The following is a 230,686-nucleotide window of genomic DNA, read 5'->3' as shown; positions in this document are numbered from 1 at the left end:
GCTACGTTTACATTTACGTGAACAAATTATGGCAAAATTGGTTGAAATCGGACCAATGAGTATGCAGCAAAAGCCGTCGGGAAGTTGGGCGACATTAATGTTGGAACAAGTGGAAAACCTACATAATTTTTATGCTCGTTACTTGCCGCAGCAATTTTTATCGGTAATTGTACCAATGATTATTCTCTGCTTTGTGTTCCCGATTAACTGGGCGGCAGGGCTTATTTTGTTTGCCACTTTACCGCTATTACCTATTTTTATGGCGTTAGCCGGTATTAAAGCGGTGGAAGCGAACCAACGCAATATTGGTGTACTTTCTCGTATTAGCGGTCAATTTTTAGATAAGTTAAGAGGGTTGGAGACTATTCGTTTATTCGGTCAGGCAGAAAAACAAACCGAGCAAATTTATCAAAGTACCGAGGAATTTCGTATAAGTACGATGGATGTGCTGAAAATGGCGTTTCTTTCTTCAGCAGTATTGGAGTTTTTTACTGCGGTTTCTATTGCGGTAATGGCGGTTTATTTCGGCTTTATTTATTTGGGTGAGTTGGATTTCGGCTATTACGGAACGGGAGTCAGTCTATTTATCGGCTTTTTCTGCTTAATGCTGGCACCGGAATTTTACCAACCGTTACGCGATTTAGGCGTGTTTTATCACGATAAAGCGGCGGCAATCGGTGCGGCGGATAATATTGAGCGATTTTTAAATCAACAAGTGACGCAACTACAAACCGATTTGCAAAAAGATTTGCCGAATCGACCGCTTGAAATCATTGCGAAAGAGTGCGTGATTCTTTCGCCTCAAGGTAAAGCCTTAACCAAGCCGTTAAGTTTTACTATTGCGGCGCAACAACATATTGCGCTCGTCGGACAAAGCGGTGCTGGTAAAAGCTCGTTAATGAATATGTTATTAGGTTTCTTACCTTATCAAGGTTCGGTAACCATAAACGGAATTGAATTGCGTGAGCTGAGTTTAGCGCAATACCGTCAAAAACTCGCATGGGTCGGACAAAATCCGCAATTGATTAAAGGGTCGTTGAGAGAGAATATCTTATTGGGGAATCCGAATGCGAGCGAATCCAAATTGGATCGAGCGTTAGCGTTATCCAAAGCGGATGAATTTGTTTACCGTTTAGGTTTAGACAGCCAAGTACAAGATGCGAATGCCGGTATTTCCGGCGGACAAGCGCAGCGTATTGCAATTGCGCGTGCATTATTGCGAGATTATGAATTGCTTTTGCTAGATGAGCCGACCGCCAGCTTGGATATGCAATCCGAACAACAAGTGTTAAATGCATTGCAACATTTAAGCCAAACGCAAACCACTTTAATGATTACGCACCGTATTGAAGATCTCAAACAATGTGATGAAATTTGGGTGATGAAACAAGGTGAAATCGTACAAAAAGGCGGTTTCGAAGCGGTCGAAAAAGAAGGATATTTTGCAGAATTGCAGCAATACTAATAGGTGATACATGAAATCAATTTTTCCTTTCCTCTCTCTTTATCGTACCCATTGGGGACGTTTATTATTGGGTATTGTATTAGCAATAGCGGGTTTAACCGCAAGTATCGGTTTATTAAGTTTATCCGGTTGGTTTTTATCCGCATCCTTTTTAGCCGGCTCGGCAATTATTTTTAATTTCTTTTATCCGTCGTCAGGCGTAAGAGGCTTAGCAATCGGACGGACGATCTCACGTTATTTTGAGCGTTTGGTGACGCATGATGCCACATTCCGAGTATTGGCTAATTTACGCGTTACCGTATTTCGTAAGCTGATTCCGCTTAGTCCGAGCGGTTTAAATCGTTTTAGAAACAGTGAGTTGCTTAACCGTTTAGTCGCGGATGTCGATACTTTAGATACGTTATATCTAAATCTAATGTCTCCGTTTGTCAGTGCGATTATGCTCATTGCATTTATGGGTATCGGTTTGTCTTTTGTTTCACCGTTACTTGCTTTAGTTATTTGTGGATCATTAACTGCGTTACTGATTATTTTCCCAATGTTGTTTTATCGTTTAGGGAGAAAATCCGGTGCAATCGTAGTACAAGCGCGGGCAAATTATCGTAGCCAATTTATTGAATGGATCCAAATGCACGCAGAATTTTTATTATTCGGTGTGGTCGCTCAAGCAAGCGATAAGCTGAATCAAACAGAAAAAGAGTGGTTGAATGCACAAAGTAAAGAGAGCAGATTAACCGGCTTATCCAACGCATTGTTGATCTTTTCGAACGGCATTTTGCTTTGCGTGGTAATTTACTTGGCTTCAACCGCAATTAATGTGCCTTCCGCCGAGTACCCAGAAGCATTGATCGCACTAGTGGTATTTTGTGTGATGGCATCGGCAGAGATTTTAATGCCGATTGGGTTAGCGTTTTTACATTTGGGTCAGGTAATTACTGCGGCAGAACGCTTAAATGAAATTACCGAACAACAACCGTCGGTAAGTTTCGGCAGCAAAAGCGATTGGCAAAATACGGAGCAAAATAAACCGCTTGTTCAATTTGAGAGTGTGACGTTTACTTATCCGAATCGTGTTGATCCGGTGTTACAGGACATTTCATTTGAGATTTTTGCCGGACAAAAAGTGGCGATTTTAGGTAAAACAGGTAGCGGTAAAAGTACCATTTTCCAACTGCTTAATCGTAATTATGATCCGACAAGCGGTCAAATTCAGTTAAATTCTTGTAACATTACCGATTATACGGAAGTGAGCTTACGTCAGCACCTTGTTACATTAAGTCAGCGAGTACATATTTTTAACAGTAGCTTACGAGATAACTTATTATTCGGCTATGCACAGGCGACGGACACCCAGTTAATTAAGGTGTTAAATCAAGTGGGATTAGCTTATTTATTAGATGAGCAAGGTTTGGATTTATGGCTGGGAGAGGGCGGCAGACCGCTTTCCGGCGGTGAACAACGCCGCTTAGGTTTGGCACGTTTATTACTAAGCCAAGCGGAAATCGTGTTATTGGACGAACCGACCGAAGGCTTGGATCGTGAAACCGAGCAACAAATTTTGACGTTAATTTTGACTCATTGTCAAAATCGAACCCTATTAATGATTACTCATCGCTTACACGGCTTAGATAAATTCGATAAAGTCTATCGCATGGACAACGGTAAATTTATTAATTAAGCCAATACGCTTTAAAAGGACGCAAACGGTTACGTTGGCGTCTTTTCTATTCTTCTCAACAATAAATTTCTTGCTTTTTCATTCAAAAATAAACAAAAAAGTGTTATATTGACAATCAATTCTTGATTTTATCTTTTCTTAATCATTTCATTCATTTTTGATTTATGGCTACCAATTATCACGATATTACGATTGCTTTTGCAGGTGTTTGCCAAGCGGTTAGTTTAGTTCAACAATTTGCTCACAAAGGTTCCGCAGATCGTGAGATTTTTGCAAATTCAATTAAAAGTTTACTCGTTACTCAGCCGGATTCGACCTTAGCGGTTTTTGACGGTCAGTTAGCCAATTTAAAACTAGGCTTGGAAACGGCTCAAGCACAAATGGGTAGCCCAAACGGTAAATTGGATACTGAGATCGGTCGTTATTGGATTAACGTCCTCGCCTTAAGCCAAAAGTTGAATAAAAATCCTGAAGCCAAAGCCAAATTGGCGGAGCGTTTACAGCAAATCGAACGTCAATTACCGCTCTATGAGAATGATATTATGGCGGATCAAATGATTGCGAATTTAGCTGCGATTTACAGCGATGTGATTAGCCCACTCGGTTCAAAAATCCATGTATTAGGTTTACAAGATTATCTGGTGCGTCCGGATATTCAGCAAAAAATCCGAGCCAGTCTATTAGCCGGTATTCGAGCCGGTATTTTATGGCAACAAGTCGGCGGAACTCGCTGGCAATTCTTATTTTCCCGTAGAAAGATTCTTAATCAGGCACAACAGTTTTACAAAAGTATTTAAACAAGTTCTCCGTAATGGAGAACTTGTTCCGAACATTTATTTATTTGGAGAAAACAATGGAACTTACCGCTTTAACAGCATTATCCCCAATCGATGGTCGTTACCAAGACAAAGCTGCCGCATTACGCCCGATTTTTAGTGAATTCGGTTTACTAAAATTCCGTGTAACGGTAGAGGTTCGTTGGTTACAAAAATTGGCTTCTCAAGCACAAATCAAAGAAGTTCCTGCTTTTTCTGAAAAAGCAAACGATTACCTAAATCAAATTATAGCAAATTTCTCGTTAGAAGATGCAAATCGTATCAAAACGATTGAACGCACTACCAACCACGACGTAAAAGCGGTGGAGTATTTTTTAAAAGAAAAATGTGAAGCGTTACCCGAATTACAAGCGGTAAACGAATTTATTCACTTTGCTTGCACCTCGGAAGATATTAACAATACTTCACACGCATTAATGCTAAAAACGGCACGTGAAGAAGTATTATTACCGGAATGGAAAAAAGTGATTGATGCGGTAGTGGAATTGGCAAAACGTTATCAACATATTCCGTTACTTTCTCGTACGCACGGTCAGCCGGCAAGCCCGACAACTATCGGTAAAGAGATGGCAAACGTGGCGTATCGCTTAAAACGTCAATACAAACAGCTTGAAAACTTAGAGATCTTAGCGAAAATCAACGGTGCGGTAGGTAACTATAATGCGCATTTATCCGCTTATCCTGATGTGGATTGGCATACGTTCAGCCAAGAGTTTGTAGAATCGTTAGGCGTAACTTGGAACCCGTACACCACACAAATCGAACCGCACGATTACATTGCGGAATTTTTTGATTGCGTGGCACGTTTTAATACGATTGTGATCGATTTTGACCGTGATATGTGGGGTTATATTGCGTTAAATCACTTCAAACAACGTACGATTGCCGGTGAAATCGGTTCATCAACCATGCCGCACAAAGTGAACCCGATCGACTTTGAAAACTCGGAAGGTAACCTTGGCTTAGCGAATGCGGTAATGAACCATTTAGGTCAAAAATTACCGATTTCTCGTTGGCAGCGTGACTTAACCGACTCAACCGTATTACGTAACTTAGGCGTAGGTTTAGGCTATTGCTTGATTGCTTATGCGGCAACCTTAAAAGGCGTAAGTAAGTTAGAAGTAAACGAGCAACATTTACGCGATGAGTTAAATCAAAACTGGGAAGTATTAGCAGAGCCGATTCAAACGGTAATGCGCCGTTATGGTATTGAAAAGCCATACGAGAAACTCAAAGAATTAACGCGTGGTAAGCGTGTAGATGAAGTGGCAATGCGTGAGTTTATCGAAAAACTTGAGATTCCGGCGGAAGAAAAAGTTCGTTTAAAAGAAATGACACCGGCAAGTTATATCGGTTATGCGGTAGAACTTGTTGAAAAATTGTAAAATTTAAGTTAAAAATGACCGCTTGTAAGCGGTCATTTTTTTAAACTTTGTTTGCGGAGGAATAAGCAAATGAAACAATCTATTCGCCACAATAAAATCATTGAGTTGGTTAATCAGTTAGGTTATGTCAGTACCGAAGAATTAGTCGCTCAATTAGAGGTAAGTTCTCAAACGATTCGCCGTGATTTAAATGAATTAGCCGAAAAGAATTTAATCCGTCGCCATCACGGCGGCGCAGGCATTCCGTCCAATAGTGAAAACAGTGATTATACCGAACGTAAACAGTTTTTCTCCGAGCAAAAAAATGAGATTGCGCGCCACGTAGCTACAATGATCCCGAATGGTGCTTCATTGTTTTTAGATATCGGCACGACTTCTGAAGCGGTAGCTTATGCGCTGTTATCTCACCAAAATTTGCGGATCGTCACTAATAATCTGAATGCGGCACACATTTTAATGCAGAAAGAAGATTTTCATATTACGGTAGCCGGCGGTAATCTACGGACAGACGGCGGCTTAATCGGTGAAGCAACCGTGAATTTTATTAGCCAATTCCGTTTGGATTTTGGGATCTTAGGTATTAGTGCGATTGATAGTGACGGTTCAATGCTCGATTATGATTATCACGAAGTGCAAGTGAAACGAGCATTAATGCAAAGTTCGCGCCAAGTGATTTTGGTAACCGATCATTCAAAATTCAGTCGTAGCGCAATTGTTCGTCTAGGTGATATTACCGAAGTAAATTATTTGTTTACAGATTTGCCGTTACCGTTAGAATTGCAACAACGATTAGTATCCACCAAAGTAGCAGTACACATCTGCGGTAATTAATGACAACTTTTTTTCAACAACATTTTTCTCGGAATAAATGGTTGGCGTATGCGCAACTTATGCGTTTTGATAAGCCAATCGGTACATTGCTTTTACTTCATCCGACATTGTGGGCGTTATTTGCCGCCGCCGGCGGTGTTCCACCTTTGTCCGTACTCGTGATTTTCGTGTTAGGCGTAATTGTGATGCGGGCGGCGGGCTGTGTGATTAACGATTATGCCGATCGCCATATTGACGGTGAAGTGAAGCGTACCTCGCAGCGTCCGCTTGCGACCGGACGAGTAACAACTACGGAAGCGAAAATACTGTTCGTATTGCTGCTGTGTATCGCTTTTGTTTTAGATTTATTGCTTAACCGATATACTTTCCTGTTGTCGTTTGTGGCGGTAGCGTTAGCGATTATTTATCCGTTTATGAAACGTTTTACCCATTTACCGCAAGTGGTATTGGGTATGGCATTCGGTTGGGCGATTCCGATGGCGTATAGTGCGGTAAGTGAATCGCTGCCGTTGGAATGTTGGCTGTTATTTTTTGCCAATATTTTCTGGACGGTCGCCTATGATACGCAATATGCAATGGTTGATCGTGATGATGATCTGCGTATCGGGGTAAAATCCACGGCGATTTTGTTTGCCCAATACGACAATAAAATCATTGCCTTATTGCAATTTATTGCGCTAGTGCTGTTAGTCGTTTTTGGCTGGGTAAGCCAATACCATTGGGGCTATTTTGTAGTATTGGCGTTGAGTGCAAGTTTGTTTAGTTATCAATGTTGGCTAACTAAACAGAGAGAAAGAGAAAAATGTTTTAAAGCATTTTTAAATAATCACTATTTCGGTTTAGGTGTATTTTTAGCCATTTTAGTTGGCATCTATGCTTAATGAGCTAAGTTAAGTTCAAGCGGTTAAATTTTCTGAGATTTTTGCCAAGAAAAGTTAGCCGCTTTTTGATTTCCCAAGTTTACAAATTTCCCTCCTTTTTTAACCGCTTGTTTTCAATACTTTTCCGCATTTTTCTGCTATAATCCCAATAATTTTTGGCTTTAAATTTATTTAAGAATAAAGCCTTTTCCATTTCATAAAGTATAGGAATAACGAATGTCTGAACAAAATCAAACAAATAGTTATGATTCTTCGAGCATTAAAGTCTTACGAGGCTTAGATGCGGTACGTAAACGTCCGGGTATGTATATCGGTGATACCGATGATGGCACAGGTTTACACCATATGGTGTTTGAAGTTGTAGATAATGCGATCGATGAAGCGTTAGCAGGACACTGTAAAGATATTATTGTTACGATTCATTCAGATAATTCGGTTTCCGTACAAGATGACGGCCGCGGTATCCCGGTCGGTATTCACCCGGAAGAAGGCGTATCTGCAGCGGAAGTGATTATGACGGTATTGCACGCCGGCGGTAAATTTGACGATAATTCCTATAAAGTATCGGGCGGTTTACACGGTGTGGGCGTATCGGTGGTAAATGCGCTTTCATCAAAATTACAGCTAACTATTCGCCGTGAAGGTCATGTTCACGAGCAATTTTATAGTTTAGGCGAACCGGATGCGCCATTAACAATCATTGGCGATACGGATAAAACCGGTACGATGGTGCGTTTCTGGCCAAGTTTAGATATCTTCAAAAATAAAACCGAATTCGAATATAAAATTCTGTCAAAACGTTTACGTGAGCTTTCTTTCTTAAACTCAGGCGTGTCAATCCGTTTAGTGGATGAGCGTGACGGTAAAGAAGAGCATTTCAAATATGAAGGCGGTATCAAAGCCTACGTTGAGTATTTAAACGAAGGTAAAACCCATATTCATAATACACCGTTCTATCTTTCAACCGAGAAAGACGGCATTGGTGTTGAAGTATCATTACAGTGGAACGACAGCTATAACGAAAATGTTTATTGCTTTACGAATAATATTCCGCAACGTGACGGTGGTACGCACTTAGCCGGTTTCCGCGGAGCATTAACCCGTGCGCTAAAAAACTATATGGATAGTAGCGGTGTGCTGAAAAAAGCGGATGCGAATATTGATGCGTCAGGTGACGATGCTCGTGAAGGCTTAGTGGCGGTGATTTCAGTAAAAGTGCCGGATCCGAAATTCTCATCACAAACTAAAGATAAGTTAGTGTCATCGGAAGTGCGTGGTGCGGTTGAAAGTTCAATGAACGAAGCATTAGCGGAGTACTTAGCGGAAAATCCGGACGATGCGAAAAATATCGTAACCAAAATTATTGATGCGGCGCGTGCGCGTGAAGCAGCACGTAAAGCACGTGAAATGACACGTCGTAAAGGCGCGTTGGATTTAGGCGGTTTACCGGGTAAATTAGCGGACTGCCAAGAAAAAGACCCAGCGTTATCAGAACTTTACTTAGTGGAGGGGGACTCTGCGGGCGGTTCGGCAAAACAAGGTCGTGATCGTAAAAATCAAGCGATTCTGCCGTTAAAAGGTAAAATCTTAAACGTTGAAAAAGCACGTTTCGATAAGATGCTTTCTTCACAAGAAGTTGCAACCTTGATTACGGCGTTAGGTACAGGTATTGGTCGTGATGATTATAATATTGACAAATTACGTTATCACAAAATCATTATCATGACCGATGCGGACGTGGATGGTGCGCATATTCGTACCTTGCTATTAACCTTCTTCTACCGTCAAATGCCGGAATTAATTGAGAACGGTTATATCTATATCGCTCAGCCGCCGCTTTATAAAGTGAAAAAAGGTAAGCAAGAGCGTTATATTCAAGATAATGATGAAATGTCGCAATATGAAATCGATATTGCGTTAGAAGGTGCAGGGTTATTTGTGAGCGAAGGTGCGCCGGCATTAAGCGGTGTGGCACTTGAAAATCTGATTGCGCAATATAACGGTGTGCAAAAATTATTTGAACGCTTAAGCCGTCGCTATCCGGTTGCGTTGTTAAACGAGTTGATTTATAGCCCGGCACTTTCGGTTGAATTTGCAAAAGATCAGGCAAAAGTGACCGCTTGGAACGAGCAGTTTGTGGCGAAATTAATGGAAAAAGAAACCGGCGGTAGTTTCTATCGTAGTGAAGTTTTCTTCAATACCGAGCGTCAAGTGTACGAGCCGGAAATTGTGGTAACGACTCACGGTATGGATACCACTTATCGTCTTGATTTTAACTTTATCAGCAGTAACGAATATGCCAAAATTACCGCATTAGGTAATGAGTTAAACGATTTATTGTCACCGAGTGCTTATGTAATGCGTGGCGAACGCCGTCAAGAGATCAGCAGTTTTGCCGAAGCGTTAGATTGGTTGGTACGTGAATCACGTAAAGGTTTAACTATTCAACGCTATAAAGGATTAGGTGAGATGAATCCGGAACAATTATGGGAAACCACAATGGATCCGGTGGCACGTAAGATGTTACAAGTGAATATCACCGATGCGATTGCGGCTGACAAGTTGTTTAGTACCCTAATGGGAGATGAAGTTGAACCTCGTCGTGATTTTATCGAAAGTAATGCGCTATACGCTCAGTTAGATATTTAATTTGTAAATAAACTAAATCAAACCTCAAAGTTTTGCTTTGGGGTTTCTTTTTGCAAATTTTAAGCAAAAAAAGACCGCTTGTAAGCGGTCTTTTTCATCAAATTAAGCTTGTTTATTTTTACGAGATTTACGCCATTTCCAGCCTACATAGATGGCAATCACACCTAAACCGGCAAAAATAATATGCTGTCCGTTTTTTACTTGTTCGTGTAGCCAATCGAGGTTTTGTGCGCCGTAATCGCCTAAATAGACCCAAATCGGCACGGAAATAATCGCCGCACAGAAATCAACCAACACGAAACGAGTATAACTTACACGACGAGTAATACCGGATACCAGATACACCACCGCACGTAACCCCGGTAAGAAACGCGCTAAGAATAATAAGCGGTTGCCTTGTTTTTCAAAACGTTCCTGCACCATTTGGTAACGTTCTTCAGTCACGATATTACGAATTAACGGAAACTGGCGAATTTTTTCACCGTAAATACGGCCTAACCAATACATGGTACTATCACCGATTAATACACCGAACATACTTACCACTAACATCCAATGTACGTTGGTATAGCCTAAGCCTGAAATCACGCCGCCGGAAACCAAAGTAATATCTTCCGGAATCGGTACGCCGAAGCCACAAGCCAACAAAACCAAAAATACAGCCCAATAGCCATAGCTACTGAAAAAGCTGATTAAAAATTCCATATTTGCTCCTTCTCTAACTGGGATTATTTATTTAAGTTTCTCACGGAACGACGTAAAACTAATTCGGGATGAAACTCAATCGTTTGAGGCTGATATTGCGTTTTATCTATTTTAATTCGTTCAAGTAAGATATTGAGTGCTTTTACACCTAAACGCGATTTAGATTGATGGATTGTCGTGAGCGGCGGAGAATAAAAGCGTGACGAATGAATATTATCGTATCCGATAATTGACATATCGTGCGGCACGGACAATCCTTTTTCGCTTAATGCCGAAATGGCGCCTAATGCAATCGTATCGCTGAAACAAAAAATCGCGGTCGGTAATTTTTCCAAACGTAATAAATTATTCATTTGCTCAAAACCGCTTTCCGGTTCGAAGTCGCCTTCATAAATCCATTCTTGGTGCACAGGTAAATTTGCTTCGTGCATCGCTTTTAAGAAACCTTCGTAACGTTCTTTGGAAAGGGTTTTGCTTAGGTGACCGGCGATAACGCCGATATCTTTATGACCGTTTTCAATTAAATGTTGGGTAGCTAAGTATCCTCCTTCAAAGCTATTATCCAAAATACGATCGCTATGATTATCGGCTTTACCCCAATCCATAACCACCATTGGAATATTTGTACCGTTAAATAATTCTAAAGAATCGCGAGTATATTCGGAACACATTACCAACACACCGTCCACTCGTTTTTTAATTAACATATCGAGGTGGTTTTGAATCTTTTCCGGTTCATTTTGAGTATTACATAAGAAAAGAGAATAACCTTGCTGATAACAATGTTCTTCTACCGCTAACACGATTTCAGCAAAGTAAGGCGCTTCACTGGTCGTGATGATCATACCGATGGATTTCGTAGTATTGACTTTTAAACTACGAGCAACGGCACTCGGGGAATAATTTAATTGTTGGATGGCATCCCAAACAGCTTTACTGGTATCTTCTGCTACAAAACGGGTTTTATTAATTACATGTGAAACGGTGGTAGTTGAAACACCGGCTAATTTAGCAACGTCTTTAATTGTAGCCATAATTTTTTGTTCTCTTTTTAATATAAAAATAAACTCTTATTATAACGAAAATTACTCAGCTAAGAGAGAAAATTCTTAAAATAAATATGTAAAGAATAAAGAGAGTAAAAAATAAGAGAAAAAATAGGTGTAATGGTCTGATCAGACTTGATACGGGGTATTCAACAATAATTAATTTTGAACAGATGTTATCCTGGGGTTTATAATTATCTAATCTTCATTTAAACACTTTTAATAATATAGAATTTAATCCATAAATTAAAATGGAACTAGGTAAACATAATGTACTTCCAACCAAAATTTCTTAACATACCACTCGCTGCTGTTTCAATTAGCGTTTCGGCGAATCAATATTCGAGTTTATCAGAGTTAAATCAACTGGATGCTACACAACAACAAAGGCAACAGCAATATCAACAATCAAAAGATAAACAACTACAAGTCTCAGCGGATGTTCGTTTAGACACGAACGTTCAACAACCTTTTTCGTTTTTAAAACAAGAATCCCCTTGTTATCCTATCCACTACATTTCATTGACCGATTACGGTTCAAGCACTTCAACCAGCCAATTCCAATGGGCATTAGATAAAGCCGCACACGATTTAAAACTTACTCTACCACATTGCCTTGGAGGTGAGGGTTTAGGCATTTTAATGAAGCAGGTGCAAAATAATATTATTGAGCAAGGTTATGTGACGACCCGAGTGGTGACGGAAGAGCAAGATTTACGTGGTGGTAAGTTAAATTTAACCGTCATTTTGGGGAAAGTGCGTAATACGATTATAGCGGATAGCGGTGTTGTACCTCGCTTTACTAAACTACATGCTTTAACCGCCTTTACCTTTGAAAAGGGGAATTTGCTCAATGTACGTGATATTGAGCAGTCTTTAGAAAATCTAAAACGCGTGCCGACGGCAGAAGCGAATATTGAGATTTTACCAAGTGAAGATGAATTGGCTTCCGTAGGCGACAGCGATTTAAAAATCCATTATGCGCAAGGATTTCCATTCCGACTGAGTGTCGGGCTAGATGATGCCGGTTCGACTTCAACCGGAAAATATCAGGCAAACGGTACGTTTTCCTTTGATAATCTGTTTTCCGCTAATGACCTTTTCTACACTTCTTTTACGCACAGCCTGAAAACGAACAATGATGATAAAGGCGAGCGAGCCAATAAAAACCTCTCTTTCTATTATTCTATCCCTTTCGGTTATTGGACCTTATCTGCTTCTCTGAGCTATAACCGTTATCGCCAAGAGGTCTTTGGAGCATTTGATAATAATTATATTTACTCAGGCAAAAGTAATACCACTAAAGCCACCCTTTCTTATTTACTTTATCGAGATAGTAAACGTAAAACGTCTATATCAGGCGGTTTTTGGTCTCGCCAATCACAAAACTATATTGACGGTGGAGAAATTGACGTACAAAAACGCCGTATGGCAGGTTGGGAGGCCGGTATTTCACATAAAGAATATCTAGGCGATGCGACTTTAGAATTATCAGGAAGTTATAAACGTGGAACGGGCGCAAGAGGGGCATTATCCGCACCGGAAGAGCTTTGGAATGAGGGGACTTCACGTCCGCAAATTATCACGGCTTCTATTGATTTTACACAACCGTTTATGCTGGGAGAGCAAGCGTGGCAATTTAATACCGGTTGGAATGCGCAATGGAATAAAAACCCGTTAATTGCACAAGACCGTTTTAGTATTGGTGGACGCTACACCGTGCGAGGCTTTGATGGAGAACTTACGCTTTCAGGTGAGCGTGGTTGGTTATGGCGTAACGAATTCGCTTGGAATGTGAATCGTTGGGGACAGCAACTTTATTTGGCATTAGACGGCGGTCGAGTAATGGGCAGAGATGCGGAAAGTAGATTAGGGCATCATTTGATGGGGACGGTACTCGGCTTACGCGGTGGTTTTAGCCGTTTTAGCTACGATATTTTTGTCGGTAAACCGCTTCGTAAACCGGCAGGTTTTAAAACCTCGAATACAGTTGCCGGTTTTAACTTAAATTACCATTTCTAGTTTTGAACAGGATAAAAAATGAATAAACAATGTTTCTGTGTCATTTTCAGCAAGACTTTACAACGTTTAGTGGTCGTGTCAGAGCTTGCCAAGTCCGAAGGTAAGTCTACTGAACAATCCTCATTCTCGCTTTCGCAAATTTTTGCCAAAATGCGACCGCTTACCTTTAGCCTCTTTTGTGCGTTAGGTTTTGTGGCGTTTTCTGATAATGTCCTTGCGGAAACTTTGATTATTCAAGCGGATAAAACCGCACCGAAAAACCAACAACCGATTGTGTTACAAACTGCCAACGGTTTACCTCAGGTTAATATCCAAACGCCGAATGATAAAGGTTTATCGCACAATAAATACAATCAATTTAGTGTCGATACCAAAGGTGCCGTTCTGAACAACAGTCGCACCAATACCCAAACGCAACAAGGCGGTTGGGTACAAGGTAACCCCTATCTTGCCCGTGGTGAAGCCAAGGTTATTTTAAATGAAGTCACTTCAAATAATCCGAGTGTATTAAAAGGCTATGTGGAAGTGGCAGGCAAAAAAGCTGATGTGATTATTGCCAACCCGAACGGGATTCATTGTGCAGGTTGTGGCGTGATTAACTCCGATCGAGCCACGCTAACCACTGGTAAACCGCAAGTTAAAAATGGTCATCTCGACAGTTTTGTGGTGGAAAAAGGTAAGGTCAGCGTTTTAGGCAAAGGTTTGGATAATAGCCGTGTGGACTATACCGAGATTTTGGCTCGTGAAGCGGAAGTAAACGCCGGTATTTGGTCGAAGAAAGAAACCAAAGTTGTGACGGGTAAAAATACTATCAAGCGGTCGAATAATACGGAAGAATTGCAAATTATTCACACAAATCAACCGCTTGCAGGCGAAAATCAACCTAAATTTGCGGTGGATGTGGGTGAATTAGGAGGAATGTACTCGGGCAAAATCCACCTTATCGGCACGGAGAACGGCATAGGTGTTCGCAATGCCGGACATATTGGTGCAAGTAGCGAAACTTTAAAAATTGACAGTCAAGGCAGAATTGTCAATCGAGGTACATTTAACGCCCAAAAAGAAGTACAACTTGCAGGTACAAAAGGCATTGAAAACCACGGAAAATTGGAAACCAACCAAGGCAATATCGTTTTAACTAGCCAAGCGGATATCCAACAACACGGCTCAATTGTAGCACGACAAGGCGATATCCAACAACGAGCGGCAAATGACATTCGTCAAAGCGGTGAAACTATTGCGAAAGGAAAAATTAGCTTTGATGCCGACCATATTGAAGCGAGTGAATCGTCACTGATTGCTGCCGGTGTGGATATTCAAAGTTCGAAACAGGGGGAGACTCGTCAACTCTCAGCACAAGCGGATAACGGCAAAGATATTCATATTACTACACGCCAACAAGCGGTGTTAAATGGCAAAAATATTGCAAGCGGTACGCTACAAATCAAGACGGACAAAGCCGATTTAAACAAAAGCCAAACCAGTGCCAACAGAATTGATGTTCATGCTAAAACGGGCGATATTCAAGCAAACCAAGCCAAACTCAGTGCCAAAGAGACGCTGCGTTTAAACACGCCTAAAACTTTATCTACCGAAAGTAGTCATGTCAGTGCAAAACGTATTCAAACGACACAAACCGACTTAAATACCCGAAATGCAGTATGGGAACAAACCGGTGAGCAAGACTTTGCCTTGAAAGCCCAAACGATAAATAACCAAGGCGGTGCGATAAAAACACAATGTAAATTTACTGTTAGAGCGGAACAGCTTGATAATACGAAAGGGCGTTTAGTTTCGAATGCGGAAATGGACATCAAAACTCAAGCACTGAATAACAAGTTAGGTTATCTCGTAAGCAATCAAACCCAAACGGTTAACAGCCAACAATTAACCAACCAACAAGGTGTGATTGCCAGCTAAAACAGTAGCGTGGATTTAAGTGTCTCAAGCTTACTGAATAACCAACAAGGCACGATTTCTGCAAAAAATCAGCTAAATTTAACCGCTTACGGAGTGGATAATAAGCAAGGAACGCTTTATACAGCACAAGATAACCTTGTTTTAGATGCACAGAAACAAGCTTTGAATAACCAACAAGAGCAGATTTTATCCGGAAAAGCATTACAAATTGATTCGGCTGAAATTAATAATCAGCAGGGTACGCTTTTCTCTACGGAAAATCAGCAGATCAATACCAATGGTCAGCAGCTTACAAATACTCAGGATGGAAAAATTCAGAGTTTAGCGCAACTTATTATCAATACAGCGTTACTTGATAACCAAGGTGGTTTTATTCAAACGCAGCAGGGCGGAACCATCACGGCATCACATATCTTGAATAATAAAGTAGCGGAAAACGGCTCATTAATTGAAGCCGGTACGCCACTTGTTGTGAATACGCCAACCTTTGAGAATAACGGTACTGTTGCTCAAGACAAAACACCGACACAAGGTATTATTGCACAAAAACTGACGCTAACTTCGGATCGTTTAGAAAACGAAAAAGGCGGTATTTATCTGGAAAGCGAGGGCTTACTGAATATTGCTAAGGCAGTAAACAATCAGGCTGGTGAGATTTTAAGTTGGGGAGGGTTATCGATTTCAGGTTATCAAACTGATCTTATAGTGACAAATAAAGAAGGTAAGATCCAAGCAGAAAAGAGATTATCTGTTGAGGCTAAAGCGATCAGTGAAGATGGACATTTAGAAGCTAAAGAGCTAAGTATTAAACAGAAAGATGATTTTAATACTAAGAATAATATTAATGCAAAAAGCACACTTGCTATCGAGACGCTTGGTAATGTGGTCAATAATCATAAATTATCAGCTAGTGATAAGTTAGCCTTAACGGCGCAAAGTTTAAACAATGCGGCTGACGGTCGTATTAGTTCAGGGCATACTCGTATCACGGTAAATGACAAAGTTGAAAATAGAGGCTTAATTAATAGTTTTAATGAAGAGGATACGTCAAAAACTGTCGTTAAAGCTAAAGTGATCGAGAATAAAGGTTCCGGCCGTATTTATGGTGATTATGTTGCACTTGGAGCTGAAAATATTCTTAATCAAGATGAGAGCGGTAAAGCTGCAACAATTGCGGCTCGTAAAAGTTTAGATTTAGCAAGTAAAACGATTACGAATGAAATGGCTACTTATGATCAAAACCTAAAAGGTGGCGGCTATATTTATAGTGGTGGAGATATTGTTTTTGGTAGTGAATTAAATGAGCAAGATCTTGCAGAAGGACAAGCGGACTCATTCAAAAATATTAGTAGTGTGATAGAAGCGGTAGGACATACGGTACTGAATATTAAGAATATTGAAAATATTAATAAGTACTATCGTTCCGAATTACAAATTGTCGGTCCTATAAATGAAGTCGATAAGAATTATATTTTGCCGGAGGGAGAGGCAACTAAAGTTGATCAACCTTATAACAACGGTAAGTTGCCGTATATCAGTACTGATGAATTACAGCGGATCGGATTTAGCCGTACATGGAAATGGATGCGCAAATACAATGTGAATAATTTGGAAGTTATTACGGATACAGATCAAATCAAAAGTAAGGTATTAGCATCTCCTAATCAGGTTAATTGTGACGACAATCAGAATTGTAAGTCATTAGATGCAGGTGTTTATAAAAAAGATAGCCCAGTTTGGGGATATTTTGGTATTGAGGCACCAACAGAAGATGTACCTGAAATTACTCCGGAAATGGCTGCATATTTAAAACGCTTAGAATTGAATGATGAGAAGTTAAGCTCTCTTTCAGATGAAGAACTTGTAAAATTAGATCAGCAAGAAGAGAATCAAACTTTGCCTGTAATTCCACTATTACCGATACAACCAGCTAAACAAGCTAATGAAAGTGAAGAAGTATTTCAGACAAAACTAGAAAATTATCGCAAAGAAAAAGAGGCTTATGATAAAGCCGTCCAAGCCAAAAAAGACTATGAGTTAATGAAGCCATTACAAGAATGGACAAATAAATATGGCGATAAACTCAAAGCATTGACAGAAGCGATTGATACACATAATAAAGAGATTGTTGGTGATGTGTATGATCGTTTCTGGGCAATTAATGTTAAAAAGGAATATGTTAAAGAGAATGTAACTACTCGTACTGCGCCTGCGCAGATCCTTTCAGGAGAAGGAATTACATATAACAGCGAACGATTCTTAAATGATAAAAGCTGGGTAATTGCTAAAGGTATTGAGCAAGTAGGGATCGGTAAGTTAGAAAATAGAGATGATGAAGATGCTATCCATCAAGATATTGAGGAAGGGAATCGTCATTTCTCTTATACAGTATGGCGAGGGGGGCATAGACGCTATTTCCAGCGTAAAGATAATAGCCATGGTCCATTAATGCGTATTAACGAAACTCATAAGGATATGGGAATTTGGCAAGAAAGAAATGATATTACACCAAGTGAGTTCAATGGTTATGTTAATTCAGTAGACGCAAATGGGATCTCGTCTCAAGGAAATGAATTAGCTCTTAAGCCTTTACAAGAAGATGTACCAAAATTTAAAGAATTAACTATTTCGGCAATTCCAACGCCTCAAGACGGAATAGAAATACGCAGCGTGAAAGCGGATACTCGTTTACCGAATCAGAGTTTATATAAAATTAACCCTGATGCGGATAGTCACGTCTTAATTGAGACGGATCCGGATTTTACCGACCGAAAAAGATGGTTAGCAAGCGATTATATGTATAACGCCCTTCGTTCAGAACACGAAGCGGTGCATAAACGCTTGGGCGATGGTTTTTATGAACAGCGTTTAGTGAGAGAGCAAATCAATAAGCTGACCGGAAGACAATTCTTAGGCGAGTTTGAAAATTTTGACGACCAATATAAAGCATTAATGGATGCCGGTGTAACTTTTGCGCAAAAATTTAACTTACGCCCGGGCATTTCATTAAGCTCAAATCAAGTTGCACAACTTACTTCCGATATTGTCTGGTTAGAGACCGAAAGCGTGACATTACCAAATGGCCAAGTAGAACAAGTTTTAGTGCCGAAAGTGTATGCGGTTGCTCGCAAAGGTGATATTAGCGGCAAAGGTACATTGATTTCTGCCGATAAAATGAATGTAAATACGACTTCATTAATTAATGAAGGGACGATTGCCGGCCGTAATTTTGTAAAATTCGCAGCAGATAAATTGGTAAATAGCGGTAAGATTTCCGGCGGTATATTGCAAGGTAATGTTTCCGGTGATGCGGAAAACAATGGCGGTGTTATGGAAGCAAATAGTGCATTATTCCTTGATGTTGCAGGGAATTTTACACATTCTTCCACCACCCGAGATACTGAAATTGATTTAGACGGCTTTAAACGTAAACAAACTACGCTAGATCGTAAAGCGTTATTACACGTAAAAGATGCAAACGGCACCTTACAGGTGACGGCGAACAATATCACCCTTAACGGCTCGGATATTATTAATGACGGTCAAGGTTTAACTTATCTCAAAGCAAAAGACCAAATGCATTTAGGCACGGTTGCAGTCGGTTTTGATGAGAAAATGGGCGGCGGCAATCACTATCGTAATGAAGCAGTACAAGATGTAGTGGTAAGCCGTGTATCGGGTAACGGCAATGTGACTTTAGTTGCGAATACGCTTACTGCTGAAGGCGCAGAACTCGGTGCGAAAGAGCGTTTAGCTGCATTAGCTGAAAATGATTTAGTACTCGGCACAGCATTACGTTCAGGCGAATATGAAGAATACCATAAATATAAAAAACGCAATGCTTTTGGCTCTTCAAGCTTAGAAACAGAAAAAACGAGAGATGTGACATCGCATAAAGGTAGTGTACTTGCTGCTAAAGATGTTTATTTAGACTCACGCAAAGGTAACCTTGATTTAACAGCGGCAGAGATTATTGCGTTAAATGACATTACTGCATTTGCTGAGAAAGATATCATATTAGGTGCAGCGGAAAATACAGAGACAAAAAGCGAAAAAGAAATTCGCCAAAGCAGTGGACTTTCAGCTTCGAAAAGCAGAGGTGTTGCCTCTGTCGGTTATTCGAAAAATAAATCTGATATGAGAGATAAAAATGTAGCGACAAGTATTGCGACTACGGTATTAAACTCGGTATCAGGTAATTTAACCATATCTTCTATTCATGGTGATGTTACAAGCAATGCGGCAAGAATGAATGCCGGAAGAGATATTGCTATTGAAGGTAATAACGTTCATTTAAATGCAATGACAGAGCATGAAAATAATCAATTCAGCTATAAGTCAAAATCTACCGGCTTTGGTGTGAGTGCGGTATATAACCCTGTACAAGTGGTAAAAGATAACTTTGGTGAGCAAGCGTCACAAGGTTCAGCGGCTGGGGTTATCGGTAAGATTTTAACTGCTGCAGATGCGGCGTCAAAAACCGCCAACCAACTCATGAATCCGGGAAGTCCTTATTTCAAAACGCAAAAAATTGAGCTGAATAAGGACACTCAAAAAGAAACAGCTGTCATTGGACATGTAGATGCTGGCGGTAATTTAAGTATTACTGCAAGAGAGGGCGATATTACTTCTCAAGGCTCACAGCTCTCTGCGAAAGGAGATGGTTCATTATCGGCGAAGGAGGATATTCAGCTTGATGTAGCAACTTCCTCAACTTCACAAAATAATCGTTCAACCCGTAAAGGTATTGAGTTAAATGCTTCGAAAGGTGGCGGTATCTATAGTGAAAAAGATCTTGGTGAAGGTGATACGGTTACTGAACAGGCAAGTGTTTTATCATTTGGTGGCAATAGCAGCGTAACAGCGAAGCAAGGGGATGTTCGTTTAGCCGGTACTCAATTAGTGAGTGAAGGAGATAACCGCATTTCCGCAGGTGGAGATGTGGTATTAACAACCGTTGAAAAACGAGTAGGGCAATCAACCTCAAGTAAAAAACACCATATTGGCGAAGCAGTCGTATCAGAAACGGAGCGTTTTGGCGGATACCATCGTCAATTAAGTAGTGAGAGTCATGATAGCGTAAGCCACAGCGGAGCAACTATCGCAAGCTTAAACGGTAATGTTGATATTGAAGCAGGTAATGATTTCCACCAAACAAGCGGCCAAATTTTGGCGAAAAAACGCATAGATATCGAGGCGGAAAAAGTCACCTTTGATGTTGCACATAATACAGGCACAAGTTCAAGCCATAAAAGCGATCTAAAAATGGGGACATTTGCCCGAGTAGGCTCGCCGATTATTGATTTAGTGCAGGCGGTAGAAAGTGCGATAGAAAATAAAGAGGCGAATGATAGAGTCAGAGCAGCACAAGCGTTAGGCGTTGCGGCAAAAGGCTATTCTGCTTATGCCAATGCAGCGGCAGGCGGAGCATTGTTGCGCGTGGAAGCGGGTACCGGCTATAGACATAGCCGAGAGCGAATGGAATCTGCACAGTCGGAAGCGCAAGGTAATGTAGTGAATGCGCAACATATCAGCGTAAAATCAAGAAGCGGAGATATTCAAGCGAAGCAGACGGACTTTGTTAGCCGAGACAGTGAAGGCAATCGCTTAGCGGATAGCTCAATTACGTTAGATGCACATAAAGACCTCATCGTGGAATCAAGCCAAAGCACAGCGAAGCAAAAAGGCAAACAGCAAAGCAGTGGTTTTGAAGTGGGGGCTGGTGTAGCGGTAGGAGCCCAAACTGGGGCGTATATTTATGTACAAGGCGGTTTTACGAAAGGTAAACAAGACGAACAGCATGTTGTACAAAATAATAGCCACTTAGACAGTGAAACCATCACGTTAAAAAGTGGGGGAGATACCACATTAGCAGGCGCAGTAGCGAAAGGAAAAACCATTAATGCGGATGTGGGTGGTACATTAACAGTAGAAAGCCGTCAAGATGAACATCATTCTAAGAGCAGCAGTGTAGGTGCAGGCGGACGCGTGCAAGTTGCGCTGGGTACGGCATGGGGCGGAAGCGGTTACGGCAATGCCTCAAGTGGTAAATCGAACAGCAAGCAAGTGGTAGAGCAATCGGGTTTATTTGCGGAAGAGGGCGGTTATCATGTTAATGCAGACCACGTACAGCTAAATGGCGGAGCGATAGCGAGTACGAACCCGACTAAGAGTGAATTAAGCACAAATACGCTTGCTTTTAAAGATATTGAGAATGAAAGCGAGAGCAAAGCCTTAACGGGCGGCATGAGTGTATCGGCTAACCTGAATAAATTAGGTAATGCGGAGGCGACAAGCAAAGAAGGAGCGAAACAGCAAGCGGACTTGGCGAAACTGACGGGTACAACGCAAAGTAACGGTATCAAGCCGACAGTCCCGATGTATGATAGCGAAAGTGATAGCAGTGTGACGAAAGCAACGTTAACGGAAGGCAAAATCACCTTAAACAAAGATAGCCAACCGACCGAAACGACGGCACAAGCGCTAGGGCTAAACACAGACTTAAACCAAGCGAATAAACAAGTTGAAGCGACGTTTGATATCAAACAGAAGTTGAAAGACCAACAGGTACTTTCAGCGGCAGTGGGAGATATTGGTGCGGCAGCTCAAGCTTATACAGAAAGTAAAGCAAAAGAACTAAATCAAGAAGCAGAGGAGCTTGAGAAAGCAGGAAAAATAGCTGAAGCAATTCAGAAGAAAGAAGAAGCGGAGAAATGGCAAACCTCGGGAGAACATAAACGCAAAGTTGATGCGGTTACTACGGCAATCAGTTTAGCTATCGCAGGTAAACCAACAGAAGCGGTAGTTGCAGGGGCTGCATCCCCTTATGTGAATCAGGCGATAAAACAGCTGACAGAGCAGAGTGAAACGGCAAATATTGCAGCCCATGTATTATGGGGCGCAATAGAAGCGGAGCTGGCAGGCGGAAAAGCGAGTACGGGAGCCGTTGCGGCAGGTGCAGCAGAGATAGGCGCAAGAGTACTCACGCAGGGGCTTTATGAAAAAGAGCCGCATGAACTGACGACGGAAGAAAAAGAGGAGGTATTAGCGCTCAGCAAAGCCTTAGCCGGTTTAGCATCAGGTGCAGTAAATGGTAGTTCAAGTGTAGAAACGCTAAACGCAGTGAGCACAGGGGTAGAAGTAGCGAAGAATGCGGTGGAGAATAATGCGTTATCATCAAAAGATGTTGCAGCATTATATAGAGATATTCGTAAGGCGATAGAAAATGGGGAAGATGTTGAGGCAGTCTATAAGCATTATCGTCAGTTAAGCCAAGCCCAAAGAGAAGCGCTTTTGAGTGATTGTGGTGAAAGTTGCCGTTTGCCGGTTGAAGGAATGCTAGGGAATGCAACGGAACTTGCGGTAGATTATTCAGGTTTAATTTGGGGGTGGATGTCAGGTTTATCGACAGAAGAGCGTTCTCGCTTTTTAACGTTGGTGGAAGAGGAAAATACGAAGTCAATAAATGCATTAAAAGCTAGACATAGTTTTGCGGAAAATGCACTTGAATTTGGTGTAAATGCGGCACAGATTGTTGGCAAGGAACAATTAGGACATAAGCCGACTCAAGTTGATTTTGCGAAGAAGTCGAATAAAGTGGATAGAGGTTCTGCAATTCCATATCCAAATCCAGAAAAAGTACAGATAGCAGATAAAGAAGTTACATATAAATCTAATGCGAAACACACTAAAGGTATGCCAGGAAATAGACCAAATGCAGGGATAGAGCCTAGAAATTCATTAGAACTTTTTAGAAATTCTGTAGTAGATGGGAAAAAACGCTATTCAATTGATTCTCAAGGAAACATTCATCAATTTAATTCTAATAAAGAGGGGACAGAATGGCATTGGGCTGGACGGACAGGAAGGGATCAACCGGCATCACAAATTTTAGATACAAAAAATATTAGTAATGATATTTTAAAAAAATTAGGTACAACAGAGAAAGAGGTTAGAAAAAAATGATATTTGGGAATCCAGGAGTCTATGATGAAGAGGGTAATTTTAGTAATTTTGCAATACAAGTTGATAAATTAGTTGGAGAATTTTCATCATTAAATCTTATTTTAGATATGAAGTTATATCCATCTTACCTAGCTTATAATATGAATTCATGTTTATTGGGGGGGGTTGACTGGAATAATGATATTTTTAATCGAGAAGATGAGTTTCTTTATAATTTACCTGATCGAGAATTAATGATTGAGTTAATTAAACAAAGTTTTTTATCGCTTTTTGGTATAGAGAAAGCAATAGAAAAAGGGATTATTGACTATGAGTTGATAAAAAATGATGAATCAATTTTGTTTGATTATATCGATGATATTGTATCGAATGAAAGATTGTTAGAAACTAGAAATAATTTATGGGATATTGATGATTTTGAATATTTTGGCAAAGGAGTGTATCCATTTATAGTTAATTTTAATGGTTTTACAAAGATTGTTTTAGTTAATAAAACTATGAATATAGATGAATTAGGGGAGTTATCTCGTTTTTTTAATAAAGATATGACATTGAAAAAAAACTTACAATTCTTTGATGAGGGATATTGGCATGTGGATGTTTCTATATTAAAAACTAGTGAGTTTAAAAAAATAATATTAGATGTTAATAAATTTTTGTCAGAATAGCATGATATATATTAATATTCCCTAGAGAGTGAATATAGATCTTTTATAAGAGGAAATAACAAAACTTAGGCGGTCAAGTTTCCAAAATCTTTTGCAATTTGCAAGTTTTTAGCGAAATTTGACCGCTTGTTTTTGTGTTTTCTTTGGACGCTCGCTGGAGTCGAGCGCCGGCGTGGTGCAGTAGATAGCTATTCCGAACGGAAGCAGAAAGCGGCAGAGGAAGAAGTGAATGCGGCGGAGGAGGCGTTAGCTAAAGCGAGACGCACAGGCGCTTCAGAAGAAGACCTATCACAAATGGAACGTGTTTACACTGAGGCTAAAGCGAAAGAAGAAAGCTGGCGAGAAGGAGGGGCTTCAAAACGTAAGTTAGATACGGTCGCGGTGACGCTGGGTGCGATATTATCAGGCGGTCGTGCAGGAGAAGTAGCGGCGACGGCAATATCTCCGGAGTTAAATGCACAGATTCACAAATACACCTCGGATAATAAGACAGCCAACTTATTAGCTCATGCCGCGCTTTCGGCATTGGAGGCGGGCATTTCGGGTAATAATGCGCTAGCGGGAGCGGCATCAGGCGTAGCTGGTGAAGCGAGTGCGATGTTATTATCGGAAGTGGTTTTTAACAAAGAGGCAAGCCAATTAAGTGAAGAAGAGCGCGAGTTACTGAGTGTTGCAGGTCAATTATCGGGTGCTTTAGCCGGTAATGCGGTGGGCGATAATACGGCAGCAACCTTACAAGGGATAGAAACGGCAAAAAGGGCGGTGGAGAATAACTATCTCTCAGCTCAAGAAGCGGCAAGAAAATTAGAATTAGAGATGTTAATTCAAACGACTTCGGATTCAGAAGAGCGAAGAGCTTATGAGGAAGAGAAGGCTGCTTTAGAGGAGAAAGACCAAAGAACACAACGAGAGATAGAAGAGTACTGCCCAAGGTTTGGAAAAGGGTCTGCAGCTTGCCAAGCTTCGATAGCGGATGCCCAAAAAGCACGTTTAAGCTATGAATCTTACACAAACCAAATCCAAAATGTAGGATATGGAAAGGATAATCGCCAATATAAAGTGATATTTGGTACGGATTATGCAAGAGCGGTAGAGGCTTTAAAGGGTAAAGACGCAGTCACGATACAAAAAGAGATATTTGCGGCAGAGGTAGCGAAGCAGAAGGGAACCACGCCTGCAGAGGAATATAAATGGGTAAGTAACGGCATAGATTTAGGCTGGTTGGGTGAGTTTGAAGGCTGGGGAAGAACGATAAAAGGACTTCCTAGAGGTGTTAGTTCAAATGAGAAGTTGCCGGCTGTTGGTAAGACGACAGGTTATGAAAATCAGACGACAAGGATTTCAACGGGGGCTGAGAATGTTGCATTATATCCGAAGTTAAAAGAGCAGTTAAGGCAGGAAAATTTGCAGAATATATCCAATAAGAATCCTATTTTAAAGCATGCAGCATTAGGCGAAGGAAATTTAACAGAAAAAGGAACATTTACCAGAGCTGAAATTGAAAAACTAGCCAAAGAATGGATTGGAGAAGGTGCTATTCTAAATACTGATGGGGGATTTACAAGCGCTGATGGGTCTAGAAAATATAGACCACCTCAACTTAAAAATCATTCAAAATATGCCCCTACAGGTATTCAAGCAAACTTTGAAAGAATACATCAAGTTTATGATCAAAATAAACGTAGATATGTAGAAAAATCGGAGAGTAATTTACATCTTAATGTTCAGGAGTGATAAATAATGGTTATTGCAGACTTAAAATCTATTAACTATTGTGGGGTTTCATCAAAAAATGAAGCTCAGGAATTAATGCTTGATCCTACAGGATATAATTTAAAGATATCTTTAACTATAGGTGAGAAAGGTAAAGAGGGGGGAGATTATTTTGCAGTAGAAGTCTTTAATACTCAATTAGTAAAATCTGCCCAAATAGTTCTTGCATCTAAAAGTTTTATTGTATGCGATGATATAGATGATATAGATGATATAGAGAGAGAAATCAAATATAAAGTAAATAGTATTTCTGGAGAAGATTGGGAAGAAGTTTTAAACAAATTAAGATATTACTTCGATTGGGAATATGAAAATTTAAAATTTGTTAGTTAAAGGAAGAGGTTTTAAAAAATATTCTGATGATAACTAGAGTTGATTATAAAACATTAAAAGCGTGGTTTTTTTATGATGCCTATATTTGGTGTCAGAGAAAATTTGAAAATGGAAAAATTACAAAATGGAATAAAGATTTCTCTGAATAGGGCGGAGCTTTAGATAGCTTTGATGGGAGTTTCGATTTGCCAATAGAGAATTTAATGCTAAGTGTTATTTATATTATATTAAATGGAGCAAGACATACCTATAGTCACACTTTAGTGATGAATGATATAGATAAGATTTTATCAGACAATAATCTTGATGATCTTATTTCTGTCTTAGAAGAAGAGGAGAAGCAGGAATTTCTTTATGACTTAAATTTAGTTTTAAATAATAGAGAGATAGAAGAGTAAAATTAGTTGCATTTGTAAGCGGTCAAATTTCCTAAATCTTTTGCAATTTGCAAATTTTTAGTGAAATTTGACCGCTTGTTTTTGTATTGGCTTTGGACACTCGACAGGAGTCAAGCGCCGGCGTTCTGCAGTAGATAGCTATTCTGAACAGAAGCAGAAAGCAGCATCAGGCGTAGCTTGTGAAGCGAGTACAATGTTATTATCGGAAGTGGTTTTTAACAAAGAGGCAAGCCAATTAAGTGAAGAAGGGCGAGAGTTACTGAGTGTTGCAGGTCAATTATCGGGTGCTTTAGTTGGTAATGGAGTGGGCGGTAATACTGCAGCAACAGTACAAGGGATAGAAACAGCAAAAAGGGCGGTGGAGAATAACTATCTCTCAGCTCAAGAAGCGGCAAGAAAATTAGAATTAGAGATGTTAATTCAAACGACTTCGGATTCAGAAGAGCGAAGAGCTTATGAGGAAGAGAAGGCTGCTTTAGAGGAGAAAGACCAAAGAACACAACGAGAGATAGAAGAGTACTGCCCAAGGTTTGGAAAAGGGTCTGCAGCTTGCCAAGCTTCGATAGCGGATGCCCAAAAAGCACGTTTAAGCTATGAATCTTACACAAACCAAATCCAAAATGTAGGATATGGAAAGGATAATCGCCAATATAAAGTGATATTTGGTACGGATTATGCAAGAGCGGTAGAGGCTTTAAAGGGTAAAGACGCAGTCACGATACAAAAAGAGATATTTGCGGCAGAGGTAGCGAAGCAGAAGGGAACCACGCCTGCAGAGGAATATAAATGGGTAAGTAACGGCATAGATTTAGGCTGGTTGGGTGAGTTTGAAGGCTGGGGAAGAACGATAAAAGGACTTCCTAGAGGTGTTAGTTCAAATGAGAAGTTGCCGGCTGTTGGTAAGACAGAAGGCTATAAAACAACTCAGGCTATAATCAATGGTGATGTTGTTGTAAAAGCAACAGGTAAAATTGATCAAAATGAGTATATAGGGGTTAATCAGAAAGCGAAACTTGATAGAACAACTGAGAAACCAACATTAATTTTTGATGTAGTCAAACAAAAGGAAATTCAAAAAGGTAAAATATTACCTAATGCGACGGATAAAACAGCACATGCTGAGATAGAAGTGATACAAAAAGCATTTAATAGTGGTAAAACCAAAGGAGCTACATTGGAAATGCGAGTTGAAGGGAAAGATGTCTGTGGACATTGTAGAAAAGATATTGCAAGTATTGCAGATAAAGCAGGGTTATCAAAAGTGATAGTAAATGCTACCAGTGATAAAGATGGGAGACCAAAAGTATATTTTTGGGAAAAAGGTATGAATCAAATAAAAGAGGTTAAACCGAATAAAAAAAAGGGAGGGGGAATGAATAATTTTTATTTTTCAGGGTTTGTTATTAATGAAAATCAAAGGGAACAAATATATAAAAATATTTCATCAATAAGTGATATGGAAAATTTTATTAAATTTTTTATGTCCCATTCTAATGGGGTTATGATTTTGTCTGATGAATCTAAAGAAGATGATGATAATTTTTCAGAATTATATTTATATAAGGATGGTGAGTTTTATATGCCTGTTTTACATATCAATGTGTCCGATGATTTGGAAGTGAAAAATATAAAAGGAGAAGGGGATGGATGGTGTTTATTCCAAGGGGAACCTTACCCTAACAATATGATTACGAAGGATATTGAAATCGTATTTAGTGTTTTTCGTGAGTTTTATTTAACAGGTAAAGTAGAATCTATGGTTTAATTTAAAAAATAATTTACCTTCGTGAAATATGATTTCGATAGAGTATCTAAATGTTCAAGAAGAGGATAATTTTGAAGAATTTTTAGACGGGCTAAAAACTTTTGATGAAATTATGGCTAAGTATGAAGAATAGATAGGCCTTTATATCTAAGCGGTCAAATTCTCTAACTTTTTGCAATTTGCAAATTTTTAGTGAAATTTGACCGCTTGTTTTTGTGTTTTCTTTGGGCTTTCACAGGAGTCGAGCGCCGGCGTGGTGCAGTAGATAGCTATTCCGAACGGAAGCAGAAAGCGGCATTGGAGGCGGGCATTTCGGGTAATAATGAGCTAGCGGGAGCGGCATCAGGCATGGCAGGCGAAGCGAGTGCGATGTTATTATCGGAAGTGGTTTTTAACAAAGAAGCAAGCCAATTAAGTGAAGAAGAGCGCGAATTACTGAGTGTTGCAGGTCAATTATCGGGTGCTTTAGTTGGTAATGGAGTGGGCGGTAATACGGCAACAACCTTACAAGGGGTAGAAACGGCAAAAAGGGCGGTGGAGAATAACTATTTATTTATTAATGAAGCCAAAGAAAAAATGGTTTTACAACGTAAAAAAGTAGAGGGTACAGCTACAAAAGATGACTTAGCTCGTTTAGAGGAAATTAATCGAATTGATGAGAAACGCAATCAAGAAATTAGAGATGCTTGTAAGCAAGTAAGTAGTGAGCAATGTTTATCATTAGCTAGGACTGCTCAATATGCTCAACGTGGTTATGAAGAATATTTTTCTTACCGAGGACAGTTAAAAGATATTTTTCCTAATGATTTTGCCAATGTAGAGCAAATTTTACGAGGAAAAGATGCGGATTCGGTATATATAGAGAAAGTAGCTTTAGGTATTGCAAAAGCAGAAAATATTCCGTTAGAAGCGGCAAAATCTAAAGTTGAAAACCTAATGCTCTTTAAGAATTTTGCGGAACTTGTTGGCTCTATCAGAGGAGCGACATCTGCTAAATATGGAGCTAAGGTTACAGGGGTACCGGCGAATTATCCAAAAGTTGTTTTCAATGGCATTGAATTGCACCCTAATCTTCCTGAGCCAAAAGCAGGTTATGGTTTTGTTCCACAAAAAGCAAAAGGTAATTCGGTGTATCAAGAATGGAAAGATATTAATGGTTATCGTGGAGAAATAAATTTAGCGAATAGCATTCAAGAAGCTCCAAATAGACAAGTAATAAAATGGGGGAATTCAACAGGTACAAATGGTAGTGATGTAATTTCCGTTAATACGAAAACGGGAGAGGTTGAGCTTTGGGATAGTAAAGTAAGAACATCATTAACCAAAGGAAGAGAATCTCCAACTTTTTCTAGAGAAAATACTCGTAATAATGCAATTAGAGAGGCAATAGAAGAAATTTCAAATACTAAGATTATTTCTGAACACGTTAAAGACAAAGCTATACAGAATTTAAAAATAGGGAACTTTACAACCCATACAGTTGGATATAGTAAGGTAAAAAATTCTGTAATTCAAAAATATTGCAACAATCAAAAATGTGAGTAAGGAAAGAATATATGAGTTTTAAGGAAACTTTAATTAGGAAAAAAGACGCTTATTATAAAAGTGGATTCAATTATTCTTTTATAAAAAAACAAAAAGCTATAGATCAAAAATTTATTGGAAACTCATCAATTCATGATCTGGATATGTTAGTCTACGGATATAGCGTTGGATATAAAAAATTATATAAGCCTTTCTTACCTAGAATTATAGATTGGCTTTCTGAGGGAATAGATAACAATGAATGTATGGGTACTCTTGCATTCCATCAAAATAATTTAAACTCAGCTTTGGCATTTGCTACTTGGATAAATACGGGAGTAAATGATGTTGAGTTATGGAAAAAGTCTTTGAAATGGCGAGAAGAGCTTTATGGTAACGAAGATTATTCAAAGGGTATGAGTCGTGATGATAAAGAAATCTTTGCATTATCACTTTTGCACTATATTCAAGCCAAAGAATATGAAAAAGCAATCAAACTTTATCAGTCTGTAAAAGGTGATAAAGCGCTTAAGTTGAATAAGAATATGAGTGGTTATAGGCTTGCTTATGCATATTGCCTGCATTTTTATGAAAATAAATTTACGGTGGAGCAATTGGAGAAAGCAGCAAAGCCATTTTTAGAAAAGCACTTACAGATGCTTTATTCAATGGGGCGTCCAACAGAAATGCTTTATTGGTTAAAAATGGTTTGTGATGCAAGAGAAAAGGAATATACACCTGAAGAGGTGATTTATTCGTTTTATGAGTATATTTCAGAAGAAGAAAAGCCCGAGTTTGTTAAGGAATTGTTAGCCGGAAAAGTGGAGAAAAAATCATTTTTTTCCTTTTTAAAGTGGTGAATATAAGCAGAATTGACAAAGGTATTTATCTTATTTTGTAGAAACTTCGAGCGGTCAAATTTCCTAACTTTTTTGCAATTTGCAAATTTTTAGCGAAATTTGACCGCTTTTTTGTGTTAGGAATTGATATCCAATAGATGTAGTGTATGTGTATCAGCCCAAATCAGCCAAAACAAAGCGAAGGTGGATTACGCTCAAGTAAATCAACAGTCGGGTTTTAACATTGGAAAAACGTCAGAAATTAATGTAGAGGAAAACACACACTTAGCAGGCGGGGTGATAAATGCAGAGGGCGATAAATCGAACCACAGCATGAAGACCGGCACGCTGACGATGTCGGATATTGAAAACCGTAGTGACATTAAAGTGACAAGCGTGAGTGCGGGCGTGAGTAATGACATGTCAAAAATGGCAGGTCACGCGATGGGTGCGGCATTGAGTGCGTTGGGCAATATGAGTGAAAGCGAGCGAAGCACGACAAGTTCAGCGATAAGCGATAATATCGATTTGCAGATAACCGACAGTGATAAATAAAAAGCCCTGACAGGCAAAACGGCAGAAGAGACGTTACAAAGCCTGAATCGAGATGTAGAAAATGCCAATGGAAAAGTAGAAAAACAAGACTTAACCAAGTTGCAAGAGCAACAAGAAGCCTCTCAAATCGTTGCAGAAATGGGCGCAAAAGCGGTGGGCGATTTAGCTCAGTTTATGGAGTGGGAAGAAGGTAGCCCGCAAAAACTAGCGCTACATGGTTTAGTGGGATATTTATCAGCGAAAGTGGGGGGAGGAAATACCGCTGCTGGTACGTTATCTGCTATGAGTAGTGAGTACATCAATACCGAAATTGCAAATTATTTAGTGAATAACACCGCTTTAACGGCGGATGAACGCAATGCGATTCAGCAGGCAAGTGCGGCAGGTTTAGGTGCATTGATAGGTGCGAGTTTGGGAGGAAATTCTACAGAAGTGAAACAATCTGCCCAAATGGCATTGAGAACGGAGAAGTTTAATAGACAGTTGCATCCTGAGGAGAAACAGCGGATTAAGGATTTGGCGAGACAACTTGCAAAAGAGCATGGTAAAGCAGAAAGTTATTGGGAAGAACAACTTACTTTGGTGACATCAACAATGGTAGATGAAAAAGAAAATCAGCAAGTATTGGGAGGAATTAATACGATTTTAAATGATGCCCAAATTTATGCGGATGATTATAAAGAAAGTCTAGCTATTGCTTATAAAACCTTAAAAACGGAAGCCGATAAAAACCAAGCTATTAAATGGAAAGATGGTAATGATGTAGTTTTATATGGAGAGAAGGTGAGAATGTTCCAAGCGACAGAGAAGCAGTATAAGGATAGTAGTATGTTTGGAAAAATAAACTATCCAAATATCGATGTTGTTTCAAGAAATAACTTGAATAGTTTAAATGAGGTTGGTTTGTTAAATGGTTTAAGTGCGAGTGATAGTAAATACTCGGCTGAATTATTGGGGAATATAGGTAAAGCGAATCGGAATAGACAGGATAATAATAAGGTATTGAATAATGCTTATTATAATTATGTTATTTCGCCGAAAGGAGTTGCAGAGCCGATAGCGCCTGAGCTATATATGATTGGTGGGGCTGGAAAGACTCTTAGTAAAACGGCTGAAAAAGCAATGGAAACGGCAACAGCATTTAGTAAGCAAGCTAGTTCGCATGTTGGGGCTTTTACTAGTAAATATCCCAATGTATCGGGTGCTTTACTTGATGGGGGGGATCAACAGCCAGTCATGTAGCTTATAAGACAAGCTCAGGTCAAGACATTGATAAATATGAAGTGATTGGGGCTTTTGCTGGAGGGGCTTTAACCCGGAATCATACAATTGGAAATCAGATTAGAATCAATATTGGTATTACAACCGTGAGTAGTTTATCAAAAGATCCATCGGGTAATAGTTTGAATAGTGATTATTTTGGCGGAATAGTTTCCCCTGTTATAAGTATTCCATTTGGAAATATGAAATATGGAAGTGCTTTAGGAAGCTATACAGGAGAATTCTTCAGTGATATAGATTCTAGAAAGAAAGATATTATTGAGTTACAAAATAAGATAAATAAGGATAAATAATGATAATTAAAGAGATTTTTCATTTATTGAAAATTTTCATGTTTTTTTATATATTTTTTTTTATGAAGTTTATATATCTCTTTGTCTGGGGATGGTGGAATCACAAAGTGTATTATTGGTTTGATGATGCTTTTTACGAAACTTGGAAGGTTACATTAGTCCCATTTATTTTTTATGTTTTAATTTTTCTAATCAAAAAGGCTAAGAATGTAAATGAATAAATTTGGTGGGGGAAGATTCTAGATAATAATTATCTCAATCTTTAAGGATAACAAGTAATAAGGATTCATTTATCTATCACCCTTAATGATCTATTATTTTTATAATAAAGATAAATAGGATAAATTTTTTTAATTTAAAGCGGTTAAATTTCCAAAATCTTTTGCATTTAGCAAAATTTCATCGCTTGTTTTTAGTTGCTAGATTCAGAAATACAAGTAAGGAGTTTTAGGTAATAAAATGAGGTACTAAATAGGTATTGGAACTAACGATAATTAATATTTTAATGTACAGGAGAAAGTTAAATCATTGATATCAGACTAATTAGGCGATGAATTTCATTACTATTAGGAGGAAAAATGAAGCTAAATCGTTATATGATGAGTGGGATTGCAATGTTTACCGCTTCCGTTTGTGCTGCTAGCCCTTATCAATTAAGTACTCATATTTTGGATATTAACAAAGGAAAGCCTGCTGAGGATGTCCAAGTTGAACTTTACAAACTTAATAACGAAAATGGAAATTGGCAGCAAATTGCTAAAAATATTACCGATAAGAACGGGCGCATTGCAGAATTTTTACCGATTCAAGAAGGTTTAAATAATAATGGAGTTTATAAACTGAAGTTTCAGGTAAAAGATTACTTTGAGCGTCTGCAAGAACAAAGTTTTTATCCATTTGTCGAAGTGTCATTTGAATTAAATGATCGCTCGCATTACCACGTTCCGATCACATTATCGCCTTATGGATACTCAACTTATAGAGGAAGCTAATTGTATTTCACGTATATGTATTTAAACATTAATACATATTAAATAAGGAAAGTTTTAATGGTGCCAGTGGTCGGACTCGAACCGACACGTTTATTCAACGGCGGATTTTGAATCCGCTGCGTCTACCGATTTCGCCACACTGGCAAAGGAGTGTGATTTTTGAATGTCTTAAGAACTAAGACGTGTTGAATTATAGGGAAATTAGACCGCTTGCGCAAGGAATAAAAAGCAAGTAATCATTGTTTGCCGTAAAAAGCAACACTTAGGCTATTGAGTAAAACGAAGTTATTCACATAAATTGTGGATAACTTCGTGAACAATATAGATTAAAGTTAATTAACATCTTGATTTGAAACAGGAAAAAGGAGATTGATTATTTTTGTTTGTATTTTAATCAATTAACTTTGATGATTTCACTTACGATTTCACCTTGTGAAAGTTTGGTCGTGATTTGTGTTCCTATCTCAAGATTTTGGGTTGAACGAAGAATTTCACCTTGCGATGTTTGTGTCACGGAATAGCCTCTCGCTAAAATTTTTAGCGGGCTTAAACCGTCTATTTTCGTGCAAAGCTCTTGGAATTTTTGCTGTTCTTTGGTTAATTTCTTTTCAATCGCAAATTGCAGCTGTTGTGCAAGTTGAGCATATTGCTGAGTTTTCTTTTCTACGTAATGTGGTAAGGGATTACGCTTCACTTGTTCGGTAATATGTTTCCACTGATGTTGTTTGCGTAGCAATGTTTGTTCTATCGCTTGAGTTAGACGATAGCTTGCTTGTTTTAATTGCAATTGTTGCTGTTGTAACTGGCGTTGCGGATGCTGATTGGTTAAGCGTAGCAACAATTGTTCGAGTTTTTGCTTTTCGGTCAAATAAGTTTTATGTATCGCACTTTCTAAACGATAACTAAATTGGGCTAATCGTTGTTGTTGCATCTGTACTTGGCGGACAGGGTGCTTCGCATTTAAACGTAGTTTTAAACGTTCGAAATATGCTTGTTTATCCGCCCATAAGCGGTCAAAAGCAAGACTTAATTTGTCAAATTGATGCTGTAACTGACGAACCAACTCTTGTTGATCTCGGCTAACTAATTCCGCTGCGGCGGATGGTGTCGGTGCTCTTAAATCTGCGACAAAATCAGCAATCGTCACATCGGTTTCGTGACCTACCGCACTAATAATCGGAATATCCGAACGGAAAATGGTGTGAGCAACAGCTTCTTCGTTAAAACACCATAAGTCCTCTAGCGAACCACCCCCTCGGCCGACAATTAACACATCACATTCTCGGCGACGATTGGCTAAATCAATCGTATTCACAATATCTTGTGTCGCTTCTTTACCTTGTACTAGAGTCGGATAAATAATGATCGCCAAGCTCGGATCACGACGTTTTAAAATATTCAGAATATCCTGTAATGCTGCACCGCTTGAAGAGGTAATAATACCGACTCGCTTAGCAAAAGGCGGAATGGCTTTTTTCTTTTCTTGTGCAAAAAGTCCTTCGGCGGCCAGTTTCATTTTTAGCTGTTCAAACTGTTGTTGTAATAAGCCGTCACCGGCAGGTTGCATACTTTCAATAATGATCTGATAGTCACCACGCGGTTCATATAAACTGACGCTAGCACGCACCAGCACTTGCATACCGTTTTGCGGGCGGAAAGCGACTCGTTGGTTTTTCATTCTGAACATTGCACCACGTACTTGGGCATTTTCATCTTTAAGGGTGAGATACCAATGACCGGAAACGGGTTGGCTAAAATTGGAAATTTCACCGGTAAGCCAAACTTGTCCTAATTCCATTTCAAGTAAATTGCGTACCGAATAGTTAAGCTGCGTGATGGTAAGAATATTGTTCATATCTAGAAAGTTGTCGAGGGTTTTGGGAAAGTTTACTGGTAAAAGAAGATAAGGTGCAAGCGGTAAATTTTCATTTATTTTTTGCAGATAAGAAAAAGCCCTCGATATTATCGAGGGCTAGGAATTTTGGTTGCGGGGGCCGGATTTGAACCAACGACCTTCGGGTTATGAGCCCGACGAGCTACCAAGCTGCTCCACCCCGCGTCTGGATGAGGTGTATAATACTCGCTTTTAATTGCATTGCAAGCGTAATTTGTGAAAACAGGTTTGTTTGACTGAATTTGAAACAGAAACAGCCTAAAATATCGCTGTTACAGCGAGTGTAAAAGCGAAAAATTTAGTATCGTTTTAGTAGAAATTTTGGTAGGCTAATCGCTTTCTCATCAATTAAATTTCTAAGGTTTTTTTATGAATTGGAAGGCATATAAAAAGTGGGCGGCGGTAACTGCAGTAGCTATTTTAGTCGCAAGTTGTTCTTCAGATAAAGCAAACAAAGGGCAGAGTGATTATCAAGCGGAACACGCAAAGTTTGGTGCGGTATATAAAGACCGTCAATATATTCCGCATAATTTTGTCAGCACACCGAGAGTGGCGGCAAACGGATCGATTGTTAATTTCCAAGACTTTTTAAAACAATTAAATAATGTGCGTGCGTATGCCGACGGTATTACTGGTCGTTATGCAGGTACTTACGGTAAAGTGTCATCTTGGATTGCCTCAGGCGGTAAGGTATCGGATTTAGCACGTTATAATATCCACGCGTTACAAATGCGTGGCGAAGACGGTTTCCAAAACGTGTTAATGACCGGTTATTATTCTCCGGTTATTCACGCACGCCGTACGCCGCAAGGTAAATATCAACACCCGATTTATGCGATGCCAAGCCAAAAACGTTTTACTCGTTCACAAATTTATGACGGTGCATTAGCAGGTAAAGGTTTGGAACTCGCTTATAGCGACTCAATGCTGGATAACTTTTTACTTGGCGTACAGGGTAGCGGTTATGTTGATTTCGGTGACGGTCGTTTAAATTATTTCGCTTATGCAGGGCAAAACGGCTTTAAATATGCAAGTGTCGGTCGTTTATTAGTTGAAGACGGCGAGATTCCAAAAGAGAAGATGTCTATTCAAGCGATTCGTGAATGGGGCGAACGTAATCCGCATCGTGTACAAGGCTTATTAGAACGTAACCCGTCTTACGTTTTCTTTAAAAATGATCCGACCGGTCAAGTAAAAGGTTCGGCAGGCGTGCCGTTAGTTGCATTAGCGTCAGTCGCTTCAGATAAAAGTCTTGTACCGTCAGGCAGCGTATTATTGGTTGAAACACCGTTAATCGATCGTGCCGGTAACTGGACGGGCAGACACGAATTACGTTTAATGGTGGCATTAGATGTCGGCGGTGCGGTAAAAGGTCATCACTTTGACTTATACCAAGGTATCGGTGATGAGGCGGGTCATAAAGCCGGCTTAATGAAACACTACGGACGCGTTTGGGTATTAAACTAATTGCTCATCGTACACAAGCGGTCTCTTTTTGCAAAGAATCTGCAAATTTTGACCGCTTGTTAGCTTCTAGATACAGCCTCCGCAACTACCGCAACGCCAATCCTCTTTGTTTACCGCTTGATAAAAATAGCGAATAATCTCTTCTTCTAATGGCACATCTTGTTCGATAAACCAATCGCTTAGCCATTCGATATTTTCCACAATCCAATCGTCTTCATCCAAGCCTTCTAAGTAAAGCTCATCATCCGGATCCATATAGTTATAAATCCCTTTTGTACCCATGTCTTTGTCTTGACGATCTTTCGGTAACGTCAGTTCTCTGCCGTTATAATGAATAATCCAATGCCCTAAACACATAACTTGCTGTTTACGGCTCCAAGCGACAGTAAAAGGGTTTGACATAATTTGTACTCCATTCGTTTTTTTAAATTTTAAAACTGACGGAAATAGGGGGATATACAAAGAACGGGGTAAATTAGTGTGAGAGTTTGATTTAGTTCAAAAGAATAAGCCTCAGCAATGTGAGGCTTTAGCAGATAGGTCTATGCCGTTAGGCGTTGGCTAAAATTACCGCACGTTTCGGTGCAGGATAGCCTTCAATCGTTTTACTATGATCATTTGGATCGAGGAAATCAACCAAACTTTCATTTTCTAACCAGTCCGTTTTGCGTTGTTCTTCAAGTGTAGTCACGGCTTGATCAACACATCGGACATTTTTAAAACCAACCTTTTCCAACCAGTTAATCAGGCAATCGACCGACGGAATAAAATAAACGTTTTTCATCTTCGCATAGCGATCGGCTGGAACAAGACAAGTATTCACATCGCCATCAATTACTAGCGTTTCTAATACCAATTCACCACCTTTTACCAACTGTGCTTTAAGCTGTGAAAGATGATCTAACGGCGATTTACGGTGATAAAGCACACCCATTGAGAACACCGTATCAAAAGCAGCTAACAGTTGCATTTGCTCAATCCCAAGCGGAATTAAATTTGCACGGCGGTCATTGCCAAGTAATTTACGCACCACTTCAAATTGGCAAAGGAATAATTCAGTTGGGTCAATACCTACCACCATTTTTGCACCTTCACCGACCATACGCCACATATGATAACCGCTACCACAGCCGACATCTAAAATAGTACGGTCTTTCAGCGGTGCAAGATGTGGAAGAACACGATCCCATTTGAAATCGGAACGCCACTCGGTATCAATATGAATTCCATGCAAATGATAAGGGCCTTTACGCCAAGGCATCAGCTGTTTTAAATGGTGCGTAAGCTGTTTGGTTTCACCAACGGAAAGCGGTGCGTGCGGAATAGATTCCACCTTATCTTTCAAATTAATACAAGCGGTCGAATTTGGCATAAAATCGACAATTTTTGCCCACTTGGCATAATCACCATGCGTGTTTTTTTCCCATTGTTTTAATTGTAAAGGCAAAGTTTCCAGCCAAGCGGACAGATTCGTTGTTGCGATTTGTTGATAAAAAGGACGAAAGTCAATCATAGAAATTTTTGTGTCATTAAAATAAAGCCGACATTCTAGCAAAATTTGCAAAAAAATCTAAAAATTTAACCGCTTGATTGGAAGAATTGAAGTATGGAGAAAGGCTGATATAAAAATGGTGGGCTTTCACCCACCATTTTAAGAACGGTTAACGAGCAATCGGATTTACTTTCGCTACCTGTAATTTACGGTAAGCATCAAGTAATTTCTGATGTGCGGTCATATTTTCGAGTGATTCATCCGATGCGGTTAAGCCGTGGAACGGGTTACCGCCTTGGATTGCGCCCCAAGCAGATTCAACCGCTTGTCTACCGTACATTTTCTCAAATACCATACGGTATTGTTCCGCATCACGTTCTTCATCTAAGAACAGCTCAATTGATTGAATTAAGCAGCGGTAATAATTGTTACGTTCCGCTGAGAATACGCTCGCATTCATATTCGCAGTCCAGTTTGCCCAGTCTAACGCTTGCTCTAAGTTGCCTAAAGCTAAATGTAACATTGACTTAAGCTCACCGATACGTAAGGTTTGCATTGCAGAACCTTTTTCTGCTACTAAACCGATAAACTCACGCACACGAGTTAAATCATCAATACCTTGTTCATCTAATTCATCAAGAAGTTCTTGATAAGTTTCACGATCGTGATGGAAATGCGGCAGATCTAACAAGATTTCACGCCAATCCATACCCATATTGTTATTCGCATAAATTAAATCGTCACTTGGATAAATGTTCGACATACCCGGCGCAAGAATACGGCAAGCGTACACGCCTAAATGTTCATAATCCATAATATAAACAGGTTGCTCGTGCTTATTGAAGATTGCCATCATATTGGAGAACTCTTGCTCGGTTGTTCCTGAAAAATCCCAATGAACGAATTCATAATCGGCATCTTTCTTGAAAAGATCCCACGAAATCAGACCGCTTGAATCAATAAAGTGAGTCTCAAGGTTAGCGTGGTCAGCCACATCTTCATTGTTAAAGGAAGGCGGAGCAAACACATCTAAATCTTTTAAGCTACGACCTTGTAATAACTCGGTTACCGTACGTTCAAACGCTACTTGGAAATTTGGATGCGCACCGAATGAAGCGAAGCAAGTGCCGTTATTCGGGTTTAACAAGATCACACAAATAACCGGGAATTCACCACCTAATGATGCGTCATAGCATAAAATCGGGAAGCCTTCTTGCTCGAGTTTTTCAATAGATGCTTTGATTGTCGGATAGCCGTCAATCACACTTTGCGGAATTTCCGGTAAGCTGATTGCTTCGGTGATAATACGGTTTTTCACAAAACGTTCGAACACTTCCGACAAACCCTGTACACGTGCTTCGTTTTTCGTATTACCTGCCGACATACCGTTTGAAACAAATAAGTTAGCGATAATACTTTGCGGAATATACACGGTTTGGTTATCTGATTGACGAGTATAAGGCAGAGCAACGATACCACGATCGTAATTTCCGGATTGAAGATCAACCAATAATTCCGGTGTAAGTTCGCCATTCGGATCAAAGTATTCCCATAAATAATCATCCATCATATCCGCTGGTGGTAATACGTCATCTTCGATTGGGAACCATTTTTCTGATGGATAATGCACAAATTCACTATTAGCAATTTCTTGACCTAAATAAAAATCCGCCCAGAAATAATTGGTGGATAAACGCTCGAAATACTCGCCTAATGCCGAAGCCAACGCCGCTTTTTTGCTTGCGCCTTTACCATTTGAGAAACACTGCGGACAATCCGCATCACGAATATGCACAGACCACACATTCGGCACCGGATTTAACCAAGACGCTTCTTCAATGTTAAAGCCTAAAGTTTTTAATTTATGTTGAAAGGTAGAAATACTGTCCTCAAGCGCAGCATCTTTACCGGTAATAAAAGTTTGTTCTGACATTGTAATACCTTTGACTTGTCGTAAAAAAGTGCGACATTCTAGCAAAAATCCCCACAGATAAGTAAATTTTTTGTGAAATTTATCGGGCAAGTCGTTTAGTCATTAAGCATTTGAAAATACGACGTAAAGGGGACCAATTATATGGTAGTTTTATATCAAAATTTCATCAGATGTTTGATCTTGTTTTTTGTTTTCTTAGTTCGTCAATGTTAAACTTTAATTAATATGATTTAACGACTTAGAGAAAAATAACAATGAGCGGTGCAGAATTATTAGTAAATGTAACGCCGAGTGAGACTCGGGTAGCGTTAGTTGAGAACGGATTGTTAAAAGAGCTTCATATTGAGCGTGAAGCGAAACGAGGGATTGTCGGTAATATTTATAAAGGACGTGTGACACGAGTGTTACCAGGAATGCAGTCGGCATTTGTGGATATCGGTTTGGAAAAAGCGGCATTTTTGCACGCTTCCGATATTGTTTCGCACACGGAATGTGTGGATGAAAACGAGAAGAAACAGTTTGTCGTAAAAGATATTGCAGAGCTGGTACGTGAAGGACAAGACATTATCGTACAAGTGGTGAAAGACCCGATTAGTACTAAAGGCGCACGTTTAACCACCGATATTACTTTGCCTTCTCGCTATTTGGTATTTATGCCGGAAAATAGCCACGTGGGTGTTTCGCAACGTATCGAAAGTGAGGAAGAACGTAATCGTTTAAAAGCGTTGGTTGAGCCTTATTGTGATGAGCTCGGCGGCTTTATTGTGCGTACGGCGGCAGAAGAGGTTTCGGAAGAAAGTTTGCAACAAGATACGATTTTCTTGAAACGTTTATGGCGTAAAATTTTAGAACGCAAGGCAAAATATCCGGTTAAATCAATGCTATATGGTGAGCTGGCTTTAGCACAACGTGTTTTACGTGACTTTGTTGGTACGCATATCAGTTCGATTCGCATTGACTCGAAAATGACCTATGAACAAGTTAAAGAGTTTTTAGCGGAGTTTATGCCGGAACTGACCGAAAACGTGAGTTTATATAGCGGTAGCCAAACGTTATTTGATGCTTACGGTGTGGAAGATGCGATCCAAAAAGCGTTAGATAAACGAGTGGATTTAAAATCGGGCGGTTATTTAATTATTGAGCAAACCGAAGCGATGACCACGATTGATATTAATACTGGTGCGTTTGTCGGTCATCGTAATTTAGCGCATACGATTTTTAATACCAATATTGAAGCGACACAAGCAATTGCGCATCAGTTACAACTGCGTAATTTAGGCGGCATTATCATTATTGATTTTATTGATATGCAAGAAGAAGAGCATCGTGAGCGTGTGTTGCAGTCATTACAAGAAGCGTTGAAAGGCGACCGAGTGAAGACCAATGTGAACGGCTTTACCCAGCTTGGTTTAGTGGAAATGACCCGTAAACGTACCCGTGAAAGTTTAGAACGTGTATTGTGCTGCGACTGTCCGGCGTGTAAAGGGCGAGGCACGATTAAAACGGTTGAAACGGTTTGTTATGAAATTCTGCGTGAGATTGTGCGTGTTCATCACTTGTTTAAAACCGAAAAAGTACGAGTCTATGCTTCCAAAGAAGTGGCGGAATATTTAATTAATGAAGAAACGCACGCTTCGATTGCTGAGTTAGAAGCCTTTATCGGCAAGAAAGTCGAAATCAAATTAGAACCTTACTATCATCAAGATCAATTTGATGTTGTTGTCATGTAATCGACAAGCGGTCGAATTTTGTGAAAGTTTTGCAAATTTTTCCTAAAATCCGACCGCTTGTTTCCTACCAAAAATCTGTAAAATCGCTTATAATTGCTTTCATTTTTCGAATTTATCAAGCAAAAGGTTAAAAAATGTCTGAAGTTGAAAACCAAGAATTAGATCTTAATGGTGAAATGTTAGCTCGCCGTGAGAAATTAGCAAAATTACGTGAACAAGGTAATCCGTTCCCAAATACTTTCCGTCGTGATGCTTATGCAGAAAAATTACACGCGCAATACGATGAAGTAGAAGGCGAAGTATTAAAAGAACAAGATATTCAAGTGAAAGTAGCTGGTCGTATTATGCTTAAACGCGTAATGGGCAAAGCGTCTTTTTTCACCATTCAAGATGTAAGCGGTCAAATTCAGCTTTATATCGCACGTGATAACCTTGCGGAAGGTGTGTATGCGGATAAAGTCAGTATGTGGGATTTAGGCGATATCGTCGGTGTTGCCGGTACGCTTTTCAAAACGAAAACGGGCGAATTAACCGTTCGTTGTTCGGAAGTGGAATTATTAACTAAATCACTGCGTCCGTTACCAAACAAAGTACAAGGTTTAACCGACCAAGAAACACGTTATCGTCAACGTTATTTAGACTTAATTTCTAACGAAGAATCTCGCCGTACGTTTATGATCCGTTCAAAAGTGGTTTCAGGTATTCGTCAATTCTTCTTAGAAAAAGACTTTATTGAAGTTGAAACGCCAATGTTACAAGTAATTCCGGGCGGTGCGGCGGCAAAACCGTTCGTAACTCACCACAATGCGTTAGACGTGGATATGTATTTACGTATTGCGCCTGAGCTTTATTTAAAACGTTTAGTGGTTGGCGGTTTTGAGCGTGTATTCGAATTAAACCGTAACTTCCGTAATGAAGGTGTTTCAGTTCGTCACAACCCTGAATTCACCATGATCGAATACTACCAAGCGTATGCGGATTACCACGATTTAATGGATAACACCGAAGAATTATTACGTAAATTAGCTATTGATATTCTTGGCACGACAACCGTTCCTTACGGTGAATACGTGTTCGATTTTGGTAAACCGTTTGAACGTATCACGATGCACGATGCAATCGTGAAATACGGTAACGGCATTACACGTGAAGATTTAGATAGTTTTGAAAAATCAGTAGAAATTGCGAAAGGTTTAGGCATTGAAATCCAAAAATCTTGGGGCTTAGGCTCAGTAGTAAATGCAATTTTCGAAGAAGTGGCGGAACACCAATTAATTCAACCAACCTTCTTAATGGCACACCCGGCAGAAATTTCACCGCTTGCACGCCGTAATGATGAAAATCCGGAAGTAACAGACCGTTTCGAATTATTTATCGGTGGTCGTGAAATCGGTAACGGTTTCTCAGAATTAAACGATGCTGAAGACCAAGCGGAGCGTTTCGATGCACAAGTTGCAGCAAAAGATGCGGGCGATGACGAAGCAATGTTTAAAGACGAAGACTTCGTTGTTGCGTTAGAGCACGGTTTACCGCCGACAGCCGGCGAAGGTTTAGGTATCGACCGTTTAGCAATGATTTTTGCAAACGCACCGTCAATTCGTGATGTGATCTTATTCCCTGCAATGCGTCAGAAATAATTTAAATTGATACGGAAAAAAGCACACTCTCGGGTGTGCTTTTTTGATCTTACAAGCGGTTAAAAATCGCTAGATAATAAGGAAAGACAATGAGTTGGTTAATCGTCATTTTGCTTTTAACGCTTTCTAATACTTTGATGACATTCGCTTGGTATTGGCATATCAAACCGTCGGCGACACCGTTACCCTTATGGCAAATTGTACTGATTAGCTGGGGAATCGCTTTTTTCGAATATTGTCTTGCCGTACCGGCAAATAATTTAGGCGCACAATGGCAAATCAAACCGTTTCAGTTAAAGATTATGCAAGAAGTGATTGCGTTAGTGGTTTTTTCGGTATTTGCGGTGGTTTATTTGAATGAAGGGTTTAAACTGAACTATTTACTCAGTTTTATCTGTATTTTAGGTGCGGTTTATTTTGCCTTTCAAAAGTAAATGTAAATAAACAAAAAGGCGAGAGTCATTCTCGCCTTTATATGCTTTAAGTAAGCGGTCAAAATCGCACGATTTTTTGCAAATTAGTTTTCACGTTTGACAATAAAATGCGCTAATTCTTTAAGCGCAGTGGTATCAAACGGCAATTCCCCAAGTGCATTTAATGCGGTTTGGTATAAGTCCTGCGCTTTCTTTTGTGCGCCTTCTAAACCAAGCAGTTTAGGATAAGTGCTTTTATGCAAGTTTTCGTCCGAACCTACGGTTTTACCGATTTTATCGGTTTCTCCAATGACATCTAAAATATCATCTTGTACTTGGAAGGCTAATCCGATTGCTTGCGCATAGCGTTCAAGCGGTTGTTTTATTGCTAAATTTTGCGAATGTGCGGATAAATTAAAGCCCATCAATACGGAAGCAATAATCAACGCACCGGTTTTATTACGGTGGATTAATTCCAATTCGGCTAAATTGACCGCTTTATCTTCAGCGAGCAAATCGAGGCTTTGCCCTAAACACATTCCTCTTGCACCGGCAGCTTGGGCAAGCGATTGAATTTGGCGGACTTTTTGCGAATCGGTTAATGATTCGTCTTGGGCAATCAATTCAAAGGCAAAACTTTGTAACGCATCGCCGGCAAGAATGGCGGTTGCTTCATCAAAAGCGATATGACAAGTCGGTTTACCTCGGCGTAGTTTATCGTCATCCATTGCCGGTAAATCATCATGTACTAATGAATAAGCATGGATCGCTTCCATTGCTGCGGCACTGTGATCAAGCTGTTCAAGCGGTACGCCTAACATTCTGCCGGTGGCATAAATTAAGAACGGACGAACACGTTTCCCGCCGAGTAATACGGCGTAAGACATCGCTTCAATTAACGCAGAATCATAAGCTTGATATGTTTTTAATTTTGTACTTAAGAAATCATTAATGCGCTGTTGTATAACGCTAAGATCGGTTGAGAGAGAATAGCTCATTGTTATTTTTATTCGTAATCGGAAAGTTCGGCTTGGTCGTTTTTATTGAGTAAGATTTGAATGCGTTGTTCCGCTTTTTGTAAGCGTTCTTGTCCTTGCTGTACAAGTTTTACCGCAGTTTCAAACTCATTAAGTGCTTCTTCTAAAGGCAAGTCGCCCGTTTCTAAGTGGCTGACGATTGCTTCTAATTCCTTGAGAGTCGATTCAAAATCTTGAGTGGGTTTTTTAGCCATTTTAATTACCTAATTTAGGGCGATAAATGGCGTAAGTTTATCGTTTCCCTCCTTTATTTGCAAATTCCTTTTACTTTTTAACCGCTTTTAGGTATGGTGCGAGCGTATTTTAGCAAGCGGTCAAATTTACAGGAATTTTTACTAATGAAAGTGACACAACTCAATCTTTACCCGATTAAATCAACGGCGGCTTATCGTGTCGAACAAGCCTTTGTGGAAGCCAAAGGGTTAAACTTCGACCGAGAGTTTATGATTACCGAAACTGACGGTAAATTTATTACCGCCCGTAAAGATGCGGAATTATATAATTTATCTGTGTTTCCGATTGCGACAGGTATCATCATTTGCCATACAAGCGGTCAAAAATGCGTGGTACTTTACCAAGATTTCCAACGAGTGCAAACCAGCGAAGTATGGGGAACGCATTTCGATTCGCTTGTGGCAACAGCCGAAGTGAATCAATGGTTAAGCGAAACTTTCGGGCGAGAGGTACAGTTACGTTGGCTGGGAGGCAAGAGCCAACGTGAAGTGGCGAACTTTGCTCAACATCCGTTAAGTTTTGCCGATAGCAATCCTGTTTCACTCATGTCTGAAAAGTCACTTGAGCAAGTTAAACAGTGGTCACCGGTTGAGATTTCGATGGATCGTTTTCGCCCGAATATTGTGATCGATGGAAATATTGCTTTTGAAGAAGAACAATGGGAACAAGTACAAATCGGTGAGGTCATATTCACGAAGTCTGCATTATGTACTCGTTGTGTAATGATTACCCGTGATTTAACCACACTTGAATTCGACTCGAACGTTGAGCCTTTCCGGACACTTAAACAAATGCACACCAATGAAAAGGGTAAGCCTGTTTTTGGTATTCATTTAGTGCCTCAAAATAGCGGTGTAATTCGCTTAGGAGATCAAGTATTAATAAAATCTTAATAATCATTCTATATCATTGGTGCAACCTATTATCGGTATGCGCTTTATTTTAAATTTAAAAGGAGAAATTATGGAACAACGCCGTTCTGTGTTGTTCCCAATACTGTTTTTTGTTGGGATCAATCTACTCATACTGTCTTTATCTCGCCTAGGGCTTAGCCTATGGCAAGCTGACCGAGTTGCCGCCGTTGATGGCTGGTTACCGCTTTTCTTACAAGGTATTCGTATTGATATTTCCGCCCTTTGTTGGCTATTCGGCGTACCCGCACTATTTACTGCATTTTTCTTAAATAACAATACGTTAGGCAAAGTATGGCGCATCATTTTGCGTATCTGGCTCACCGCCGGTTCGGTGTTTATTCTGTTTATGGAAGCGGCTACGCCAAACTTTATTGAGACTTTCGATTTACGTCCGAATCGACTTTTTATCGAATATCTGGTACATCCGAAAGAAGTGTTTACTATGCTGATTAACGGCCATTTGGCCACGGTTATCATTAGCTCATTATTAGCCGTAGTTTCGTTAGTGGTGTATTGGAAATTATCCGGCTGGGCGACTCGCAATCTGCATTTCCCGACTTGGAAATTCCGCCCGTTAATCGGCTTACTGGTTGCGGCTTTAGTGTTTGTCGGCGGACGTTCTTCGTTTGCTCACCGAGGTATAAATCCAGCAATGGTGGCGTTTTCCAGCGATCCGTTAGTCAATTCATTAGTATTAAGCTCGGGCTATTCGGTACTTTATGCAATACAACAATTAAAAGACGAAGATAAATCTTCCGAACAGTACGGCAAAATGTCGGCAGAAGAAATGTTTGCTTTAGTTAAACAAGCACGAGGCAGAGCGGAAGCTGAATATATTTCAACGGAAATTCCGACTTTGACCTATAACCAAGCGACCTATCAAGGCAAGCCGAAAAATATCGTGATTGTTTTAGAAGAAAGCTTAGGGGCGCAGTTTGTCGGAACGCTTGGCGGTAAGCCGCTAACACCAAATTTTGACCGCTTAGCGCAAGAAGGCTGGCTATTTGAGAATTTATATGCTACAGGAACCCGTTCGGTGCGAGGTATTGAAGCGGTAACCACCGGCTTTACTCCGACTCCGGCACGAGCAGTGGTAAAATTAACCAAGAGCCAGACGAATTTCTTTAGCATTGCCGAATTGTTACGTCGTCAAGGCTACGACACCAGCTTTATCTATGGCGGAGAAAAACATTTCGACAATATGGCGAGCTTTTTCTATGGAAACGGCTTTACCCGCATTATTGATGAAAAAGATTATAAAAATCCGAAATTTAAAGCCACTTGGGGCATGAGTGACGAAGATCTGTTTGATAAAGCGAATGAAACTTTCACTCAGTTACACAAAGAAGGTAAACCGTTTTTCAGCTTAGTGTTTAGTTCGAGTAATCATGATCCGTTTGAATTTCCGGACGGTAAAATTGAGTTATATGAACAGCCGAAACAAACCCGAAATAATGCGGCAAAATATGCCGATTTTGCGATTGGACATTTCTTTGAGTTGGCGAAAAAATCTGATTATTGGCAGGATACGATTTTCTTAGTGATTGCCGATCACGATTCTCGAGCAGTAGGTGAACATTTAGTACCGATTCAGCATTTCCATATTCCGGCGTTATTTATCGGTGAGGGTATTGACGCAAAACGTGATAGCCGTTTAGTCAGCCAAATTGATATGCCGGCAACCTTACTCTCACTTGCGGGTGTAAGCGGAGAATATCCGATGCTAGGTTATGATTTAACTAAAAATGTAAATCCGAATCGCGCCTTTATGCAATATGATGCAACACAGGCGATGATGAAAGGTGACGGCTCGGTAGTGGTGATGCGTCCAAATACACCGATTCAAGGTTTTATCTATAATAAGGCGGATCACAGCTTAAAAGCGCAAGAACAGCCGGAAGCAATGAAGAAAGAAGCATTAGCGCATGCGTTGCTCGGCAGCTATTTATATAAAAACCAGTTATACAAATTACCGAAGCCGGAAAAAGAGTAGTTCCAAGTTATATTACAAAAAGTCGTAACAAGCGGTTAAATTTAACAATAAATTTGCAACGAGTAAATTTTAATGGAATTTAACCGCTTTTATTTTGTATGACGTGAAAATGTAACAGAAAAACAGACAAGATTTTTGAGAGGATATAAAAGGGTGGGGCGTTACCAGCAACCCTCGGCACACAGAAATTTCAACCCAAGCTGCTTTCTTCCGAACCTGACTAAGTAAGCTGAACACCGTTGCGAGGAACCAATAACGCCCCATAGGATTACGCACTCTATTATGCGTAAGAGCCTTCATTATAAGAATATTTTACGAGAAGACAAGCGATTATTTAATGGAACGGCGTGAGTGGTTAGATTATTTACAATTTTTAGCAATAAATATCGTATAAAGTAAAAACGTTATTATTTTATATAATATTATCCGAAAACAAACTAGTAAACTATTAGCTACTTTTTTAGATGATTAACTACTTGTCTGCTATTTAATTAAGCAATTAGTTGTTTTTGGCATTGCAATTTTAGAAGATAGGTTTAGAATACAAAAGGCTAAGACATTGGAAAATGTTTTGGTCAGTCGTAGAGACAAAAAATTTTATTCATTATGCTTATCAAAAGGCTAAACATGATGTTTAGCCTTTTTAATTTCCTCTATTTTATTGCTTAATCAGTAAAGCAACCGCTTCACAAGCAATTCCTTCGCCTCTTCCCGTAAAACCGAGTTTTTCTGTTGTCGTCGCTTTGACGTTTACTTGCATTACATCACATTGTAAGTCATCTGCAATAGTTTGGCGCATTTGGTCGATATAAGGACGCATTTTAGGTGCTTGCGCAATAATTGTCACATCTATGTTAGCTACTTTATAACCCTGCGCACGGACTTGACGATATGCCTCGATCAGTAATTTTCGGCTATCCGCATTTTTGTATTGCATATCTGTATCAGGAAATAATTTACCTATATCACCAAGTGCAACTGCGCCTAAAAGCGCATCGGTCAGTGCATGTAATGCGACATCGCCGTCACTATGTGCAATAAAACCGGTATGATAAGGAACTTCAACGCCGCAAATCATTAATGGTCTGTCTTGTCCGAATGCATGTACATCGAAGCCGTGTCCGATACGAATCATAGTTCTTTCTCCGTGTTTTGGGTTAAGTAAAATTCCGCTAAGGCTAAATCTTCCGGGCGAGTAATTTTTAAATTATCGCTTCGACCGGCAATAAGGCGCGGTTGATAACCGCTAAATTCCATTGCGGAAGCTTCATCCGTGATCGTTAAGTTTTTTTCAAATGCGCTAATCAGTGCCTGTTTGAGCAAGTGCGTAGGAAAAAATTGAGGGGTTAGAGCATGCCAAAGTGTTGAACGATCTTCGGTATGCATAATTTTATCACCGTCAGCTCTTTTCATCGTATCAATCGCAGGCGTTGCTAATATTGCGCCGTGTTTCGCATCACTTTGTAAAAGTTTATCTAAATCAGACCGCTTTAAACAGGGACGTGCCGCATCATGTACCAATACCCAACTATCATCTTCAATAACTTGCAGCGCATTAAAAACGGAATGCGCCCGAGTTTCTCCGCCGAATACGATTTGGATTTTAGACGAGTTTAATAAAGCGATTTGAGGATAAAACGGATCGGTTTCGGCAACGGCAACAACAATTTTTTCAATATCCGGATGTGCTAAAAAAATTTCGAGCGTATGCTCTAAAATCGTTTTATTTTGTAATTTTAAATATTGTTTGGGTAAACCGGCTTGCATACGGCTACCGACACCCGAGGCAGGAATTACCGCAATAATTTTTCGTGTCATTTATATTTCTATAATTTATGGATTGCGAGGAACAATACGATAAAAAGTTTCATCACTTTTTACCATCTCACGTTCTAAACGAGCGCGTTCTTCAAGGGCGTTTACCCCGGTCTTTAAGTCATTAATTTCAGCGGCAATTAAGTTATTACGAGCTTCTAATTTAGTATTCTCGTCTTTAAGTTGCTCTACGGCTGTTTGTGCTTCTTGGTAATCGCTCCAACCGTTTTTTCCGAACCAAAAGCTGTACTGAAAAAAGGCTAATAAGAAAGCAAAAAAGACAATAAGTAAGCGCATTTAATTTCTCTAAGTATAAATAAACTCGTTTAATTCTACCTTTTTTTGTAAAAAATAAAAACCTCTTCCTGATTGGAAATGGAATGCTTTAAAAGTAGTCAAATGGAAACGGAATACTGATTAAAATTTTGACTTGAGGCAAAATAAAACAGAGAATCCCTCCAATTTTTCTAAAAAATTTGAAGTACTTAACATTTTTTTTAGTAAGAATTGGTTACAATAAACTTAGTTTTTAAATTTCAACTTTTAATATTATGAATGAGGTAATTCTATGTTAAGTCGTATTGAACAAGAACTAGCACAATTAGGTATTACTAACGTAAAAGAAATTGTACGTAATCCAAGTTATGAACAATTATTTGAAGAGGAAATGAAACCTGAATTAGAAGGTTTTGAAAAAGGTCGTTTAACAACGTCCGGCGCAGTTGCCGTAGATACCGGCATTTTTACCGGCCGTTCCCCTAAAGATAAGTATATCGTATATGATGAAACATCAAAAGATAATGTTTGGTGGACATCGGATGCGGTTAAAAATGATAACAAACCGATGAACCAAGCGACTTGGCAAAGTTTAAAAGAATTGGTAACTCATCAATTGTCAAATAAACGTTTATTTGTCGTTGATGCTTTCTGCGGTGCAAATAAAGACAGCCGTGTAGCGGTACGTATTGTGACCGAAGTGGCATGGCAAGCACATTTTGTGAAAAATATGTTTGTTCGTCCGTCAGAAGAAGAATTAGTGAATTTCGTTCCTGATTTCGTTGTGATGAACGGTTCAAAAGTAACCAATCCGAATTGGAAAGAGCAGGGATTAAATTCTGAAAACTTCGTTGCGTTTAACTTAACTGAAAAAATTCAGCTTATCGGCGGTACTTGGTACGGCGGTGAAATGAAAAAAGGTTTGTTCTCGCTCATGAACTACTGGTTACCGCTTAAAGGTATTGCGTCAATGCACTGTTCTGCAAACGTTGGCAAAGACGGTGATGTCGCGGTATTCTTCGGCTTATCCGGTACGGGTAAAACAACGCTTTCAACCGATCCTAAACGTAGATTAATCGGTGATGACGAACACGGTTGGGATGATGACGGCGTATTTAACTACGAAGGCGGTTGCTATGCGAAAACAATCAATCTTTCCGAAGAAAACGAACCGGATATCTACCGTGCAATCCGTCGTGATGCGTTATTAGAAAACGTTGTCGTACGTGAAGACGGTTCGGTTGATTTTGCGGACGGTTCAAAAACTGAAAATACACGCGTATCTTATCCGATTTATCATATTGATAATATTGTTGAACCGGTTTCAAAAGCGGGTCATGCGAAAAAAGTAATTTTCTTAACCGCAGACGCTTTCGGTGTGTTACCTCCTGTTTCTAAATTAACACCAGAACAAACTAAATATTACTTCTTATCCGGTTTTACTGCAAAATTAGCGGGTACCGAACGTGGTATTACTGAACCGACACCAACTTTCTCAGCGTGTTTCGGTGCGGCATTCTTATCACTTCATCCGACTAAATATGCTGAAGTATTAGTGAAACGTATGGAAGAAGCGGGTTCACAAGCGTACTTAGTGAATACCGGTTGGAACGGTTCGGGTAAACGTATTTCGATTAAAGATACTCGCGGTATCATTGACGCTATCTTAGACGGTTCAATTGAAAAAGCGGAAACAAAAGAATTACCGATTTTCAATTTAGCGGTTCCGACAGCATTACCGAATGTAGATCCTGCAATTCTTGATCCTCGCGATACTTATGCGGATAAAACACAATGGCAAACTAAAGCGGAAGATTTAGCAAGTCGTTTTGTGAAAAACTTTGAAAAATATACTACAAATGATGAAGGTAAAGCATTAGTTGCGGCCGGTCCGAAACTTTAATACTAATCCAAAGTTTGTTGAGTAATATTTGAAAAGGCTAATTAGCCGATAATAATCTGCACCTAATAGATTCATATCCATTTAGGTGCAGATTTTTTTATGCTTAAACTTAACTCGGTTTTGCAATAACAAAGAAAATAAAAAGGACTGAGCCGATTTCTGACTTCAGTCCTTTAGCAATAGATTTCTTAAAAATATTTTTCGTATTAAATACTATGCTTGTTTTGCCATTTCAAATTCAATCAACATCATGAGGATATGAATCACTTTGATGTGAATTTCTTGCGTACGATCGGCATAACGGAAGTGAGGAACACGAATCTCAACATCCGCAAGTCCCGCCATTTGACCGCCGTCTTTACCGGTCATTGCAATTACCTTCATACCTTTTTCTTTAGCGACTTTAATAGCATTCAGCACGTTCTTAGAATTACCGGAAGTCGATAAACCGAAAAGGACATCACCTTTTTGGCCCACCGCCTCAAGATAACGAGAGAAGACGTATTCATAACCGAAGTCATTACTTACGCAACTTAAATGGCTAACGTCCGAAATGGCGATTGCCGGGTAGCCGGGGCGGTTTTCGCGATAACGACCGGTAAGTTCTTCGGCAAAGTGCATTGCATCGCAGTGTGAACCGCCGTTACCGCATGAAAGTACTTTTCCGCCTTGTTTAAAACTATCGGAAATCAATAATGCGGCGTCTTGGATTAATTTGATATTGTTTTCGTCAGACATAAATTTGTCTAATACGTCTGCCGCTTCTTGAAGTTCTGCTTTAATTTGTTCTAAATACATAAGAAAATCCTTAACTTAATCATAGAATGGTTAATCGACCATTTTTAAATGGTTCGATGTACTAAAAAGTGTATGGGATTGTTATCTTAAAGTAAACAAGAGAATGCAGAATATTTACATTAGTGATTGTAAACAAAAGTTTCCAAAATAACGTTTTAAGGGTATGATGAACAGAGATTTATCATTTGAATTAAGGTAAAAAAACAATGCTGTTATCAATTAAATGTACGGAAAAATTCACAGTCGCAGAAGAGGTTCTACATTTATTAGGTGTGCAAAAGCAAACCGTTCACCATATTGAATTTACCGAATTGGGGATTCAAGTTGAATTTCCTCCATTGAGTGCTACGCAACAATTGCAAATTCTTGAAAAAATTCGACCGCTTCAAGGGATTGAAAAGGTGGAATTTATTATTTATCCGCAAGGCTGTTTTGAACATATTATTGCGCAAAGTCCGAAAATGCAGGCGGTTGTAGAGCAGGCTAAGAAATTTGCAATGCTAAATGCGCCGTTGTTGATTCAAGGAGAAACCGGTACCGGTAAAGATGTTTTTGCCAAAGCGTGTCATGAACTGAGTTCGCGTAGAGATCATAAATTTATTGCGGTAAATTGTGCCGGTTTGCCGGCTGATGAGGCGGAGTCGGAGATGTTCGGACATCGTGGCAACGGCAAAGAGAATATTGGTTTCTTTGAATATGCCAATGGTGGTACCGTGCTGTTGGATTCGATAGCGGAACTTTCGCTTGAAATGCAAGCGAAGTTATTACGTTTTCTAAATGACGGTTGTTTCCGTCGTGTCGGCGAAGATCAAGAAATTCAAGTGGATGTTCGTGTTATTTGTACGTCTCAGAAGCCGTTGGCGACATTGGTTGCAGAAGGCAAAGTCCGAGAAGACCTCTATCATCGCTTAAATGTGCTTACTTTGGATCTACCGCCGCTACGAGAACGTCAGGGCGATTTGCCGTTGTTGGCGGATCATTTTATTACTCGAATCAGCCGGCAATTAGGCATCAGTAAATTGGAATATGACGATGAATTTTTACAAGCATTGCAGGCATATCGTTGGCCGGGCAATTTACGTGAGTTATATAATGCTATTTATCGCGCTTGTACGCTGTCGCATAGTTACCGCTTAGCGGTAAAAGATCTAAATTTACCGAATCAAGTCGGTAAGTTGGATGATTTTCAAGTGGACGAGCATGCAACTTTAGACGAATTAGTCAATCGCTTTGAGGCTGCGTTGTTAGGTAAATTATATAATGAATATCCGAGTACACGGAAATTAGCCCAACGTTTGGGAATTTCGCATACGGCGGTCGCCAATAAATTACGTGCGTACGGTATTGGGAAATAAGGGAAGTATATGATTTCTTTTATTCGACAAGCGGTCGGTTTTAGCAGTTTTTTTGCAATTTTAGGTCTGATTCCTACCGCTTATGCTGCGCCCCGTATTCCGCAAGCATTGCTGGATAACAGTTTAATTTATTGTACTAGCGTATCCGGTTTCAGCTTTAATCCTCAAAAAGCGGATGTCGGAACCAATATGAATGTGGTGACGGAACAAATTTACGATAAGTTATTTGAGTTTGATGCGAACACAAATTCATTAAAACCAAAATTAGTTGAAACATATCATCTCAGTGAAGATGGCAAAGTTATTACTTTAAATTTACGTCGTAAGGTGGCGTTTCATTCTACAGAATGGTTTACTCCTACACGTCCGTTTAATGCGGAAGATGTCGTGTTTTCTCTAAATAGAATGATTGGTAATGTCGATGAGCTTCCCGCGCTTGATTTTAATGAAGACGGACGAAAAGAGGCATTTCATCAGAATCAGTATTATGCCTACCAATTTAAAGCGAACTTAGCGCATTATCCTTATTTTGAAAGTATTGCATTGAAAAATAAAATTGAGCGTATTTCGGCGGTGAATGATTATACCGTTAAGATTTACTTGGTCTCACCCGATCAATCCGTGTTAGCGCATTTAGCGAGTCAATATGCGGTGATTTTATCGAAAGAATACGCATTACAATTGAATGCGGATGAAAATCTCGCGCAATTGGACTTATTACCGGTCGGAACCGGTGTTTATCAGCTAAGTAGCTATGTGCAAAATGAATATGTTCGTTTAAAGCCGCATCCTAAATATTGGGGGAGAAAAGCTAACATTGAAAATGTAGTCGTGGATGTTTCCAGTAACGATACGGGGCGAATGGCAAAATATTTAAATCATGAATGCGACGTGGTTGCATTACCGGAACCAAGCCAAAGAACAATTGTTCATCATAACGAGATTATAGAAAGTCCGGGAGCTAATCTTGCCTTTCTGGCATTTAATATGCAAAAACCGGTCATGAGAAATGTGGAATTGCGCCGTTATATCGCAGGAGCAATTAATCGTGAACGTATCGCTAAAACATTATTTTACGGTGCAGCGAATGTTGCAGATAACGTATTGCCGAGCGTATTATTTTCTTCGGCTAACCAATACGGTTATCCATATAAAGCGAATCAAGAAAATAGCAAAAAAGTAGAAAAAACGGGCCGCTTGAAACTATGGGTGTTGGACGAGAAACGAGTTTATAATTTACATCCGTTAAAAATGGCGGAACTTATCCGAAAAGATTTGGAAAAAGCGGGTATTGACGTAGAAATTCGAGCGGTAAGCCGCACGGATGTGGTGCAATTATCGGAAGACGGCTTGGCGGATTATGATTTAATTTTGACGGGGTGGCTTGCTAATAATTTAGATCCGAATACTTTTTTATCGCCTATTTTGTCGTGCCGTTCTCGTTATGAGGTGACCAATTTAGCTAATTGGTGTCATCAAGAGTTCGATCATTGGCTAGAGTTGGCAAAGTTGAGTGAGCAACCTTATGTCAAGATGATCATCTATAAATTGATGCAAGATTTATTAGAACGAGAGTTACCGATTCTACCGTTAGTGAATGCTAATCGTATCTTATTTGTTAATCCTAAAATCGAGAATGCACGAGTCAGTCCTTTCGGACAAGTTCATTTATCGGAATTAAAATTAAAGCATAAAGAGAAGAAATAATGTTATTGGCATTTATTCGCAAACTATTTTTGACAGTAATCACCCTGATTTTACTGACATTAATTAGCTATAACATCTTGCTACGTGATTCTCTGAATCATTTTGTGGATTTACAAGGAATAGAGGCGTATTTCAGTTATATCCGAGGCTTATTGCAAGGCGATTTCGGCATTAGTTATACAAACGGCGAACCGATTGCCGATCAGATATTGAATGTCTTTCCGGCAACGGTTTCGCTTTGTTTAGCGGTATTGATTTTATCGCTGATTTTAGGTTTGCCGTTAGGGTTTATTTCCGCAACGTTTCGCGATAATTTACTCGGGAAAACACTCGCTATTTTAGGTTCGTTAAGTTTGGCTATTCCGGTTTTTTGGTTGGCTATCGTTGTGCTTTACTATGCCTCAAATAACCAATGGGCGATTTCCGCTGTCGGCGAGTTGCACCCGATTTATGAAATACCGTCTTTAACGGGGTTTCGATTATTAGATATTTTCTTAGCCGACTCTCCTCATAAATTAAAAATGATGCAGAGTATGTTACATCACTTGACTTTACCTACCTTAATTTTAGCCGTGCCGGCAACACTGGAAGTTATTCGGTTTACTCATCAACGAGCCGAATATGTGATGAAACAAAATTATATTAGGGTGGCACAGACAAGAGGTTGGACGCCTTATAAAGTATGGATGCAACATATTCTACCCAATACTTTACCGGCGTTAATTCCTATGATTGCACACAATTTAACCTTGATTTTTGCATTCTCGATGTTGGTTGAAAATATATTTAGCTGGGGCGGTATCGGCTTGTGGCTAATTAATGCGCTATCCGTACAAGACTATAATGCGATTTCGGCAGGTGTTGTAGCAATCGGTCTGTTTATCTTAAGTATTGATGTTTTGGTAAGTATTCTTACGACCTTGTTGGATCCGTATCAGAAAAAGGATTGGTATGTTAAATAAAGAAGAACCGGAACAGTTCAGAGAATCGGATTACGTTAAACAATTTTTTCTCCAGCTACGTCAAGATAAAGTCGCATTGGCAAGTTTATATCTATTTGCCTTTCTACTTTTCTTAGTTTTTTTCGGCTATTTAATTGCACCTTATCAAGCGGATATGCAATTTATCGGAAAGGAACTTATGCCGCCGTCTTGGGACGATAGAGGGCAGATTGGCTTTTTCTTTGGTACGGATGATTTGGGGCGAGATATTTTTAGTCGTATCCTTTACGGTTTTTATTATACGGTCGGTTCGGCACTTATTATTAGTGCTGCAGTTGCCGTGATAGGGAGTGTGATAGGTATTTTTGTCGGAACCAGTCGGAAATCTTTTTCTTTCTTAGGGCATTTATTTGATACCTTCCTATTTATTCCGATTCTGATTATTGCAATTGTTATCGCTACCTTAATGGAAGCCAGTTTGATCAATGCGATGTTGGCGATTTTTTTAGCGATGCTACCGCATTTTATCCATAAAATTTATCAAGCGGTACGGCAAGAATTAAAGCGAGAATATGTTATTACATTGCGTTTAGACGGTGCTTCGCGTTGGGATTTAATTAAAGAGGTTGTATTGCCAAATGTGACACCGGTCGCCGTAAAAGAAATCTCACATATTTTTGTGATTGCCGTATTGGATATCAATGCGCTGAGTTTTATTGAATTAGGCGCGAAAAGCCCGACTCCGGAATGGGGTACGATGATTAAAGATTCGGTGGAATTGATTTATATTGCACCGTGGACAGTTATTTTACCGGGTATGGCAACTATTTTTGTGATTCTGATTATTAGTATGTTAGGTAATAGCATTAGTCGCGTATTAGAAAAATACCGTTATTAACATGGAATAAAGTATGGCTCTATTAGATATTCGCCATTTAAGTATTGAAATTGACACGCCGAACGGTAGAGTCAAAATGGTCGATAATGTTAATCTCACGCTCGATGAGGGAGAAATTTGCGGGTTGGTCGGAGAGTCAGGCTCCGGAAAAAGTTTAATCGCAAAGGTGATCTGCGGCGTAATGAAAGATGAATGGATCGTGACGGCCGACCGTTTCCGTTTTAATGATATTGAATTGTTAAAACTGACTCCGACGGAAAGACGTAAATTGGTTAGCGAACATATTTCTATGATTTTCCAAAATCCGCTCTCCAGCTTAGATCCGAGTAAGACAATCGGTAGCCAGCTTATGCAGACGATTAACTTTAAAGGTAAATGGTGGCAATGGTTCGGCTGGAAGAAAAAGAAAGCGATTGAATTATTACACCGAGTCGGGATTCGAGATCATAAAGCAATGATGCAAAGTTATCCTTTCGATATTACCGAAGGCGAAGCGCAAAAAGTAATTATTGCTATGGCGGTGGCGAATCAGCCTCGTTTATTAGTTGCGGACGAACCGACACATACGCTTGAAGCGACCACGCAACTACAAATTTATCGTTTGCTATCCAGTATGAATAAAAACCTAGGCACTTCAATTTTGCTGGTGGCAAATGATATTCGTAGCGTCCATAAATGGGTGGACTCATTTAATGTACTTTATTGCGGACAAACGGTGGAAATTGCCGGCAAAGAAACCATTATGGAAGAACCGTTTCACCCTTATACTTCGGTATTACTGAACAGTATTCCGGACTTTTCGCAGCCGTTGGCTTTTAAAAGCCGTTTAAATACGCTCAAAGGTTCGGTACCGATGTTACAAGATATGCCGATAGGTTGCCGATTAGGTCCTCGTTGCCCGTTCGCGCAGAAAAAATGCGTACAAAAGCCGCCTTTACGAAAATTCAAACAGCATGAATTTGCTTGCCATTATCCGATTAATTTTAGAGAGAAAAACTTCCTGAAACGTGCGGATTTTGAACCGGTAATGGTGGCGGATAAGGTCGAATAATTTTGCCAAGCGGTCATATTTTTACGATTTGTTGCAAACTTTTCGGGAAAATAGACCGCTTACGGCTTACATAGCGGGAGGAGAAAAGTGAAAAATCAAACGATTGATCTTCGAGAAGATATTTTATTGTATGTATTGCAACAATACGGTACGGAACCAGAATATCTATGGAAGTCTTATCCCGACTATGCCATTTTAAGGCAAGCGGATAATCGCAAATGGTATGCGGCTATTATGCAAATTCCTTATGTCACGCTAGGACTGTCGGGAAGCGGAAAGGTTACGGTAATGAATGTAAAATGTTCTCCCGAAATGATCAGCTTGTTTTTACCGCAAAAAGGCTTTTTACCTGCCTACCATATGAATAAAACTCATTGGTTAAGTATTTTGTTGGACGGTAGTGTCGATAAAGAAACCATTGTGTTTTTACTTAACCAAAGTTTCGATTTAACGGCCACTTGCCTACGTAAGCAAAAATTGGGGCTAATTAGCCGTACCGAATGGATTGTTCCCGCCAATCCTAAGTATTATGATGTCGAAAGCGAGCTACAAGAAGGTAAAGAAATTCTCTGGAAACAAAGCAATAATATTGCGGTAGGTGATCTGGTTTACCTTTACGTTACAGAACCGACCGCTGCAATTCGTTATCAATGTGAAGCATTGGAAGTAAATATTCCTTACCAATCAAAACAAACCGAGATTCGTGTTGATCGAGTAATGAGAATTAAATGTCTAAAGGAATTTGATAAAAAAGATCTTCCACGAGAAAAACTCCGAGAATTTGGTGTTACCGCCGTACGAGGACCACGAAAAATGCCGTTTGCGTTAAGTGAAGAAATAAAATATCTTGGTAAAAAAAGATAAAAATTAAACCGGTTTAAAAACCGGTTTTTTTATCACTTTATTTTTTATGAAGCAAAATCATTAGAAAATGAGTTCTCTTAAAATTTATTTTTACTTGTCATTAATCTGCCACAAATATTTTCTATATTTGGTATTGCCGAATAAAAGCTACTAACAGGCATTATTCGGCAATTATTTATTGTATCTCCCATCATTGTTGTGAATCGGTAGTATAGAAATATAGTTCTACTTATTGAGATTATTGTAACGGTAGTGGAAGTAGGGAGAGAAAATAAAAATATAGCTATTTATACAATAGGAGTGGAGTCATGAGAGAGAAGTCTTTTAAATTAGCAATGCCTATTATTACGCTATGGTTCGGATTAAGTGCGAATGTATGGGCAACCGCTGAAAATCATCCCGCATTGTTAGCCGGACATGCAGTCTTACCGGCGCAATCTACCGTTACCGCCCCCGATGATGCACCTCAAGTTTTAAAGCAAGCCGGAAAATTTACCACAGGTAAACGTATAGAAAAGATGAACAGTATTGAGGGAAAATCCGCCAATCGACCGACAGGCGCATTTTTACCTTTAGAAGGACAACCGCTACAAGGACATTCGGGCATTCAACGAATTCAAGACGGCGGTTATTGGATTCTAACCGATAACGGCGCAGGTAATAAAGCCAATTCTCCGGATTTTATGTTGTATCTTTCTCATTACAATATAGATTTTAAAAACGGTAAATTTGAACCGCTAAATACGGTATTTCTACATGATCCGGACAAAAAAGTGCCGTTCCATATCGTTAATGAAAATACGGATAAACGTTATTTAACCGGCTCGGATTTTGACCCGGAAAGTTTTCAAATTATTCATGATCATATTTGGATCGGTGATGAATTCGGACCTATGCTGATTCAGGCGGATTTACAGGGTAAAGTGTTAAACGTATTTGCTACGGAAATTAACGGTAAAGTTGTTCGCTCTCCGGATAATCCTGCTGTTAAAACTCCGGCTTCTCCTACGGACAAAATGGAATTCGAGGTTAAACGCTCTAAAGGTTTTGAAGGGATGGCGGCTTCGGTGGACGGAACCAAATTATATCCGCTACTGGAGGGCAGTTTATGGGATGCAACACAAAATACGTATGAAAATGATCAAGGTAAAAATTATTTACGTATTCTAGAATTTGATGTGGCAAAACAGCAATGGACGGGAAATTTTTGGAAATATCCGTTGGAAGATAACAGTCATGCTATCGGTGATTTTAATATGATTGATGCTAATCGAGCATTAGTGATTGAACGCGATAACGGTGAGGGTGTGAGTGAATATGCCTGTAAAACAGACAGTAAAGAGACCGAAAATTGTTTTACCAAGTTACCGAAATTTAAACGTGTTTATTTAATTAAATTTGATCAATCAAGCATTGGTAATAATGTAGAGAAATTAGGTTATGTAGATTTATTAAATATCCAAGATCCGAATAAAATTGCACTTAAGCCACTGAGTGAAGGTGTATTTAAATTCCCGTTCTTTACGATTGAAGATGTAGATATTGTTGATGATCAACATATTATCGTAGGCAACGATAATAATTTCCCTTATTCCAGCAGTCGTGAACCTAATAAAGCAGATGATAATGAATTGATCTTGCTGAATGTAGAGTCTTTATTGAAACTGAAATAAGTAAAAAAGCGTAGGAATGATGTTTATGATTAATGATTCCTTATACTAAATATCTCTCTAAGAAAACGAATAAAAACCTAGCATTGTCGCTAGGTTTTTTTGTTATCGGAGAAAGATTTATTTACACAAAATCCTGCATTAAATCTTCCACTACATCCTTGACAGAGCGAATCGATTTTATATAAGTAATGCCGTTACCTACCGAAATATAGCCTTTCTCAAAATCGCCAAGTAACATACCTTGACGCATTCCATAGCCACCGGTTTGTGCTTTGGCAAGCTCATCTCGCGTTGCACCGTTTTCATCCATTTCCACCAATTTATGTGCTAACTGAGTGGGTAGCGAGCGGTAATACGCCGGTTGGGTGCGGAATAACAATAAATCTTGAGCCGTGCTATCGACAACGAGTTGCTTAACGCTTTCATGCATACGATTTTCCTCAGTTGCTAACAATACGGAACCGACAAATACGCCTTCCGCACCGAGTGCAAAACTTGCTCGTACGCCTCGTACATCAGCAATACCGCCTGCTGCCATTACTGGAATACTGACCGCATCAACCATTTGAGGCACGATAGAGAATGTTCCGATCACTTGGTTCGGTACAGTGCCACCTTCATCAAAACCGGTTGCAACGAAAATATCCGCCCCGATTTCTTCCGCATAGCGTGCGTTTTCTACTGTCGGCGTATGCGGACGGAAGATTGTTTTCATACCTGCCGCTTTAAATTTTTTCATCATCGGCTTGTAATCATAGCCATCAATACCGTTGATTAATGCAACCGGTACGTGTTCTTCAATTAATAAATCCACTAACAAATCAATCGTACTGAAGTCGTAGGATAAAATCATCGGTGCACCGAATGGCTTATCGGTTAATGCTTTGGTTTTACGGATTTCTTCACGGAAAGTACGGAGCAAATCTTCCATCGTTTTCGGCGCTTTCTGCAAGCCGGCATTCGGGCCTAAAATCCCCAAACCTCCGGCATTGCTTACAGCAGCAACAAATTTTGCATCAGTCATCCACGCCATCGGGCCTTGCACAAGTGGAAATTTGATACCTAAAATTTCAGTAATATGGTTACAAGCGGTCATTTTTTTATCCTTTTTTATGCCTAGCACGGCAAGCCGTACTAGGTTACGCATAGTTCAGCCCCTTTGGGGCTGAAGTTGATCATTTGGTTAAAGATATACTTATTATAATCTTGCAAAATTGATTGAGAAGTATCTAAAATAAGAATAATTTTTTCAAAAATGAGAAGATAAAATGGATTTAAATAATCTAAGACTGTTTGTGGCAGTTTATCAAGCAGAGAGTTTTTCTAAAGCGGCGGAACAACTTGCAATCCCGGTTGCGACGGTTAGTCGCCGTATTGCGGAATTTGAAAAATCGCTTTCCACCCAACTTTTCGACCGCTATAAAACAGGGGTGAAACCGACCGCACTTGGTTTGCAACTGTATGAAAAGGTTTATTTGAGCTTAGACAATTTAACACAAGCGACACAGGATTTTATTGGTGAACAGCAGGAGTTGAGTGGTTATCTGCGTATTTCCACTGTTTCCGCCTGTGAGCCGATTTGGGCGGCAATTGCTGAATTTCAGGCGGAATATCCGCAGGTGAAAGTGCATTGTCAGGCGACCGATCGCGTATTGGATTTGGTAGAAGATGGTATTGATATTGCGTTTCGAATGGGTGATTTGCATACGGAAAATGTTATTGCTCGCAAAATGATGGATTTAAACGCTGTGCTGGTGGCTCACCCTGATTTTCTTGCTCGATACGGCACGCCGAAAACACCGCAAGATTTGACTGCACTACCATTTGCCTGTTGGGCAAGAGCAGGACAGAAAAGTGCAACATTACAACTAGGCGAACAAGCGGTCAAAATTGAACCGATTTTTACCTCTAATGATGTGTATGCTATCGCCCACCAAGCCAAAAGTGCGCATGCTATCTGCCAATTACCGGACTATATGGCACAAGAACTCACCGAGAAATTCGGCTTAGTCGAACTGATGTCCGACTATCCGACATCAACCTATCCTATCCACGCCATCTATCCCGCCCACCGCCACCCCTCAGCAATCATGAAAACCTTTTTAGGGTTTTGTGAGAGGTTTTTAATAGAAAGAGAGAAATGCTGTAAAGATTAACCATTTCGCGTTTACGGGAGAAAGACCGCAGAAGGATTGTTCCAGAATCCATAGGAAGAGATATTCTCCTTTCTTCTTAATATGTACTTGATCTTTTAAAAGTAAATGGCAAACGTAAATTTCTTATTTATTTAGCTCATTAGATTTTTAATTTTTCATTTGAAAAAGTGTGTGTAATTAACATTTTTTCATTGGAAAAAATGTATTCTTGTTAAGAATTTTCCTTTGAAAAAATGTTGAATTGCCCTTAAAATAGTTTCCAAAGAATAGAAAATGAGCAAATTATGCAAAGAAAAATTATTCAATCCTTAGAAAAATGGAAACAGAAGCCTACTCGCAAGCCTTTGATTATTCAAGGCGCAAGACAAGTGGGTAAAACGTGGGCGATGAAGCGTTTTGGTGAGCAATCTTTTGAAAAGGTGGCGTACATTAACTTCGATAATAATCCACGAATGAAAACGCTATTTTCGGGAGATTATGATATTAACCGCTTGATTCTTGGTTTAAAAATTGAAAGTGGTGTAGATATTCAAGCTGAAAATACACTGATTATTTTTGATGAGGTACAGGAAGTTCCGCAAGCGTTGTCATCACTCAAATATTTTTATGAAAATGCACCGCAATTTTATATTGTGGCGGCAGGATCGTTACTTGGTGTGTCATTGCATCATCAGATTTCTTTTCCTGTGGGCAAGGTGGATTTTCTACCGCTTTACCCGATGGATTTTCATGAGTTTTTGACCGCACTTGGTAAGCAAGATTTAGTACAACTATTGGAACTCAAAGATTGGTCGCTTATTTCTGCGATGAAAACGAGCTATATTGATTTGCTGTGCCAATATTATTTTGTGGGTGGAATGCCTGAAGCCGTGAAAGTCTTTGTTGAAACGCAAAACTTTGATGAAGTCCGCCAAGTGCAACGCAATTTATTGATGGCGTATGAACAGGATTTTTCTAAATATATTAAAGATGGGCAGACAGTGCAAAAAGTGCGGTCAATTTGGGCTTCAATTCCTGAACAACTTGCCAAAGAAAACAAAAAGTTTATCTACTCGCACCTGCAAAAAGGAGCAAGAAGTAAAGATTACGAAATCGCCTTGCAATGGCTGAAAGATAGTGGTTTAGTGCATTCTGTGCCACGTGTTAAAAAGCCATATTTACCGCTTTCCGCCTATCAAGACGGAGCATTTAAACTTTATGTATTGGACGTAGGATTGCTTGCTGCTCAAAGCCATTTAGATGTCAGCGTTCTGCTTGAAGGTAGCCGTATTTTTACCGAATTTAAAGGCGCTTTAACCGAGCAATATGTGCTACAACAGCTTATTGCTACCCAAGAAAATCCTGTGTTCTACTGGGCAACCGAAAAAGGCACAGCAGAAGTTGATTTTGTCGTACAACGCAAACAAGCCATAATCCCGATTGAAGTCAAAGCTGAAGAAAATTTAAAAGCGAAAAGTTTAAAAGTGTATGTGGAACAGTTCCAACCCGAACAAGCGGTTAGGTTTTCAATGGCGGATTATCGGGAGCAGGATTGGATGGGGAATGTGCCGTTGTATGGTTTAGTATTATATAAGAGATAAAATATGCCAATTTTGAAAAATGCAATTGATTCAATTCAACTAGGATTAGAAGATTTTAAATTGTCAACTAATGACAGTCGTAGAATTATTTCATCAGTTAGAAATTTTTATGCAGGTATTCTACTATTATTTAAGTATAAATTATTACAATTAAGTCCTGATGAATCTAATGAAATACTTATAAAAAAACAAATAAAACCTAAAATTATTGATGGTGAATTGGCTTGGATTGGGAGTGGTAAAAAAACGGTAGATGTCCAAGATATAAAGGATAGATTTAAAGATCTAGATATTAGTGTTAATTGGTCTGATTTTGATAAGTTAAATATGGAACGTAATAATCTAGAACATTATTATTCTTCCGTTGAACCACAGGTCATAAGTGATTTAATATCATCTACATTTCCTTTATTGAATGATTTTATAAGAGATCATTTAGAATTAGATCCTGCTTACCTGTTAGGAGATGATGCTTGGAATACATTACTTCAACAATATGATGTTTATTCTCGTAGCAGAAAAGACCAACTTGATAAATTAAAAGCCTTAGATTATTTTTCTGATGAAGTATTTTTAGCATTAGAAAATTATAGATGTCATTGTTGTGGTTCTGAATTCATAGTTCCATTGGAAAAAGATGGAAATGCAAATGAAAGTAGCTATAGATGTTTATCTTGTAAAATGGAATTTTCTTATGAGGAACTAGTAGAAAAAGCAATAGATGAACATTTCTCAACACGTATATATTATGCTTATAAAGATGGAGATAATATTCCTATATGGGATTGTCCTGAATGTGGTGGAGCGTACCTATATGAGGAGGGAGTTTGTTTGATTTGTGGTCATGAAGCAAAGCATACTTGCTATATTTGTGGGGATACTACAGATGAATTAGATGAAATATGTTCTTCTTGTTCACATATTAAGGAGCAGTTAGAAAAAGATTAAATTTAAATGCCGTCTGAAACTTCCAGACGGCATTTCTTCTTACAACCTCACCAAAATTTTCCCAATTTGCTGATTACTTTCCATATAACAGTTGGCTTCAGCCATTTCACCAAACGCAAAAACTTTGTCAATTTCAGGTTTTAATTGACCGCTTGCTAAGCTGTTAGACACAAATTTTTAGCCTATGCGAGTTTTTCTTGGAATAGTTAGGCTAAAATAAGAGCTATAAACTTTATAGGATAAAAGGAAAATTTATGGTTACCCATACCGTTATTATTAGCGATAGAGCGAAAGACAACATCACGGTTTATACAAAAGAGCCGGTATTTTTAGCGATTGCGGATCGTGAAGATTTAAAAGTATTGAAGCATTTAGAAGAAGCGAATAGAGCAGGGATTTATATCTTATTAGGTGAGAATCAGCGTTATGTTGGACAAGCTAGCGGAAAAATTTATGATCGCCTAATCACTCATAATGATAATAAAGAGTGGTGGAGTAAGATTATTTTCTTTGGACGAGAAGACGGGCATTTAGATAAATCACAAACTGATTATCTTGAGAAGAAATTGATTGAAGCTTTTCAGAAAACCGATTTAACGTTAGATAATGCCACTTCGGGTAATACCTCTTTTATTGAAAAAACAAGTAAGATCAAGGCAGATAATGTTTGGAATATTGCTCAAGAAATATTAGATGAAGTTGCTCATATTAATATATTTGAAAGTTATGCGAGTGAGGAAGAAGAAAACCAAACTGCTCAGATCTATATTGAACTGAATAAACATAAAATTTCAGGCAAAAGTTACCGAGATAATCAGAAAAATTTCTTTTTATTTTTACTAAAACAGCCGAAATATCGTTCTTTAGTGGAAGAGTTTTGTTTAAATGGAAAGCCAACAGCTTCCTATTGCATTGGGAGTGAACCAAGTCTTAGACCAAATGGGATGAAATATACAACTCAACTTGAAGAGGGGATTTATCTGTATATAAATTTATCAGCAAAAGGACTACGTAAAGCCATTCAAAATTTTGCAGATGCAACAGGTTTGAAAGTGGTATTTCATTGGGATTAAAAAATGCCGTCTGAGAGCAATGTTCAGGCGGCATTTTTTATACATGTAGAATTTAGAATGGTTGTTTACATATGTCTATAAAATGTAAATAAAAAGCATCTTTTAAATCAATCATTTATTAAAAACATTTAAATTTGAAAAATAAATTTGTAAATATAAACAGCAATTTTCATAGTTTTTTACACTCTATTTTGACACTTTTATTTGTTGATATTTTATACTTAAATTTGCAAAAATGTGAAGAATTTTATACACTCTTTCAAACTGAATAACAGCTTCTATTGACCTTATGAGATACCATCAAACCTTCATTTTAAGCTTCATTTCTTCAGCGTTAGCAACCACCGCTTTCGCTAATACGCTTGATAATAGATTAAGCGGCATCGACGCCACCCAACAACAACGCCAGCAACAGCATCAACAGGCACAAGCCGAACAATTACAGAATCACCCCGATATTCGTCTCGATACATCTTCCTCTGAATCACTTTTACTCTCTCATACTGAATCTCCCTGCTATCCAATCCACCAAATCACGCTAACTGATTACGGTTCTTCCACCCCACAAAGTCAATTCCAGTGGGCTTTTGATAACGCAGCTCAAACATTAAAGTTTACTCTACCGCACTGTTTTGGTGGCGAGGGGTTAGGTGTTTTGATGAAGCAAATTCAAAATGAAATTATAAGCCGTGGTTATGTGACAACTCGAGTGGTGACTGAAGAGCAAGATTTGAGAGGTGGAAAATTAGTTTTAACCGTCATTCCGGGTAAAGTGCGTAATACGATTGTGGCAGACAGTGGCAATGTACCTCGTTTTACGCGCTTACATGCTCTTACGGCTTTAACCTTTGATTCGGGTGACTTACTCAACATCCGAGATATTGAGCAATCCCTTGAAAATTTAAAACGTGCGCCAACCGTCGAGGCAAATATTGAAATTTTGCCGAGTGAAAGTGATAAAGCGGAAGTGGGCGACAGTGATTTAAAAATCAGTTATAACCAAGCTTTTCCATTTCGTCTAAACTTAGGACTGGATGATGCAGGTTCGACTTCAACAGGAAAATGGCAAGCCAGCGGCACACTCTCCATCGATAATATTTTCTCCGCAAACGATCTTTTCTATACCTCTTTCACACACTCAATTAAACAAAAAGGCGATGACCGTGGTCGCCGAGCCAGTAAAAATTTCACGCTCTATTATTCCGTGCCGCTCGGTTACTGGAATTTAGCCTTTTCCCATAATCAAAGCCGATATCATCAAGAAGTCTTTGGGGCATTTGATAATAGTTATATCTACGCCGGCGAAAGTGATACGGACAAACTCACGCTTTCTTATCTACTCTATCGAGATGCGAAACGTAAAACGGCTGTTTCAGGCTCTCTCTGGTCTCGCCAATCGCAAAACTATATTGACGGTGCGGAAATTGAGGTGCAAAAACGCCGAATGGCCGGTTGGGAAGCTGGATTTAATCATAAAGAATATTTCCCGACAGCCACGCTGGAACTTTCGGCAAATTTCAAACGGGGAACCGCGGCTCGTGGTGCGTTATCTGCACCGGAAGAGCTATTTGGCGAAGGTACCTCTCGTCCTAAAATTATTACGGCAAGTCTGAGTTTAACAAAACCATTTCAATGGGGAAGTCAATCTTGGCAATGGCAAAGTAGTTTGAATGCCCAATGGAATAAAACGCCACTGATTGCCCAAGACCGTTTTTCGATTGGTGGGCGTTATACCGTGCGAGGTTTTGACGGCGAGCTTTCCCTTTCAGGTGAACGTGGCTGGAACTGGCGAAACGAGCTAAGTTGGCAATTTAGCCCAAACCACGCTTTTTATTGGGCAGTGGACGGTGGCCGAGTATCCGGATGGTCTACGGAAAATCAACTGGGGCATCATCTAATGGGAACGGCAATCGGGTTACGAGGTGGTGTAAAAGGGTTTAGCTACGATGTATTTATGGGCAGACCGATGCGTAAACCGGAAGGTTTTAGAACGTCCGATGGTGTTGCCGGTTTCAATATCGGCTACAGTTTTTAATTCATTTTTCGGGTAAGCCAAATTTGGCAAATTTAAGGATTAAGTATGAACAAACAATGTTTTCGTGTCATTTTCAGTAAAACTTTACAGCGTTTAGTTGTCGTCTCTGAACTAGCAAAATCGGAAGGTAAATCAACTGAAAGAAATGATTTTAGTATTTCTCATGTAGTGGCACAATTAAAACCCTTAACCTTTAGCCTATTTTGTGCCTTGGGTTTTGTTGCCTTTTCAGATAGTGCACTTGCTGAAACCTTAATTATTCAAGCGGATAAATCTGCCCCGAAAAATCAGCAACCGATTGTACTACAGACAGCGAATGGATTGCCTCAAGTCAATATTCAAACCCCTAACGATAAAGGGCTTTCTCACAACAAATACAGCCAATTTGATGTCGCCGAAAAAGGAGCGATTTTAAATAACAGCCGTACCAATACGCAAACCCAGCAAGCAGGTATGGTGCAAGGCAACCCCTATCTTGCCCGAGGTGAAGCGAAAGTCATTTTAAACGAAGTTAATTCTAACAAGCCTTCGGTGATGAAAGGTTATGTGGAAGTTGCAGGTAAAAAAGCCGATGTGATTATTGCCAACCCAAGCGGATTGCATTGTGAAGGTTGTGGGATTATTAATTCCGGTAGAGCGACTTTTACAACAGGTAAGCCTGAAATCAAAAACGGTCAAGTCGATAATTTCAAGGTTGAAGCCGGCAAGGTAAAAGTCAGTGGTAAAGGCTTGGACAATAGCCGTGTGGATTACACCGAAATCATCGCTCGAGAAACCGAAGTGAATGCTGGAATTTGGTCGAAGAAAGAGACTAAAGTCATCACAGGTAAAAACACTGTCAAGCGGTCGGAAACAGACAAAAATTTGCAAATTATCCACACAAACCAACCGCTTGCAGGGGAAGTTAAACCCCAAGTGGCAATCGATGTGGGGGAGTTGGGAGGAATGTACTCCGGCAAAATTCACCTCATCGGCACGGAAAATGGAGTGGGCGTTCGTAATGCTGGACATATTGGCGCAAGTGCTGAAACCCTACAAATTGATAGCCAAGGTCGAATTGTCAATACCGGTACACTTAATGCAGCTAAACCAGTGACTTTAACTGCAAGTAACGGGATTGAAAACAAAGGCAAGATTGAAAATAAACAAGGCGATATCAAACTGAACAGTACCGCTGATATTAAGCAAGACGGCTCGATTGTTGCTCGTCATGGTCATATCCATAAAACTGCATCCTCCCAAATTACCCAGAATGGAGAATCTGTCGCTAAAGGTAGCATTACCTATCAAGCACCTAAAGTGAGAGCTTCAACCCAATCACTCATTGCAGCCGGTGTAGAAGTCAAAGATACCGCACAAGGTGAGGTGCGTTCTCTTGAACCCCATTCTGCTCAAGGAAAAGATATTACGGTTTCGGCCGCGACAAAAGCAGCCTTACAGGGAAAAAATATTGCTTCAGGTAAGATCAATGTTCAAGGTTCAGAAATCGATCTTGATAATAGCCATACCTCAGCTTACTCTGTGAATGCGACAGCTCATCAAGGTCACATTCAAGCGAATAATGCAACGTTGATTGCAGATAAAACCCTATCATTAAGTACACCAACCGAACTCCAAACGCAACAAAGCTACCTTAAAGCAGAAAAAATCACTTCTCATCAAGGTTCGCTCAATACACAAAATGCAGTTTGGGAACAGACGGGCACGGATGAGCTGAAACTCTCTGTCAATGATCTACTCAAAAACCAAGGCGGTACCTTTAAAACACAAGGTGATTTAACTATTCATTCCCAGGGAGTGGATAATCGACAAGGTCAGTTAATTTCTGGACGTAAATTAGTCATTGAGGCAGGGCTTGGAAAAGTAGATTCTTCACAGGGTAAAATTCGTTCTACTGCAACACTAACAATTAATAGTGGTGAATTGGATAATTCGCAAGGAGCAATTCAAAGTGAAGATGATATTCGCATCAATACTCACGGCCAAGCACTGATTAATCATAATACGCTATCTAATGAAACTGGTATTGTGACTCTCGGCAAATTAGACTTAAATACAGGTAAATTAGAGAACCAGCACGGCTATTTGGCCAGTCGCAGTGGTCAAATACTTCTAGCCACTGAACTGAATAATCACAAAGGCTTAATAAAATCTCTGAATACATTAGAGATAACTACGCCTATTATACAAAATAATGGCGGGATCATTTCTGCTCAAAGTAAAGCAAATATCACAGCAACGGATATTAACCAAATTGCGGGACAACTAGGTGCCGATACTCTCTCTATCAATGCAACACGTTTAAACAGCGAGCAAAACAGTTTAATTGCGGCAGGTACTGCAAACATTCAAATTGCTGATACATTTAGTAATCAGCAGAGCCGTTTAAATACTCTTGGTGAGTTAACCATTCGAAGTCAAAGATTAAATAACCTTCTTGGTGCAATTCAAAGTATCACAGGGAATACAAGTATTGATACTCAACAAGCGATCAATAATACACAAGGCAACATTACTTCACATGTGCAACTTAATCTCAATACTCGTCACCTTGAAAATCAACAAGGGACTATTTCTGCACAATCATCTGAGATATCAGTGGGCTCATTGATTAACCGTTTGGGGGCATTACAAAGTACAGAGCAACTTTCGCTCAATGCCGAGCAAGTGGAAAACAGTAATGGGACCATCTACGGCGGTAAAAGCTTGACACTTTCAGCATCTGACTCCATAACACAACGTGCTGGAAAAATAGGTGCAAGTGTATTAGAAATTAGTACTGGAATATTACAGTCCACAGAAAATAGTGTAATTGCCGCCGATAAAGCAACATTTAATGTCAAAAATACCCTCACAAATACCGAAAGTGAAATCTCGGCAACAGAACATCTGACTATTCATAGCAAAGCCATAAATAACCAGGATGGCCTACTCCTTACCGAAAAAGGGAATTTGACTATGAATAGCCAAGCACAACAAATCAATAATGAGCGAGGTAAAATAGTCTCAGGTGAGGTGTTGAATATCAATAGTGGTGCCTTCAATAACCAACAAGGTTTAGTGCAAGCACAGCACACAGCTTTACTTAATACCAACCATAATAACTTACAAAATGACAAAGGAGTGATTACCTCTGGAGCAGATTTACAGTTAAATACATCAAGTATTGATAATGATAATGGCACGATTTCGGCTCACGCTATTGATGCGAAATTCACTGAGCTTGAACAACAGCAGGGAAAAATTATTGCATCAGAAGCTCTAAATTTGAATGCTAATGGCAATATTCGCTCGACACAGCAAAGCCTACTGCAAGCTAAAAATCTCACGATGATCGTATCCGGCCAAGTAGATAATCAACAAAGTGAGATAGTTGCACACAATAGTGCAACTATTCATAGCCATGAGCTGAATAATCGCAATGGGGTCATCATTGCCGAAGAAGGGCATCTTGATATCAATGCACAAACTCAGGCAGTCACTAATGAGCAAGGGAAAATCAGTGCAGGCTCAACGCTGACTCTTAATAGTGGTGAGTTGAATAACTTACGTGGTTTAGTTCAAAGCCGTCAAGGCATGCTAATTAATACCCACCAAGGTAATCTTAATAATCAACAAACTCAGAAGAACGATGCCGAAGAATCTCAACAACTGGGGATTGTTTCTCTTGGGCAGTTGGTGGTAACTACCCAGCAATTTTTGAATCAACAAGGCTATGTATTAAGCCAACAAAATCAAACCATCAATGCCAAAACCATCGAGAATGAAACAGGCACAATTTCTTCGATTGCTAATCAAGTTCTCTCAATTAACCAATCTCTTCATAACAACAATGGTAGAGTGAGCGGGTTGCAAACACAGATCACCTCGGCTGCGATAGAAAATCAAGCCGGTGTGATACAAGGTAGCGATTTACTCGATATTCAAGTTAGCGGTAACATTAACAACCAATTTGGTCAACTGAAAACGGATAAACAACTTGATGTCACTGCAACTTCCGTCAATAACCGTGAAGGGCAAATTCGTGCTATTGATGGCACTGTAGCCCTTACCTCAACAGAAGCAATAGACAATACCCAAGGCTATATTACCGCTGCACAATCATCAACTATTCATACCAAAGATCTGAATAATCAACAGGGTGTAGTTTATAACAAACAAGATACACTTACACTCAATCTACAACAAGGATTGGATAACCAACAAGGTAAAGTGATCAGCCAAGATAATTTGATGTTGAAAAGTAATACGCTGACTAATCATCAAGGTACACTCTATGCTAAAAACTTGGCTAATATTCAAGCAACATCACAAATAGATAATCAACAAGGTGGCAAAATTCATGGATTGGGCGATATCCGCCTACAAACGAATGAACTAGATAATCGTGGTGGCGAAATTCGAACTCAACACTCTCTTATCTTAAATGCAACCTCAGAGATTAACAACCAAAAAGTCAATGAAACCGGCTCGTTGATTGAAAGTGGAAATGTCCTAAACATTAGCACGGCTCATCTCAATAATAGCCACACGACTTCGTCTGCCGAGAAGATGACTCAAGGTATTTTATCGACAACATTAACTGTGACTGCTCAAATGCTGAATAATAAGCAGGGAAAAATACATAGCCGTGCACAAAGTGAATTAAAAATCAGCCAGCAGATTGATAACCGTCAAGGTGGAATCACTGGTGATAATGCCGTTCATATTGAAGGGAAAGATCTCAGACTGGATAACCAACAGGGTCAATTGCAAGCGGCTGGAAAATTATCGATTTCTGCAAATGAGATCACTACGGATGGTCATATTGAAGGGCGGGATATTGAATTAACACAACAGCAAGATTTCATTACTGGTAATGCTATTCACGCCAATAATACACTTTCCATTACCACAGCAGGAAACTTAGTCAACCAACATCAACTGTATGCAGATGATAGTGTTACGCTCAATGCTAACCACATTACCAACCAGCTTAGTGGTCGTATAAGTAGTGCCAATACCCAACTAACAGCCAAAGGTGATGTTCACAATGAAGGCTTAATCAATAGCATTAGCCCATTGGACAATGCTGAGACCGTCATTAAAGCTGGTGGAAGTATTGTGAATACCGGAGAAGGACGAATTTACGGTGATCATATTGCCCTCCAAGCCGATCGCATTGAAAACAGCGATAAAAATTATGACAGTGGAAACATTAAATCTGCGGTCGTTGCTGCTCGCGGTGATTTAGATATTGCAGCAAGGGAAATTGAAAATAATACGGAGCATTATTTAGCAGATAACCAAATTGGAGCTATTCTGTTTAGTGCTGGAGATATGCGATTTGGTCGTACATTAAATTCGGATAACCAAGCAGCAGGCCAGGCTGAAACTTTACGCAATAATAGTAGTGTAATTGAAGCGGAAAGGAATATTGGGCTTAATATCAATCAAATTCAGAATAACAATACACATTTTGAGGTTGAACATGTTAAAACTGGCATGGCACCGACAGATATAACGAAATTAGACAGTCGCCCTGTTAGTGAAACCTATATTGTTCCTATGGGGCGTAATGAACGTGGCAATTTAAAAACTGATTTTACTAATGAATTAAATGGTGATAAATCCAGTATTAACGAAAATGACCCACATATTCCAATGAAATTACTGCGTTGGGCAGGCTGGAGTCGAGCTGGTCAATTAGTTTATAAAAATGATGGTGCCGAACCTGCTGTTTTAAAAGCAGGAGATGTGATCACCCCAGATACGCCATTAGCGATTCGTAATGAAGTAAATTGTGATTATATCAATGGAAAAGAAAGTTGTACTTATACCTCAGCAGGACAATATGGGGCTGACAGTCCTATTTGGGCATATTTTGGTGCAACGCCCCCGTCCACTCCACAACCAAAATTTCCATTTGATGATTTAACCGAGCAACCTTGGTTTGTTGAAAGTGAATGGTTTGATGAAGATGGTACATTTAAAAGACCTTCTAGACCGTTTATATTGTTAGGTAGTGAACGTTATCTGGCTCAAAAAGTTAAATGGGACTATTATGTAGAGCACATCAAACCTTTAGAAGATTGGGAAAGAGACAATGCAGACAGCATCAATAAAGTGGATGCCGGAATAGAAAAGCATAATCGTAATAGACTCGGTGATTTAGCAGATAAATATTACCGTGATTTTTGGCGATTACATATCAATAATCATCGAGTAGATGAAAGCAAAGTCACGAGAACAGTTGCTGGTCAAATTCTAGCGGGGGGTAATATTGATTTTGATAGTCGCTCATTTACTAATGATAAAAGTATTGTGATCGCAGGGCAAAACATCGCTTTAAAAGATCAAATTCACAATATTGATGAAGAAGGTCTGCACCGTATTACCGATACCGGCGACAAAGTATTTACCTTTGATAAATGGCGTGGAGGGTTTAAGCGATATTTCCAGCGAAAATGGGAAAACCACGGCCCTTATACTCGTATCATTGAAACGCCATTTGATATGAAACTTTTCCGTGTTGATGAAAAGGTAAATTATGATGATAAGAAATTAACCTCGGATAGCCATAAAGAAGGGACTGCACACAATTTATCTTTAAGCTCGCTTAACATACAGGATAATCAGTTTTCTGCACAAGGTGATCAAAATTTAGGTAGTTTAAACGGCGATGATAATGCCCAATTTATCGGACTCAATACGTCAGATAAAACACAACTGGAACATTGGCAAGGTAAGGGGCAAACGGTCTCTTCACAAGGGGTGACAAATAACTTCACCCCAGTACGTCAATTATCTCGAATTGAATTGGGCAATGAAACAGAAGTCCGTAGTATTCAGCCAGACCTTGCGATCCCACAAAATGTTTTATATCGAGTCAATGCGAACCCGAATAGTCAGGTGCTCATTGAAACTGATCCGGATTTCACTAACCAAAAACGTTGGCTAAGTTCTGATTATATGTTTAATGCCCTCCGTTACGAACCGAACCAAATGCAAAAACGTATTGGTGATGGTTTTTACGAGCAACGTTTAATCCGTGAGCAGATTAACCGCTTAACCGGTAGACAATTCGTGGGTAACTACACAGACTTTGACTCTCAATACCGCAGCTTAATGGATGCGGGGCTAACTTTCGCCCAAAAATTCAATTTACGCCCGGGTATTGCTCTCACTCCAAATCAAGTGGCTCAACTGACCACCGATATTGTATGGTTCGAAAATCAGTCTGTTCGACTACCAAACGGTAAGGTCGAAACGGTGCTTGTACCTAAAGTATATGCCATGGCGAAAAAAGGCGATATTACCGGCAATGGTACCCTACTCTCCGGTAATAAAGTGACCCACAAAGGCGGTGAGTTTATCAACAACGGCACCGTTACCGGCCGAGAGTTGGTACAGTTTGACAGCGAAAGCATCCGCAACACAGGCAAAATAACCGGTGGTGCGATTGTGGGCAACCTGAGCGGCGATGTGGAAAACATCGGCGGTACGATTGAAGCAGACCGAGCCATTTTATTAAATGTAGCCGGTAACTTTACGCACCGTAGTACCACCCATACGACAGAAGTGAGAGAGGTAGACTACGAACGTACAGATACGACAATTGCCCGCAAAGGTCTACTCCACGTTAAAGGTAAGGACGGCAGATTACAGATTAATGCGAACAACATTGATATATCAGGGGCTGATGTCATCAATGACGGACAAGGCAGTACTTATCTATCTGCAAAAAATCAGTTAAATCTGACCGCTTTACAGGTTGGTTTTAATGAAAAGATGGGCGGAGGAAATCACTATCGCAATGAGTCTGTCAATGATGTTGTGATTTCACGGATTAAAGGGAATGGAGATGTCACACTCTCTGCAAAAGACATTTACAGCCAAGGAGCAGATTTCGACGCCAAAGCCCGTTTAGAATTGATTGCAGAGAATGATATTGTACTGGGCAGCGCAACTCGTTCAACCGATTATGCCGAATACCACCGCATAAAAAGCGGCAGTGCATTAGGTCGTTCAACGAAAACCTCATTAGATACAGACCAGCAAGTGATTCAGCTCGGCACGAAACTCAGTGCCAGCGATATTTTATTGTCTGCCAAACACGATGTCACCGCGACTAACCTGCAAGCGATAGCCGATAATGATGTGGTGATTTCAGGTGGCAATAATGTGACGATACAAAACGATGTTAATCGCTTCAAAACCACAAGCATCCGAGAAAAATCCAAGTCAGGGGTATTTTCCGGCGGTGGGATTGGTATCACCTTCGGCAAACAATCGGCAAAACACGAGCACGAAGCAGAAGGCTGGGAAGGCAGTGAAGCCCGTAGCACCTTGGGCAGCTTAAGCGGCAATATCACGGTGTCTGCCGGTCATCACGCACAGCTTGCCGGTGTGGATGCCATTGCTTCTAAAGAGTTGGGCAAACAGATTTTGGTGGAAGGTAAATCAACCTATATTGGTGCCAGCGAAGATACCCTTTCCTCAAAAGAGCGCCACGAGCAGAAACAATCGGGCTTAACCATTGCGTTTAGTTCAGCGGTAACTGATGGCGTGATGGCAGCGAAACAAGCCTTAGACCGTTCAGATGAGGTAAAAGATGAACGTTTAGGAGCCTTGCTGAAAGTGAAAGCAGCGAATGAAGCCTATGATACGGTGCAGAAAGCGAAAAAAGTTATCGATGCTCTGAAATCGAATGGTGACACCGCAGAAAAACTGGCCAATAGCGATGCAAAAATTTCAGTCAGTATTGGCTCAAGCAAATCTGTTTCCACCAGCCACACGCAACAAACCACACACAAAGGCAGCGAGCTGGATGCGGGTAAAGTGATTGTACGAGCCACAGGGGGCGATAACACCATTTCCGGTTCAAAAATCAATGCCACCCGTACCGAGCTTGAAGGCAATAATGTCAATCTGCTTGGCACAACAGATACCCAAACCAACCGCTCAGATAACAAAAGCAGCAGTTGGAGTGTGGGTGTGTTTGTAGGTAAATCGCAAGGCTCCACCGGTTTTGGTGTGGAAGGTGCAGTGAATGTCGGCAAAGGACATTCCAACAGTGATTCTAATGTTCAGAACCAGACCGAAATCAACAGCGACAGCTTAAGCATCAAAACCAAAGAGACCACCACACTCAAAGGTGCGGTGGCGAATATCAACCATTTAGAACTTGATACCAAAAATCTGCATATTGAAAGTGTACAAGACACGGAAAAATATGACAGCAAACAGACTCAAGGTGGAGTAAGTGCCTCCTTTGCTTGGGGAAGCGGTGGCAGTGCATCAGCCCAATTTAGCCAAAACAAAGCGAAAGTGGACTATGCACAGGTCACACAACAATCGGGCTTTAACATTCAAGAAAGCTCTCAAATTAACGTGGAAGAAAACACCCATCTCAAAGCCGGAATAATTAATGCTCAAGGTGATAAAGCGAATCACCAAATGACAACTGGCACGCTGACGACGGAAGCGATTGAAAACCGCAGTGATATTGAGGTAAGCAGTGTAAGTGCCGGAGCAAGTACGGATATGGGGCAAATGGCGACAATGGCAGTAGGTGCTGCATTAAGTGCATTGGGGAATATGAGTGAAAGCGAACGCAGCCAAACCAAGGCAGCGATAAGCGATAACATCAATCTCACGATTACCGACAACGAGAAACAAAAAGCTCTCACCGGCAAAACAGTGGAAGAGACACTCCAAAGCCTAAACCGAGACACCACAAACGCCAATCAAGCGGTCGAAAAAGCGGATTTAGCTGCCATTCAAGAGCGACAAGAGATGGCACAAGTGATAGGCGAACTATCGCAATCGGCAATCAATCATCTTGTGGAGAGCCACCTAAAAGAAGCGAATGAGAAACGCCAAGAAGCGGAAGCAATTGAGCAAGAGAACCCTGTTAAAGCAATGGCATTAAAGGCTCAAGCGAAAGCAATAGAGGCGGAATATGGCTTGGGTAGCAACTTACAAATGGGTATCAGAGCAGCGACAGCGGCACTTCAAGGCTTGGCGACAGGCAGTGTAGAAAGTGCAGCGGTGGGGGCAGTTTCGCCGTATCTGAATAAGCTCATAAAAGAACAAACCACCAATGCAGATGGTACACTCAATAAAGAAGCCAACTTAATCGCTCACGCGGTATTAGGTGCAGTGGAAGCTCATGTTACAGGCAATAATGTGGCAGCGGGAGCGTTGGGTGCATTAACGGCAGAAGCAGCCGCCCCTGAAATTATGAAAGTGCTTTACAAGACAGACGAGCCTGAAAGCCTGACAGACAGCCAAAAACAGAATGTGGCGAACTTGAGCCAAATTGCGGCAGGACTGGCAGGAGGTCTTACGGGAGATAGTACGGCGAGTGGTATTGTAGGGGCAGAGATTGGTAAACGGGCGGTGGAGAATAATTTATTTGGGACAATACTCAATAATCCACAAGCTGATTGGCAAGGTTTAGCAGAAGGAGAAAAAGTTAAGAAAGCAGTAGAGAAAAAAGTTACAGAGAAGGCTATTGAAGAAGTTGTAGATGTTACTGATAAATATGCTCCTCATTATATAACTATCGGTGGAGAACTTTATGTTGTCGGAGTTAAAGGGATTATCAATTTAAGAAATGGGGATGTTTTCTTGAGTGGGAATTTCTCCCCTCTTGTCCTTCCTAATAGGGGTATAGGTGCTGCAGCCAGCTTTGGTTGGGTTGTAAATTTAGAGCAAACAGATATCAAAAATACACGTGCTGAAAGGATAACAGGTGATAGTTTATCAAATAATGTGATTTCAGGTACGAGTGTAAGTGCCACAGGATGTTATTATGCCTGTGTAGGTTATGGTCAGACGGTATCTACTAACCCTAAAGACAAAGTGTATAAAACGATAGAAGTTGGTATTGGTATGGGATTGAAAGGTAATATACAAGGCACTTCAGGCAGTATTTCTGAAGAAAAAACAATAAAAATTGGAGATTGATATGAAAAAAAAACATATTTTTATTGTTTTTGGGGGAATCATATCACTTGGCATATATTCTATAGTTAGTGGTTCGTTACAAAAAAATATTAAGTCTAGAGAAGAAAATACTAGATTTTATAATGCACTAGTAAGGATCATCAAAAAATCAAATACAGAATATAAAATTTTGAGTGGTAGGATTGGAGGGACTTTTACTTTTGAAATTGACATTGATAAAGATTTTAAAGAGAGCGATTTGATAAATTTTTTGAATTCTACAGAATTCAAATATGTTCCATCATCAAATATTGCTTACTGCAATAAATCAAGAGGAGTTAGATTAACAAAAGAAGAGAAAAGTATCATTTTAGAATATGAAATGAATTTATCTGAATGTAAATGATGAAGTGTTAACGGCAGAAGCAGCAGCTCCACTGATTATGCAAACTCTTTACGGCGTGGACAATCCAACCAATTTAAGCGACAGCCAAAAACAAAACGTGGCGAATTTAAGCCAAATTGCAGCTGGTTTAAGCGGCGGTTTGGTGGGCGACAGCACAGGCAGTTTTGTGGCTGGGGCTGAGATTGGCAAACGGGCGGTGGAGAATAACTACCTCTCGAACTGGCAAGAGCAGAAACGCTCACAAGAATTAAAATCCTGCCATGGTGATGCCCGCTGTGAAGACCAAGTTCGATTATATTGGGGATTAGTTGATATTGGGCAAGATGTTAGTTTTGTATCAGGCGCCGTTGCTGGTGTTCCTGAGAATCTCGCTGAGAGCGTTGATGGATTGATCTCCATGTTCTCAAGCCCAATAGAAACTATTGTGGCGATGAAAGAATTGATCGCAAGAGAAGATACGCTCTCCTATATTGCTAATATGACTAAACAAGAGTATTTAGTTAAACTCGATAAAATGCAGGTTTACTATGAACAAGCGGGGGCTGTAGGTTCTTTTAATGCCGGAAAAGAGTTTGGCAATATGATGACTGATGTGGTGACAGCATTAACCGGTGCTGGTGCTATTGTTAAAACAGGTGTAGGGACAACGGCGAAAATAGTCACCAAATCAGGTAAAGAAATTGCGATTCCTAAGACCAGATCGAGCGCTGGTTTAGGCACTTGCTCATTCCACGGTGATATGGAAGTCAAAACTGATAAAGGTTATCGACAGATTTCCAGCATTAAAGTGGGCGATAAGGTGCTGGCGAAAAATGAACGCACCGGTATAACCACCTATCAGAAAGTCCAAGCTCATTACAGTAATCCATACGATTATACGGTGTATGTAGAAGTCGCAGACAGCAAAGGAAAATACCACACCATTGTGTCAAACAAAATCCACCCGTTCTTTACACAAGTATTATCGGGCAGAGTGCCGATTTCTTCGGAGGGGCATTCTTACAACGGAGAGATAGCAAAAGCTCAGTGGGTTGATGCTCAACATCTGCAAAAAGGCTATCGCTTACTTGCTGAAAGTGGTGAGTGGCAGACTGTCACTAAGGTAAAAATCAAACAGGAAAGATTAAAAGCCTACAATATGACGGTAGAGAAAGATCATACTTACTTTATTAGAGGTACAAATGCCGATAATGAAGGGGTATGGGTGCATAATGATTGTTGGCACGCTTTACCGAATGATGCCAAACAGGTTAAAAATATTGATGGCTATAAAGCTTATCAATTCACAGACCCGAAAGACGGGAAAGTGGTGACAGTGGTTCAAAAAGATCTCAATCGCTTTGAAACGCCGAACCATCAAGCCGGGGTAGATCCACATTTTAACCGTTTGTCTCAGCAAATTGATGCCGAAACGGGACGCTATTTATCGACAGATAATCCGGTAGATGGGCTATATAACCGAGCTTATTTACGCTCGGAAACGTTACAGAAAATTTATGCTAATTATGAAAAATTGCCAAATGGTAATTATCGAGATTTAGATGGAAATATAATCAAAGGTCCTATAGATATAGGTCATGCTTATGGTTGGGAGCATAGAAGATTATCATTAGCGGCAAAAGAATTAAATTGGAGTCAAAAACAATTTAATGATTATGTTAATGCAAGACCGGAGAGGTTTAGATTGGAAAATATGTCTGAAAATCGTAGCCATAAGAATGAGATGCCGGGTAGAGATAATATTAAATCAATAATAGATGACATGAAAAAATTCCAACAAATAGGAAAGTAAGATGAGAGATAAGAATAAAGAACGTCAGCAGACATTAGAACGTTATCAAGAATTATATGATCAAGATCCTGAATTAAGAGTTATTGCAGCAAACTCAGATGGCGATCTCGATCTATTACAAGAAACATTTTTCGTAAAAGGTGAACTGACTATTACGGATAGCACACCAAAAGAAAAATGGAACTGGTTACATATGTGTAACTTAAATAGTTATTCACCAGCTCCTCTTTCTGTAGTCGAATTTTACATTAAACATGGGGTAGATGTTAATGCCCAAGATTGCTACGGAATGACCCCTTTACATTATGCAATGAGAGCAAAGAATGTTGATGCAGCGATAGCATTATTAAATGCGGGGGCAGATCCGAATATTCCAAATCAAGATAATTTAATACCATTGAGAATGTGTATTCGTTATCCTGAAAGACTAGATTTATTGGAATTGATGTTAAAAAATGGTGGTGATGTTCACTATTTTAATGGGCAAGATTATTTATTAGAAGGGTTAAAAGATTTTAAGGGTAGTGATCCGGCATATAAAGAATTTTTCGCAAAAATGGAAGAGTATGCTGGAAGTAAAGAATAATTCGGGAGCATAGAAGATTATCATTAGCGGCAAAAGAATTAAATTGGAGTCAAAAACAATTTACAAGAGTTGCCCGTAAAGGATTACTGCACGTTAAGAACAAAGAGGGCGCATTACAGATTAATGCAAATAATATAGAAATATCGGGCGTAGACATCATCAATGACGGTCAAGGGAAGATCTACTTATCTGCAAAAAATCAGTTAAATCTGACCGCTTTACAGGTTGGCTTTGATGAGAAAATGGGCGGTGGCAACCATTATCGCAATGAGTCTGTCAATGATGTTGTGATTTTACGGATTAAAGGGAATGGAGATGTCACACTCTCTGCAAAATACATTTACAGTCAAGGGGCAGATTTTGACGCAAAAGCACGTTTAGCTCTAATGGCGGAAAATGATATTGTGCTGGGCAGCGCAACTCGTTCAACCGATTATGCCGAATACCACCGCATAAAAAGCGGCAGTGCATTAGGTCGTTCAACGAAAACCTCATTAGATACAGACCAGCAAGTGATTCAGCTCGGCACGAAACTCAGTGCCTGCGATATTTTATTGTCTGCCAAACACGATGTCACCGCGACTAACCTGCAGGCGATAGCCGATAATGATGTGGTGATTTCAGGTGGCAATAATGTGACGATACAAAACGATGTTAATCGCTTCAAAACCACAAGCATCCGAGAAAAATCCAAGTCAGGGGTATTTTCCGGCGGTGGGATTGGTATCACCTTTGGCAAGAAATCAGAAAAACATGAGCAGGAAACGGAAGGCTGGCAAGGCAGCGAAGCCCGCAGCATCTTGGGCAGCTTAAGCGGCAATATCACGGTGTCTGCCGGTCATCACGCACAGCTTGCCGGTGTGGATGCGATTGTTTCTAAAGAGCTAGGCAAACAGATTTTGGTGGAGGGCAAATCGACCTATATTGGAGCGAGCGAAGATACCCTTTCCTCAAGAGAACGCCATGAACAGAAACAATCGGGTTTAACCATTGCATTTAGCTCAGCGGTGACCGATGGTGTAATGGCAGCGAAACAAGCCTTAAACCGTTCAAGTGAGGTAAAAGATGAGCGTTTAGGAGCCTTGCTAAAAGTGAAAGCAGCGAATGAAGCTTATGAGACGGTGAAAAAAGCCCAAAGCCTTATTGAGAAAATTCAGAACGCAAGCAATGTGACAGAAGCGGCAGGCAATAGTGACTTTAAAATTTCCGTTAGTGTTGGGGCAAGTAAAAATGTCTCCACCAGCCACACGCAGCAAACCACACACAAAGGCAGTGAGTTGGATGCGGGTAAAGTGATTGTTCGAGCCACAGAGGGCGATAACACCATTGCCGGTTCAAAAATCAATGCCACCCGTACCGAGCTTGAAGGCAATAATGTCAATCTGCTTGGCACAACAGATACCCAAACCAACCGCTCAGATAACAAAAGCAGCAGTTGGAGTGTGGGTGTGTTTGTAGGTAAATCGCAAGGCTCCACCGGCTTTGGCGTGGAAGGTGCAGTGAATGTCGGCAAAGGACATTCCAACAGTGATTCTAATGTTCAGAACCAGACCGAAATCAACAGCGACAGCTTAAGCATCAAAACCAAAGAGACCACCACACTCAAAGGTGCGGTGGCGAATATCAACTATTTAGAACTTGATACCAAAAATCTGCATATTGAAAGTGTACAAGACACGGAAAAATATGACAGCAAACAGACTCAAGGTGGAGTAAGTGCCTCCTTTGCTTGGGGAAGCGGTGGCAGTGCATCAGCCCAATTTAGCCAAAACAAAGCGAAAGTGGACTATGCACAGGTCACACAACAATCGGGCTTTAACATTCAAGAAAGCTCTCAAATTAACGTGGAAGAAAACACCCATCTCAAAGCCGGAATAATTAATGCTCAAGGTGATAAAGCGAATCACCAAATGACAACTGGCACGCTGACGACGGAAGCGATTGAAAACCGCAGTGATATTGAGGTAAGCAGTGTAAGTGCCGGAGCAAGTACGGATATGGGGCAAATGGCGACAATGGCAGTAGGTGCTGCATTAAGTGCATTGGGGAATATGAGTGAAAGCGAACGCAGCCACACGAAGGCAGCGATAAGCAGTAATATCAATCTCAACATTACCGACAGCGAAGCCCAAAAACAGAAAACCGGTAAAACAGCAGAAGAAACACTGGCAAGCCTAAATCGAGACACCGCAAATGCGAATCAAGCGGTCGAAAAAGCGGATTTAAATGCAATTCAGGAACGCCAAGAAGCAACCCAAATTGTGGCAGAAATCGGGGCGAAACGTGTAGGTGATTTTGCCCAATATATGGGGTGGGAAGATGGCAGCCCGCAGAAAGTCGCTTTACACGGTTTAGTTGGTTATCTTGCTGCAAAAGTGGGTGGAGGTAATACGGCTGCTAGTACCCTTTCGGCAATGGGCAGTGAATATATTAACACGGAGATTGCAAATTATCTGCAAGAAAACACCGCTTTAACGGCAGATGAACGCAATGCAATTCAGCAAGCGAGTGCAGCAGGCTTGGGGGCTTTGATTGGGGCAAGTTTGGGAGGAGAGTCAACTGAAGTTACACAATCTGCACAAATGGCGTTAAGGACGGAGCAGTTTAATAGGCAGTTGCATCCAACGGAGGAGCAACGAATTAAAGATTTAGCTAAGGAATTAGCTAAAGAAAAAGGTCATACTGCGGAGTTCTGGGAGCAGCAATTAAGATTAGTGGCTTCTGCTATGAACGACCAAATGGAAAACCAGCTTATCACAACAGGTATTAATGCAATTATTCAAGACACTCAAATTTATGATTTAACAAATTATAAAGAGAGTTTGAATATTGCGTATGCCACATTAAAAAATGAAGCATATAAAAACCAAACAATCAAGTGGAAAGATGGTACTGATGTCGTTTTAAATGGAGAAAAGGTTTATATGTTCCAATCGACAGATAAACAATATAAAGATAATAAAATGTTTGGTGAAGTAAATTATCAAAATGTATTTGTTACACCGAATATCAGAACAAAAGATTATTCAGAACTCGGGCAAGCAAATGGGCTGAGCGTCAAAGATAGTTATAAATATACAGGGGAATTGTTGGGAATAATCGGAACGGCAAATCAGAACCGACAAAATAACAGCCAAGTATTAAATAGAGAATACAACAACTATGTAGTCTCACCACATGGAAGAGCTGAGCCAATATTCCCTGAATTATATTTAATTGGAGGCATAGGAAAAGAAATTGGTAAAACGGTCGGACGTGCTACTGATACGGGTTTCGTTTTTGCCAAAGAAGCAGGGACAAAAATAGGGACGTTTGCTGGGAAATATCCAAAAGCTGCGGAAGGATTTGTGGTTGGCTCCGTATCCACCGGATATGATGTATATAATGGAGACGCTACACTAGAAAAATCAATGATGAATTATGTTTTAGGTTTTGGGTTAGCTGGAAGAAGTTGGGATCAACAATTATCGGTTAATGCGATTTATAAAGGAATGATAGCAGCAAATGAAGATAAATCTGATAAGGAAATTGCAACAGGGCAAATAGCAAACGTAGTATCTGTAGGTTCTGGAGAGCTTATAGGTTCTTTAATGGATATGGCTGGAAAAGATGGGGTGTTCAAGCAAATTATATCTAATATTGCTTCAGGATATGTTGAAAATAAAATAGAAAAAGCATCAGGAGAAAAATCAGGAAATGAGGGAGATAAAAAGTGAAAAAACTCTACATTACCCTAGCTTATATTGTTTCATATCTGCATTTTTTATTTTTAGAATTTCTAGTCTTATTGATTTTTGAGCAAGATACAAGCAACCCTTGGACAATAGATCATTTCCTAGACCCTATCTTTCCTTCCGTTCTAGTTGTTATATTAGGATTGTGGCTAGGAAAGGTAACTAAATCTAAAGATGTTAATAATAAATAGAATATGTATTTTCCTAGATGGCACTCATCTCCTGACGAGAGCAAATACTTATTAGTTACAATCGGTTAATTATGTTGAGGATTTTGCAAATTTTAGCGGTAAATCAACCGCTTGTTTTGGCACGAGTGAAACATTCGAGCCATCTAGGAGCTAAGTTCTGATTATATGTTTAATGCCCTCCGTTACGAACCGAACCAAATGCAAAAACGTATTGGTGATGGTTTTTACGAGCAACGTTTAATCCGTGAGCAGATTAACCGCTTAGACAGTTTAAATCAGACTGATACGAAATATGGAGTAACTACTCGTGTAATTGGAGCTGTTCAAACAGCAGGTGGGGCAACTATTGCGACAGGTTCAACATTAGGCACAATAGGAGCTTGTACAGGTACTGTCGGTTCTGGGTGTATTGTCGCAGTTCCGATAGGTGCTATTGGTGCTGCTTATGGTAGTGATTTAGCTGCTTCAGGTATAAAAGCCGTTTACACAGGCAAATATCATTCTCCGATAGGCTCTCAAGCATTCGCAGACCTTACTGGTATATCTCAAGACACGGCAGATTTGATTTATGGTGCTCCATCGGCAGTATTTGGAGTAAAACCAATTGCAACAGGTGTAGCAAAAGTAGGGCAAGCTGCAGTTAAAGAAGCTGTTGAATTTGGGAATGCAACTAAGTATGTAGTTGGAGAGTTAGGGAAAGATGTTCGTGCGACTGGTAATTATATAAATGATGTTACAACTAGAGTTGGTGTAAATACTCAGAACAGTCAAGCTTTAACAAATATCAATAATGCTATTCCTAAAGAATATAAGGTGGCGTTTGGTATTGAGGCAACAACTGGAGTAATGGTTGAATCGCTTTATTACTTAGATGGCAATAAAGAAGTCAATTTACCTAATTTGATGAATTCAGGAACTAAGTTACTTGTTGATTCCACTTATGGCTCTTTAGTACATAAACTGAACCCTATGTATGGGGTTGGAGCTGATACATTAAAGGGGATTGTTGTTGATGATAAGAACTTTATTATATCTATAAATGATTCAGCTAGAGCATCTACAATATCAAGTTTCATTGAAGGTAGGTTTAATAATATTAAAGGTGCATCGAATACAGGTAAGTTTATATCATCATTTGGTAATAAATACATTGAATATAAAGCAGAGAAAAAAGAGGAAAATAAATAATGAAATGGATAGTTATTTTTCTCAAAGTTATGTTTATTGCTTTTTTAGCATCAGTTCTTATGTATCTATTATTATCTATAGACGGTACTATTAGAGAAAAATTTAGTGATTTTTTTGAGGAGTTTTTTCCTATGTTATGTATTGTTATATTCATGTCTATATGGCATAAAAATTCTACGAAGTGAATATTGGGGTTGAGGACATAATCTATGGGTGGCATTAGAGGGGAATAAAGATGGTTAAATTATTATTTCTATTTTCTGCTCCGTGATGATGTATGTTCTTTTATGGGTAACAGGAGATGTTAATAATATAGATTTTTATGATTTTATTAAAAATGGATCTGCTTTTATGTTTGCTTTAATTATACTTTCTATACTTTATGTCAAGTTGACTAAGTAATGAGTTTACCCCCGATAGCGCTAGCGTCCACGCTAGTGCTATTTAATATAAGTTACAAAAGGTGAATTATGTTAGGTATTTTGCAAATTTTAGCGGTAAATCAACCGCTTGCTTTGGCACGAGTGGGACACTCGCGCCATCGGGGAGATACTCAGGTTATCGGGAGCTTCAAAAATGTGTTAGTATTATAAAGGTCTATATTTTTATAAATCAGGGTGATTTAATGTGGTCAGATACTGAGTCTAAAGAAGACTATCTTAATTTTGGTGAGGTATCCCAAATTGTTACTGAAATATTGGAAACTGAGGCTATGTTACCAGTTTCAATAGGTATTTTTGGTAACTGGGGAGCAGGTAAGTCCTCTTTGTTAAATTTAATTGAGCAACAAATCAAGCCCGATGAGTGGATTGTGATTAAATTTGATGCTTGGCTTTATCAAGGATTCGACGATGCCAGGGCAGCACTTTTAGAAGTGATTGCTAGTCATTTGATTCAGGCTGCCAAAGATGACGAAACCATTTGGAAAAAATCTAAAAATTTATTTGCAAGAATTGATGGATTGCGTTTGTTTGGTTTAATGGCTGACGGGGCTGCTTTAGTAGCAGGAATACCAACTTTTGGTTTAATTTCCAGAACATTTGAAACAGCCCAAAATTCATTGGATGGTATTCAGGATAAAGCAGAAAGCAAACAAGTTGTGGAGGTAGGAAAAGAAATTGTTGATTCAGGCAGAAATCTGATTAAATCCAAAGAAAAACAAACACCACCACAGCAAATTGATGCATTTAGAAAAGAATATGGCGAAATATTACAGGATTTAGGCAAAAAGCTAGTTATTGTGATTGATAATCTTGACCGTTGCCTGCCTGCTAATGCTATTCAAACATTGGAGGCGATTCGTTTATTTTTATTCTTAAATCGTACTGCTTTTATTATTGCGGCTGATGAGGAGATGATTCGCCATTCTGTTGCAGAGCATTATAAAGATTTGTCATATCGTCATCAAATTGATTACTTGGACAAATTAATTCAAATCCCCATTCGTGTACCCAAAGCAGGTGTGCTTGAAATTCGTGCATATTTGTATATGCTATACGCCATTCATCAAAAATTATCCACCGAAAAACTCGCAAATTTACGCCAATTTTTAGAAAACCATTTGCAACAATCTTGGCAAAATCAGTCTTTAAAACCAGAGCAGGTAACTAGTGAAATTGATGAACAAAAGAATCACAATTTATTGGCAGATTTTGAACGAGCAAATAGAATAGCTCCCTTATTAGCAAATTCGCCTAATATTCACGGCAATCCCAGAATTGTGAAACGCATTTTAAACACCATTAAAATGCGTGCCAAAATCTCAGATAAGCGTCAAATGCCATTAAATGAAGCGATTATTACCAAATTGGTGATTTTTGAGCGATGTGTAGATTCTGATGTAGTAACAAAATTTTATCAACTTATCAATAAAGAAGATGGCAAACCCAAACTATTAAAGGAGTTAGAACATAGCAATGAGCAAAGCTTATCAACACTCTCTGAAAATAAACCCATTCAAGAATTTATCAAAGAGTGGGTAAAATTAGAGCCCAAATTATCTGATGTTGATTTGCGAGCAGCAATTTATTTATCCAGAGAAACCATACCACTAAGTACTTATACCGCTCAACTTTCTCAAAAAGCCCAAGATGCTTTAAGTATTTTGCTTAAAACCACATCAAGAGCAGGATCACAAAATACCAAAAATGCCATTCAGCAATTAACAATAGATGAACAAATCTCTGTTATGGAAGCCTTAATCGAGCAATTAAGAAAAGCAGATGATTGGAGTGCAAGTCCAAATGGTTTTACGGGCGCTTGTTTGTTGGCAGAAATTTCAGAAAGTGGGGCAATAATTTTAAAGCGCTTTATTATTGAATTGAAAAATAAGGGTGTTAATTATCCGTGGTTTGAGAGAAGATTAAAAAGTGAAACTTGGTATCAGGAGTAAGTAATGGGGACTTCACAATCTAGCGTAGGACCAAATGGTCGTTCTCCTCTATTACCTTCTTGGGTTGATGGTAGTCAAACACAACCACAGACACCAGACCCACAAAGAACAAAAGGATTGCGTCAAGCAATCGGTAGGGCTGTGAGAGGTGGTGGGCGTGAGGAAGTGCGTAAAGCACTCGGTCATTATGCCCGAAAAGCCAGTGGCGGTAAGCATATTGCTGTACAAAAATCAGGAAAAATCACCCAAGCCGGTGCTGGCTTATTTGGTATTTTTTCAGGTAGCCAGCAGCAACAATATTTGGTTAATTTACACAGTTTAAATGGTCAGCCTTGCGATGCAGTCATCAACCAAATTACCGAACTTTTGGCGGGTCATCACGGAGATTCAGACAAAATTCGTTATGCAATGAATATTGCTTTATCAGAAGCATTGGAAGGAATGACAACATTTGATGAAAATAGCGTTACCATTGAAGTCATCGGTAAAATGATGATTTGTTATTTAACTGAAAGTATTTTCCTACAAATTGCACACGATGCTGGCAAGGCGTGGAATAAAGCCGATAATCTTATTCAAATTTCCAATGTTGAAAATGATTTAAGGCAATTAATTCGTGAAGTAGTGGATATTAAGCTCGCGCCTAAATTTACAGATAATGTTTGTCAGTTAACAACCGAACAAATGCAAGAAATTCAAAATCAAGCTATTGTCGAAATTTTGGAAGAGTGGGAGAATTATTGATGGCTCAATTGGTTTTTCATCACGATATTGAACAATTAAAAAAACTACCAAATGGTGTAGTACCTGTTCGACTGTATGGAATGGGTGATAGAAATCTACAAATTGCTCATATAGGTAATAAAGTTTTGGATAGCGTAAGAAGATTGGGTGTTGAACTCAATAATCAAACCATGGATTTTCTTACCATTGCTATGGCAGTAACGGCAGCAGATACTTTTGTTTTGCGAAAAAATACCGCAAATGGTTGGTGTCGTTCTTTTTCTATTACTTTGCCTTTATGCCAACCTGATATTTGGCACACAAACAAAACCCATTTAGAACATATTTTACACTTTTTAAGTGGTGATATTTGGCAATTTGATTTTCAAGCAGGCGGGCAATTGCCGCCAGAACCTTATAAATTAAATGGTAGAACCAAATTACTGGATTTAAGAAATAAAGACAGTGTGTGTTTATTTTCAGGAGGTTTGGATTCGGCAATTGGAGCGATTGATTTATTGGAGAAGGGACATTCTCCCATTTTAGTTAGTCATTCTTATAAAGGTGATAAATCACGTCAGCAAGCTATTATTCAGAAACTTAAACAAAGTGATTATATTAATCAATTTTCCCAATTTAATGCTATTGCACAACCACATTTAAACAATGGTGGGACTACTGAAATCACCATGCGAACCAGAAGTTTGAATTTCTTGGCTTTCGCAATTGTGTCAGCTTATGCGTTACAGGAAATTGTACAAGAAGAAATTGACGTTTTTGTGCCTGAAAATGGGGTGATTTCTATCAATGCTCCCTTAACACCACGCAGAGTCGGTACTTTGAGTACCCGTACCACACACCCTTATTTTATTCAAGAAATACAAAAATTGTTCACTGCGGTCAATATTCCTTGCACTTTAAAAAATCCTTATCAATTTAAAACCAAAGGGCAAATGATAGCAGAATGTGCAAATTTACCATTATTACATCAAATTATTCCTGATACCGTTTCATGTAGCCATTGGAAACGTAAAAATCAGCAATGTGGGGTTTGCGTACCCTGCCTGATTCGTAGAGCATCATTGCATTATGCTGGAATTACCAATGATGCTCAATATGAATTCAATACCATTCAGCAAATCTTGGCTTATCAAGATAGAAGAGATGATTTATTTGCTTTAATAAGTGCTATTCATCAAAAAAGTCATCGTAATATGAATCAATGGGTTTTACAAAGTGGTTCATTGCCTATTCAACACTTAAATCAGTTTGCTGATGTTTTTATGAATGGATTGAATGAAGTGGAACAACTTTTAATAGCGAACCGAATATTATGATGGATATGCATTGCCATTTGGATTTATATCCTGATCCACGATATGTCGTAAAACGATGTCAGGATGAAAACCTCTACATATTATCTGTTACAACCACACCAAAAGCGTGGTATGGAACAAATTTATTGGCAAAAGATTGTCCTCGTATTCGCACTGCCTTGGGATTACATCCCCAATTGGCTCACGAACGTTGGCAAGAATTGGAATTGTTTGATGCATTATTAAATCAAACTCGCTATGTGGGGGAGATAGGCTTGGATGGAGGAAAAGAGTTTAAAATGCATTGGGAAACCCAGCTAAAGGTTTTTCGCCATATTTTAAGAAGCTCAGCAAAATCTGGCGGAAAAATATTAAGTATACATTCTAGAATGAGTGCAAATACTGTGCTAGATGAATTAAGTCAAGTGAATGATAATTTGCCAATCCTTCATTGGTTTTCAGGCACAAAACAACAGCTAAAACGAGCGATTGAAATGGGTTGCTATTTTTCTGTAGGACCTGCAATGTTAAGTAGCAAAAAGGGGTATGAGTTGGCTCAACTTATGCCAATAGAAAAAATATTAATTGAAACCGATGGACCTTTTGGGAATATAAAAACACAAGCTTTATTTCCTTGGAATGCCAATATTAGCATTCCAATATTGGCAGGTATGTGGGGAATGAATATTTCAGAAGCTGAAAATATATTGAGACTAAATCTCTTTAGCTTAGTTTCAAAACATATATAAACCATAAGCCTACCTATCAAAATTCTCAATTACTCCCAATAACTCAAATTCCTTATAATATCTCTACTTACAATCTCAACTCAAACCATTAGGGGATTCCCCTAATGGTTTGAGTTATTTAATTTACAATGAAACTTTTATTATAGCTAGGCAATATCTAGCTATAATAAATAAGACTACCTATTATTAAGCTGCCTTTAATCGATCAAAATAACACGTTTTTAATATCCTTCTATTCGAATACCAGTACCTTTTAGAATACGGTTGTATTCTCTAATATCTCTGTCTGATGTTTTAGGTGTAAATTGTAAATCACCGTCTTCATCATAAGAAAACTGAGAAGGCATTTCCATACCACCTACATTTACTCGCTTTTTCCCTTTATTAGGGTTCTTCTTAATCCGAATAACTTGTCCTGTTGAAGATGTTTGTTTTTCAACTTTGGATTTGTGTTGAGTTTGTTTTGTTTCTGTCGTTGTCGATTGTATAAATTTATTAAATTCGGCAACCGTACAACCTGAAAGAAAAAAAGCCATAATACAAGGGGTAATAAGTTTTTTCATTGTGTATCCTCAATAACTAAATTTAATCGGCTTAAATTTGTGATGTTTGTCGTCTCACAGTCTTTATCATTTGAATGTGACCACAACAAGGACATTGAGATGTTCTATCAAAAAATTGTGTTGTGGTTTGATAGTTTCTCGTTTCATAGTAATGTGCGTGATTATCATGTCCCATATAATCCGTGTTAGACCTAAAAGACTGAAATGAAGCGGTGTTTTTTAAATCAACAAGGGGATAATTTGCAATTCTATCCGTAGTAAAACAATGCTTGCACTGATAGCTAGTTCGTATGTAGATATAGTATCTATAAAGTGCAAATAAAATTGCAAATCCTAAAAAGAAAGCCGTCCATAATTCATCTGGGTGAGAACGTAAACTTACATTAAAAGGAATTGCTATAAGTACAATAATTCCACCTAATGCTAGTAATTTAAATGGTAGTTGTTTTCTCTTATCTTGCTCTTTTAATACCTCTCTTATTTTATTAGCTTCATCTTCTGATTTAGCTTGAGATAATAAAGATATAAGTTGTTTCTTGTCTGTTTTAATATCCACTTTAATGTTATTAAAATTAGTATTAAATACAGAGTTTACTGTTTGAGCGATATTGGGTGGTAAATTGACTTTCCTACTAACAATCTCAACCGCAAACTTAAATAAATGTTTGAGAACAAAATTAAGCATATTTACTCCAATGTAATTTATTTATTAAAGTAATTCCATAGACTATCGGCATTATTAGAACTTAATGCTTTTTCAAATGAAGTCGGTAGCATATATGTTTGTTTCGATGTATTAAATTCAACAAGAACTTTCCCTTTTCTTGAACCTAATTTCTTACTTGCATAACCACCTGCCCAGCTATATCCTTTAGGAACATTGTCCCCTATGGGGCTTTCAATAATGTGAACTTTATCTAATACATAACTTAGCTCAATAGGATAAAAACCATTTGCTGATTTGATATCTGAGCGAATTTTGGGCTTGCATTCAAAATTAATCGTTGTTGAACGAGATGATGAACTTTCACAACCTGAAATTTTATTTAGCGCATTACCTACATTATAAATCCAGTAGATACTGCTATCTTCTCCTGATGTGCCACCATCATTTATTTTTAATTGAAATCCAAGACTACTTTTCCCTAATGAGACAATTTTGATTTCTGACGGAGCTAAGTCTAACTCATCATTCATTTGCTGTTCTAAAGTCCAAGTATCTGATTGTTTGTCAAAAATGAAAAGATGGCTACCCATTTTGGGTTGATATATAGCAACATAACGTTTTTCACCTTCTGTTGTGCGAATGTCTTTCAGTGTATGCTGAATCAATATATCTTCTACTTGCCACCCATTATCATAAATAGCCTGTGGATATAGCTGTTTAATTAAATTATCAGTAAATTGTTTTTGCGTTACATTAGCTGGAATACCTGATACCGAATTTCCAATCTTTGATGTAAGCTGCACAAGATGCTTTAATACGGAATTATCAGGTAGTCTCTCCACTGAATTTTGAATTTGTGTACAACCAGTTAGCATGCTGATAGTAAGTAATGCAATAGATAACTTTTTCATTTCTGACCTCACTTACATTGCACATTGGGCGAGTGATTTTTTGAAGCTATAACCATTTTCCGTAATGAAATCTGAAACTAAGCATTGATTATCCTTACATTCAAATGAATATTTGAGTGTTACCTTTGTGCTTTTATCATTTTTCATGCGGAATGCTGTCATCTGCACTTTATCAGCCACGACTTTAAATTTAGGCTGGCTCGGTTCCCAATCTTGTCCTACACCATAAATCGTATATCCTCCTAAGCAGAGTGAATCAAAATCCTCTTCTGATTTATCGTGCTTTTTAGCCTTTGCAATAACCTTTTTGAAATCTGGTGTAACATATTTTTCTAAATGACCGTAAGGGTTATTGATACCACTCTTATGATAAATTTTAGTAAGAGTATCCAGTTTAGCTTGGTCAAGATCGGGGGCTGCCGCAACGTTAGTAGAAAACATAGCAATAGCTAATACAGAGAGTAGCTTCTTCATTGTTAAAATCCTTCTTTGTTTAATTTATGTAGATACTAAAATATTCCTTTATTAGGTAATTTCAGCTTTATATACTTTATCAGATATTCCTTTATTGGTAAATCATCAACGAAAATATCAATAAAAGATAAGTGAAGGAATATTGAGTAATGTCTAAATTATCGGTGACAGATGTAGATAGATTTATAGGGAAACGAATCCAACAACGCAGAAAAGAATTAGGATTTACTGCCTCTGCACTTTCAGAACAGATTGGTATTGCTCAACAGCAACTCTCTCGCTATGAACGTGGTGATAATAAAATTAATGTTTCTCATTTAGTTGAAATTGCAGCGACACTTGATACAGCTATTGGGTGGTTCTTTATTGATTGTTTATCTGAAGAAAAGAAAGTCACCAATACAAGAAAATTTATTCCTATTGGTGAAGATGAAGTGAGAGAGCGTTTAGCTTATCACATGGATCAGCTAAGTGCTGATGAACGGAGAGGATTATTAGTATTTTTAGATAGCTTATCTGCTACAAATAAATAAAAAAATACTTGTCCTAATGAGTGCAAGAACAGTTTTTTCTAGATATTTAGAAATACACCATCATATATCTGAACCATCTTGTTTACTCTGCTTTTGAAACATAACCAGGTTAAGTAAATAAATCTCTCACACTTAACGGACGCCCTAAAAAGGCATAGTAGACAAAAAGGTTGGTATTTTGCAAAACTATGCCTCTATTGGACAAAAGGGTTGGTTTTATAATTTCCTCATCATCATTAGCCACTCTTTTTATTTAAAAATCCTGTATAAACAATATCTTATGCTTTCTCGTTAAACCACTATGTGGACGTAATTTATCTTTCAGTTCTTTAAATAATCCTTCTATCCTATTTGTCGTCTTTTCAATATGTAATTCTGGATATTTCTCATAAGTAAAAATATATTCCAAATAACGTTTAATACTTGCTAAAGCACTCCTTACATTTCGATGTTTATAAGGATATTTTCCTTTTTCATTCGGTTTATCTGACCGTTCCTCTAAAAAGGCTTTATGCTTTATTTTCCAGTAATGCATTTTTAAATAAAATTCATTTTTTGAACTTGCCTTTAACGTTTTTATTATGGTTTTTAATTCTCTTCCTGCGTGAGATTGATGCTTTTTTCTTAATGCTCTCATCACGATTGCCACTAAATGAAATTGGCACATTTGCGTGGGCGTATTCATTAAATCTTTCAATAAACCACGCCTGCCATCACAGGTAATAGATTGAATGATATAGCCTTTTTCTCTTAAATGATTGATGGCTTTCTTGTAATAAATATCTTTTTCCGTTTTCACAATTTGGTGATAAACCACTTTGGTTGAAAGGCTATCAATAAAAACCATCACGCCAAAATCACGATGAAAGAAAGTGGTATCAATAATTAAATTTAAATATTTATTTTGAGGGGCATTTAAGAAGGCTTTAGGGGCTTTTTCTAAATATCGTTGAATTGTTTACTGAACACTGATATTTGTTAGCGAGTTGTTGATATGTTTGTTTTCCAACAGAATAATCCAACCAAATTTGGGTCGAATTTAATTTAGATGTTAAGGTAAATATTTTATTGCAAGCTGAATATTTATAACGTTGAAGCTTATTTTTAAAGCCATACTTTTGTGTTTTGGAAGATTGACAAAAAGGGCAAGTTTTTATTCATATTTCAAAAAGGTAGGTTAAAGCCTTGTACTATAAGGCTTTAACCCACTTTTTACCAACCTTTTTGTCTACTATGCCCCTAAAAATAAAAATCTGATCGAATAGATAGACACAGGTCTGTTATCTTTGCTGGCGATTAATTGCAATAAGAGGTTGATTGAGCTTATCGCTTGTCATACCATGCATATATGCATTATATTGCCATACAATGAATTGTTGCTTGTATCGCTCATTGATTTCTTCTAAGCGTTCTACTTGAGCTTTCAAATTATTGATTTGCTTTTGTAGATAATCAACGGTTACATTTGGTAGAGGATTAGCTTTTATGCTTTCTTTTATTCTTTGTTTTCGTTTAGTAAAGGCTTTTTGAACATCTGAATAATTTGCTAGAGACTGCCTTTCAATACTTTTAACATTAAGCAGCTCTGATACTTTATTACAAAGTAAATCCCATGTTAATTTGCCTTCCCAAGTATTAATTAATAAGATAATATCTTCTAAATTTTCTTCTGTAATAAGAATTTTAGGCATACTATAACTCCATTAATCTGTATAAATCATCGTCTAATTTAGCTGTTTCTTGCGTTTTTATATCTATATCCATTCCTTTCTCCAGTAAAACTAATTTGACCGGGGAAGGATCATATTCATCTGGCATTCGTAATAATGAACCATTTGGGATAGCATTATTTTCTAAGAACTTAATTTTAGTTTTTATGTGTGTTAGTCTCCATCCCAAATTACTTATCCAACGATCTGCGCCAAAAACACCTATTTTATGGTGTTCTTTAGCTTTATTAAATTGTTCAGTTAGCTGAGTTTCACGTTGTTTTAAGATTTCTAAAGAAGATTCTAAGCCTTTAATACACACAAGCTCTTTGCATGTTTCACAATCACCATGACGAGAGCATGGTGACATTGCATAATCGTGTTCGCAAATACCTATTTCTGTTACTGTTGCGATTCCAATTCTATCTTTTCCTAAGTCTTCATAGGTAACAGGAAGATTCAAATGAATTTTATCTAAGATGGAAATATCCTCAGGAATGAGTAAATTTCTAGCTGATTCACTTTTTTCTTCTTCTGTTCTGTGATCATAAGCTTTGTTATCTGCAACTCTAGCTCGTCCCGCCCAATTAGCTAAAGTTAATTCATCCATTCCACCACGCTCAGCTTTTGTACTTAGCCAATGTCTCGCATTGTGCGATGGTAATCTAATAAATTCTCCTTTAGATGTAACTATGCAATGTTTTTCCCATAATGATGTTTTAGGGCGTGTCTCAGAATAGCAAAATCTATCATTAATTTGATTCACGGTTGGTAAGACAAAAGAAAAATTTTTAGGAGGAAATTTATCATGGAATTCATTTTCTCGGAACAACAATAAAGCTTCTGAAGCCTTAACATTTTTATTTTTATCAATATATGGCCAGTAATTAAATTTGGATGTGTATTTTTTATATAAGTATTTTCCTAATGTGTCATACGTTATAATACCATGATTTTCATGCATTAAATTTTTAAACCATTTAGCATTAAGTCCATTTTTTCCATTAACACCTAAAATTTTACCTATCTCTATCTCAGTTAAAGGTTTTTGAAGCAGTGGTGTATGCGATAGAAGAGTTTTATCTAATAACATTAGTGTGTTTGGAGTATCCTCTGCAAATTTTGCAGCTATTCGTGCAGGAGAGCTGATATTTATTAAACGTTTAACTGCTTCAACAATAACATCTTGCATACTGCTAGGAACCCATTTTAATCCTTCTTTCCCATTTTTTGCTGGTATCCATCGGATACCTAATTGTTTATTTCCCAAACTATCCTCTTCCCACTCTAAACAATTAATGGATAAAGACATTAACTCTGAACAACGAGATGGAGCAACCATAAGTAGAGCCATAACAGCCGTATAATATTCAGTTTCTTTGTCTAAACTGGGAGCATCATGAAAGAGTTTAGCAATCAACATCATTTCTTCATCAGTTGGCATTTTACTTGAGCGGTATTCTTTTCCTTTTTCATCCAGTAATATAGTCAAATCTCTAGGACGTTTATAAGGATTTTCCCATAAAGGTAGTTGAGGTGTGATTTGATTTTCTCTACAAAAATCAAATAGTTTTTGAATTTGATAACCTAATTTATTGACTGATTCCGTACCTTTTTTATATTTTTTTGATACGATATTTTCTACTTCATGAATAACTAAATAATCAAGCTGAAGTATGTCAGCCTTTCCTTTAATATTATAGAGAGCTATTTCAACTATACGTAAAGATTCAATATGTCGGGCTAAATTGCGAATGGGATTTAGAGAATAAGTATAACTAATATAGGCTTTGGCAAATTCAATAAATGGCTTAGCTAGTGGCTCATAGTAATAAGCTGTGGATTTAACTCTATCTGTAGAAAAACGGACTTGAATAGTATGGATATTAAAGGTTGTTTTCCATTGATTACTTTCCCAACAATTATCTCCAAATGCTGTAAGATTATTTTTACAAAATTTAATAAACTCATTTAAGGCAGTTTTAGGATTATCACTGGTTGAAGTAAAAATTGGCGTATTCATAATTAATGAGCCTCTGTGGATTTTTTCATTTCATTACATGCTTGAACAACATATTCAACAGCTAAAATAATACGGTCTTTGGATGAGGCGTAATCTACACTTTTAGTTTGTTTTAAACGTTCTTCTTTTTCTTTGTACAATTTATTTAGGATTTGCTGATGAGGACCATCAATTAGAGGCCTAAACTTAGGGCACAAATAACAAGTTTCATAACTAGTTATACAAAAATCATTTGTTCCACATGCACCTATAGTACTTGTTCCATCATTAGTTATTAAAGATGTTGGATCATGTCCCCTTTCACTTTCATTTAAATTAGAAATAATTCTACCCGTAAATGCTTGAGCCAGTTTTCCCATTTCAGCACCCATAACACGATCGATATATTGCACCGTATCAGCTGTATTTTCGGTATAAACTTTTACATTTTGTGTATCTGTGTGATCTAAAAGCTCCGCTATAATTGTTGCTCCAACACCCTTTCTCCCTAAATTAGTTCCTCTAGTATGGCGAAAGCGTCTTGCAGTTACATGAATAATTTCCCCAGTTCTTTCTGAAACGGCTTTTTGTTGAATACAAAATTTTCGTAATACATTTTGTTCCAATGATGAAGCTGAATAATGAAAAAAATCCTTATCTAATAACGATATATCGAAGCATTTATTTTTTATATTCATTTTCAATCCCCTCCAATCTATAAAGATTGGCAATTTCATCTTATAACTAGAGATAAATGATTCGCTCACTATCTCAAGTAATTTTTTGTATTGAAAATCTATAAAGTTTAATAAGATCAAATATAGATCTTCGGTTATTGCTAATTTTTTAAATGTAGTTCTAAATAATCCACCTCTTTTTTTAGCACTAGGAATATTTAAGTAGTAGTTCCATGTTCCTTGTGATATTTCTTTTTTTAGGTCTTCAAATTTTAAATGGCGTATTTGAATAGGTCTTCTAGCAGTAGCTTGTAGCAAGTGAATATATGTATACGCTTCAAATGAAATAAGATCTTCTTTCCAGAGTCTTGCTAGTTCAACCATTAAAGCCAAAATTTCATTTTCAGTAAAAGCTCCTGTATAAGGGCATCTCATTAATACCGATTTACCTTTATCATTTCCGCTTAAGGTAAAGCTTTCTAATAGAGATGCAACAGATTTATCAACCCCATAGTAACCGTATTCATACCATGAGAGTAAAAAACCTTTTAATGCCCCTAAATACCATTCATGTTCTTTTCCTAATGTATTTTTCCAATTCAATATTATTGATACATCAATGTTCTTTAGATTGGTTGAAATTACTAATCGTTGAAATTGTTGATACATGTGAAATACATGGTAACTTGAATATTTTTCAGCATATACAGCTAATGTTTTTCTGAATCCTTTTAGTGTTTTTTTGTTTATATTTAATATTGTCTGAGAAAAATTGATGGTTTTATCTTTACTTATTTTCCAAGAATTATCATTTTCATCAAATACATACCCATCTCTAGATTGCCGAAGAATTTTATTCTGACTCATAGTTATCAACCTTTTCCTGAAATTCAGTTTGGAGTTCTAATAATATTTTATTAGCTTTTTCTTGAATATAACGTTGATTGTAAACATTTCCAGATTTTTCTGACGTATGCCCCATAAGATGCTGTCTCATTTTTGCTTCTTTTTCAGGTGAAATAAAATCTTTATGAGAAGAATCATTATTTACACTTTGGTTATTCTTATCTACTTTTCGTGAAAAATCTAAGTTCCATTCATGACGAAAGATATGTGGATGAATGATAGAAAATTTAGGATCTATCTGTTTCATTGTGGGTAAAATAACATTATCAAAAGAACTTGTACTAATTGGATTTCCTTGTGTTTTCCCCTTTCTATGAGTTACAAATAAATATGGATGTGCATTTGCATAAGGGATTTTAGAACGATAGTTCATAATATAGTCATCGATGAGCTGAGCTGTTTTTTTTGAGATTGGTAAGCGCCGTTCTTTAGTCTTACTTACAGCTTGTATTTTCCTTGTATCAAATTTATCGTCATGTGTTCGTTTAATTGTAATTGAGGACTTAGCTGTTCCTATATCAATATATGGAATTTGAATTGATAATAATTCCCCTCGTCTAATTCCTAATTCTTTCAGTAAAACGAACATTAAATGGTTTCTTTTTTGAATTCCGATATCTTTAAATGGATTATTAGGGTTAGAAAAATTTGAAATAGATATAAATTCATCTAACAAACCATCAAGTAACTCACTTTCTGGCTTTATGGAGAATCCTTTATGATTTTGGGGTCTTGCCTTTTTAATTAATGTAACTAATTTTGTGATTTTTTCGATATATTCGTTAGATACACGAATTACTTTAGATAAAAATAATATATATTCTGAAATAATTGTGAGTCTATTATATTGGTGGCTAAAAGATGCAGACGAATAAATATCAATAAATTGAGTTTGACCTTTCATTAAAACATTCTTTTTCGTACTATTTACATTCTTTTGTTTTTTTGCATTTAACCTCATATGTTGAATAAGAGATTCTAATTGCTCGCTAGTTAATACTATCTCTCTATGAATTAAATCACTTATAACAAGATTATTACCTTTTTCCCAACTCATTAGCCATTGTATAGCTATTAGTTTATTTCTGATAGTGTTCACTGCGGATTGATTACGCAGTTCTACAGTTACCCATAGGGTTGAATAAAAATCAGGAATACCAGTTTCCTCATTAACTAGTAGAGGAAAACGTTCTCCGTTTGAGAAAAGGGTTGTCTCTAGTCTATACATATCCATTTAATTTACAAAATTATCATATATAAATACTAACAAATGAGATAACTTATGTCAAAATTAACGTAAAAAAAGAGAAACCTTGTTTTGCAAGGTTTCTCCCTAATTTTTATGATTTATTTTTACAGAATTTATGTATATGGAATTCAGAACGGGATATCGTCGTCGAAGTTATCCATTGGCGGTTCTGCTTGAGCTGGTTTTGCAGCTTGTTGAGCAGGGCGACTTGCTGTTTGGTCATAGCCGTAACCGCTGTTACCTTGGTTGTAACTTTGTTGTGGCGCTGGTGCTGAGTTTCCCCAACCGCCTTGGTTACCGGCGAAATCACCGCCTTGGTTACGTCCGCCTAACATTTGTAAAACGTCACCTTGGATTTCGGTGGTGTAACGATCTTGGCCGTTTTGGTCTTGCCATTTACGTGTTTTTAAACGGCCTTCAACATAAACTTGTGAACCTTTACGTAAGTATTGACCGGCAACTTCCGCTTGGCGACGGTAGAATACGATACGGTGCCATTCGGTTACTTCACGGCGTTCGCCCGTATTTTTATCTGTCCAACTTTCACTGGTTGCAACACTAATATTTGCAACCGCTTCGCCGTTTGGCATAGTGCGCATTTCAGGATCGTTACCTAAATTGCCCACGATGATAACTTTATTAATACCTGCCATAAAATCCTCTGTGAATTGATTAAGTGCTGTAAAATTTTGTGCGACATTCTACCTGAAATTCAAAAAAATGCACGCATTAAAACTGATATTTTGTACAGTTACTTAAAATATGCGATAATAAAAAACATTTTTTAGTGAGAGCAACCGATTATGCAGTACATTGATGTTCGTGGTGCGAGAACCCACAACCTTAAAAATATCAATTTAATTCTTCCTCGAGATAAATTTATTGTAATTACCGGCTTATCCGGATCGGGTAAGTCTTCTTTAGCTTTCGATACGCTGTATGCGGAGGGGCAACGCCGTTATGTGGAATCCCTTTCCGCTTATGCACGCCAATTCCTTTCATTGATGGAAAAACCGGATGTGGACCATATTGAAGGGCTTTCACCGGCAATTTCTATCGAGCAAAAATCCACTTCGCATAACCCACGTTCCACTGTGGGTACGGTAACCGAAATCCACGATTATTTACGTCTATTGTTTGCCAGAGTCGGTGAGCCTCGTTGTCCGGATCACGATTTACCGTTGGCGGCACAAACCATTTCGCAGATGGTGGATAGAGTAATGGAAGAGCCGGAAGGCAAGCGTTTGATGTTACTTGCACCGGTGGTTAAAAATCGTAAAGGCGAACATGTAAAATTATTGGAAAATCTGACCGCTTCCGGCTATATCCGTGCCAGAATTGACGGCGAAATCTGTGATTTATCTGATCCGCCGACATTGGAATTACAGAAGAAGCATACGATTGAAGTGGTGGTCGATCGCTTTAAAGTGAGAAGTGATATTGCCACACGTTTAGCGGAATCGTTTGAAACGGCATTGGATTTATCTGGTTCGACCGCGATTATTGCCGATATGGATGATCCGAGTGCGGATGAAATCGTCTTTTCGTCTAGTTTCGCTTGTCCGCATTGCGGCTATTCGTTACACGAATTAGAGCCTCGTTTGTTCTCATTTAATAACCCGGCGGGTGCTTGCCCGACATGTGATGGTTTGGGGGTAGAGCAGTATTTTGACCCGAATAAAGTGGTACAAAATCCGGATGTCTCATTAGCAAGCGGTGCGATTAAAGGTTGGGATCGCCGTAGCTTTTACTATTTCGGTTTGTTGAAATCGGTGGCGGATCATTATGATTTTTCACTGGATACGCCGTTTAAAGATCTGACTAAAAAACAATGTGAAATTATTCTGAACGGCTCAAAAGACGAAATCGAATTTGTTTATGTCAATGATCGCGGTGATAAAGTAAAACGTAAACATACCTTTGAAGGTGTGTTAAATAATATGGCTCGCCGTTATAAAGAAACCGAATCGAATTCGGTGCGTGAGGAATTAGCGAAATATATCAATAATCGCCCGTGTTTGGAGTGTGAAGGTTCTCGCTTACGTCGAGAAGCTCGCTATGTATTTTTAGATAAAACTAATTTGCCGATGGTGTCGGAAAAATCGATTGGTGAGGCGTTAGAATTTTTTGAACAGTTAGATCTTGCCGGTCAAAAAGCGAAGATTGCGGAGAAAATTTTAAAAGAAATTCGTGAACGTTTGCAGTTCTTGGTGAATGTCGGTTTGAATTACCTCTCGCTTTCTCGTTCGGCAGAAACCTTATCCGGCGGTGAGGCGCAACGTATTCGTTTAGCTAGCCAAATCGGTGCAGGCTTGGTTGGGGTGATGTATGTGCTTGATGAGCCCTCTATCGGTTTGCACCAACGTGATAACGAACGCTTATTAAATACTTTAATTCATCTGCGTAATTTGGGTAATACCGTAATTGTGGTGGAGCATGATGAAGATGCGATCCGTGCCGCAGATCATATTGTCGATATCGGGCCGGGAGCCGGTGTACACGGCGGACAGGTTATCGCACAAGGTACAGCGGAAGAAATTATGCAGGTGGAAGATTCGATTACCGGACAATTCCTCTCCGGCAAGCAGAAGATTGAAATTCCGGCAAAACGAGTACCTTATGACGCGGCTAAATTGCTAACCTTAAAAGGGGCAAGTGGTAATAACTTAAAACAAGTACAGTTGGATATTCCGGTTGGTTTATTTACTTGTATTACCGGTGTGTCGGGTTCGGGTAAATCGACTCTAATCAACGATACCTTGTTCCCATTAGCACAAAATGCGTTAAATCGTGCGGAACGTACCGATGTCGCACCTTATGAGTCAATTGATGGATTATCGCATTTCGATAAAGTGATTGATATCGACCAAAGCCCGATTGGGCGTACGCCTCGTTCAAACCCGGCAACTTATACCGGTTTATTTACGCCGATTCGTGAATTATTTGCCGGTACTCAAGAAGCGAGAGCGAGAGGCTATAATGTCGGACGCTTTAGTTTTAACGTGCGTGGCGGACGTTGTGAAGCCTGCCAAGGTGATGGCGTGATTAAGGTAGAAATGCATTTCCTACCGGATGTGTATGTGCCGTGTGATCACTGTAAAGGTAAACGTTATAACCGAGAAACCTTGGAAATTCGTTATAAAGGCAAAACGATTCATCAAGTGCTGGATATGACTGTGGAAGAGGCAAGAGAATTTTTCGCACCTGTGCCGGCGATTGCGCGTAAATTGCAAACCTTAATGGATGTCGGTTTATCGTATATTCGCTTAGGACAGTCTTCGACTACGCTATCCGGCGGTGAAGCGCAGCGTGTGAAATTAGCAACTGAGCTTTCCAAACGTGATACAGGTAAAACGTTATATATCTTAGATGAACCGACTACCGGTTTGCATTTTGCCGATATTAAACAGTTACTTTCGGTGTTACACACATTGCGTGACCAAGGTAATACGATTGTGGTGATCGAGCATAATTTAGATGTGATTAAAACCGCCGACTGGATTGTGGACTTAGGCCCTGAAGGCGGTTCGGGCGGCGGACAAATTATTGCGACCGGTACACCGGAAGAGGTGGCGAAAGATAAACGCTCGCACACGGCAAGATTTTTAAAAGAGATCTTAGCTAAAGGGTAAATGCCAAACGGTGTTTAACAAGCGGTCTGATTTTGCAGGAAATTTGCAAATTTCTTAGAAAATCAGACCGCTAGTTTTTGATAATAGATGAGTGGAACGATATTGTGCGAGTTAAATAGACGTAGCGGATAATCAATGTTACGGGCGTTCTTTAATCAAAAAATAGCCGTTTAAAACGACAATCAATAAATTCAAAGCGGCAACAATATATATTGCTGAGTTAAGACTGTAAAAAATAAAACCTAATCCCCAACAAATATTAGAGATACGAAGGTTAGGCATATCTTTAATGACAAAGGAAAGAGCGAGAATCAGGATTGAGCCATAGCTAAGAAATTCAATAATACTCATTTATTATCCTAAAAGGAGCAGGAAATCTAAAAGTTCATTTTACACAAAAGATTTACTTTTAAATAGTTTGGAATAACTAAAATATAACACATTGAAAATAATTTACAAATAAATAACAAATATGAAATATGACGATAAAATTCTCCACGCTTTCAGTGAAGACGGTTTATTAAGTAGCAATATTCAAGGATTCCGCCCTCGTGCGGCGCAACTTGAAATGGCGCAAGCGGTCGGAAGAGCGGTTAAATTTGCCACTCCGGCAGTCGTGGAAGCCGGAACCGGTACGGGTAAAACCTTTGCCTATTTAGTACCGGCATTGCTGTCCGGTAAAAAAACCATTGTTTCGACCGGTTCAAAGAATTTGCAAGATCAATTATTTAATCGAGATCTACCGACTATTCAGAAAGCCTTGAAATATAAAGGTAAAGTCGCTTTATTAAAAGGACGAGCAAATTACCTCTGCTTAGAACGTTTGGATCAAGTCGTAGCTATGGGCGTATTGGGGGATAAATCGGTGTTAGCGGATTTATCGAAAGTCAGCAAATGGCATACCGGTACGAAAACCGGTGATTTAAGCGAATGTATCACAATTGCGGAAGACAGCCCGATTTTACCGCAGTTAGTCAGTACCGCAGAAAGTTGCTTAGGTTCGGATTGTCCGCATTTTAAAGATTGCTATGTAGTGCAGGCTCGCCGCCGAGCGATGGAAGCGGATGTGGTGGTGGTCAATCATCATCTGTTTTGTGCCGATATGGCGGTCAAAGAAACCGGTTTCGGTGAGTTAATTCCGGAAGCGGAACTGATCATTTTTGACGAAGCACATCAATTACCGGATATTGCTAGTCAATATTTCGGTCAATCGTTAAGTTCTCGCCAGTTATTCGATATTTGCAAAGATACCAATATTGTTTATCGGACCGAATTAAAAGATCTCGCTCAGTTAGGCAAAGCCGCTGATCACTTGCAAAAAGTGGTGCAAGATTTTCGTTTGTTAATGGGGGCGGAAGGCACACTCCGAGGTAATTTACGAGAGTTGTTTAACGACCAAAAAGTCGTGGACGGTTTAGCTAAAGTGGCGGAAAACATTGATTTTTTAAGCGAAGTGATTAAAAAATCGCTAGGTCGTTCGGAAACGCTCGATAAAATTTTCGAAAGATTAGCAGAAGTCAAAGTTCAATTAAAAAAATTGAGCGATACTACGGTGGTTGGCTATTGTTATTGGTATGAGGCCAACGGTCGTTCTTTCGGTTTACATATCACGCCTTTAACCGTGGCGGATAAATTCGGCGAACAACTTAAAAATCAGCAGATTGGTTGGGTATTTACTTCAGCAACGCTAGAGGTCGGCGGCAAATTTGATCACTTTTGTCAGCGTTTAGGCATTGAGAATGCGGAACAATTGGTGCTGCAAAGTCCTTTTGATTACGCTAATCAATCGCTACTTTGTGTCCCTCGCTATTTACCGGATACCAATAAATCGCACACCTTAACCGAACTCGGTAAAATGTTGATGCCCGTGATTGAAGCGAATAACGGTCGCTGCTTTTTGCTATGTACTTCCTATTTTATGATGCGAGGTTTAGCGGATTTTCTGCGTGAACACAGCAAATTAAGTGTGTTATTACAAGGGGAAACCAGTAAAGCTCGCTTATTGGAAAAGTTTGTAGCGGAACAGAATAGCGTGTTAGTCGCTACTCAAAGTTTTTGGGAAGGGATTGATGTACGAGGCGATGCCTTATCGTTGGTGATTATTGATAAGTTGCCGTTTACCTCGCCGGATGAGCCGTTGCTAAGAGCGCGTATGGAAGATTGCCGTTTACAAGGCGGAGAGCCGTTTAACGATATTCAAATTCCGGAAGCGGTAATCACGCTGAAGCAGGGAGTAGGGCGATTAATTCGTGATGTGACCGATAGAGGCGTGGTGATCATTTGTGATTCACGTTTAGTGATGCGAAATTACGGTAAGACGTTCTTGAAAAGTTTACCGCCATCGACACGTACCCGTGATTTAAGCAAAGTGATTCGATTCTTAAAAAATTAGAAGGTAAGCGGTTAAATTTGTAAAATTTTTTGCAAATCCGACCGCTTGTTTTGGAGGCTACTCACATGATTGTTCGTATGGTCAGAATGCTGATTTCTTTAGCATTACTTTTTGCTATGTTGTATGGCGGAAAGTTGCTTAGTATTCTGATTCCGATTGGGATTTCCGATAGTATTTGGGGAATGTTATTACTGTTTACCTGCTTAGTTATCGGTGTGGTAAAAGTTGAATGGGTTACACCCAGTGCCAGACCGCTTACCCGTTACATGACGATTTTCTTTATCCCTATCTGTGCCGAGATTGTCGAACACATTGATATTCTTGAATCTCATTTAGCTTCATTCGTATTGACAAATATATTTAGTACATCTCTTTCTTTGATTGCTATCGGCTTATTTGCTCAATGGGTTTTTCATCAAAAATAGCAGGCACTATGATTTATCTTTATTCTTTCTTAACTATCGCGGCGTTTTTGCTCGGACAGCGTATCAGCCAGCGATTGAAATCTTCGGTTTTAAATCCGTTTGTGATTGCTTTAACATTGGTTATTGCAGTGATTGTGATTGGTAAAGTGCCTTATACGGACTATTATCAGGGTAATTTCCCGATCAACAATCTACTTGGCGTATCGGTTGTTGCGCTTGCCCTTCCTTTTTACGAACAGCTGCCGCAGATTCGTAAAAAATGGCGACAAATTACATTAGTTGTCGCGTTTGGAACGTCTTTTACGATGCTCACGGGAATTGGCTTTGCACTGTTATTGGGCGCAAGCCCGGATATTTTAGCCGCTATCGTTCCGAAATCGGTTTCAACACCGATTGCCATTGCGATTGCCGGTCAAATCGGCGGCAGCTCGGCAATTACCGCCGTAGGCGTCTTAGTGGCGGGATTACTCGGTTCCGTTTTCGGATTTGCCGTATTACATCGGATAGGTGTTCGCAACGTTAGAGCCATCGGCTTAAGTATGGGAGCGGTTTCTCATGCGTTAGGTACGGGACGCTGTATGGAATATAGCATTAAAACCGGCAGTTACAGTTCGATAGCATTAGTTTTATGCGGCGTATTATCTTCGGTACTCGCCCCGTTTGTCTTTAAAATTGTGCTGAACTTGTTTTATTAATCGACAATTAATATCGGTTTTAGCGTGTTAGACGGCGTGTTTAAGTTGGTATATTGTGTAATTCAAGGTACAATCTGCGCAATTTTTTTAATGAAGACATCACTATGCAAGAAAAAGATCTTTCCACATTTAAAACGTTTAAGCGTTTGTTTCCGACGATTCGACCGTATAAATTAGGGTTGATTGCCGGAGCTATCGCACTTGTGTTAAATGCCTTAGTCGATTCCAGCTTGATTTATTTACTTAAACCGTTACTGGATGACGGTTTCGGTAAAGCCGATAACAGCTTTTTAAAATTGATGGCGGTCTTGGTTGTCGTCTTTATTTTAGTGAGAGGGATTACCAACTATATTGCCAGCTATAGCCTTGCGTGGGTATCGGGTAATGTAGTGATGACATTACGTCGTAATATTTTCCAACATTTAATGTATATGCCGGTCAGCTATTTTGATAAAAATCCGACCGGTCGTTTACTTTCTCGTGTTACTTATGATACGGAAATGGTGGCGACTTCATCTTCTCATGCATTGGTCACCATTGTGCGAGAAGGTGCATATTTAGTTTCATTATTTGTGGTCATGATTTATACCAGTTGGCAGCTGTCATTAGTCTTGTTTGTGATGGCGCCGATTATCGGCGTATTAATCGGTATCGTTTCAAAACGTTTTCGTACTTTAAGCCGTAATATTCAGAGTTCTATGGGCGAATTGACCGTGACCACCGAACAAATGCTTAAAGGGCATAAAGTCGTACTTTCGTTCGGCGGACAAAAAGTTGAAAAAGAGCGTTTTGAGCGTGTCAGCAACGATATGCGTCGTAAAGGGATGAAAATCGTTTCAGCGGACGGTATTTCGGACGGTGTGGTACAATTAATCGCTTCATTCGCATTATCGGCGGTACTTTATGTGGCAACTTTTCCGGAAGTAATGAGTGAAAATTTAACCGCCGGTTCGTTTACCGTAGTATTTTCTTCCATGATGGCGATGTTACGTCCGTTAAAATCACTAACTAACGTAAACTCTCAATTTCAACGCGGTATGGCGGCGTGCCAAACTTTATTCGAGTTTTTAGATCTTGAAACCGAAAAAGATTTTGGAAAACGTGAAGTTGAACGTGTAAAAGGTGATGTGGAATTTAATCATGTCGTATTCAGTTATGAAGGCAAAGACGAACGAGCATTAAATAATATCTCGTTCCGTATTCCGCAAGGTAAAACCGTTGCGTTAGTCGGACGTTCCGGATCGGGTAAATCCACGATTGCAAATTTGCTTACCCGTTTCTACGATATCGATCAAGGCGAGATTTTATTAGACGGCGTTAATATTAACGATTACACCTTGGCAAATCTTCGTCAGCAATGTTCGGTTGTTTCACAGCAGGTACATTTGTTTAATGATTCGATAGCCAATAATATTGCTTACGCCGCTACGGATAAATATAGCCGAGAGCAAATTGTTGAAGCGGCGAGAGCGGCTCATGCGTTGGAATTTATCGAAAAACTGGAAAACGGTTTTGATACGGTAATCGGTGAAAACGGGGCAAGTTTATCCGGCGGTCAGCGCCAGCGTTTAGCCATTGCGCGTGCATTATTACGTAATTCGCCGGTATTAGTCTTGGATGAAGCGACATCCGCCTTGGATACCGAATCCGAGCGAGCGATTCAATCGGCATTAGCAGAGTTACAAAAAGATAAAACGGTTTTAGTGATCGCTCATCGTTTATCCACGATTGAAAAAGCGGATGAGATTCTCGTTGTAGATCACGGTGAAATTATTGAAAGAGGCTCGCATAGCGAATTACTGGCTAAAAACGGTGCTTATAAACAATTGCATAGTTTGCAATTCGGACAATAATTTTATTTGACGGCTATTTTATTGCAGGCACCGATAAGGTGCCTTTTTCTTTGAAGACAAGCGGTCTGATTTCCGTTAAACTTTGCAAAAGTTTTTAGAAATCCAACCGCTTGCAAAGCAGGAAATCCATGAAAAAATTCACTAAAATTCTCTCACTTTCAACCTTATTTTTCCTTGCTGGGTGCCAATCGGTATTAAACGAACCGACTGAAGTACAACAACCTAGCGTACAAATTCCGCATCATGATGCGCAATGGCAGCAACATTTACAACAATTGGCGAAAATCCAAGGTTATTCGGCTAAAGGGCAAATCGGTTATATTTCCCCGGAAGAACGTTTTTCTTCTCATTTCGATTGGCAATACCGTACGCCGGCTAATTTCGGTTTGGAACTTTCCTCTAATTTATCCAGTAAATCATTAAAATTACATCGTAATGTGCGAGGCTTAACCATTTCGGACAGCGAAGGTAATTCTCGTTCGGATCGCGATATGGACAGTTTGATGAAAGAAATTATCGGTGTCGCATTTCCGATTGACCAATTCGCCTATTGGCTGAAAGGACAACCGGAAAAAGACGGTAATTACATCGTAAACGACAAACGCCAACTTTCACAATTTAGCTATAACATTAATGGCGAAGTGTGGAAAGCGAGTTATGTACAATATCATGAAGATCGCCAGCCGAATTTGCCGAAATTGATCGTGTTGGAAAATGGATCTCAGACATTAAAAATTCGCGTGGATCAATGGGCGTTTTAGGCGGTAAAAATGGCGGAAAAAATTGTTTTACCTAGTCCGGCTAAGTTAAACCTATTTCTTTATATCACCAATAAACGGGCGGACGGTTACCACGAATTACAGACCTTATTTCAGTTTTTAGATTTCGGCGACGAAATTTCGTTTGAAGTGAATGAAAGCGGTGAAATTGAATTGTTAAATGAAATTGATGGAGTAACCAAGGAACAAAACCTGATTTATCGTGCGGCAAAATTATTGCAAAATCATACCGCTTGTACAAAAGGAGCGAAAATCGGTGTGACTAAACGTTTACCGATGGGCGGCGGTGTTGGTGGCGGATCGTCGAATGCCGCTACCGTTTTAGTCGGCTTGAATCATTTCTGGCAAACCGGATTAAGCTTGGAAAAACTTGCCGAATTAGGCTTAAGTTTGGGAGCGGACGTACCGATTTTTGTACGAGGTTTTGCCGCATTTGCCGAAGGGGTCGGTGAAAAATTAGTACCTTGCCGGCCGAGAGAATCGTGGTATGTGGTATTAAAACCGAATGTTTCCATTTCTACCGCAGCGGTTTTCCAAGACCCGAATTTACCGAGAAATACACCTAAAAGAACATTGGAGCAGCTTTTATCGGAAGAATGGACAAACGATTGCGAAAAAGTTGTGCGAGATCATTATTTCGAGGTTGAAGATCTTATTGCAGAATTGTTACAATATGCACCGTTTCGGCTAACGGGCACAGGTGCTTGTATTTTCGCCGAATTTGAGAGTGAAGCGGAAGCAAAAGCTGTATTTGCATATAAACCGAAAGATATTTTTGGTTTTGTTGCCAAAGGACAAAATCGCTCTCCTTTACATCAAATGCTCAATTTAACTACTTTCCCACAATAGGATTAATTCCAATGCCAGATATTAAACTGTTTGCAGGTAATGCAACGCCTGAACTTGCAAAACGTATTGCAGAACGTCTTTATACTACTCTTGGAGATGCGACCGTCGGTCGTTTTAGTGACGGTGAGATCCAAGTTCAAATTAATGAAAATGTACGTGGCGGCGATATTTTTATCGTGCAATCAACTTGTGCGCCGACCAACGATAACCTTATGGAATTGATTGTTATGGTTGATGCGTTACGTCGTGCGTCGGCCGGTCGTATTACTGCGGTAATTCCTTACTTCGGTTACGCGCGTCAAGACCGTCGAGTACGTTCTGCACGTGTACCTATTACAGCGAAAGTCGTGGCGGATTTCCTTTCTAGTGTGGGTGTGGATCGCGTTTTAACTTGCGATTTACACGCAGAGCAAATTCAAGGTTTCTTTGACGTACCGGTAGATAACGTCTTCGGTTCTCCGGTATTAATTGACGATATTCTGAAAAAAGCGGATTTAGTAAATCCTATCGTGGTTTCTCCGGATATCGGCGGTGTTGTTCGCGCTCGTGCGGTAGCTAAATTATTAAACGATACAGATATGGCGATTATCGATAAACGTCGTCCGAAAGCAAACGTATCGCAAGTTATGCATATTATAGGTGATGTGACCGACCGTGATTGTATCTTAGTGGATGATATGATCGACACCGGCGGTACGTTAGTCAAAGCGGCTGAAGCGTTAAAAGAACGCGGTGCTCGTCGTGTATTCGCTTACGCAACACACGCGGTATTCTCCGGTACGGCGGCAAGTAATTTAGCGAATCCTGCGTTAGATGAAGTGGTAGTAACCGATACTATTCCGTTGTCGGATGAAATCAAAGCATTAAATAAAGTTCGCGTATTAACATTATCAAGTATGTTAGCGGAGGCTATTCGTCGTATTAGTAACGAAGAGTCGATTTCCGCAATGTTCGACGCTTAATATCCAGTAAGGGCGGGTTTGATACCCGCCCTTAATTTATCTATTTCTTTCTAAATATAATCCAAGAGTTCATCATGTATTCTCTGATTCGTAAATGTCTTTTTTCAATGGATGCCGAAACCGCACATAACTTTTCTATTCAAGCACTCAAATTAGTCGGAAAGTTACCGATTAATGTTTTGCCTATGCCGTTAAATCCCGTCGAAGTTATGGGATTACAATTTAAAAATCCAATCGGTTTAGCAGCCGGTGCGGATAAAAACGGTGAAGCGATAGACGGCTTTGGTAAACTTGGGTTCGGATTTATTGAAGTCGGTACGGTTACGCCTGTTGCACAAGACGGGAATCCTAAACCACGCCAGTTCCGTGTTTTGGAAGCGGAGGGCATTATTAACCGTAACGGTTTTAATAATTTAGGCGTTGATGTGCTGGTTGAGAATGTTAAAAAGGCAAAATACGATGGCATAATCGGTATTAATATCGGTAAGAATGCGGTAACACCGATAGAAAAGGCATTAGACGATTACCAAATTTGTTTACGTAAGGTATATGAACACGCAGACTATATTACGGTTAATATTTCTTCGCCTAATACTAAAAATTTACGTACCTTGCAGTATGGCGAAGCGTTAGATGACTTGCTACGAGCGTTGAAAAACGAGCAAGGGATTTTGTCGGAAAAATTTAATCAATATAAACCGCTTGTGTTAAAAATCGCACCGGATTTAACCGATGAAGAAATCGCTTCGGTAGCGGATAGTTTAGTGCGGCATAAGATTGATGGGGTAATTGCAGGCAATACCACACTTTCTCGAGAGCCCGTACAAGGTTTAAAGAATGCGGAACAACAGGGCGGCTTAAGCGGCAAACCGTTGAATATGCTGAGTACGCGCTTGATTAGCACATTAGCAAAAGAGTTAAACGGTTCATTACCTATTATCGGTAGCGGTGGTATTCATTCCGTTGAGTCCGGTCAAGAAAAGATTAATGCCGGCGCAAGTTTGCTACAGGTTTATTCGGCAATGATTTATCAAGGACCCGCACTAATTCAGAGTCTTGCAAAGCGCATCCAGGTTCGTTAAAGGGAAGCGGTTAAATTTTTAATTGTTTTTGTGAAATAAAATGGCTGTTTTAATAGACTATTCCTTTGTTATTGACTCAGGTCAAAAAAATGGACAAAACAGAGCAATTTTGTTATCTTGTGTTACAAATTTATCTACAAATTTTAAACATTTTTGATAAGTAAGTAAAAGGTGTTTAAAATCAATGAGATAGTAGTAAGATATTCGGTTGGCTAGGTTGTAAGTTTTACATTTTGGTAAACTTTCCGTATGTTTTATGTCATTCCTGCCGATTGGACGTCTATAATTTCATCAATCGATAAGTTTAATCTACTTAACTTATCATTCATCATTAAATCAAAATAAGGAAAACCTATGTCAGAGATCGAAAGAGACGTAGATCCATTCGAAACCAAAGAATGGTTAGAGTCATTAGATTCTTTAATCCGTGTAGAAGGTGTTGAGCGTGCTCAATATATTATTGACCAATTATTAGACCAAGCTCGTACGGAAGGCGTACCTGTTCAATCAGGCGTTACAACTGCATATGTGAATACTATCCCTGTAAATGCACAACCGGCATATCCCGGCGATCACAAAATTGAACGTCGTATTCGTTCTGCTGTTCGTTGGAATGCTATCGCAATGGTTTTACGTAGCCAGAAGAAAGATCTCGACTTAGGTGGTCATATTTCAACTTTCCAATCAGCGGCGACAATGTATGAAGTGTGTTATAACCACTTCTTCAAAGCGGCAACTGAAAAAAACGGCGGCGACTTAGTATTTTTCCAAGGTCACGCAGCACCGGGTATGTATGCACGTGCTTATGTTGAAGGTCGTTTAACCGAAGAACAATTAGACAATTTCCGTCAAGAAGCGTTTACAGACGGTTTATCTTCATATCCGCACCCGAAATTAATGCCTGAATTCTGGCAATTCTCAACCGTATCAATGGGTTTAGGTCCGGTTAATGCGATTTACCAAGCTCGTTTCTTAAAATATCTTGAAAACCGTGGTTTAAAAGACACTGCAGACCAAAAAGTGTATGCGTTCTTAGGTGACGGCGAAATGGATGAAATTGAGTCTAAAGGTGCATTAACGTTTGCCGCACGTGAAAAATTAAACAACTTAATTTTCACCGTAAGCTGTAACTTACAACGTTTAGACGGCCCGGTAAACGGTAATGGTAAAATCGTTCAAGAATTAGAAGGTTTATTCACCGGTGCAGGTTGGGAAGTTATCAAAGTTTTATGGGGCGGTAACTGGGATAAATTATTCGCGAAAGATACTTCAGGTAAATTAGCTCAATTAATGATGGAAGTGGTTGATGGTGACTACTTAACCTTCAAATCAAAAGACGGTGCTTATATTCGTGAACACTTCTTCGGTCGTTACCCTGAAACAGCCGCATTAGTAGCGGATATGACGGACGAAGAAATTTGGGATCTTCGCCGTGGCGCGCACGACAGCGAAAAACTTTACGCTGCATATGCGAAAGCACAAAAATCAGATAAACCGGTTGTAATTTTAGCTCACCAAGTTAAAGGTTATAAAATTCCTGAAGCGGAAAGTAAAAATACCGCTCACCAATCGAAAAAAATGTCATTAGAAAGCTTAAAAGGTTTCCGTGATTATTTCGAATTACCATTAACGGATGAGCAAGTTGAGAAACTTGAGTACATTAAATTTGCGGAAGGTTCTGAAGAGTACAATTACATTCACAATCACCGTAAAGCATTAAACGGTTATGTGCCGGCTCGTCGTCCTAAATTTGACGTAGAGTACAAAGTACCTGCATTAGAAGAATTTAAAGCGTTACTTGAAGAACAACCACGTGGCATTTCAACCACAATGGCGTTTACGCGTGCATTAAATATCTTATTAAAAGATAAAAACATCGGTAAAACTATCGTTCCGATGATCGTAGATGAAGCGCGTACATTCGGTATGGAAGGTTTATTCCGTCAAGTGGGTATCTATAACCCGCACGGTCAAAACTATACGCCTTCAGACCGCGATTTAGTGGCTTACTACCGTGAAGCGAAAGACGGTCAAGTATTACAAGAAGGTATCAACGAATTAGGTGGTGCGGCTTCTTGGGTTGCAGCGGCAACGTCTTACTCTGTAAGCAATCAACCGATGATTCCGTTCTTCATCTATTACTCAATGTTCGGTTTCCAACGTGTGGGTGATATGATGTGGTTAGCGGGTGACCAATTAGCTCGTGGTTTCATGGTCGGCGGTACGTCCGGTCGTACAACATTAAACGGTGAAGGTTTACAACACGAAGACGGTCACAGCCATATTCAAGCGGGTATTATCCCTAACTGTGTAACTTACGATCCGTCATTCGCATTTGAAGTTGCAGTAATCATGCAAGACGGTGTGAACCGTATGTATGGCGAAAAACAAGAAGATGTTTTCTATTACATGACAACATTAAACGAAGTAATGGATCAACCGGCAATGCCGGCAGGTGCGGAAGAGGGTATCCGTAAAGGTTTATATAAATTCGAAACCGTTAAAGGTAAAGGCAAAGGTCACGTTCAGTTATTAGGTTCCGGTGCAATTATGCGTCACGTTCGTGAGGCGGCACAAATCCTTGCAAACGACTACGGTGTGACTGCCGACGTATTCTCTGCACCGTCATTCAACGAATTAGCGCGTGAAGGTAACGATGCGGTACGTTGGAACTTATTACACCCGACAGCGGAACAACGTGTTCCTTATGTTGCGCAAGTATTAGCGGATCTACCGACAGTTGCTTCAACTGACTATGTGAAACAATACGCGGATCAAATCCGTGCATTCGTACCAAGCAAACACTATCATGTGTTAGGTACGGACGGTTTCGGTCGTTCAGACAGCCGCGCTAACTTACGTGAACATTTCGAAGTTGATTCACGTTACGTTGTTGTTGCAGCGTTATCGCAATTAGCGAAAGAAGGTACGGTGGAAACTAAAGTTGTTGCTGACGCAATCGCTAAATTCGGCTTAAACGTAGATCGTATTAACCCGTTATACGCATAACATTAAAACTCTCCCCCTTAATGGGGGGAGAGACAGGCAATACTTCGTTTAGAAGTATTGGCAGAGAGAGTAAATGCAAAAAATTAATGAAATTTGACCGCTTTCCCCTCTCCCTGAAAAATTGCTCAACGCAATTTTTCTGTCCCTCTCCCACAAGGGGCGAGGGTAGTTTATTAAATGAAGGATTACCAAAATGTCAAAACAAATTAATGTACCAGACATCGGTTCTGATGAAGTATCAGTAACCGAAGTAATGGTAAAAGTAGGCGATACTATTACTGTAGATCAATCAATCATCAACGTAGAAGGCGATAAAGCTTCAATGGAAGTGCCGGCACCGGAAGCTGGTGTGGTTAAAGAAGTTTTAGTAAAAGTGGGCGATAAAGTTACCACCGGTTCGCCAATGTTAGTGTTAGAAACCGCAGAAGCGGTACCAGCTCCGGCAGCAGAAGCTCCGGTTCAAGTTGCAGCACCTGTAGCAACTGCATCAGCGATTGTTGAAGTGAATGTACCTGATATCGGTTCAGACGAAGTAAACGTAACCGAAATTATGGTTAAAGTCGGTGATTCGGTTGAAGTTGATCAATCAATCATCAATGTAGAAGGTGATAAAGCTTCTATGGAAGTTCCGGCACCTATCGCAGGCGTAGTAAAAGAAATCTTAATCAACGTAGGCGATAAAGTAACGACCGGCAAATTAATTATGAAGTTTGAAACTGCATCAGCAGCACCAGCACCAGTTGCAGCGGAAGCTCCGGCTCAAGCGGCTGTCCCAGCGGCAACAACTTCAGCAATCAAAGAAGTAAATGTACCGGATATCGGCGGTGATGAAGTAAACGTAACTGAAATCATGGTAAATGTTGGTGATACGGTATCTGAAGAGCAATCTTTAATTACTGTTGAAGGCGACAAAGCTTCAATGGAAGTTCCGGCACCATTTGCAGGTGTTGTGAAAGAAATTTTAGTGAAATCGGGTGATAAAGTTTCAACCGGTTCATTAATTATGAAATTTGAAGTTCAAGGTGCGGCACCGGCGGCAGCTCCTGCACCGGTTGCTCAAGCAGCGGCTCCGGCTCCTGCAGCACAAACTGCACAACCGGCTCAAAGCGGTAACGTTTCAGGTTTAAGTCAAGATGCGGTAGTAGCGGCAGGTGCTTATGCACATGCAACACCGGTAATTCGCCGTTTAGCGCGTGAATTCGGGGTGAACTTAGATAAAGTTAAAGGTTCAGGTCGTAAAGGTCGTATCGTTAAAGAAGATATTCAAGCGTATGTGAAAACGGCAGTTCAGGTCTTTGAAAAACAAGGCGGAACGGCAGCGGCTGCAACAGGTGCGGCGAATGGTGCAGGTTTAGGCTTATTACCATGGCCGAAAGTAGACTTCAGCAAATTCGGTGAAGTTGAAGAAGTAGAATTAAGCCGTATCAATAAGATTTCGGGTGCGAACTTACACCGTAACTGGGTAATGATTCCTCACGTTACACACTTTGACCGTACTGACATTACTGATTTAGAAGCATTCCGTAAAGAACAAAATAAACTTGCGGAAAAACAAAAATTAGATGTGAAGATTACTCCGGTTGTGTTCATCATGAAAGCAGTAGCGAAAGCATTAGAAGCATTCCCACGTTTCAATAGCTCAATTTCTGAAGATGCGCAACGTTTAACCTTGAAAAAATATATCAATATCGGTGTTGCGGTAGATACACCAAACGGCTTAGTAGTTCCTGTATTTAAAAACGTGAACAAAAAAGGTATTGTTGAACTTTCTCGCGAATTAATGGAAGTATCGAAAAAAGCTCGTGATGGTAAATTAACCGCATCGGATATGCAAGGCGGCTGTTTCACTATTTCAAGTATCGGTGGTTTAGGTACAACCCACTTCACTCCAATCGTGAATGCACCGGAAGTTGCAATTTTAGGCGTATCTAAGTCTGAAATGGCACCGGTATGGAACGGTAAAGAGTTTGAACCGCGCTTAATGCTTCCATTAGCGTTATCATTCGACCACCGTGTAATCGATGGTGCTGACGGTGCAAGATTCTTAACCTACATCAATGGCGTATTAGCTGACATTCGTCGCTTAGTAATGTAATAGGTAAGCGGTCGGATTTACAAAATTTTTTGTAAAATCGACCGCTTGTATCGTAAGGGTGCATAGTGCGTTTAAAGACGTAAGTATTGCGCCCTACAACAAAGGAATAAATATGAGCAAAGAAATTAAAACGCAAGTCGTGGTACTTGGTGCGGGTCCTGCCGGTTACTCAGCGGCATTCCGTTGTGCCGACTTAGGCTTAGAAACTGTGATTGTTGAACGTTATTCGACTTTAGGTGGTGTGTGCTTAAACGTAGGTTGTATTCCTTCTAAAGCGTTATTACACGTTGCGAAAGTGATCGAAGAAGCAAAACACGCAGAGAAAAACGGTATTACTTTCGGTGAACCGAATATTGATTTAGATAAAGTTCGTGCCGGTAAAGAAGCGGTTGTATCTAAATTAACCGGCGGTTTAGCAGGTATGGCTAAAGCACGTAAAGTAACGGTAGTAGAAGGTTTAGCGGCATTTACCGATCCGAATACTTTAGTCGCTCGTGACCGTGACGGTAATCCGACGACAATCAAATTTGATAATGCAATCATCGCAGCGGGTTCTCGTCCGATTCAACTTCCGTTCATTCCACACGAAGATCCTCGTATTTGGGATTCAACAGATGCGCTTAAATTAAAAGAAGTGCCGAAAAAATTACTCGTAATGGGTGGCGGTATTATCGGTTTAGAGATGGGTACGGTATATAACGCTTTAGGTTCGGAAGTTGAAGTGGTTGAAATGTTTGACCAAGTCATTCCTGCAGCGGATAAAGATGTTGTCGGTATCTATACCAAACAAATCGAGAAAAAATTCAAGTTAATGCTTGAAACTAAAGTAACTGCAGTTGAAGCGAAAGATGACGGTATCTATGTTTCAATGGAAGGTAAAGCATGTAACGACACTAAACGTTACGATGCGGTATTAGTTGCTATCGGTCGTGTACCAAACGGTAAATTAATCGATGCGGGTAAAGCCGGCGTAAACGTTGATGATCGTGGTTTCATCGCTGTGGATAAACAAATGCGTACCAACGTACCGCACATCTTTGCTATCGGTGATATCGTTGGTCAGCCAATGTTAGCTCACAAAGGTGTTCACGAAGGTCACGTTGCTGCAGAAGTGATTGCAGGTCAAAAACATTACTTCGATCCGAAAGTGATTCCATCAATTGCTTATACTGAGCCGGAAGTTGCTTGGGTAGGTAAAACGGAAAAAGAATGTCGCCAAGAAGGCTTAAACTTTGAAGTGGCGAAATTCCCATGGGCGGCATCAGGTCGTGCGATTGCTTCTGAGTGTTCAGAAGGTATGACTAAACTTATCTTTGATAAAGATACACACCGTTTACTCGGTGGTGCAATCGTGGGTAGCAACGGTGGTGAATTATTAGGTGAAATCGGTCTTGCAATCGAAATGGGTTGTGATGCGGAAGATATTGCTTTAACTATCCACGCTCATCCTACATTACACGAATCTGTAGGTTTAGCAGCGGAAGTGTTTGAAGGTTCTATCACAGACTTACCAAACGCAAAAGCGAAAAAACGATAATAGGTTAATTTAACTTATTTATACAAGCGGTTGAAATTTGCAAAAAAATAGCAGATTTCAACCGCTTTCTTATATGCTAAAAGATCGGATTAATCGTTTGATTTATGCTTATAAAATCAACGAATTAGCTCTGCATTTATTAATTTTTCAACATTGTGATCTTTTTTTCGGCATTTGAAATAAAATAATCAAATTAGCATTTGACATAGGTCTTAAAATCCGTAAAATGCACCTCGTTCCTTACGAACAAAGACTCAAAGCGGGAATAGCTCAGTTGGTAGAGCACGACCTTGCCAAGGTCGGGGTCGCGAGTTCGAGCCTCGTTTCCCGCTCCATTTTATCTCTTCAATACGGCGTGTTAGCAAAGCGGTTATGCACTGGATTGCAAATCCATGTAGCTCGGTTCGACTCCGGGACACGCCTCCATTTTAAAAATCCCAAATAATTAATTTTTCTATTAAAATCAATTAGTTACTTTTTTTCTAAACTATTTCTTCGTTTCTATACGCTTTATATTAGTCCGTTTTATTAGCGAGAAAGTCGGTAATCATTTTACGCAATTCTTCAGTAAGATGATATTGCTCCGTAGACGCATTCCAAATAGCATCTTGCGAAAGCACGCTGTAATTTCCATTTGTTTCGAGCTGAATATTATCAGCATTATCGTAGAGTTCTAGCCATAAGGGACTGTGATAAAATTGATTGAGTTGCTGAATAAGTTGATAAGATTCTTGCCATTGGTTAAGGCTTTTTTCTAGTTCCGGTAAGAGTTCAACTAATCTGGCATAATTATCTTGCATCTGTTGAATATAGTTTTGCATTGCTGGGTTAGCTCCTTTTTTCTTTGCAATAATTTATGACAATAAAAAAGCTAAGCGAATTGCTTAGCTTTTCGAGTTTGTTACCTATTTAAAAATAACGTCTTCTTTAGGATCGAATTTGCTTGCGTCAATCACTTTATTTTCTTCGAAATATTTTTTCAACATTTCTGCATCAATAAAACCGGTATTCACATAGCTCGGATGCTTTTTCATTATCGGATAACCATCACCGCCGGCAGTTAAATAATCCGGAATAGACACTTTATAAGTTTTATTCGGATCAAACGGTTTCCCTGCAATTTTGACATTCGAGATGGCTTTTGCAGCACGATCTACGGTCATAGAAATTCCGGCAAATTGCGGGTAAGCACCGGTATCGACTTCTTTTAATGCAATAGTCGTTAAGAAATCCAGTAATTCTTGACCTTTAAGATCAACGGTAGAAATCATATTACCGAAAGGTTGAACGGTTAATAAAGTTTTATAGGTTACTTTACCTTCTTCAATAGAAGCACGCACACCGCCGGAATTCATAATGCCGATATCCGCTTTTACACGTTCTTTTTGTGATTGTGCGATTAAACGCCCTAAGTTTGTTTGAACGAAGCGTACATGTTCACGTTTACCGTCTAATAAGCCTTTAACTTCACCGACTTCGACTCCTAGCAGTTTGTCGCCTTCGTCTTGATATTTTTTCAAGTGTTCGAAGAGGGCTTGATCCGCTTTAATTTCCGGTTTGTATAGTTGATATTCTTTTTTACCGTCTTCTTTTTTGATGGTCTTTTTCAAGTTAATCGGGATAAGTTCGTACTTAACCAGTGTAGTTTTACCGTTTTTAAACTCAAAATCGGCTCGACCGACATATTTACCCCATTCGCCGGCTTGCATAATCCAAGTACCGTTTTGGAAATCAGGTTTGCAGCTTTCGCCCGGAGTGAATTTTGTCTTGAACTGACCTTTATCATCGAAACAGACGGTATCATGCGTATGACCGCCAATAATCACATCAAAAGCACCTTTATCCAATTCTCTTGCCATACTTACGTCACCGGGTGCATTTGTTCCGTGTTTACCGTCTAAATACCATCCCATATGAGTAAGCGCAATGCGTACGTCCGGTTTTTCGGTTTTATTAATTTCCGTTAAAGTTTCTTTGGCGGTGTTAATCGGGTCTTTGAAAACTACATTTTCGGTGACATCAGGATTTCCTAATTTGCCGGTATCTTCCGTCGTTAAACCTATAACCGCAACTTTTAAGCCTTGTTTATCAAGCATAACATAAGGCTTTACCAGCTCTTTTTGCGTTTTTTTATTGATCACGTTAGCGGAGATTAATGGGAATTTCGCCCATTTTTCTTGCATGCTTAGCACTTGAAGAGGGAAGTCAAATTCGTGATTACCTAAAACCATCGCTTCATAACCGATAGCATTTAGGCCTTCGTAATCAGGACGAGCATTTTGCATATCCGATTCCGGTACGCCGGTATTCAGATCCCCGGCATTTAAAATAATGGTAGAACCGCCTTTGGCTTCCACTTCTTTCTTAATACCGTCGATTAACGTTTTCTGTGCGGCTAATCCGTATTCTCCTTTTTCATTTTGCCAAAAATGACCGTGAATATCATTGGTATGTAAAAGAGTGAATGAGTAGGTTTTATCCGCTTGATATGCGATTGCGGATGTTGTAAAGAATAATGATGTACAAAGAAGAGTTTTGGTAAATTTCATAATAACCTCTCGTTTTAACGTATATAAAAATAGGTGGTAAATAATCAATCTTATATATGATTATCTATCACCTATGTCTCCTTAAAAAATAAGAATAAACAGCCAAGTTATAGCAAGTAATACCATTGCCATAAATACTGCCGCCGAACCGATATCTTTCGCTCTGCCGGATAATTCATGGAATTCCGAGCCGATTCGATCCACCACCGATTCAACCGCACTATTAAGCAATTCTGCTATCATGACTAAAAATACCGAGCCAATGAGTAATATTTTTTCAATCACACCGTTACCTAAAAATAAAGCAAGCGGAATTAAAATAGTGGCAATCCATACTTCTTGGCGAAATGCCGCTTCGTGAATATAAGCCGCTTTTAGTCCTTTAAGCGAATAGCCGGCAGCTCGAACAACGCGTTGAAAATTAGCTTTATTTTCTGGTTTCATGTAAATCTCTAATAGAATTATGGTTAAAATCAGGGCGTATTCTACCTGAAAGGGATTAATTGAGAAAAGTTTTTTCTTTTTTACCCGTTTTCTTATGATTAATAGTTAATATGAATAAGAATTTATAAAAAAATAATAAAAATATATAGGGAACTATTCCCAAAATAGTTATTTTCCGTTAATCTGAAAACTTCTTATTTTTGGCGGATAGACGGCTAGCCGTATATCCTTTTTTAGTCTTACAAAGTGAAACATTATGAGTAATCCATCATTATCTTCAAAACTTCTCGGGGGCAATTTAGTTTTACGCATTGCTGTCGGTTTGGTATTAGGTGTTTGCCTTGCCTTAGTAAATCCTGATTGGGCAAAAAGCGTCGGCGTATTAGGTCAATTCTTTGTGAAATCATTGCGTGCAATTGCTCCGATTTTAGTATTCGTGTTAGTTTTATCCGCTATTGCAAATAAAGAAGTCGGTTCGGACAGCAAATTAAAACCGATTTTATTTATGTATGTATTGGGCACATTCGTTGCTGCATTAACAGCTGTCATTTTAAGTTTTATGTTCCCGACAACATTAGAGCTTGTTTCAAATCCGGACAACCTAAATCCACCGCAAGGTATCGGTGAAATTATTAAAACCGTGGTGTTTAACCTCGTGGATAACCCGTTACAAGCATTAGCAAATGCAAACTTCATCGGTATTTTAGCTTGGGCAATCGGCTTAGGTATCGCATTACGTCATGCGGCTCCAAGCACTAAAACATTTTTAAATGATTTTGCGGAAGCGGTTTCATTTGTGGTGAAAGCAGTCATTGCATTCGCTCCGGTTGGTGTATTCGGTTTAGTTGCCGAAACGATTGCGACAAACGGTGCCGATGCTTTTATCGGATATGCTCGTTTATTAGGCGTATTACTTGGTGCGATGGCAATTGTTGCGTTTGTGTTGAATCCGTTAATCGTATTCTGGAAAACTCGTCGTAATCCGTATCCTTTGACATTAACGTGTTTACGTGAAAGTGGCGTAACGGCATTCTTTACTCGTAGTTCGGCTGCAAATATTCCGGTAAATATGAACCTTGCCAAACGTTTAGGCGTACGTGATGAAATCGCATCGGTTGCAATTCCGCTCGGTGCGACCATCAATATGGCGGGTGCGGCGATTACCGTAACGGTATTAACTTTAGCGGCGGCTTATACTCAAGGTATTCAACCTGATTTCGCAACGGCATTATTATTAAGTATTGTGGCTTCTATTTGTGCTTGCGGCGCATCCGGTGTTGCAGGCGGTTCTTTATTACTTATTCCGTTAGCATGTAGTTTATTTAATATTCCGAATGATATTGCCGCACAAGTAATCGGTGTCGGTTTTATTATCGGGGTAATTCAAGACTCTGCGGAAACCGCATTGAACTCATCAACAGACGTATTATTTACTGCGGCGGTTAGCCAAGCGGAAGATCAAAAAGCATAGTTAAATAATAAATCTTTTTTGCGATCGAGATCGAAGAATCTATTTCTTCTTAATACAAGCGGTCGGATTTTTAGCATACTTTACCTATTATTTGGGTATTTGCTATGAATCTTGACCGTTTTTCTATTCTTATTTTTTTTAGTTTCCTACCTATTCTTTGGTTGCCGTATCAATGGTTTGCCGTTTCTATTATTCTTTTTCTGATTATTGCTTTATATGGTTTATATACGCGACATCTAATGTTGCTGGTCTTTGCGTTAGCAATGGGCGGAAGTTATTACTCTGTATGGCAATTTGCAAAAAATGCTGAAAATCAGACCGCCGGTAAATTTTATGAAAGAATTGAAATTACTCGTTTAATTAAACAATCGGATTATCAGACGGCAATTGCGAAGAGAGAAAATAACGATCGCATTTACCTCACTTGGCAGAGCGAAAATCCTTTAGTTTTAGGCGCAACTTATCAGGCGGAATTACATTTCCGACCGATTTCCGCACGGATGAATATAGGCAATTTTGATCGGCAACGTTGGTATATCGCTCAGCATTTACAGGGCAGTGCAACGGTACGCGAAGCAAAGCTAATTGAACCGGAACAAAGGAGATTACGTCAAGAAATATTAACTAAAGTCAGACAACAGACGGAAACCTTATCTTCTCAAGGATTATTACTTGCCTTGGCATTCGGTGAGCGAGCGTGGATTAATGATCATCATTGGCAGATTTTCCAAAAGACTTCAACCGCACATTTAATTGCTATTTCCGGTTTACATATCGGTTTAGCATTTTTATTCGGCTTTTGGAGTGCAAAATTGTTGCAATGGTGTTTACTACGTTGGGAGTGCTGGCAAGCGGTCGGTTTTCACTATTTTTTTGCATACGTTGTTGGAATGATTTCTTCAATAAGTTATAGCTATCTTGCCGGTTTTTCAATTCCGACCGTACGAGCCTTAATTGCCATTTGCTTGGTATTACTATGTCGATGGTTACGTTATCACTATACGCCGTGGCAATATTGGTGGCGTGTGGTTGCGTTATTGCTATTATTTGAGCCGCTGACGATTTTATCGGACAGTTTTTGGCTATCTATTTTAGCTGTGATGAGTTTGTTGATCTGGTATCAATACTTTCCGTTATCCGCGTTTCTGGGAAAATTTGATTATCGTAAATGGGGGAGGCTCGTTCGATTTAGCATCGGATTAATCCATTTGCAATGTGGCATTTTACTTATTTTTACTCCGATACAATTTTACTTTTTTGAAGGTATTTCACTTAGCGCATTACCGGCAAATTTAGTTATCGTACCTTTGTACAGTTTTGTGTTGGTTCCGTTGGTTTTAATCGGCTTAGTAACCGATAATAGCTTCAATATTTGGCAATTGGCGGATAGCCTAATCGGATTCAGCTTAGATTATTTAGAACTATTCTCTCAGCAATGGATTTGGTTGAGTAATTTACAGCAAGCACAATGGCTGATTATTGATTTAGTCATTGTGATTGTACTGTACGGGGTATTGCATTCACGGACTAAATGGTACTGGTATAAAGGGTATGTTCTACTATTGTGTAGCCAGTCTATTATCTATTTATCCCACATAAATACCGTCGCATTACAATGGATTACTTTTGATGTCGGGCAAGGATTAGCTCAAGCATTTATTTATTATGATACAAGCGGTCAAAAAAAAGCTATTTTTTACGATACCGGCATTGGATGGAGAAATAACGGTAAAGCTGGATCTATGGCTTCGGTTGAAATATTACCTTATTTGCGTCGTCATCAAGTTGAAGTGGAGGCAATATTTTTGAGTCATGATGATAATGATCATTCCGGTGGGGTGGAAGATTTACTCAACAATTATCCTAATGCGAAACTGATTTCAAGTAGTTTTAAACCTTATGCGAATGTTCATCCGGAGGCTTGTATTCAAGGTAAAACATGGCGATTCGGTAGATTGGAATTTGAAGCCGTTTATCCTAAAGCGCGTGTAACAAGAGCACAAAATGCCGATTCTTGCATAATTTTAGCAAAATTTGACCGCTTTCAGATGCTATTAACCGGTGACACAGGTATGGAGCAAGAACGAAAAATAGCAGAATTATTAAACGGTATTGATTTTCTACAAGTTGCTCATCATGGTAGTAAAACCAGTAGTAGCCATACGTTATTAGCAAAAAGTAAGCCTAAACTGGCGATAGTTTCCGTAGGACGGTGGAACCCGTGGAGAATGCCGCATCCAAAAGTGGTTGAAAGATTTGAACAGCATAAGATTCCGTTAGTGACTACGGCAAAGCAGGGAATGATCATCATTAATTTTTATCCGGACAAATGGCAATTAATCACTGCCAGAAATGATTTTTCGCCTTGGTATCAACGGCTATATGGACGTAATTAATGAAAAAGCCACGTTATAAAACGTGGCGATCAATTACGGAAGGTCGTTTAAAGCGTTAGGGTTTTTAGTAATAAACATCGCATCGCCGTAACTAAAGAAACGATATTTTGCCTCTACCGCATGTTGATAAGCTTTCATTGTATTACGGTAGCCGGCAAAAGCCGAAACTAACATAATCAATGTGGATTCGGGTAAATGGAAGTTTGTGACCAATGCATCAACAACACGAAAGGTTTTTCCCGGGTAGAGGAAAATACTGGTATCGGAGAAAAACGGTGCGATTAATTTGCCTTCTTGCTCGGCGGCTTGAGCGGCACTTTCGATCGAGCGAACAGAAGTGGTACCCACCGCAATTACACGTTTACCCGCAGCTTTAGTCGCTAGAATTTGATCCACGACTTCTTGGCTTACTTCCGCATATTCTGCGTGCATTTTGTGATCCAATATATTATCTACGCGTACCGGTTGGAATGTGCCTGCACCAACATGCAATGTCACAAATGCAATATTAACACCCTTAGCTTTCAATTTTTCAAGAGTGGCGTTATCAAAATGTAAGCCGGCGGTTGGTGCCGCAACTGCGCCTAAAACTTTACTATAAACGGTTTGATAGCGTTCTTGATCGGCATCTTCATCCGGACGATCAATATAAGGCGGCAGAGGCATATGACCGGCTTGTTGCAGTAAATCGAACAGAGGTTGTTCTTCGTTGAAATGTAATTCGAACAATGTCTCGTGACGCGCCGCCATAATCGCTTTAAAGCCGTTACCTTCGCCTAACTTATCTTCGCCAAGTACAAGCTCCGCACCTTGTTTGGGTGCTTTTGAGGCACGCACGTGAGCTAAACAACGATGTTCATCCAAAACTCGCTCAACTAGAACTTCTAATTTCCCGCCACTGGCTTTTCGACCGTATAAACGTGCGGGGATCACTCGAGTATTATTAAAAATTAATAAATCATCTTCATTAATCTGTTCAAGTAAATCGGAAAATTGTTTATCCTCAAAGGTACCCGTTTCACCGTTTAAGTGTAGTAAACGGCTTGCTGTTCGTTCCTCGGTCGGATAACGGGCAATCAGTTCATCAGGTAAATCGAAGTGGAAATCAGAAACTAACACAAAAAAATCCTCTAAAAATCAACTGCCCCAAAACGGGGCAGCAAGTTAATGTAATAATTCTACTATATCATTAATGGCTTTACTGAGCTTATTACGATCATGTCGATAAGTGACCTCGTCATCAGAAAGCGATTTTTGTAGTACGATAATATGTACAGGTAATGAGCATTCATTATTCGGCGTAGTGATTACCCCGTTTAAACGCCCTTGCCCGATTTGTTTTTCGAGCCATTCTACACGATCGAATAAAGAAAGTGAGCCGGCCGGCCCGGATTCTTGAACAATATTATCAATAAAAATAATATTCGCTTGGCTTGTTCGAATGGCTTTTGCAATCTCGTCAATTAACAGCGGCGGCATAATACTGGTGAGAAAACTACCCGGACCTAAAATGATCAATTCCGCTTTATTTATGGCTTCAATCGCTTCCGGCGTAGCCGGCACTTGAGGCGTAAGCAATAAATTACGCGGAACTTCGGTTAAAGCATCTACAGAAACTTCCCCGACAACGGTTTCACCGGAAATGAGCTGTGCGGCTAAATGTACGGGTAATTCTGACATCGGAATCAGACCGGCGCGAACATGAAGGAGTTCTCTGACCAAATTGATCCCTTCAAGCGGTCTAATATTCATATTTTCTAACGCTTTTAAGATCAAATTACCTAAATTATGACCGGTAAGTTCACCATTACCGCCGAAACGATACTCAAATAGTGCGGAAGCTACAGTCGGCTTAATAATAATTTGATTTAAGCAATTTCGTAAATCTCCCCAAGCGATACCGCCGTGTTGTGAACGGATACGTCCAGTAGAACCGCCGTTATCGGTTGTGGCGACTATTCCGGTTAAACGTTCGCCTAAAAAAGTGAGAGAAGATAAAATTCTTCCTAATCCGTGTCCGCCGCCCAGTGCAACAACATGTTTCACTTCGGTAAGATTAGGATGGCGACGAGATAATTGATTCTGTTCAGACATTGGAATCCTTATTACTTATATCTAGTATGTCAAATTTCTTCCTCATTAGACGGTAGAGCGTTTATCACTGCTTTGACTAATGTTGCCAACGGAATGGCAAAAAATACCCCCCAGAATCCCCATAGACCGCCGAAGAACAGTACCGCGACGATAATGGTTAAAGGATGCAAATTAACCGCCTCTGAGAATAAGAACGGTACCACTAAGTTTCCGTCTAACAATTGACTAATCACAAAAGCTAATAATAAATAATAAAAGTCGGTTGATAAGCCGAATTGAAATAATGCGACTAATGCGACAGGTATCGTTACAAGTACCGCACCGATATAAGGTATTAACACGGATAAGCCTACCGCTACGGAGAGTAATAACGGATAACGTAAATCAAAAAATAGAAAGATCGCATAAGTGACTACGCCGACGATAAGTATCTCGAGCACTTTTCCGCGAATATAATTCGCAATCTGTTGTTGCATTTCAAACCAAACGTTTGCAGCTAAACGGCGGTTTCTCGGCAAAAATTTAATAAAGCCGCGTACAAATAACGGCTTATCTTTCAAGAGAAAAAAAACCATTAACGGTACGAGAAAAGCATAAATGCCTAAACCTACCAAACTAATAATGGAATTGACCGATAAAGTTAATAAAGACTCTCCGAAACCTAAAATTTTTGTTTTTAATGTGGTCATTAAAGAATCGAGCATAGCGTAATCAATTAACTCGGGATAATGTTCCGGCAGAGCCTCTAACCACGCATTTAATAAGTTAAACATGGACGGTAAATCACGAATAAAAGTGACCGCTTGATTCCATAGGCTTGGCAGCATTACAACAAAAAGAAAGGTTGATAATGAAATAAAGCTACCTAAAACTAAAATTAAACTGAGTAAACGAGGAAATTTTAGTTTTTGAGTCAGTAGCTTAATCGGCCATTCTAATAAATAAGCAAAAACGATAGCAATCAGCAACGGCATGATTAAATCGCTAAAAAAATAGATAACGCCGAATCCAATCAAAAGAATTCCCAACAGAGCGACTGTTTGAGGGTCATTAAATTTTTGTTTATACCAAGATTGGAACATTTCTAACATCGTTTTTCCTTAAATCATATTGATAAAACCGCTCGAAATAGAGAAGAATTTTTTATTTTTGGCTACAAACGGCAATAAAACCTAATTTATGTTCTGGGTCATTAAAAGTTTGGAACATTTTCTTGAACGTTTCACGGTTTTCAGGTTTTAACGCATTACCGACGATTTTCATTGCTCCCAATACGCCTTCGTCGTAAATTAAACCTTTCGGTGAAAGTAATGACATTTCTCCCGAAAATACATCAACATTACGAAAACCGCATTGGTGGAAAGTATTTTTCCAACCGTCTTTAGTGAGCGGAGTAACGCTGACATTAATTGCCTCACGTAAAGCGAGTAAAACTTGTTCGGTGTCTTCTTGCTGTAACATTACATCGTGTGTTAGTAAAAAACCGCCCGGTTTTAGTACACGAAAATATTCTCGAATCGCTTTATCTTTAGCCTCAATCGGCAACATAGTAAGCATCGCTTCATTAATGACAATATCAAAACTGTTGTCTTCAAAAGGTAATTTGGTCGCATTTGCTCGTTGAACTTGAATTAAGTTTTCCAACTTACTTTCTTTAATATTATCGCGCGCTTTTTCTAAGGCTTCTTCATCCAAATCAACGCCTGTAATATGACAGCCGTACTGTTTTGCAATCTGAATTGCAGTCGTACACATATTACACGCCACTTCTAGCACTTTTTTATTCGCATTAAAATCTCCGTTGGCAATTAACCAATCGGTTGCAAGCTTACCGCCTGGACGTAATCGTGTTTTTCCTAAACGAGCTAAGAAATTATGTCCTATTTCATCTTTCTTCATAGAAACTCCAGAGTTTGTAAAATTGCATAAAAATATGACCGCTTTGCACGGATATTGAGAATGATTATACAGAAAATTTCAACGTTCTTATATACAAAGAGCGTAAATTTAGGCATTATAAATATTACGATTTATATATATTTTATACGCTTGAAATAGAGGAATTAAAATGAAACAAACGCAAAATGAAGTTTACGAGCATCTTCGGGGTGAAATTCGAGAAAGTGCGATAAAAGCACTCGTTACCGATAAGCTGTTTCGTGCTCGGGTTGAGAAAAATCGAAAAGGTAAAGGAAGTTACCAACGAAAAGTCAAACACCGTAAAGCGGGTTATGAGAGAGGTGAAAGCCCATTTAAAAATGTTCCGACGAGCAATTTTAAATGGGCTTTTTTATTCGCATTTAACAATTATTGTATATAAAAAAATCCCTCGTCTTTCGACAAGGGATTAGAATTTTATGGTGCACTAGCTGTTCCCGAATTTACTTATAACTAATTGATTTAATTAAATAAAATTAATGGTGTTTTTATGTGTGTTACAAAGCGTGTTACATAAATTCTTTTCCTAGGTATTCTTTATCCTATATAACTGCTATATAGTTTTTTTATAAAATGGTATTCACATCTTCACTTTGTAATAAAAACTATTATATATCAATATCTTATATAGTGAATACTTATTTTTTAAGTCTTCACTAAGTCTTCACCTATTCACCCTTCTAAAAAAATAAATATTTCCCTCTCATTCTTTTAATATTTGATTAAATAATAAGCAATCAAATTTTTATTACATATCATAACTAAACGTAACTAAACGATTAAATTTTAGCCTATTGAATATCTCTTTTAAGTCTTTAGTATGTGTTTTATTTTTGAAGATTTTGTTTGTTATAAGAGGAATAGAGATGATTATTCATAATCAAATCCGCCAAGAGGTTTTAGATGTCTTGGCTAATGGCGGACTAAACAGAATTAAGTTTTTCCACAATGGGAAAATGACTTTTAAAGACCTAGATCAAGAGTTGCCGGCGGTATCTATTTTTATTGATGAAGCAGAAGGAAACGCCGTTACTACTTGCGAAGATGAATGGATCGGTGATTTACAAGTTGCTATTTATCTTCCGCTTTATTCAAGTGAAAGTGAATTAGATTCGATTGCCGAACAAATTTCACACATTATGAAAGATTGTCACTTAAAAAGCGTAGATGATTGCCAATTAAGCAAATATAGCTATGACTATGATGCGAACGAATCAGCGTGGATTACAGCAACGTTACACTACACAATTAATTATTTTAGTTAAGGTATGAATATGTTTAAAAAATTATTAGAAGTACGTAATAAAAAAGCCGCATTGGTGGCGGAAATGCGTTCACTTATGGAAAAGGCAGAACAAGAGAACCGTTCTTTAAACGAAGAAGAAGCCGGTCAATTTGATACTTTAAAAGCGAAGGTGGAAGAAGTCAAAAAAGAGATTGACCGCTTAGAAAGCGTGACCGAAGAAGAGCGTAATAATCCAAATTATCAGCAAGCGGAAAAAGCCACAAATCCACCAAGCAATGATGAATTGCGTCATTGGATTAAAACAGGTGAAACCCGAGCCTTAGCTACAAATACGAATGCTGGTGCAGATGGCGGTTATTCTGTAATTCCTCAATTAGATAAAGAGGTAATGAAACGTTTAACCGATGATAGCGTAATGCGTCAAATTGCTAACGTGGTGAAATTACCGGTAGGCGTGAAAGAATGGAAAAAATTAGTATCAGCCGGCGGTGCAGCGGTTCAACACGGTACAGAAGGCGAAGCACGCACGGAAACCGCAACGCCTAAATTAAATGAGGTTACTATCGCCCTCAACCCGATTTACGCTTATCCAAAAACGACACAAGAAATTTTAGATTTCAGCGGCGTGGATATTTTAGGCTGGCTAACGGATGAAATTAGCGAAACATTTACAGATACGGAAGAAACCGATCTAACGAATGGCGATGGTTCGAAAAAATCAAAAGGCTTTTTGGCTTATCCACGTACTACCGCAAATGATAAGGCTAGACCTTTTGGCACACTTCAAAAAATGGAAGTACAACCGGCAAAACTCACGGCAGATACATTGATTGACCTTTTATTCTCACTACGTAGCAAATACCGTAAAAATGCCGTATGGGTAATGAACTCGCAGACAGCCGGTACATTACAAAAACTGAAAAATGGTAATGGTGATTATATTTGGCGTGATGGTCTTCAAGTCGGTAGCCCTTCTACGCTTTTAGGCTTACCGGTTTACTATATGGAAACGATGCCAAACGCAGAAGGCACAAATCCATTCTTAGCGGTTGGTGACTTTAAACGAGGTTATACGATTGTAGATCATGAAACGGGCGTACGCACTAAACCGGATAATATTACCGAGCCGGGATTCTATAAAATCCACACGGACAAATATTTAGGCGGCGGTGTGGTTGATTCAAATGCGATTAAAGTGTTAGAAGCGAAGGGATAAAACAAAATCTATAAGGGGCTTTAAGTCCCTTTTTTGTTAAGGTGGATTTATATGGCAAAAATTATATTTCACGGCGATCTTAAACGATTTATCGACGAACCGTTCGAACTTGAAGTGAGCAACTTCCGAGAATTGATGAGTGGACTACTTACACAAATTCAAGGCTTGCGTGAACATTTACGCAATGGTTATTACAAAGTACGGATTGGCAAGAATTATCTAAACAATGATCAGCTACAAACTAACCCGATGATTGATCTTGATGACAATTCTTCCATTCATTTTACGCCGGTGATTGCGGGAGCTGGTAAAGGTATGGGAATCGGTCAGCTTATTTTAGGTGCAGTATTGGTGGCAGCGTCTTTCTTTTTTCCTCCAGCTTGGGGAGCTAATGCGGCAATGATGGCCGGTGCAATGGGGGCTTCGCTTGCGATGTCGGGAGCTATTTCACTTTTAACGCGAACGCCTGAAATGAGCAGCGGCGTTAAAGAAGGCGAGAAAAAGCAAAGCACTTCATTTAGCAATATCCGCAATTTAACGCCACAAGGCAGACCGATTCCGTTACTTTATGGACGAATGCTAACAAGTTTAGTATTAATTTCGCAAGGTATTGAAGCGTTTGATGATATGGAATCGGCAAAATGAATAAACAGAAATTTGAAATAAGAACCTCCAGTTTAGCCGCTGAACAAGAAAGCCGTACTTTATCCGGCTATGTGGTGAAATGGAATAAACCTAGTGAAGTTTTATGGGGAGAGTTTATCGAAACATTCGCCCCTAATGCTTTTACTAAATCGCTAAATGGCGGCGGAGATGTTCGAGCATTATTCGAACATGATTACACTAAATTATTAGGTAGAACCAGTAGCAATACGCTTACCTTGGCGGAAGATAATCAAGGCTTACGTTTTCGCATAGATTTGCCAAATACACAATTAGGCAATGATATTTTAGAAAGCGTACGCCGTGGCGATATTAGTGGAATGTCCTTTGGCTTTTTACCGGAGGTAGAAGAATGGGACGAAACGAAAGAACCGGCATTAAGAACTATTAAGCAAGCACAGTTATTTGAAATTACTGTAACCAGTATTCCGGCATATCCGGATAGTAGCCTAGAAATTGCGAAGCGTTCACGTATTGCCGCCAAAAGAGAACAGAAAAACATTAATCAAGATGAGATGCGTAAAAACTGGCTAACGTTGGCGGAGGCTTAAAATGTTTAAATGGTTTAAACGAAACAAACAGGAATCAGCGAATGAAGTTAGATCTACGCCCCTTACTTTGGATGAGTATTTTAGTTATATGGGTGCAAGTAATACAAATTCAGGCGAGTTTGTAACGCCTATTACTGCAGAAGCATTGCCGGCGGTATTAAATGCAGTAACGGTAATATCTCAAGCGGTTGCCAGTATGCCATGTTATTTATTTGAATTAACAAGCGATGGGCGAAACCGAGTACATAAGCACCCGGTTGAATATCTGCTCAATGAAATGCCAAATCGTAACCAAACGCCATACCAATTCAAAGAAACGATGATGCGACACTTGCTTTTGAATGGTAATGCGTATGCGGTAATCAGTTGGAATTATAAGGGCGAAGCGGAATCATTAACGCCATATCCACCGCATAGTGTAAATATTCAACGCACTAATAAAGGCACGTGGATCTATCAAATAACGGATATTGACGGCAACGTGAAAAACTATCTTCAAGATGAAATCCTACATTTACGTAATTCAAGTTATGACGGTTTTATAGGACGTAGCCCGATCACTATTGCCCGTGAAGCGGTGGGCTTGGGGATGTCACAACAAAGACACGGCTCAAGCATAATGAATAATGGCTTATTAGCAAGCGGCATTATCTCAACGGCTGAATGGTTTGATGAAGCCAAAGGGCAAAAGGCGATAAAAGCCTTAGAGCGTTACAAAGGGGCAAAGAACGCAGGTAAAACGCCGATCCTTGAGGGCGGTATGGAATACAAACAGTTAGGAATGAGTAATCAAGATGCTGAATGGTTAGCAAGCCGAAAATTCACTATTGAAGATATTGCCCGCATTTTCAATATTAGCCCAATCTTCTTACAAGATTATTCGCATAGTAGCTACTCAAATTTCACGGAAGCGAGCAGATCATTTTTGGGTCAGACGCTTAAACCTCATTTAGTCAATTTTGAGCAACAGCTAAAAGACGCCTTGATGATTGATTTAGCAAGTAATAGCCGTAAGCGTTACGTGATTGAATTTGATACTAGCGAACTGTTGCGAACCAATCAAAATGACCGTTTCACAGGTTACGAGATTGCTATCAAAAGTGGCATTCTATCCCCGAACGAATGTAGAAAGCGTGAAGGCTTACCGCCTTATGTTGGCGGCGATGAATTTAGCCAAGCATGGAAACAAACGGTAGAAGTTAAGCAAGGTAAAACAAATGGCGAGAATGGTTAGAGCTGGAAAATTCGATAAGGTTATAGAACTACAAAAGCCAATCAGTAAGAAAAGTGATTATGGTTCCCCTATTCGAGAGTGGCAAACAGTAAAACAAATACGAGCAAGTATTGAACCACTACAAGGGCGAGAATATTTTAGCGGCCCTTTCCAAATGGGGGAGAACATCACCCGAGTAAGAATACGCTATCAGCCTGATCTACCTATCAATAGAAAAATGCGTGTGAAGTATGGCGAAAAGATATTAGATATTTATTCGGTGATTGATAGTAAAGAACGGCACGAAGAAATTCAGCTAATGTGTAAAGAGGGGGAAGCGTATGAACGTTAGTATAAGCCTAGATGAAATCAAAGCCCATTTACGTATTGAACATGATCTTGATGATTCATTGCTGGATATGTTGGCGGAATCAGCGTTAGAAGTGGCTCAGAACTATATTGGTAAAACGTGGGGCGAAAGCCATACGGAAAAAGAAGTCAAGTTTACTAGTGGCATAAAAGTAGGCTGCCTAATGTTTATCGGGCATTTGTATGCGAATCGTGAAACGGTGGCGGATGTCCAGCTTTATGAAGTGCCTTTTGCTATTAGTGCTTTATGGAATCCATATAGAGAGCCTAGCATTTATTAGGGGGAGCAAATGCCGATGCAACCATTAAGGCGTTGTACTTTCCCCGGTTGTCGTAATCGAGTGAAATCCGGACGATGTGATGAGCATAAGCCAAAGGATACCCGACAGAGTGCAGCTAAACGAGGTTACGATCATAGATGGGCGAAATACCGTAAAGGATACCTAGCACAAAATCCCCTTTGTGTTATGTGTTTAGCAAAAGGAATCTATACACCGGCAACCGTGATAGACCATATTAAGCCCGTAGAGAATGGACAAGCAGACCCGTTATTTTGGGTAAAGTCAAACCATCAAGCATTATGCCGAGATTGCCATAGCTACAAAACAAGAGAGATAGACAAACGTGGATATGGTGCGAAGAAGTAAAGGAATGGGAAAAATCACTATGCCCCTATCCAAATTTGGATGAGCTTAAATAATAAACAATTTGAATAGGTGGGGGGAGTTTTTGAAAGAAAAGCCCAACCGCCAAGAACCGCCATCCCCCTCAAATTTTTACGCACGGCAATTTTTCAGAAAATATAGACAGGACAACATGACAAAGCGAAAAACACCTAAAGCCCCAAGTTATTTAGATGCAATCGCCACCGACCAATGGAAGCGAAAAATAAAACAGTTAGTGGAACGTGGGGATATAACCGAAGAAGATTACACTAACTTAGAACTGTATTGCGTGAACTATTCGCTTTACCGGCAAGCGGTTCAAAATATTGCCGAGCGAGGTTTCAGTATTACCAATACGCAAGGCACAGAAGCCCGTAATCCAGCACTTACCGCTAAAAGTGAAGCAGAAAAAATCATTATTAAAATGTCGTCCTTACTGGGCTTTGACCCGGTCAGCAGACGTAAAAACCCCGTAGATACAGAAGAAAAAGACGTATTAGACGAACTATGACGATATGGAATGACTACGCAAAAGCGGTAAAAAATGGCGAAATTATTGCTTGTAAACGCATAAAACAAGCCGTAAATCGCTATTTTGCGGACTTAGAAAACCCTAATTATTACTTTGATAGTGAAATTGTAGAACGTTTTTTAAAGTTTTCTAAGGTATGTCCGCACGTAAAAGGACACTTAAGAGGAAAAGCGATCGAGCTTTCAGATTGGCAGGTATTTCTATTCGCTAATATTTTAGGCTTTAAATATCGTGCTACCGGTTTGAGGAAATATCGTTCCGCTTATATTCAAGTTGCCCGGAAAAATGCTAAATCAACGGTGGCCGCCGTGCTTGCTAATTGGTTTCTTGTAATGGAAAAAGGTCAGCAAGATATTTACACCGCCGCCGTAAGTCGTGATCAGGCTAGAATAGTTTTTGATGATGCCCGACAAATGGCAGTATTAAGTAAACCGCTTAAAAAGCGAGTGCAGATTCAACAGCATAAAATGATTTATCCGCAAAATAACAGCCTAATGCGACCGCTGGCGGCGAAATCGTCCACGATTGAAGGTACAAACCCAAGCCTTGCGATTGTGGACGAATACCACTTACACCCCGACAACAGCGTTTATAGTGCGTTGGAATTAGGGCAAGGGGCAAGACCCGAAGGGCTTTTATTTGCGATAACAACCGCCGGAAGTAATACGATTTCCGCCTGTAAACAGCATTATGATTACTGCTGCCAAATATTAGACGGTAACGAGCAAAACGAAAGTATCTTCATTATGATCTTTGAACTGGACGATGAAAGCGAAGTGGACGATCCTAGCCAATGGATAAAAGCAAATCCCAATATCGGTAAATCTATTCCTTTCCAAGACTTTGAAAACACCATAGCGAAAGCACGTGGGATTCCGTCCGAATGGGTAGAAATGCTCACTAAACGCTTTAATGTATGGTGTAACGGTTCTACACCGTGGCTAGGCGAAGGAAACTGGAAAGCGTGCGAAAGAAGCTATCAAGAAACGGATTTACACGGTAAAGAATGTTATATGGGCTTAGACCTTTCCAGTACAAATGACCTTACTAGTATTTGTTACGTGTTCCCAATGCCAACCGGCAAAGTACGAACTATTACACGCCATTACATACCGGAATATCAATTACAGAATGTGGCCAATAAAAACCGGGCCATTTACCGACAATGGGAGCGTATGGGGTGGTTACGAGTAACCGGCGGCGATTGTATCGACTATGACCGGATTAGAGATGATATTTTAAAAGATAGTGGCATTTTCAATATAAAAATGATTGGTTTTGACGTATGGAACGCTACACACTTACGCACCCAATTACAGGGGGCAGGATTAGAAGTAGAGCCGTTTCCACAAACCTATCAACGATTTAGCCCAGTGGCAAAATCTGCTGAGGTACTCATCAATCGCCAAATGATAGAACACAACGGCGATCCTATTCTGTCGTGGGCATTATCTAACGTGGTAATGGAAATGGATGCGAATGCCAATATCAAACCGAACAAAAAGAAATCGGCGAATAAAATCGACCCGGCAATTGCTTTTTTAATGGCGGTGGGTACGTATCAATTAGAGTACGGAGATTTAGCTTTTGAAATGTCAGATGAACAGAAAAAAGCCTTAGCAGAATTTAATGGAATTTACCTATAAAACCAAATGGAGTAATCAAATGAGTGTGAAAATTACTGGCTTAAAAGAAATTCAAGCTAATATTAAGAAAATTGAAAAAGAGCTACAAAAAGAAACTAAAAAAGCTATAAGAAAATCACTTAGTACAGGAGCAAAAGAAGTTAAAAAGACTTTAAGATCAACAGTTCCGGTAATGAATAAAAGTACTAATTTTAGACAGAAAGGAGTACTAAAGAAAAATATTAGGCAGAAAACTACATTATCAAAAAACGGCAAGTTAGAAGGTGAAGCAAATGTTTTCTTTTCAGATAAAAAGAAATCTATTACGCATAGAGAAAGAAAACGTAATAGATTTACTAAAAGCGGAAAACTATTGACAGGGCCAGTTAGAATTTACTTAAATGATCCATATTTCTGGCATATGGTAGATAGAGGGACGGTAAATGGTGTAAAAGCACAACACTTTATGAAAAAAGCTGAACAAGTAGCGAAAGGTAGAGCTGAAAAAGTGGTAGCTAACACCTTTTACCAAGAAATGAAAAACGTAATAAAGTAGCCTTGAAATATTGGCGGTGAGTTGCTATAAATTAGTCAATGATTCGCCACTATTAGGGGCTTCTATGTCTAAATTCTTTCTGTTGTGTATCTCTCCTTTTATTGTTCTTTTTCTGTGGATAATGGGCGATAAAATAGGATGGTTAAATATCGGATTTGGCTTTTTTGTGCTGATAGCGTGGGGGATTATTTACGCTGTATTAGAAGACCGCAAAATAAAGGAAAAGTTAGCAAATGATCCTGTGTATAATGAGCAAATAGCGAAATTAAAACAAGAGATACAACGCCCGATTATTCAAGCGGAATTAGCGAAACAAGCGAATGAACCTATTGATTTAGGGAAAGTTATTCAAGGTAAAGTAACATTTACAGATAAAAACGGCGAAACCCAAGATTTAGATATTAGTATCAATCTAAAAATCAAATAACCAAATTAACGCACCTAGGCTGATCCCCGAAAGCAAGAAACCTTATCTTGTTGGTGCGTTTCCATTCATAAGGGTAAATGCGAAAGGGGCGTTTATGATTGACTTATCTTCAATAATGGAAGAACACAACCGAAAATATCTATCTTTGGAACATTTAAGAGCCATTATTTATAGACAAAAGTTAAAGAACAATAAAATTAAAGGGAGAAATGAGACAGCTTTTTATGGAGTGACCTGTGGTAAAGATGTTTATGCTTTATTAGAACAAGCTAAGAATAGGAATGAAAGAGTATCTTGTTTTAAAAAATATAATTCAGTAGATATTTTTTACGAGATTGAACTAGCCGAATTAGAATTATATTTAAGACATTTAATTTTTTTTGAAGCTGATTCAAATGGAAAAATGACGCATTATGATTTTAACGCTAGAAATGCTTATGAAATTCAATGTGAAAAAATTGCAGAAGATTATACAAATGTTGAGTTTTTTTTCGTAAGAGCGGAAATCGAAAAAATAATAAATGCTAAAATTCCATATTTTAATGAATTATCAGAAATTGAAAATGTAGAGTTAGTTCCAATACACAACAATATAGATGAAAAAGTCCTTAATCCAAAATCCGAAACAAGCTATTTAAACATTATTCAAGCCTTAAAAGATGAGTTATTAGCAGATGGCAAATTTAAAAATCAATCAGAATTGATTACATTTTTAGCTGATAAATATCAAGGTTATACAGGTTTAACCGAAAGCAATTTAAGAGATAAATTCGCCAAAGCTAACCAAATCAAATAGCTACCCACCTACAAAAAATCTATATAGATCTAAATAGAATCTATATAGATTTTCTCACTTCCTAAATTCCTTTTTAATACCCCTCGTAACGTTACAAATCTAACCGTTTGATGATTTATGAGGAGTATTTTAAATGAATCAATCCCAATCTAAAAAACTTATTACAGGCAAAGAAGTAACCGCCCTTATTGGCTTTGGTCGTACAAAGTTAAATCTACTTGTTAAAGCTAATCAATTTCCGCAGCCAATCCGCTTTTCTCAAAACTTTATCCGATGGGATTTAGAAGAGGTAGAAGCGTGGATTGAAGAACAAAAAGCAACACGAGTATAAGTGGGTAATAGATGATGACACGTTCACCAAGAGAAGTAGCCGTGATTAAGGCACTAGTAACCAATCCGCATTTAGGCATAAGTGAAAAAGAAAGTTATTTTGATGTTCATTTCTTAAACGCACGTAATGAGGTAAACCGAGTAGAAAAACAGCTAGGATTAGAATTTAATCGTGTATCAGAAACGAGTAAATGGGGGAATCCATACACGCGTTACACCGTAAAAGATGCGGAGCAAATTAAAAAGTTAGTGGAATATCACAATCACAAAGTGAGAACCGGTAAAGCACGAGGAAGCACGCGTAAGATTTATGAAAACGTTGAGGAAATTAGCGATCAGCAATTATCCAATATTTTGAAATTATGGGGCAAATAATCAAATGAGCGGTAAAAAGAAAAAGCCCCGAGTGGCTAACCATTCAGAGCTTTCAATTCCGCATAATGCGAACATATCCGAGCAGAATTATAGCATTGTACGGTTTATTAGTAAATTATTAACAGTGGTAAATATAGGGGGACATATGAGTGAGCAAGGTGCAGATAAAGCAGGTTTAGAGATTTCCACAGGTTTGAAATTCTTTTTTAAATCTTGCGGCGTAGGAATTGCCGTAGCGTTTTTTCTATGGCTTTCGCCTGATTTTATAAAAGCATTATCAGAATTTATCTTAATGTTAAAGGGCAATTAATCCTAGGTAACCAATAAAAAAGCCGTCGGCAAGCGACTGCTAACGGCTTTTTTTCTGAACTGAAAAATCCATTAAGAGGAATATCAAAATGAATTTAAATCAAGAATATTATAAACAATGTGAAATTTTTTCACAAGAAAAGAGCTTTACAAGCGGTCAGATTTTTAATACATTTCACAATGTTGTAGCAAAATCTACAACCGAGCGTGAGAACTCGAATTATTTACCAAAGGCGAACATTATTAGCACGCCGAAGAATCGTGCTTTTTTTGTTTGTGGCTTACACACACCCAAAGAACGCCTAGAAACCCTTAGAGGTTCAGAGCGTCATTATGAATTAGGTACGCCCAAATCTGGACACACCCAAATTCTATCTATGGTAGCGTGTAGCGGGCAAGGTATCGCCCTTGGCTGTTCTCCTTTGGTAGCAGTTTTCTCACCCCGTTACACGCTATCGCCCTACACCGTGAGAAGTGTTAGCGATAGTCCAGCAAAATTTACTAAAGGACTATTAGCAATGCTATTCAAATTCATCACACTAGGCGAAAAACGCCTAAAAATCACTGTACACGCACGCAACGAGCAAGAAGCATTTGTTCGCACGCTGTATTATTCGCCCGTATCAACACGAAAGGGGGAATCTATGCGTAATCAAGCAGTTAAACCACAAGCCAACCCAACCCTAACGGCGGAAGATATTCAAACAATTAAAAAATCTCGTAGCCAGTTATGGCAAGTACTTTCTATCATTCGGATTATGAGCCAATCTAATTATGAAGAGCCTATAGATTATGGTGTAGCACTTGAAGGCGTGGCGGAGTTAATGGACAAAGCCTTATCCGAATTAGAAGAAATGAGTGTTTAGGGGGTAAAGATGAATAAAAAATTAGATTATTCACCCTTAAACGCCGTGGAACTCAAGGCGATTTCTATTGCCTATGAAAATCTTCTTAAACAGACAGATGATTCCGTAGTTCCCTATTTTAGTACAGCACTAAGGGTATTAGGCGAGCAGTTTATAAATCATCCGGATGAACAGATTCCATCATTGAAAGCGTTCTATGATGAATTATCGACTATTTCTCGTCATTTGTTAGAACTTGCCCCTACGCCGCCAAGTTTAGACCCTACGGAATTAGCTAAATTAGTCACTAATGAGGAATTAGTCGATAGTATGTTAAAGCTAGGGCTAATTAATTCGTTAGTAAAAGACTTATACGCTATTCAAAGTGTAATTGATATGCGTCTGGCTATGTTTGATCGTAGCGTAAATACAGGGGCTTTCTATGAAACTCACTAACGCACCCTTTTTAAAAGAGCCGTGGAATAAACAATATTTTTCTGATCTGATTGTATTAGCCGGTTCCAAGGCGTGGGAAACTTGGAATAAAGGCGAGGGCGTAGCGTGGCGAATGATGGTGGACGGCTTGAAAATAGATATTTTCACCACTAATACCGGCACAATTACCCAGCCCTATGATCAATCGCCTGTAATTCTTGGCGGTGATACGCTTGAAAACATTGTAAAAACACGTATCGCAGATAAAGAGCAAACCGCCATTAAATTTATTCAATGCGGCGAACTCACTAGTAATCAGAAGACGGCAATTTGTTTAAATATTGCGAAGATGACTAATGCCAAAGTGGTTACTTTATTCTCAAGTGAACTAGATTTAATCGAGAATTGGAGTGGTCATATTCAACGCTTACGTAATGAAGATGATGCCCGACTATTATCAGAAATGGCGGTAGAACCGCCTAAAATTAAGGAAAATGATCGTACTAATGAAAAATCACGAGCTTTCCAAAAATGGTTAGGTTTAGATATGGCTTTACGTCGTGGTAGCCGTGAAATTTATGCTTATGACGGGAAAACGTGGAAACAGCAAGAAAATGATGATTTAGAAGAAAGAGCAGTTCAATTTTTTGATGAGTGTGAACTAGGGTACAGCGATAGCACAATAGATCGGCTTATTAATACATTAAAGGCCCAATTACCGAGAATGGGCGAAATGCCTTGCGATTTAATCGCCTTTGATAATGGAGTATTAAATCGAAATACCTTGGAATTTAAACCGCATAACCGGTTAAATTGGCTAACCGCTTGTATTCCACATAATTATGATGAACAGGCAACAAATACGCCGCACTTTGATAAGTGGCTGAATTTTGTATCAGATGGCAATCAAGACAAAGCGAGAAATATTTTAGCCGCTTTATATGCGATTTTAACCAATCGCTATAACTGGCAAATATTTTTCGAAGTTACCGGGAAAGGCGGTAGCGGTAAATCTGTTTTTGCGAATATTGCTACATTATTAGCCGGCGAGCGGAATACGATATCCGCCAAGTTAGAAGATTTTGATAATGCGAAAGATTTAGAGGGCTTTGAGGATAAAACGCTTATTCTTTGCCCTGAACAATCAAAATATGGGGGAAATGGTGGCGGATTAAAAACAATTAGTGGTGGTGATTTATTGCGAGTCAATCCGAAACATAAGAAGCCATTTTTTACCAAGATTACCGCTTTAATTATGCTTATCAATAATGAGCCTTGTAGGTTTACTGAACGAGCCGGAGGGGTAGATCGTAGGCGAGTAATTTTTGATTTTAAAAAGGTGGTTCCAGAAAGTGAGCGTGATCCTACCTTTACGGAGAAAATAACGCTTGAGGTTGGCGGCATTATTCGAAAAGTGCTGGATACATTTCCTGATTCGTTAGAGGCAAAAAAAGCCTTAAATACACAAATGAATAGCCAAGAAGCCTTAGAAGTCAAAAAACTATCCGATCCGCTTACGGATTTCTTTGGACATTTCTACACTACGAAGGAAATGAATGGGCTTTGTGTTGGTTCGAATAAGACGGGCTTGGATAGATGTAGAACACATATTTACCCAGCATATTTGGCTTATACAATGGCAATGAATATACAAAAATTAGGGCTAAATACCTTTGTAGCCGGCATTGAGCAAGCTTTAAAACAAAATGGGAATAAATATGATTTTATAAAGAAAGAGACTAATAAAGGAGTGCGAACAAATGTTCATTTCAAGGATTTTGATAGATTTAGAAATGAGATTTTAAACTAAGGAAAGCGGGTGATAAGCCCGCTTTTTTTATATGTCTTCACAAAAATGTGAGTACTTAGTGAAGACTTAAATCTAAGTGTTAATTACTTAACTTATTGATTCGTAAAAGAAAATTTCAAAAGTGAACAGGTGGACACCAAAACATATAAAAAAGTTTTTCATAGGCATTATTAGAAACTTAAATCCATTCCGCAAGATTCGCAATAATCTCCCCAAAGCTGCATTAATGGCCGCCTTAGTTCGATATATTCCGCACGGTTGTATGCTTGGCTAGTTTCATTTCCTATTCTGTGAGCAAGGCAACTTTCTGCCGCCCTAAAATCTACGGCTTGCTCTTCTAAATATGTTCTAGCGATAGATCGTAAACCGTGGGAATCTTGGATGCCTTGATAGCCAATTTTTCTTAGTGCGTTGGTTATCGTTTCTTTACTCATTGATTTATTCGGTTGGCTATAATGTGGAAATACAAATTTATTTACGCCGGTGATAGGGCGTAGGCTTTCCAAAATTTTAAGCATTTGCGATGATAGCGGCACCGTATGAGGAAATTGTCCCTTACGTGTTTTCTTCATTTTTTCAGCCGGTATAAACCAAAGATTTTTATCAAAATCAATTTCGGCCCATTCTATACTTACTGCTTCCGCCGGTCGAACCATAGAAAGTAATTGCCATTTGAAAAGAACTTTCGTCAGAAAATCCCTATTTGAGTTTTGGAAGTCCGCTATTAATTTTGGTAATTCACTTGGCTTGATTGCTGGGTGGTGCGTTTGTGCTTCTTTATGGTATGCGTCGCTTACGTTTTGGCAAGCGTTAAAAGGTAATACGCCTACGGTAACGCCATAATTTAGAATCTGATTCGCCAAGTTTAGAATACGGTGTAACGTATCGTTGATTCCCTTATCATTTAGAGGTTTAACCGCTTTTATAAGTATTGGCGGCGTGATTTTATCTATGGCGTAATGCCCTAATACGGGGAATAAATGATTTTCCAGTCTAGCCCAATTCTTTGCCATAGTAAGCGGTTCAACCTCTTTACTTCTTTTCTCTTTCCAAAGCTGGGCCAGTTTTAAAAACGTATTATCGTTTTGTTCTGCCTGTTGCCTTTCTTGTTCTTCTTTATGAGCTTTAGGATCGATTCCTTTTGCTAGTAACGCACGGTATTCTTCACGAATAGTACGGGCTTCCGCAATGGAAATCGCCGGATAATCTCCGATAGTGAGGTTAGTTCTTCTTTTGGTAATCGGTTCTTGATAGTTAAATATCCACGTTTTTACCTTAGAGGGCTTAACTCTTAAATACAGCCCGTAACCATCAGATAGGGAATATTCTGCCGGTTTGATTTTGGCTTTTTCTACTTCGGTATTATTGAGAGGTTTAACGATTTTAGGCATAGATTCCACCTTGCTTTTTAGGTTTTTTGTAACACGCTATTTTTCATTTTATCAGTGTGTTACAAAACGTGTTACATAAAAAGGCGTTTTAATACGATTTAATGTGAGGGGGTACGATAAGCAAAAGGTACTAAAAAAGCCCATATAACAAGGCTCTAACGTTATTTTTGAGCGGTTATGATGGGCTTTAATGGGGTAAAGTGGTGCGACTAGCTGGACTCGAACCAGTGACCCCCACCATGTCAAGGTGGTGCTCTAACCAACTGAGCTATAGTCGCATAATTGAGATAAATTCTAATGGAAAATATAAAGGATAGCAAGGCTTCATATTTCGTTTGATTCTATTTTAAGCGTTCTTGGGTGAAAATTTGTTTGTCTTCCCAACGGATCATGGTTAGGTGGTTGCCCCATGCACAGCCGGTATCTAAGGCATAGATATTCGGTTTGTCGGCTTTGCCCATTAAACTCGCCCAGTGACCGAAAATAATCTCTTGTTGATTAAATAACGGATTATCTAATTCAAACCAAGGTTTTAATTCGTTTGGTGCTTCTTCAACCGGTAATTTACAGGCAAAGTCCAACCGCTTGTCGGCATAGCAAAAACGCATACGGGTAAAGACATTAATAATATATCGCCAACGTTCGATACCTTGCCATTCGGCAGACCAATGATCCGGCGTATTTTCATACATTTGGGCGATATAGTCGGCATAATTATCACTTTGTAAAACGGCTTCCGCTTCTCTGGCACAAGCGATAGTTTCCGCTAAGTTCCATTCAGGGCTGATGCCGGCGTGAGCTAATAAAAAGCCATATTTCGAGTGCTTAATAAGCAGTGGTTGATTTCTCAGCCAATTTTGTAATTCCGAACGATCTTCCGCTTCGAAAATCGCATCAACCTTATCATTCGGTTTGACTTTTTTGATGCCGAGTAGAGTAGCAAGCAGATGCAGGTCGTGATTACCTAAAATGGTTTTAGCATTATTTTGCGGATCTTTCACAAAGCGCAAACATTCTAATGATTTTGCACCACGGGCAACAAGGTCACCGGTTAATAAGAGTTCATCTTGCTTCGGATTATAATTAACTTGCTTAAGTAATAGTTGTAATTCATCAAAGCAGCCGTGTAAATCACCAACAATATAGGTTGCCATCATATCCTCTCAGGTTATAAATAAAAATTACATCAACCATTTTACTGCGAAATGGAAAATTGGTGGTGCGATAAATGACGAAAGCAAACCGCAGATCACTAACGCTAATGAACTATAACTTGCTGATTTTGCATTTATTTCCATACAACGCGCCGTACCGAGTGCGTGAGAAGCGATACCTAAACTTATACCAATTGCTTGCGGATTGGTAATGTGAGCAAGTTTTAGTACCGGCACACCTAATACCGCTCCCAATAAGCCCGCCACCATTACACCTACCGCACTTAAAGCGGATTCTCCGCCGATTTCATCGGTAATTACTAAAGCAAGCGGCATAGTTACCGATTTAGGCATTAATGCGGCAACAATATCTTGCGAACCACCCAATAATAGGGCTAATACCATTCCGCTACACATTGAAACCAGCGTACCGAGCAACAGAATAAAACTAATTGCCTTCCAACGTTGGCGGATTTGTGGAAATTGCTCATAAAGCGGGATCGCAAGGGCTACAATCGCTAAGCCTAGGAAATGGCTGAGCGGAGAAGTACCTTGCTGATAGTCTTTATACGGTATTTGAAAAATGACTAAGATTGCGACCAGTAATAATAGCGTTAATAAAAAAGGATTTAGTAACGAAATCGCTAATTTTTTGCTGAGTTTCACACTCAGAAAAAATGCAACGACCGTTAGTACGGAGTAAAGATAAATCATTGTTTATCCTCCGAATGTTTGAATAAGCGTTGTGCTACCCAACCGACTACAACAATAGTAATTATTGTGCTGAGGATATTGGAAATAATCAATGAGGAAAAATAACGAACTAAAATCTCGCCGTATTCAATCATACCCACGCAAATCGGCAGAAAAACCAGAGGCATATAACGGTTTAGAAAACGTCCTGTCGGTAGTACCCATTCCAATTTGATTAAGCCTGTAATAAGCGTAACAAATAAGACAATTAAGCCCCAAATACTATCCGGAATACCGATAGGAATGAGCGTATTTAACCCTTTGCCGATATAAAGCATTGCCCATAAAATCGCTAAAGAAAGAGCAAAGCCGATAATGTTCTTTTGCATAAAGCCTCATACTATAAGCGGTCAAATTTATAGAAAATTTTGCAAAAAATTCCCAAAATTTGACCGCTTGCCGATTAGATAATATTCCCCACAATCGAACGTGTTTCTAAACGTACTTCGGTGAGTTTGACTTTAACCGCCTGTCCGATTTGGTAAGCTTTTTCGCCTTTAATGTAAAGTGCGATTTCTTCCGGACGGAATTCCATTTCTTCTTTTTTATCGTGAATGGTTGAGAATGGTACGAAAATTTGTGCGCCGTTTGCGATCACTTTCGCTCGCACACCGCCACGAGAAACATCTGCAATTTCACAGTCAAATTCGACCGCTTGTTCCACCATTGGGAAAAGGTAACGTGCATAGAGCCAATCGGCAATATCACGTTCTACCAAACGGTTTTGACGGCGAGCTTCTTGTAAGCGAACTAAGATGCTTTCTTCCACCGTTTTCGCCTGTTTGCCGAGTAATACTTGCTTGATTAAGCGATGGTTTACCATATCGCCGTATTTACGAATTGGTGATGTCCAAGTCGCATAATGGCTGATACCCAAACCGAGATGAGGCGCAACTTCCGATTTAAACTCGGCAAAAGTGAGATAACGGCGTAAACGAAGCTCTAAGAATTTCTCCGGAAACTCGTCAATTGAACGACGCATTTCGCAATAGCCTTCAAGCGTTGCCAGTTTTTCCGGCGCATAGAATGCGGTAAGTGCATCACGGTTCTCGTCAGTGGCTAACGTATCCAATAAAAATTTTTGCGCTGATTCTAAATTTTTCGGATCAAAACCGGCGTGGGTATTAAATACGCCGGTTTTAGCATTGTCCGCTAAGAATTTCGCACAGCAAATATTGGCAATGATCATCGACTCTTCGATCATTTGATTTGCGATTCGGCGGTATTCTACGTGAATATCACGTACTGAACCGTCTTCATTTAATTCAAATGAGTAATCGCCGGATTCTTTAAATAATAGTGCATTGTTACGACGCCATTCAATGCGAGCAAGGGTAAATTGGTATAACCAATCGATTTGTTGTTTGGTTTCCACACTTTCCGGTTGCCACGCATTTTCCACCTGTTCGAGATAATCTGATACGCTGTCGTAAGCTAATTTTGCTTTACTTTCCACCCATGCTGAAACGAAGCGAGTATCGCCAATAATATTACCGGCTAAATCGGTTTCGATATAACTGACTAACGCTGGGCGTTTTTCGTTTGGTACAAGCGAGCAGAGATCGTCTGACAGCTCACGAGGTAACATCGGAATATTGAAGCCCGGTAAATAGTTGGTAAAACAGCGTTGGCGAGCGGCTTTTTCAATATTTGAATTTTCCGGAATATAGGCGGTCGGATCGGCAATTGCCACCATTAAACGCCAACCGGTTTGTTCTTCGCCTTGTTTGATTGGCTCGATGTATAACGCATCGTCCATATCTTGCGTGCTTGGGCTGTCGATCGTAGTGAAATAGAGTGAGGTCAGATCTTCTCGCTCTAATTCATCGTGTAATTCATAGCTTTTCTCATTGGCTACCGGTTCACGGGGTTGCTCGTGACGAGCTAATGTGACCCACCACGGAGCGAAATTATCGTCCGCTTTACAGATAAATTGCGTGACTTGAGCAAATAAGAAACGATCGTCACGTAACGGGTGAGTTTTAAGCTGTGCCACAACCCAGTCACCGCTTTCCAATGTTTCAGTGACTTTTTTATGCGTATTTGCCGGAATGATATTTTTAATGCTTGGGTGATCGACAATAAGTTGTAATTTATTATCTTTGTTAAAACGCACTTGTGCAATAAAGCGATCAAGCATCGGTTCAAGTAAGCTGTCGATTTCTACCTGTTCTTTGTCGCCTTCCCGTTTTACTACGGCTTTTACTTTATCTCCGTGCATTACTTTTTTCATTTCCATTGGCGGAATGAAATAACTTTTCTTGTCACATTCTAAAAAACCGAATGCCTTATCCGAGGCTTTAACCGTGCCTTCCACATATTCTTTATTCGCCTCAATTTGTTGTTTTAATTGGGCAAGTAACGGATTGTCTTGAAACATAAATTCTCTCTATAAAAATAAAAAAGGTGCAGCGTAGTTGCACCATGGAATTGGAAGGGATTATAACGGAAAGCGGTTAGATTTGCTGAATTTTTTGTAAAATATCAACTAAATCTAACCGCTTTAATGATTTTATAATGTTTTCGAAACATAATCTTCCAGCACTTGATTCATTCGGCTTTGCCAACCTTTGCCGGTGGACTTAAAAGCATCAATCACGGATTGCGAGTAGCGAATTGTCACGCTTACTTTCTTTTTTTGTGCAACAGGGCGACCACGTTTGCGCTCACGACTTTCAGTGACCAATGCTTGTAATGCCGGAGGCATTTGTTCGAAAGTGAGGGCATTTTTGAAATCTTCATCTGTCCATTCCGGATTTTCGTCATCAATATAATCTTCGGTATATTTCATATTTTTTAACCTCTCTTGGATTGGCTTTCCGCAAACTGATAATATGATAATTTTCGTTCCTCAGACAAAAAACGATCACGAAAAGTCGTTCGTGAATAAATCCTATTGCTTTAAAACGAGGTTCCGAGTATTCAAAGCGAATATCTTGTTCAATAAAAGCGGTATCGAATTCAAAATTTTGTGCAACCGAAAACGGTAAACCTCTTTCTTGCTCGTTGCGTAGGCTTTTTTGTTTATCATATTCCAGCTTCATGCTTTGCCTCTACATTATCACGTTAAAATCAGACGCTCAAATGATTTTTTGTAACTACATTAATTTATTGGATAGCATAGCAAAATACAGCAGAGAAGGACTGGCTAAAATTCTGATTCTTCGATCAAGATCGCAGAAATAAAAAACGGACGCTAAATTGCGTCCGTTTTTGTTTATCGATAGTCGAATTATTCTTCGCCTAATTCGCCCATTGCAGTAATGCTGAAACCTGCATCAACGTGTAACACTTCACCTGTCACGCCGGAAGCTAAGTCTGAACATAAGAATGCCGCTGAGTTACCCACATCGTCAATAGTAACGGTGCGACGTAACGCTGCAGTTTTTTCAAATGCGGAAAGCATTTTTTTGAAGTTTTTAATACCTGATGCCGCAAGCGTACGGATTGGACCTGCAGAGATTGCATTTACACGGATACCGTCTTTACCTAAATCCGCCGCCATTACACGTGTCGCCGCTTCTAATGACGCTTTTGCTAAACACATTACGTTGTAGTTAGGAATCGCACGTTCCGCACCTAAGTAACTTAAGGTTAAAAGTGCTGCATTTTCGTTTAAGTATGGACGCGCTGCTTGTGCCATTGCGACGAAGCTGTATGCACTAATATCGTGTGCGATACGGTAGCCTTCACGGGTTGCTGCGTTTACATAGTCACCGTCTAATTGATCACCCGGTGCGAATGCGATTGCGTGTACGAAACCGTCAAATTTTTCCCATTTTTTACTTAATTCCGCAAAGCAGTTTTGGATTGATTCGTCTGTTGCTACATCTAATGGTAATACGATGTCCGAACCGAATTCTTTAGCAAACTCTTCAACACGCGGTTGTAATTTATCGTTTAAATAAGTGAATGCGAGTTCTGCGCCTTGTGCTTTCATTGCTTTTGCAATGCCGTATGCGATAGAACGGTTGCTTGCAAGACCCGTTACTAAAATGCGTTTACCTGTTAAAAAGCTCATGCTGGATTCCTTTGAATATTGTTGAAGCGTGTAACACGCGTACTTCATATAAAATAAAGGACGTATTCGATACGCCCCTACGAGATTTTATCGATTATACCGAAAAAATGACCGCTTGCGCAAATTTCCTAAGGTTTCAGGTTGAGCAAGCGGTCTGATCCGAGCAGTTTTTTGCAAAATTTTTGACGAATTTGACCGCTTAATTTATTTGATCGCAATCATTGAACCGAAGTTGAAACATTGGAACCAAAGTTCGATTTGAGAAAAGCCGGCCTGTTTTAAGCGTTCTTTATGGGTTTCAATGCTATCGGTCAGCATCACGTTTTCGAGAGCGGTACGTTTTTGGCTGACTTCAAGTTCGCTGTAACCGTTAGCACGTTTAAAGGTATGATGTAAGTCAATGAGTAATTCATTCATGGTTTGGTTTTCAAAAGTGAACTTTTCAGATAGCACCAAAATACCGTTCGGGTTTAAGCCCTGATAAATTTTAGTCAGCAATTCAAGACGATCCGCACGAGGCAAAAATTGCAAGGTAAAATTCAACACGACCATTGAAGCGTTTTTGATTTCGATATGACGAATATCATCACACAAGATTTCCACCGGCACCTCAGAGTGATAGGCATTGATATGCGAGCGGCAACGTTCTACCATCGGTTGAGAATTATCTACGCCGATAATTTTCACTTGATTGGTTTGTAGATTACGGCGAATGGATAAAATCCCCGCGCCACGAGAACAACCTAAATCATAAACTTGCGATCCTTCGGTAACGAAACGTTGTGCCAACATACCGATAGCGGTAATGATATTCGAGTAGCCCGGTACGGAACGTTGGATCATATCGGGAAACACTTCGGCAACCGATTCGTCAAAGGTAAAATCACCGAGTTTCTCAATCGGTGCGGAAAAAATCGTATCTTTATGCATAATTTTGTTATTCCTTGTCTAAAAATTTTTGAATGGCGCGAGCGACTGTTTCCGGTTTTTCAGCATGTACCCAATGCTGGGCGTTGGCAACGACAAACGATTTTGCCTGTGGAAATTGCTTCAGAATCGCGTCGGTGTCTTTCGCTTGAATATAATCGGACGCACCGCCTTTAATAAATAAAGTCGGTTTATCAAAAAAGACTTCGTTCCAACCCATCAAATTTTCATAGTTGGCTTTAATTGCCGTTAAATTAAAGCGGAAATAGTCCAGTTTTTGCGGATCGAACGCTTTTAACATAAATTGTTGCTCGCCTTCGTCTTTCACATATTGTGCCAATACGGTTTTTGCTTGTTGGCGCGTTTCAGGTTGAGCGGCTTTAATTGCAAATAAGCCGGCAAAATTGTTGTCGTGGCGATGGGTTGGATTGGCAGTCGGCGCAATATCAATCACGACTAATTTTTCGACTAGAGCAGGTGCAATATTGGCTAAAGTCATTGCCGTTTTGCCGCCCATCGAATGACCGATCACAATATTGTCCGCTAAAGCTAAACGCTCTAACAATGCTTGTAGATCTTTCGCCATCAATTGGTAATTCATTTCATCGGAATGAAACGATTGACCGTGATTGCGTAGATCCACACGTAAGATATTAAATTGCTCGCTAAATTGGCGGGCGATAATGCCCAAATTATTCATATCGCCGAATAATCCGTGCAGAAACACCATTGTCTGCGCATCGGCTTTTTCGGTTGCCGGTTGGAATTGATAATTAAGATAAGTATTTTCTGTCATAAGTTGTTATTTTTTATTCAAATGTTTGGTTAAGATCCTGTAAAAAGATCTTGAATCTGTATTATAATGCCTAGAATTTTTTTCTAATCAAGTAAATCAAAACAAAAATATCAAGAGGTTAAGATGAAAACGATCGAAGTCGATGATGAATTATATCATTACATTGCCAGCAGAACCCAAGCAATTGGTGAAAGTGCGTCGGATATTTTACGTCGTCTGTTGCGTTTACCGTCATCTCCACAGCCTTTTGTACTGGTTCAACAAAATACGATTGATGAACTGAAAGAACTGGCAAAGCCGAAAGCGAAAGCTAAAAAAGAAGATCTTATTGAAAAAGCGGTACAAAAAGTTGAGAAAGTTTTGAAATCGGATTCGTTTGTAAACGAAAACAAAAATGTGGCGCGTTTTTTAATGTTACTTTCTGCATTACATCACGCCAATGCTCAAGGTTTTGCGCAGGCGACCGAAGTAGTTACCGGTACGGAACGTACCTATTTCGGCACCAGTGAAGAAGCATTATTAAGCCATGGCAGTAGCGTTAAGGCAAAACAAATTCCGGATTCGCCGTTTTGGGTGGTCACTAATAATAATACCGCACGTAAAGGCTTGATCCTTACCGGTGTGATGGAAACGATGGAACTTCCTCAACATCTTATTGATCGTGTACGTACGATCTTTGCTTAATTAATATTTATATTCGTTTATGGTAAATTTTTCCCTTTTTCCGACCGCTTATTGGGCGCAATATTCTGCGCAACAATCGGCTATTGAGTGGGAAAAAGGGAATAGTTCCTTATTCTCAGATCTCCCGACTCGGCTCAATTGGCAGCAATTGCAGCTGCTTATTCAACAAATTGTCACTTTTTTACATCAACAAGGTGTCCAGCGAAATGTTATGGTCGCTTATTCGGGATCACATCGTTTAAGCGGATTATTGTGTTATTTAGCTGCTGTTGCACTAGGTGCGCGCATTTTAATGCTGAATCCGTCCTTAACGGAATCACAACGTCAAGCTCTTCTGGCGGAATATGGTATCAAGATTGTTATTACCGATCACCATTTTGCCGATTTTTCGTTAAAAACGACCGCTTCCGCTTTGCCACAAACCTCTTTGACGACACCTGCAACCCTGACGCTGACATCGGGTTCATCCGGCTTGCCGAAAGCGATAGTGCATAGTATGCAAAATCATTTGGATAATGCCGAAGGCGTGTGCGAATTAATGCGATTTACCAAGCATGATTCTTGGTTGTTAAGCCTGCCGCTCTTTCATGTTTCGGGGCAGGGAATCGTCTGGCGTTGGTTGGCTCAAGGTGCTACGTTAGTGGTTAATGAGCAAAAAGATCATTTCTTTATTTGTTTGGATAAAGTATCGCACGCCTCACTGGTACCGACGCAGCTACGACGTTATTTACAACAAAGAACACAAGATCAGGGAAAAATCAGCAAGCGATTTTTACTTGGCGGAAGTGCGATTCCTGCAGAGTTAGTGGCAGAAGCTCAACAGCAGGGTATTGTAAGCTATTGCGGTTACGGTATGACGGAAATGGCTTCAACTATTTGTGCGGTTGAAAACGAATTGGATAATGTCGGCTATCCGCTTAAAGGGCGAGAAGTTAAATTGGTTGAGAATGAAATTTGGGTCAAAGGGAGTGGCTTGGCATTAGGAGCATTGCAAAAAAACGGTGAAATCCGACCGCTTGTAAATCAAGCCGGTTGGTTACAAACCAAAGACCGAGGCGAATGGAATAGCGTCGGTAAACTGGTTGTTAAAGGCCGTTTGGATAATATGTTTATTTCCGGAGGGGAAAATATTCAGCCGGAAGATGTCGAAAAAGTCATCTATCAATCGGGTATGGTGAATCAGGTTTTTATTTTACCTGTCGAAGATGCGGAATTCGGACAAAGGCCGGTTGCCGTCTTACAATTTACTCAATCCGATTTTGCAGCAAATTGTGCGAATTTGACCGCTTGGCTTAGCGATAAACTTGAGAAATTTAAACAACCGATAGCCTATTATCCGTTAGATCTTGTACAAACTCAGCAACAAGGCGGTATAAAAGTCTCTCGAGCGAAATTACAATCCGTATTAAATCAATTACTAGGAAATCATAATGATAAAGCGTCTGTTTAACCCGTTCTTAATCAGCTTAATATTCATATTAAGCGGAAATTATGCTTGGACGGTGGAATTACCGACTGAGAAAGATCTGAAGGCACAAATTGATGCCGCTAAGAAAGGTGAACAAAATGAAGGTAATAAGGCTCTTATTCAGTATCTTGAGGATACGCAAGCGTTATTAACGCAGATTGCCAAACAAAAAACGGATAATGAAGCGTTAGATAAAGAAATCGAACAAGCACAAACCGCCTTAAAAGCCAGTCAGGCAAATGTAAGTAAGCTTAAAAATACGCTTGTTCCAACGTTAGAAACGCTTGCTAAACGGTCAATGGCGGATTTGCAAAAAGACCTTGCGAACGTTCAGACTACCGGTGAAGCTCTTCAGCAAGATCTCACAACGATTAATGCTAAATTAGTCGCGCAAAATTCTGCGCCGGATAAAGCGCAAACGACATTGCAGACAAATGCAACACGTAAGCAGGAAATCGGTACTTTACTGGGCAATGTGAATATTTCCGGTGCGGAGAAAACCAAGTTAGAAACCGAATTGGTTTTACTCGATTTGCAAAATAGCTATAGCCAATCGCTATTACGCGGTAGCGATAACTTAACTGCGCTCTATAACAGCCAGTTGGACGAGAAAAAATTAGCTCAGCAAAATTTACAAACGGAATTAAGCAATCTGCAAAATGCGATTAATACCAAGTTAGTCGAAGATTCTAAAAATAAAGTCGAACAAGCGGCACAATCTCAACAGAAAAATGCCAATTCGGACACCAATCCGTTAATTGTAAAAGAGCTAAACTTTAATACGCGTATCAGTGAAGAACTTTTAAAACAAACAACGCAATTGACGCAGTTATCACAAGATAATTTACGCATTAAAAGCGTATTGGATAATCTTCAGCAAACGCAACGTAATATCGAAGAACAAATTAGTGCGTTACAAGGTACGCTTGTGTTATCTCGCATTATCAATAAGCAAAAGCAATCTTTGCCGCAAGATCAAATGATCAAAGGGTTATCAAAGCAAATTGCCGATTTACGGGTACGAGTATTTGATATTACCGAATTTAAAGATAGCGTATCCGAGCCGGCAATGTATATCGCCAAATTGGAAAAAGATGAGAAAGCTACCTTTACGGAAAAAGAAAAAGAGCAGTTAAAAAATATTCTTACCGAACGAGCCAAAATTTTAGCCGAGCTGATTAAGTCATTGAATAATCAGCTGAATTTGTCTATTAATATTGAATTAAATCAACAACAGGTTCAAACAATCAGTGATTCGTTGCAGAAAAAACTGGAGCAGCAAAGTTTCTGGGTAAAAAGTAATAGTCCGATTGATTTGGATTGGTTTGAAAATTTCTTATCGTTGGCAAGTTTTCAAGTAAAAGATTTAGCCAAAAAATTCGATTTCTCCAATTGGAAAGATAACATTATTCCGGCCAGTATATTGGAGTTATTACTTGCGTTAGGCGTATTATTGATTTCTCGTCAAAAAGAGAAAATTAAGCAGCGTTTAACAAAAATAAATAACAGTATGCGTACTGTTGCTACGGATAGTCAATGGAATACGCCGGCAGCGATTGTTTGGACGGTGATTCTTTGTTTACCGAGTACCTTCATCTTCTTGATGGTATTTATTTTAGTCACTTATATTTGTTTCCAAGATCCGACGGAAGTTTGGCCTTGGGGCTTAAAAATGTCCGGCTATTGGCTATATTTTGCCTTTATGGTGGCAATGTTACGCCCGAATGGAATCGGCTATCGCCATTTCAATATGCCGCAAAAAAGTAATGCGGTTTTCCGTGACATTCTAAAACGCTCGGTATGGGTAATCGGCTTAATGCTGAATACGGCGGTATTTAGTCATGTTACGGAAATGGGAATTGCTTATGATGTCATCGGGCAAGTATTTACCGTTATTGTACTGATAAGTATTATTTTTATTGTTGCGCCCGGATTCAGACAGGCGATTTCTATTTACCAAAATGTGGCGAAGGATGAAGAAAGTCTGCGTAACGTATTGTTAAATATTGCTCGCGCGGTATTGTTTTTAGCACCGATTGCTTTAGTTATCTTAATCGTTTTAGGCTATTACTATACTTCGTTAGTGATTATTGAACATCTGGTTTCAACTTATTTTGCTGTCACTACGTGGATTATTTTACGTAATGTGTTTTATCGGACTTTCAATGTCGCATCGCGTCGTTTAGCTTTCCGTCGCCTGCAAGAAAAACGAGAACAAGCATTAGCGAAAGTGACGAATACCGAACAACAAGTCGCTCAATCGGAGGATGATATTCCGTTTGATTTACGAGATGACACGCTTGCCGTCAGTGAAATCAAAGATCAGATGTTGAAATTAACGGATCTCATGCTTTGGGCGGCGTTATTTGCATTATTGTATTGGGTATGGTCCGATTTAATTACCGTGGCTTATTACTTAAACGGTGTAACGCTTTGGCAACAGGCGACTGAAACCGCGCAAGGTGTAGTAATGGAATCCATTACCTTGTTGAATTTATTGGTCGCTTTCGGGATTCTATTTGTAACTTATGTACTAATCCGAAACCTAAGCGGTTTATTGGAAGCTTTGGTCTTTTCCAATCTTAAGCTGTCACAGGGTACGCCTTATACGGTAACGACCTTATTGACTTATCTCCTTGTGGTAGTGGGCGCAACTTTCGCTTTTGCTACGTTAGGTATGTCATGGTCTAAATTACAGTGGCTATTTACCGCATTATCGGTCGGTTTAGGTTTCGGTATGCAAGAGATTTTTGCAAACTTCGTGTCAGGCATCATTATTTTATTTGAACGACCGGTACGTATCGGCGATATGATTACTATCGGTACTTTTAACGGCACGGTTTCCAAAATTCGTATTCGTGCTACGACATTGATTGATAACGATAAGAAAGAGGTTATCGTACCGAATAAAGCCTTTATTACCGAACGTATCGTAAACTGGGCATTGACCTCTTCTATGACCCGTTTAGTGATTAGTGTCGGAGTGGCATACGGTTCGGATCTCGAATTAGTAAAACGTTTGTTATTACAAGCTGCGGAAGAAAATCCGAGCGTGCTGAAAGATCCGCCACCGGTCGTGTATTTCCTTACGTTCGGCCCGAGTACCTTAGATCACGAATTACGTGTACATGTTGGGCAAATCTTAGACAGAACACGTACGATTGATGAATTGAATCGACGCATCAATCAACTTTTTGCCGAACACAATATTGAAATATCCTTTAACCAGTTAGATGTGTTTATTAAAAATCAGGCGACTAACGAAGAAGTTAAATGGGCAACGGAAAAATTTAATGATAAAAATTAAGGAACAGGGTTTTATCCATGATGTTTAACAAAGCGTGGTGGTTAATCTTATTTTTTGCTCCCTTAACTTGGGCGGAAACGACCCAAGATCAGGCGGTTGAGGAAAGCGTTAGAAATCAAATTAGTGCGTTTAAATCGGGTACGATTGAAGCCGAAGCGACGACTAACGTAGATTCACAAACGCTAGGTACGACTTTGCAATTTATAGAGCAAGCCAAAAAGCAGAAAGCTGATATTGAGGCTTTAGAAAAACAGCTACAAAAATTGCCGCAAGAATTGCTCGAGATTGAGGCTCGTATCAAAGATTATAAAGAAGCGACAGACTCACTTAAACAGAGTGAGTTTGACTCGCTTTCGCTTGATGAATTGAGTCAAAAACAAGCGGATATACAATCGCAGCTTCAAGCGGTACAAGTAACGCTGGGGGAATTGGACAGTCGTGTCTCGAATAATCGTAATTTATTAATTAATAATCCGAAAATAACGGACGAAAATCTTGCCAGAACGCAAGAAATTACCCGCTTGAAGGTGAATAATCAATCGAATAAATCCGCAATAGACAGATGGGATGCGGAGTTAGACTACATTGACGCCAATAATAGATTTAATACGTTATTAACCACTAATGCGGAAAAATTAATCGAGCTGGACGAAGAAAAGCGTAGTGAAGCGGCGGCTAAACAACAACTCTTACAAAAACAATTATCCGTTTTACAAGAAGTGTTGAATGCTAAACGCCTTAGAGTTTCGGAGCAAAAGGCGCAACAAGTAGAAAGCCAACAAGTTAAAAACGAGATTCAGAATTTCCTGATTCAAGATGAATTGGAGCATAATCGCGAGTTAAGTCAATTTTTAGTAAAACAGACGCAACTGCTTAACACACTTTCTCAAGATGATTTACGTACTAAAAATATTTTGGAGGGTTTAACTCAAACCCAGCGTAATATTGAAGAACAGATCAGTGCATTACAAGGTACGCTTGTGCTTTCTAAAGTGATTAACCAGCAGATGCAAGCCTTACCGACGGCAAAGCTGAATAATGAGTTAGCGACTTCGATAGCCAATGTACGTGTGCATATTTTCGAATATTCTCAGCAACGAGATCAAATTTATACGCTTGAAGAGTATATAAAAACGCTTACGCAATCGCTTGAAGAACCGCTGACTAATGAAGAACATCAAGCGTTGAATAAGCTACTCAAAGAACGCCAAAAGTTACTGGACGATATTATTAAATCGCTTAATAGCCAGCTAAATGTTTCGATTAATATTGAAAATAATCAGAAGCAAATCGGTGCGATTAGCGGGGCTTTACAACGTAAATTACAGCAACAAAGTTTCTGGGTAAACAGCAATAACCCGATGGGGTTGGATTGGATTAAGGCTTTTCCTAAATTAGCGTTTTCAGAAATGGCGGAGCTTACTAAATACGTCAGTTTCAGTAATGTCAGTAAGAATATTTTACCTACGGTCCTTTTTACCGGGATATTTTTGCTGATTTCGTTTTTATTGAATTGGAAAAAGAAAGCGATAAAAGACCGCTTGTTTCACATTGCAAGTCATGTCAATACCTTAAAAAACGATAGCCATTGGTACACGCCGGAAGCGATGTTTTGGACATTGTTGTTGGCTTTACCCGGTACGCTAATGTTTTTTACCGCCTATAATGTGATTGCATTCTTATTTTTTAATGATCCGATTGCCGCATGGCGTTGGGGATTACGCTTAACTTTATATTGGTGGTTTTTTGCAACGGTTTTATCGTTATTACGTCCGAACGGCTTGGCTTATCGTCACTTTGGTATGCCGCAACAAAGTAACCGTATTTTCCAACGTATTATTAAACAATCGATTTGGATTATCGGCTTATTATTGATCTCTTCGATTCCGTCACAAATTGAAACGATTGGGTATCCGAATGATGTTATCGGACAAGTAATGTCGATTGTCGCACTCGCTTTATGTCTTTTTGTGGTTCGTCCTTTATTAGATAGAGGGATTACCGAATATCAAAATGCGAAAACCGAAGACGGTACGATTCGTAATGTCAGTTTATTTAAACTACTGCGCTTAGTATTGATCGTCGTGCCGATTTCATTGATTGTACTAATTGTACTCGGCTATTACTACACCGCTATTTATCTGATTACACATTTATTGAATAGCTATTTTGTGGTGCTGATTTGGGTATTCGGGCGTTATTTCGCGTACCGAGCAGTCACGATTTCCGCTCGCCGTTTAGCTTATCGACGTTTGCAAGAAAAACGTCAAAAAATCAGAGAACAAGCGGCGGATCACGCTCATAAGGATGAAATTAAGGAAGAAGAGTCGATTAAGCTCTCGGTCGTGAATCAGCAGATTCTGCGAGTGACGGATTTAATCGGCTGGGTGGTACTATTCGTCTTACTGTATATCGTATGGTCTGATCTGATTAGTATCGCTTATTATCTGGACGGTGTGATTCTTTTTGAAAGCAATGACGGTACCAAGGTCGAGTCAATCACATTACTCAATCTGATGCGAGCATTCTTATATGTGGTAGTCACTTACGTATTAGTCAAAAATATCGCCGGTATTTTAGAAGTTATTCTTTTTTCTCGCATAAGATTTTCTAAAGGTACGCCGCAAACTATTATTACGATGTTTATTTATACGATTGTTGCGATCGGCGGTGTATCGGCATTTTCGGCATTAGGGATTTCTTGGACGAAAATTCAATGGATCTTTACCGCATTGTCAGTCGGTTTGGGTTTCGGGGTGCGAGAAATTTTCGGCAGTGTGGTATCGGGTTCGATTTTATTATTCGAACGTCCGATTCGGGTCGGTGATAAAGTCACGGTGGGGCAGCATACCGGCTTTATTACCAAAATTCGCTTACGTTCAACCACATTGCTCAATTCGGATAATATGGAAGTGGTGTTGCCGAATCAGGCATTTGTCACGGATCGTTTTATTAACTGGACGTTAAATAATACGATTACTCGCTTGCAATTCTTCTTAAACGTTCATTTAGAAGATGATTTACAAAAAGCAAGGGAGCTGATTTTACAGGCTATCGATGAAGCTCCGAAGGTAGTGACCGAACCTAAACCGGCAATCAATATTTTACGTTTCAACGATAATGCGTTGGAGCATGAAATCGAAGTATTTGTCGGAGAATTAGGCGACCGAGCGGAAACGCTAACATTCTTACATTATCGGATTACCGAATTATTAAAACAGCACCATATTCGATTCGCATTCAAACAATTGGATGTCAATATGCATTCGGTAGCGGATCAACAAGCGGTCAAATTTAGTGAAAATTTAGCAAAATAAGAAGGAAGCATTATGGCAGGCAACAGCATTGGACAACTATTTAAAGTAACCACATTCGGTGAATCGCACGGAATTGCATTAGGTTGTATCGTGGACGGTGTTCCGCCGAATATGGCACTTTCGGAAGCGGATATTCAGCCTGATTTAGACCGTCGTAAACCGGGAACTTCACGTTATACCACGCCTCGTAGAGAAGATGACGAAGTACAAATTCTTTCCGGCGTATTTGAAGGTAAAACAACCGGCACCAGTATCGGATTAATCATTAAAAACGCTGACCAGCGTTCGAAAGATTACGGCGATATTGCTGATAAATTCCGTCCGGGACATGCGGATTATACCTATCAGCAAAAATACGGTATTCGTGATTATCGTGGAGGCGGGCGTTCTTCCGCTCGTGAAACGGCAATGCGTGTTGCTGCCGGTGCGATTGCCAAAAAATATTTACGCGAGCAATTCGGTATTGAAGTACGCGGTTATTTATCACAAATCGGTAATGTGAAAATTAATCCTGAAACGGTAGCGGACATCAGCAAAATCGATTGGCAACAAGTGGCAAGCAATCCGTTTTTTTGCCCAGATCCGGTGGCGGCAGAAGGCTTTGACGAGTTGATTCGTGAGCTGAAAAAAGATGGTGATTCTATCGGAGCGAAATTAACAGTAGTTGCTGAGAACGTACCGGTCGGGCTTGGCGAGCCGGTGTTTGACCGTTTAGATGCGGATTTGGCGCATGCGTTGATGTCGATCAATGCGGTAAAGGCGGTCGAAATCGGTGACGGTTTTGACGTGGTTGAGCAACGAGGTAGCCAACATCGTGATGAAATGACGCCGCAAGGTTTTGTGTCAAATCACGCCGGCGGAATTTTAGGCGGTATCAGTTCCGGTCAGCCGATCATTGCGCATCTCGCATTGAAACCGACTTCCAGTATTATGGTACCGGGACGTTCGGTGAATTTAAATAACGAACAAGTCGAATTGGTCACTAAAGGACGCCACGATCCTTGCGTTGGTATCCGTGCAGTACCGATAGCAGAAGCGATGACAGCGATTATTTTATTGGACCATTTACTTAGATTTAAAGCACAATGCCGTTAAGTCGGGTATAATCCGAACAAGCGGTCTTTTTTGCTAAAAATGCTGCAAAAAAGACCGCTTGTTTTTTTATTCATTGACTTTTCTAGGTGTAATAATGAAAAGATTTAAAATGCTTTTGCTATCAAGTTTTCTGGGGTTGGTCGCTTCTGCTCATGCGACGGTTTGGGAACAAATTCGTACTCCGGTTGCCGGACAAGCACAACCTATCGGCGGTTATAGTAACGGTTGTATTATCGGTGCGCAGCCGTTAGCATTAAAAGGAGATGGTTATCAAGTTATTCGTTCCGCTCGCAATCGTTTTTATGGGCATCCGGACTTACTATCCTTTTTACAACGATTAGCCAAAAATACTAAAGCGGCAGGATTACCGCCAATCTTAATCGGCGATATGGGGATGCCGGCTGGCGGACGTTTTTCTTCCGGTCATGCGAGTCATCAAACCGGCTTGGATGCGGATATTTGGTTTAGGTTCGGTCCGATGGACGAGCAAACGGCGAAGAATCCGGCGGGTTTAGCCACTTTAATGGTGAATCGCGATGCACAGGTGGTTGATGAAAGCGTATGGACACCGCAACATGCGATGATGGTAAAACTGGCGGCACAAGATGCAAGAGTGGATAGAATCTTTGTCAATCCGGCAATTAAAGTAAAATTGTGCAATACAGCCGGTTCGGATCGAAATTGGTTACGCAAGGTACGACCTTGGTACGGACATGATTCGCATATGCACGTACGTTTAAGTTGTCCGCAAAATGCACCTAATTGTGAAAATCAGACGGCTATTCCGGCAGGTGATGGCTGTGGTTCGGAACTGTATTCGTGGTTTGAACCGGCTCCGGCAGGTTCGACGGCATCTAAACCGAAAGTGTTACCGACACCGCCGGTTCAATGCCAAATGATTCTTTCATCGCAAGGACTTAATTAAAAAAACGCACCTTAAAATACTAAGGTGCGTTTTTCTATTTATCGCTTAACGATTATTCCGCTTTAATGTCGAATGCTTTGAGCATGGTACGGAATATATCCGTATTATCTACAAAGAATTGGCTGTCCGCTGGGGCTTTATAGTAAGTACCTAAACCGGCTTCCGGTTTTGCAATTTCAAGGAAGTGTTTCGCACCGAAACCTTTCGCATATACCGGTACTAATTCTCGGGTATGGTTATCTGAATACCAACGTACGAGAGGAAGTGCGCCGGCACCTTGATTTACGATTTCCGAATAGATTTTTTCATTAGAATTCGGACCTTGTAAGAAGCCGTTACCATGGTCGGTCGTCACGATAAGTAACGTTTCATCCCAAGAACTGTTTTTCTCAACCCAGTTTACCGCCGCTTCTACCGCAAGGTTAAAGTCGATTTGCTCTTCCACGATACGAGGTAGATTATTAGCGTGAGCCGCCCAGTCCACCGCACCGCCTTCAACCATTAAGAAGAAACCTTTATCATTTTTGCTGACAACATTTAATGCGCCTAATGTCATCGTAGCTAAATCAGGTTGGTTTTCGAGTAATGCTCCCGCACTCACACCGGAACGGTTAAATTGCAATGTAGCGTTATTCGGTGCCGTACCTAAAATTTTCGTTTTACCTTTAAAATCTAATTTACCTTCGGCAAGTGCAATAAAATCATCTTTACTGTCAATCAACGTATAGTCGGTTTTACCTGCAACTAAATTATCCCAAGTTTCTTTTCCCCCGACATAACGGAAATCTTTTTCATCTTTCGGTTGAACTGCTTTACCGTTTTTATCAAAGTATGGGTGACCGGTTCCCATAATTACCGATGCAGTACCGGAGGTTACCGCTTCTTTAGCGATTTCGGCATAATTGTTACGGTTTACATTATGTGATAAGAAACCGGCAGGTGTCGCATGGCTCCATTGTACCGAGCTGATTACACCTAGCGCACGACCGGATTCAACGACATATTCACCAATGTTTTTTAGGCGTGTATCGTCGTTTGACCAGTTGATTGCATTATTATAAGTTTTATGTCCGCTTGCTAATGCGGTTGCCGCTGCGGCACTATCGGTAAAGTTAGTTTGGGCGTATTCGTATCCGCCGAAATAGCTAGTGTAATTGTTTAAATTACCTTTATGTTGATAGCTTGATTTATCTTTGTTCCATAATTCTTTCGGATCAAATTTAACGGAATTTTTTGACGAGTGAGTCGGTTTGGTCGAAGTATTGAGAGGGTGAGTAGAAGCAAATAATTTTACATCAAATTGATCATAAACTTCTTTGCCTAATGCGCCGTGACGAAAATAACTCGCTGCTTTCCAAGTATTAATGCCTGCACCGTCACTAATTAATAAGATGACATTTTTCGCTTTAGCACCGTCTGTAGTCGTTGATTGCGCGATAGCGGTTTGATGAACAGTTGCACCTACGAATAAAACAAGCGCGATTTTAGATAATTTCATAATTACTCCTTAGATCGACTATTTATTTAGTCGAGGCGTATTTTATGGATCAATTATGACATTTATATGACAGTAAAAATGATGATTGAAAAAAGCCGCAGTAGTTAGGCTATTGCTTTTTAAAAAGAAAAATCAGACAATTTTCATTAATAAAATCAGAATGATATCAGAGAAAAGAATTTTGAGAGTATTTTTAGCGGAAAAACCGAGTTTGGCAAGAGCAATCGCAGACGTATTACCGAAGCCGCATACCCGTGGTGACGGTTATATTCAATGTGGCGAAAATGATACGGTAACTTGGTGTATCGGTCATTTATTGGAACAAGCGGAACCTGATATTTACGACGAACGTTTTAAAATGTGGCGAATGGAGCATTTGCCGATTGTCCCGCAGCAATGGAAATTAGTGCCGAAAAAAGAAACGTTGAAGCAGCTAAAAGCGGTCGAAAAATTGGTAAAAAAAGCGGACGTATTAGTCAATGCCGGCGACCCAGATAGAGAAGGACAACTGCTGGTTGATGAAGTGTTCAGCTATCTAAATGTACCGGCGGAAAAGCGCAATCGGATTCAGCGTTGTTTGGTGAGTGATCTCAATCCAAGTGCAGTCAAAAAAGCAATTGATAAATTGCAAAATAATCGTGATTTTATACCGCTTGCGACTTCTGCGTTAGCACGAGCAAGGGCGGATTGGTTATATGGCATTAATATGACGCGAGCTTATACCTTACAAGGGCGTTGGGCAGGTTACCAAGGTGTATTGTCGGTTGGGCGTGTTCAAACGCCGGTGTTAGGTTTAATTGTACGCCGAGATCTGGAAATAGAAAATTTTGTGCCGAAAGATTATTTTGAAGTATTGGCGCATATTTTGGTGCCGGAAACTCAAGAACGTTTTACCGCACAATGGCAACCGAGTAAGGCTTGTGAAGATTATCAAGATGAAGACGGGCGAGTGTTATCCAAAAGTCTGGCGGAAAATGTCGTTAAGCGCATTACTAACAAAGCTGCATTAGTAACGGATTATCAAGATAAAATTGAAACCGAAACGGCACCACTGCCTTACTCATTGTCGGTACTACAAATTGATGCGGCTCGTCGTTACGGTTTATCGGCGCAAGCGGTGTTAGATATTTGCCAGAAACTATACGAAACGCATAAGTTAATTACCTATCCTCGTTCGGATAACCGTTATTTACCGAATGAGCATTATGCCGATCGTTTTAAAGTAATGGCGGCAATTGCTCATCACCTAGATGAATATAAAGAAAAACCTGAGGCGGTTAATCCGGAAATTCGTAATCGTTGTTGGAATGATAAAAAAGTGGAAGCGCACCATGCTATTATTCCGACCGCTCGTCAAGGCTCGGTACAACTAACTGAAAACGAAAAACGTATTTATCAACTGATTGCTCGTCAATACTTAATGCAATTTTGTCCGGATGCGGAATATCGCAAGGGTAAAATCGTATTGGATATCGCCGGCGGTGTTTTTAATGCACAAGCTCGAAACTTGATTGTTGCCGGTTGGAAAGCATTATTAGGCAAAGAAGACAGTGATGAAGTGTTAGAACCATTGTTGCCGGTTGTAAAAAAAGGACAGCAATTACATTGTGAAAAAGGTGAAATTTTCAGTAAGAAAACCCAGCCGCCTCGCCATTTTACTGATGCAAGTTTATTATCGGCAATGACCGGTATTGCGCGCTTTGTACAAGATAAACAGCTCAAAAAAGTATTGCGAGAAACGGACGGTTTAGGGACGGAAGCAACGCGTGCCGGTATTATTGAGTTGCTGTTCAAGAGAGGATTTTTAGTTAAAAAAGGGCGGAATATCCATAGTACGGAAGCTGGGCGGATTTTAATTAGTGCATTGCCGGATGAAGCAACTCAGCCGGATATGACCGCACATTGGGAAATGCAATTGACGGATATTAGTAAAAAGCAAGCAAGTTATCAGCAATTTATGACGGAATTAATCGGTAAACTTCCGGAGTTATTGCATACGGAAAGACAGAAATTGCAAAATTTAAGTCGAATTCAACCGCCTGTTTCTTATCGTAAGCGGTCAAGTTTTAAGAAAAATTCACAAACTGCTGAAAAATAAGGCAAATGTATTGTTCAAGAAAAAAATTACTTGCAAGAAGTAGGCTAAATCTATATGATGCACGCCATCGCAAGTCGATTTTAATTTTAAAATCTGGGATTTAACGCGGATAAGAATAGAGAGTTTAGATGTTAAACGTATTAACAATTATTTATCTCGTTGTTGCGGTTGCATTAATCGGTTTTGTGTTAATGCAACAAGGTAAAGGTGCGGATGCCGGTGCTTCTTTCGGAGCAGGTGCTTCAGGAACAGTTTTCGGTTCAGCAGGTTCGGCTAACTTTTTATCAAGAACAACAGCGGTTTTAGCAGTTATCTTTTTTGGCATTAGTTTATTAATTGGCAATTTAAATTCGCATCAAACTGCGCCAAAAAGTCAATTTGAAGATTTAAGCGGTGTTCAACAAAAAGTTGAGCAACCTAAAGTAGAAAACCCAAATAACGATATTCCTCAATAATTTGGGAACAGAATAAAAGCTCTGGTGGTGGAATTGGTAGACACGCTATCTTGAGGGGGTAGTGTCCATAGGATGTGCGAGTTCGAGTCTCGCCCAGAGCACCAATATATAAGCCTTAATCGTAAGATTAAGGCTTTTTTTATAACTTAATTTTAAAAATAGGAATTCGGCTTAAGTTTTTGATCTTGTTACGAATGATTGTATTCTTATATAATATTTAAGCATAACAATAGGAAAAAGGAGAGAAGTATGGTAAAGAAGATTGTACAAGCGGTTGCATTCGGTTTGTTTTGTGCATTTCTCATCATTTTTGTTTCTCCGTTAGTAAACCATAAATCGGTTACGGTAAATGGGAAAACGACGCATATTGAAAGTTATCATGATGCCGTTCAATTAGCTTCTCCGGCTGTAGTGAACGTGTATAACCATGCATTAAGCCAAGACGGAAAAACATTTGAAGTTAAAAATCTCGGTTCAGGGGTGATTATGACTGCTGACGGATATATTCTGACTAACAAACATGTGGTGCAGAATGCGGCACAAATTATAGTCGCATTACAAACCGGCAGTATTTCTAATGCGAAACTTGTAGGTGATGATACCTTGACTGATTTAGCCGTATTAAAAATTGAAGCGGATAATTTACCGACCATACCACAGAATAGTGAACGACCGGTAAGAATTGGTGATGTCGTTTTGGCAATAGGTAATCCGTTTAATTTAGGTCAGAGTATTACTCAAGGCATTATCAGTGCTACCGGACGCAATGCTTTAACGGACGGAGGACGTCAGAATTTTATTCAAACCGATGCGTCTATTAATAGAGGTAATTCCGGTGGGGCTTTAGTAAATTCTGCAGGAGAACTTATCGGCATTAATACGCTGAGTTTAGGGAAAACCAGTGATGAACTTGCAGAAGGGCTAAATTTTGCCATACCGATCAATTTAGCTACGCAAATTATGTCAAAGATTATTCAAGACGGACGGGTAATCAGAGGATATTTCGGGGTAAATAGTTCTTTGTATTCATCTATTTTTGATGAAGAAGATGCCAAGGGCGTATTAATTACAGGGGTTGCGATTAACGGACCGGCATATCAAGCCGGAATTGAAGAAAATGACCGAATTTTAAAAGTCGGGGAAGTTGATGCGGTTTCGCCTACCCAGATGATGGATTTGTTAGGAAATATGAAACCCGGGGCGAAAGTTCAAGTAAAAGTTTTACGCGATGGAAAAGAGTTTGATGCAGATGTTGTTATTGGCGAATTTCCGGAACTGTAAGGTTATTGATTGATAAATCAGGAAAAAATATGAAGAATTTTATTATTACCGTTGATGGTCCAAGCGGGGCGGGTAAAGGCACTTTATGTCATGCACTGGCAGAAAAATTAGGCTTCGATTTTTTAGATTCGGGGGCGATTTATCGTATCACGGCACTGGCGGCGGTTAAATCGGGTACGGCATTAGATGATGAGGATTCATTGGCGGAAATCGGTCGTAATTTAGATGTAAAATTTATACCGAAAGACGGAGAAGTTAATGTCATTCTAAACGGTGAAAATGTCGGAGATCAAATTCGTACTGCCGAAGCCGGTCAGAATGCCTCAAAAGTTGCGGTATTTCCTAAGGTGCGAGAAGCATTATTGCAACGCCAGCGCGATTTTAGTTCGGACAGAGGTTTAATTGCTGACGGTCGAGATATGGGAACGGTCGTATTTCCGGATGCTCAAGTAAAACTTTTTTTAGACGCAAGTGCCGAGGAACGAACAAAAAGACGTGTAAAACAGTTGCAAGAAAAAGGATTTAATGCTAACTTTGACGAGATTTTAGCCGAGATTAAAGAGCGTGATTATCGAGATAGAAATCGTGCGGTTGCGCCTTTAGTTCCGGCTAAGGATGCGTTGCTACTTGATTCAACTGACTTATCAATCAATGAAGTGATTGAACAGGCTTTGAATCATATTAGTCAATACGTTAAATTTTAATTTAATTCGCTGAACATAGGATGTGTTCGGTCATTATTACTAACCCCGTTTAATAGGATGTTAAATGGATGTTCATTTTTATTTAAGAAGAAAATTATGTCAGAAAATTTTGCTCAACTACTTGAAGAATTCCTTGCGACAGAAGCTCGTTTAGGTTCTGTGGTTAAAGGTACTGTAGTAGCTATCCAAAAAGGCTATGTTATCGTTGATACAGGTTTTAAATCTGAATCATCAATTCCGGCTGAAGAATTTACAAATGCGCAAGGCGAACTTGAAGTTCAAGTTGGCGACCAAGTAGATGTAGTTCTTAAAGCGGTAGAAGATGGCTTCGGTGAAACAGTAGTTTCTCGTGGTGATGCAAAACGTAACGAAGCTTGGATTGCTTTAGAGAAAGCATTCGAAGAACAAGCTACAGTTATCGGTTTTGTTAATGGTAAAGTAAAAGGCGGTTTTACTGTTGAATTAAACGGTGTTCGTGCATTCTTACCAGGTTCATTAGTTGATACTCGTCCGGTTCGCGATTCTTTAAACTTAGAAGGTAAAGAATTAGAATTCAAAGTTATCAAACTTGATCAAAAACGTAACAACGTAGTTGTTTCTCGTCGTGCTGTAATCGAATCTGAAAGCAATCAAGATCGTGACGAAGTTTTAGCGAACTTAGTTGAAGGTTCAGTTGTTACCGGTACTGTTAAAAACTTAACAGACTACGGTGCATTCGTTGATTTAGGTGGCGTTGACGGTTTATTACATATCACTGATATGGCATGGAAACGTGTTAAACACCCAAGCGAAGTTGTTGCTGTAGGTCAAGAAGTTACTGTTAAAGTACTTAAATTTGACAAAGAGAAAACTCGTGTATCATTAGGCTTAAAACAATTAGGTCAAGATCCATGGGCTGCAATCGCTCAAAACCACCCGGTAAACAGCAAATTAACTGGTAAAGTAACTAACTTAACAGACTACGGTTGTTTCGTTGAAATTTTAGATGGTGTTGAAGGTTTAGTTCACGTTTCAGAAATGGATTGGACAAACAAAAACATCCACCCATCTAAAGTAGTTAGCGTAGGTGACGTAGTTGAAGTAATGGTTCTTGAAGTTGATGAAGAACGTCGTCGTATCTCATTAGGTTTAAAACAATGTAAAGCAAACCCTTGGGAACATTTCGCAGCAACTCACAACAAAAACGATAAAGTGACAGGTAAAATCAAATCTATCACTGATTTCGGTATCTTCATCGGTCTTGAAGGTGGTATCGACGGTTTAGTTCACTTATCTGACATTTCTTGGAATGCTACAGGTGAAGAAGCTGTTCGTAACTACAAAAAAGGTGACGAAGTGGAAGCTGTTGTATTACAAGTGGATGCGGTTAAAGAACGTATTTCTTTAGGTATCAAACAGTTAGAATCAGATCCGTTCACTAACTTCGTAGAAAGCACGAAAAAAGGTGCAATCTTAACCGGTAAAGTTGTAGAAGTTGATGCGAAAGGCGTTAAAGTTGAATTAGAAGGTGGCGTGGAAGCATTTATCCGTGCTAACGAAGCGACTCGTGACCGTGTAGAAGATATTACAACTGTTATTTCAGTCGGCGATTCTATCGAAGCTAAATACACAGGCGTAGATCGTAAAGCTCGTGTTGTTAATTTATCTGTTCGTGCGAAAGATGAAGCTGAAGAATCAGCAGCAATCGCTCAAGTGAATAAAGAAGAAGTTGCAATTCCAAACGCTATGGCTGAAGCTTTCAAAGCAGCTAAAGGTGAATAATTAGAACCTTTCTAATTAAAAAGCGGGTATGTGTAAGCATATCCGCTTTAATTTAAATAATCAGAGGAAGCTATGACTAAATCAGAACTTATTGAAAATTTAGTATCACTTAATCCTACTTTACAAGTGAAATCGGTAGAAGACGGCGTAAAAGAGATTTTAGAACAAATTATGCTATTTCTTGAACGAGGAGAACGTGTTGAAGTAAGAGGATTTGGTAGTTTTTCTCTACATTATCGACAACCTCGTGTCGGTCGTAATCCTAAAACAGGCGAAAGCGTAAAGTTAGATGCAAAATATGTCCCGCATTTTAAAGCAGGGAAAGATTTGAAAGAACGTGTCGATCTAGTATAAAATTCCAAGAAACGATATGGTATCGTGTCGTTTTTTATTTATCGGTAAAGCAAACGGAGCATGGCATGAAGTATATTTTTGGTATTTTGATTACTCTAGCGGTAATTATTGTTGCGATAACAATTGGTGCAAATAATGATCAATTAATTACATTTAATTATGTTATTGCTCAAAGCGAATTGCGTTTATCGACTTTAGTCGCTATTTTATTCGGCTTCGGTTTAATTTTAGGTTGGTTAATTACGGGAATTTTCTATTTACGTATTAAATTGCAAAATATCTCGCTTAATCGTCGAGTTAAGCGTCAGGCACAACAAATCACTGAATTAACGACCACTACGCCGAAGGCTGAGTAATGTTAGAATTACTGTTCCTTTTGTTGCCTATAGCTGCGCTCTACGGTTGGTATATGGGACAACGCAGTGCAAAGAAGGATCAAGAAACCATTAATAATAAGTTTTCCCGTGATTATGTGACGGGGCTTAATTTTCTTTTATCTAATCAACAGGAAAAGGCGGTTGATCTTTTCCTTTCTATGCTTCAGAAACAAGAAGCTGAAAATCAAATTGCAACGGAATCACAATTTGAAGCGGAATTAACTCTAGGTAATCTTTTCCGTTCTCGTGGTGAAGTTGATCGAGCCTTACGAATTCATCAAGCTTTAGATGCAAGCCCGGATTATTCTATTGAACAAAAATTATTAGCTAAACAGCAACTTGCCAAAGATTTTATGGCGGCTGGTTTTTATGATAGAGCGGAAAACTATTATATTATGTTGCTTGATGAGCCGGAATTCGCAGTAAATTCATTAACGCAACTGATGGCTATTTATCAGAAAACAAAAGAATGGAAGAAAGCGATTAATGTTGCGGAAAAGTTACTGAAAATAGAGCCGGATACGGATAAAATACCACTTTCTCATTGCTACTGCGAGTATGCTCAATCTATTCGAAGTGAAGACTTGGACGGACATTTAGCCGCTTTGCATAAAGCGTTAGATTATTCGCCGCAATGTGCGAGAGCCTCCATCTTGCTAGGCGATTATTATTTAGAAAAAAGTCAATATCAAACTGCATTAAAACATTTTGAGTCTATTTTACAGCAAGATCCTGATTTTATTAGTGAGGTAATAGAAAAAATAAAAGCCTGCTATATTGCAGAAAATGATCTTGCGAATTATGAGTTATTTTTGATTAGAGCAAACCAGATTAAGCATAATAGTCGTGTTGATTTGGCTCTTGCAGAATATATTGAGCAAAAAGATGGCGTGGTAGCCGCACATTCCAAGTTATATCAACAGTTAAGCCAATATCCGAGTATGATTACGTTCCATCGTTTCATTCATTATCAAATTAATGAAGCGGAGGAAGGTAGAGCAAAAGAAAGTTTGATGTTGTTATATAATATGGTCGGTTCAAGAATGAAAAAAGGTTTTCAGTACCGGTGTTTAAACTGCGGTTACCAAAGTTATCGATTAAGTTGGCATTGTCCGTCTTGTCGCCGATGGGAACAAATTAAACCTATACACAGCATTGATTCACAAATTAATTGAATAAACTAAAATTGAGGAGTCCTTATGGATAATAAAATTATTGTTGCTTTAGACTATGAAACAGAATATGAAGCATTGAGTTTTGTAGATCAAGTTGATCCGTCTCTTTGTCGTGTGAAAGTGGGCAAAGAAATGTTTACGACGTTAGGCACGAATTTTGTTAAACAATTACACGAACGTAAATTTGATGTTTTCCTTGATTTAAAATATCACGATATTCCGAATACTGTGGCGCGTGCGGTACGTTCTGCCGCCGATTTAGGCGTATGGATGGTGGACTTACACGCTTCCGGCGGTTTAACCATGATGGAAGAAGCGAAAAAGATCTTAGAACCGTACGGTAAAGACGCACCGTTATTAATTGCGGTAACGGTATTAACCAGTATGGAAGATTTAGATTTACTACAAATCGGAATTAATGCTTCACCAATGGAGCAAGTGATTCGTTTAGCTCATCTCGCGCAACGTGCGGGATTAGACGGTGTGGTTTGTTCTCCGCAAGAGGTTGAAGTGCTTCGTACTCATTGTGGCAAAGATTTTAAATTAGTGACACCGGGTATCCGTCCGGAAGGTGCGGATTTTGGTGATCAACGCCGTGTAATGACACCAAAACAAGCAATCGAAACCGGTTCTGATTATTTAGTGATTGGTCGCCCGATTACCCAAGCTCAAGATCCTTTATCGGTATTAAAATCAATTAATGCTTCTATTCGTTAATTAATAATGGATTGAAAAGGTGGGCTATATGTCCACCTTTTGTATTTTAAGCAAGCGGTTAAATTTTAGGATTTATCAGATGACATTAGTATATTCAACAGAAAGCGGGCGCATTGTGCCTGAGAAGGTAAAGACGGAACGCCCAAAAGGCGATGGTATTGTGCGTATTCAACGCCAAACCAGCGGTAGAAAAGGCAAAGGTGTTTGCGTAATCAGCGGATTGGATTTGGATGATGTTGAACTCAAATTATTAGCAGCAGAACTGAAAAAACGTAGTGGTGTTGGCGGTTCAGTAAAAGACGGATTGATTGAGATTCAAGGCGATAATCGAGATTTACTGAAACAAATTTTGGAACAAAAAGGCTTTAAAGTAAAACTTGCCGGTGGTTAATCATCGTTATACAAGCGGTTAAATTTCACTAATTTTTTGCAAAATTTTAGCCAAATTTAACCGCTTGTTTTCTTAGAAAACTAGACTTCTTCTCTTTCCCAAATGGTTTTCTTTGCGAAAACCAATTTATTTCCCGTGTGCTTGACTATATCAAAGCGAATTTCCCATACATCACTCGGTTTTAAGCGGGCGATTGGATGGCGAGTATAATAGCAATCTAAAGCCTCTTGGCGAGCTGTTGAATCAATCAAACAGGTACAATGCGCTGAGAATTGAACACCTTCAATGTCGGTAAGCGTTTCAACTTGAGCGGCAATTGTGCCTACAATATGTGAGTTTTCTTGCATCAACAGACCGTGGCGAGTGTTTTTATCGGTAAGGATGATTAAGCGAACTTGTTCGCTATCGAAAGCATAAAAACAGTTTGTCGCCCAAAAGTCATGTTTACCATAGGTAGCAAAACTCACGACATGATTTTGGTGGATAAAGCGGCTGATATGGGAGGGAAGTTTCTGCATCATATATTCTTTTAGAATATCCCGCCGGAATAGTGGGATATTGCGTCTATTAAGCTATAAACATTTGCCAAAGATAAGAGAACGGCATCACTAAAATCAGTGCCGGCAGCATATTGGCCACGGCAAAATGTTTAATACCACAAATACGTAAACCGGTTGCGAGCATAATAAAGCCGCCGGCAGTTGAGAAGTCGGAGAGCATATTTGGTGTAGTGAGCGGCATAATCAAACTGGCTAATAACGCTAAACTGACTTGCACAAGGATTAACGGCAAAGCGATACTGGAAACCGCATAGCCCAGAGTAGCGGCAAAAATGCCGGCAGTGAAGAAATCTAAAATCGCTTTAATAAACAATACGGAAGGGTCTCCAGTCATGCCTTCTTTCATTGAGCCGAATACGCCCATACCGCTGGCACAGAACAAAATTAAAATCGCCACAAATTGATTTAAGAATTCTTGGTGTGAAACACCGGATGGTGGGAAAATTTTATCCACCGTACTCCGCATTTTACCGGCTAAATTTCCAATGCCTTTCTCTAAATAAATTAATTCGCCGATAATAGTACCGACAATTAATGCTAATACCACGGCAGACATATTTTTTGCACCGATAATCAACATAATGCCTAATCCCATCGAGCAAAGACCAAATAACGGCGGTAAATTACTTTTTACCCGTTCGGGTAATTTTGAGCCTAAAAATGCGCCGATCAGCCCGCCGATTAATACGGCGGCACCATTGACATAAGGGCCTACAAGCATTTTTACTCCTTATTATTTAGTTCGCCCCAACGAGGCATTGGAAAATCGAAATCAAATAGATCCAACGCTTTAGAAACACTATGCGTGACTATTTCATCTATCGTTGTTGGATTTTGATAAAATGCAGGTACCGGTGGAAAAATAATGCCGCCCATTTCTGTGACTCGGCGCATATTATCAATATGGGCTAAGTTAAATGGGGTTTCTCGTACCATTAGCACCAATTTACGGCGTTCTTTTAATACGACATCTGCCGCTCGAGTTAAAAGATTATCGCTAAAACCAAGCGCAATTGCTGAAAGCGTGCGAATTGAGCAGGGGGCGACCAACATACCGAGGGTTTTAAAAGAACCGCTGGCAATACTTGCACTGACATTATGAATGGAATGTACCTGTGAAGCTAAATCCAGTAGTTGTTCTCGCTCAATATCGGTTTCCAACGAACGTGTCATTTCCGCCCCTTTAGTTAGCACTAAATGGGTTTCTACATCAACTGATTTGAGTAATTCCAGTGCCTTATAGCCATATTGAAAGCCGCTTGCACCACTAATGCCGATAATAATTCGTCGTTTCATAAGTAACTAAAAAAGCGGTCTAATTTTGCAAAAAAATTGCAAATTTTGACCGCTTATAAGATTAGCGTAAAGTTGCTACTAACATGGTTAGCATAAAGCTTACCACAGCTAAGATAAAGTTTTTGAGAGAGAAAGGCTGTGACTTTTTGAATGCTTTGACGCTAAATACGATATAAAGCACCAAAAATGCCATTTTAGGAAGAAGCCATTGCATTTCATTTAACGTATAGATCCCGTTTGAAAGTAAAATAGCTAATAGGGCGATACCTGAAACAAGTAACAGCGTATCAACAATATGCGGCGCAATACGTAAAACTTTATATTGACGCCAGTCCACCATTTTTGAGGCTAATACGCCACGGGTAAGTAATAATATTAGGCTGATGTAAGCAAAACCTACATGACCTAACCCTAATTGAGGGAAAAACTCCATAATCACTCCGGTTAAATAAAAAATAAGCGGTTAAAATTGCGCATTATTCTGCAATTTCGGTTTTTAAATATTGAAAAATCTCACGATAATTTTTAGGCGGCTTATTCGCCTCACGTTCTTTCTGTGCGCCGCGAATCAGATTACGTAAATGTTGGCGATCTAACTGCGGATATTCGGTTAATAAGTGTTCTAAAGATGAATCACCCATATTTACCAACTGGTCACGTACTAATTCCAGCTTATGCAATAACGCCTGCTGTTGATTATGGCGATTTTTCACTTTATCTAACGCTTCTTGGATCGGTTCCGGATCTCGGTTACGTAATAATTTACCGATAAATTGAATTTGGCGACGGCGAGCCTCTAATTTGAACCCTTGTGCTTGGCGAATAGCGTCTTTTAAATCGTCATCAAGTGGAATTTTCTCAAGATTTTGTGGGGTCAATTCGATTAGTTCCGCTCCAAGTTTTTTTAGATGTTCAGAATCTCGTTTAATTTCACTCTTACTTACCCAGATGATTTCTTCTTCCTCATCCGTCCAATCAATCTCATTTTTGCTACGTTTTTTAGCCATTGTTATTCCTTCAATCGTAAAAAATGGCATATTCTAACAGAAATTTAAGGTAGAATATACGTATCGTATTTAGCCATTTTCAATTATCCATTTTAATTTAACAAATCATGTCATTAACAACAAAACAAGATCTCCAAAAACAAGAACAGGAACTCCGTCAAGCGGTGGAATTTGCGCTTAATGTTGCAAAAAAATCAGGGGCAGAAGCGGAAGTCGGCGTTACAAAAGTTGCCGGATTATCGGTTTCAACCCGTCTAGAGCAAACGGAAAATATCGAATTTAATAATGACGGCTCACTCGGCATTTCGGTATATGTCGGAAAACGTAAGGGCAATGCCTCAACCTCGGATTTACAACCGCAATCTATTCAACGTGCGGTCGAATCAGCATTAGCGATTGCTAAATATACCTCGGAAGATGAGTGTGCCGGTTTAGCCGATAAAGAGATGATTGCATTTGATGCGCCAGATTTAGAACTTTATCACCAAGCGGATATTTCGGTAGAGCAAGCGGTTGAATTAGCCTTAGAAACGGAACACTATGCGTTAAATACGGATGAGAGGATTGTAAATAGCGAAGGCGCAACTTTTAATTCTCATAGCGGTGTACGCGTATATGGCAACACGCACGGTATGCTACAAAGCTATCTTTCAAGCCGTTATTCGATTTCTTGTAGTGTAATTTCTGCCTATGAAGATCAGCTGGAACGTGATTATGAATATACGATTTCACGTGAATTCGATAAGTTACAATTACCGGAATGGGTCGGCCGTCAGGCGGTGTTTAAAGCTGTTGATCGCTTAAATCCGCAAAAGATCAAAACTTGTGAAGTACCGGTAATTTTTTATAATGATGTGGCAACCGGCTTAATTGGGCATTTGGCCGGTGCTATTAGCGGTGGAGCTTTATATCGTAAATCGAGTTTCTTATTAGATAAGTTAGGTACACAAATTTTACCAAGTTGGTTTGCTATCTCTGAGCGTCCTCATTTATTACGTCAGTTAGCTTCATCCGCTTTCGATAGTGAAGGAGTTATCACGCAGGATAGAGAAATTATTACTGATGGTGTATTGCAAACTTATCTGATGACCAGCTATTCGGCACGTAAGATGGGCTTAAAAACGACCGGACATGCAGGCGGTATTCATAACTGGTTAGTCAAACCGAACCGAACAGGCGGCTTAGATACGCTTGTAAAAGAGATGGGAACCGGTTTATTGGTGACTGAATTTTTAGGCTCAGCGATTAATGCGGTAACCGGTGAATATTCTCGTGGTGCGGCAGGTTTCTGGGTTGAAAACGGCGAGATTCAGTATCCGGTGGCGGAAATTACCATTGCCGGTCAGTTACAAGAAATGTATAAAAACTTAGTCGCAGTTGCCGATGATATTGAGTATCGATCTAATATTCAAACCGGTTCGATTTTATTAGATAAGATGAAAATTTCCGGTGAATAAAAATTTATCTATTTGAGAATAATTCTTATTGACATTAATGATAAACTTACTTAAAATAGTCCTCGTTACATTTTAGGGTAATGTAACACTGCTAAATAACTTTATCGTCATCTGAAGTTATAAAGCAATTAGGGTAAAAGTAAATTCGTTAGGTTAAAATGGCTAGTCCGCAAGGGCTAGCTATTTTTTTCTTCGTAACAGTTGTAAAAGTTTCGGCAAATTTAACCGCTTGCATAGCAATAAAAAAGGCGACACTATAGTTCGCCTTGTCAGAAGTTATAAACAGTTTTTATCGCCGCGAGAGAGGCTGATAACACCGGAACGTACGATTTCGACTATCGTTGTTTCTTGTTTAACCGCTTCAATAAACGCATTCAGTTTTTCACTGGTTCCCGCTAATTGAACGGTATAGAGCTTCGGCGTAATATCCACGATTTGTCCTCGGAAAATATCAACCATACGTTTTAATTCATCTCGAGATGAACCTGTCGCGCGTACTTTCAACAATAATACTTCACGTTCAATATGCTCGGTAGGGCTTAGATTCGAGACTTTAAACACATCGATCAACTTATGTAATTGCTTTTCGATTTGCTCAAGCACGTTTTCATCTCCTTGAGCAACAATCGTCATACGAGAAAGTGTTTCGTCATCAGTCGGTGCAACGGTTAAACTTTCGATATTAAATCCACGTTGAGAAAAAAGACCTACAACACGGGATAATGCACCCGCTTCGTTTTCGAGTAATACTGATAATGTTCTACGCATCTGTTCTCTCCGTTTTGCTTAAAATCATCTCATTCATTGCACCGCCACGAATTTGCATTGGGTAAACGTGCTCGGTTTCATCTACTTTTACATCGACAAATACTAATTTGTCTTTGATGGCAAAGGCTTGGGTGAGTTTTTCTTCCAATTCGCTCGGGTGATCAATCGTAATACCGACATGACCGTAAGCCTCAGCTAATTTCGCAAAATCAGGTAAGGAATTCATATACACTTGCGAATGACGACCGGAATAGATCAGATCCTGCCACTGCTTTACCATACCTAAGAAGCGGTTATTTAAACTCACAATTACAACCGGTGTGCCATATTGTTTTGCCGTAGAAAGCTCTTGAATATTCATTTGGATTGAACCGTCACCGGTAACACATACCACGGTAGCTTCCGGATGAGCGAATTTCACACCGATTGCAGCCGGTAAACCGAATCCCATGGTGCCGGCACCACCCGAATTAATCCAACGGCGGGGCTGCTCAAACGGGTAGTGGAGGGCTGCAAACATTTGGTGCTGACCGACGTCCGAAGCCACATAAGCTTCACCTTTGGTAATTTGATGAATTAATCGGATTACCTGTTGCGGTTTGATCACCTCTTTGCTTTCTTCAAAATTTAAGCATTGATACGCTTTCCACTCATTAATTTGTTGCCACCAAGCGGTTAAATCCGCTTGATTTTTTGCCAGATTTTCCTCTTCCAATAAACTGAGAAATTCTTTTAGTACGTGTTTTGCACTGCCTACAATCGGAATATAAGCCGGTACGGTTTTAGAGATAGAAGCAGGATCAATATCGATATGGATAATTTTTGCATTCGGGCAATATTTAGCCAAATTATTTGTGGTACGGTCATCAAAACGCACGCCGATCCCGAGAATTAAATCGCTTTCGTGCATTGTATTATTCGCTTCATAAGTACCGTGCATACCGAGCATCCCTAAGAATTGTTTATTTGAAGCAGGGAAAGCACCTAAGCCCATTAATGAGCTGGTTACCGGTAAGTTTAATTTGGTCGCAAAATCGGTTAATTGAGCGGAGCATTCCGCAGAAATAACACCGCCACCGATATATAACACCGGTTTTTTTGCGACCAATAAGGCTTTTAATGCCTTTTTAATTTGACCTTTATGACCTTGTACGGTTGGGTTATATGAACGTAACGATACTTCTTTAGGATATTCATAGGTAAATTTATTCGCCGGATTTACCATATCTTTCGGAATATCAATCAAGACCGGACCGGGGCGACCGGTTGAAGCGATATAAAAGGCTTTTTTGATAGTTGAAGGAATGTCTTCCGGATTTTTGATCATAAAGCTGTGTTTAACTACAGGGCGAGAGATACCTAACATATCGCATTCTTGGAACGCATCGCTACCGATTAAACTTGAAGGGACTTGACCGGTTAAGATAACAAGTGGGACAGAATCGGCATAAGCAGTCGCAATACCGGTAATCGCATTGGTTGCACCGGGGCCGGAAGTGACTAACACACAACCGACTTTACCGGTTGAGCGAGCGTAGCCATCCGCCATATGTACCGCAGCTTGTTCGTGACGTACAAGTACGTGATTAATATTATCCAGCGTATGAATGGCATCATAAATATCTAATACCGAGCCGCCCGGATAGCCGAAAACGTATTCTACGCCTTCGTCTTTCAAGGATTGAACAACCATTTCTGCTCCGGAAAGTTTTTTCATTGAATCCTCCAACGATTTTTAAATGAATATAGTGTTTGCTTTATAGTTGGAATGATTCTGCAAAAAAATAAAATATTTGTCCAGCGTTTAAAAGATATTCAATGCAAGATTTTTCCGAGATTTAATGCTAAAAATATCGAATATTTAGTTTTATTTGAAGGTAAAATCCTATTTTAGTAAATAAATGGCGTTTTGTGCGGGATTTTATAAAATGTGGAGAATTAAATATTTTTTACCGGTAATAGTAAAAAATACTCGAAATAAGTAGAAAAAAGGCGAAATAATCATTTCGCCTTTGTAGTATTAATCGATATGACTGGTTCCCGATGAACTATCGGCTTTGATAGCAGAGATATTAGCACTCATTTCATCAATCTCAGTTGCTAATTTAGCAATGGCATGACGATAAGTAATTTCTAACGTTTCTTGGCTAGTCGCAATTACACCTTGATCATTTAAGAAACCGTCTTTCACATCATAAACCCAGCCATGTAAAGAAAGTTTCTTACCGCGATTCCAAGCAGCGGTAACAATCGAGCTACGTCCTAAATTGTAAACCTGTTCCGCTACATTAAGACGAGTAAGCATATTGGCTCTTTGTTCGGAAGGAAGCTTACCGAGTAAAGAACTGTGTTTAAACCAAAGGTCGCGAATATGTAATAGCCAATTACTAATAAGTCCGTAATCTTCAACACTTCCCATTGCGGCTTTAATACCGCCGCAGTTGGTATGACCGCAAATAATAATATGTTCGATCTCTAATACATCTACCGCATATTGCACGACGGAAAGACAATTGAGATCGGTATGGATAACCAAATTGGCTACATTACGGTGAACAAAAAGTTCGCCGGGCCCTAAACCGGTTAATTTTTCAGCGGGAACACGGCTGTCCGAACAGCCAATCCAAAGATAAGTCGGTTTTTGATGTTCGGCAAGTTGTTTAAAGTAATCCGATTGCTCGTCTTTCATTCGTGTTGCCCAAGCATGATTGTTGGCAAACAATTTTTCTATCTGTTTCATCGCCCAACTCTGTTAAGAATTTGTTACTAAATATACCGGCATTTTAGCACAGAATAAAAAAGCGGTCGAATTTGTAAAAAATAAAACAAATTCGACCGCTTGAAAATCGGATTTTTAAGTTATTCCACTAATGAGATTTTTGCTGCAGACGCACCTCGTTCACCGCGAATGAGTTCAAATTGCACTTTTTGCCCCACTTTAAGGGAACGATAACCTTCGCTTTGAATTTCAGAAAAATGGGCAAAAATATCGCCTTCAATATTATCGCTTGTAATAAATCCAAATCCCTTTGCACTATTGAACCATTTGACGATGCCAATTTCCATAATTCTCTCCTATCTTTCGGCATTGATATTACGCGGTGAATTTTAGTCAAAAAAGTTATCCTAACAATCGAAAATGTTTGAAAATTCGAACAAGATCACAAAATTTTTTAAAAAACAGAGGTTTCTAAGCGTAGAAGTCCTTTTTCCACGATAATCGCTTTGCCAAATTTCTTAACGAGCGCTTCTTTGGTTTTAGTTTCGTCAAGCGTGTATATCGGTGTCGAGTTCAGAAGACCGGTTAAACCGTCCATTAATACGGGTAAAAACATTTGTAACTCATCTTGATATTTTTCAGGTGTTGCGGAGTAGTTGAGTAAACGTACATCTTTCAGATATAACGTACCTTTTTCGGCATCATAATAAGGAATCGTATCCATATTCAGATAGATTTTAGCATCATATTTTTTACCCTTAGCTTGCAGAATGCCGTCAATTACACCTGAAACGGCAACTTTCTTTTCATCCGTTTGCCCAATTTGAGTAGAGAGGTCATAGAGATGATAATCCAATTGAAATAATCCCGGAATGCCCACTTTGTCTGTTAATGGAATTTTTTCGGCTAAACGAGTTTCAAGGTATCGGTTGATCTCGTCTTGGCTAATACTCAACGCATAAACATTAGTAATAAAGAATAGTGACAGCAATATAGGCATAAAGAGAAGTTTGAAGCACTTTTTCATGATATTTCCTTGTATTCAAGACGGCTTATTCTAGTTTTGTTTAGTGAAAAAGAGTAAAATGACTCCTTTTTAATTTGGGTGGGACTATAACAATTTCATTCAATGAAGGAAACAAAATGATTAAAAAATTTATCATCTGTCTCTTTGCTTGTGTACTTGCCGGCTGTGCGGTCGGTGGCAGCGCAAATGTAGGCGGAGGATCGAATGGTGTAGGTGCGGGTTTCAGTTTAGGAACGGGGATCCGCTTTTAATTTGCAAATCATAAGCGGAATATGACCGCTTGTTGATATGTTTATAGACTGTTTATCTATAAGGAATGTTAATGAAATATGAATTAAAAACTACCAGCGGCAATGCGCGTCGCGGTCGTTTGACTTTTTCTCGCCCGAAAGGCGAATATGTAGTGGAAACACCGGCATTTATGCCGGTTGGTACATACGGTACGGTAAAAGGAATGACACCGGAAGAAGTAGCGGCAACCGGCGCGCAAATTTTATTAGGTAATACTTTCCATCTGTGGTTACGTCCGGGGCAAGAAGTGATGAAATCACACGGTGATTTGCACGATTTCATGCAATGGCATGGTCCGATTTTAACCGACTCAGGTGGTTTCCAAGTATTTAGCTTAGGTAAATTACGTAAAATCAAAGAAGAAGGCGTAACGTTCCAAAACCCGATTAGCGGCGAGAAAATTTTCCTTTCACCGGAAAAATCAATGGAAATCCAATACGATCTCGGTTCGGATATCGTGATGATCTTTGATGAATGTACTCCGTATCCGGCTACTTTTGATTACGCAAAAAAATCAATGGAAATGTCGTTACGTTGGGCGAAACGTAGTCGTGATCGTTTTGACGAGTTACAAAATCCGCGTGCGTTATTCGGTATCGTACAGGGCGGAACTTATGAGGAATTGCGTAAGATTTCCGCAGAAGGCTTAGTCAATATCGGTTTTGACGGTTATGCGGTCGGCGGTTTAGCGGTAGGTGAGCCGAAAGAAGAAATGCACCGTATCCTTGAATTTACCACACCGTTATTACCACAAGATAAACCTCGTTATTTAATGGGCGTAGGTAAACCGGAAGACTTAGTGGAAGGTGTACGTCGCGGTATCGATATGTTCGACTGCGTAATGCCGACCCGTAATGCACGTAACGGGCATTTATTCGTGAGTAACGGTATCGTGAAAATTCGTAATGCGAAATATAAAACCGATACTACGCCGTTAGATCCGGAATGTGATTGCTACACCTGCAAAAACTATACGAAAGCCTATTTATATCATTTAGATAAATGCGGCGAGATTTTAGGTGCGCGTCTAAATACGATTCATAACTTGCGTTATTACCAACGCTTAATGGCGCAGATTCGCCAAGCGATTGAAGAAGATCGTTTTGATGATTTTGTGGTTGAGTTTTATGCCAAAATCGGCAAAGAAGTTCCGCCGTTACAATCAGAAGTGAATAAATAATTTAAATTTATCATGGCACAAGTTTAGGCTTGTGCCTTTTTATCAATAAATGATTACATATAGAGGTTATTATGCAACAACTTGAGCCACAACAATTCGCCAGTTGGGCGGAACCGATTGATATGTTGTATGCTTGCCATAGTAAAGTGAAGCGTTTTTGTAAACAGTTACGCATTTTGCCGGAGTATCTGGCGAAAAACGATATTAACCAAGCGGTTAAAAATGATGTACAACAGATTATCCATTATTTTAACCTTTCCGCACCGTTACACCATGATGATGAAGAATGTGATTTCTTTCCCGCATTAGTTCGAGTTCAACCGCAAGCGCAGGCTGATATTGACGAGTTGGAAAGCCAACACGAATTGTTACATCAAAATTGGGCGTTACTTTCCGCACAATTAGAAGCTTTGGTAGCGGGAGAGCGTAATGATGTGGATGCGGAGCTTATCGCTCGTTTTATTGCAGGGTATGATGTCCATATTGCAATTGAAGAACCGTTATTTGAACTAGGGCGGATTCATTTAGCTCAAACAGAATTAGAGCGTATGGGCAAAATTATGGCGGAACGTCGTAAGATTGCCTAGGCTTAGGATATTGATAATTTTAAGGCTAAAATGGCGAAGATTTACCAATTAGATTTGCGTCAATATCGTTGTCCGTTGCCATTATTAATGGCAAAAAAAGTTTTGAATCAATTATCGACGAATGAGCAACTTATTTTATCACTCAATTTAGCGAGTAGTGTGCAAGACTTCGAATTGTTATGTGAAGAATATGGCTATGAGATGGCAATAGATCCGTTAATTGACCAGTATCATTCGTTAGCAATTCGAAAAAAATAGACAAAAAATAAGCGGTTCTTTTTACAATGATTTTTGCAAAAAGAACCGCTTGATTTATATAAGAACTACGACCAACCGTTATGACGTTTACGACGCGGTAAAATGAACGGAATAATTAATCCGAGTAATAATCCCACCGCAAGTACCGAACCGCCATAGATAAACCACTGAATCACAATTTCTCGTTTAGCGGAATCCTGCATGGTTTCTAAATCACGATTCTTATTCTTTAGAATATCTAATTCACGTTTTAATTGAGCATTTTGATCAAGTAATTGGCTACTTTGCTGTTCGGCTTGTTGGCTACGGCGTTGCATTTCCATAGTACGTTGTTGCCAATCCGCATCAATTTTGCCCAATTTTGTGCTGAGATCCTGCACTTGCTGTTGCAATTGGGGAATTAAATCTTTTGGGCTTGCCGTTTGAGAAATCTCCGAAGCAAGTACCCAACCTTCCCGATTTCTGCCGTCACGAATTAAAACAAAGCGATCTTTCCGGTCTAATACCGTTACCTTTTCACCTGCTTGAATAGCACCTGAAATTTTATATTGATCGCCCGCACCTTTTCGCATATAAGTACTAAGATTCTCCGTAATATAATCCGCCGAGAATACCGGAGAAGATATGCCAAGTAGGGTATAAGCAATTAGGATTAACTTCCGTTTTAACATAATCGAGTCCTTTTAGATAAAAGGGAAAGCATACATCAAATATACTTTCCCTAGATGGTAAAGTTAATAAAAAATCATTAACAAGATTTCATAGATTACAATGGCAATGATTGCGCCTGCAGGTAATGTAACTACCCATGAAGCAACAATATTACGAATAATACCTAAATTTAATGCCGCAATACCGCGAGCAAAACCTACACCTAGGATTGCCCCTACAATAGTTTGCGTTGTAGAAATAGGTAAACCGGTACCTGAAGCGATTACTACGGTTGTCGCACAAGCAAATTCAGCAGAGAATCCGCGGCTTGGTGTTAAATCCGTGATACCCGTGCCCATAGTTCCCATTACTTTATAACCCATGATAAGCATACCCGCCGCAATACCTGCCGCACCTAACGGTAGAATCCATGACGCCAATGCTGCTTTCCCTTCCACTACACCACCGCTATGTACGATAGATACAACCGCTGATAAAGGGCCGACCGCATTTGCCACGTCGTTTGAGCCGTGTGCGAATGCCATTGAGCAAGCGGTTAAAAGCATTAAAATACTGAATACTTTTTCTACTCCGCCGAATGCCGCACCTTGAGCGCGTTTTGCAAACGATTCGCTACGAAAATAAAAATAACAGGTAATAACCGCAACCGCCGCAATAGCTGAAGAAATTAAGACGGTTTCTGTCGTTGTTAAATGTAAGCCGACATGTTTAAGACCTTTGGTCATTGTCACGATACTTAAGATGAAAGCGGTAAGAGCCATATAGAATGGACCGTATTTTTGCGCATTTTTCATCGGTTCATCAGTATCGAAGATCAATTTTTGCGTACTGATAAAAATCCAATAAGCGACAAAACCGGCAATCACCGGTGTAATAAACCAGCTACCTACGATTCCACCTAATTGTTTCCATTGTACGGCTTCACTACCTACGGTTAAACAGCCGAAACCGATAATTGCACCGATAATAGCGTGTGTTGTTGAAACCGGCCATCCCATTTTCGATGCGACTAATAACCAGAAACCGGCGGCAAATAGTGCCGACATCATACCTAAGACAAGAATATCCGGTTTATCTGCAAAAAGTGAAACGTCAATAATACCGCTTTTAATTGTTTCGGTTACTTCACCACCTGCAAGGTAAGCACCGGCAAATTCAAATACCATCGCGATAATAATTGCTTGGCGGGCCGTAACCGTACCTGAACCAACAGATGTACCCATTGCGTTAGATACATCGTTCGCTCCGATACCGAAAGCCATAAAAAAACCAAAAAGTGCAGTAATAATGACTAAAAGATTGCCATATTGCTGAATGAGTTCCATTCTAATCTCCTACGCTTTAGCTAACATGAGCTCAATCCGTGAACCGACACGTTGTGCTTGATCAGCTAAAATGCTCACTCGTTCAATACATTTATATAAAAACATTACATCAATCGGATTCAGATTTTTTTCTAAACCTAATAGAGTATGGCGTAAACTGACTTGAAGTTGATCCGTATCGTCTTCAATTTGGTCGAGTTCCAAAATCATATTATTTACAAAATGACGTTCGCGACCACGGAAACCGGTTTCAAGTAGTTCATCCATTTCATCTAAAACTTTACGAATTTGACGAGTAGAATCTAGACTACGGAAGAGAAATTGACGGAATGCGGGCTGCATAATTTCCGGTATAACTAATTGACGACCGATAATTCGTCCGGAAATATCCCTAGAATAATTAGCTAATTTATCCAGCTGAGTGACGATCTCTAATAGATCACCGCGTTCCACAGGCAAAAATAAACCGCGCGGAAGCTTTAAACGAATTTCTCGTTTTAAGGCGTCGGCTCGGCGTTCTAAATCAATAATTTGAGTTCTAATATCAGTTGCTTTATCCCAGTCATGGTCAAAAGTCGCCTCAAAAAAAGGCTCAAGTAATTCACTACATTCCGTTACTTTAAAAGCAAGTTTTTGTAGTGGAGTGAGTGGCGATTGTGCGAATAAACCAAAAATGTTATTCATTGCCATAAGGTATCTCCGTTGTGAATAAAATTTTACTTGATTCTGCCTTAGACAAAATCTTGTATATTTTACTTTATATGAAGTAAAAGATCACGAGGAGGAAGTAAAAAATATGAGAATAAGCGACCGGTTTTGTAAGTTTTTTTATACAATTGAGTCGCTTTATTCTTGCTTGTTTGGTTTTAAATTCAGATTATATATGGTGTACGACTAGTCTCTTACCGTGTAAGGTGACGACTTCCGCATCAAGGTTGAAGATATTTTTTAGATTCGCAGGAGTAATAATTTCATCCGGCGTGCCTACCATTGCGATCTGTCCGTCTTTCATTGCAACAATCGTATCGGCATAAGCCGCTGCCATATTAATATCATGCACAACCATTACGGTGGTTAGATTCAGCTCATCGGTTAATTCCCTTAATAACTTCATAAGTACTTTTGCATGAAACATATCGAGATTATTAAGCGGTTCATCAAGTAAAATATGTTGGGTTTTCTGACAAAACGTCATCGCAATTAATGCTCTTTGTCGCTGTCCGCCGGAAAGCTCGTTGAGAAATCGATCTTTTAATGCGAATAATTCGAAACGTTGTAACGCTTCTTCTACAATGTTTTCATCTTCCGGTCTAATTCGACCTTGGTGATGAGGATAGCGTCCGAACATCAGTAAATCTTTCACCGTGATACGGCTATGAATCACATTATCTTGTGTGAGAATGGCTAAGTTCTGCGCAATAATGCGAGAGTCGGTCGAACTGATATTGTAATTATCCAGAAAAATTTGACCGCTTTGAATAGACTGTAAGCGAGCAATAAGTGAAAGAAGGGTGGATTTCCCCGCACCATTGGCACCGACTAGTGCGGTAATGCCACCGTTAGGAATGTGTAAGTTAATGTCATCTAAAATAGTACTTTGGCCAATTTTATGTGTAATATTTTTAATTTCGATCATCTTATTTTTTCTGTTTTAAAATCAAATAAATGAAAACAATACCACCGGCAAATTCAATGACAACGCTTAATACGCCTTGCATTTTAAGCAACTGTTCAAAGACGGCTTGCCCGAGAACAAGTGTGATAGCGGCAATAATTACCGTCATCGGTATTCTGACACTGTGAGCAATCACCGGACTAATCGTATTTACGAGTGCACATACCAATAACCCAAGAAATAGGATTGGGCCGACTAAAGCGGTGGAAACGGCAACTAATAAAGCACAACAAATCAATAGCCGACGAGTAAATTGAGAATAATTTAATCCTAAGCCGATCGCTCGATCCTTACCGAGTAGTAAAACATCTAACTTATGATGATTCAACCAAATCCAGTAAGCACTTAATATTGTAATACCTACACTTATCCAAAGTAATGTAGGATTAACGGTATTGAAACTGGCAAATGAAGTACTTTGTGCAACAGCAAATTCTTCAGGATCAATCATTCGCTGCAGTAAATTATTTAAGCTACGAAATAATACTCCAAAGATAACACCGACCAAAATCATTCGAGCAAGATCGGCATTACTCTTATTAAGAGTACGAAATAATAAGAGCGAACCGAGTAACATAAGCGAAGTTTCAATTCCGAATTTACCGATAAGATCCAATTGAGTAAAGCCGACACCACCTAAAATAAATACTAAAGTAGTCTGTATTAACAAATATAAAGAGTCAAAACCTAAAATACTCGGCGTTAAAATCGGGTTATTAGTCAATGTTTGGAATAATAATGTCGAAACACCTATCGTATAAGCAATAGTGAGCAGTAAGACTAACTTTTTACCTCTGAAAGGCAATACAAAATCCCAATTACCATTAGCATTATAGGTGATGAAAAATAAGCAACTGGCGAGTAAGATACTTGTTAGTAATAGAAATATATTAGAGGTGCGCATTATTTTTTCCCTCTAAACAGCAAGTAGAGAAACACAATTGTTCCGCAAATACCGAAGATGGTTGAAATAGGCACTTCATAAGGCGCATTTACAACACGTCCGATAATGTCACAAAGTAGCACTAAATTTGCCCCGAGTAAGGCAACGGAAGGTAAATTCTGGCGTAAACGATCACCGGCTAAACGTGAAACAATATTCGGAACGACCAAACCTATAAATGGAATTTGTCCGACAGTAACGACTACTACGGCTGTGATCATTGCAACAACAATTAACGCAAACCACGTCATTTGGCGGTAATTGATTCCTAAACTGGTACTGATATTTTGCCCCAAGCCGGCAATACTTAATTGTTCCGCCATGATATAGACAAGAACGGCGAGTCCGGCAGTTAGCCATAATAATTCATAGCGACCGGCTAAAATCCCAGAAAAATCTCCGGAAAACCAAACAGATAATAGCTGTAAAGAATCTGTTTCATAGGCGACAAAAGTCGTGATGGCTTCAATGATATTGCCAAAGACGATCCCAATCAGCGGTACCATTAACTTTTGATGTGGAGGTAATTTGCGAAGCAAAAGCATAAAAATCCCCATACCGATTAACGCACTTAATGTCGCTAAAGACATTTTCATAATAAGCGGTGTGGCGGGGAAAATTAAACTGGCGATTAATATACCAATCGCCGCACTTTGACTTGCTCCAATCATACTTGGTTCAATAAAACGGTTTTTAAGTACGATTTGAAGCACCATCCCGGCAATACCTAGTGTTGCGCCGACAAGTACAACGGCAAGGGTTCTGGGCAATCGACTAATAAAGAGTAATTCAAGTTGCTCGGTATGGGTAAAAAGATTAGACCATTGGAAATCAGCCATCCCTACTGAAATGCTCAATAGAAAAAGTAAGACAAGAAACAAAAAATTTAAAGCGGTTAGTTTTTGCATTATTTTTGTAGGTATATTAATAATTAATGATGGCACATATGTTAATGATATGTGCCATTGTTGTAGCTAACTGTTAAAATTTTAAATTATTTTGCAAATGCTTTTTTGATATTCATCAGATCTTCACGCATTTGAGTTACACCGCCTGCCGCTAAGTAAGCAGAGCTGCTTAAATAGACCACTTGGTTATTTTTCCAAGCTTTGGTTTGGTGAACTAACGCATTATCTAGCACTTCACGAGCCGTTTTGCCTTCTTCACCGATTGCCGCCGTGCGATCTAAAACAAATAACCAATCAGGATTCACTTTTTGTAATAACTCAAAAGAAACCGGCTGACCATGATTTGAACCTTTTTGACCGACATCCGTAATTGCCATTGGGATCTCAAGTGCAGAGTGGATCCAACCTAAACGTCCTTTATTACCGAAAGCCGACATTTTTCCGCCGTTTACAATCACAATTAAACCGTTACCTTTACCTTTTACAGCCGTTTTAGTTTCTTGGATTAGACTTTCGATTTCGGTTTTTAATTTGGTCGCTTCCGATTCTTTATCAAATAATTTACCGAGATAATCAATTTCTCTTAATCCCGCTTGTAGCGTATTTAAGTCGCTCGGAATACTTAAATCAATAGCGTTTGCGATAGTTTTTACATCATCAAGTTTTGCTGCGGAACGTGTTGCAACAATAATAAGATCCGGTTTTAATGTATTCAATGCTTCTAAGTTAGGCTCAAAGAGTGTACCGATATTTGCCACTTTTTCAACGGCAGGTTTTAAATAAGGGAGTGTTTTAGCAACATCGGGACTACCGGCAATCGGTACGTTCAGATGAGATAAAATATCGATGGCAACAGCATCAAAAACAGCTAATTTCGTAGGTGTTTGTGTAAAAGTGACATCGCCACGAACAGTCGGAATGGTAACTTCCTTTGCTAATACGGATGTAGTGAGTGTAGCTGCAAGCGTTAAGCTAAATAATACCTTTTTCAACATAATGAGCATTCCTTTAGTGAGTGGATGTAATGAAAATGATTCCCAATAATTCTATTAGGATTTTTAATAATGTAAAGTAAAATTTAAGCGGTCGATTTTCACTTAACATTTGCAAATTTCAATTTACAGAAAATTCCGTTAAACTAATTACCGATATGATTAATAGAAAGAGTATGAATATGCCTGAGTACACGCCAATAAATAAAGAGAATTCAAGAGATAAGCAAGTGGAACAAATTGCGATTTCTCCACATTCTATTGAAGCGGAACAAGCCGTATTAGGCGGAATCATGCTGAATAACGAACATTGGGATAATGTATCTGAGCGCATTCAAGCCGGTGATTTTTATAATTATGCGCATCGCACCATTTTTGAGCAGATGGTGGAGTTAGTGCGCCACAACCAGCCTATAGATATTATTACGCTCGATCAGGCGTTAAAAGACAAAGGCGTATTGCAAGATGTAGGCGGTTTCGCTTATTTAGCCGAGCTCTCCAAAAATACACCGAGTGCTGCAAATATTCTTGCTTATGCGGATATTGTTCGCGATCGTTCGGATTTACGCGGTGTGATTTCGGCGGGTAATCAAATTGCGGAAATGGCATACCATACCAAGGGCAGAAGTTCTAAAGATGTTTTGGATGAAGCTGAACGTATCGTATTTGAAATTGCAGAAAAACGCCATGCAGCAAATGAAGGTCCTCAGAAGATTGATGATATTTTAATTAATACGCTTGCCCGTATCGAGATGCTTTCAAAAAATCGCCATAACGGTGGGGTAACGGGTGTTTCAACCGGTTTTCTTGACCTAAATAAGAAAACTGCCGGGCTACAGCCGTCAGATTTAATTATCGTCGCGGCACGTCCGTCAATGGGTAAAACCACTTTCGCAATGAATCTATGTGAAAATGCGTCATTACTGGATGTAGAAGATCCGAATGATTTGGATGAATACGGTAATCCGCGAAAAAAACCGGCAAAACCTGTCTTGATTTTCAGCCTTGAGATGCCGGCAGACCAAATTATGATGCGTATGTTGGCTTCGCTTTCTCGCGTGGATCAAACCAAGATCCGAACCGGACAGATTCATGATGATGAAGATTGGGCGAAAATATCCAGCACGATGGCAATTTTGCAAGAGCGTAAAAATATCTATATCGATGATAGTTCTGGCTTAACACCAACCGAATTGCGTTCGCGGGCAAGACGAGTTTATCGTGAGAACGGCGGTTTAAGTTTAATTATGGTGGATTATTTGCAATTAATGCGTGCGCCGGCGTTTTCCGATAACCGAACCCTCGAGATTGCTGAGATTTCTCGTTCTCTGAAAGCATTAGCGAAAGAATTGCAAGTGCCGGTTGTGGCGCTGTCGCAGTTAAACCGCAGCTTGGAACAACGTGCGGATAAACGTCCGGTAAACTCGGATTTACGTGAATCCGGCTCTATTGAGCAAGATGCGGACTTAATTATGTTTATTTATCGTGATGAAGTGTATAACGATAATTCGGATCTAAAAGGGATAGCGGAAATCATTATCGGTAAACAGCGTAACGGCCCAATTGGACGAGTCCGTTTAACTTTCCAAGGTCAATATTCAAGGTTTGATAATTATACAGGCGGAGCCTATGACGATGAGTACTAATCTTTGTGCGATTTACAGAAGTCCTAAAAAAGAGGGGATGTTCCTGTATGTAGCAAAGCGAGATCAATTTGATAGCGTACCGGAAGCATTACGCCAAATGTTTGGTAAACCGCAATTTGTGATGTTATTTAATTTAACCGGTGAAAAGCAGCTCAAGCGGTCAAAAAACGAAGAAGTTTTGCAAGCGATTCAAACGCAAGGCTTTTTCTTACAGATGCCGCCTCCACCGGAAAATTTGCTCAAAACATTCCTTGAACAGCATAAAGGGGGTAACTAATGCACTGCCCGTTTTGTGCCGCAGAAGAAACCAAAGTCGTCGATTCTCGTCTTGCTGCGGACGGTTATCAAATTCGTCGCCGTCGTGAATGTACCAGCTGTAAAGAACGTTTTACGACATTTGAGTCTGCGGAATTAGTCGTACCTTATATTGTAAAAAATAATGGTAACCGCGTTCCGTTTGATGCAAATAAATTACGAGTCAGCTTAAATCGTGCGTTGGAAAAACGCCCGGTTAGTGCGGATGATGTGGAAAAAGCTATCAGTAAAATTATTATTCAGCTTCAATCAACCGGTGAGAGAGAAGTACCGAGTAAATTAGTCGGTAGCCTTGCAATGGATGCTTTAAAACAATTGGATAAAGTCGCTTATATTCGTTTTGCTTCAGTGTATCTCAGTTTTGATGATATCGAAGAGTTTACGAAAGAAATTGAAAAATTAAGAGAATAGTCATACGTCGGTATGCGTATTTTGGAAATAGCTTAATACAATATAAGCGGTCGGTTTTTGCTAAAAATTTACAAAAGCCGACCGCTTGTTTTTGTCCTGAATCTTCTACTATTATTCGAATAAACCGGCGTGAAGCGCACGTACAACTTCATCCGCTTCAGCATTTTTAATTAACGTACAAACGTTATTAGTGCTTGCACCATAGCTAATTAAACGAATATTGAAATTTTCAATCGTATGGAATAGCTGTTTCGCTACACCGGCTTGAGTATGTAAATTATTACCGATAATCGCAACTAACGCTAAATCGTTTTCCACTTGTACGTGGCAATAAGCGTTTAATTCATCAAGTAACTCTTTGGATAACATATCTGCACCTGATGATGCGGAACCGGTTTTATCTAGAGTTAATGCAACGCTTACTTCGGACGTAGTAATCACATCGACTGAAATTTTATGTTTTGCAAGGATGGCGAACACGTTAGCCAAAAAGCCTTGAGCGTGAAGCATTGAAAGGCTGGAAAGCGTTAATAGTGTTTGGTTACGACGTAACGCAATTGCTCGGAAAGTCGGACGAGGTTGCGGGTCACGCGTTACCCAAGTACCGCCCTGTTCCGGTGCTTTACTTGAACCGACATATACCGGAATATTGCTACGTACGGCCGGTAGTAATGTGGCAGGGTGTAATACTTTGGCACCAAAAGTTGCCATTTCCGCCGCTTCGTTAAACGCCATGGTATCAATACGTTTTGCGTTCGGTACGACACGCGGATCGGTAGTGTAAATACCCGGTACGTCCGTCCAAATTAAAACGTCGTTTGCATTTAATACTTCCGCTAATAATGCCGCAGAGTAGTCTGAACCGCCGCGGCCTAATGTGGTTGTTTTACCTTCATCATCTCGACCGATAAAGCCTTGAGTAATCACTACGTTACCTGCGGCAATTAACGGTTTAATAATCGCATCGGATTGTTGTTGCGTTTTTTCATCATTAGGTGCCGCCTTACCGTAATTACTATTTGTCGCGACAATGTCACGCACATCTACCCAAACAGCCGGAAAATTACGTTCTTTTAATAATTGAGTGAAAATTTTGGTGGACATCATTTCACCGTGACAGATGAGTTCGTCGGTGAGCGCGTTAGATGTCGCAAGACTTGCGGATTCGGCTAATGCGCTGATATGCTGTAATAATTCGTCGATTTCGGCAGAAATCTCACTTTGATTTTGTAATTTCTCAATAATGTTATATTGAATAGTACGTACCGCATTTAAGATTTCTTCACGATGTTCTTTTTCACAACCGTTCGCTAATTCTACTAAATAATTGGTCACGCCTGCTGATGCAGAAAGTACCACGACACGAGTATTGGCATCCGCCGTTACGATATTTGCACAAGACGTCATTGCGTCGAAATTTGCTACACTGGTTCCACCGAATTTTGCAACCGAAAGATGAGACATAATAAGAATTTCCTATAATCAAAAAATAATAGATGATGTTGTGTAGTGGATATTCGAAAGGAAATTGAGTAGATTAGGCGGTTTGATTTAAGAACCAATTAATCAGAGCACTCCATTTAAACTTGTGTTAAATGACAGCTGATAGGATTCAACCTGACTCAGCCGATGTTCATTCCAGTCTAGTGAATTCACACCTCGGCAAGCACTCCCATCATTTAATCCTCAAACGGCCCTAGTTGCCTTAGATTAAACTGCCTGAGTGTTGCGCCTCTCCCGCAATGATAAAAATCATTACTTCTTTCCAATATAGTCCGGAAAGCGTGTATAGAAATACCTTTTTATGATAAAGGTGTCAAACGATATTTATTCGGAATGAAAAGAATGCTTAAGGAATGGGCTAATTTGAGGGAAATAAAGCGGTAAAATAAAAGAGGTCGGATGTTTAATTTATCTTTGCAAAAAATTAAACGATTCCGACCGCTATGAGAGAAATTAATTATTTCTCATTTTTTTCTGATGCAGCCGTTTTATGTGCCGCCATTTTTTGGCGGATTTCACGGCGTTGTTTTGACAGTTCCGCATTACGGATCATATAGTCGTCTACACGATTTTCGTAGTCGTCGCGCATATTGGCAATGATGGCGCGAATATCTTCTACACTCATCGAATCATCAATATATTGATTCAAATTATCTAAAAGCAATACACGTTTTTGGTTATCACGAATTTTGCGATCATTATCCGCTGTTTCACGATGGAGTTTATTTTTTAAACGGTAGAGATGAACATAATCCAACATATCTTGGAAAGATTGTTTTTTTACATCAGCCATTTGAGGATCCTCTTGGTTAGTGAATAATAAAACTGAATGAATCCTAGACCTTTTAACCTGATTCGTCAAAATGTTTTGTATCGCCTGATTTATTTGTGCAAATAAACAACGACATAGTCAAATTAATTAAGAAATTTTCTATCGATTCGTAGTAAAAATGATAGAATTCCAATATTTTATCTTCAATGTTCGCTTATAAGGATATTTTTCATGTCATCGTCTAAACAATTAACGCCGAGAGAGTTTGCTGCGATCGATTTAGGATCGAACAGCTTTCATATGATTGTCGCACGAATTGTGAATGGCTCGATTCAAGTGCTATCTCGTTTAAAGCGTAGAGTCCGTTTAGCGGACGGATTAGACGAACACCGTATTTTAGATCAAGCAGCCATTACCCGAGGCGTGGAATGTTTAGCCCTATTTGCAGATAGATTGCACGGTTTTTCCGCAGACAATGTGAAAGTTGTCGGAACCTATACCTTACGCCGCGCTATTAATAATGATGAGTTTTTAAAACAGGCGGCTGAAGTATTTCCGTATCCCATCCAAATTATTTCCGGGCAAGAAGAGGCTCGTCTGATTTATTCCGGGGTAAGCCATACGCAACCGGAACGCGGGCGAAAATTTGTGGTTGATATCGGCGGCGGCTCAACGGAAATGACTATCGGCGATAACTTTACGCCGTTACGTGCCGAAAGCCGTCATATGGGATGTGTGAGTTTTGCTAAGCGTTTTTTTGCAAAAGGTGAACTAAATATAGAACGTTTTGACAGTGCTTATCAACTTGCGATGGAAAAAATCGAAGATCTGGCTTGGGAATATCGTCAGCTCGGTTGGCAACACGTATTAGGCTCTTCCGGCACGATAAAAACGGTACAAAAAGTATTAATTGCAAACGGTTATCGCGACGGGTTAATTACGGAAGAACGTTTGCAGGCGTTAATAGACGACTGTTTACGTTTTAATTCTCTTAGTGCTATCCAAATGAAAGGATTAATAGAAGAACGCGCCGATGTTTTAGTGCCAGGATTAGCGATTTTACTCGCCCTTTTTCATACTTTCAGAATTGAATCTATGCGTTATTCCGATGGTGCGTTACGAGAAGGGGTAATGTACGGCTTGGAAAAAAGTTTCCAAGTGGGCGATATTAGGCAGCGTACGGCAGAGGCGTTAGCCGAGCAGTTTAATATCGATCAGCAACAAGCAAATCGAGTGGAGCATACGGCACTGGCATTATTTGAACAAGTTAAAAGTTGGAGAAACCGTCGTCAAACGGCGGAATTGTCCGGTATGTTAAAGTGGGCCAGTTTACTGCATGAAATCGGCATTGTGATCAATCATAACGGTGTCAATAGACATTCCGCTTACATTATTGCGAATCGAGATCTACCCGGTTTTGATTTTGAACAGCAGAATTTGTTGGCAACCTTAATGCGTTTTCATCTGAAAGGATTTAAGCGTAGCGATATTCGTAGTACCAATCGCTATCAGCATCGGGATATTTTAACGTTATTGAGATTATTTAGATTGGCGGTGTTGCTTAATCGTTCTCGTCAAGCAACGGTTACTCCTAAAAACTTATCGCTTGATATAAATAATAATGACTGGATTTTAACGTTCGATTCCGGTTTCCTTGCTAAAAATCCGTTGGTGTTAGCGGACTTGGAGGAAGAGAAAAAATATTTAGCTTTCCTCGGTTTAGTACTCAATGTGAGTTAGTCCTATACAAAGAGGCATCATCGTTTATGCCTCTTCCTTTATAAAATTTTGATCTAGTTCTCATTTTTTCCTTTTCTTCCTTGTTATTTCTACGATAAGTCTTTAACCTACAATTATTGGAGTATATCTTCATTTGTGGAGTATTTGCTGAATTGATACGGCAATCTATGTAATAGTTAATTAAGATAAGGACTTTATATGTTATTAGGTGATTTATCTCGTGCGGATTATGCAAAATCATTACCACCCGTTTTTGCTCGTTTATGCGGAAAACTTAAAAATTTAGATTTAGTTAATCTCCCTTTAGGGTGGCAAGATTTGGAAGAAGGGGTGCGAATGAACGTAATGGAGTTTGAAACCTCGCCGGCGGAAGATAAAAAAGCTGAAATGCACCGTAAATTTATTGATATTCAATTACTTATTTCCGGAGAGGAAATGATTGAGTATGGTCTTAGCGAACCTGATTTAACTTTATTTGACGAATATCGAGATGAAGACGATTACCAATTGACAGATGCGATTGAAGATAAAAATGAGTTGATATTACAACCGAATATGTTTGCGATTTTCCTTCCTTATGAGCCGCATAAACCGGGCAATACCGTTAGCGGACAAAATAAACTACTGAAAAAACTTGTAGTAAAAGTACCTGTTAGTTATCTATAGGAGGCGTATATGTCCGCTAGAGGTAAAATATTAGATACAATCGGGGCATTACAAACCAGTTTGACTAAAACGGAAAAGAAAATTGCAGCGGCGATCTTGGCTCAACCTGAAATTTTAAGCCAAAATTCACTATCTGAAGTGGCAAAGCAGTTGGATGTCGGCGAAGCAACTTTTATCCGATTTTGTCGTACGCTCGGTTTTAAAGGCTATACCGATTTTAAATTGGATTTGGCAATCGAATTGGCCACACAAGAAAAACGAAGTAATTCTATTTTTGATACGGATGTCTCCGAGAGTGATACGCCTAAAGAAATCGCAGTGAAGCTGCAAAGCAGTTTAAATAATGTGATTGCGGAAACGATTAATTTATTGGATTTTCAAGAGTTGGAATACGTTGTGGCGGAATTACAAAAAGCTGAGCGTATTTTCTTATTCGGTGTGGGATCTTCCGGATTAACCGCAGAAGATGCAAAACATAAATTGATGCGTATCGGCTTACAAACCGATGCGGTTACTAATAACCACTTTATGTATATGCAGGCATCATTGTTACGTGAAGGCGATGTTGTGATCGGTATCAGCCATTCCGGTTATTCCGACGAGGTAATCAGTGCGTTGAAAATCGCACGAAAAAATCATGCGAAAACCATTGCGATTACTCATCATATTCGTTCGCCGATTACCAATGTGGCGGATTATGTGTTGATTAACGGTAATCGACAAGGTCATATGCAAGGAGATTCGATCGGGACCAAAATGGCGCAATTGTTTGTACTTGATCTGATTTACTCGCTTTTGGTTAAAGCGGAGCCGGAAAAATCGATTCAGCAAAAACAAAAAACTTTAGACGTAATCTTAGAACAACGCGTTCACGGTCGATAATCGATAAATTACAAGCGGTCGAATTTGCAGAAATTTTTGTAAATTTGACCGCTTACTTTTTTTCCGTAAAAAAGTACTTTTAAAATAGCGAATATTTTCGCTAGAATGATTGAATCGGTTTTAAAAACACACAAAGAGGCAAACACAATGACACAAGTTTATAATTTCAGCGCAGGCCCGGCAATGATGCCGAAAGCCGTTTTGGAACAAGCTCAACAAGAATTATTAAATTGGCAAAATCAAGGGACTTCGGTGATGGAAGTCAGTCATCGTGGTAAATTGTTTATGGAGTTGGCGACACAGTCGGATAAAGATCTGCGTGAAGTCTATAATATTCCGGATAACTATAAGATCCTATTTTTACAAGGCGGTGCGAGAGGACAATTTGCGGCGATTCCAATGAATTTAATCGGCGAAAAGGGTAAGGCTCTTTATTTAAACAGCGGTCATTGGTCCGGTACGGCGGCGAAAGAAGCGCGTAATTTCTGCGAAATCGATGAAATCAATATTGTAGAAAAAGATCAAAACGGGATCATCTCGGTAACTCGTACGGATTTCAGTGATATTGCCGAACAGTATGACTACGTTCATTACTGTCCGAACGAAACGATTAGCGGGGTGGAGATTCACGATATTCCGAACGTAGGTAATGCGGTATTAGTGGCGGATATGTCTTCGAATATTCTTTCACGTAAAATCGATATTAATAAATTCGGTTTAATTTATGCCGGCGCACAAAAGAATTTAGGTCCGGCAGGTATTACGATAGTGATTGTACGTGAAGATCTAATTGGTAAGGCGCGTACCGCTACACCGTCTATCTGGAATTACGAAACGCAAGTCAATGCCGATTCAATGATCAATACGCCGCCGACATTCGCATGGTATTTATGTTCATTGGTATTTAAACATTTAATCAAAGAAGGCGGTTTACCGGCGATTGAAAAACGTAATGAAGCTAAAGCGAAATTGTTGTACGACTATTTAAATAACAGCAACTTCTATCGTAATTATATTGCCGAAGCCAATCGTTCCGTGATGAATGTAACCTTTACCACCGATAATGACGAATTAAATGCAAAATTTGTGGCGGAAGCGACCGCTTGCGGCTTACATGCTTTAAAAGGACACAAAGTGTTAGGCGGTATGCGTGCATCAATCTATAACGCTATGCCGATTGAAGGCGTGCAAGCGTTAATTGGATTTATGGATAAATTTGCGAAAGAAAACGCGTAATACTTGAGCGTATATAAAAAGAAACCATCTGCCGTGCAGGTGGTTTTTTTACAGGTCGATTTTATGTTTCCGATAAGTTTTAATATATTATTTTATTTTGATATGAAAGGAAAATCCTAACGGATCATTCGCTAAAACTAAGCGTATAACTGTATCGTTTTCTGTTACAATCAAAAAACTTTACTCAACCAAAAAGGGAATATTTATGAATTTTGAAACACTTTGCCTACATGCAGGCTATACGCCGAAAAACGGCGAGCCGAGAGCTTTACCTATCGTACAAAGTACGACATTTACCTATGATAGTGCGGAATCTATCGGGAAATTATTCGATTTAGAAGAAGCGGGCTTCTTTTATACTCGTTTAGCAAATCCGACGACGAATGCGGTGGAAGAAAAAATTGCGGCGTTAGAAGGCGGGGTTGCGGCTATGTGTACCGCATCGGGGCAGTCTGCGGTTTTCTATGCGTTAATGAATTTACTTGAGTCCGGCGACCATTTTATTTCCGCATCCAGCATTTACGGCGGCAGTTATAACCTATTCGCACATACGTTCCGCAAAATGGGGATTGAAGTGACTTTTGTCGATCAATTTGCCCCGATTGAAGAATTGAAAAAAGCGATTCGTCCGAATACTAAAGCGGTCTTCGGTGAAACTATTGCAAATCCGGCGTTACGCGTATTGGATATTGAGAAATTTGCCGCATTAGCGCAAGCGGCGGAATGTCCGTTAGTTGTCGATAATACTTTTGCTACGCCGTATTTCTGCCGTCCTTTTGAATTCGGCGCTAATATAGTGGTACATAGTTCATCAAAATATCTTGACGGTCATGCGGTCGCATTGGGCGGGGTGATTATTGACGGCGGAAATTTCGATTGGAATAACCCTAAATTTAAAGCCTTCCACCAACCGGATGAAACCTATCACGGGCTGGTTTATACCGAAACGTTCGGTAAAGCGGCGTATATGGTGAAAGCTCGAGTGCAATTGATGAGAGATTTAGGCGCGACGCCCGCACCGCAAAACAGTTTCTTACTGAACTTAGGGTTGGAAACATTATCCCTCCGTATGAAACAACATTTTGCCAATGCTAAGGCGGTTGCGGAATTTTTAGAAGCGCATCCTCAAGTAAAAAGCGTATATTATCCGGCATTGGCAAGTTCACCGGATTTCGCATTACAGCAAAAATATACGCCTAACGGCTTATGCGGCGTGCTTTCTTTTGAATTAAAAGGTAATAAAGAAACTGCGATGAAATGGCTGAATGCGCTTAAGTTAGTTTCTCGAGAAGTGCATGTGGCGGATATTCGTACTTGTGCGTTACACCCGGCAACTTCTACGCATCGTCAGTTAAGTACGGAAGATCTCAAAGCGGCGAATATTTCCGAAACATTGATTCGTCTTTCGGTCGGGATCGAAACGCTGGAAGATATTCTGGCTGATTTAACTCAAGCATTTGAGCAAGCTGTGTAAAGACTTAATATGAATGTATAAGCGGTCGTAAATTTTCCTAGATTTACGACCGCTTGTTTATGAAGGGAAGAGAGAAAATCAATCCATTACGTTTGTATTAATTTCTTTCCATCTGTAACATATTTTTTACTGGCAAAGATTGGGATTCTTTAATACAATCTTTCAACAATGAAATAAAAATAATGTTACAGAGGTAAAAATGCAATTTCTCAACATCGCCAACGAGGGTGTGAAATCCCTTTCTCCTTACCAAGCGGGTAAACCGATTGAAGAATTAGAACGTGAGCTGGGTATCAGCAATATTATTAAACTGGCTTCTAATGAAAACCCGTTCGGTTTTCCGGAAAGTGCCAAACAAGCGATTATTAAGCAATTAAATGATCTTACTCGTTATCCGGATGCTAACGGATTTGAGCTGAAAGCGGCTATTTCAAAAAAATTCGGTGTACAACCAAATCAAATTACCTTAGGTAACGGTTCAAACGATTTATTGGAATTATTTGCGCATACTTTTGCCGGCGAGCAAGATGAAATTATCTATTCGCAATATGCCTTTATCGTGTATCCGTTAGTGACTAAAGCGATTAATGCGGTGGCTCGTGAGATTCCGGCAAAAAATTGGGGACATGATTTAGAGGCGTTTCTTGCCGCAATCAATGAAAAAACCAAATTGATTTTTATTGCTAATCCGAACAACCCAACCGGCAATTTCTTAACTGAAGCTGAAATTGACGCTTTCTTAGCGAAAGTACCGGCAAATGTGTTGGTAGTACTCGATGAAGCCTATACCGAGTTTACAGACGCTTGCGAGCGTGTCGATTCATTCGGTTTATTAGCAAAATATCCGAATTTAATTGTTTCTCGTTCACTTTCCAAAGCTTACGGACTTGCCGGATTACGTATCGGCTATGCAGTATCTAATGCTGAAATCGCCGATTTACTCAATCGTGTACGTCAGCCGTTTAACTGTAACAGCCTTGCATTAGTTTCTGCAATTGCGGTGATGAATGACGATGCGTTTGTGGAAAAAGTTGCGGAAAATAATCGCCAAGAGATGCAACGTTATGAAGCATTCTGCCAAGCACAAGGTTTGGATTATATTCCTTCCAAAGGTAACTTTATTACGATTGATTTCAAACGTCCTGCTGCACCGATTTACGAAGCCTTATTACGTGAAGGCGTGATTGTTCGTCCGATTGCCGGTTACGGTATGCCGAATCATTTACGTATCAGTATCGGTTTACCGGCAGAAAATGACCGCTTGTTTGCCGCATTAGTAAAAGTATTGGGTTAAGCAGAGAATAAAATGGAAAAAATTACATTAGAGCCGATTCGTCGTATAGCAGGTGAGATTAATTTACCCGGTTCAAAAAGCCTTTCGAACCGAGCATTATTATTAGCCGCCTTAGCGAAAGGGACGACTAAAGTTACTAATTTATTAGATAGCGATGATATTCGCCATATGCTCAATGCGTTAAAAGCGTTAGGGGTAAACTATGTATTATCGGAAGATAAGACGGTTTGTACCGTTGAAGGAATTGGCGGTGCATTTAACTGGCAAAACGGGCTGGTATTATTTTTAGGCAATGCCGGTACGGCAATGCGACCTTTAACGGCGGCACTTTGCTTAAAAGGATCTTCGGAAGCGGAAGTGGTTTTAACCGGAGAACCTCGTATGAAAGAACGCCCAATTAAACATTTGGTTGATGCGCTTCGCCAAGCAGGTGCAAGCGTTCAATATTTGGAAAATGAAGGTTATCCGCCGGTAGCAATCCGAAATACTGGCTTAACAGGCGGAAAAGTACAAATTGACGGTTCAATTTCTAGCCAATTTTTAACCGCTTTACTGATGGCGGCACCGCTTGCCGAAGGCGATATGCAGATTGAAATTATCGGTGAACTGGTATCAAAACCTTATATCGATATTACCTTAGCGATGATGAAAGATTTCGGCGTAAGCGTTGAAAATCAAGATTATCAAACCTTTATCGTTAAAGGTAACCAAAGTTATATTTCACCGCAGAAATACTTAGTGGAAGGTGATGCATCATCTGCGTCTTATTTCTTAGCCACCGGTGCGATTAAAGGTAAAGTGAAGGTAACCGGTATTGGTAAAAATTCGATCCAAGGCGACCGCTTGTTTGCCAATGTGTTAGAAGCGATGGGAGCTAAAATCACTTGGGGCGACGATTTTATCCAAGCGGAGCAAGGCGAGCTTAAAGGTGTGGATATGGATATGAACCATATTCCGGATGCAGCAATGACGATTGCGACTACCGCATTATTTGCCGAAGGGGAAACCGTGATTCGTAATATTTATAACTGGCGTGTTAAAGAAACCGATCGTTTAGCGGCGATGGCGACCGAATTGCGCAAAGTGGGAGCAACCGTTGAGGAAGGCGAAGATTTTATTCGTATTCAGCCTTTACCGCTCACGCAATTCCAACACGCAGAAATTGCAACCTACAATGATCACCGTATGGCGATGTGTTTCTCATTGATTGCATTATCTGATACACCGGTCACGATTTTAGACCCGAATTGTACGGCAAAAACATTCCCGACTTATTTCACCGAATTTGAAAAGTTGTCGGAAAGAACATAAAAAGCGATAATAAGCGGTTAGATTTGTAAAAGAATTTACAAATTCAACCGCTTTTTTATGGGTATAAATAAATTTTAATTCATTTTTATTGCATAAATATTCATTTTGATATAAATTTATCAAAAATAAAAATAATGAGGAAGTTATGCGTAACACAGAATTAGTCCAATGGTTCAGACAATCCACGCCTTACGTAAATATGCACAGAGAGAAAACCTTTGTGATTATGCTAGACGGTAATGCGATTGCTCACCCGAATTTTATTAATATTACCAATGACATCAGTTTGTTGCATAGTTTAGGCATCAAGCTGGTGATTGTGTTTGGTGCTCGTTGCCAAATTGACGAGTTATTGGCAAAAAATCAGATGAGTTCCGCTTATCATAAGCATATTCGTATTACCGATAGCAAAACGTTAGAAGTGGTTAAGCAAGCGGTCGGCGGATTGCATTATGATATTTTTTCTCGTTTGTCATTACGTTTACCGAATTCTCCGGTACTAAATGTAGTAAGTAGCAATGCGGTATTAGCGCAACCGCTTGGTGTAATTGACGGTGTGGATTACGGTTTAAGCGGTAAGATTCGCCGGATTAATATCGAAGGGATTCAGCAACAATTAGCGCAAGATGCGATCGTGGTTATCGGTCCGATTGCGCCTTCGGTGACTGGAGAAATGTTTAATTTACCGTTTGAGGAGATTGCAACGCAAATTGCGATTAAGTTAAAAGCGGATAAGCTAATCGGTTTTTGCGATCAGCAAGGGATCTTGGATTCGGAAGGCAATGTGTTATCGGATTTACACCCTCGTGAAGCTAAACGTTATTTAACGCAATTTATTGAGTCCGGACAATATCATCATTCTGCCGCCCGTTTTTTACAAGCGGCCATTGAAGTTTGCCATGCCGGTATTAAACGTTCGCATTTACTCAGCTATAAGGAAGACGGTTCATTACTGCAAGAGTTGTTTTCTCGTGACGGTATCGGTACGCAGTTATCGGAAGAGAGTTCGGAAAATATTCGTTTGGCAACCTCATTTGATATTCCCGGTTTGTTAAATTTGATTCGACCGTTAGAAGAACAAGGCATTTTAGTAAAACGCTCGCGTGAACAATTAGAAATGGAAATCAGCAATTATACCATTATTGAGCGTGACGGCATAGTGATTGCGTGTGCGGCATTGAATCATTATCCGGAAGAAAAAATGGCGGAAATGGCTTGTGTGGCGGTTCATCCCGATTATCGAGATTCATCACGAGGCGATGTGTTATTAGAAGCGATTAAACGCCGTGCCTATAAATTACAAGTTGAGAAATTATTTGTGCTAACGACACGCACAACCCAGTGGTTTCAAGAGCGCGGCTTTGTACTTTCCACAACAGACGATTTACCGAAAGAGAAACGTGAACATTATAACTATCAACGAATGTCAAAGATTTTAATCCTGGATCTCGGACAGTAAGCGGTCGGATTTTATTGAATATTTGCAAACGCCTTTTCTTAAAAAGAAAGGCGTTTTGTTTTGCAAAAAATAGAAAATCAAACCGTTTATTGCTTATTTCACTAAATATTGATGACGCTCTTGCATAAGATTTGCCAAAAATTCAATCAGCACTTTTACTTTGGGCGATAAGTAACGGCGGTGCGGATATAAAATACTAATATCGATCGAATGTTGTTTATATTGAGGTAAAATTTCCACCAATTTACCGGCACTTATTTCTTCTTTGGCTAGAAACAGCGGTAAATTAACGATACCCTGTCCCGCTTTAGTCATCTGTAATAGCGCATAGCCGTTATTGGAAATGACGTGCGCATTCGGTTTTATTTTCACTTTCTGGTCACCGTCCGTAAATTGCCATTGCTGATGATTTTCATAGATTAAGCACGTATGTTCGGCTAATTGTGCTAAATTTTCCGGCGTACCGTGTTTTGCTAAATATTCTGGCGAGGCAAGCAGTACGAGTTCCGAACGGGCAATACGTTTTGCGACGATAGAGCTGTCTTCAAGGGCACCGATACGTAATACCAAATCATAGCCTTCCGCCACCACATCAACACGACGATCACTAAATTCAATATTGAGCTGAATATTCGGATAGGTTGTCATAAATTGCCCTAGATAAGGCGCAACGAAACGTGACCCGAAGTCCATCGGCAGAGAAATTGTGATTTTCCCTTGTAATGTTGAGGTAATATTGCTTACACTATTCTCCGCATCTTTTAATTCGTTAAGAATGGGCAAGCAGCGTTGATAATAAAGTAAACCTGCTTCGGTGGGAGTGATCTTACGAGTTGTACGGTGTAATAGTCGTACGTTGAGATGTTCTTCAAGTTGAGCAATCAATTTACTTGCCATTGCCAATGAGATCTGTTCCAGTTGGGCGGCTTGAGTAAAACTTTGCGTTTCTATTACTCGACAGAAAAGATTAATTGCATTGAGCTTATCCATTTTTTATCTCTCTAGATATTGTTTTTTATAATTAGGCTTGCTATTGTCGATACATTTTGGGTCAAGCAGTATTAAATATCAACTAAAAAGAAATAAAATCTAATATATTTCTTAAATTATTTACATTTTGGGTAGTTATTCATGGGAAAATCATTAGTTATTGTGGAGTCGCCGGCGAAAGCTAAGACGATCAATAAATATTTAGGTAGCGATTATGTAGTGAAATCGAGTGTCGGTCATATTCGTGATTTACCTAAAAGCGGTAGTGAAAGCGAGAAAAACGAAAAAGCAAAACCGGTTTCCACCAAAGGCATGACTGCAGAACAAAAAGCAAAATTAAAAGCAGAAAAAGAACGTGCCGCATTAGTTAAACGTATGGGGATCGACCCTTACCATGATTGGAAAGCAAATTATCAAATTCTGCCGGATAAAGAAAAAGTTGTTTCAGAATTAAAATCCTTGGCGAAAAAAGCCGATCATATTTATCTCGCAACCGACTTGGATAGAGAAGGGGAAGCGATTGCTTGGCATTTGCGAGAGGTTATCGGTGGTGATGACGAACGTTTTAGCCGAGTGGTGTTTAATGAAATCACTAAAAATGCTATTCAAAAAGCGTTTGAGCAGCCGGATCATTTAAATTTAGACCGCGTAAATGCGCAACAAACACGCCGCTTTTTAGACCGCGTAGTTGGCTTTATGGTATCGCCTTTACTTTGGAAAAAAGTCGCGCGAGGCCTATCTGCAGGGCGTGTACAGTCGGTGGCGGTTAAACTGTTAGTTGAACGTGAGCGAGAAATTAAAGCGTTCCAACCGGAAGAATATTGGGAGATCTTAGCCAATACGCTGACGGCTAAAGGGAAATTACCGCTAGATTTAATCGGCTATAAAGGTAAAAAATTCTCGGCAAAAAATCAGAAACAAGCGGACGAAGCAGTAAAATCGTTACAAGGTAGCGAATTTATTGTTTCAGAGATTGATAAAAAGCCGACTTCATCAAAAGCAAGCCCGCCATTTATTACTTCAACATTGCAACAAACGGCAAGTACTCGTTTGGGCTTTGGTGTTAAAAAAACCATGATGTTGGCGCAACGCTTATATGAAGCGGGTTACATTACTTATATGCGTACCGATTCAACCAATTTAAGCCAAGACGCATTAGCGATGGCGCGTGGTTATATTGAAGCACAATTCGGCAGTGAGTATTTACCGGCTAAACCGAATTTCTATTCAAGTAAAGAAGGTGCGCAAGAAGCGCATGAAGCGATTCGTCCGTCAGACGTGAATGTAAAAATGTCTGATTTAAAAGGTATGGAAAAAGATGCCGAGCGTCTTTATGAGCTTATCTGGCGTCGTTTCTTAGCTTGCCAGATGACTCCGGCTCGTTATGATTCAACCAGCCTTACCGTTACGGCAGGCGACTATGAATTAAAAGCGAAAGGGCGTGTATTGCGTTTTGACGGTTGGACGAAGGCATTACCGGTACAAGGTAAAACGGCTGAAGACCAAGTGTTACCGGAAGTCGCACTCAATGAAAAATTAGCGTTAGAAGCAGTGCTACCTAGCCAACACTTTACTAAACCGCCGGCGCGTTTCTCTGAAGCCGCACTGGTTAAAGAATTGGAAAAACGTGGTATCGGTCGTCCGTCCACCTATGCTGCGATTATCTCAACGATTCAAGAGCGCGGTTATGTGCGTACTGAAAATCGTCGTTTCTATGCGGAAAAAATGGGTGAAATCGTTACCGATCGTTTAGATGAATCATTTAGCGATTTAATGAATTACGACTTTACCGCCAATATGGAAGAAACGCTCGACCAAATTGCGGAAGGTAATAAGAACTGGAAAGAAGCGCTTAATAATTTCTTTAAGGATTTCTCTGAGCAGCTCACCAAAGCCGAATTAGATAAGTTGGAAGGCGGAATGAAGCCGAATAGCCTTGTGCCAACGGAAATTGACTGTCCGACCTGTGGCAGAAAAATGGCAATTCGCACCGCTTCTACCGGTGTATTCTTAGGCTGTACCGGTTATGCGTTACCGCCGAAAGAGCGTTGTAAAACCACAATGAATCTGATTCCGGAAGCGGAATTACTCAATGTGCTAGATGAAGAATCGGAAGCGAAAGCGTTATTAGCCCGTAAACGTTGTCCGAAATGTGATTCGGCAATGGATAGCTATGTGATCGATCCGCAACGGAAATTACATATTTGCGGTAATAATCCGAATTGTGACGGTTATGTATTAGAGCAAGGTACATTCAAAATTAAAGGTTATGACGGCCCGATTGTTGAGTGTGATAAATGCGGTGCGGATATGCACCTCAAACTTGGTCGTTTCGGTAAATATATGGGCTGTACCGCTTGCGATAACACCCGTAAGATTCTGAAAAACGGTGAAGTGGCTCCGCCGCGCGAAGAGCCGACTCATTTCCCGGAACTCAAATGTGAGAAATCGGATGCGTATTTCGTATTACGTGACGGCGCAAGCGGTGTGTTTATGTCGGCACACAATTTCCCGAAATCACGTGAAACACGTGCGCCGAAAGTTGCCGAATTAGCACAATACCGAGATCGTTTACCGGAAAAATTACAATATCTTGCTGATGCACCTCAACAAGATCCGGAAGGAAATGAAGCGATTATCCGCTTTAGCCGTAAAGAAAAGCGTCAGTATGTGACCTCTGAAAAAGACGGCAAAGCAACCAAATGGATTGTCGATTACCTTGACGGTAAATGGCTAGAACGTAAAAAATAACGAGTTCGAAAATGAAAAACCACCGCAATAAGCGGTGGTTTTTTTATACCAATTTGCAACTGATTAACGTGCGTATCGCAAGTAGCTGGAAACTAGGCTACGCAAGTTGTCCAACCATTCTTTTTTGCCTTGAATACTCTCGAATTGTTGCCAGAGATTGGCTAATACACCATGATTGCGAGGATCTTGCCGGTAAAGACGTGTTAGGCTTACATAGCTTGCCGCCAGAGAACGTTGCGCTAATGCGAAGCCTTCTATATTGCACCAGTCTTGCTCGTCCATTTGCAGTTGCACAAGCGGTCGAATTGGCAACATATTTTGCAATTCTGCATAAAACGGCTGTAATGCTAAATCTCGTTCAAATCTGGCAGTAGCTTGTTGTACAAACCGCTGACCTTTGGCTGAAATCGGGTAGAGCATCATCGCACTGTGATAGCCGCTACTGGCTTCTTTAGTCGGGGTAATTTGCACTAACTGAAAACCGCATTGTTGCCAAAAATGTAGTAGATGTTCCGTGAGTCCGAAGCTGACTGAAACATAATCCACAAGCGGTCGATTTTGCTGAATTTTTTGCAAAATAAAGTCAGAAATTAACCGCTTGCCAATTCCTTGCTGTTGCAATTCAGGTTGCACCGCAATACGTGAGATGCGTACCGAACGTAGCTGACAGGCTTCGAGTAAGTTACCTTGGAAGCAAAGGTATTGTGCGACTAAATTGCCTTGTGGGCGGCGTTCTCCCCGCCAAATGGCTTCAGCTAATTCAGGTTCCAAACCACCTTCTGGTACAGCCCAAATGCCGCCGACTAAACGCTGATGCTCGGAGAAAGAATGTAGTAACTGATCTTGTGCATCAAATAATCGGCGTAAATCGCTGGGTGTCGTTTTGTAATGTGCTTCCGCCAGTAAATGATAAAACTCGGCATATTGATTAGTTCCAGTTGGCGGTGACATAATCAATAACTCATCGATAAATTGTTCCAACGGATCATTTTCATCCCAACGAAGCGGCTTAGTCAGTCGCCATTCTCGATACTGCTTGGTAAGCTGTTGTGGGAATTTCAGGCTAAAGCCTCGCCCGGTACCTTCATAATTATGTGTAGTCGTGGTTAAGACCACTTTGTCGAAATACTCACAGAACTGATGTAACATTGGTAACGGCAAACTTGCCGATTCATCAATAAATAACCAACTATTTGCCGCAATTTGGTTTGCCGCGATTTTTTGTAATAGATGATCGGGTGCAAAAAAAGGAATATTCTGCGCAGCAGACTTCCAAAAACTAGGTAAGACCGAGTGACTTCTTGCAGTAATCAGTACCGATTCCGTTTGGGCTAACTGCTGGGCTAATTTCCCGGCGAGGGTTGATTTGCCTCGTCCGCGAGGTGCGGTGATCAAATGAATAGCGGAGGTATCAAGCGGTAATTTTTCAAAGATTTTTTGCTGTTGTGGCGTAAGATTTTCAGTCGCTTGGCATTGGAGCGGCTGCTTTGGCAAACTAAAGTCCGTTTCTGCCAATGTTTGCAAGTGAAAGCCGAATTTTTGTACCAATGCTTTAAAGTAGCGATAGAAATTCGGCGTAGCAATTACTTTACCGCTATTCCAGCGTTGCGAGTCAAAATCAGGTTGTTGTTCCAACGTATCCCAATTCGGGCAAATGAGATAGAGCGTACCTTTTGCCTGAATCGTACCGGCAATAATCGCTAATGCGTCTAAGTTAAGACATACACCGCCTTCAGCGCGCATATCATAAATTGCATAGGGGTGTTCTTGCCCCAAATATTGTTTAGCTTGGGAGATATTGCCACTATGAATAACAATGCCCCCGTCAAGCGGAGGCATTTCAGCTAAAATCACCAGTTTACGCATTATTCTTCAATCACTTTTTCTGATATATACGGATCTTCAAAACCTAAACTTTGCATAATTTCGGTTTCTAAACCTTCCATTTCTTCCGCCTCTGCATCTTCAATATGATCGTAACCAAGCAAATGTAGTGTGCCGTGAATCGCTAAGTGCGCCCAATGTGATTCGAGTGAAATTTGTTGTTCTTGTGCTTCTTTTTCCACCACTTGGCGGCAAATAATCAGATCACCTAATAACGGCAATTCAATACCTTCCGGCACTTCAAACGGAAATGAAAGTACATTGGTCGGTTTGTCTTTACCACGATAGGTTAAGTTTAATTCGTGGCTTTCCGCTTCGTCCACGATACGAATCGTGATTTCCGTTTCAGGGAACTCTTCGGTTTGCGTTTCGTGCGCTAACGCACGTTGCACCCATTGGGTAAATTGTGCTAAAGACGGAAGATCTTCACTGTTCTCAGTAGCAATTTGTAAATCAATAATTGGTGTTGTCATAAATTCTCAATATATAAAAAACGGAATGTTGTCAGATATTATAAACCTTCTGACACATTCCGTGAATCTAAGGGGCGTGATTTATTGCCATTTATCCGCTTCAAGTTGGTCGCTTTCTCTGCCTTCTATCCAGCGGTCGCCGTCTTGTGTAGTTTCACGTTTCCAAAACGGCGCACGGGTTTTAAGATAGTCCATAATAAATTCGTTAGCGTGATAAGCATCGCCTCGATGTGCCGAACTTACCCCAACCAATACAATTTCATCGCCGGTATGAAGCTGCCCAATTCGATGAATTACCGCTACACGTTGTAAATCCCAGCGGCTACGTGCTTCATCCACAATTTCTTGGAGGGCTTTTTTAGTCATTGCAGGGTAATGTTCCAGATATAAACCTGACACATTATCACCTAAATTCATTTCTCGCACTTTGCCGACAAAAAGCGTGGTTGCTCCAACACTATGATGTTCGCTTAACCAACGATAAATCGCATTTTGATCAAAGGTTTCTTGTTGAACTTCGATTAACGTCGTGCGCATTTAGCCTCCTGTCACCGGTGGGAAGAATGCTACTTCATCACCGTCTTTGATTGCACTTTCCAAAGGTGAAATGCTTTGGTTAATTGCCACTAATAATTTGCCTTTTTCTAAGGCTAATTGCCATTTTTTACCTTGCTGGCTTAAATGTTCACGTAATTGTTCAGCGGTTTCAAATTCGGCAGGAACGGTTAAAGCATCAACGCCAACCAATTCGCGTACCTGTGCAAAAAATAAAACGTTAATCATATTTATCCCTAAATGTAATTCTTATTCCGCATTAAATTCGCCCGATTTACCACCACTTTTATGTAGTAAACGAACATTTTCAATCACCATATCTTTTTGTACCGCTTTACACATATCGTAAATCGTTAGTGCAGCAACACTGGCAGCGGTTAGCGCTTCCATTTCCACACCGGTTTTACCGGTTAATTTACATAGTGATTCGATTCGTACTTGATTGGTTTCCGGTAGAGCTTCAAGTTGTACTTCAACTTTTGACAGGAGAAGAGGATGGCAAAGCGGAATAAGTTCCCAGGTTCTTTTTGCCGCTTGAATCCCTGCTATACGAGCAGTAGCAAATACATCACCTTTGTGATGGTTGCCGGAAATGATCATTTGTAAGGTTTCGCTATTCATTGAAACGAATGCTTCGGCACGTGCAACACGGACAGTTTCTTGTTTCATCGAAACATCAACCATATTGGCTTCGCCGTTAGTGTTTATGTGGGTAAATTGGTTCATAAATAGGTCTGTTTAATTTTTTGTGTAAATAATAATATCGAGCTTAATATCAAACCGTTTTTGTTTGTCACTTTCTTTGCTTCGCCAAAGAAAGTAACCAAAGAAAGGCGACCCTACTTCACCGATTTTCTTCACTTAGTTGGAATTTGCTTAACGGAACATTTTAGATTCGCTACGCTCAAGAAAAATGTTCCTACAAATATCCAACACGTTCAGGCGGCTCAGAAGGGAACCCGATCAAGCGGTCTCTTTTTGCCAGATTTTTGCAATTTAGCCGCCGATTGAGGCGAGATTATTCCGAACGCCACTATCGCCGATATGCAAATAGTGATGCTCCCGCTTGCCTTGTAATGCCGCTTTTAGACGTGCTTCCAGTTGTGCTTGTTGGGTATCTTCCGAGAGTAAATCTCGCAAATTGATTCCTTCCTCGCCGAATAAGCAGAGGTGTAATTTACCGAGTGCCGAAACACGTAGGCGGTTGCAGCTGGCGCAGAAATTTTTCTCATACGGCATAATCAAACCGATTTCACCTTGGTAATCAGGGTGTGAAAGCACTTTTGCCGGGCCGTCTGATAACGCTTTCGGCTGTAATTGCCAGCCTTCTTGTAATAAGCGTTGCATTACTGACTGACCGGATAAATGTTGCGCTTTGAAAAAACTGTCCATTTCGCCGGTTTCCATCAGCTCAATAAAACGCATTTGAATCGGTTTATCTTTAATCCAAGCGAGGAATTTATCTAATTCGGGGGCAGTATATTGCTTCATTAATACCGCATTCACTTTGATTTTGCGGTAGCCGATTTCAAACGCTCTATCAATGCCTTTTAGGATCGATTGCAGCTTATTTTCGCCGGTGATTAGCTGGAATTGGCGTGTATCTAGGCTATCTACGCTGACGTTAATATCGGTAATACCGGCTTGTTGCCATAAGTCAATATCACGTTCCATACGATAACCGTTGGTGGTTAATGCCACTTTTTTGATGCCATTGGTTTGCGAAATGGTATGTGCAATTTCTAAAAAATCTTTACGTAAGGTCGGTTCGCCACCGGTAATACGCACTTTTTCCGTACCGAGATCAGCAAAAGCACGCACTACACGCTGAATTTCAGATACGCTTAAAAATTGTTGCTTGTGGGAAGGCGGTTTATAGCCGTCCGGCAGACAATAATTACAGCGAAAATTGCAGACATCGGTAATAGATAAACGTAAATAAACATATTGTCGTTCGAAGCGATCAATAAGCTGAGAAACATTATCCGTACCAACATTTTTAATTGGAATGGATTGCATTGGACACCTTTCTAAACACGAGAGGAACAACAATTTCTTGAAATTCCCTTGAATTAGCTACGTATAAGCTAATTACAGGCATTGCTACCATATTCTTACAAAAAGCGGTCGAATTTAACGAAAAATTCGTAAAACGACCGAGAAGTTAGGTTCACAAGCTCGGAGTCTGTTAATAAATGCTGTCATTCTAAAGTGCTAAAGCGTTTCATGCAATAGTCAGAAAGAAGTATCGTGCTTATTATCAACTTTAATTTACATACAAAATTGACGTTGTTTGATTTTGAACAAATAACACTTTTTTAGATGTGCTAGTCTTTTAACACTAAAGAGTTATTTTTATCAGTTGTGTGGGGAATTTATGTCTAAATTTAAATTATCGCTAGTAAGCGGCGTAGTTTGTGCGGTATTAGGCGCTGCGGCATTGTTTGGCGTACAGTCCGTAATGAAAGCAACCAGTTCAACCGAATTTTGCGTAAGTTGTCACTCGATGAGCCATCCGCAAGCGGAATGGGAGGGAAGTGTACATTTCTCTAATCGTAAAGGGATTCGAGCGGAATGTTCCGATTGTCACCTTCCTCAAGATGGTTTGCACTATGTAAAAGCTAAAGTGATTGCGCTAAAAGACATATGGCATACCCTTGTAACTAATAAATTACCTGATCAAGAAGCTTATGAAGCACATCGTTTGGAAATGGCGCAGCGTGTGTGGGAAGAAATGAAAGAAACCGATTCGGCGACTTGTCGCAGTTGTCATAGTTTCGAAGCGATGGCTCTTACCGAACAAAAAGAGGATGCGCAAAAAATGCATAAATTAGCGCAGGAAACTAATCAAACCTGTATTGATTGTCATAAGGGTATAGCTCACTTTATGCCGGAAATACAAGTGGATAATAGTGCGGCATTAGGCGAATTAACTAAGCACGCCGGACAATTCGGTACAAGCGATAAGACGTTGTATAACTTAGCTATGGCACCGGCAAAAACGGTACAAGGCGGTGAAATTCGCTTATTACCGTTTGCCGAATTACATCAGTGGAAACAAGACGGTGATAAAGTGTCCGGTATGATTAAAGGCTGGCAGCAGGTTGGGGCGGAAAGCGTACTTTATATGGGACTTGGTCAGCGTATTATGGTTGGTTTAGTCGGCGATGAAGTTAAAGATAAACTGACCGTACATCAAACCGTAAACGATAGTGTAACCAATTCGGATTGGAAAGAAGTAAGCGTTGAAGTTTCATTACCGAAAACAGCGGTAACTTCGGATCTGAATGCACTGAATAACTTCGGTAATAATTTAAATCAGATCCATTGTAGCGGTTGTCATGCACCGATTGGTGCGGATCACTATACGGCGAATCAATGGATCGGTGTAGTCAATTCAATGAAAGACCGTACGTCAATGTCAGCAGATGATGTACGTGCGGTTACGATCTATCTACAACGTAACGCAAAAGATATTGTAGGCAGTTCACACTAGTTTATTAACTTACCTGATACCGAGCTTGTGTGCCTAAGTCGCGGATAAGGGGTACAAGCCTGTGACAAGCGGTTAAAATTCAAAAAATTTTTGCAAAATCAGACCGCTTACCGCACCGGATAGTAAAGAAATGCGCTATCCCCTCGTGTTTAGAAAGGTGTCAAATTTAACTTAACTTTCAGAGGGTTATGCAGATGAAAACTCAAGAAAAAATTAATGCGGGTCGTCGTGGTTTTATTAAAAATACTTCGCTCGGACTTGCGGGGACATCTTTAGCGGGCGGTGGTGTCAATGCGTTAATTTCAACGGAAGCGGCGGCGGCAGAAATGCAAACTGTGATGACAGCAGCACACTGGGGGGCTTTAGGCGTTGTGGTTGAAAACGGCAAAGTGGTCAAATCCGGCCCGGCAATGCCTCCGTCAATTGAAAATGAACTACAAACGGTCGTACCGGATCAAGTACACGGTGAAACCCGTGTTAAATATCCGATGGTGCGCAAAGGTTATTTAGAAGGTAATAAAGATACCACTTTACGTGGCCGTGACGAATGGGTGCGTATTTCTTGGGATAAAGCATTTGAGTTAGTCGCAAACGAAATGAAACGTGTGCGTGATGCTCATGGTCCGAGTGCGATTTTTGGCGGTTCTTACGGTTGGTATAGTTCAGGTTCATTACATGCCGCACGTACATTATTACAACGTTATTTAAATATTACCGGTGGCTTTGTCGGCGTGAAAGGCGACTACTCAACCGGTGCAGCGCAGGTGATTATGCCGCACGTATTAGGCACGATTGAAGTGTACGAGCAGCAAACCAGCTGGGAAGTCGTGTTAGAAAATACGGATACTATCGTTCTTTGGTCGGCAAATCCGTTAAATACGCTCCGTATCGCATGGACTTCAACCGATCAACAAGGTTTGGAATACTTCAAAAAATTTAAAGAAAGCGGCAAACGGATTATCTGTATTGACCCGGTAAGAAGTGAAAGTTGCGAATATTTAGGCGCAGAATGGATTCCGGTTCATACAGGTACGGATGTGGCATTAATGCTAGGTATGGCTCATACTTTAGTCACTGCGGATAAACATGATAAAGAATTCCTTAAAAAATATACTAAAGGCTATGAACAATTTGAAAAATACTTGCTTGGTACGGAAGATAAACAGCCGAAAGATGCACAATGGGCAAGCAAAATTTGTGGCGTACCGGCGGAAACCATCAAAAAATTGGCATTAGAGTTACAAAGCAAACGTACGATGTTAATGGCAGGTTGGGGTATCCAACGCCAACGTCACGGTGAACAAAGTCACTGGATGTTAGTGACATTAGCGGCAATGTTAGGTCAAATCGGTTTACCGGGCGGTGGTTTCGGTTTAAGTTATCACTATTCGAACGGTGGTGCACCGACTGCAACCGGTGGTATTTTAGGATCAATTTCTGCAAATCCGGCAACTGAAGCGGGCGCAAAAACTTGGTTGGATGAAACTGCTAAATTCTCTTTCCCGCTTGCACGTATTTCCGATGCGTTATTAAATCCGGGCAAAACCATTGATTATAACGGCACGAAAGTGACTTATCCGGATATTAAAGTGATTTGGTGGTCAGGCGGTAACCCGTTTACCCATCACCAAGACACCAATACTTTAGTAAAAGCGTGGCAAAAACCAGACAGTGTGTTTGTTACCGAATGTCACTGGACACCAACCGCACGTATGGCGGATATTGTTTTACCAGCAACCACAAGTTATGAACGTAATGACTTAACTATGTCGGGCGATTATTCAATGATGAATATTTTCCCAATGAAGCAAGTTGTTCCGCCACAATTTGAAGCGAAAAACGACTACGATATTTTCGCAGAACTTGCAAAACGTGCCGGTAAAGAACAAGAATTTACCGAAGGTAAATCGGAAATGGATTGGTTAAAAGGTTTCTATCAAACTGCATTTGATGCGGCACGTAAAAACCGTGTATTAATGCCTAAATTTGAACAGTTCTGGGCGGATAACAAGCCGATTACCTTTAAAGCGACTGAAAAAGCGAAAAAATGGGTACGTTATGAAGAATTCCGTAACGATCCGTTACTCAATCCATTAGGTACACCATCAGGCAAAATTGAAATTTTCTCTGATGTAGTGGCGAAAATGAATTACGATGATTGTAAAGGTCACCCAACTTGGATGGAACACGAAGAGTTCGCCGGTAATGCAACTGCAGAAGCACCGCTTGCCTTAGTCACCCCACACTCAAAATATCGTTTACATAGTCAATTAGCTTACAGCTCATTGCGTAAACTTTATGCAGTAAATGATCGTGAGCCGGTATTAATTAATGCTGAAGACGCGGCTGCGCGTGGTATCGCAAACGGTGATATCGTGCGCATTTTCAATAAACGTGGTCAGGTGTTAGCGGGTGCAGTGGTAACAGACGGTATCATTAAAGGCACGATCGCGTTGCATGAAGGTGCTTGGTATGATCCGATGGATCTCGGTAAATCAGAACAACCGCTTTGTAAAAACGGTAACCCGAATGTGTTAACGCGTGATGAAGGTACATCAAAATTAGCTCAAGGTAATTCGCCGAATACCGCAACGGTACAAGTAGAGAAATTTACCGGCGTTGCACCGGAAGTAACGGTATTTAAAGAACCGAAATATACCCAAGCATAGCGTTATATAGTAAGTAAATAAAACGCACTAAAGTTAAATCTTTAGTGCGTTTTTCTTTATGTTTTAACTGAATGACAAGCGGTTATTTTTTCAAATTTTCTTGTAAAGAAAAAGCAAAAATAGACCGCTTGAAGCGTGCTATTTCCAGTATTTTTTCTTAGAAGTTTGCCCGATACCGACATTAAAGCTGTTAGTTGGGTCTAAGACTTTATAGAATTTACGTAACGTCGGTTTCGCTTCATATAAATGCCCGACGTTATGTTCTGCCGGATATTGCGCTCCTCGTTTATCCAATAAGGCTAACATTTCGTGTTCTAATGCGACGCAATCCACACCTTTTTTCACAATATAATCCTGATGGAATACGTGGCACATAAAATGTCCATAATAGAGTTTATGTAGGATTTTTTGATCGATTTCAGGCGGTAAGACCTCAAACCAATCTTGATCATTGCGACGTAATGCAATATCTAACGCAACAATGTCTTCCACCTCATTTTCGTGCGTTGCACGGTAACGAATTGCAGCGGAAGCTACCGCGAAACGGTGTAGCATTGCCGCTTGTGTTTCTACTGCATTACATTCGAAATAACCGCCTTTCTCACTCTCAGAAAAATATTGTTTTAAATATTCACGAGCTTCGGCAACACCGGTTCCGCCCATTTTCAGAATTAAATGATGCTCATATTTTTCACGATATTGCCATAAACTTTGCGGTAAATGTTCCGGTAAACGTTTGGATAACGCCTGCATAAATTTATCGCTTAAATGGTGAGGTAAAAATGAGAATTTTTTAGCGATACGGTCGGCATTAGCTTTTAAAGCAAATAATTTCGGTAACCAGTGCGTACCGAATTTTTTAATGACCCAGAAGGTGTCTTTACCGTAGCGAGCGGCAATATCGAACGCATCACGATGAATATATTCGCCGGAAATCGGTAATTGCTTAAAGTTAGCAAGCATATGGCGACGTAAATCGTTTAGAGTAGCGGTGTGGTTTGTACCGATATAGAACACAGCGGTCTGTTTTTCTAATGGGAATGTATCTAAACGAACGGCAAACACGGCTAATTTACCGGCACTACCGGAGGCTTCATAGTGGCGATTCGGGTCGGCATTAAAACGAGCGGGAGAGTCTTCATCAATTTTACGCACGTGATCACAATAAGTATGATCATGCCCTTTGCCGCAATTGAGTTTAATATCTTTGCGTTGATAACGATGATTTTGTAGATTTTCTAAAATTTCTTCCGGGGTTTCGCCTAAATCAATACCCAAATGATTTTTAAGTTCAAGTTCGCCTTGCTCATTCAATTGAGCAAATAAAGCCATTTCGGTATAAGCTGGACCACGTTGTACTAAAGCACCGCCGGAGTTATTACAAACGCCACCAATAACCGAAGCACCGATACAAGACGATCCGATAACGGAATGAGGTTCACGTCCGTGCGGTTTCAGTTTAATCTCTAAATCATTTAAGGTTGAACCCGGTAGGCATACTACTTGTTCTGCATCATTGATCAATTGAATGCCGTCCATTCTCATGGTATTGATAATGACGATCTCACGGTCGTAATCATTGCCGTTCGGCGTTGAACCGCCGGTTAAACCGGTATTGGCAGCTTGGTTAATCACGATTACATCGTGACGTACACAGGCTTTTAATACTCGCCAATATTCTAATAACGTTGCTGGACGTACTACGGCAAGTGCGTTACCCGTGCCGAAACGATAGCCGCTACGATAGGCTTCACTTTTAGCCGTATCGGTAATGATGTGTTGAGAACCAACGATTTCGGTAAGTTGTGGAATAAGTAAATGTGCAGACATACTAAGCCTCCTTGGTATAAAATTAACAAAATCATAACAAAAGATGGCTAAATGTGTAATAAATTTTATGCTATATTGAGTATTATTTTTTTAAGGAGAAATGATGAAAAATAAATTTATCTTATTTTCGGCAATCAGTGGTTTGTTTTGTATTGCTTTTGGTGCTTTCGCTTCGCACGGCTTGGCAAAAACATTAGATGCCAAAGCGTTAAGTTGGATTGATACCGGTATTCAGTACCAAATGTTTCACACCTTAGCTTTACTGGCTTTAGGTTTTTTCCAATTGGTCAATTCTGCACAAAATCCGCCCGCTTGCAGAGCAAAAGCCTTAAACATTATCGGCGGTAGTTGGATATTAGGTATTTTGTTATTTAGCGGCAGCTTGTATGCTTTAGCCCTATTCGGACAACGATTATTTGTATGGAGTACACCGCTTGGCGGCGTATTTTTTATGATTGGTTGGGCAGCGTTAATTTTTGTAAGTTTACGTGCTAAAAAAACCGCCTAATCGGTTAGAATAGGCGGAAAACATTGTTTTTTGTTTTATGGTGTCAGGTATTGACTTGCCAACGCAATCAACGCTAGAATGATTCCGACATCAATTTTGATTGACAATTGCAATTTACCTTCGTTACAGGTTAATTTAAATTGCATTTTATAGTTCCTGTCTAATGAGTTAATCAAAAGCAGGTCAAACGCAAAATCCCTGTTGCCGCAGGGATTTTTGCATTCTCCCTGCCACCTATTGTTTTCACATCACTGCAAAAACAACACCTGTTATTATATCCATATTGTGTTTTTAATCAATTACTTGTTTTTCCTATCAAAATAGTGTGTAAAACGCTATACTAATTACATTTTTCACTAATTAGAAAACCTATGAATAAACTAGCATTATATTGTCGAGCGGGCTTTGAAAAAGAGACTGCAGGTGAGATTACCGACAAAGCGGCACAACTTGGTGTATTTGGCTTTGTGAATTTAAAAGAAAATAGTGGTTATATCATTTTTGAGTGTTATCAAGCCGGCGATGCGGATCGCTTAGCAAGAGAATTAAAATTTGAACAATTGATTTTTGCCCGTCAAATGATTGTGGTCGGTAATATGTTACAAAATCTGCCTGTTGAAGATCGTATTTCACCGATTTTAGCCCAATACCAAGCGTTAAATCCTCGCCACAGTTCGGATATTTTTGTTGAAACGCCGGATACCAACGAAGCAAAAGAATTACTGACCTTTTGTCGTAAATTTACCGTGCCGCTACGTAATAGCTTGAAAAAGCAAGGCTGGTTAGGTAAATCAGAAAAAGCAAAAGGTAGTATTAGTTTACATATTTTATTTGTGCGCCCGGGCTGTTGTTATGTCGGTTATGCCTATAACGATAATAAATCGCCGTTTTTTATGGGAATTCCTCGTTTGAAATTCCCTGCGGAAGCCCCAAGTCGCTCGACTTTAAAATTAGAAGAAGCGATCCTTACTTTTATTCCGGAAGCGGAAGAGAAAAAACGCTTTACCGATGAAATGACCGGCGTGGATTTAGGGGCTTGCCCGGGCGGTTGGACTTATCAACTGGTTAAACGCGGCGTATTCGTGTATGCGGTGGATCACGGCAAAATGGCAGCAAGTTTGCACGAAACCGGACGTATTGAGCATTGTCCTGAAGACGGTTTTAAATTCCAACCGCCTAAACGTAAAACCATTGATTGGCTAGTGTGCGATATGGTGGAACAGCCAATGCGGATCAGTAAATTAATCGGTAAATGGTTGATTAACGGTTGGTGTCGAGAAACGATTTTCAACTTAAAATTACCGATGAAGAAACGTTATCAAGAAGTGCAGCTATGTTTAGCTTATCTTGAAGAAGAACTCGAAAAACAAGGTTTTTGGTTTAAAATTCAAGCGAAACATCTTTATCACGATAGAGAAGAAATTACCGTACATATTGCGGTAATGGGACGTAAACCGCAATAAGCAAAATCCAACATAAATAAGCGGTAAAATTTTCACAATATTTTGCAAATTTATGGCAAAATCAGACCGCTTATTTTAATAAGAACAAGACATTATAGAGGAAGACACAATGACATTAAAAATCGGAATCGTCGGTGCCGGCGGTCGAATGGGACGTAATCTGATTACTGCGGTACACAATGCGGAAGGCGTGGAGTTAGGAGCAGCATTTGAACGTAAAGGTTCAAGTTTAGTCGGTGCGGATGCCGGTGAAGTGGCGGGCATTGGTGCAACAGGGGTAAAAATCAGCGATGAGTTAAGCCAAAATACCAATTTTGACGTATTAATTGATTTTACCCGTCCAGAAGGTACGCTCGAACATATTAAATTTTGTGTGGCGAACGGCAAAAAAATGGTGATTGGCACAACCGGTTTTGATGATGCAGGCAAACAAGCGATTCAAACGGCGGCAGAGCAAATTTCGATTGTGTTTGCTTCAAACTATAGCGTTGGTGTGAACCTTGTATTCAAATTATTAGAAAAAGCGGCGAAAGTGATGGGCGATTATTGCGATATCGAAGTGATTGAAGCTCACCACCGTCATAAAGTGGACGCACCGTCCGGTACAGCACTATCAATGGGTGAACATATAGCAAAAACTCTTGGGCGTGATTTAAAAACGCACGGTGTGTTTGCTCGAGAAGGTATTACCGGTGAACGTAAACGTGATGAAATCGGCTTTGCCACTATTCGTGCCGGTGATGTGGTCGGCGAACACTCGGTATGGTTTGCCGATGAGGGGGAACGTGTGGAGATTGCCCACAAAGCCTCAAGTCGAATGACGTTTGCTAACGGTGCGGTACGTGCGGCAAAATGGTTGGAAAACAAACAAAACGGTTTATTCGATATGACGGATGTATTGGATTTGAATAACTTATAACTAATTGAAATATAAGAAAGAACACATTTAGAGTGTTTCTACTGGTACAATTGAGATAATTGAATTTAAGGGCGTACTGCTAGTGCGTCCTAATAAAGTATAAAAGGAATGAAGATGACCAAATACACCAATATTGAAACCACGTTAGTACAATTAGGTAACCGTACTGATCCTCGCACCGGTGCGGTAGCAACACCGATTATTTTATCAACCGCTTACGGCCGTGACGGTTTAGGCGAATCGACCGGTTGGGATTATACCCGTACAAAAAATCCGACTCGTGCCGTGTTAGAGCAAGGTATTGCTGATTTAGAGGGCGGTGATGCCGGTTTTGCAATGGCATCGGGTATGGCGGCAATTCAGTTAGTGATGTCGCTTTTCAAAGCACTGGACGAATGGATTATTTCAAGTGATGTGTATGGCGGTTCTTACCGTTTATTCGATTTCAGCCACAAACATCACAATACGGTAAAACCGGTTTATGTAAATACTGCGGATTTAGATGCGATTGAAGCGGCAATCACGCCAAACACCAAAGCGATTTTTGTCGAAACACCGTCAAATCCATTAATGGAAGAGTGTGATGTGGATGCAATTTCTAAAATTGCCAAAAAACATAACTTAATGTTAATTGTGGATAATACCTTCTTAACCCCGATTTTATTCCGTCCGATCGAACACGGTGCGGATATTGTGATTCATAGCGCAACGAAATACCTTTCCGGTCATAATGATGTGCTAGCCGGTTTAATCGTTGCAAAAGATTCGGAAGCAACCAAAAACGAAGCGGGTCAAAATCTTTCGGAACGTTTATTCTACTTCCAGAACTGTGCTGGTGCGGTGCTTTCGCCGTTTGATTCTTACCTTGCGGTGCGTGGCTTAAAAACCCTTGCTTTGCGTATGGAACGCCACCAATCGAATGCTACGGAATTAGCGAGATTCTTAAGCGAGCAACCGGAGATTGAGAGCGTACTTTATTCAGGTAAGAGCGGTATGCTTTCATTCCGTTTACAAAAAGAAGAGTGGGTACCGAAATTCTTAAAAGCGATTAAGTTGATTACCTTTGCGGAAAGTTTAGGCGGTACGGAAAGTTTTATCACTTATCCGTCCACTCAAACACATATGGATATTCCGGAAGCGGAGCGTATTGCACGAGGTATTACCAATAACTTATTGCGATTCTCAGTCGGTCTTGAACACGTTGAAGATCTAAAAGCGGATCTCCGTCAGTCATTCGAACAATTAAAATAAACAAAATTTTGGCATAACATTTCGGTGTTATGCCAAATTTATTTTGATTTTAAGATTGATTGTTATTATCATCATTTTTTATTTTTCTTAAAAGAGCTTAAATATTATGAAAAAACATCACGTTGAAACCCTTATTTCTCGCGAAGAAGTTCAATCTCGCATTATGGAACTTGCTAAAGAAATTAATCATCACTATGCACACGCACATTGCGAGAATTTGGTCGTAGTAGGGTTACTACGTGGCTCATTTATGTTTATGGCGGATTTAGTACGTTTAATTGATGTGCCGGTTGAGGTGGATTTTATTACCGCTTCCAGCTATGGTTCAGGCACGGAATCGAGTCGTGATGTGAAGATCTTAAAAGATCTTGATGGTGAAATTCACGGTAAAGACGTATTAATCGTTGAAGATATTATTGATACTGGTTTTACGTTAAGCAAGGTGCGTGATATTTTGAATTTACGTGAACCTCGTTCGGTGGCAATTTGTACATTATTGGATAAACCTTCCCGTCGTGAAGTGGATGTGCCGGTTGAATGGGTCGGTTTTGCGATTCCTGATGAGTTTGTAGTCGGTTACGGCATCGATTATGCACAAAAATATCGTAACCTTGACTTTATCGGCAAAGTTGTCATGGATTAATTACGTTCAGTTGCCGGAATTAGACCGCTTGTAGGAAACTTCAAGCGGTTTTTTATGCCTAACTTTCCCAAGTAAGGAGAAAAAGGAAGAAAAGATCATGTGGAAAAAAACATTTATAGCTTTATTAGTTGCTGCTTCAATAAATATAGGGGCGGAAGCAAAACAAAAAACAAAATTATACAGTGAAGCGGAAGTTGCTCAGCTACAAACCGAATTAGAAAAGAAATTAACGGATAAATGGCAGGCAGAACAACAAATCTCAGCAGAATTGGTTAGACAAAGAGCCTATTTTGAACAGCTGGAAGCAATTTTAAAATCTGCACAAGCGAAAAAGCAGCTGACTCCGGAAGCATTCGCTTTAAGTCGGAAACTTATTAATGCGCTGGCCGGCTATCCATTGGAAATGGAAGCAGAATGGGAACTACTGAAAACCAAGCTTGCAATGAAGCAAGTTACAGAACAAGAGATCTCCGCTTTTACTCAGAAATATCCGAATTCGATTTATCAAAAACGCTTGAGCCAATTACCGTTTGAGCAATTGTATCAAGCGGCGAAGTGGACGGAATTGCTCGAATATGCCAAAAAAGTGACGCCGGAAGGCAATGAAAATCAGTGTCGAGTGTTTTCTGCGCAATATCAGTTATTTGCCAGTCAAATGCAGATCAATCCTGAAGCCGAACAAGCAACACAAAGCAAGAGCTCGGTAGATACAGCGGCAAATAGCGTAATAACTGATTTACTCGGA

At 39.6% G+C, this 230,686-nt stretch carries 196 protein-coding genes, 6 tRNA genes, 1 other RNA gene, 2 pseudogenes and 3 riboswitches (2 of these 208 running past the window's edge); of the genes and pseudogenes, 130 read left to right on the top strand and 75 right to left on the bottom strand.

What is annotated here, in order from left to right; all coding sequences use genetic code 11:
• The 7 genes from cydD to gyrB all read left to right on the top strand — a co-directional run.
• Window positions 1–1,465: the 3' portion of a heme ABC transporter permease/ATP-binding protein CydD gene (gene cydD, locus NYR63_RS04515; RefSeq protein WP_279458382.1), read on the top strand. It extends 278 nt beyond the left edge of the window; 1,465 of the gene's 1,743 nt are visible here — the last part of the coding sequence; its start codon lies off the left edge, out of view; the stop codon is at window positions 1,463–1,465.
• A 10-nt stretch (window positions 1,466–1,475) separates the two neighbouring features.
• Window positions 1,476–3,143 carry a heme ABC transporter ATP-binding protein/permease CydC gene (cydC, locus tag NYR63_RS04510; protein WP_279458381.1) on the top strand — a complete coding sequence of 556 codons (1,668 nt, stop codon included), beginning with the start codon at window positions 1,476–1,478 and terminating at the stop codon, window positions 3,141–3,143.
• Window positions 3,144–3,307: 164 nt separating this feature from the next.
• Complete coding sequence (gene hflD, locus NYR63_RS04505) at window positions 3,308–3,940, top strand: high frequency lysogenization protein HflD (RefSeq protein WP_279458380.1); 633 nt, start codon at window positions 3,308–3,310, stop codon at window positions 3,938–3,940.
• A 56-nt stretch (window positions 3,941–3,996) separates the two neighbouring features.
• Window positions 3,997–5,364, top strand: coding sequence for an adenylosuccinate lyase (gene purB, locus NYR63_RS04500; RefSeq protein WP_279458379.1), 1,368 nt, complete (start codon window positions 3,997–3,999; stop codon window positions 5,362–5,364).
• A gap of 69 nt (window positions 5,365–5,433) precedes the next feature.
• Entirely contained in the window at window positions 5,434–6,195 is a 762-nt protein-coding gene (locus tag NYR63_RS04495) for a DeoR/GlpR family transcriptional regulator (protein WP_279458378.1), read from the top strand.
• Window positions 6,195–7,076, top strand: coding sequence for a 4-hydroxybenzoate octaprenyltransferase (gene ubiA, locus NYR63_RS04490; protein ID WP_279458377.1), 882 nt, complete (start codon window positions 6,195–6,197; stop codon window positions 7,074–7,076). Before NYR63_RS04495 ends, ubiA begins: the two co-directional genes overlap by 1 nt.
• A 216-nt stretch (window positions 7,077–7,292) precedes the next feature.
• Window positions 7,293–9,725, top strand: a complete 2,433-nt coding sequence (gene gyrB / locus NYR63_RS04485) for a DNA topoisomerase (ATP-hydrolyzing) subunit B (protein WP_279458376.1) — start codon at window positions 7,293–7,295, stop codon at window positions 9,723–9,725.
• Window positions 9,726–9,827: 102 nt separating this feature from the next.
• Here the strand turns inward: gyrB and NYR63_RS04480 are convergent, their stop codons facing one another.
• Together NYR63_RS04480 and purR are read right to left on the bottom strand one after the other, a co-directional pair.
• Entirely contained in the window at window positions 9,828–10,430 is a 603-nt protein-coding gene (locus tag NYR63_RS04480) for a DedA family protein (RefSeq protein WP_279458375.1), read from the bottom strand.
• A gap of 23 nt (window positions 10,431–10,453) precedes the next feature.
• The gene (gene purR / locus NYR63_RS04475; protein ID WP_279458374.1) at window positions 10,454–11,464 is read right to left on the bottom strand and encodes an HTH-type transcriptional repressor PurR; all 1,011 of its coding nucleotides are present in this window, start codon (window positions 11,462–11,464) and stop codon (window positions 10,454–10,456) included.
• A 282-nt stretch (window positions 11,465–11,746) separates the two neighbouring features.
• Here purR and NYR63_RS04470 point away from each other — a divergent pair, with 282 nt between their 5' ends.
• From NYR63_RS04470 to uraH, 14 genes are all read left to right on the top strand, one after another.
• Window positions 11,747–13,498 (top strand): ShlB/FhaC/HecB family hemolysin secretion/activation protein, encoded by a 1,752-nt coding sequence (locus NYR63_RS04470; RefSeq protein ID WP_279458373.1) that lies wholly within the window; start codon window positions 11,747–11,749, stop codon window positions 13,496–13,498.
• Window positions 13,499–13,516: 18 nt separating this feature from the next.
• On the top strand, window positions 13,517–15,418 hold the full coding sequence (locus NYR63_RS11310) for a filamentous hemagglutinin N-terminal domain-containing protein (protein WP_431831768.1): 1,902 nt from the start codon (window positions 13,517–13,519) through the stop codon (window positions 15,416–15,418).
• A gap of 9 nt (window positions 15,419–15,427) precedes the next feature.
• Window positions 15,428–23,383 (top strand): hemagglutinin repeat-containing protein, encoded by a 7,956-nt coding sequence (locus tag NYR63_RS04465; protein ID WP_431831767.1) that lies wholly within the window; start codon window positions 15,428–15,430, stop codon window positions 23,381–23,383.
• The gene (locus tag NYR63_RS04460) at window positions 23,380–24,051 is read left to right on the top strand and encodes a hypothetical protein (protein WP_279455430.1); all 672 of its coding nucleotides are present in this window, start codon (window positions 23,380–23,382) and stop codon (window positions 24,049–24,051) included. Before NYR63_RS04465 ends, NYR63_RS04460 begins: the two co-directional genes overlap by 4 nt.
• A gap of 294 nt (window positions 24,052–24,345) precedes the next feature.
• Window positions 24,346–25,785, top strand: a complete 1,440-nt coding sequence (locus NYR63_RS04455; protein WP_279458372.1) for a VENN motif pre-toxin domain-containing protein — start codon at window positions 24,346–24,348, stop codon at window positions 25,783–25,785.
• A gap of 6 nt (window positions 25,786–25,791) precedes the next feature.
• A complete protein-coding gene (locus tag NYR63_RS04450; RefSeq protein ID WP_279458371.1) occupies window positions 25,792–26,157 on the top strand; it encodes an Imm8 family immunity protein in 366 nt (121 codons plus the stop codon).
• A gap of 203 nt (window positions 26,158–26,360) precedes the next feature.
• The gene (locus NYR63_RS04445) at window positions 26,361–26,555 is read left to right on the top strand and encodes a hypothetical protein (RefSeq protein WP_279458370.1); all 195 of its coding nucleotides are present in this window, start codon (window positions 26,361–26,363) and stop codon (window positions 26,553–26,555) included.
• A gap of 193 nt (window positions 26,556–26,748) precedes the next feature.
• A complete protein-coding gene (locus NYR63_RS04440) occupies window positions 26,749–28,320 on the top strand; it encodes a VENN motif pre-toxin domain-containing protein (RefSeq protein WP_279458369.1) in 1,572 nt (523 codons plus the stop codon).
• A gap of 192 nt (window positions 28,321–28,512) precedes the next feature.
• Window positions 28,513–29,865 (top strand): VENN motif pre-toxin domain-containing protein, encoded by a 1,353-nt coding sequence (locus tag NYR63_RS04435; protein ID WP_279458368.1) that lies wholly within the window; start codon window positions 28,513–28,515, stop codon window positions 29,863–29,865.
• Between the two features lie 11 nt (window positions 29,866–29,876).
• Window positions 29,877–30,704, top strand: coding sequence for a hypothetical protein (locus tag NYR63_RS04430; RefSeq protein WP_279458367.1), 828 nt, complete (start codon window positions 29,877–29,879; stop codon window positions 30,702–30,704).
• 123 nt (window positions 30,705–30,827) lie between these two features.
• The gene (locus NYR63_RS04425) at window positions 30,828–31,238 is read left to right on the top strand and encodes a hypothetical protein (RefSeq protein ID WP_279458366.1); all 411 of its coding nucleotides are present in this window, start codon (window positions 30,828–30,830) and stop codon (window positions 31,236–31,238) included.
• A gap of 99 nt (window positions 31,239–31,337) precedes the next feature.
• The gene (locus NYR63_RS04420) at window positions 31,338–32,480 is read left to right on the top strand and encodes a hypothetical protein (RefSeq protein WP_279458365.1); all 1,143 of its coding nucleotides are present in this window, start codon (window positions 31,338–31,340) and stop codon (window positions 32,478–32,480) included.
• 41 nt (window positions 32,481–32,521) lie between these two features.
• Window positions 32,522–32,812, top strand: coding sequence for a hypothetical protein (locus NYR63_RS04415; protein ID WP_279458364.1), 291 nt, complete (start codon window positions 32,522–32,524; stop codon window positions 32,810–32,812).
• Between the two features lie 578 nt (window positions 32,813–33,390).
• Window positions 33,391–33,804, top strand: coding sequence for a hydroxyisourate hydrolase (uraH, locus tag NYR63_RS04410; RefSeq protein WP_279458363.1), 414 nt, complete (start codon window positions 33,391–33,393; stop codon window positions 33,802–33,804).
• Window positions 33,805–33,862: 58 nt separating this feature from the next.
• Here uraH and NYR63_RS04405 read toward each other — a convergent pair.
• From NYR63_RS04405 to NYR63_RS04395, 3 genes are all read right to left on the bottom strand, one after another.
• Window positions 33,863–33,948, bottom strand: a tRNA-Leu gene (locus NYR63_RS04405).
• 250 nt (window positions 33,949–34,198) lie between these two features.
• Complete coding sequence (gene xseA / locus NYR63_RS04400) at window positions 34,199–35,659, bottom strand: exodeoxyribonuclease VII large subunit (RefSeq protein WP_279458362.1); 1,461 nt, start codon at window positions 35,657–35,659, stop codon at window positions 34,199–34,201.
• Window positions 35,660–35,786: 127 nt separating this feature from the next.
• Window positions 35,787–35,863, bottom strand: a tRNA-Met gene (locus NYR63_RS04395).
• Window positions 35,864–36,067: 204 nt separating this feature from the next.
• Here NYR63_RS04395 and mltA point away from each other — a divergent pair.
• Window positions 36,068–37,165, top strand: a complete 1,098-nt coding sequence (gene mltA, locus NYR63_RS04390; protein WP_279458361.1) for a murein transglycosylase A — start codon at window positions 36,068–36,070, stop codon at window positions 37,163–37,165.
• 66 nt (window positions 37,166–37,231) lie between these two features.
• On the opposite strand, the gene NYR63_RS04385 is transcribed toward mltA, so the two are convergent.
• The 3 genes from NYR63_RS04385 to ycaO all read right to left on the bottom strand — a co-directional run bounded on the left by NYR63_RS04385 (window position 37,232) and on the right by ycaO (window position 40,590).
• A complete protein-coding gene (locus NYR63_RS04385; protein ID WP_039709108.1) occupies window positions 37,232–37,567 on the bottom strand; it encodes a hypothetical protein in 336 nt (111 codons plus the stop codon).
• A 148-nt stretch (window positions 37,568–37,715) separates the two neighbouring features.
• A complete protein-coding gene (gene cmoB / locus NYR63_RS04380) occupies window positions 37,716–38,678 on the bottom strand; it encodes a tRNA 5-methoxyuridine(34)/uridine 5-oxyacetic acid(34) synthase CmoB (RefSeq protein ID WP_279458360.1) in 963 nt (320 codons plus the stop codon).
• Between the two features lie 148 nt (window positions 38,679–38,826).
• Window positions 38,827–40,590, bottom strand: coding sequence for a 30S ribosomal protein S12 methylthiotransferase accessory factor YcaO (ycaO, locus tag NYR63_RS04375; RefSeq protein WP_279458359.1), 1,764 nt, complete (start codon window positions 40,588–40,590; stop codon window positions 38,827–38,829).
• Between the two features lie 254 nt (window positions 40,591–40,844).
• Here ycaO and rng point away from each other — a divergent pair, with 254 nt between their 5' ends.
• The 3 genes from rng (at window position 40,845) to NYR63_RS04360 (ending at window position 44,391) form a co-directional block, all read left to right on the top strand.
• Window positions 40,845–42,320 (top strand): ribonuclease G, encoded by a 1,476-nt coding sequence (gene rng / locus NYR63_RS04370; protein WP_275218203.1) that lies wholly within the window; start codon window positions 40,845–40,847, stop codon window positions 42,318–42,320.
• A gap of 134 nt (window positions 42,321–42,454) precedes the next feature.
• Window positions 42,455–43,957, top strand: coding sequence for a lysine--tRNA ligase (gene lysS / locus NYR63_RS04365; RefSeq protein ID WP_279458358.1), 1,503 nt, complete (start codon window positions 42,455–42,457; stop codon window positions 43,955–43,957).
• An 89-nt stretch (window positions 43,958–44,046) separates the two neighbouring features.
• Entirely contained in the window at window positions 44,047–44,391 is a 345-nt protein-coding gene (locus tag NYR63_RS04360; protein WP_005601073.1) for a DMT family protein, read from the top strand.
• An 83-nt stretch (window positions 44,392–44,474) separates the two neighbouring features.
• On the opposite strand, the gene ispA is transcribed toward NYR63_RS04360, so the two are convergent.
• Together ispA and xseB are read right to left on the bottom strand one after the other, a co-directional pair.
• Window positions 44,475–45,368: a (2E,6E)-farnesyl diphosphate synthase gene (gene ispA / locus NYR63_RS04355; RefSeq protein WP_279458357.1), complete on the bottom strand. Its 894-nt coding sequence runs from the start codon at window positions 45,366–45,368 to the stop codon at window positions 44,475–44,477.
• An 8-nt stretch (window positions 45,369–45,376) separates the two neighbouring features.
• Complete coding sequence (xseB, locus tag NYR63_RS04350; RefSeq protein ID WP_005615126.1) at window positions 45,377–45,601, bottom strand: exodeoxyribonuclease VII small subunit; 225 nt, start codon at window positions 45,599–45,601, stop codon at window positions 45,377–45,379.
• A gap of 144 nt (window positions 45,602–45,745) precedes the next feature.
• On the opposite strand from xseB, the gene NYR63_RS04345 reads away from it, so the two are divergent.
• A complete protein-coding gene (locus NYR63_RS04345; RefSeq protein ID WP_279458356.1) occupies window positions 45,746–46,534 on the top strand; it encodes an MOSC domain-containing protein in 789 nt (262 codons plus the stop codon).
• 37 nt (window positions 46,535–46,571) lie between these two features.
• Complete coding sequence (locus NYR63_RS04340; RefSeq protein WP_279458355.1) at window positions 46,572–48,548, top strand: LTA synthase family protein; 1,977 nt, start codon at window positions 46,572–46,574, stop codon at window positions 48,546–48,548.
• 158 nt (window positions 48,549–48,706) lie between these two features.
• On the opposite strand, the gene ffs is transcribed toward NYR63_RS04340, so the two are convergent.
• From ffs to ftsB, 4 genes are all read right to left on the bottom strand, one after another.
• An RNA gene (gene ffs / locus NYR63_RS04335) (signal recognition particle sRNA small type) lies at window positions 48,707–48,804 on the bottom strand.
• Window positions 48,805–49,206: 402 nt separating this feature from the next.
• Window positions 49,207–49,683 carry a 2-C-methyl-D-erythritol 2,4-cyclodiphosphate synthase gene (gene ispF / locus NYR63_RS04330; protein ID WP_279458354.1) on the bottom strand — a complete coding sequence of 159 codons (477 nt, stop codon included), beginning with the start codon at window positions 49,681–49,683 and terminating at the stop codon, window positions 49,207–49,209.
• Entirely contained in the window at window positions 49,680–50,366 is a 687-nt protein-coding gene (gene ispD, locus NYR63_RS04325; protein WP_279458353.1) for a 2-C-methyl-D-erythritol 4-phosphate cytidylyltransferase, read from the bottom strand. Before ispD ends, ispF begins: the two co-directional genes overlap by 4 nt.
• Before the next feature lie 15 nt (window positions 50,367–50,381).
• Window positions 50,382–50,660 carry a cell division protein FtsB gene (ftsB, locus tag NYR63_RS04320; protein ID WP_279458352.1) on the bottom strand — a complete coding sequence of 93 codons (279 nt, stop codon included), beginning with the start codon at window positions 50,658–50,660 and terminating at the stop codon, window positions 50,382–50,384.
• Between the two features lie 271 nt (window positions 50,661–50,931).
• Here ftsB and pckA point away from each other — a divergent pair, with 271 nt between their 5' ends.
• On the top strand, window positions 50,932–52,542 hold the full coding sequence (gene pckA / locus NYR63_RS04315; protein ID WP_279458351.1) for a phosphoenolpyruvate carboxykinase (ATP): 1,611 nt from the start codon (window positions 50,932–50,934) through the stop codon (window positions 52,540–52,542).
• A gap of 213 nt (window positions 52,543–52,755) precedes the next feature.
• Here the strand turns inward: pckA and lpcA are convergent, their stop codons facing one another.
• Window positions 52,756–53,340 carry a D-sedoheptulose 7-phosphate isomerase gene (lpcA, locus tag NYR63_RS04310; protein WP_279458350.1) on the bottom strand — a complete coding sequence of 195 codons (585 nt, stop codon included), beginning with the start codon at window positions 53,338–53,340 and terminating at the stop codon, window positions 52,756–52,758.
• A gap of 206 nt (window positions 53,341–53,546) precedes the next feature.
• Between lpcA and NYR63_RS04305 the strand changes: the two genes are divergently transcribed.
• The 7 genes from NYR63_RS04305 (at window position 53,547) to NYR63_RS04275 (ending at window position 61,829) form a co-directional block, all read left to right on the top strand.
• Complete coding sequence (locus NYR63_RS04305; RefSeq protein WP_279458349.1) at window positions 53,547–54,695, top strand: sigma 54-interacting transcriptional regulator; 1,149 nt, start codon at window positions 53,547–53,549, stop codon at window positions 54,693–54,695.
• A gap of 9 nt (window positions 54,696–54,704) precedes the next feature.
• Window positions 54,705–56,402 carry an ABC transporter substrate-binding protein gene (locus tag NYR63_RS04300; protein ID WP_279458347.1) on the top strand — a complete coding sequence of 566 codons (1,698 nt, stop codon included), beginning with the start codon at window positions 54,705–54,707 and terminating at the stop codon, window positions 56,400–56,402.
• Entirely contained in the window at window positions 56,402–57,364 is a 963-nt protein-coding gene (locus tag NYR63_RS04295) for an ABC transporter permease (protein WP_279458346.1), read from the top strand. Before NYR63_RS04300 ends, NYR63_RS04295 begins: the two co-directional genes overlap by 1 nt.
• The gene (locus NYR63_RS04290; RefSeq protein ID WP_279458345.1) at window positions 57,354–58,241 is read left to right on the top strand and encodes an ABC transporter permease subunit; all 888 of its coding nucleotides are present in this window, start codon (window positions 57,354–57,356) and stop codon (window positions 58,239–58,241) included. Before NYR63_RS04295 ends, NYR63_RS04290 begins: the two co-directional genes overlap by 11 nt.
• A 13-nt stretch (window positions 58,242–58,254) precedes the next feature.
• On the top strand, window positions 58,255–59,292 hold the full coding sequence (locus NYR63_RS04285; protein WP_279458344.1) for a peptide ABC transporter ATP-binding protein: 1,038 nt from the start codon (window positions 58,255–58,257) through the stop codon (window positions 59,290–59,292).
• A gap of 87 nt (window positions 59,293–59,379) precedes the next feature.
• Window positions 59,380–60,156: an MmcQ/YjbR family DNA-binding protein gene (locus NYR63_RS04280; protein WP_279458343.1), complete on the top strand. Its 777-nt coding sequence runs from the start codon at window positions 59,380–59,382 to the stop codon at window positions 60,154–60,156.
• A gap of 308 nt (window positions 60,157–60,464) precedes the next feature.
• Window positions 60,465–61,829, top strand: a complete 1,365-nt coding sequence (locus tag NYR63_RS04275; protein ID WP_279458342.1) for an esterase-like activity of phytase family protein — start codon at window positions 60,465–60,467, stop codon at window positions 61,827–61,829.
• Window positions 61,830–61,950: 121 nt separating this feature from the next.
• Here the strand turns inward: NYR63_RS04275 and NYR63_RS04270 are convergent, their stop codons facing one another.
• Window positions 61,951–62,925: an NAD(P)H-dependent flavin oxidoreductase gene (locus NYR63_RS04270; protein WP_279458535.1), complete on the bottom strand. Its 975-nt coding sequence runs from the start codon at window positions 62,923–62,925 to the stop codon at window positions 61,951–61,953.
• 172 nt (window positions 62,926–63,097) lie between these two features.
• Here NYR63_RS04270 and NYR63_RS04265 point away from each other — a divergent pair, with 172 nt between their 5' ends.
• From NYR63_RS04265 to NYR63_RS04255, 3 genes are all read left to right on the top strand, one after another.
• Window positions 63,098–63,985 carry a LysR family transcriptional regulator gene (locus NYR63_RS04265; protein WP_279458341.1) on the top strand — a complete coding sequence of 296 codons (888 nt, stop codon included), beginning with the start codon at window positions 63,098–63,100 and terminating at the stop codon, window positions 63,983–63,985.
• Window positions 63,986–64,269: 284 nt separating this feature from the next.
• Window positions 64,270–65,565 carry an ATP-binding protein gene (locus tag NYR63_RS04260; protein ID WP_279458340.1) on the top strand — a complete coding sequence of 432 codons (1,296 nt, stop codon included), beginning with the start codon at window positions 64,270–64,272 and terminating at the stop codon, window positions 65,563–65,565.
• A 3-nt stretch (window positions 65,566–65,568) separates the two neighbouring features.
• Window positions 65,569–66,513: a hypothetical protein gene (locus NYR63_RS04255; RefSeq protein WP_279458339.1), complete on the top strand. Its 945-nt coding sequence runs from the start codon at window positions 65,569–65,571 to the stop codon at window positions 66,511–66,513.
• Window positions 66,514–66,552: 39 nt separating this feature from the next.
• Here NYR63_RS04255 and NYR63_RS04250 read toward each other — a convergent pair.
• Window positions 66,553–66,690, bottom strand: a pseudogene (locus NYR63_RS04250) (zinc-binding dehydrogenase); the annotation flags it as partial.
• A gap of 77 nt (window positions 66,691–66,767) precedes the next feature.
• On the opposite strand from NYR63_RS04250, the gene NYR63_RS04245 reads away from it, so the two are divergent.
• The 13 genes and pseudogenes from NYR63_RS04245 (at window position 66,768) to qatD (ending at window position 93,630) form a co-directional block, all read left to right on the top strand.
• Complete coding sequence (locus NYR63_RS04245) at window positions 66,768–67,586, top strand: GIY-YIG nuclease family protein (RefSeq protein ID WP_279458338.1); 819 nt, start codon at window positions 66,768–66,770, stop codon at window positions 67,584–67,586.
• A gap of 289 nt (window positions 67,587–67,875) precedes the next feature.
• Complete coding sequence (locus tag NYR63_RS04240) at window positions 67,876–69,621, top strand: ShlB/FhaC/HecB family hemolysin secretion/activation protein (RefSeq protein WP_279458337.1); 1,746 nt, start codon at window positions 67,876–67,878, stop codon at window positions 69,619–69,621.
• Between the two features lie 45 nt (window positions 69,622–69,666).
• A complete protein-coding gene (locus NYR63_RS04235) occupies window positions 69,667–80,574 on the top strand; it encodes a hemagglutinin repeat-containing protein (RefSeq protein ID WP_279458336.1) in 10,908 nt (3,635 codons plus the stop codon).
• A gap of 1 nt (window position 80,575) precedes the next feature.
• The gene (locus NYR63_RS04230) at window positions 80,576–80,959 is read left to right on the top strand and encodes a hypothetical protein (protein ID WP_279458335.1); all 384 of its coding nucleotides are present in this window, start codon (window positions 80,576–80,578) and stop codon (window positions 80,957–80,959) included.
• A gap of 13 nt (window positions 80,960–80,972) precedes the next feature.
• Window positions 80,973–82,751 (top strand): annotated as a pseudogene (locus NYR63_RS04225) (polymorphic toxin-type HINT domain-containing protein); the annotation flags it as partial.
• Between the two features lies 1 nt (window position 82,752).
• On the top strand, window positions 82,753–83,337 hold the full coding sequence (locus NYR63_RS04220) for an ankyrin repeat domain-containing protein (protein ID WP_279458333.1): 585 nt from the start codon (window positions 82,753–82,755) through the stop codon (window positions 83,335–83,337).
• A gap of 242 nt (window positions 83,338–83,579) precedes the next feature.
• A complete protein-coding gene (locus tag NYR63_RS04215) occupies window positions 83,580–87,053 on the top strand; it encodes a hemagglutinin repeat-containing protein (protein ID WP_279458332.1) in 3,474 nt (1,157 codons plus the stop codon).
• Between the two features lie 407 nt (window positions 87,054–87,460).
• Entirely contained in the window at window positions 87,461–88,450 is a 990-nt protein-coding gene (locus NYR63_RS04210; RefSeq protein WP_279458331.1) for a hypothetical protein, read from the top strand.
• Window positions 88,451–88,920: 470 nt separating this feature from the next.
• Window positions 88,921–89,043, top strand: coding sequence for a hypothetical protein (locus tag NYR63_RS04205; RefSeq protein WP_279458330.1), 123 nt, complete (start codon window positions 88,921–88,923; stop codon window positions 89,041–89,043).
• Window positions 89,044–89,075: 32 nt separating this feature from the next.
• Window positions 89,076–90,842 carry a KAP family P-loop NTPase fold protein gene (locus NYR63_RS04200; RefSeq protein WP_279458329.1) on the top strand — a complete coding sequence of 589 codons (1,767 nt, stop codon included), beginning with the start codon at window positions 89,076–89,078 and terminating at the stop codon, window positions 90,840–90,842.
• Window positions 90,843–90,845: 3 nt separating this feature from the next.
• Window positions 90,846–91,586, top strand: coding sequence for a hypothetical protein (locus NYR63_RS04195; protein WP_279458328.1), 741 nt, complete (start codon window positions 90,846–90,848; stop codon window positions 91,584–91,586).
• Window positions 91,586–92,902, top strand: coding sequence for a Qat anti-phage system QueC-like protein QatC (gene qatC, locus NYR63_RS04190; protein ID WP_279458327.1), 1,317 nt, complete (start codon window positions 91,586–91,588; stop codon window positions 92,900–92,902). Before NYR63_RS04195 ends, qatC begins: the two co-directional genes overlap by 1 nt.
• On the top strand, window positions 92,899–93,630 hold the full coding sequence (qatD, locus tag NYR63_RS04185) for a Qat anti-phage system TatD family nuclease QatD (protein WP_279458326.1): 732 nt from the start codon (window positions 92,899–92,901) through the stop codon (window positions 93,628–93,630). The genes qatC and qatD overlap by 4 nt, the downstream gene beginning before the upstream one ends.
• A gap of 221 nt (window positions 93,631–93,851) precedes the next feature.
• Here qatD and NYR63_RS04180 read toward each other — a convergent pair whose 3' ends face one another.
• Genes NYR63_RS04180 through NYR63_RS04165 form a run of 4 tightly spaced genes read right to left on the bottom strand, consistent with a single transcriptional unit; the run spans window position 93,852 to window position 96,245 of the window.
• Window positions 93,852–94,193 carry a hypothetical protein gene (locus NYR63_RS04180; protein WP_279458325.1) on the bottom strand — a complete coding sequence of 114 codons (342 nt, stop codon included), beginning with the start codon at window positions 94,191–94,193 and terminating at the stop codon, window positions 93,852–93,854.
• A gap of 31 nt (window positions 94,194–94,224) precedes the next feature.
• The gene (locus tag NYR63_RS04175) at window positions 94,225–94,878 is read right to left on the bottom strand and encodes a hypothetical protein (RefSeq protein WP_021117068.1); all 654 of its coding nucleotides are present in this window, start codon (window positions 94,876–94,878) and stop codon (window positions 94,225–94,227) included.
• 17 nt (window positions 94,879–94,895) lie between these two features.
• A complete protein-coding gene (locus NYR63_RS04170; protein ID WP_279458324.1) occupies window positions 94,896–95,771 on the bottom strand; it encodes a hypothetical protein in 876 nt (291 codons plus the stop codon).
• Window positions 95,772–95,783: 12 nt separating this feature from the next.
• Window positions 95,784–96,245 carry a hypothetical protein gene (locus tag NYR63_RS04165; protein ID WP_279458323.1) on the bottom strand — a complete coding sequence of 154 codons (462 nt, stop codon included), beginning with the start codon at window positions 96,243–96,245 and terminating at the stop codon, window positions 95,784–95,786.
• A gap of 149 nt (window positions 96,246–96,394) precedes the next feature.
• On the opposite strand from NYR63_RS04165, the gene NYR63_RS04160 reads away from it, so the two are divergent.
• Window positions 96,395–96,778, top strand: coding sequence for a helix-turn-helix domain-containing protein (locus tag NYR63_RS04160; RefSeq protein ID WP_279458322.1), 384 nt, complete (start codon window positions 96,395–96,397; stop codon window positions 96,776–96,778).
• A 253-nt stretch (window positions 96,779–97,031) separates the two neighbouring features.
• On the opposite strand, the gene NYR63_RS04155 is transcribed toward NYR63_RS04160, so the two are convergent.
• The 7 genes from NYR63_RS04155 to NYR63_RS04130 all read right to left on the bottom strand — a co-directional run bounded on the left by NYR63_RS04155 (window position 97,032) and on the right by NYR63_RS04130 (window position 103,974).
• Complete coding sequence (locus NYR63_RS04155; RefSeq protein ID WP_431831772.1) at window positions 97,032–97,733, bottom strand: IS256 family transposase, variant Zn-binding type; 702 nt, start codon at window positions 97,731–97,733, stop codon at window positions 97,032–97,034.
• Complete coding sequence (locus NYR63_RS11305) at window positions 97,705–97,935, bottom strand: IS1/IS1595 family N-terminal zinc-binding domain-containing protein (protein WP_431831771.1); 231 nt, start codon at window positions 97,933–97,935, stop codon at window positions 97,705–97,707. The genes NYR63_RS04155 and NYR63_RS11305 overlap by 29 nt, the downstream gene beginning before the upstream one ends.
• Before the next feature lie 123 nt (window positions 97,936–98,058).
• Entirely contained in the window at window positions 98,059–98,469 is a 411-nt protein-coding gene (locus NYR63_RS04150; protein WP_279458321.1) for a hypothetical protein, read from the bottom strand.
• A gap of 1 nt (window position 98,470) precedes the next feature.
• Complete coding sequence (locus NYR63_RS04145; RefSeq protein WP_279458320.1) at window positions 98,471–100,510, bottom strand: integrase; 2,040 nt, start codon at window positions 100,508–100,510, stop codon at window positions 98,471–98,473.
• A gap of 2 nt (window positions 100,511–100,512) precedes the next feature.
• Window positions 100,513–102,033, bottom strand: a complete 1,521-nt coding sequence (locus NYR63_RS04140; RefSeq protein WP_279458319.1) for a site-specific integrase — start codon at window positions 102,031–102,033, stop codon at window positions 100,513–100,515.
• The gene (locus NYR63_RS04135; RefSeq protein ID WP_347710368.1) at window positions 102,020–103,300 is read right to left on the bottom strand and encodes a site-specific integrase; all 1,281 of its coding nucleotides are present in this window, start codon (window positions 103,298–103,300) and stop codon (window positions 102,020–102,022) included. The genes NYR63_RS04140 and NYR63_RS04135 overlap by 14 nt, the downstream gene beginning before the upstream one ends.
• A 149-nt stretch (window positions 103,301–103,449) precedes the next feature.
• A complete protein-coding gene (locus NYR63_RS04130; RefSeq protein WP_005601045.1) occupies window positions 103,450–103,974 on the bottom strand; it encodes a single-stranded DNA-binding protein in 525 nt (174 codons plus the stop codon).
• 150 nt (window positions 103,975–104,124) lie between these two features.
• Between NYR63_RS04130 and uvrA the strand changes: the two genes are divergently transcribed.
• Complete coding sequence (uvrA, locus tag NYR63_RS04125) at window positions 104,125–106,953, top strand: excinuclease ABC subunit UvrA (RefSeq protein WP_279458316.1); 2,829 nt, start codon at window positions 104,125–104,127, stop codon at window positions 106,951–106,953.
• Between the two features lie 138 nt (window positions 106,954–107,091).
• On the opposite strand, the gene NYR63_RS04120 is transcribed toward uvrA, so the two are convergent.
• The gene (locus NYR63_RS04120) at window positions 107,092–107,304 is read right to left on the bottom strand and encodes a hypothetical protein (protein WP_279458315.1); all 213 of its coding nucleotides are present in this window, start codon (window positions 107,302–107,304) and stop codon (window positions 107,092–107,094) included.
• A 121-nt stretch (window positions 107,305–107,425) separates the two neighbouring features.
• Here NYR63_RS04120 and NYR63_RS04115 point away from each other — a divergent pair, with 121 nt between their 5' ends.
• From NYR63_RS04115 to NYR63_RS04055, 13 genes are all read left to right on the top strand, one after another.
• Entirely contained in the window at window positions 107,426–109,345 is a 1,920-nt protein-coding gene (locus NYR63_RS04115) for an ATP-dependent DNA helicase (RefSeq protein WP_279458314.1), read from the top strand.
• Between the two features lie 65 nt (window positions 109,346–109,410).
• Entirely contained in the window at window positions 109,411–109,770 is a 360-nt protein-coding gene (locus NYR63_RS04110; protein WP_279458313.1) for a CidA/LrgA family protein, read from the top strand.
• 8 nt (window positions 109,771–109,778) lie between these two features.
• Complete coding sequence (locus tag NYR63_RS04105; RefSeq protein WP_279458312.1) at window positions 109,779–110,465, top strand: CidB/LrgB family autolysis modulator; 687 nt, start codon at window positions 109,779–109,781, stop codon at window positions 110,463–110,465.
• A 104-nt stretch (window positions 110,466–110,569) separates the two neighbouring features.
• Window positions 110,570–112,318, top strand: coding sequence for a lipid A ABC transporter ATP-binding protein/permease MsbA (gene msbA, locus NYR63_RS04100; protein ID WP_279458311.1), 1,749 nt, complete (start codon window positions 110,570–110,572; stop codon window positions 112,316–112,318).
• A 128-nt stretch (window positions 112,319–112,446) separates the two neighbouring features.
• Window positions 112,447–113,079: a lipoprotein insertase outer membrane protein LolB gene (lolB, locus tag NYR63_RS04095; protein ID WP_005601034.1), complete on the top strand. Its 633-nt coding sequence runs from the start codon at window positions 112,447–112,449 to the stop codon at window positions 113,077–113,079.
• A 9-nt stretch (window positions 113,080–113,088) separates the two neighbouring features.
• The gene (ispE, locus tag NYR63_RS04090; RefSeq protein WP_279458310.1) at window positions 113,089–113,946 is read left to right on the top strand and encodes a 4-(cytidine 5'-diphospho)-2-C-methyl-D-erythritol kinase; all 858 of its coding nucleotides are present in this window, start codon (window positions 113,089–113,091) and stop codon (window positions 113,944–113,946) included.
• Between the two features lie 11 nt (window positions 113,947–113,957).
• Window positions 113,958–114,908, top strand: coding sequence for a ribose-phosphate pyrophosphokinase (locus NYR63_RS04085; protein ID WP_279458309.1), 951 nt, complete (start codon window positions 113,958–113,960; stop codon window positions 114,906–114,908).
• 74 nt (window positions 114,909–114,982) lie between these two features.
• Window positions 114,983–115,990 carry a quinone-dependent dihydroorotate dehydrogenase gene (gene pyrD / locus NYR63_RS04080; protein WP_279458308.1) on the top strand — a complete coding sequence of 336 codons (1,008 nt, stop codon included), beginning with the start codon at window positions 114,983–114,985 and terminating at the stop codon, window positions 115,988–115,990.
• A gap of 354 nt (window positions 115,991–116,344) precedes the next feature.
• Window positions 116,345–118,999, top strand: a complete 2,655-nt coding sequence (gene aceE, locus NYR63_RS04075; protein WP_279458307.1) for a pyruvate dehydrogenase (acetyl-transferring), homodimeric type — start codon at window positions 116,345–116,347, stop codon at window positions 118,997–118,999.
• A gap of 193 nt (window positions 119,000–119,192) precedes the next feature.
• A complete protein-coding gene (aceF, locus tag NYR63_RS04070; protein ID WP_279458306.1) occupies window positions 119,193–121,094 on the top strand; it encodes a pyruvate dehydrogenase complex dihydrolipoyllysine-residue acetyltransferase in 1,902 nt (633 codons plus the stop codon).
• Between the two features lie 112 nt (window positions 121,095–121,206).
• Window positions 121,207–122,631 (top strand): dihydrolipoyl dehydrogenase, encoded by a 1,425-nt coding sequence (gene lpdA / locus NYR63_RS04065; RefSeq protein WP_279458305.1) that lies wholly within the window; start codon window positions 121,207–121,209, stop codon window positions 122,629–122,631.
• 259 nt (window positions 122,632–122,890) lie between these two features.
• Window positions 122,891–122,966, top strand: a tRNA-Gly gene (locus NYR63_RS04060).
• Between the two features lie 17 nt (window positions 122,967–122,983).
• A tRNA-Cys gene (locus tag NYR63_RS04055) sits at window positions 122,984–123,057 on the top strand.
• 89 nt (window positions 123,058–123,146) lie between these two features.
• On the opposite strand, the gene NYR63_RS04050 is transcribed toward NYR63_RS04055, so the two are convergent.
• The 3 genes from NYR63_RS04050 to NYR63_RS04040 form a co-directional block, all read right to left on the bottom strand.
• Window positions 123,147–123,452 carry a DUF4298 domain-containing protein gene (locus tag NYR63_RS04050; RefSeq protein ID WP_279458304.1) on the bottom strand — a complete coding sequence of 102 codons (306 nt, stop codon included), beginning with the start codon at window positions 123,450–123,452 and terminating at the stop codon, window positions 123,147–123,149.
• Between the two features lie 84 nt (window positions 123,453–123,536).
• A complete protein-coding gene (ushA, locus tag NYR63_RS04045) occupies window positions 123,537–125,180 on the bottom strand; it encodes a bifunctional UDP-sugar hydrolase/5'-nucleotidase UshA (protein WP_279458303.1) in 1,644 nt (547 codons plus the stop codon).
• A gap of 81 nt (window positions 125,181–125,261) precedes the next feature.
• Window positions 125,262–125,624, bottom strand: coding sequence for a diacylglycerol kinase (locus tag NYR63_RS04040; RefSeq protein ID WP_279458302.1), 363 nt, complete (start codon window positions 125,622–125,624; stop codon window positions 125,262–125,264).
• A gap of 256 nt (window positions 125,625–125,880) precedes the next feature.
• Here NYR63_RS04040 and sstT point away from each other — a divergent pair, with 256 nt between their 5' ends.
• Both sstT and NYR63_RS04030 read left to right on the top strand, forming a co-directional pair.
• Complete coding sequence (sstT, locus tag NYR63_RS04035) at window positions 125,881–127,095, top strand: serine/threonine transporter SstT (RefSeq protein WP_279458301.1); 1,215 nt, start codon at window positions 125,881–125,883, stop codon at window positions 127,093–127,095.
• Between the two features lie 104 nt (window positions 127,096–127,199).
• Window positions 127,200–129,491, top strand: coding sequence for a DNA internalization-related competence protein ComEC/Rec2 (locus tag NYR63_RS04030; protein WP_279458300.1), 2,292 nt, complete (start codon window positions 127,200–127,202; stop codon window positions 129,489–129,491).
• Between the two features lie 33 nt (window positions 129,492–129,524).
• Here the strand turns inward: NYR63_RS04030 and queA are convergent, their stop codons facing one another.
• From queA to NYR63_RS04010, 4 genes are read right to left on the bottom strand one after another with little or no spacing between them, the layout of a single operon-like run.
• On the bottom strand, window positions 129,525–130,610 hold the full coding sequence (queA, locus tag NYR63_RS04025; RefSeq protein ID WP_279458299.1) for a tRNA preQ1(34) S-adenosylmethionine ribosyltransferase-isomerase QueA: 1,086 nt from the start codon (window positions 130,608–130,610) through the stop codon (window positions 129,525–129,527).
• A gap of 45 nt (window positions 130,611–130,655) precedes the next feature.
• A complete protein-coding gene (locus tag NYR63_RS04020) occupies window positions 130,656–131,585 on the bottom strand; it encodes a gluconeogenesis factor YvcK family protein (RefSeq protein ID WP_279458298.1) in 930 nt (309 codons plus the stop codon).
• Between the two features lie 29 nt (window positions 131,586–131,614).
• The gene (locus NYR63_RS04015; RefSeq protein ID WP_279458297.1) at window positions 131,615–132,676 is read right to left on the bottom strand and encodes an AI-2E family transporter; all 1,062 of its coding nucleotides are present in this window, start codon (window positions 132,674–132,676) and stop codon (window positions 131,615–131,617) included.
• A gap of 52 nt (window positions 132,677–132,728) precedes the next feature.
• On the bottom strand, window positions 132,729–133,484 hold the full coding sequence (locus NYR63_RS04010; protein WP_279458296.1) for a class I SAM-dependent methyltransferase: 756 nt from the start codon (window positions 133,482–133,484) through the stop codon (window positions 132,729–132,731).
• 169 nt (window positions 133,485–133,653) lie between these two features.
• Between NYR63_RS04010 and NYR63_RS04005 the strand changes: the two genes are divergently transcribed.
• The 20 genes from NYR63_RS04005 to NYR63_RS03910 all read left to right on the top strand — a co-directional run bounded on the left by NYR63_RS04005 (window position 133,654) and on the right by NYR63_RS03910 (window position 147,486).
• Window positions 133,654–133,905: an alternative ribosome-rescue factor A gene (locus NYR63_RS04005; protein ID WP_279458295.1), complete on the top strand. Its 252-nt coding sequence runs from the start codon at window positions 133,654–133,656 to the stop codon at window positions 133,903–133,905.
• 484 nt (window positions 133,906–134,389) lie between these two features.
• Window positions 134,390–134,788, top strand: a complete 399-nt coding sequence (gpU, locus tag NYR63_RS04000; RefSeq protein ID WP_279458294.1) for a phage tail terminator protein — start codon at window positions 134,390–134,392, stop codon at window positions 134,786–134,788.
• Window positions 134,789–134,797: 9 nt separating this feature from the next.
• Window positions 134,798–135,985, top strand: a complete 1,188-nt coding sequence (locus NYR63_RS03995; RefSeq protein ID WP_279458293.1) for a phage major capsid protein — start codon at window positions 134,798–134,800, stop codon at window positions 135,983–135,985.
• Between the two features lie 135 nt (window positions 135,986–136,120).
• Window positions 136,121–136,630, top strand: a complete 510-nt coding sequence (locus NYR63_RS03990) for a tail assembly protein (RefSeq protein ID WP_279458533.1) — start codon at window positions 136,121–136,123, stop codon at window positions 136,628–136,630.
• The gene (locus NYR63_RS03985) at window positions 136,627–137,199 is read left to right on the top strand and encodes an HK97 family phage prohead protease (protein ID WP_279458292.1); all 573 of its coding nucleotides are present in this window, start codon (window positions 136,627–136,629) and stop codon (window positions 137,197–137,199) included. The genes NYR63_RS03990 and NYR63_RS03985 overlap by 4 nt, the downstream gene beginning before the upstream one ends.
• 1 nt (window position 137,200) lies before the next feature.
• Window positions 137,201–138,433, top strand: coding sequence for a phage portal protein (locus NYR63_RS03980; RefSeq protein ID WP_279458291.1), 1,233 nt, complete (start codon window positions 137,201–137,203; stop codon window positions 138,431–138,433).
• Window positions 138,417–138,764 (top strand): phage head closure protein, encoded by a 348-nt coding sequence (locus tag NYR63_RS03975; RefSeq protein ID WP_017357664.1) that lies wholly within the window; start codon window positions 138,417–138,419, stop codon window positions 138,762–138,764. The genes NYR63_RS03980 and NYR63_RS03975 overlap by 17 nt, the downstream gene beginning before the upstream one ends.
• Window positions 138,754–139,062 (top strand): head-tail connector protein, encoded by a 309-nt coding sequence (locus tag NYR63_RS03970; protein WP_279458290.1) that lies wholly within the window; start codon window positions 138,754–138,756, stop codon window positions 139,060–139,062. Before NYR63_RS03975 ends, NYR63_RS03970 begins: the two co-directional genes overlap by 11 nt.
• Before the next feature lie 9 nt (window positions 139,063–139,071).
• Window positions 139,072–139,428, top strand: a complete 357-nt coding sequence (locus tag NYR63_RS03965) for an HNH endonuclease (RefSeq protein ID WP_005620820.1) — start codon at window positions 139,072–139,074, stop codon at window positions 139,426–139,428.
• Window positions 139,429–139,597: 169 nt separating this feature from the next.
• Window positions 139,598–139,957 (top strand): phage terminase small subunit P27 family, encoded by a 360-nt coding sequence (locus tag NYR63_RS03960; RefSeq protein WP_005617270.1) that lies wholly within the window; start codon window positions 139,598–139,600, stop codon window positions 139,955–139,957.
• Window positions 139,954–141,624 carry a terminase large subunit gene (locus tag NYR63_RS03955; protein ID WP_279458289.1) on the top strand — a complete coding sequence of 557 codons (1,671 nt, stop codon included), beginning with the start codon at window positions 139,954–139,956 and terminating at the stop codon, window positions 141,622–141,624. Before NYR63_RS03960 ends, NYR63_RS03955 begins: the two co-directional genes overlap by 4 nt.
• Window positions 141,608–142,159 (top strand): HK97 gp10 family phage protein, encoded by a 552-nt coding sequence (locus NYR63_RS03950; RefSeq protein ID WP_279458288.1) that lies wholly within the window; start codon window positions 141,608–141,610, stop codon window positions 142,157–142,159. The genes NYR63_RS03955 and NYR63_RS03950 overlap by 17 nt, the downstream gene beginning before the upstream one ends.
• Before the next feature lie 64 nt (window positions 142,160–142,223).
• Window positions 142,224–142,586: a hypothetical protein gene (locus NYR63_RS03945; protein ID WP_279458287.1), complete on the top strand. Its 363-nt coding sequence runs from the start codon at window positions 142,224–142,226 to the stop codon at window positions 142,584–142,586.
• A 94-nt stretch (window positions 142,587–142,680) separates the two neighbouring features.
• Complete coding sequence (locus NYR63_RS03940) at window positions 142,681–143,382, top strand: hypothetical protein (RefSeq protein WP_279458286.1); 702 nt, start codon at window positions 142,681–142,683, stop codon at window positions 143,380–143,382.
• Between the two features lie 133 nt (window positions 143,383–143,515).
• Window positions 143,516–143,713 (top strand): helix-turn-helix transcriptional regulator, encoded by a 198-nt coding sequence (locus NYR63_RS03935; protein ID WP_237611571.1) that lies wholly within the window; start codon window positions 143,516–143,518, stop codon window positions 143,711–143,713.
• An 11-nt stretch (window positions 143,714–143,724) separates the two neighbouring features.
• Window positions 143,725–144,087, top strand: a complete 363-nt coding sequence (locus NYR63_RS03930; RefSeq protein ID WP_014991391.1) for a hypothetical protein — start codon at window positions 143,725–143,727, stop codon at window positions 144,085–144,087.
• 4 nt (window positions 144,088–144,091) lie between these two features.
• Entirely contained in the window at window positions 144,092–144,397 is a 306-nt protein-coding gene (locus tag NYR63_RS03925; protein ID WP_279458285.1) for a hypothetical protein, read from the top strand.
• Window positions 144,398–144,485: 88 nt separating this feature from the next.
• Window positions 144,486–145,262 carry a hypothetical protein gene (locus NYR63_RS03920; RefSeq protein WP_279458284.1) on the top strand — a complete coding sequence of 259 codons (777 nt, stop codon included), beginning with the start codon at window positions 144,486–144,488 and terminating at the stop codon, window positions 145,260–145,262.
• A 9-nt stretch (window positions 145,263–145,271) separates the two neighbouring features.
• A complete protein-coding gene (locus NYR63_RS03915; RefSeq protein WP_279458283.1) occupies window positions 145,272–145,697 on the top strand; it encodes a hypothetical protein in 426 nt (141 codons plus the stop codon).
• Window positions 145,684–147,486 (top strand): DNA primase family protein, encoded by a 1,803-nt coding sequence (locus NYR63_RS03910; protein ID WP_279458282.1) that lies wholly within the window; start codon window positions 145,684–145,686, stop codon window positions 147,484–147,486. The genes NYR63_RS03915 and NYR63_RS03910 overlap by 14 nt, the downstream gene beginning before the upstream one ends.
• Window positions 147,487–147,656: 170 nt before the next feature.
• On the opposite strand, the gene NYR63_RS03905 is transcribed toward NYR63_RS03910, so the two are convergent.
• The 11 genes from NYR63_RS03905 to NYR63_RS03855 form a co-directional block, all read right to left on the bottom strand.
• Window positions 147,657–148,877 carry a tyrosine-type recombinase/integrase gene (locus tag NYR63_RS03905; protein ID WP_279458281.1) on the bottom strand — a complete coding sequence of 407 codons (1,221 nt, stop codon included), beginning with the start codon at window positions 148,875–148,877 and terminating at the stop codon, window positions 147,657–147,659.
• A gap of 201 nt (window positions 148,878–149,078) precedes the next feature.
• Window positions 149,079–149,155, bottom strand: a tRNA-Val gene (locus NYR63_RS03900).
• A gap of 63 nt (window positions 149,156–149,218) precedes the next feature.
• Window positions 149,219–150,031, bottom strand: coding sequence for a bis(5'-nucleosyl)-tetraphosphatase (symmetrical) ApaH (gene apaH / locus NYR63_RS03895; RefSeq protein ID WP_279458280.1), 813 nt, complete (start codon window positions 150,029–150,031; stop codon window positions 149,219–149,221).
• 27 nt (window positions 150,032–150,058) lie between these two features.
• On the bottom strand, window positions 150,059–150,745 hold the full coding sequence (locus NYR63_RS03890) for an LrgB family protein (RefSeq protein WP_279458279.1): 687 nt from the start codon (window positions 150,743–150,745) through the stop codon (window positions 150,059–150,061).
• Entirely contained in the window at window positions 150,742–151,113 is a 372-nt protein-coding gene (locus tag NYR63_RS03885) for a CidA/LrgA family protein (protein ID WP_279458278.1), read from the bottom strand. The genes NYR63_RS03890 and NYR63_RS03885 overlap by 4 nt, the downstream gene beginning before the upstream one ends.
• 74 nt (window positions 151,114–151,187) lie before the next feature.
• Complete coding sequence (locus NYR63_RS03880; RefSeq protein WP_279458277.1) at window positions 151,188–153,164, bottom strand: exoribonuclease II; 1,977 nt, start codon at window positions 153,162–153,164, stop codon at window positions 151,188–151,190.
• 132 nt (window positions 153,165–153,296) lie between these two features.
• A complete protein-coding gene (locus tag NYR63_RS03875; RefSeq protein WP_279458276.1) occupies window positions 153,297–153,575 on the bottom strand; it encodes a BrnA antitoxin family protein in 279 nt (92 codons plus the stop codon).
• Window positions 153,550–153,828: a BrnT family toxin gene (locus NYR63_RS03870; protein ID WP_279458275.1), complete on the bottom strand. Its 279-nt coding sequence runs from the start codon at window positions 153,826–153,828 to the stop codon at window positions 153,550–153,552. Before NYR63_RS03870 ends, NYR63_RS03875 begins: the two co-directional genes overlap by 26 nt.
• A 188-nt stretch (window positions 153,829–154,016) precedes the next feature.
• Entirely contained in the window at window positions 154,017–154,805 is a 789-nt protein-coding gene (locus tag NYR63_RS03865; protein WP_005597178.1) for an enoyl-ACP reductase FabI, read from the bottom strand.
• A gap of 204 nt (window positions 154,806–155,009) precedes the next feature.
• Complete coding sequence (gene cmoA, locus NYR63_RS03860) at window positions 155,010–155,735, bottom strand: carboxy-S-adenosyl-L-methionine synthase CmoA (protein WP_279458274.1); 726 nt, start codon at window positions 155,733–155,735, stop codon at window positions 155,010–155,012.
• 7 nt (window positions 155,736–155,742) lie between these two features.
• Window positions 155,743–156,528: an alpha/beta fold hydrolase gene (locus tag NYR63_RS03855; RefSeq protein WP_279458273.1), complete on the bottom strand. Its 786-nt coding sequence runs from the start codon at window positions 156,526–156,528 to the stop codon at window positions 155,743–155,745.
• A gap of 123 nt (window positions 156,529–156,651) precedes the next feature.
• Between NYR63_RS03855 and seqA the strand changes: the two genes are divergently transcribed.
• From seqA to mepA, 6 genes are all read left to right on the top strand, one after another.
• Window positions 156,652–157,212 (top strand): replication initiation negative regulator SeqA, encoded by a 561-nt coding sequence (seqA, locus tag NYR63_RS03850; protein ID WP_279458272.1) that lies wholly within the window; start codon window positions 156,652–156,654, stop codon window positions 157,210–157,212.
• A gap of 19 nt (window positions 157,213–157,231) precedes the next feature.
• Entirely contained in the window at window positions 157,232–158,662 is a 1,431-nt protein-coding gene (gene menE, locus NYR63_RS03845) for an o-succinylbenzoate--CoA ligase (RefSeq protein ID WP_279458271.1), read from the top strand.
• Window positions 158,643–161,987 (top strand): mechanosensitive channel MscK, encoded by a 3,345-nt coding sequence (mscK, locus tag NYR63_RS03840; RefSeq protein WP_279458270.1) that lies wholly within the window; start codon window positions 158,643–158,645, stop codon window positions 161,985–161,987. Before menE ends, mscK (NYR63_RS03840) begins: the two co-directional genes overlap by 20 nt.
• 17 nt (window positions 161,988–162,004) lie before the next feature.
• Entirely contained in the window at window positions 162,005–165,304 is a 3,300-nt protein-coding gene (mscK, locus tag NYR63_RS03835; RefSeq protein ID WP_279458269.1) for a mechanosensitive channel MscK, read from the top strand.
• Between the two features lie 12 nt (window positions 165,305–165,316).
• Window positions 165,317–166,399, top strand: coding sequence for a chorismate synthase (gene aroC / locus NYR63_RS03830; protein WP_279458268.1), 1,083 nt, complete (start codon window positions 165,317–165,319; stop codon window positions 166,397–166,399).
• Window positions 166,400–166,493: 94 nt separating this feature from the next.
• The gene (mepA, locus tag NYR63_RS03825; RefSeq protein WP_279458267.1) at window positions 166,494–167,324 is read left to right on the top strand and encodes a penicillin-insensitive murein endopeptidase; all 831 of its coding nucleotides are present in this window, start codon (window positions 166,494–166,496) and stop codon (window positions 167,322–167,324) included.
• Between the two features lie 52 nt (window positions 167,325–167,376).
• Here the strand turns inward: mepA and NYR63_RS03820 are convergent, their stop codons facing one another.
• Complete coding sequence (locus NYR63_RS03820; RefSeq protein WP_279458266.1) at window positions 167,377–168,822, bottom strand: alkaline phosphatase; 1,446 nt, start codon at window positions 168,820–168,822, stop codon at window positions 167,377–167,379.
• A gap of 181 nt (window positions 168,823–169,003) precedes the next feature.
• Here NYR63_RS03820 and NYR63_RS03815 point away from each other — a divergent pair, with 181 nt between their 5' ends.
• From NYR63_RS03815 to yciH, 11 genes are all read left to right on the top strand, one after another.
• Window positions 169,004–170,920 (top strand): DNA topoisomerase III, encoded by a 1,917-nt coding sequence (locus NYR63_RS03815; protein ID WP_279458265.1) that lies wholly within the window; start codon window positions 169,004–169,006, stop codon window positions 170,918–170,920.
• A gap of 128 nt (window positions 170,921–171,048) precedes the next feature.
• Window positions 171,049–171,375: a preprotein translocase subunit SecG gene (gene secG / locus NYR63_RS03810; protein WP_279458264.1), complete on the top strand. Its 327-nt coding sequence runs from the start codon at window positions 171,049–171,051 to the stop codon at window positions 171,373–171,375.
• Window positions 171,376–171,393: 18 nt separating this feature from the next.
• Window positions 171,394–171,479: transfer RNA gene (locus tag NYR63_RS03805), tRNA-Leu, on the top strand.
• Between the two features lie 145 nt (window positions 171,480–171,624).
• Window positions 171,625–172,656, top strand: a complete 1,032-nt coding sequence (gene degS, locus NYR63_RS03800; protein ID WP_279458263.1) for an outer membrane-stress sensor serine endopeptidase DegS — start codon at window positions 171,625–171,627, stop codon at window positions 172,654–172,656.
• Window positions 172,657–172,685: 29 nt separating this feature from the next.
• Complete coding sequence (gene cmk, locus NYR63_RS03795) at window positions 172,686–173,360, top strand: (d)CMP kinase (protein WP_279458262.1); 675 nt, start codon at window positions 172,686–172,688, stop codon at window positions 173,358–173,360.
• Window positions 173,361–173,456: 96 nt separating this feature from the next.
• On the top strand, window positions 173,457–175,121 hold the full coding sequence (rpsA, locus tag NYR63_RS03790) for a 30S ribosomal protein S1 (protein WP_279458261.1): 1,665 nt from the start codon (window positions 173,457–173,459) through the stop codon (window positions 175,119–175,121).
• Window positions 175,122–175,193: 72 nt separating this feature from the next.
• Window positions 175,194–175,475: an integration host factor subunit beta gene (locus tag NYR63_RS03785; RefSeq protein WP_279458260.1), complete on the top strand. Its 282-nt coding sequence runs from the start codon at window positions 175,194–175,196 to the stop codon at window positions 175,473–175,475.
• A gap of 65 nt (window positions 175,476–175,540) precedes the next feature.
• Complete coding sequence (locus tag NYR63_RS03780) at window positions 175,541–175,831, top strand: LapA family protein (RefSeq protein WP_279458259.1); 291 nt, start codon at window positions 175,541–175,543, stop codon at window positions 175,829–175,831.
• Window positions 175,831–177,027 (top strand): lipopolysaccharide assembly protein LapB, encoded by a 1,197-nt coding sequence (gene lapB / locus NYR63_RS03775; RefSeq protein WP_279458258.1) that lies wholly within the window; start codon window positions 175,831–175,833, stop codon window positions 177,025–177,027. Before NYR63_RS03780 ends, lapB begins: the two co-directional genes overlap by 1 nt.
• Before the next feature lie 24 nt (window positions 177,028–177,051).
• The gene (pyrF, locus tag NYR63_RS03770; protein ID WP_279458257.1) at window positions 177,052–177,744 is read left to right on the top strand and encodes an orotidine-5'-phosphate decarboxylase; all 693 of its coding nucleotides are present in this window, start codon (window positions 177,052–177,054) and stop codon (window positions 177,742–177,744) included.
• A gap of 79 nt (window positions 177,745–177,823) precedes the next feature.
• Window positions 177,824–178,135, top strand: a complete 312-nt coding sequence (gene yciH / locus NYR63_RS03765) for a stress response translation initiation inhibitor YciH (RefSeq protein ID WP_279458256.1) — start codon at window positions 177,824–177,826, stop codon at window positions 178,133–178,135.
• An 80-nt stretch (window positions 178,136–178,215) separates the two neighbouring features.
• On the opposite strand, the gene NYR63_RS03760 is transcribed toward yciH, so the two are convergent.
• The 5 genes from NYR63_RS03760 to yjgA form a co-directional block, all read right to left on the bottom strand.
• Window positions 178,216–178,656, bottom strand: a complete 441-nt coding sequence (locus tag NYR63_RS03760) for a hypothetical protein (RefSeq protein ID WP_279458255.1) — start codon at window positions 178,654–178,656, stop codon at window positions 178,216–178,218.
• Window positions 178,657–178,702: 46 nt separating this feature from the next.
• The gene (locus tag NYR63_RS03755; RefSeq protein WP_279458254.1) at window positions 178,703–179,416 is read right to left on the bottom strand and encodes a DUF554 domain-containing protein; all 714 of its coding nucleotides are present in this window, start codon (window positions 179,414–179,416) and stop codon (window positions 178,703–178,705) included.
• A 2-nt stretch (window positions 179,417–179,418) separates the two neighbouring features.
• Complete coding sequence (locus NYR63_RS03750; protein ID WP_279458253.1) at window positions 179,419–179,991, bottom strand: UbiX family flavin prenyltransferase; 573 nt, start codon at window positions 179,989–179,991, stop codon at window positions 179,419–179,421.
• Window positions 179,992–180,052: 61 nt separating this feature from the next.
• Window positions 180,053–180,424, bottom strand: coding sequence for a SirB2 family protein (locus NYR63_RS03745; protein WP_279458252.1), 372 nt, complete (start codon window positions 180,422–180,424; stop codon window positions 180,053–180,055).
• A 43-nt stretch (window positions 180,425–180,467) separates the two neighbouring features.
• The gene (yjgA, locus tag NYR63_RS03740) at window positions 180,468–180,998 is read right to left on the bottom strand and encodes a ribosome biogenesis factor YjgA (protein ID WP_279458251.1); all 531 of its coding nucleotides are present in this window, start codon (window positions 180,996–180,998) and stop codon (window positions 180,468–180,470) included.
• Window positions 180,999–181,105: 107 nt separating this feature from the next.
• On the opposite strand from yjgA, the gene pmbA reads away from it, so the two are divergent.
• Window positions 181,106–182,455, top strand: coding sequence for a metalloprotease PmbA (pmbA, locus tag NYR63_RS03735; protein ID WP_279458250.1), 1,350 nt, complete (start codon window positions 181,106–181,108; stop codon window positions 182,453–182,455).
• A gap of 276 nt (window positions 182,456–182,731) precedes the next feature.
• Here pmbA and ilvN read toward each other — a convergent pair whose 3' ends face one another.
• The 5 genes from ilvN to NYR63_RS03710 all read right to left on the bottom strand — a co-directional run bounded on the left by ilvN (window position 182,732) and on the right by NYR63_RS03710 (window position 186,969).
• Window positions 182,732–183,223, bottom strand: a complete 492-nt coding sequence (gene ilvN, locus NYR63_RS03730; protein ID WP_279458249.1) for an acetolactate synthase small subunit — start codon at window positions 183,221–183,223, stop codon at window positions 182,732–182,734.
• Window positions 183,216–184,940, bottom strand: a complete 1,725-nt coding sequence (locus NYR63_RS03725; protein WP_279458248.1) for an acetolactate synthase 3 large subunit — start codon at window positions 184,938–184,940, stop codon at window positions 183,216–183,218. Before NYR63_RS03725 ends, ilvN begins: the two co-directional genes overlap by 8 nt.
• Before the next feature lie 303 nt (window positions 184,941–185,243).
• A complete protein-coding gene (gene can / locus NYR63_RS03720) occupies window positions 185,244–185,963 on the bottom strand; it encodes a carbonate dehydratase (protein WP_279458247.1) in 720 nt (239 codons plus the stop codon).
• A gap of 119 nt (window positions 185,964–186,082) precedes the next feature.
• Window positions 186,083–186,289, bottom strand: coding sequence for a cold shock domain-containing protein CspD (gene cspD / locus NYR63_RS03715; RefSeq protein WP_279458246.1), 207 nt, complete (start codon window positions 186,287–186,289; stop codon window positions 186,083–186,085).
• A gap of 107 nt (window positions 186,290–186,396) precedes the next feature.
• Window positions 186,397–186,969, bottom strand: coding sequence for a DUF1439 domain-containing protein (locus NYR63_RS03710; protein WP_279458245.1), 573 nt, complete (start codon window positions 186,967–186,969; stop codon window positions 186,397–186,399).
• A 116-nt stretch (window positions 186,970–187,085) separates the two neighbouring features.
• Between NYR63_RS03710 and NYR63_RS03705 the strand changes: the two genes are divergently transcribed.
• The 4 genes from NYR63_RS03705 (at window position 187,086) to NYR63_RS03690 (ending at window position 189,285) form a co-directional block, all read left to right on the top strand.
• The gene (locus NYR63_RS03705) at window positions 187,086–187,220 is read left to right on the top strand and encodes a hypothetical protein (RefSeq protein WP_279458244.1); all 135 of its coding nucleotides are present in this window, start codon (window positions 187,086–187,088) and stop codon (window positions 187,218–187,220) included.
• Between the two features lie 71 nt (window positions 187,221–187,291).
• Window positions 187,292–188,440: a tRNA guanosine(34) transglycosylase Tgt gene (tgt, locus tag NYR63_RS03700; RefSeq protein ID WP_279458243.1), complete on the top strand. Its 1,149-nt coding sequence runs from the start codon at window positions 187,292–187,294 to the stop codon at window positions 188,438–188,440.
• A gap of 71 nt (window positions 188,441–188,511) precedes the next feature.
• Window positions 188,512–189,027 (top strand): hemerythrin domain-containing protein, encoded by a 516-nt coding sequence (locus NYR63_RS03695; protein WP_279458242.1) that lies wholly within the window; start codon window positions 188,512–188,514, stop codon window positions 189,025–189,027.
• Between the two features lie 30 nt (window positions 189,028–189,057).
• Complete coding sequence (locus tag NYR63_RS03690; protein WP_279458241.1) at window positions 189,058–189,285, top strand: sulfurtransferase TusA family protein; 228 nt, start codon at window positions 189,058–189,060, stop codon at window positions 189,283–189,285.
• A 65-nt stretch (window positions 189,286–189,350) separates the two neighbouring features.
• Here NYR63_RS03690 and NYR63_RS03685 read toward each other — a convergent pair whose 3' ends face one another.
• The 7 genes from NYR63_RS03685 to NYR63_RS03655 all read right to left on the bottom strand — a co-directional run bounded on the left by NYR63_RS03685 (window position 189,351) and on the right by NYR63_RS03655 (window position 195,803).
• Window positions 189,351–189,956 (bottom strand): TIGR04211 family SH3 domain-containing protein, encoded by a 606-nt coding sequence (locus NYR63_RS03685; RefSeq protein WP_279458240.1) that lies wholly within the window; start codon window positions 189,954–189,956, stop codon window positions 189,351–189,353.
• 63 nt (window positions 189,957–190,019) lie between these two features.
• Complete coding sequence (locus tag NYR63_RS03680) at window positions 190,020–191,282, bottom strand: inorganic phosphate transporter (protein ID WP_279458239.1); 1,263 nt, start codon at window positions 191,280–191,282, stop codon at window positions 190,020–190,022.
• 9 nt (window positions 191,283–191,291) lie between these two features.
• Window positions 191,292–191,972 (bottom strand): TIGR00153 family protein, encoded by a 681-nt coding sequence (locus tag NYR63_RS03675; RefSeq protein WP_115590120.1) that lies wholly within the window; start codon window positions 191,970–191,972, stop codon window positions 191,292–191,294.
• Between the two features lie 187 nt (window positions 191,973–192,159).
• Window positions 192,160–192,918 (bottom strand): iron ABC transporter ATP-binding protein, encoded by a 759-nt coding sequence (locus tag NYR63_RS03670; RefSeq protein WP_279458238.1) that lies wholly within the window; start codon window positions 192,916–192,918, stop codon window positions 192,160–192,162.
• A 1-nt stretch (window position 192,919) separates the two neighbouring features.
• A complete protein-coding gene (locus NYR63_RS03665; RefSeq protein WP_279458237.1) occupies window positions 192,920–193,861 on the bottom strand; it encodes an iron chelate uptake ABC transporter family permease subunit in 942 nt (313 codons plus the stop codon).
• Window positions 193,861–194,808, bottom strand: a complete 948-nt coding sequence (locus NYR63_RS03660; protein WP_279458236.1) for an ABC transporter permease — start codon at window positions 194,806–194,808, stop codon at window positions 193,861–193,863. Before NYR63_RS03660 ends, NYR63_RS03665 begins: the two co-directional genes overlap by 1 nt.
• Before the next feature lie 86 nt (window positions 194,809–194,894).
• Complete coding sequence (locus NYR63_RS03655; RefSeq protein ID WP_279458235.1) at window positions 194,895–195,803, bottom strand: siderophore ABC transporter substrate-binding protein; 909 nt, start codon at window positions 195,801–195,803, stop codon at window positions 194,895–194,897.
• A 173-nt stretch (window positions 195,804–195,976) separates the two neighbouring features.
• On the opposite strand from NYR63_RS03655, the gene NYR63_RS03650 reads away from it, so the two are divergent.
• From NYR63_RS03650 to nrdR, 3 genes are read left to right on the top strand one after another with little or no spacing between them, the layout of a single operon-like run.
• Window positions 195,977–197,446 carry a replicative DNA helicase gene (locus NYR63_RS03650; protein WP_431731965.1) on the top strand — a complete coding sequence of 490 codons (1,470 nt, stop codon included), beginning with the start codon at window positions 195,977–195,979 and terminating at the stop codon, window positions 197,444–197,446.
• Window positions 197,436–197,723, top strand: coding sequence for a YcgL domain-containing protein (locus tag NYR63_RS03645; RefSeq protein WP_279458234.1), 288 nt, complete (start codon window positions 197,436–197,438; stop codon window positions 197,721–197,723). Before NYR63_RS03650 ends, NYR63_RS03645 begins: the two co-directional genes overlap by 11 nt.
• Entirely contained in the window at window positions 197,723–198,172 is a 450-nt protein-coding gene (gene nrdR, locus NYR63_RS03640) for a transcriptional regulator NrdR (RefSeq protein ID WP_115586883.1), read from the top strand. Before NYR63_RS03645 ends, nrdR begins: the two co-directional genes overlap by 1 nt.
• A 111-nt stretch (window positions 198,173–198,283) precedes the next feature.
• Here nrdR and lysC read toward each other — a convergent pair whose 3' ends face one another.
• Window positions 198,284–199,636, bottom strand: coding sequence for a lysine-sensitive aspartokinase 3 (gene lysC, locus NYR63_RS03635; protein WP_279458233.1), 1,353 nt, complete (start codon window positions 199,634–199,636; stop codon window positions 198,284–198,286).
• A 97-nt stretch (window positions 199,637–199,733) separates the two neighbouring features.
• A riboswitch (Lysine riboswitch) is annotated at window positions 199,734–199,917 on the bottom strand.
• A gap of 215 nt (window positions 199,918–200,132) precedes the next feature.
• Window positions 200,133–200,468 (bottom strand): DUF496 family protein, encoded by a 336-nt coding sequence (locus tag NYR63_RS03630; protein WP_279458232.1) that lies wholly within the window; start codon window positions 200,466–200,468, stop codon window positions 200,133–200,135.
• Between the two features lie 210 nt (window positions 200,469–200,678).
• Between NYR63_RS03630 and ppx the strand changes: the two genes are divergently transcribed.
• The 8 genes from ppx to argA all read left to right on the top strand — a co-directional run bounded on the left by ppx (window position 200,679) and on the right by argA (window position 210,509).
• Window positions 200,679–202,187 (top strand): exopolyphosphatase, encoded by a 1,509-nt coding sequence (ppx, locus tag NYR63_RS03625; RefSeq protein WP_279458231.1) that lies wholly within the window; start codon window positions 200,679–200,681, stop codon window positions 202,185–202,187.
• Between the two features lie 198 nt (window positions 202,188–202,385).
• Window positions 202,386–202,853: an N-acetylneuraminate anomerase gene (gene nanQ, locus NYR63_RS03620; RefSeq protein WP_279458230.1), complete on the top strand. Its 468-nt coding sequence runs from the start codon at window positions 202,386–202,388 to the stop codon at window positions 202,851–202,853.
• Between the two features lie 9 nt (window positions 202,854–202,862).
• Window positions 202,863–203,735, top strand: a complete 873-nt coding sequence (locus tag NYR63_RS03615; RefSeq protein ID WP_279458229.1) for a MurR/RpiR family transcriptional regulator — start codon at window positions 202,863–202,865, stop codon at window positions 203,733–203,735.
• A 147-nt stretch (window positions 203,736–203,882) separates the two neighbouring features.
• On the top strand, window positions 203,883–204,971 hold the full coding sequence (serC, locus tag NYR63_RS03610; protein ID WP_279458228.1) for a 3-phosphoserine/phosphohydroxythreonine transaminase: 1,089 nt from the start codon (window positions 203,883–203,885) through the stop codon (window positions 204,969–204,971).
• 205 nt (window positions 204,972–205,176) lie between these two features.
• Window positions 205,177–206,445 (top strand): O-acetylhomoserine aminocarboxypropyltransferase/cysteine synthase family protein, encoded by a 1,269-nt coding sequence (locus NYR63_RS03605; protein WP_005597053.1) that lies wholly within the window; start codon window positions 205,177–205,179, stop codon window positions 206,443–206,445.
• A 199-nt stretch (window positions 206,446–206,644) separates the two neighbouring features.
• Window positions 206,645–207,739, top strand: a complete 1,095-nt coding sequence (gene hisC, locus NYR63_RS03600; RefSeq protein ID WP_279458227.1) for a histidinol-phosphate transaminase — start codon at window positions 206,645–206,647, stop codon at window positions 207,737–207,739.
• A 12-nt stretch (window positions 207,740–207,751) separates the two neighbouring features.
• A complete protein-coding gene (aroA, locus tag NYR63_RS03595; protein WP_279458226.1) occupies window positions 207,752–209,050 on the top strand; it encodes a 3-phosphoshikimate 1-carboxyvinyltransferase in 1,299 nt (432 codons plus the stop codon).
• A 145-nt stretch (window positions 209,051–209,195) separates the two neighbouring features.
• Window positions 209,196–210,509, top strand: coding sequence for an amino-acid N-acetyltransferase (gene argA / locus NYR63_RS03590; RefSeq protein ID WP_279458225.1), 1,314 nt, complete (start codon window positions 209,196–209,198; stop codon window positions 210,507–210,509).
• A 93-nt stretch (window positions 210,510–210,602) separates the two neighbouring features.
• On the opposite strand, the gene NYR63_RS03585 is transcribed toward argA, so the two are convergent.
• Entirely contained in the window at window positions 210,603–211,499 is an 897-nt protein-coding gene (locus tag NYR63_RS03585) for a LysR family transcriptional regulator (protein ID WP_279458224.1), read from the bottom strand.
• A 141-nt stretch (window positions 211,500–211,640) separates the two neighbouring features.
• On the opposite strand from NYR63_RS03585, the gene topA reads away from it, so the two are divergent.
• The gene (topA, locus tag NYR63_RS03580) at window positions 211,641–214,250 is read left to right on the top strand and encodes a type I DNA topoisomerase (RefSeq protein ID WP_279458223.1); all 2,610 of its coding nucleotides are present in this window, start codon (window positions 211,641–211,643) and stop codon (window positions 214,248–214,250) included.
• A 63-nt stretch (window positions 214,251–214,313) separates the two neighbouring features.
• On the opposite strand, the gene NYR63_RS03575 is transcribed toward topA, so the two are convergent.
• From NYR63_RS03575 to moaA, 6 genes are all read right to left on the bottom strand, one after another.
• On the bottom strand, window positions 214,314–216,116 hold the full coding sequence (locus tag NYR63_RS03575; RefSeq protein WP_279458222.1) for a GNAT family N-acetyltransferase: 1,803 nt from the start codon (window positions 216,114–216,116) through the stop codon (window positions 214,314–214,316).
• Window positions 216,116–216,607, bottom strand: a complete 492-nt coding sequence (ybeY, locus tag NYR63_RS03570) for an rRNA maturation RNase YbeY (protein WP_275217824.1) — start codon at window positions 216,605–216,607, stop codon at window positions 216,116–216,118. The genes NYR63_RS03575 and ybeY overlap by 1 nt, the downstream gene beginning before the upstream one ends.
• A gap of 81 nt (window positions 216,608–216,688) precedes the next feature.
• Complete coding sequence (gene moaE, locus NYR63_RS03565; protein WP_005597033.1) at window positions 216,689–217,144, bottom strand: molybdopterin synthase catalytic subunit MoaE; 456 nt, start codon at window positions 217,142–217,144, stop codon at window positions 216,689–216,691.
• Complete coding sequence (gene moaD / locus NYR63_RS03560; protein ID WP_005597031.1) at window positions 217,145–217,390, bottom strand: molybdopterin synthase sulfur carrier subunit; 246 nt, start codon at window positions 217,388–217,390, stop codon at window positions 217,145–217,147. It lies immediately after the preceding gene.
• Window positions 217,391–217,411: 21 nt separating this feature from the next.
• Window positions 217,412–217,888, bottom strand: coding sequence for a cyclic pyranopterin monophosphate synthase MoaC (moaC, locus tag NYR63_RS03555; protein ID WP_279443587.1), 477 nt, complete (start codon window positions 217,886–217,888; stop codon window positions 217,412–217,414).
• 270 nt (window positions 217,889–218,158) lie between these two features.
• On the bottom strand, window positions 218,159–219,181 hold the full coding sequence (gene moaA, locus NYR63_RS03550) for a GTP 3',8-cyclase MoaA (RefSeq protein ID WP_279458221.1): 1,023 nt from the start codon (window positions 219,179–219,181) through the stop codon (window positions 218,159–218,161).
• A riboswitch (molybdenum cofactor riboswitch) is annotated at window positions 219,170–219,358 on the bottom strand. Its footprint overlaps the gene before it by 12 nt.
• A gap of 181 nt (window positions 219,359–219,539) precedes the next feature.
• Here moaA and NYR63_RS03545 point away from each other — a divergent pair.
• Both NYR63_RS03545 and torA read left to right on the top strand, forming a co-directional pair.
• Window positions 219,540–220,658, top strand: coding sequence for a NapC/NirT family cytochrome c (locus tag NYR63_RS03545; protein ID WP_279458220.1), 1,119 nt, complete (start codon window positions 219,540–219,542; stop codon window positions 220,656–220,658).
• 5 nt (window positions 220,659–220,663) lie between these two features.
• Window positions 220,664–220,834: riboswitch (molybdenum cofactor riboswitch) on the top strand.
• 18 nt (window positions 220,835–220,852) lie between these two features.
• Window positions 220,853–223,327: a trimethylamine-N-oxide reductase TorA gene (gene torA, locus NYR63_RS03540; protein WP_279458219.1), complete on the top strand. Its 2,475-nt coding sequence runs from the start codon at window positions 220,853–220,855 to the stop codon at window positions 223,325–223,327.
• A gap of 138 nt (window positions 223,328–223,465) precedes the next feature.
• On the opposite strand, the gene dld is transcribed toward torA, so the two are convergent.
• Window positions 223,466–225,157 (bottom strand): D-lactate dehydrogenase, encoded by a 1,692-nt coding sequence (gene dld, locus NYR63_RS03535; RefSeq protein WP_279458218.1) that lies wholly within the window; start codon window positions 225,155–225,157, stop codon window positions 223,466–223,468.
• A 103-nt stretch (window positions 225,158–225,260) separates the two neighbouring features.
• Here dld and NYR63_RS03530 point away from each other — a divergent pair, with 103 nt between their 5' ends.
• The 6 genes from NYR63_RS03530 to NYR63_RS03505 all read left to right on the top strand — a co-directional run.
• Complete coding sequence (locus tag NYR63_RS03530; protein ID WP_279458217.1) at window positions 225,261–225,665, top strand: DUF423 domain-containing protein; 405 nt, start codon at window positions 225,261–225,263, stop codon at window positions 225,663–225,665.
• A gap of 371 nt (window positions 225,666–226,036) precedes the next feature.
• Entirely contained in the window at window positions 226,037–227,128 is a 1,092-nt protein-coding gene (gene rlmM, locus NYR63_RS03525; protein ID WP_279458216.1) for a 23S rRNA (cytidine(2498)-2'-O)-methyltransferase RlmM, read from the top strand.
• Between the two features lie 109 nt (window positions 227,129–227,237).
• Window positions 227,238–228,047: a 4-hydroxy-tetrahydrodipicolinate reductase gene (dapB, locus tag NYR63_RS03520; RefSeq protein ID WP_279458215.1), complete on the top strand. Its 810-nt coding sequence runs from the start codon at window positions 227,238–227,240 to the stop codon at window positions 228,045–228,047.
• 114 nt (window positions 228,048–228,161) lie between these two features.
• Window positions 228,162–229,298: a methionine biosynthesis PLP-dependent protein gene (locus NYR63_RS03515; protein ID WP_279458214.1), complete on the top strand. Its 1,137-nt coding sequence runs from the start codon at window positions 228,162–228,164 to the stop codon at window positions 229,296–229,298.
• 106 nt (window positions 229,299–229,404) lie between these two features.
• The gene (gene hpt / locus NYR63_RS03510; protein WP_279458213.1) at window positions 229,405–229,941 is read left to right on the top strand and encodes a hypoxanthine phosphoribosyltransferase; all 537 of its coding nucleotides are present in this window, start codon (window positions 229,405–229,407) and stop codon (window positions 229,939–229,941) included.
• A 97-nt stretch (window positions 229,942–230,038) separates the two neighbouring features.
• Window positions 230,039–230,686: the beginning of a transglycosylase SLT domain-containing protein gene (locus NYR63_RS03505; protein WP_279458212.1), read on the top strand. It continues 1,488 nt past the right edge of the window; 648 of the gene's 2,136 nt are visible here — the first part of the coding sequence; its start codon is at window positions 230,039–230,041; its stop codon lies off the right edge, out of view.

The sequence above is a fragment of the Actinobacillus genomosp. 1 genome (assembly GCF_029774175.1).
Classification (GTDB): domain Bacteria; phylum Pseudomonadota; class Gammaproteobacteria; order Enterobacterales; family Pasteurellaceae; genus Actinobacillus.
The sequence above is the reverse complement of the archived record's forward strand: the minus strand, read 5'-3'. Positions and strand labels throughout refer to the sequence as shown.

Excerpts from the sequence above, each read along its gene's own strand:
- cydC (WP_279458381.1), top strand. The coding sequence starts at position 1,476 with ATGAAATCAATTTTTCCTTTCCTCTCTCTTTATCGTACCCATTGGGGA.
- hflD (WP_279458380.1), top strand. The coding sequence starts at position 3,308 with ATGGCTACCAATTATCACGATATTACGATTGCTTTTGCAGGTGTTTGC.
- purB (WP_279458379.1), top strand. The coding sequence starts at position 3,997 with ATGGAACTTACCGCTTTAACAGCATTATCCCCAATCGATGGTCGTTAC.
- NYR63_RS04495 (WP_279458378.1), top strand. The coding sequence starts at position 5,434 with ATGAAACAATCTATTCGCCACAATAAAATCATTGAGTTGGTTAATCAG.
- ubiA (WP_279458377.1), top strand. The coding sequence starts at position 6,195 with ATGACAACTTTTTTTCAACAACATTTTTCTCGGAATAAATGGTTGGCG.
- gyrB (WP_279458376.1), top strand. The coding sequence starts at position 7,293 with ATGTCTGAACAAAATCAAACAAATAGTTATGATTCTTCGAGCATTAAA.
- NYR63_RS04480 (WP_279458375.1), bottom strand. The coding sequence starts at position 10,430 with ATGGAATTTTTAATCAGCTTTTTCAGTAGCTATGGCTATTGGGCTGTA.
- purR (WP_279458374.1), bottom strand. The coding sequence starts at position 11,464 with ATGGCTACAATTAAAGACGTTGCTAAATTAGCCGGTGTTTCAACTACC.
- NYR63_RS04470 (WP_279458373.1), top strand. The coding sequence starts at position 11,747 with ATGTACTTCCAACCAAAATTTCTTAACATACCACTCGCTGCTGTTTCA.
- NYR63_RS11310 (WP_431831768.1), top strand. The coding sequence starts at position 13,517 with ATGAATAAACAATGTTTCTGTGTCATTTTCAGCAAGACTTTACAACGT.
- NYR63_RS04460 (WP_279455430.1), top strand. The coding sequence starts at position 23,380 with ATGATATTTGGGAATCCAGGAGTCTATGATGAAGAGGGTAATTTTAGT.
- NYR63_RS04455 (WP_279458372.1), top strand. The coding sequence starts at position 24,346 with ATGGAACGTGTTTACACTGAGGCTAAAGCGAAAGAAGAAAGCTGGCGA.
- NYR63_RS04450 (WP_279458371.1), top strand. The coding sequence starts at position 25,792 with ATGGTTATTGCAGACTTAAAATCTATTAACTATTGTGGGGTTTCATCA.
- NYR63_RS04445 (WP_279458370.1), top strand. The coding sequence starts at position 26,361 with ATGCTAAGTGTTATTTATATTATATTAAATGGAGCAAGACATACCTAT.
- NYR63_RS04440 (WP_279458369.1), top strand. The coding sequence starts at position 26,749 with ATGTTATTATCGGAAGTGGTTTTTAACAAAGAGGCAAGCCAATTAAGT.
- NYR63_RS04430 (WP_279458367.1), top strand. The coding sequence starts at position 29,877 with ATGAGTTTTAAGGAAACTTTAATTAGGAAAAAAGACGCTTATTATAAA.
- uraH (WP_279458363.1), top strand. The coding sequence starts at position 33,391 with ATGAAGCTAAATCGTTATATGATGAGTGGGATTGCAATGTTTACCGCT.
- xseA (WP_279458362.1), bottom strand. The coding sequence starts at position 35,659 with ATGAACAATATTCTTACCATCACGCAGCTTAACTATTCGGTACGCAAT.
- mltA (WP_279458361.1), top strand. The coding sequence starts at position 36,068 with ATGAATTGGAAGGCATATAAAAAGTGGGCGGCGGTAACTGCAGTAGCT.
- NYR63_RS04385 (WP_039709108.1), bottom strand. The coding sequence starts at position 37,567 with ATGTCAAACCCTTTTACTGTCGCTTGGAGCCGTAAACAGCAAGTTATG.
- cmoB (WP_279458360.1), bottom strand. The coding sequence starts at position 38,678 with ATGATTGACTTTCGTCCTTTTTATCAACAAATCGCAACAACGAATCTG.
- ycaO (WP_279458359.1), bottom strand. The coding sequence starts at position 40,590 with ATGTCAGAACAAACTTTTATTACCGGTAAAGATGCTGCGCTTGAGGAC.
- rng (WP_275218203.1), top strand. The coding sequence starts at position 40,845 with ATGAGCGGTGCAGAATTATTAGTAAATGTAACGCCGAGTGAGACTCGG.
- lysS (WP_279458358.1), top strand. The coding sequence starts at position 42,455 with ATGTCTGAAGTTGAAAACCAAGAATTAGATCTTAATGGTGAAATGTTA.
- NYR63_RS04360 (WP_005601073.1), top strand. The coding sequence starts at position 44,047 with ATGAGTTGGTTAATCGTCATTTTGCTTTTAACGCTTTCTAATACTTTG.
- ispA (WP_279458357.1), bottom strand. The coding sequence starts at position 45,368 with ATGAGCTATTCTCTCTCAACCGATCTTAGCGTTATACAACAGCGCATT.
- xseB (WP_005615126.1), bottom strand. The coding sequence starts at position 45,601 with ATGGCTAAAAAACCCACTCAAGATTTTGAATCGACTCTCAAGGAATTA.
- NYR63_RS04345 (WP_279458356.1), top strand. The coding sequence starts at position 45,746 with ATGAAAGTGACACAACTCAATCTTTACCCGATTAAATCAACGGCGGCT.
- NYR63_RS04340 (WP_279458355.1), top strand. The coding sequence starts at position 46,572 with ATGCGCTTTATTTTAAATTTAAAAGGAGAAATTATGGAACAACGCCGT.
- ispF (WP_279458354.1), bottom strand. The coding sequence starts at position 49,683 with ATGATTCGTATCGGACACGGCTTCGATGTACATGCATTCGGACAAGAC.
- ispD (WP_279458353.1), bottom strand. The coding sequence starts at position 50,366 with ATGACACGAAAAATTATTGCGGTAATTCCTGCCTCGGGTGTCGGTAGC.
- ftsB (WP_279458352.1), bottom strand. The coding sequence starts at position 50,660 with ATGCGCTTACTTATTGTCTTTTTTGCTTTCTTATTAGCCTTTTTTCAG.
- pckA (WP_279458351.1), top strand. The coding sequence starts at position 50,932 with ATGTTAAGTCGTATTGAACAAGAACTAGCACAATTAGGTATTACTAAC.
- lpcA (WP_279458350.1), bottom strand. The coding sequence starts at position 53,340 with ATGTATTTAGAACAAATTAAAGCAGAACTTCAAGAAGCGGCAGACGTA.
- NYR63_RS04305 (WP_279458349.1), top strand. The coding sequence starts at position 53,547 with ATGCTGTTATCAATTAAATGTACGGAAAAATTCACAGTCGCAGAAGAG.
- NYR63_RS04300 (WP_279458347.1), top strand. The coding sequence starts at position 54,705 with ATGATTTCTTTTATTCGACAAGCGGTCGGTTTTAGCAGTTTTTTTGCA.
- NYR63_RS04295 (WP_279458346.1), top strand. The coding sequence starts at position 56,402 with ATGTTATTGGCATTTATTCGCAAACTATTTTTGACAGTAATCACCCTG.
- NYR63_RS04290 (WP_279458345.1), top strand. The coding sequence starts at position 57,354 with ATGTTAAATAAAGAAGAACCGGAACAGTTCAGAGAATCGGATTACGTT.
- NYR63_RS04285 (WP_279458344.1), top strand. The coding sequence starts at position 58,255 with ATGGCTCTATTAGATATTCGCCATTTAAGTATTGAAATTGACACGCCG.
- NYR63_RS04275 (WP_279458342.1), top strand. The coding sequence starts at position 60,465 with ATGAGAGAGAAGTCTTTTAAATTAGCAATGCCTATTATTACGCTATGG.
- NYR63_RS04270 (WP_279458535.1), bottom strand. The coding sequence starts at position 62,925 with ATGACCGCTTGTAACCATATTACTGAAATTTTAGGTATCAAATTTCCA.
- NYR63_RS04265 (WP_279458341.1), top strand. The coding sequence starts at position 63,098 with ATGGATTTAAATAATCTAAGACTGTTTGTGGCAGTTTATCAAGCAGAG.
- NYR63_RS04260 (WP_279458340.1), top strand. The coding sequence starts at position 64,270 with ATGCAAAGAAAAATTATTCAATCCTTAGAAAAATGGAAACAGAAGCCT.
- NYR63_RS04255 (WP_279458339.1), top strand. The coding sequence starts at position 65,569 with ATGCCAATTTTGAAAAATGCAATTGATTCAATTCAACTAGGATTAGAA.
- NYR63_RS04245 (WP_279458338.1), top strand. The coding sequence starts at position 66,768 with ATGGTTACCCATACCGTTATTATTAGCGATAGAGCGAAAGACAACATC.
- NYR63_RS04240 (WP_279458337.1), top strand. The coding sequence starts at position 67,876 with ATGAGATACCATCAAACCTTCATTTTAAGCTTCATTTCTTCAGCGTTA.
- NYR63_RS04235 (WP_279458336.1), top strand. The coding sequence starts at position 69,667 with ATGAACAAACAATGTTTTCGTGTCATTTTCAGTAAAACTTTACAGCGT.
- NYR63_RS04230 (WP_279458335.1), top strand. The coding sequence starts at position 80,576 with ATGAAAAAAAAACATATTTTTATTGTTTTTGGGGGAATCATATCACTT.
- NYR63_RS04220 (WP_279458333.1), top strand. The coding sequence starts at position 82,753 with ATGAGAGATAAGAATAAAGAACGTCAGCAGACATTAGAACGTTATCAA.
- NYR63_RS04215 (WP_279458332.1), top strand. The coding sequence starts at position 83,580 with ATGGGCGGTGGCAACCATTATCGCAATGAGTCTGTCAATGATGTTGTG.
- NYR63_RS04210 (WP_279458331.1), top strand. The coding sequence starts at position 87,461 with ATGCAAAAACGTATTGGTGATGGTTTTTACGAGCAACGTTTAATCCGT.
- NYR63_RS04205 (WP_279458330.1), top strand. The coding sequence starts at position 88,921 with ATGTTAGGTATTTTGCAAATTTTAGCGGTAAATCAACCGCTTGCTTTG.
- NYR63_RS04200 (WP_279458329.1), top strand. The coding sequence starts at position 89,076 with ATGTGGTCAGATACTGAGTCTAAAGAAGACTATCTTAATTTTGGTGAG.
- NYR63_RS04195 (WP_279458328.1), top strand. The coding sequence starts at position 90,846 with ATGGGGACTTCACAATCTAGCGTAGGACCAAATGGTCGTTCTCCTCTA.
- qatC (WP_279458327.1), top strand. The coding sequence starts at position 91,586 with ATGGCTCAATTGGTTTTTCATCACGATATTGAACAATTAAAAAAACTA.
- qatD (WP_279458326.1), top strand. The coding sequence starts at position 92,899 with ATGATGGATATGCATTGCCATTTGGATTTATATCCTGATCCACGATAT.
- NYR63_RS04180 (WP_279458325.1), bottom strand. The coding sequence starts at position 94,193 with ATGAAAAAACTTATTACCCCTTGTATTATGGCTTTTTTTCTTTCAGGT.
- NYR63_RS04175 (WP_021117068.1), bottom strand. The coding sequence starts at position 94,878 with ATGCTTAATTTTGTTCTCAAACATTTATTTAAGTTTGCGGTTGAGATT.
- NYR63_RS04170 (WP_279458324.1), bottom strand. The coding sequence starts at position 95,771 with ATGAAAAAGTTATCTATTGCATTACTTACTATCAGCATGCTAACTGGT.
- NYR63_RS04165 (WP_279458323.1), bottom strand. The coding sequence starts at position 96,245 with ATGAAGAAGCTACTCTCTGTATTAGCTATTGCTATGTTTTCTACTAAC.
- NYR63_RS04160 (WP_279458322.1), top strand. The coding sequence starts at position 96,395 with ATGTCTAAATTATCGGTGACAGATGTAGATAGATTTATAGGGAAACGA.
- NYR63_RS04150 (WP_279458321.1), bottom strand. The coding sequence starts at position 98,469 with ATGCCTAAAATTCTTATTACAGAAGAAAATTTAGAAGATATTATCTTA.
- NYR63_RS04145 (WP_279458320.1), bottom strand. The coding sequence starts at position 100,510 with ATGAATACGCCAATTTTTACTTCAACCAGTGATAATCCTAAAACTGCC.
- NYR63_RS04140 (WP_279458319.1), bottom strand. The coding sequence starts at position 102,033 with ATGAGTCAGAATAAAATTCTTCGGCAATCTAGAGATGGGTATGTATTT.
- NYR63_RS04135 (WP_347710368.1), bottom strand. The coding sequence starts at position 103,300 with ATGTATAGACTAGAGACAACCCTTTTCTCAAACGGAGAACGTTTTCCT.
- NYR63_RS04130 (WP_005601045.1), bottom strand. The coding sequence starts at position 103,974 with ATGGCAGGTATTAATAAAGTTATCATCGTGGGCAATTTAGGTAACGAT.
- uvrA (WP_279458316.1), top strand. The coding sequence starts at position 104,125 with ATGCAGTACATTGATGTTCGTGGTGCGAGAACCCACAACCTTAAAAAT.
- NYR63_RS04120 (WP_279458315.1), bottom strand. The coding sequence starts at position 107,304 with ATGAGTATTATTGAATTTCTTAGCTATGGCTCAATCCTGATTCTCGCT.
- NYR63_RS04115 (WP_279458314.1), top strand. The coding sequence starts at position 107,426 with ATGAAATATGACGATAAAATTCTCCACGCTTTCAGTGAAGACGGTTTA.
- NYR63_RS04110 (WP_279458313.1), top strand. The coding sequence starts at position 109,411 with ATGATTGTTCGTATGGTCAGAATGCTGATTTCTTTAGCATTACTTTTT.
- NYR63_RS04105 (WP_279458312.1), top strand. The coding sequence starts at position 109,779 with ATGATTTATCTTTATTCTTTCTTAACTATCGCGGCGTTTTTGCTCGGA.
- msbA (WP_279458311.1), top strand. The coding sequence starts at position 110,570 with ATGCAAGAAAAAGATCTTTCCACATTTAAAACGTTTAAGCGTTTGTTT.
- lolB (WP_005601034.1), top strand. The coding sequence starts at position 112,447 with ATGAAAAAATTCACTAAAATTCTCTCACTTTCAACCTTATTTTTCCTT.
- ispE (WP_279458310.1), top strand. The coding sequence starts at position 113,089 with ATGGCGGAAAAAATTGTTTTACCTAGTCCGGCTAAGTTAAACCTATTT.
- NYR63_RS04085 (WP_279458309.1), top strand. The coding sequence starts at position 113,958 with ATGCCAGATATTAAACTGTTTGCAGGTAATGCAACGCCTGAACTTGCA.
- pyrD (WP_279458308.1), top strand. The coding sequence starts at position 114,983 with ATGTATTCTCTGATTCGTAAATGTCTTTTTTCAATGGATGCCGAAACC.
- aceE (WP_279458307.1), top strand. The coding sequence starts at position 116,345 with ATGTCAGAGATCGAAAGAGACGTAGATCCATTCGAAACCAAAGAATGG.
- aceF (WP_279458306.1), top strand. The coding sequence starts at position 119,193 with ATGTCAAAACAAATTAATGTACCAGACATCGGTTCTGATGAAGTATCA.
- lpdA (WP_279458305.1), top strand. The coding sequence starts at position 121,207 with ATGAGCAAAGAAATTAAAACGCAAGTCGTGGTACTTGGTGCGGGTCCT.
- NYR63_RS04050 (WP_279458304.1), bottom strand. The coding sequence starts at position 123,452 with ATGCAAAACTATATTCAACAGATGCAAGATAATTATGCCAGATTAGTT.
- ushA (WP_279458303.1), bottom strand. The coding sequence starts at position 125,180 with ATGAAATTTACCAAAACTCTTCTTTGTACATCATTATTCTTTACAACA.
- NYR63_RS04040 (WP_279458302.1), bottom strand. The coding sequence starts at position 125,624 with ATGAAACCAGAAAATAAAGCTAATTTTCAACGCGTTGTTCGAGCTGCC.
- sstT (WP_279458301.1), top strand. The coding sequence starts at position 125,881 with ATGAGTAATCCATCATTATCTTCAAAACTTCTCGGGGGCAATTTAGTT.
- NYR63_RS04030 (WP_279458300.1), top strand. The coding sequence starts at position 127,200 with ATGAATCTTGACCGTTTTTCTATTCTTATTTTTTTTAGTTTCCTACCT.
- NYR63_RS04020 (WP_279458298.1), bottom strand. The coding sequence starts at position 131,585 with ATGTCTGAACAGAATCAATTATCTCGTCGCCATCCTAATCTTACCGAA.
- NYR63_RS04015 (WP_279458297.1), bottom strand. The coding sequence starts at position 132,676 with ATGTTAGAAATGTTCCAATCTTGGTATAAACAAAAATTTAATGACCCT.
- NYR63_RS04010 (WP_279458296.1), bottom strand. The coding sequence starts at position 133,484 with ATGAAGAAAGATGAAATAGGACATAATTTCTTAGCTCGTTTAGGAAAA.
- NYR63_RS04005 (WP_279458295.1), top strand. The coding sequence starts at position 133,654 with ATGAAACAAACGCAAAATGAAGTTTACGAGCATCTTCGGGGTGAAATT.
- gpU (WP_279458294.1), top strand. The coding sequence starts at position 134,390 with ATGATTATTCATAATCAAATCCGCCAAGAGGTTTTAGATGTCTTGGCT.
- NYR63_RS03995 (WP_279458293.1), top strand. The coding sequence starts at position 134,798 with ATGTTTAAAAAATTATTAGAAGTACGTAATAAAAAAGCCGCATTGGTG.
- NYR63_RS03990 (WP_279458533.1), top strand. The coding sequence starts at position 136,121 with ATGAGTGGACTACTTACACAAATTCAAGGCTTGCGTGAACATTTACGC.
- NYR63_RS03985 (WP_279458292.1), top strand. The coding sequence starts at position 136,627 with ATGAATAAACAGAAATTTGAAATAAGAACCTCCAGTTTAGCCGCTGAA.
- NYR63_RS03980 (WP_279458291.1), top strand. The coding sequence starts at position 137,201 with ATGTTTAAATGGTTTAAACGAAACAAACAGGAATCAGCGAATGAAGTT.
- NYR63_RS03975 (WP_017357664.1), top strand. The coding sequence starts at position 138,417 with ATGGCGAGAATGGTTAGAGCTGGAAAATTCGATAAGGTTATAGAACTA.
- NYR63_RS03970 (WP_279458290.1), top strand. The coding sequence starts at position 138,754 with ATGAACGTTAGTATAAGCCTAGATGAAATCAAAGCCCATTTACGTATT.
- NYR63_RS03965 (WP_005620820.1), top strand. The coding sequence starts at position 139,072 with ATGCCGATGCAACCATTAAGGCGTTGTACTTTCCCCGGTTGTCGTAAT.
- NYR63_RS03960 (WP_005617270.1), top strand. The coding sequence starts at position 139,598 with ATGACAAAGCGAAAAACACCTAAAGCCCCAAGTTATTTAGATGCAATC.
- NYR63_RS03955 (WP_279458289.1), top strand. The coding sequence starts at position 139,954 with ATGACGATATGGAATGACTACGCAAAAGCGGTAAAAAATGGCGAAATT.
- NYR63_RS03950 (WP_279458288.1), top strand. The coding sequence starts at position 141,608 with ATGGAATTTACCTATAAAACCAAATGGAGTAATCAAATGAGTGTGAAA.
- NYR63_RS03945 (WP_279458287.1), top strand. The coding sequence starts at position 142,224 with ATGTCTAAATTCTTTCTGTTGTGTATCTCTCCTTTTATTGTTCTTTTT.
- NYR63_RS03940 (WP_279458286.1), top strand. The coding sequence starts at position 142,681 with ATGATTGACTTATCTTCAATAATGGAAGAACACAACCGAAAATATCTA.
- NYR63_RS03935 (WP_237611571.1), top strand. The coding sequence starts at position 143,516 with ATGAATCAATCCCAATCTAAAAAACTTATTACAGGCAAAGAAGTAACC.
- NYR63_RS03930 (WP_014991391.1), top strand. The coding sequence starts at position 143,725 with ATGATGACACGTTCACCAAGAGAAGTAGCCGTGATTAAGGCACTAGTA.
- NYR63_RS03925 (WP_279458285.1), top strand. The coding sequence starts at position 144,092 with ATGAGCGGTAAAAAGAAAAAGCCCCGAGTGGCTAACCATTCAGAGCTT.
- NYR63_RS03920 (WP_279458284.1), top strand. The coding sequence starts at position 144,486 with ATGAATTTAAATCAAGAATATTATAAACAATGTGAAATTTTTTCACAA.
- NYR63_RS03915 (WP_279458283.1), top strand. The coding sequence starts at position 145,272 with ATGAATAAAAAATTAGATTATTCACCCTTAAACGCCGTGGAACTCAAG.
- NYR63_RS03910 (WP_279458282.1), top strand. The coding sequence starts at position 145,684 with ATGAAACTCACTAACGCACCCTTTTTAAAAGAGCCGTGGAATAAACAA.
- NYR63_RS03905 (WP_279458281.1), bottom strand. The coding sequence starts at position 148,877 with ATGCCTAAAATCGTTAAACCTCTCAATAATACCGAAGTAGAAAAAGCC.
- apaH (WP_279458280.1), bottom strand. The coding sequence starts at position 150,031 with ATGGCAACCTATATTGTTGGTGATTTACACGGCTGCTTTGATGAATTA.
- NYR63_RS03890 (WP_279458279.1), bottom strand. The coding sequence starts at position 150,745 with ATGATTTATCTTTACTCCGTACTAACGGTCGTTGCATTTTTTCTGAGT.
- NYR63_RS03885 (WP_279458278.1), bottom strand. The coding sequence starts at position 151,113 with ATGCAAAAGAACATTATCGGCTTTGCTCTTTCTTTAGCGATTTTATGG.
- NYR63_RS03880 (WP_279458277.1), bottom strand. The coding sequence starts at position 153,164 with ATGTTTCAAGACAATCCGTTACTTGCCCAATTAAAACAACAAATTGAG.
- NYR63_RS03875 (WP_279458276.1), bottom strand. The coding sequence starts at position 153,575 with ATGAAATATACCGAAGATTATATTGATGACGAAAATCCGGAATGGACA.
- NYR63_RS03870 (WP_279458275.1), bottom strand. The coding sequence starts at position 153,828 with ATGAAGCTGGAATATGATAAACAAAAAAGCCTACGCAACGAGCAAGAA.
- NYR63_RS03865 (WP_005597178.1), bottom strand. The coding sequence starts at position 154,805 with ATGAGCTTTTTAACAGGTAAACGCATTTTAGTAACGGGTCTTGCAAGC.
- cmoA (WP_279458274.1), bottom strand. The coding sequence starts at position 155,735 with ATGCATAAAGATACGATTTTTTCCGCACCGATTGAGAAACTCGGTGAT.
- NYR63_RS03855 (WP_279458273.1), bottom strand. The coding sequence starts at position 156,528 with ATGACAGAAAATACTTATCTTAATTATCAATTCCAACCGGCAACCGAA.
- seqA (WP_279458272.1), top strand. The coding sequence starts at position 156,652 with ATGAAAACGATCGAAGTCGATGATGAATTATATCATTACATTGCCAGC.
- menE (WP_279458271.1), top strand. The coding sequence starts at position 157,232 with ATGGTAAATTTTTCCCTTTTTCCGACCGCTTATTGGGCGCAATATTCT.
- mscK (WP_279458270.1), top strand. The coding sequence starts at position 158,643 with ATGATAAAGCGTCTGTTTAACCCGTTCTTAATCAGCTTAATATTCATA.
- mscK (WP_279458269.1), top strand. The coding sequence starts at position 162,005 with ATGATGTTTAACAAAGCGTGGTGGTTAATCTTATTTTTTGCTCCCTTA.
- aroC (WP_279458268.1), top strand. The coding sequence starts at position 165,317 with ATGGCAGGCAACAGCATTGGACAACTATTTAAAGTAACCACATTCGGT.
- mepA (WP_279458267.1), top strand. The coding sequence starts at position 166,494 with ATGAAAAGATTTAAAATGCTTTTGCTATCAAGTTTTCTGGGGTTGGTC.
- NYR63_RS03820 (WP_279458266.1), bottom strand. The coding sequence starts at position 168,822 with ATGAAATTATCTAAAATCGCGCTTGTTTTATTCGTAGGTGCAACTGTT.
- secG (WP_279458264.1), top strand. The coding sequence starts at position 171,049 with ATGTTAAACGTATTAACAATTATTTATCTCGTTGTTGCGGTTGCATTA.
- degS (WP_279458263.1), top strand. The coding sequence starts at position 171,625 with ATGGTAAAGAAGATTGTACAAGCGGTTGCATTCGGTTTGTTTTGTGCA.
- cmk (WP_279458262.1), top strand. The coding sequence starts at position 172,686 with ATGAAGAATTTTATTATTACCGTTGATGGTCCAAGCGGGGCGGGTAAA.
- rpsA (WP_279458261.1), top strand. The coding sequence starts at position 173,457 with ATGTCAGAAAATTTTGCTCAACTACTTGAAGAATTCCTTGCGACAGAA.
- NYR63_RS03785 (WP_279458260.1), top strand. The coding sequence starts at position 175,194 with ATGACTAAATCAGAACTTATTGAAAATTTAGTATCACTTAATCCTACT.
- NYR63_RS03780 (WP_279458259.1), top strand. The coding sequence starts at position 175,541 with ATGAAGTATATTTTTGGTATTTTGATTACTCTAGCGGTAATTATTGTT.
- lapB (WP_279458258.1), top strand. The coding sequence starts at position 175,831 with ATGTTAGAATTACTGTTCCTTTTGTTGCCTATAGCTGCGCTCTACGGT.
- pyrF (WP_279458257.1), top strand. The coding sequence starts at position 177,052 with ATGGATAATAAAATTATTGTTGCTTTAGACTATGAAACAGAATATGAA.
- yciH (WP_279458256.1), top strand. The coding sequence starts at position 177,824 with ATGACATTAGTATATTCAACAGAAAGCGGGCGCATTGTGCCTGAGAAG.
- NYR63_RS03760 (WP_279458255.1), bottom strand. The coding sequence starts at position 178,656 with ATGATGCAGAAACTTCCCTCCCATATCAGCCGCTTTATCCACCAAAAT.
- NYR63_RS03755 (WP_279458254.1), bottom strand. The coding sequence starts at position 179,416 with ATGCTTGTAGGCCCTTATGTCAATGGTGCCGCCGTATTAATCGGCGGG.
- NYR63_RS03750 (WP_279458253.1), bottom strand. The coding sequence starts at position 179,991 with ATGAAACGACGAATTATTATCGGCATTAGTGGTGCAAGCGGCTTTCAA.
- NYR63_RS03745 (WP_279458252.1), bottom strand. The coding sequence starts at position 180,424 with ATGGAGTTTTTCCCTCAATTAGGGTTAGGTCATGTAGGTTTTGCTTAC.
- yjgA (WP_279458251.1), bottom strand. The coding sequence starts at position 180,998 with ATGGCTAAAAAACGTAGCAAAAATGAGATTGATTGGACGGATGAGGAA.
- pmbA (WP_279458250.1), top strand. The coding sequence starts at position 181,106 with ATGTCATTAACAACAAAACAAGATCTCCAAAAACAAGAACAGGAACTC.
- ilvN (WP_279458249.1), bottom strand. The coding sequence starts at position 183,223 with ATGCGTAGAACATTATCAGTATTACTCGAAAACGAAGCGGGTGCATTA.
- NYR63_RS03725 (WP_279458248.1), bottom strand. The coding sequence starts at position 184,940 with ATGAAAAAACTTTCCGGAGCAGAAATGGTTGTTCAATCCTTGAAAGAC.
- can (WP_279458247.1), bottom strand. The coding sequence starts at position 185,963 with ATGAAACAGATAGAAAAATTGTTTGCCAACAATCATGCTTGGGCAACA.
- cspD (WP_279458246.1), bottom strand. The coding sequence starts at position 186,289 with ATGGAAATTGGCATCGTCAAATGGTTCAATAGTGCAAAGGGATTTGGA.
- NYR63_RS03710 (WP_279458245.1), bottom strand. The coding sequence starts at position 186,969 with ATGAAAAAGTGCTTCAAACTTCTCTTTATGCCTATATTGCTGTCACTA.
- NYR63_RS03705 (WP_279458244.1), top strand. The coding sequence starts at position 187,086 with ATGATTAAAAAATTTATCATCTGTCTCTTTGCTTGTGTACTTGCCGGC.
- tgt (WP_279458243.1), top strand. The coding sequence starts at position 187,292 with ATGAAATATGAATTAAAAACTACCAGCGGCAATGCGCGTCGCGGTCGT.
- NYR63_RS03695 (WP_279458242.1), top strand. The coding sequence starts at position 188,512 with ATGCAACAACTTGAGCCACAACAATTCGCCAGTTGGGCGGAACCGATT.
- NYR63_RS03690 (WP_279458241.1), top strand. The coding sequence starts at position 189,058 with ATGGCGAAGATTTACCAATTAGATTTGCGTCAATATCGTTGTCCGTTG.
- NYR63_RS03685 (WP_279458240.1), bottom strand. The coding sequence starts at position 189,956 with ATGTTAAAACGGAAGTTAATCCTAATTGCTTATACCCTACTTGGCATA.
- NYR63_RS03680 (WP_279458239.1), bottom strand. The coding sequence starts at position 191,282 with ATGGAACTCATTCAGCAATATGGCAATCTTTTAGTCATTATTACTGCA.
- NYR63_RS03675 (WP_115590120.1), bottom strand. The coding sequence starts at position 191,972 with ATGGCAATGAATAACATTTTTGGTTTATTCGCACAATCGCCACTCACT.
- NYR63_RS03670 (WP_279458238.1), bottom strand. The coding sequence starts at position 192,918 with ATGATCGAAATTAAAAATATTACACATAAAATTGGCCAAAGTACTATT.
- NYR63_RS03665 (WP_279458237.1), bottom strand. The coding sequence starts at position 193,861 with ATGCGCACCTCTAATATATTTCTATTACTAACAAGTATCTTACTCGCC.
- NYR63_RS03660 (WP_279458236.1), bottom strand. The coding sequence starts at position 194,808 with ATGCAAAAACTAACCGCTTTAAATTTTTTGTTTCTTGTCTTACTTTTT.
- NYR63_RS03655 (WP_279458235.1), bottom strand. The coding sequence starts at position 195,803 with ATGTTGAAAAAGGTATTATTTAGCTTAACGCTTGCAGCTACACTCACT.
- NYR63_RS03650 (WP_431731965.1), top strand. The coding sequence starts at position 195,977 with ATGAATATGCCTGAGTACACGCCAATAAATAAAGAGAATTCAAGAGAT.
- NYR63_RS03645 (WP_279458234.1), top strand. The coding sequence starts at position 197,436 with ATGAGTACTAATCTTTGTGCGATTTACAGAAGTCCTAAAAAAGAGGGG.
- nrdR (WP_115586883.1), top strand. The coding sequence starts at position 197,723 with ATGCACTGCCCGTTTTGTGCCGCAGAAGAAACCAAAGTCGTCGATTCT.
- lysC (WP_279458233.1), bottom strand. The coding sequence starts at position 199,636 with ATGTCTCATCTTTCGGTTGCAAAATTCGGTGGAACCAGTGTAGCAAAT.
- NYR63_RS03630 (WP_279458232.1), bottom strand. The coding sequence starts at position 200,468 with ATGGCTGATGTAAAAAAACAATCTTTCCAAGATATGTTGGATTATGTT.
- ppx (WP_279458231.1), top strand. The coding sequence starts at position 200,679 with ATGTCATCGTCTAAACAATTAACGCCGAGAGAGTTTGCTGCGATCGAT.
- nanQ (WP_279458230.1), top strand. The coding sequence starts at position 202,386 with ATGTTATTAGGTGATTTATCTCGTGCGGATTATGCAAAATCATTACCA.
- NYR63_RS03615 (WP_279458229.1), top strand. The coding sequence starts at position 202,863 with ATGTCCGCTAGAGGTAAAATATTAGATACAATCGGGGCATTACAAACC.
- serC (WP_279458228.1), top strand. The coding sequence starts at position 203,883 with ATGACACAAGTTTATAATTTCAGCGCAGGCCCGGCAATGATGCCGAAA.
- NYR63_RS03605 (WP_005597053.1), top strand. The coding sequence starts at position 205,177 with ATGAATTTTGAAACACTTTGCCTACATGCAGGCTATACGCCGAAAAAC.
- hisC (WP_279458227.1), top strand. The coding sequence starts at position 206,645 with ATGCAATTTCTCAACATCGCCAACGAGGGTGTGAAATCCCTTTCTCCT.
- aroA (WP_279458226.1), top strand. The coding sequence starts at position 207,752 with ATGGAAAAAATTACATTAGAGCCGATTCGTCGTATAGCAGGTGAGATT.
- argA (WP_279458225.1), top strand. The coding sequence starts at position 209,196 with ATGCGTAACACAGAATTAGTCCAATGGTTCAGACAATCCACGCCTTAC.
- NYR63_RS03585 (WP_279458224.1), bottom strand. The coding sequence starts at position 211,499 with ATGGATAAGCTCAATGCAATTAATCTTTTCTGTCGAGTAATAGAAACG.
- topA (WP_279458223.1), top strand. The coding sequence starts at position 211,641 with ATGGGAAAATCATTAGTTATTGTGGAGTCGCCGGCGAAAGCTAAGACG.
- NYR63_RS03575 (WP_279458222.1), bottom strand. The coding sequence starts at position 216,116 with ATGCGTAAACTGGTGATTTTAGCTGAAATGCCTCCGCTTGACGGGGGC.
- ybeY (WP_275217824.1), bottom strand. The coding sequence starts at position 216,607 with ATGACAACACCAATTATTGATTTACAAATTGCTACTGAGAACAGTGAA.
- moaE (WP_005597033.1), bottom strand. The coding sequence starts at position 217,144 with ATGCGCACGACGTTAATCGAAGTTCAACAAGAAACCTTTGATCAAAAT.
- moaD (WP_005597031.1), bottom strand. The coding sequence starts at position 217,390 with ATGATTAACGTTTTATTTTTTGCACAGGTACGCGAATTGGTTGGCGTT.
- moaC (WP_279443587.1), bottom strand. The coding sequence starts at position 217,888 with ATGAACCAATTTACCCACATAAACACTAACGGCGAAGCCAATATGGTT.
- moaA (WP_279458221.1), bottom strand. The coding sequence starts at position 219,181 with ATGCAATCCATTCCAATTAAAAATGTTGGTACGGATAATGTTTCTCAG.
- NYR63_RS03545 (WP_279458220.1), top strand. The coding sequence starts at position 219,540 with ATGTCTAAATTTAAATTATCGCTAGTAAGCGGCGTAGTTTGTGCGGTA.
- torA (WP_279458219.1), top strand. The coding sequence starts at position 220,853 with ATGAAAACTCAAGAAAAAATTAATGCGGGTCGTCGTGGTTTTATTAAA.
- dld (WP_279458218.1), bottom strand. The coding sequence starts at position 225,157 with ATGTCTGCACATTTACTTATTCCACAACTTACCGAAATCGTTGGTTCT.
- NYR63_RS03530 (WP_279458217.1), top strand. The coding sequence starts at position 225,261 with ATGAAAAATAAATTTATCTTATTTTCGGCAATCAGTGGTTTGTTTTGT.
- rlmM (WP_279458216.1), top strand. The coding sequence starts at position 226,037 with ATGAATAAACTAGCATTATATTGTCGAGCGGGCTTTGAAAAAGAGACT.
- dapB (WP_279458215.1), top strand. The coding sequence starts at position 227,238 with ATGACATTAAAAATCGGAATCGTCGGTGCCGGCGGTCGAATGGGACGT.
- NYR63_RS03515 (WP_279458214.1), top strand. The coding sequence starts at position 228,162 with ATGACCAAATACACCAATATTGAAACCACGTTAGTACAATTAGGTAAC.
- hpt (WP_279458213.1), top strand. The coding sequence starts at position 229,405 with ATGAAAAAACATCACGTTGAAACCCTTATTTCTCGCGAAGAAGTTCAA.